This window comes from Paenibacillus liaoningensis (assembly GCF_059609455.1).
Genome location: NZ_JCAALU010000009.1, coordinates 57,672 through 288,357 on the forward strand (window position 1 = coordinate 57,672; position 230,686 = coordinate 288,357).

At 47.9% G+C, this 230,686-nt stretch carries 201 protein-coding genes and 1 riboswitch (2 of these 202 only partly in view); of the genes, 169 read left to right on the forward strand and 32 right to left on the reverse strand.

The features are described 5' to 3' along the window. The 4 genes from AC6B99_RS14690 to bcp form a co-directional block, all read left to right on the forward strand. Positions 1-313 carry the final stretch of an FAD:protein FMN transferase gene (locus AC6B99_RS14690; RefSeq protein ID WP_496663610.1) on the forward strand. It extends 740 nt beyond the left edge of the window, so 313 of the gene's 1,053 nt are visible here — the last part of the coding sequence; its start codon lies beyond the left edge, outside the window; its stop codon occupies positions 311-313. Next, a complete protein-coding gene (locus AC6B99_RS14695) occupies positions 310-888 on the forward strand; it encodes a ferric reductase-like transmembrane domain-containing protein (protein ID WP_496663611.1) in 579 nt (192 codons plus the stop codon). The genes AC6B99_RS14690 and AC6B99_RS14695 overlap by 4 nt, the downstream gene beginning before the upstream one ends. A 137-nt stretch (positions 889-1,025) precedes the next feature. Then, a complete protein-coding gene (locus AC6B99_RS14700) occupies positions 1,026-2,087 on the forward strand; it encodes an asparaginase (RefSeq protein ID WP_496663612.1) in 1,062 nt (353 codons plus the stop codon). A 69-nt stretch (positions 2,088-2,156) separates the two neighbouring features. Further along, on the forward strand, positions 2,157-2,624 hold the full coding sequence (gene bcp, locus AC6B99_RS14705; protein WP_494861066.1) for a thioredoxin-dependent thiol peroxidase: 468 nt from the start codon (positions 2,157-2,159) through the stop codon (positions 2,622-2,624). Between the two features lie 109 nt (positions 2,625-2,733). Here the strand turns inward: bcp and AC6B99_RS14710 are convergent, their stop codons facing one another. Further along, the gene (locus tag AC6B99_RS14710) at positions 2,734-4,602 is read right to left on the reverse strand and encodes a sulfatase-like hydrolase/transferase (protein WP_494861064.1); all 1,869 of its coding nucleotides are present in this window, start codon (positions 4,600-4,602) and stop codon (positions 2,734-2,736) included. A gap of 271 nt (positions 4,603-4,873) precedes the next feature. Between AC6B99_RS14710 and AC6B99_RS14715 the strand changes: the two genes are divergently transcribed. Further along, positions 4,874-5,830 (forward strand): D-alanyl-D-alanine carboxypeptidase family protein, encoded by a 957-nt coding sequence (locus AC6B99_RS14715; RefSeq protein WP_494861062.1) that lies wholly within the window; start codon positions 4,874-4,876, stop codon positions 5,828-5,830. 106 nt (positions 5,831-5,936) lie between these two features. Here AC6B99_RS14715 and AC6B99_RS14720 read toward each other — a convergent pair whose 3' ends face one another. Continuing rightward, positions 5,937-6,017 carry a hypothetical protein gene (locus AC6B99_RS14720; protein ID WP_442952536.1) on the reverse strand — a complete coding sequence of 27 codons (81 nt, stop codon included), beginning with the start codon at positions 6,015-6,017 and terminating at the stop codon, positions 5,937-5,939. Positions 6,018-6,167: 150 nt separating this feature from the next. On the opposite strand from AC6B99_RS14720, the gene AC6B99_RS14725 reads away from it, so the two are divergent. Then, positions 6,168-7,130, forward strand: a complete 963-nt coding sequence (locus tag AC6B99_RS14725; RefSeq protein WP_496663613.1) for a nucleoside hydrolase — start codon at positions 6,168-6,170, stop codon at positions 7,128-7,130. Between the two features lie 442 nt (positions 7,131-7,572). Here AC6B99_RS14725 and AC6B99_RS14730 read toward each other — a convergent pair whose 3' ends face one another. Beyond that, positions 7,573-8,889 carry a deoxyguanosinetriphosphate triphosphohydrolase family protein gene (locus tag AC6B99_RS14730; protein ID WP_056036644.1) on the reverse strand — a complete coding sequence of 439 codons (1,317 nt, stop codon included), beginning with the start codon at positions 8,887-8,889 and terminating at the stop codon, positions 7,573-7,575. A gap of 147 nt (positions 8,890-9,036) precedes the next feature. Here AC6B99_RS14730 and cls point away from each other — a divergent pair, with 147 nt between their 5' ends. The 4 genes from cls (at position 9,037) to AC6B99_RS14750 (ending at position 13,938) form a co-directional block, all read left to right on the forward strand. Then, complete coding sequence (cls, locus tag AC6B99_RS14735; protein WP_496663614.1) at positions 9,037-10,482, forward strand: cardiolipin synthase; 1,446 nt, start codon at positions 9,037-9,039, stop codon at positions 10,480-10,482. Between the two features lie 561 nt (positions 10,483-11,043). Continuing rightward, positions 11,044-11,433 carry a Fur family transcriptional regulator gene (locus AC6B99_RS14740; RefSeq protein ID WP_056036648.1) on the forward strand — a complete coding sequence of 130 codons (390 nt, stop codon included), beginning with the start codon at positions 11,044-11,046 and terminating at the stop codon, positions 11,431-11,433. Continuing rightward, entirely contained in the window at positions 11,415-12,266 is an 852-nt protein-coding gene (locus tag AC6B99_RS14745; RefSeq protein WP_496663615.1) for a winged helix-turn-helix transcriptional regulator, read from the forward strand. The genes AC6B99_RS14740 and AC6B99_RS14745 overlap by 19 nt, the downstream gene beginning before the upstream one ends. Before the next feature lie 172 nt (positions 12,267-12,438). Continuing rightward, complete coding sequence (locus tag AC6B99_RS14750; RefSeq protein WP_496663616.1) at positions 12,439-13,938, forward strand: catalase; 1,500 nt, start codon at positions 12,439-12,441, stop codon at positions 13,936-13,938. A 181-nt stretch (positions 13,939-14,119) separates the two neighbouring features. Here AC6B99_RS14750 and AC6B99_RS14755 read toward each other — a convergent pair whose 3' ends face one another. Further along, positions 14,120-14,539 (reverse strand): putative RNA methyltransferase, encoded by a 420-nt coding sequence (locus AC6B99_RS14755; protein WP_496663617.1) that lies wholly within the window; start codon positions 14,537-14,539, stop codon positions 14,120-14,122. 513 nt (positions 14,540-15,052) lie between these two features. On the opposite strand from AC6B99_RS14755, the gene AC6B99_RS14760 reads away from it, so the two are divergent. Next, on the forward strand, positions 15,053-16,639 hold the full coding sequence (locus tag AC6B99_RS14760) for a hypothetical protein (protein WP_496663618.1): 1,587 nt from the start codon (positions 15,053-15,055) through the stop codon (positions 16,637-16,639). Between the two features lie 103 nt (positions 16,640-16,742). Here the strand turns inward: AC6B99_RS14760 and AC6B99_RS14765 are convergent, their stop codons facing one another. From AC6B99_RS14765 to AC6B99_RS14775, 3 genes are read right to left on the reverse strand one after another with little or no spacing between them, the layout of a single operon-like run. Further along, positions 16,743-18,593: an ABC transporter ATP-binding protein gene (locus tag AC6B99_RS14765; protein WP_496663619.1), complete on the reverse strand. Its 1,851-nt coding sequence runs from the start codon at positions 18,591-18,593 to the stop codon at positions 16,743-16,745. Next, positions 18,586-20,331: an ABC transporter ATP-binding protein gene (locus tag AC6B99_RS14770; RefSeq protein WP_496663620.1), complete on the reverse strand. Its 1,746-nt coding sequence runs from the start codon at positions 20,329-20,331 to the stop codon at positions 18,586-18,588. The genes AC6B99_RS14765 and AC6B99_RS14770 overlap by 8 nt, the downstream gene beginning before the upstream one ends. Positions 20,332-20,343: 12 nt before the next feature. Then, entirely contained in the window at positions 20,344-20,802 is a 459-nt protein-coding gene (locus AC6B99_RS14775; protein ID WP_056036661.1) for a MarR family winged helix-turn-helix transcriptional regulator, read from the reverse strand. A 357-nt stretch (positions 20,803-21,159) separates the two neighbouring features. On the opposite strand from AC6B99_RS14775, the gene AC6B99_RS14780 reads away from it, so the two are divergent. Next, positions 21,160-22,251: a hypothetical protein gene (locus AC6B99_RS14780; protein ID WP_496663621.1), complete on the forward strand. Its 1,092-nt coding sequence runs from the start codon at positions 21,160-21,162 to the stop codon at positions 22,249-22,251. Between the two features lie 119 nt (positions 22,252-22,370). Here the strand turns inward: AC6B99_RS14780 and AC6B99_RS14785 are convergent, their stop codons facing one another. The 3 genes from AC6B99_RS14785 to AC6B99_RS14795 form a co-directional block, all read right to left on the reverse strand. Then, entirely contained in the window at positions 22,371-22,505 is a 135-nt protein-coding gene (locus tag AC6B99_RS14785; protein ID WP_496663622.1) for a Txe/YoeB family addiction module toxin, read from the reverse strand. Positions 22,506-22,515: 10 nt separating this feature from the next. Continuing rightward, a complete protein-coding gene (locus AC6B99_RS14790; RefSeq protein WP_494861043.1) occupies positions 22,516-22,743 on the reverse strand; it encodes a type II toxin-antitoxin system RelB/DinJ family antitoxin in 228 nt (75 codons plus the stop codon). A 216-nt stretch (positions 22,744-22,959) separates the two neighbouring features. Further along, positions 22,960-23,100 carry a hypothetical protein gene (locus AC6B99_RS14795; RefSeq protein WP_494881034.1) on the reverse strand — a complete coding sequence of 47 codons (141 nt, stop codon included), beginning with the start codon at positions 23,098-23,100 and terminating at the stop codon, positions 22,960-22,962. A 203-nt stretch (positions 23,101-23,303) separates the two neighbouring features. On the opposite strand from AC6B99_RS14795, the gene AC6B99_RS14800 reads away from it, so the two are divergent. The 3 genes from AC6B99_RS14800 (at position 23,304) to AC6B99_RS14810 (ending at position 25,816) form a co-directional block, all read left to right on the forward strand. Next, positions 23,304-23,786, forward strand: a complete 483-nt coding sequence (locus tag AC6B99_RS14800; protein ID WP_235533186.1) for a CcdC family protein — start codon at positions 23,304-23,306, stop codon at positions 23,784-23,786. A 43-nt stretch (positions 23,787-23,829) separates the two neighbouring features. Continuing rightward, entirely contained in the window at positions 23,830-25,173 is a 1,344-nt protein-coding gene (locus AC6B99_RS14805; RefSeq protein ID WP_494881036.1) for a DUF2252 family protein, read from the forward strand. Between the two features lie 97 nt (positions 25,174-25,270). Next, a complete protein-coding gene (locus AC6B99_RS14810; protein ID WP_056036666.1) occupies positions 25,271-25,816 on the forward strand; it encodes a glutathione peroxidase in 546 nt (181 codons plus the stop codon). A gap of 134 nt (positions 25,817-25,950) precedes the next feature. Here AC6B99_RS14810 and AC6B99_RS14815 read toward each other — a convergent pair whose 3' ends face one another. The 3 genes from AC6B99_RS14815 to AC6B99_RS14825 are packed head-to-tail and all read right to left on the reverse strand — an operon-like array spanning position 25,951 to position 27,938. Beyond that, a complete protein-coding gene (locus AC6B99_RS14815) occupies positions 25,951-26,361 on the reverse strand; it encodes a hypothetical protein (RefSeq protein ID WP_494881038.1) in 411 nt (136 codons plus the stop codon). Between the two features lie 51 nt (positions 26,362-26,412). Next, the gene (locus AC6B99_RS14820; RefSeq protein WP_494861029.1) at positions 26,413-26,709 is read right to left on the reverse strand and encodes a glycosyltransferase; all 297 of its coding nucleotides are present in this window, start codon (positions 26,707-26,709) and stop codon (positions 26,413-26,415) included. After that, complete coding sequence (locus AC6B99_RS14825) at positions 26,706-27,938, reverse strand: hypothetical protein (RefSeq protein WP_496663623.1); 1,233 nt, start codon at positions 27,936-27,938, stop codon at positions 26,706-26,708. Before AC6B99_RS14825 ends, AC6B99_RS14820 begins: the two co-directional genes overlap by 4 nt. Positions 27,939-28,142: 204 nt before the next feature. Between AC6B99_RS14825 and AC6B99_RS14830 the strand changes: the two genes are divergently transcribed. The 4 genes from AC6B99_RS14830 (at position 28,143) to AC6B99_RS14845 (ending at position 32,421) form a co-directional block, all read left to right on the forward strand. Beyond that, positions 28,143-29,816, forward strand: a complete 1,674-nt coding sequence (locus tag AC6B99_RS14830; RefSeq protein ID WP_494861024.1) for a glutamine--tRNA ligase/YqeY domain fusion protein — start codon at positions 28,143-28,145, stop codon at positions 29,814-29,816. Between the two features lie 168 nt (positions 29,817-29,984). Beyond that, on the forward strand, positions 29,985-30,458 hold the full coding sequence (locus AC6B99_RS14835; protein WP_496663624.1) for a hypothetical protein: 474 nt from the start codon (positions 29,985-29,987) through the stop codon (positions 30,456-30,458). Between the two features lie 151 nt (positions 30,459-30,609). Further along, entirely contained in the window at positions 30,610-31,422 is an 813-nt protein-coding gene (locus tag AC6B99_RS14840) for an inositol monophosphatase family protein (protein WP_494881045.1), read from the forward strand. A 57-nt stretch (positions 31,423-31,479) separates the two neighbouring features. After that, entirely contained in the window at positions 31,480-32,421 is a 942-nt protein-coding gene (locus AC6B99_RS14845; protein ID WP_496663625.1) for an ADP-ribosylglycohydrolase family protein, read from the forward strand. A gap of 94 nt (positions 32,422-32,515) precedes the next feature. Here the strand turns inward: AC6B99_RS14845 and AC6B99_RS14850 are convergent, their stop codons facing one another. Then, on the reverse strand, positions 32,516-33,871 hold the full coding sequence (locus AC6B99_RS14850; RefSeq protein WP_496663626.1) for an LLM class flavin-dependent oxidoreductase: 1,356 nt from the start codon (positions 33,869-33,871) through the stop codon (positions 32,516-32,518). Between the two features lie 397 nt (positions 33,872-34,268). On the opposite strand from AC6B99_RS14850, the gene AC6B99_RS14855 reads away from it, so the two are divergent. The 3 genes from AC6B99_RS14855 to AC6B99_RS14865 are packed head-to-tail and all read left to right on the forward strand — an operon-like array spanning position 34,269 to position 36,664. Then, positions 34,269-35,054, forward strand: coding sequence for a methionine ABC transporter ATP-binding protein (locus AC6B99_RS14855; protein WP_056036678.1), 786 nt, complete (start codon positions 34,269-34,271; stop codon positions 35,052-35,054). Continuing rightward, positions 35,051-35,716 (forward strand): methionine ABC transporter permease, encoded by a 666-nt coding sequence (locus AC6B99_RS14860; protein ID WP_056036680.1) that lies wholly within the window; start codon positions 35,051-35,053, stop codon positions 35,714-35,716. The genes AC6B99_RS14855 and AC6B99_RS14860 overlap by 4 nt, the downstream gene beginning before the upstream one ends. Positions 35,717-35,761: 45 nt before the next feature. Beyond that, positions 35,762-36,664: a MetQ/NlpA family ABC transporter substrate-binding protein gene (locus tag AC6B99_RS14865; protein WP_496663627.1), complete on the forward strand. Its 903-nt coding sequence runs from the start codon at positions 35,762-35,764 to the stop codon at positions 36,662-36,664. Between the two features lie 88 nt (positions 36,665-36,752). On the opposite strand, the gene AC6B99_RS14870 is transcribed toward AC6B99_RS14865, so the two are convergent. The 3 genes from AC6B99_RS14870 to desA form a co-directional block, all read right to left on the reverse strand. Then, positions 36,753-37,352 (reverse strand): response regulator transcription factor, encoded by a 600-nt coding sequence (locus AC6B99_RS14870; protein ID WP_056036682.1) that lies wholly within the window; start codon positions 37,350-37,352, stop codon positions 36,753-36,755. Further along, positions 37,349-38,497 carry a sensor histidine kinase gene (locus AC6B99_RS14875; RefSeq protein ID WP_056036684.1) on the reverse strand — a complete coding sequence of 383 codons (1,149 nt, stop codon included), beginning with the start codon at positions 38,495-38,497 and terminating at the stop codon, positions 37,349-37,351. The genes AC6B99_RS14870 and AC6B99_RS14875 overlap by 4 nt, the downstream gene beginning before the upstream one ends. A gap of 124 nt (positions 38,498-38,621) precedes the next feature. Further along, complete coding sequence (gene desA / locus AC6B99_RS14880; protein ID WP_494861010.1) at positions 38,622-39,668, reverse strand: Delta(5) desaturase DesA; 1,047 nt, start codon at positions 39,666-39,668, stop codon at positions 38,622-38,624. A 394-nt stretch (positions 39,669-40,062) separates the two neighbouring features. Here desA and AC6B99_RS14885 point away from each other — a divergent pair, with 394 nt between their 5' ends. The 7 genes from AC6B99_RS14885 (at position 40,063) to AC6B99_RS14915 (ending at position 47,482) form a co-directional block, all read left to right on the forward strand. After that, positions 40,063-41,058, forward strand: coding sequence for an ABC transporter substrate-binding protein (locus AC6B99_RS14885; RefSeq protein WP_496663628.1), 996 nt, complete (start codon positions 40,063-40,065; stop codon positions 41,056-41,058). A gap of 170 nt (positions 41,059-41,228) precedes the next feature. Next, the gene (locus AC6B99_RS14890) at positions 41,229-42,821 is read left to right on the forward strand and encodes a helix-turn-helix domain-containing protein (protein WP_494861003.1); all 1,593 of its coding nucleotides are present in this window, start codon (positions 41,229-41,231) and stop codon (positions 42,819-42,821) included. Between the two features lie 81 nt (positions 42,822-42,902). Next, entirely contained in the window at positions 42,903-43,430 is a 528-nt protein-coding gene (locus AC6B99_RS14895; RefSeq protein ID WP_494861001.1) for a GNAT family N-acetyltransferase, read from the forward strand. After that, entirely contained in the window at positions 43,427-44,095 is a 669-nt protein-coding gene (locus tag AC6B99_RS14900) for a YIP1 family protein (RefSeq protein WP_162241903.1), read from the forward strand. Before AC6B99_RS14895 ends, AC6B99_RS14900 begins: the two co-directional genes overlap by 4 nt. A gap of 97 nt (positions 44,096-44,192) precedes the next feature. Beyond that, on the forward strand, positions 44,193-45,257 hold the full coding sequence (hisC, locus tag AC6B99_RS14905) for a histidinol-phosphate transaminase (protein WP_494860999.1): 1,065 nt from the start codon (positions 44,193-44,195) through the stop codon (positions 45,255-45,257). A 110-nt stretch (positions 45,258-45,367) separates the two neighbouring features. Then, on the forward strand, positions 45,368-45,679 hold the full coding sequence (locus AC6B99_RS14910) for a hypothetical protein (RefSeq protein WP_494860997.1): 312 nt from the start codon (positions 45,368-45,370) through the stop codon (positions 45,677-45,679). A gap of 126 nt (positions 45,680-45,805) precedes the next feature. Continuing rightward, on the forward strand, positions 45,806-47,482 hold the full coding sequence (locus AC6B99_RS14915; protein WP_046231290.1) for a ribonuclease J: 1,677 nt from the start codon (positions 45,806-45,808) through the stop codon (positions 47,480-47,482). Positions 47,483-47,620: 138 nt separating this feature from the next. On the opposite strand, the gene AC6B99_RS14920 is transcribed toward AC6B99_RS14915, so the two are convergent. Continuing rightward, the gene (locus AC6B99_RS14920) at positions 47,621-48,484 is read right to left on the reverse strand and encodes a hypothetical protein (RefSeq protein ID WP_494860994.1); all 864 of its coding nucleotides are present in this window, start codon (positions 48,482-48,484) and stop codon (positions 47,621-47,623) included. Between the two features lie 87 nt (positions 48,485-48,571). Further along, positions 48,572-49,495: a LysR substrate-binding domain-containing protein gene (locus AC6B99_RS14925; RefSeq protein ID WP_056036697.1), complete on the reverse strand. Its 924-nt coding sequence runs from the start codon at positions 49,493-49,495 to the stop codon at positions 48,572-48,574. Positions 49,496-49,715: 220 nt separating this feature from the next. Here AC6B99_RS14925 and AC6B99_RS14930 point away from each other — a divergent pair, with 220 nt between their 5' ends. From AC6B99_RS14930 to AC6B99_RS14970, 9 genes are all read left to right on the forward strand, one after another. After that, complete coding sequence (locus tag AC6B99_RS14930; RefSeq protein WP_494860990.1) at positions 49,716-50,690, forward strand: ATP-binding cassette domain-containing protein; 975 nt, start codon at positions 49,716-49,718, stop codon at positions 50,688-50,690. A 59-nt stretch (positions 50,691-50,749) separates the two neighbouring features. Beyond that, positions 50,750-51,835, forward strand: coding sequence for an ABC transporter substrate-binding protein (locus tag AC6B99_RS14935; RefSeq protein ID WP_496663629.1), 1,086 nt, complete (start codon positions 50,750-50,752; stop codon positions 51,833-51,835). Between the two features lie 147 nt (positions 51,836-51,982). Next, positions 51,983-53,653: an ABC transporter permease subunit gene (locus AC6B99_RS14940; RefSeq protein WP_494860986.1), complete on the forward strand. Its 1,671-nt coding sequence runs from the start codon at positions 51,983-51,985 to the stop codon at positions 53,651-53,653. Between the two features lie 3 nt (positions 53,654-53,656). Further along, on the forward strand, positions 53,657-55,024 hold the full coding sequence (locus tag AC6B99_RS14945; RefSeq protein WP_496663630.1) for an MBL fold metallo-hydrolase: 1,368 nt from the start codon (positions 53,657-53,659) through the stop codon (positions 55,022-55,024). Between the two features lie 309 nt (positions 55,025-55,333). Continuing rightward, complete coding sequence (locus AC6B99_RS14950) at positions 55,334-56,029, forward strand: stalk domain-containing protein (protein ID WP_056036707.1); 696 nt, start codon at positions 55,334-55,336, stop codon at positions 56,027-56,029. Between the two features lie 216 nt (positions 56,030-56,245). Then, positions 56,246-56,854 (forward strand): TetR/AcrR family transcriptional regulator, encoded by a 609-nt coding sequence (locus AC6B99_RS14955; RefSeq protein WP_056036709.1) that lies wholly within the window; start codon positions 56,246-56,248, stop codon positions 56,852-56,854. A gap of 39 nt (positions 56,855-56,893) precedes the next feature. Continuing rightward, entirely contained in the window at positions 56,894-57,313 is a 420-nt protein-coding gene (locus tag AC6B99_RS14960) for a DMT family transporter (RefSeq protein WP_081418852.1), read from the forward strand. Position 57,314: 1 nt separating this feature from the next. Then, positions 57,315-57,629: a DMT family transporter gene (locus AC6B99_RS14965; RefSeq protein WP_056036712.1), complete on the forward strand. Its 315-nt coding sequence runs from the start codon at positions 57,315-57,317 to the stop codon at positions 57,627-57,629. A 139-nt stretch (positions 57,630-57,768) separates the two neighbouring features. Then, complete coding sequence (locus AC6B99_RS14970) at positions 57,769-58,434, forward strand: serine/threonine-protein kinase (RefSeq protein ID WP_081418853.1); 666 nt, start codon at positions 57,769-57,771, stop codon at positions 58,432-58,434. Between the two features lie 54 nt (positions 58,435-58,488). Here AC6B99_RS14970 and AC6B99_RS14975 read toward each other — a convergent pair whose 3' ends face one another. Further along, entirely contained in the window at positions 58,489-58,695 is a 207-nt protein-coding gene (locus tag AC6B99_RS14975) for a hypothetical protein (RefSeq protein WP_056036713.1), read from the reverse strand. 227 nt (positions 58,696-58,922) lie between these two features. Between AC6B99_RS14975 and AC6B99_RS14980 the strand changes: the two genes are divergently transcribed. From AC6B99_RS14980 to AC6B99_RS15020, 9 genes are all read left to right on the forward strand, one after another. Then, complete coding sequence (locus AC6B99_RS14980) at positions 58,923-60,089, forward strand: GntR family transcriptional regulator (protein WP_056036716.1); 1,167 nt, start codon at positions 58,923-58,925, stop codon at positions 60,087-60,089. Positions 60,090-60,379: 290 nt separating this feature from the next. Further along, positions 60,380-61,696, forward strand: coding sequence for a glycoside hydrolase family 125 protein (locus AC6B99_RS14985; protein ID WP_056036718.1), 1,317 nt, complete (start codon positions 60,380-60,382; stop codon positions 61,694-61,696). A 47-nt stretch (positions 61,697-61,743) separates the two neighbouring features. Next, entirely contained in the window at positions 61,744-63,117 is a 1,374-nt protein-coding gene (locus AC6B99_RS14990) for an extracellular solute-binding protein (RefSeq protein WP_056036720.1), read from the forward strand. Positions 63,118-63,192: 75 nt separating this feature from the next. Next, positions 63,193-64,104: a carbohydrate ABC transporter permease gene (locus AC6B99_RS14995; protein ID WP_430160309.1), complete on the forward strand. Its 912-nt coding sequence runs from the start codon at positions 63,193-63,195 to the stop codon at positions 64,102-64,104. Positions 64,105-64,152: 48 nt separating this feature from the next. Then, on the forward strand, positions 64,153-65,007 hold the full coding sequence (locus AC6B99_RS15000) for a carbohydrate ABC transporter permease (RefSeq protein ID WP_414811837.1): 855 nt from the start codon (positions 64,153-64,155) through the stop codon (positions 65,005-65,007). A gap of 744 nt (positions 65,008-65,751) precedes the next feature. Then, on the forward strand, positions 65,752-66,585 hold the full coding sequence (locus AC6B99_RS15005; protein ID WP_496663631.1) for an aldo/keto reductase: 834 nt from the start codon (positions 65,752-65,754) through the stop codon (positions 66,583-66,585). A 135-nt stretch (positions 66,586-66,720) separates the two neighbouring features. Continuing rightward, positions 66,721-67,140 carry an RrF2 family transcriptional regulator gene (locus AC6B99_RS15010; RefSeq protein WP_056036728.1) on the forward strand — a complete coding sequence of 140 codons (420 nt, stop codon included), beginning with the start codon at positions 66,721-66,723 and terminating at the stop codon, positions 67,138-67,140. A 70-nt stretch (positions 67,141-67,210) separates the two neighbouring features. Next, a complete protein-coding gene (gene trxA / locus AC6B99_RS15015) occupies positions 67,211-67,522 on the forward strand; it encodes a thioredoxin (protein ID WP_056036730.1) in 312 nt (103 codons plus the stop codon). Positions 67,523-67,690: 168 nt separating this feature from the next. After that, positions 67,691-70,039, forward strand: a complete 2,349-nt coding sequence (locus AC6B99_RS15020; protein WP_496663632.1) for an S-layer homology domain-containing protein — start codon at positions 67,691-67,693, stop codon at positions 70,037-70,039. 148 nt (positions 70,040-70,187) lie between these two features. On the opposite strand, the gene AC6B99_RS15025 is transcribed toward AC6B99_RS15020, so the two are convergent. Then, entirely contained in the window at positions 70,188-70,331 is a 144-nt protein-coding gene (locus AC6B99_RS15025) for a hypothetical protein (RefSeq protein WP_172455457.1), read from the reverse strand. A 143-nt stretch (positions 70,332-70,474) separates the two neighbouring features. On the opposite strand from AC6B99_RS15025, the gene AC6B99_RS15030 reads away from it, so the two are divergent. From AC6B99_RS15030 to AC6B99_RS15265, 48 genes are all read left to right on the forward strand, one after another. Then, on the forward strand, positions 70,475-71,464 hold the full coding sequence (locus AC6B99_RS15030) for a hypothetical protein (RefSeq protein WP_496663633.1): 990 nt from the start codon (positions 70,475-70,477) through the stop codon (positions 71,462-71,464). Between the two features lie 159 nt (positions 71,465-71,623). Further along, complete coding sequence (gene ychF / locus AC6B99_RS15035) at positions 71,624-72,724, forward strand: redox-regulated ATPase YchF (RefSeq protein ID WP_056036739.1); 1,101 nt, start codon at positions 71,624-71,626, stop codon at positions 72,722-72,724. 189 nt (positions 72,725-72,913) lie between these two features. Next, complete coding sequence (gene prfA, locus AC6B99_RS15040) at positions 72,914-73,984, forward strand: peptide chain release factor 1 (RefSeq protein WP_046231406.1); 1,071 nt, start codon at positions 72,914-72,916, stop codon at positions 73,982-73,984. A gap of 152 nt (positions 73,985-74,136) precedes the next feature. Beyond that, entirely contained in the window at positions 74,137-75,222 is a 1,086-nt protein-coding gene (locus tag AC6B99_RS15045; protein WP_496663634.1) for a N5-glutamine methyltransferase family protein, read from the forward strand. Between the two features lie 466 nt (positions 75,223-75,688). After that, positions 75,689-76,441, forward strand: coding sequence for a stage II sporulation protein R (gene spoIIR, locus AC6B99_RS15050; RefSeq protein ID WP_494881088.1), 753 nt, complete (start codon positions 75,689-75,691; stop codon positions 76,439-76,441). 744 nt (positions 76,442-77,185) lie between these two features. After that, the gene (locus tag AC6B99_RS15055) at positions 77,186-78,259 is read left to right on the forward strand and encodes an L-threonylcarbamoyladenylate synthase (RefSeq protein ID WP_496663635.1); all 1,074 of its coding nucleotides are present in this window, start codon (positions 77,186-77,188) and stop codon (positions 78,257-78,259) included. A gap of 246 nt (positions 78,260-78,505) precedes the next feature. Then, the gene (locus tag AC6B99_RS15060; protein WP_056036750.1) at positions 78,506-79,051 is read left to right on the forward strand and encodes a manganese efflux pump MntP; all 546 of its coding nucleotides are present in this window, start codon (positions 78,506-78,508) and stop codon (positions 79,049-79,051) included. Positions 79,052-79,176: 125 nt separating this feature from the next. Then, positions 79,177-79,755: a low molecular weight protein arginine phosphatase gene (locus AC6B99_RS15065; RefSeq protein WP_496663636.1), complete on the forward strand. Its 579-nt coding sequence runs from the start codon at positions 79,177-79,179 to the stop codon at positions 79,753-79,755. 97 nt (positions 79,756-79,852) lie between these two features. Continuing rightward, a riboswitch (ZMP/ZTP riboswitch) is annotated at positions 79,853-79,933 on the forward strand. Positions 79,934-80,087: 154 nt separating this feature from the next. Further along, positions 80,088-80,540, forward strand: a complete 453-nt coding sequence (rpiB, locus tag AC6B99_RS15070; protein ID WP_056036754.1) for a ribose 5-phosphate isomerase B — start codon at positions 80,088-80,090, stop codon at positions 80,538-80,540. Positions 80,541-80,615: 75 nt separating this feature from the next. Beyond that, a complete protein-coding gene (locus AC6B99_RS15075) occupies positions 80,616-81,239 on the forward strand; it encodes a TIGR01440 family protein (RefSeq protein ID WP_496663637.1) in 624 nt (207 codons plus the stop codon). 131 nt (positions 81,240-81,370) lie between these two features. Next, positions 81,371-82,618, forward strand: a complete 1,248-nt coding sequence (gene glyA, locus AC6B99_RS15080) for a serine hydroxymethyltransferase (protein ID WP_172455458.1) — start codon at positions 81,371-81,373, stop codon at positions 82,616-82,618. Positions 82,619-82,814: 196 nt separating this feature from the next. Then, entirely contained in the window at positions 82,815-83,918 is a 1,104-nt protein-coding gene (locus tag AC6B99_RS15085; RefSeq protein WP_494860965.1) for a UCP032817 domain-containing protein, read from the forward strand. 122 nt (positions 83,919-84,040) lie between these two features. Then, positions 84,041-84,670 (forward strand): uracil phosphoribosyltransferase, encoded by a 630-nt coding sequence (upp, locus tag AC6B99_RS15090; RefSeq protein ID WP_046231319.1) that lies wholly within the window; start codon positions 84,041-84,043, stop codon positions 84,668-84,670. A 39-nt stretch (positions 84,671-84,709) separates the two neighbouring features. Continuing rightward, positions 84,710-85,858 (forward strand): non-hydrolyzing UDP-N-acetylglucosamine 2-epimerase, encoded by a 1,149-nt coding sequence (wecB, locus tag AC6B99_RS15095; RefSeq protein WP_056036762.1) that lies wholly within the window; start codon positions 84,710-84,712, stop codon positions 85,856-85,858. A gap of 189 nt (positions 85,859-86,047) precedes the next feature. Next, complete coding sequence (locus AC6B99_RS15100; protein ID WP_494860962.1) at positions 86,048-86,281, forward strand: AtpZ/AtpI family protein; 234 nt, start codon at positions 86,048-86,050, stop codon at positions 86,279-86,281. Beyond that, positions 86,274-86,642 (forward strand): ATP synthase subunit I, encoded by a 369-nt coding sequence (locus tag AC6B99_RS15105; protein ID WP_056036765.1) that lies wholly within the window; start codon positions 86,274-86,276, stop codon positions 86,640-86,642. The genes AC6B99_RS15100 and AC6B99_RS15105 overlap by 8 nt, the downstream gene beginning before the upstream one ends. A gap of 22 nt (positions 86,643-86,664) precedes the next feature. Next, complete coding sequence (gene atpB, locus AC6B99_RS15110) at positions 86,665-87,423, forward strand: F0F1 ATP synthase subunit A (RefSeq protein ID WP_056036768.1); 759 nt, start codon at positions 86,665-86,667, stop codon at positions 87,421-87,423. Between the two features lie 85 nt (positions 87,424-87,508). Continuing rightward, positions 87,509-87,721 (forward strand): F0F1 ATP synthase subunit C, encoded by a 213-nt coding sequence (gene atpE, locus AC6B99_RS15115; RefSeq protein WP_056036771.1) that lies wholly within the window; start codon positions 87,509-87,511, stop codon positions 87,719-87,721. An 89-nt stretch (positions 87,722-87,810) separates the two neighbouring features. Beyond that, positions 87,811-88,293, forward strand: a complete 483-nt coding sequence (gene atpF, locus AC6B99_RS15120; RefSeq protein ID WP_056036774.1) for a F0F1 ATP synthase subunit B — start codon at positions 87,811-87,813, stop codon at positions 88,291-88,293. Continuing rightward, positions 88,290-88,838, forward strand: coding sequence for a F0F1 ATP synthase subunit delta (locus AC6B99_RS15125; protein WP_056036780.1), 549 nt, complete (start codon positions 88,290-88,292; stop codon positions 88,836-88,838). Before atpF ends, AC6B99_RS15125 begins: the two co-directional genes overlap by 4 nt. A 15-nt stretch (positions 88,839-88,853) precedes the next feature. After that, on the forward strand, positions 88,854-90,368 hold the full coding sequence (gene atpA / locus AC6B99_RS15130; protein ID WP_056036781.1) for a F0F1 ATP synthase subunit alpha: 1,515 nt from the start codon (positions 88,854-88,856) through the stop codon (positions 90,366-90,368). 156 nt (positions 90,369-90,524) lie between these two features. After that, complete coding sequence (gene atpG / locus AC6B99_RS15135; protein ID WP_056036784.1) at positions 90,525-91,388, forward strand: ATP synthase F1 subunit gamma; 864 nt, start codon at positions 90,525-90,527, stop codon at positions 91,386-91,388. 78 nt (positions 91,389-91,466) lie between these two features. Beyond that, positions 91,467-92,870 carry a F0F1 ATP synthase subunit beta gene (gene atpD, locus AC6B99_RS15140; protein ID WP_046231329.1) on the forward strand — a complete coding sequence of 468 codons (1,404 nt, stop codon included), beginning with the start codon at positions 91,467-91,469 and terminating at the stop codon, positions 92,868-92,870. 24 nt (positions 92,871-92,894) lie between these two features. Beyond that, positions 92,895-93,293 (forward strand): F0F1 ATP synthase subunit epsilon, encoded by a 399-nt coding sequence (locus tag AC6B99_RS15145; RefSeq protein ID WP_046231330.1) that lies wholly within the window; start codon positions 92,895-92,897, stop codon positions 93,291-93,293. Between the two features lie 87 nt (positions 93,294-93,380). Further along, positions 93,381-94,166: a tyrosine-protein phosphatase gene (locus AC6B99_RS15150; RefSeq protein ID WP_056036787.1), complete on the forward strand. Its 786-nt coding sequence runs from the start codon at positions 93,381-93,383 to the stop codon at positions 94,164-94,166. 235 nt (positions 94,167-94,401) lie between these two features. Beyond that, positions 94,402-96,630 (forward strand): methyl-accepting chemotaxis protein, encoded by a 2,229-nt coding sequence (locus tag AC6B99_RS15155; protein WP_494882400.1) that lies wholly within the window; start codon positions 94,402-94,404, stop codon positions 96,628-96,630. A 338-nt stretch (positions 96,631-96,968) separates the two neighbouring features. Beyond that, positions 96,969-97,625 (forward strand): NADH-quinone oxidoreductase subunit K, encoded by a 657-nt coding sequence (locus AC6B99_RS15160; RefSeq protein ID WP_056036794.1) that lies wholly within the window; start codon positions 96,969-96,971, stop codon positions 97,623-97,625. Between the two features lie 27 nt (positions 97,626-97,652). Then, positions 97,653-99,518 (forward strand): NADH-quinone oxidoreductase subunit 5 family protein, encoded by a 1,866-nt coding sequence (locus AC6B99_RS15165; RefSeq protein WP_056036797.1) that lies wholly within the window; start codon positions 97,653-97,655, stop codon positions 99,516-99,518. Position 99,519: 1 nt separating this feature from the next. After that, the gene (locus tag AC6B99_RS15170) at positions 99,520-101,157 is read left to right on the forward strand and encodes a complex I subunit 4 family protein (protein ID WP_496663638.1); all 1,638 of its coding nucleotides are present in this window, start codon (positions 99,520-99,522) and stop codon (positions 101,155-101,157) included. Positions 101,158-101,161: 4 nt separating this feature from the next. Next, the gene (locus tag AC6B99_RS15175) at positions 101,162-102,676 is read left to right on the forward strand and encodes an NADH-quinone oxidoreductase subunit N (RefSeq protein ID WP_496663639.1); all 1,515 of its coding nucleotides are present in this window, start codon (positions 101,162-101,164) and stop codon (positions 102,674-102,676) included. 417 nt (positions 102,677-103,093) lie between these two features. Further along, entirely contained in the window at positions 103,094-105,634 is a 2,541-nt protein-coding gene (locus AC6B99_RS15180) for a S8 family peptidase (RefSeq protein ID WP_496663640.1), read from the forward strand. Positions 105,635-105,703: 69 nt separating this feature from the next. Next, complete coding sequence (locus AC6B99_RS15185; protein ID WP_496663641.1) at positions 105,704-105,970, forward strand: DUF1146 domain-containing protein; 267 nt, start codon at positions 105,704-105,706, stop codon at positions 105,968-105,970. 311 nt (positions 105,971-106,281) lie between these two features. Next, positions 106,282-107,718 carry a UDP-N-acetylglucosamine 1-carboxyvinyltransferase gene (gene murA / locus AC6B99_RS15190; RefSeq protein ID WP_056036811.1) on the forward strand — a complete coding sequence of 479 codons (1,437 nt, stop codon included), beginning with the start codon at positions 106,282-106,284 and terminating at the stop codon, positions 107,716-107,718. A gap of 255 nt (positions 107,719-107,973) precedes the next feature. Then, positions 107,974-108,951, forward strand: coding sequence for a LacI family DNA-binding transcriptional regulator (locus tag AC6B99_RS15195; protein WP_056036814.1), 978 nt, complete (start codon positions 107,974-107,976; stop codon positions 108,949-108,951). A 177-nt stretch (positions 108,952-109,128) separates the two neighbouring features. After that, complete coding sequence (locus AC6B99_RS15200; protein WP_056036816.1) at positions 109,129-110,472, forward strand: ABC transporter substrate-binding protein; 1,344 nt, start codon at positions 109,129-109,131, stop codon at positions 110,470-110,472. A 103-nt stretch (positions 110,473-110,575) separates the two neighbouring features. Beyond that, on the forward strand, positions 110,576-111,460 hold the full coding sequence (locus AC6B99_RS15205) for a carbohydrate ABC transporter permease (RefSeq protein ID WP_496663642.1): 885 nt from the start codon (positions 110,576-110,578) through the stop codon (positions 111,458-111,460). Next, on the forward strand, positions 111,460-112,287 hold the full coding sequence (locus AC6B99_RS15210) for a carbohydrate ABC transporter permease (RefSeq protein WP_056036821.1): 828 nt from the start codon (positions 111,460-111,462) through the stop codon (positions 112,285-112,287). Before AC6B99_RS15205 ends, AC6B99_RS15210 begins: the two co-directional genes overlap by 1 nt. 25 nt (positions 112,288-112,312) lie before the next feature. Beyond that, positions 112,313-113,794, forward strand: a complete 1,482-nt coding sequence (locus AC6B99_RS15215; RefSeq protein WP_496663643.1) for a glycoside hydrolase family 32 protein — start codon at positions 112,313-112,315, stop codon at positions 113,792-113,794. 276 nt (positions 113,795-114,070) lie between these two features. Beyond that, complete coding sequence (locus AC6B99_RS15220; RefSeq protein ID WP_496663644.1) at positions 114,071-115,771, forward strand: efflux RND transporter periplasmic adaptor subunit; 1,701 nt, start codon at positions 114,071-114,073, stop codon at positions 115,769-115,771. Then, positions 115,768-116,526, forward strand: a complete 759-nt coding sequence (locus AC6B99_RS15225) for an ABC transporter ATP-binding protein (RefSeq protein ID WP_496663645.1) — start codon at positions 115,768-115,770, stop codon at positions 116,524-116,526. Before AC6B99_RS15220 ends, AC6B99_RS15225 begins: the two co-directional genes overlap by 4 nt. Beyond that, a complete protein-coding gene (locus AC6B99_RS15230; protein WP_494882388.1) occupies positions 116,468-117,640 on the forward strand; it encodes an ABC transporter permease in 1,173 nt (390 codons plus the stop codon). The genes AC6B99_RS15225 and AC6B99_RS15230 overlap by 59 nt, the downstream gene beginning before the upstream one ends. A gap of 98 nt (positions 117,641-117,738) precedes the next feature. After that, positions 117,739-118,920: a stage II sporulation protein D gene (spoIID, locus tag AC6B99_RS15235; RefSeq protein ID WP_496663646.1), complete on the forward strand. Its 1,182-nt coding sequence runs from the start codon at positions 117,739-117,741 to the stop codon at positions 118,918-118,920. A gap of 119 nt (positions 118,921-119,039) precedes the next feature. Next, positions 119,040-119,783: a M23 family metallopeptidase gene (locus AC6B99_RS15240; protein WP_056036834.1), complete on the forward strand. Its 744-nt coding sequence runs from the start codon at positions 119,040-119,042 to the stop codon at positions 119,781-119,783. A 171-nt stretch (positions 119,784-119,954) separates the two neighbouring features. Beyond that, entirely contained in the window at positions 119,955-120,242 is a 288-nt protein-coding gene (gene spoIIID / locus AC6B99_RS15245; RefSeq protein WP_046231346.1) for a sporulation transcriptional regulator SpoIIID, read from the forward strand. A gap of 133 nt (positions 120,243-120,375) precedes the next feature. Beyond that, on the forward strand, positions 120,376-121,377 hold the full coding sequence (locus AC6B99_RS15250; RefSeq protein WP_056036837.1) for a rod shape-determining protein: 1,002 nt from the start codon (positions 120,376-120,378) through the stop codon (positions 121,375-121,377). A 196-nt stretch (positions 121,378-121,573) separates the two neighbouring features. Beyond that, the gene (locus tag AC6B99_RS15255; RefSeq protein ID WP_496663647.1) at positions 121,574-122,443 is read left to right on the forward strand and encodes a flagellar hook-basal body protein; all 870 of its coding nucleotides are present in this window, start codon (positions 121,574-121,576) and stop codon (positions 122,441-122,443) included. A gap of 36 nt (positions 122,444-122,479) precedes the next feature. Further along, complete coding sequence (locus AC6B99_RS15260; RefSeq protein WP_056036844.1) at positions 122,480-123,325, forward strand: flagellar hook-basal body protein; 846 nt, start codon at positions 122,480-122,482, stop codon at positions 123,323-123,325. Between the two features lie 17 nt (positions 123,326-123,342). After that, positions 123,343-123,648, forward strand: coding sequence for a DNA-directed RNA polymerase subunit beta (locus AC6B99_RS15265; RefSeq protein ID WP_056036847.1), 306 nt, complete (start codon positions 123,343-123,345; stop codon positions 123,646-123,648). Between the two features lie 161 nt (positions 123,649-123,809). Here AC6B99_RS15265 and AC6B99_RS15270 read toward each other — a convergent pair whose 3' ends face one another. Then, entirely contained in the window at positions 123,810-126,011 is a 2,202-nt protein-coding gene (locus tag AC6B99_RS15270) for an Ig-like domain-containing protein (RefSeq protein ID WP_496663648.1), read from the reverse strand. Positions 126,012-126,450: 439 nt separating this feature from the next. Here AC6B99_RS15270 and fabZ point away from each other — a divergent pair, with 439 nt between their 5' ends. The 20 genes from fabZ to AC6B99_RS15370 all read left to right on the forward strand — a co-directional run bounded on the left by fabZ (position 126,451) and on the right by AC6B99_RS15370 (position 161,673). Next, positions 126,451-126,882: a 3-hydroxyacyl-ACP dehydratase FabZ gene (gene fabZ / locus AC6B99_RS15275; RefSeq protein ID WP_056036855.1), complete on the forward strand. Its 432-nt coding sequence runs from the start codon at positions 126,451-126,453 to the stop codon at positions 126,880-126,882. 139 nt (positions 126,883-127,021) lie between these two features. Beyond that, positions 127,022-128,731, forward strand: coding sequence for a phospho-sugar mutase (locus AC6B99_RS15280; RefSeq protein WP_494860930.1), 1,710 nt, complete (start codon positions 127,022-127,024; stop codon positions 128,729-128,731). A gap of 87 nt (positions 128,732-128,818) precedes the next feature. Beyond that, on the forward strand, positions 128,819-130,969 hold the full coding sequence (locus tag AC6B99_RS15285) for a DUF5693 family protein (protein WP_496663649.1): 2,151 nt from the start codon (positions 128,819-128,821) through the stop codon (positions 130,967-130,969). Continuing rightward, on the forward strand, positions 130,933-132,132 hold the full coding sequence (gene csaB, locus AC6B99_RS15290; protein ID WP_496663650.1) for a polysaccharide pyruvyl transferase CsaB: 1,200 nt from the start codon (positions 130,933-130,935) through the stop codon (positions 132,130-132,132). The genes AC6B99_RS15285 and csaB overlap by 37 nt, the downstream gene beginning before the upstream one ends. Positions 132,133-132,139: 7 nt before the next feature. Next, positions 132,140-132,901: a WecB/TagA/CpsF family glycosyltransferase gene (locus tag AC6B99_RS15295; protein ID WP_496663651.1), complete on the forward strand. Its 762-nt coding sequence runs from the start codon at positions 132,140-132,142 to the stop codon at positions 132,899-132,901. A gap of 103 nt (positions 132,902-133,004) precedes the next feature. Beyond that, positions 133,005-134,147: a glycosyltransferase family 4 protein gene (locus AC6B99_RS15300; protein WP_494860924.1), complete on the forward strand. Its 1,143-nt coding sequence runs from the start codon at positions 133,005-133,007 to the stop codon at positions 134,145-134,147. A gap of 359 nt (positions 134,148-134,506) precedes the next feature. After that, positions 134,507-138,190 carry an S-layer homology domain-containing protein gene (locus tag AC6B99_RS15305; protein WP_496663652.1) on the forward strand — a complete coding sequence of 1,228 codons (3,684 nt, stop codon included), beginning with the start codon at positions 134,507-134,509 and terminating at the stop codon, positions 138,188-138,190. Positions 138,191-138,721: 531 nt separating this feature from the next. Continuing rightward, positions 138,722-141,472 (forward strand): S-layer homology domain-containing protein, encoded by a 2,751-nt coding sequence (locus tag AC6B99_RS15310; protein WP_496663653.1) that lies wholly within the window; start codon positions 138,722-138,724, stop codon positions 141,470-141,472. Positions 141,473-141,665: 193 nt separating this feature from the next. Continuing rightward, a complete protein-coding gene (locus AC6B99_RS15315) occupies positions 141,666-143,810 on the forward strand; it encodes a hypothetical protein (protein ID WP_496663654.1) in 2,145 nt (714 codons plus the stop codon). Positions 143,811-143,904: 94 nt separating this feature from the next. Beyond that, on the forward strand, positions 143,905-144,414 hold the full coding sequence (locus tag AC6B99_RS15320) for a hypothetical protein (protein WP_496663655.1): 510 nt from the start codon (positions 143,905-143,907) through the stop codon (positions 144,412-144,414). 106 nt (positions 144,415-144,520) lie between these two features. Continuing rightward, the gene (locus AC6B99_RS15325) at positions 144,521-144,793 is read left to right on the forward strand and encodes an alpha/beta-type small acid-soluble spore protein (RefSeq protein WP_496663656.1); all 273 of its coding nucleotides are present in this window, start codon (positions 144,521-144,523) and stop codon (positions 144,791-144,793) included. Between the two features lie 270 nt (positions 144,794-145,063). Beyond that, entirely contained in the window at positions 145,064-146,266 is a 1,203-nt protein-coding gene (gene metK, locus AC6B99_RS15330) for a methionine adenosyltransferase (protein WP_494882360.1), read from the forward strand. A gap of 326 nt (positions 146,267-146,592) precedes the next feature. Beyond that, complete coding sequence (locus AC6B99_RS15335) at positions 146,593-147,546, forward strand: hypothetical protein (RefSeq protein WP_496663657.1); 954 nt, start codon at positions 146,593-146,595, stop codon at positions 147,544-147,546. Positions 147,547-147,747: 201 nt separating this feature from the next. After that, the gene (locus AC6B99_RS15340; protein WP_496663658.1) at positions 147,748-152,106 is read left to right on the forward strand and encodes an Ig-like domain-containing protein; all 4,359 of its coding nucleotides are present in this window, start codon (positions 147,748-147,750) and stop codon (positions 152,104-152,106) included. Positions 152,107-152,425: 319 nt separating this feature from the next. Then, the gene (locus AC6B99_RS15345; RefSeq protein ID WP_496663659.1) at positions 152,426-155,137 is read left to right on the forward strand and encodes a stalk domain-containing protein; all 2,712 of its coding nucleotides are present in this window, start codon (positions 152,426-152,428) and stop codon (positions 155,135-155,137) included. 204 nt (positions 155,138-155,341) lie between these two features. After that, positions 155,342-156,502: a sensor histidine kinase gene (locus tag AC6B99_RS15350; RefSeq protein ID WP_056036892.1), complete on the forward strand. Its 1,161-nt coding sequence runs from the start codon at positions 155,342-155,344 to the stop codon at positions 156,500-156,502. Positions 156,503-156,510: 8 nt separating this feature from the next. After that, positions 156,511-157,239, forward strand: coding sequence for a response regulator (locus AC6B99_RS15355; protein ID WP_056036894.1), 729 nt, complete (start codon positions 156,511-156,513; stop codon positions 157,237-157,239). Positions 157,240-157,809: 570 nt separating this feature from the next. Continuing rightward, a complete protein-coding gene (locus tag AC6B99_RS15360; protein WP_494860909.1) occupies positions 157,810-158,427 on the forward strand; it encodes a hypothetical protein in 618 nt (205 codons plus the stop codon). A 223-nt stretch (positions 158,428-158,650) separates the two neighbouring features. Further along, complete coding sequence (locus tag AC6B99_RS15365; protein WP_496663660.1) at positions 158,651-160,747, forward strand: ATP-dependent helicase ComFA; 2,097 nt, start codon at positions 158,651-158,653, stop codon at positions 160,745-160,747. Between the two features lie 449 nt (positions 160,748-161,196). Then, positions 161,197-161,673, forward strand: coding sequence for a ComF family protein (locus tag AC6B99_RS15370; protein WP_496663661.1), 477 nt, complete (start codon positions 161,197-161,199; stop codon positions 161,671-161,673). A 118-nt stretch (positions 161,674-161,791) separates the two neighbouring features. Here the strand turns inward: AC6B99_RS15370 and AC6B99_RS15375 are convergent, their stop codons facing one another. From AC6B99_RS15375 to AC6B99_RS15390, 4 genes are all read right to left on the reverse strand, one after another. Continuing rightward, positions 161,792-162,166 (reverse strand): hypothetical protein, encoded by a 375-nt coding sequence (locus tag AC6B99_RS15375; protein ID WP_494860897.1) that lies wholly within the window; start codon positions 162,164-162,166, stop codon positions 161,792-161,794. 9 nt (positions 162,167-162,175) lie between these two features. Beyond that, a complete protein-coding gene (locus tag AC6B99_RS15380; protein ID WP_494832599.1) occupies positions 162,176-162,394 on the reverse strand; it encodes a hypothetical protein in 219 nt (72 codons plus the stop codon). 9 nt (positions 162,395-162,403) lie between these two features. After that, positions 162,404-163,513, reverse strand: coding sequence for a DUF8551 domain-containing protein (locus AC6B99_RS15385; RefSeq protein ID WP_494860892.1), 1,110 nt, complete (start codon positions 163,511-163,513; stop codon positions 162,404-162,406). Between the two features lie 199 nt (positions 163,514-163,712). Beyond that, positions 163,713-164,246, reverse strand: a complete 534-nt coding sequence (locus tag AC6B99_RS15390) for a sigma-70 RNA polymerase sigma factor region 4 domain-containing protein (protein WP_496663662.1) — start codon at positions 164,244-164,246, stop codon at positions 163,713-163,715. 706 nt (positions 164,247-164,952) lie between these two features. Between AC6B99_RS15390 and AC6B99_RS15395 the strand changes: the two genes are divergently transcribed. The 28 genes from AC6B99_RS15395 (at position 164,953) to AC6B99_RS15530 (ending at position 201,437) form a co-directional block, all read left to right on the forward strand. Then, on the forward strand, positions 164,953-165,171 hold the full coding sequence (locus tag AC6B99_RS15395; RefSeq protein WP_494860886.1) for a hypothetical protein: 219 nt from the start codon (positions 164,953-164,955) through the stop codon (positions 165,169-165,171). 311 nt (positions 165,172-165,482) lie between these two features. Next, positions 165,483-165,776 carry a hypothetical protein gene (locus AC6B99_RS15400; RefSeq protein WP_494860884.1) on the forward strand — a complete coding sequence of 98 codons (294 nt, stop codon included), beginning with the start codon at positions 165,483-165,485 and terminating at the stop codon, positions 165,774-165,776. After that, the gene (locus tag AC6B99_RS15405) at positions 165,773-166,015 is read left to right on the forward strand and encodes a hypothetical protein (protein WP_496663663.1); all 243 of its coding nucleotides are present in this window, start codon (positions 165,773-165,775) and stop codon (positions 166,013-166,015) included. The genes AC6B99_RS15400 and AC6B99_RS15405 overlap by 4 nt, the downstream gene beginning before the upstream one ends. 23 nt (positions 166,016-166,038) lie before the next feature. Beyond that, a complete protein-coding gene (locus AC6B99_RS15410) occupies positions 166,039-166,335 on the forward strand; it encodes a hypothetical protein (RefSeq protein WP_494860880.1) in 297 nt (98 codons plus the stop codon). Between the two features lie 161 nt (positions 166,336-166,496). Then, positions 166,497-167,552, forward strand: coding sequence for a YomU family phage tail tube protein (locus AC6B99_RS15415; RefSeq protein ID WP_496663664.1), 1,056 nt, complete (start codon positions 166,497-166,499; stop codon positions 167,550-167,552). A gap of 163 nt (positions 167,553-167,715) precedes the next feature. Then, positions 167,716-168,189, forward strand: coding sequence for a DNA polymerase III subunit gamma/tau (locus AC6B99_RS15420; RefSeq protein WP_496663665.1), 474 nt, complete (start codon positions 167,716-167,718; stop codon positions 168,187-168,189). 41 nt (positions 168,190-168,230) lie between these two features. Further along, positions 168,231-168,518, forward strand: coding sequence for a hypothetical protein (locus AC6B99_RS15425; protein WP_494882335.1), 288 nt, complete (start codon positions 168,231-168,233; stop codon positions 168,516-168,518). 71 nt (positions 168,519-168,589) lie between these two features. Next, positions 168,590-173,752, forward strand: coding sequence for a phage tail tape measure protein (locus AC6B99_RS15430; RefSeq protein ID WP_496663666.1), 5,163 nt, complete (start codon positions 168,590-168,592; stop codon positions 173,750-173,752). 77 nt (positions 173,753-173,829) lie between these two features. Beyond that, a complete protein-coding gene (locus AC6B99_RS15435) occupies positions 173,830-174,450 on the forward strand; it encodes an S-layer homology domain-containing protein (protein ID WP_494882331.1) in 621 nt (206 codons plus the stop codon). 2 nt (positions 174,451-174,452) lie between these two features. Beyond that, positions 174,453-175,496, forward strand: a complete 1,044-nt coding sequence (locus AC6B99_RS15440) for a hypothetical protein (RefSeq protein WP_496663667.1) — start codon at positions 174,453-174,455, stop codon at positions 175,494-175,496. A 15-nt stretch (positions 175,497-175,511) separates the two neighbouring features. Then, entirely contained in the window at positions 175,512-178,976 is a 3,465-nt protein-coding gene (locus tag AC6B99_RS15445) for a peptidoglycan DD-metalloendopeptidase family protein (RefSeq protein WP_496663668.1), read from the forward strand. Positions 178,977-179,059: 83 nt separating this feature from the next. Then, a complete protein-coding gene (locus AC6B99_RS15450) occupies positions 179,060-179,473 on the forward strand; it encodes a hypothetical protein (RefSeq protein ID WP_494860867.1) in 414 nt (137 codons plus the stop codon). Between the two features lie 3 nt (positions 179,474-179,476). Beyond that, positions 179,477-179,863, forward strand: coding sequence for a DUF8551 domain-containing protein (locus AC6B99_RS15455; protein ID WP_494860865.1), 387 nt, complete (start codon positions 179,477-179,479; stop codon positions 179,861-179,863). A 15-nt stretch (positions 179,864-179,878) separates the two neighbouring features. Further along, positions 179,879-182,536 (forward strand): PKD domain-containing protein, encoded by a 2,658-nt coding sequence (locus AC6B99_RS15460; protein WP_496663669.1) that lies wholly within the window; start codon positions 179,879-179,881, stop codon positions 182,534-182,536. Between the two features lie 54 nt (positions 182,537-182,590). After that, positions 182,591-184,006: a hypothetical protein gene (locus tag AC6B99_RS15465; protein WP_496663670.1), complete on the forward strand. Its 1,416-nt coding sequence runs from the start codon at positions 182,591-182,593 to the stop codon at positions 184,004-184,006. A gap of 57 nt (positions 184,007-184,063) precedes the next feature. Beyond that, the gene (locus tag AC6B99_RS15470; RefSeq protein WP_496663707.1) at positions 184,064-185,884 is read left to right on the forward strand and encodes a hypothetical protein; all 1,821 of its coding nucleotides are present in this window, start codon (positions 184,064-184,066) and stop codon (positions 185,882-185,884) included. A 37-nt stretch (positions 185,885-185,921) separates the two neighbouring features. Further along, entirely contained in the window at positions 185,922-188,684 is a 2,763-nt protein-coding gene (locus AC6B99_RS15475; RefSeq protein WP_496663671.1) for a hypothetical protein, read from the forward strand. Next, positions 188,685-189,776, forward strand: a complete 1,092-nt coding sequence (locus tag AC6B99_RS15480) for a cell adhesion protein (RefSeq protein ID WP_496663672.1) — start codon at positions 188,685-188,687, stop codon at positions 189,774-189,776. A gap of 12 nt (positions 189,777-189,788) precedes the next feature. Then, positions 189,789-190,649 carry a hypothetical protein gene (locus AC6B99_RS15485; RefSeq protein WP_496663673.1) on the forward strand — a complete coding sequence of 287 codons (861 nt, stop codon included), beginning with the start codon at positions 189,789-189,791 and terminating at the stop codon, positions 190,647-190,649. 77 nt (positions 190,650-190,726) lie between these two features. Further along, on the forward strand, positions 190,727-191,821 hold the full coding sequence (locus AC6B99_RS15490) for a hypothetical protein (RefSeq protein ID WP_496663674.1): 1,095 nt from the start codon (positions 190,727-190,729) through the stop codon (positions 191,819-191,821). Positions 191,822-191,977: 156 nt separating this feature from the next. Next, a complete protein-coding gene (locus tag AC6B99_RS15495; protein ID WP_496663675.1) occupies positions 191,978-192,439 on the forward strand; it encodes a hypothetical protein in 462 nt (153 codons plus the stop codon). Between the two features lie 57 nt (positions 192,440-192,496). After that, the gene (locus tag AC6B99_RS15500) at positions 192,497-193,093 is read left to right on the forward strand and encodes a hypothetical protein (protein WP_496663676.1); all 597 of its coding nucleotides are present in this window, start codon (positions 192,497-192,499) and stop codon (positions 193,091-193,093) included. A gap of 39 nt (positions 193,094-193,132) precedes the next feature. Then, positions 193,133-193,921, forward strand: a complete 789-nt coding sequence (locus AC6B99_RS15505) for a hypothetical protein (RefSeq protein WP_496663677.1) — start codon at positions 193,133-193,135, stop codon at positions 193,919-193,921. Between the two features lie 15 nt (positions 193,922-193,936). After that, positions 193,937-195,055, forward strand: a complete 1,119-nt coding sequence (locus tag AC6B99_RS15510; RefSeq protein ID WP_496663678.1) for a discoidin domain-containing protein — start codon at positions 193,937-193,939, stop codon at positions 195,053-195,055. Positions 195,056-195,090: 35 nt separating this feature from the next. Next, positions 195,091-199,644: a DNRLRE domain-containing protein gene (locus AC6B99_RS15515; RefSeq protein WP_496663679.1), complete on the forward strand. Its 4,554-nt coding sequence runs from the start codon at positions 195,091-195,093 to the stop codon at positions 199,642-199,644. A 105-nt stretch (positions 199,645-199,749) separates the two neighbouring features. Continuing rightward, positions 199,750-200,076: a hypothetical protein gene (locus tag AC6B99_RS15520; RefSeq protein WP_494860841.1), complete on the forward strand. Its 327-nt coding sequence runs from the start codon at positions 199,750-199,752 to the stop codon at positions 200,074-200,076. Positions 200,077-200,091: 15 nt separating this feature from the next. After that, complete coding sequence (locus tag AC6B99_RS15525; protein WP_496663680.1) at positions 200,092-201,114, forward strand: peptidoglycan recognition protein family protein; 1,023 nt, start codon at positions 200,092-200,094, stop codon at positions 201,112-201,114. After that, positions 201,111-201,437 (forward strand): hypothetical protein, encoded by a 327-nt coding sequence (locus AC6B99_RS15530; RefSeq protein WP_496663681.1) that lies wholly within the window; start codon positions 201,111-201,113, stop codon positions 201,435-201,437. Before AC6B99_RS15525 ends, AC6B99_RS15530 begins: the two co-directional genes overlap by 4 nt. Positions 201,438-201,515: 78 nt before the next feature. Here the strand turns inward: AC6B99_RS15530 and AC6B99_RS15535 are convergent, their stop codons facing one another. The 5 genes from AC6B99_RS15535 to AC6B99_RS15555 all read right to left on the reverse strand — a co-directional run bounded on the left by AC6B99_RS15535 (position 201,516) and on the right by AC6B99_RS15555 (position 204,189). Next, a complete protein-coding gene (locus AC6B99_RS15535) occupies positions 201,516-201,812 on the reverse strand; it encodes a thioredoxin family protein (RefSeq protein ID WP_494882302.1) in 297 nt (98 codons plus the stop codon). Between the two features lie 3 nt (positions 201,813-201,815). Then, on the reverse strand, positions 201,816-202,142 hold the full coding sequence (locus tag AC6B99_RS15540; protein WP_430160399.1) for a hypothetical protein: 327 nt from the start codon (positions 202,140-202,142) through the stop codon (positions 201,816-201,818). 75 nt (positions 202,143-202,217) lie between these two features. Further along, positions 202,218-203,183: a sigma-70 family RNA polymerase sigma factor gene (locus AC6B99_RS15545; protein WP_496663682.1), complete on the reverse strand. Its 966-nt coding sequence runs from the start codon at positions 203,181-203,183 to the stop codon at positions 202,218-202,220. Between the two features lie 119 nt (positions 203,184-203,302). Beyond that, on the reverse strand, positions 203,303-203,914 hold the full coding sequence (locus tag AC6B99_RS15550) for a lytic transglycosylase domain-containing protein (RefSeq protein WP_496663683.1): 612 nt from the start codon (positions 203,912-203,914) through the stop codon (positions 203,303-203,305). Then, positions 203,902-204,189 (reverse strand): hypothetical protein, encoded by a 288-nt coding sequence (locus tag AC6B99_RS15555; protein WP_494860831.1) that lies wholly within the window; start codon positions 204,187-204,189, stop codon positions 203,902-203,904. The genes AC6B99_RS15550 and AC6B99_RS15555 overlap by 13 nt, the downstream gene beginning before the upstream one ends. A 216-nt stretch (positions 204,190-204,405) precedes the next feature. Between AC6B99_RS15555 and AC6B99_RS15560 the strand changes: the two genes are divergently transcribed. The 26 genes from AC6B99_RS15560 (at position 204,406) to argH (ending at position 229,912) form a co-directional block, all read left to right on the forward strand. Then, on the forward strand, positions 204,406-204,825 hold the full coding sequence (locus AC6B99_RS15560; protein ID WP_496663708.1) for a flagellar protein: 420 nt from the start codon (positions 204,406-204,408) through the stop codon (positions 204,823-204,825). Between the two features lie 109 nt (positions 204,826-204,934). Next, entirely contained in the window at positions 204,935-205,222 is a 288-nt protein-coding gene (gene flgM / locus AC6B99_RS15565) for a flagellar biosynthesis anti-sigma factor FlgM (RefSeq protein WP_496663684.1), read from the forward strand. Positions 205,223-205,238: 16 nt separating this feature from the next. Then, a complete protein-coding gene (locus AC6B99_RS15570) occupies positions 205,239-205,736 on the forward strand; it encodes a flagellar protein FlgN (protein WP_056036911.1) in 498 nt (165 codons plus the stop codon). Positions 205,737-205,751: 15 nt separating this feature from the next. Next, positions 205,752-207,287 (forward strand): flagellar hook-associated protein FlgK, encoded by a 1,536-nt coding sequence (flgK, locus tag AC6B99_RS15575; protein ID WP_496663685.1) that lies wholly within the window; start codon positions 205,752-205,754, stop codon positions 207,285-207,287. 59 nt (positions 207,288-207,346) lie between these two features. Beyond that, complete coding sequence (flgL, locus tag AC6B99_RS15580) at positions 207,347-208,264, forward strand: flagellar hook-associated protein FlgL (RefSeq protein ID WP_496663686.1); 918 nt, start codon at positions 207,347-207,349, stop codon at positions 208,262-208,264. Positions 208,265-208,266: 2 nt separating this feature from the next. Further along, positions 208,267-208,836: a DUF6470 family protein gene (locus AC6B99_RS15585; RefSeq protein WP_496663687.1), complete on the forward strand. Its 570-nt coding sequence runs from the start codon at positions 208,267-208,269 to the stop codon at positions 208,834-208,836. A gap of 90 nt (positions 208,837-208,926) precedes the next feature. Further along, complete coding sequence (fliW, locus tag AC6B99_RS15590) at positions 208,927-209,373, forward strand: flagellar assembly protein FliW (RefSeq protein ID WP_496663688.1); 447 nt, start codon at positions 208,927-208,929, stop codon at positions 209,371-209,373. Between the two features lies 1 nt (position 209,374). Continuing rightward, entirely contained in the window at positions 209,375-209,623 is a 249-nt protein-coding gene (gene csrA / locus AC6B99_RS15595) for a carbon storage regulator CsrA (RefSeq protein WP_496663689.1), read from the forward strand. Between the two features lie 113 nt (positions 209,624-209,736). Then, positions 209,737-210,507: a flagellin N-terminal helical domain-containing protein gene (locus AC6B99_RS15600; protein ID WP_496663690.1), complete on the forward strand. Its 771-nt coding sequence runs from the start codon at positions 209,737-209,739 to the stop codon at positions 210,505-210,507. 125 nt (positions 210,508-210,632) lie between these two features. Beyond that, the gene (locus tag AC6B99_RS15605) at positions 210,633-211,010 is read left to right on the forward strand and encodes a flagellar protein FlaG (protein ID WP_496663691.1); all 378 of its coding nucleotides are present in this window, start codon (positions 210,633-210,635) and stop codon (positions 211,008-211,010) included. 15 nt (positions 211,011-211,025) lie between these two features. Further along, entirely contained in the window at positions 211,026-212,534 is a 1,509-nt protein-coding gene (fliD, locus tag AC6B99_RS15610; RefSeq protein WP_496663692.1) for a flagellar filament capping protein FliD, read from the forward strand. A gap of 22 nt (positions 212,535-212,556) precedes the next feature. Beyond that, complete coding sequence (gene fliS, locus AC6B99_RS15615; protein ID WP_496663693.1) at positions 212,557-212,955, forward strand: flagellar export chaperone FliS; 399 nt, start codon at positions 212,557-212,559, stop codon at positions 212,953-212,955. Between the two features lie 24 nt (positions 212,956-212,979). After that, positions 212,980-213,273 carry a hypothetical protein gene (locus tag AC6B99_RS15620; protein ID WP_496663694.1) on the forward strand — a complete coding sequence of 98 codons (294 nt, stop codon included), beginning with the start codon at positions 212,980-212,982 and terminating at the stop codon, positions 213,271-213,273. A 119-nt stretch (positions 213,274-213,392) separates the two neighbouring features. Continuing rightward, a complete protein-coding gene (gene fliB, locus AC6B99_RS15625) occupies positions 213,393-214,616 on the forward strand; it encodes a flagellin lysine-N-methylase (protein ID WP_496663695.1) in 1,224 nt (407 codons plus the stop codon). A 187-nt stretch (positions 214,617-214,803) separates the two neighbouring features. Then, positions 214,804-215,001: a cold shock domain-containing protein gene (locus AC6B99_RS15630; RefSeq protein WP_056036940.1), complete on the forward strand. Its 198-nt coding sequence runs from the start codon at positions 214,804-214,806 to the stop codon at positions 214,999-215,001. 504 nt (positions 215,002-215,505) lie between these two features. Beyond that, a complete protein-coding gene (hpf, locus tag AC6B99_RS15635) occupies positions 215,506-216,051 on the forward strand; it encodes a ribosome hibernation-promoting factor, HPF/YfiA family (protein ID WP_099518253.1) in 546 nt (181 codons plus the stop codon). A gap of 515 nt (positions 216,052-216,566) precedes the next feature. Continuing rightward, the gene (secA, locus tag AC6B99_RS15640; protein ID WP_056036945.1) at positions 216,567-219,071 is read left to right on the forward strand and encodes a preprotein translocase subunit SecA; all 2,505 of its coding nucleotides are present in this window, start codon (positions 216,567-216,569) and stop codon (positions 219,069-219,071) included. Positions 219,072-219,243: 172 nt separating this feature from the next. Beyond that, positions 219,244-220,351 (forward strand): peptide chain release factor 2 gene (gene prfB / locus AC6B99_RS15645; RefSeq protein WP_099518255.1). Its coding sequence is split into 2 segments (ribosomal slippage): positions 219,244-219,315 and positions 219,317-220,351, totalling 1,107 coding nucleotides; the frame shifts between segments, so codons are not numbered across the junction. Between the two features lie 202 nt (positions 220,352-220,553). Continuing rightward, the gene (locus AC6B99_RS15650; protein ID WP_496663696.1) at positions 220,554-221,477 is read left to right on the forward strand and encodes a YitT family protein; all 924 of its coding nucleotides are present in this window, start codon (positions 220,554-220,556) and stop codon (positions 221,475-221,477) included. A gap of 185 nt (positions 221,478-221,662) precedes the next feature. After that, complete coding sequence (gene argC / locus AC6B99_RS15655; protein WP_494860790.1) at positions 221,663-222,712, forward strand: N-acetyl-gamma-glutamyl-phosphate reductase; 1,050 nt, start codon at positions 221,663-221,665, stop codon at positions 222,710-222,712. A 49-nt stretch (positions 222,713-222,761) separates the two neighbouring features. Further along, positions 222,762-224,003, forward strand: coding sequence for a bifunctional glutamate N-acetyltransferase/amino-acid acetyltransferase ArgJ (gene argJ / locus AC6B99_RS15660; protein ID WP_494860787.1), 1,242 nt, complete (start codon positions 222,762-222,764; stop codon positions 224,001-224,003). A 44-nt stretch (positions 224,004-224,047) separates the two neighbouring features. Continuing rightward, positions 224,048-224,839: an acetylglutamate kinase gene (gene argB / locus AC6B99_RS15665; RefSeq protein ID WP_056036956.1), complete on the forward strand. Its 792-nt coding sequence runs from the start codon at positions 224,048-224,050 to the stop codon at positions 224,837-224,839. Positions 224,840-224,869: 30 nt separating this feature from the next. Next, positions 224,870-226,072 (forward strand): acetylornithine transaminase, encoded by a 1,203-nt coding sequence (argD, locus tag AC6B99_RS15670; protein WP_496663697.1) that lies wholly within the window; start codon positions 224,870-224,872, stop codon positions 226,070-226,072. A gap of 25 nt (positions 226,073-226,097) precedes the next feature. Then, complete coding sequence (gene argF / locus AC6B99_RS15675; RefSeq protein ID WP_056036959.1) at positions 226,098-227,075, forward strand: ornithine carbamoyltransferase; 978 nt, start codon at positions 226,098-226,100, stop codon at positions 227,073-227,075. A gap of 94 nt (positions 227,076-227,169) precedes the next feature. Further along, positions 227,170-228,399, forward strand: a complete 1,230-nt coding sequence (locus AC6B99_RS15680) for an argininosuccinate synthase (RefSeq protein ID WP_046229721.1) — start codon at positions 227,170-227,172, stop codon at positions 228,397-228,399. 97 nt (positions 228,400-228,496) lie between these two features. Next, positions 228,497-229,912: an argininosuccinate lyase gene (gene argH / locus AC6B99_RS15685; protein WP_056037105.1), complete on the forward strand. Its 1,416-nt coding sequence runs from the start codon at positions 228,497-228,499 to the stop codon at positions 229,910-229,912. 120 nt (positions 229,913-230,032) lie between these two features. Here the strand turns inward: argH and AC6B99_RS15690 are convergent, their stop codons facing one another. Continuing rightward, positions 230,033-230,686, reverse strand: the 3' end of a protein-coding gene (locus AC6B99_RS15690; protein WP_496663698.1) for an amidase family protein. 1,299 nt of this gene lie beyond the right edge of the window; 654 of the gene's 1,953 nt are visible here — the last part of the coding sequence; its start codon lies beyond the right edge, outside the window; it ends in the stop codon at positions 230,033-230,035.

Consider the following 230,686-nt stretch of genomic DNA (forward strand, 5'->3'; position numbering starts at 1 on the left):
GATGCAGCCAAGCGTCAGCGATGTCGTTCAGGCGACGGTTGCGGGTCCCGATGCCGTCGCTTGTGAAATATGGGCGAAGACGCTGTGCATCGCCGGCCGCGATCAAGGCTTGCGGCTGATGGACGAGCATGCGCGTGACTGTGAAGCCGTTATTTTCATGAGCGGCGGCGAGATTGTGAAATATGGTAAAAGCCGCAAATCCGGCTTGGAGTGGAATATCCGTGAGCCGCTGCATAGAGCGGGAACCGCGGAGGCTAGGGGTAGAGCCAGCAGCGGAAGCGAAATCGAATGCGAAAAGGAGGAGTCAGCATGACAGAATGGATTTTGAGCTGGCCGACATGGCAAATGACGCGGCTGCTCGGCATTGGCTCTTACTTGATGCTGTTCGTCGGCATGTCGCTGGGCATGCTGTACAGCTATCCGTTTGTGAAAGGACCCGGCAAAGCCCGCGTGTACAATTGGCATATCCGTTTCACGAATGGGGGAACGCTGCTGGCGCTGCTGCATATGGCGGTGCTCGTCATTGATACGTACACGCCATTTACATGGGGCGAGCTGCTGATTCCTTTTACCGCGCATGATCATCCGGTGATATATGGCATAGGTACGCTTGCGCTTTATGGCATGCTCGTGCTGATTTTGACCTCGGACCTGCGTCCGAAGCTGAAGCGCAAAGTGTGGCTCGCTATCCATATGTTAGCCTACCCGATCTATTTACTGGCTTTGTTTCACGGCATATTGGCTGGAACGGATACACAGCTTGGCCTTGTGCAGTTCATGTATGGTGCGACTTTAATCGTTACCGTAGGCTTGTTTTTGGGAAGGGCGACCGTCAAGAAACAGCCAGGCACTGCGAAAAATCGGGGTGTCGCGGCAAAAAGCGGGTAACTTATCCTGTTTTTCCTGTAGAATCGTATAGGTTTAGACAGCTTGCGGAGAAGATAGTAGAATGAATGGGAACTGGTATGAACAGGCGGCTGGTGCGAAGGGCGACCTTCAAAGCTGCTGGATATGGAGGAAACCAAGTGAGCAATCTTCTAGTTATTTTCACGGGCGGGACGATTGGCAGCAAATCTGGCGCAGGAGCGATTAGCGTGCGTGAAGCAGGCTCCTATGCGATTATTGAAGGCTATCAATCGGGCCCCCGTTACCGCGAGTCTGTAAAGCTGGAATGCGTGCAGCCGCTGAATATTCTCAGCGAAAATCTGGTGCCAGACGATTGGAATGTGTTGATTGAAACGATCCGCAGCGCGGACTTGTCCCAATATGACGGCATTATCGTCACCCATGGCTCGGATACGCTTGCTTATTCGGCCGCGATGCTTAGCTATATTTTGTGTGATAGTCCCATCCCGATTGTGCTGGTGGCCAGCAACTATCCGCTTGGCGATCCGCGCAGCAATGGTCTGCGAAACTTCGCCTCGGCCGTTGAGTTCATAGATGGCGAGAAGCTGAAGGGCGTCTACGTCGTCTATGAAAATAGTGCAGGCGAGGCTATCGTGTATTTGGGTACACGCGTCACGCAGGCGGTGTCGTTCACCGACCAATTGGAATGCCCGTATGACGTGCATTATGGCATCATGAGCGAGGGCAAGCTGATCGTCAACGAGCATCCTTACAACCCATCTGCACAGGAGCTGCGTTCTCGCAAGCCTGCCCCGAGCCCGTTCACCGCTGGCAAGGATAAGCTGCAATCGGGCCTGCTGTATGTGAAGCCGTTTTTGGGCATGACCTATGACTATTTTGATTTTGGGCAAAAAGCGCCGAAGGCTGTCGTTCACGATCTGTTCCACTCCAGCACGGCGAATACGAGTGCGAGCGAGCGCCATTCCCTGCTTGCATTCGCCGGGTATTGTGCCCAGCATAGCGTAGACTTGTATTTGTGTCCGCTCAAGGACAGCTCGGAGACGCTATACGCGTCGTCGGTCGCTTTGCAGCAGGCGGGAGTGGCCTTTATCGAAAATATGTCGGTGGACGCGGCGCTTATGAAGCTGACGCTTGCTTATTCCCTTTATGCCGATAAGCAGCAAATTCGCGAGTTTGTGATGAACACACCGCTTTTCTATGAGTTTGTAGCATCTCGCTGATGGACATGCTATCGTTGTTTGAGTAAGCAAAGCAAGTGGAAATATCCAATACGAAGGAGCTGATTGAACATGACGCAAGTGCAAATTGGACAACAGGTTGAGAATTTTACATTGCCAGCCTCGAATGGCAAGGACGTATCGCTGCAGGATTATAAGGGCAAGAAGCTGGTCATTTATTTTTATCCGCGGGATATGACACCGGGCTGTACGACGGAATCGTGTGACTTTAGAGATTACAATGGACAATTCAAGACGTTCAATACCGAAGTCATAGGCATCAGCCCTGACGATCTGGCGTCACATGATCAGTTCATTGCTGCTCATGAGCTGCCTTTCCTGCTGCTCTCGGATACGGAAAATCAGGTTGCCGAGCAGTTTGGCGTATGGAAGCTGCGCAGCCGTAATGGAGAGGAATTTATGGGCATCGAGCGTTCAACCTTTCTGATCGACGAGGAGGGCAAGCTGGCGAAAGAATGGCGCAGTGTCGTCGTTGAGGGCCATGTGCAGGAAGTGCTGGAGGCGGCGAAACAGGCCTAACAGGCGCGGCAGGCAAACAGCATGATAGATGACAAGCGATTTTGTGAAAAATAAAGCGGCAGGCAGGATTAGAGCATTATGCTCTGATCCCGCCTGCCGCTTATTTGCGTCATTTCTGCGGTTCGCGGTCTGGCAGCTGGCTAACGTAGCTGTCGGAGAGCTGGAGCAGCTCCAGCGCGCGGTTGTATTCATCCTCGGTTGCTTTCTTGGCGCTTTCCATGCCATCGCCTGCGAGCGGGTGATGGGTGCCATCGTCGTAGCCGCTGCCGGACAGGAACAGCTCTTTGCTGCTGACAAAGGAGCCTGTCGGCAAATAATAGCGCTGTGGCAGCAGGTTATACGAGCTGCTGTTCAGCAGATCTTGGCCGAAATGAATTTGCTTATCCAGCGAAACACCAAGCAAGTTCGAAACCGTCGGCAGCAAATCAACCTGCCCGCCAAGCTGGTCAAACTCCTTCGGCGAGGTAATGCCCGGAGAAGCAATAATAAGCGGAATATTAATCATATCGGTATAGCTGTACTCATAACCGTAAATTTCTTCCATTAGCGCTTTATCATCGCGATCCAGCGAATAAATCGGCAAGCCCAGATGGTCGCCGTATAACACGATTAGGCTGTCATCCCAGAGGCCGCGCTGCTTGAGATCGTCAATAAATTGGCCAAGCACGTAATCCGCATAGTTCTGGGCGCGAATGTAGTCGCCGACGAACGTGCCCTCGTAACGCTCAGGCAGCTCCATTTTATACTTCGTATCCGGTATGGTGAAGGGGTGGTGAGCGGTCATCGAAATGACTTGAGCATAAAATGGCTGTTCCTTGCTATCCATTTTCTCCAGCTCAGCCGCTGTTTTCTTATAAAGCACCTCATCGGAAGCGCCGAAAAACACCGTATCGTCCTCACCGAAAAAGGCTTTATCATAATAGCGATTGAAGCCAAGCGCCTGATACAGCTCGCCACGGTTCCAAAACTCCACGACATTCGTATGGAACGTCGCCGTATCATAGCCGTTTTCCGTCAAAACCCGCGGCAGGCTCGGCAGCACCTTGCCAGCATACACTTGGGTAGCTGCGCCATTAGGCGGAATATAATAGGACGTGTTTACAATGAATTCAGCATCAGACGTATTGCCCTGACCCACGCCTTGGTAAAAATGCTTGAAATAATAGTTGTCCTTCGCCAGCTTATTCATATTCGGCGTAATTTCCTTGCCGTCAATGGTGAGGTCGATGAGGAAATTTTGGAATGATTCCAGCTGGATAATAATTAGGTTTTTGCCTTTGGCAGCCCCTTGCAGCTGCGGCGCAGCGACAGGCTCAAGCGTCTTGAGGCTGTTGATCTTCTCCTGCGTAATGGTAGAGGAATCAACAAGCTCGGGTTCTTTTTTGCCAAAAATCGTATAGGCCTCATAATTCAGGATGCCCATTTGCTCGGCTTTCACAATTTCATTCATGCTCGCGCTATTCGGCAAAATGTTGAATAGGCACAGGCCGAGCGATACCGCGAAGACGGTCGTTAGCATTCTTTTGCTCACACGAGTCTGGCTGGCGGTTTTCCAATACTGCGCCTTCTGCTTGCGAACGAGAAAATAAAACATAAGGATTACATCAATAAAGACGAGTAAATAATACGGGTCCATCAGTGAAAATACGCTGTTGCTAACCGCCGTTACCTGATTGACCTGCTTTAGGGCAGAGGTGGTGACGATGACGCCGTAATATTTATAGTACATCAGCACAGCAAAGAGAATGGCTGTTATTAGCAAATTCGCTGTTAAATAATACGTCAGCTTGCGTTTTGTTGCGAACCACTCAATGAGGCAAAAGACGATTAACGCAAATGGAACCTCCTTGAACAAGGTGCTCCACGACGGGCTTCCGAATACAACCATCCAAGTAAGAAAGCTTTTGAAAAGAACAATAATGGAGAAAACAATAATCGGTCTGGTGCTGAACAGACGTTTTGGTGCAGATAAAGTCAAAGTATCGCCTACCTTCCCTCGACAAATTAAGGCCGAGTCCCTCGTAAATTTACGATAAATTCATACTTATTATGCCTCTTCCTATAGTAGAATGTCAAAATGCAAAATTAGCCCTATGCCGCATATTCGCGGAGGAGGCTCACAAAAATTACATAGGAAATTTCGGCAACCTTTTAAGACAGATTGAAGTCTATTAGGTATAGTATAAAAAGAACAGACTAATCGTTTATTACCCTTTTTCCTGTAAATTAAACCATATAAGGAGTGCATCATGAAGAGAAAACGCAGAAGAGCGGTCGTTATTTTGTTATCTTTATGCCTAATTGCGATGGCTGTTATAGTAATTGTGAAGTTTGATAAAACGGCGGCTCAAGCGCCAGGTGATACAGCGGCAGTTGTTGCGCCAACAGTGGAAGCGAGTGCCGAGGTGGACGCTTCGCCATCCGTATCGCCGATCGAGGAAAGTACGACGCCGGAGGCGACAGAAACGGCAACAGCAGAAGAAACGCAAGAGGCAACGCCTGCTCCTACACCATCTCCGACTGTGAAGCCGACCCCAGAGCCGACAGCAACGCCGAAGGCAACAGCAAAGCCTTCCAGCGGCAGCTCTTCTGGCGATTTGGATGAAGGCTTAGCCGTTGTAGCGGAGCCGGAAAGCGTCACGGCGCTAGTGAATAAGCAAAACAAGCTGCCGGATGATTACGAGCCTTCCGAGCTGGTATATCCGGATGTGGCATTTATTTTCAGCGAGAAAATCGATAAGCGCAAAATGCGCAAAGTAGCGGCGGACGCTTTGGAAGAGCTGTTTGCAGGAGCGAAGAAGGACAAAATTTATTTAGCTGGTGTGTCGGCCTACCGTTCGCAAGCGACCCAAAAGGCGCTGTTCGATCGTTATGTGAAAAAGGATGGCCTGGAGAAAGCCAGAACGTACAGCGCTATCCCGGGGACGAGCGAGCATCAGACTGGGCTTGCGATTGACGTGTCTGGAAGCGACGGCAAATGTGCAGCCGAAAGCTGCTTTGGCGGTACGGATGAGGCGGTATGGCTGGGCAAGCATGCCTATGAATATGGCTTTATAATCCGTTATCCTGAAGGCAAAGATAAAATTACCGGCTATAAATACGAGCCGTGGCATCTTCGTTATGTAGGCAAGGCGCTGGCGAAGGAATTGACGGATAACGACGAGACGCTGGAGGAATATTACAACGCCATTCCAGTAAGCAAATAATAGCGGAAATGCAGCGTTTACCGAGTCTGGGCATAAGCTCAGGCGGGTAGACGCTGCTTTTTTCTGTGAAAATATTGCCGCTTTGCTATCCGCTTCAGAACGATATCTAGATCTTTGCCTCGAATGTGCGGCAGTCTGTTTCCGCAGATTCGGACGCCCGCTTGCCGCGGTTGCTTGCTACAAAAATCGAAGCAGCTCCGCAGTGGTTGCCGGCGGTTCAGAACTTGCAGGAATTGACGAAAGCACAATACGTCCTTTGCCATTGACAGCTCACCTCCTCAGCTATAGGATGGACAAATTAAGGATCAATTTATACAAGTGAAGGGAATGGATGCTGATGGGAACCAGGCTTTATTACAATCATGATGCGGGAGTAGATGATCTCGTTTCTTTATTTCTAGTTTTGCAAATGAAAGAGGTAGAGCTAGTCGGTGTATCGGTCATCCCGGCTGATGGCTATTTGGAGCCCGGCATGAAAGCCAGCCGCAAAATCATTGACCGCTTTGGACGCGGCGATGCCTCGGCAAGCGTCGAGGTAGCGAGATCCAATTCTCGCGGGCGCAATCCATTTCCTGCGGAATGGCGGATGCATACCTTTTTCGTCGACGCGCTGCCGATCCTTAACGAGCCGGAGCAGATTAAGACGCGTGAGGCGGAGCTGCCGGCCCATCTTCATATGATTGAAGCGATTCGCGCCTCGGATGAGAAAACAACGCTGCTGTTCACTGGACCGCTGACGGATTTAGCCCGTGCATTAGATGAGGCCCCGGATATTGAAGCGAAAATCGAGAAGCTCGTCTGGATGGGCGGAACGTTCAATGAGAAAGGCAATGTGCAGGAGCCGGAGCATGATGGGACCGCAGAGTGGAATGCGTTCTGGGACCCGGAAGCGGTAGAGCGGGTATGGGCCAGCGAAATTCCGATCTTCCTCGTTGCTTTGGAAAGCACGAATAAGGTGCCGCTGACGGTGCCGATTCGCAATCGCTGGGCTTCGCTGCGCCGTCATGAGGGTATGGATTTTGTCGGGCAATGTTACGCCGCCTGTCCGCCGCTTGTATATATGGAGACGAATTCGACGTATTACCTGTGGGATGTTCTAACAACGGCAACGGTGGGCGATTCAAGCCTCGTCTCGATGAAGACGGTCCACAGCAAGGCGATCGCGCATGGCCCCAGCCAAGGGCGCACCATAGAAGCGGCGGATGGCCGTCCGGTCAGCCTCGTGTACGATGTGGAGCCGGAGCGTTTCTTCGACTATATAACGGAGCTGGCTTGCAGCGCTGAGATTAATCCGGCTTAAGAAGGCTGTCCAGCGGAAATTTTAGAAACAGGAAGGATACTTGGTTTGCTTTTGCTGCATTGTTTTTGCTGCATCTTACAATGTAAGAGTGACTGTGAATAAAACGTTTCAAGACTTGTCGTGCGGTTTATTAATATGAAGAGGCTTCCGAATTCATTTTAGAAAAAAGAAAGAGATGAGGCTGACGCGCTTCATCTCTTTTTTGCTTAAGTAACACACTTAAGCGGCATATTTAAAATGTTTTTCTAGAAGCATGGTGAAAAAGGCGGAGCGGAATGAAAAGGTTGGACTGGAGAAGCGTTAGCGTTCGTTTTTGCCCTTGAATGTCCACCTGTGGTCGCTCATTCGATGACATTCAAGGGCAATGACGATCGGAAGCCAATCTTTTCATGCAGCGCAGCCTCTTTTTTCACCAATGCTAGAACGACGCTTTAAATTAACGCTAGTCCATTTCATAGATCGAGCCCGATTTGCTAGCATAAAGCTCAGCGTAGACCTTCTCCGCATAAGCATCGGTCATGCCGGAAATATAATCCGCGACGAAGCGCGGCCAAGTCCAGTTTTGCTTATGCTGCTCATAATTGGCAATCCAGTCTGGCGGAATGATGAGCCGTCCGTGCTCGGGGATGCGGAAGCTCTCCCACAGTCTGCGGATCATAATTTCGCTGCGTTTTTGCAGTCGTTGGACGCGGAAATCTTTAATCAGCGTCACCCATGCCAGCTTCTTGAGAATTTCCATCGTCCGCAGCAGCTCCAGATCCTGCTGTCCATCCTTGACGAAGGTAACCTTCTTCCAGCCTGGTGTAGAGGAGTCAATAATGCCGACCTTTCCGGCAAAAACGCTGACCCAGCGCGCTTTCATCTCCCTGCGCGTGCGCGACGTTTCCTGATCGTACAGCGCATACAGCTCTTCCCATTGCTCCAAATAAGCGGCGAGCACCTTCTTCACCATCGCGGGAATGTCCACCTGATGCCAGCCAACCTCCATATTGCCTTGGTCCTCAACAATTTCCTGTACCAGATGGTCAATCAGGCGCTGATCTTCAAAAAACGTACGATTCATCTGGATTTTGCCTGCACGGATGCCATCCTCAATATCATGGGTGGAATAAGCGATATCATCGCATAAATCCATCAGCTGTGCTTCGAGGGTGGAACGGCCCTTGGGCATTTTCCAAGAATGGCGCAGCTGCTCAATATCTGCCCATTCGGAGCTGTACAGCCCTTTAAGACGTCCGGGCTCATCCAGCGAATAAGGGTATTTATTCGTAGCCAGCAGCACGGCTGCGGTCAGATCAAGCCCGCTGCCGCTGCCGGCGCGCTTCTCCAGAAACATGAGGATGCGGAAGTTTTGCGCATTACCTTCATAGGTCATGCCATGCTCTTCATGAAGCAGGTGATCGAGCACCTCTTCGCCTTTGTGGCCGAATGGCGGATGGCCCAGATCATGGGCCAGCGCCGCAATTTCGACGACGGCGGGATCGAGCATCAGGCCGGGATGTTCTTTTTTAGCTAAAAAGGCATATTGCTTGCCCAGTCTCCGCGCAACCTCACGGGCGATTTGGGAAACTTCAAGCGAGTGCGTCAGCCGCGTGCGGTAATAATCGCCAGAACCAGCGCCGAACACCTGAGATTTTCCCTGCAGCCTGCGAAAAGCGGGGGATTGAATCAAGCGGGCATAGTCCCGTTCATATTCGTCTCGTTCTTCACTGAAAGTTCCCAGCGCAGGTTCGTCCAATCGTAGCTTGCGTAAGTCCATTGTTGTTCCTCCCATGCCGCTCCAGCAGTTCTTTTGAAAAATTGTAGCATACTTTCATGTTTGAACATATACCGCCCATAGAGTATGATTTGATTAATTATAAAAAAATGTGCATGTTGTAAATGGCATAACGGGGGAGCTTTAGCGATGACTACGTATCAAGACTTTTATTTCATCTTCACCTTGCTGAATATATTGCTCGCTTTCGCCCTTGTCTTCTTGGAGAGACGCAACGTCAGCTCTACTTGGGCTTGGATTATGGTACTATCTTTCATTCCTGTATTCGGTTTTATTCTTTATTTGATTCTCGGCCAGCAACTGCGCAAGCGCAAATTGTTCAAGCTGCTCGGAGACAGCCAGCGCATCATAGAAGATACCGTGGATCGGCAGAAGCTTCAGCTTCAGGATCGCAATACTGTTTTTCATGATGCCGAGACGAACGACTACCGGGATATGATTTTTATGAATTTGGTCAGCAGCTACGCCTTGTTCTCGCAAAATAACGCCATTCGCATTTATACCGAGGGCAACGAAAAATTCGACGCGCTGATTGCGGATATCTCCTCCGCAGAGCATCATATTCATCTGGTGTATTACATTGTGCGTAATGATGTGCTGGGCAACAGGCTGCTCAGAGCGTTGGTAGCGAAAGCGCAGCAAGGCGTAGAGGTCAAGTTTCTCTATGATCACATCGGGAGCTCGGGACTGCCGCGGTCGTTTTTCAACAAGCTGCGGGAAGCAGGCGGCAAAGCGCAAGCCTTTTTCCCCTCGCGCATTCCTTATGTAAATTTAAAGCTGAACTATCGCAATCATCGCAAGCTGGCTATTATCGACGGCATGACCGGCTATATTGGCGGATTTAATGTGGGAGACGAATATTTGGGCTTGGACAAGCATTTCGGCGAGTGGAGGGACACGCATTTGCGGGTGAATGGACATGCGGTGCATCAAATGCAGGCACAGTTTCTCATGGATTGGAATCTCGCGTCGTCAGGCACGGTGGAGCTGAATAGCAGCTATTTTCCGGTAATCAAAGAAGGCGGCGGCATTGGGATGCAGGTTGTAGCCAGCGGCCCAGATTCCGAGGATCAGCAAATTAAAGATGCTTATATTAAAATGATTTATTCGGCAAAACGGTCGATTTGCTTGCAGACGCCTTATTTTGTGCCAGACGAAAGCTTAATGACCGCCCTGAAAATTGCCGTCCAATCCGGTGTGAAGGTGCAGGTTATGATTCCGAAAAAACGCGATCATTTCTTTGTTTATTGGGCGACACGCGCTTATATTGCCGAGCTGCTGGCAGGCGGCATTGAATGCTATTTGTATGAAAAAGGCTTCCTGCATGCCAAGACGATTGTCATCGATGGCAAGATCGCTTCGGTGGGAACAGCGAATATTGATATTCGCAGCTTTAAGCTGAATTTTGAGATGAACGCTTTTATTTATGAGGAAAGTACCGCGGGACAATTAAAGGAGATTTTCGAGGCGGATATTGAAAATAGTATCAAGCTACAGAAAGACGAGTTTGCAAAACGTCCGCTCTTTGAACGCTTCAAGGAGTCGATCAGCCGGCTGCTCTCACCGATTCTGTAGGCAGCATAAAGGGATTCCGCTTATCGATGATAACCGGAATCCCTTTAACTTTCTGACTCACTTCTATTCAATTTATTCAAACGCTCCATTCCAAAGTTCGCATTTCCATGTACAACTTCCATTCATTATTGCACTTGCCATAACCGAATGAACTCTCATTGAAAACCAAACTATCAAAGTTAAGTATTGCTTGAATTATTGGTATTGCTAGACTGGGTGACGGTGCAACCTTCTCGCTTGCTCATTATGGTGAGTTCCCGCATGTCCGGATGATCCTTGCAATCTCCTCTCCGTTTAAATGGGTGACATGCTTCGCTTACGCTACTCCAACGGGCTATCCCCTCTCGATTAGGATAGGTACATCATATCTTATTATTTGAAATTTGTAAATATTCAGAATATTACAATTCCTTATTTTTCGCAAAATGATTCCAAAGTCTTGAGCACTTGGATTCAGCTTGATTTTGGCAATAGGCCATAAGGGCATAGAGGTGGGGTTGACTGATTTTGACAACATAATTATACTTAGTCTAAATCAAAAATTGAAGGAATGAAGGCCTTATGGCAAAACTAAACTTAACGGTTCAGCGCAAGGCGATTTTGGACGTGATCCAGCAATCTCACGACCATCCGGCAGCAGCTGATATTATTGAACGTTTGCGGAGCAAAGGCTTTAACTTTGCTTACGGAACGGTATACAATTCGCTTCGTTATTTAACCGATGCAGGGGTGATCCGCGAGCTCAAGCTTGGTGAGGCGGTTAGCCGTTACGATGGGCGTACGGAAGAGCACCAGCATGTCATGTGCAGCAAATGTGGGCGTATTGAAGAAGTGATGATTGAGGTGCCGCAGGAATGGACGCGCCGAGTTGCGGAGGAAACGAGGTTCATTATTCACCATTCACATATTGTGTTAGAGGGGGTTTGCGAGTCATGCGCGAGCCAATCGTAACGAATGAGGACAAACAGACAGCTTTAAATGGAAATAAGCTTGCCGGGCTGAATCAGGACAGCTTTGAGCCGGGTTTCACGGAGCAGGCGGACGCAGATATGCTGCTGGAAGGTGCGGTCTGCTCCATGACGAAGCGGGTTATGGTTGTCAGTCCGTTCCCGCAGCGGGTGCATAGCCTTCTGCAGCTGCTTGCCGCAGATTGCTTTGATCTATTTACGCTGCACGATTTGAATAGAGCGTTCGTGTATAGTTTGCAGCCCGAGCTGCTGATCTATGATGCGACGCCGTATGTCCAAGGCCACACGGATGCGGTAGAAGCGCTGCAGGCTGCTTTGCAGCACACGGCCCATCTTAAGGGAGTGCCGATTTTGTTCCTCGCAGGCGCTTCGGCAGGGGTGATCCGCCATCTGCTGCCTGATGCCGCAGCTATGATTGAATGGCCGGCAGTGCCGCAGGAGGCCGTTAACCAAATCAACCGCATGATGGAGCAGCAGCCACAATCGAGCCCAGTGGTCGTATCCGGCTACCATTATAAAGATCTGACGGTCGATCTGAAAAGAATGGCCGTTTTCCGCGGCGAGCAGCGCATTGATCTGACAAAGACGGAATACGATCTGCTGCTCATGTTTATTACGTCCGACGGCTCCGTGCTCTCACGCGAGACGATGTTCGATTCCGTATGGGGCAGCCAGTTTCTCGGCGGCAGCAACGTAGTAGATGTGCATATTAAGTCGCTCCGCAAGAAGCTGAAGGACAGCGCAGTAGCGCCGAAATATATTGTGACGGTGCGCGGCGCGGGCTATCGGCTGGCGGATGAGGCAGCTTCATCTTAATGAAAATACCACTGGGGGTATAGCAGCCCTCAGTGGTATTTTTTATATGAAATGGTGTTCATCCGATCTTCATCATACGTTCATCTAAAATTCATGACAGGCATCGTTTGGTCTCGCTATAATAAGGTTAAATATTTAGACCAAGTCTAAATCCAACTCGGAGGTAATAACGATGACCAATACGACGAATGTAACGAATACGAATCATCAATCTAATGCGAACTACATGACGACCAATCAAGGCGCGCCTGTTGCCGATAACCAAAATTCGCGCACGGCCGGACAGCGCGGCCCTACGCTGCTGGAGGACTATCATCTGCTGGAGAAGCTGGCGCATTTTGACCGCGAGCGTATTCCAGAGCGGGTTGTCCATGCCAGAGGCGCTGGCGCGCATGGCGTATTCCGCGTAGAGAACAGCATGGCTGCTCATACGAAAGCTCATTTCTTGCAGGAGGCGGGAGTGGAGACGCCGGTATTTGTCCGGTTTTCGACCGTCATTCATGGAACGGGTTCACCTGAGACGGCGCGTGATCCGCGCGGCTTTGCGGTGAAGTTTTATACGCAAGAGGGCAATATGGACATTGTGGGCAACCATCTTCCGGTATTCTTCATTCGCGATGCGATGAAATTTCCGGATATGGTGCATTCACTGAAGCCGTCGCCGCAGACGAATGTGCAGGAGCCTGGCCGCTATTGGGATTTTATGACGCTGTCGCCGGAATCGACGCATATGCTGACATGGCTGTTTTCCGACGATGGCACGCCTGCGACCTACCGGGAAATGGATGGCTTTGGCGTGCATGCGTTCAAGTGGATTAATGCCGAAGGCAAGCTGACCTACGTGAAATACCACTGGAAATCGAAGCAGGGGGTGCGCAATTTCACCGCTGAGGAGGCTTCGGAGATGCAAGGGCGCGATTTTAACCATGCGACAAGGGATTTGCACGATTCCATTGCAAAAGGAGATTTCCCGGAATGGGATTTGCATGTGCAGTTGCTGCCTCCTGAGCATATGGAGCGCTACTCCTTTGATCCGCTCGATCCGACCAAGACGTGGCCGGAGGATATGTACCCGCTGCATAAAGTCGGTACGATGACACTTGATCGCAACCCGGAAAATTATTTTGCCGAGGTGGAGCAGTCGGCGTTCTCGCCGAGCGCCTTAGTGCCGGGCATTGAGCCGTCGGAGGACAAATTGCTGCAAGGCCGTTTATTCTCCTATCCGGATACGCAGCGTTACCGTTTGGGCGCGAATTATTTGCATATTCCAGTCAACTGCCCGTATGCGCCTGCCCGCAACCATCAGCGTGACGGGGCGATGACGATGAAGGCCGATTCCTCCAGCGTCAATTATGAGCCAAACAGCTTGAGCACAAGCCCGCAGGAAGCTGGGCAGGACCACGCCGACCATGCTGTTCCTGTTCACGGCTTTGCCAGTCGCCAGAAAATCGATAAAACCGATGATTTTACGCAGGCAGGCGAACGTTATCTTTCCCTTGCGGAACCACAGCAGGACAACTTGGTGAAAAATTTGATCAATGATTTGGGGCAGACTAACGCGGATATTCAGCTGCGTGCCATTTGCAACTTTTTCCGGGCCAACGTGGAGCTGGGGATGAGACTGTCTGAAGGGCTGGGCGTAGATATTCGCAAGCATATGCCGCAGCGTTAAGCGGACTCAGGGTACAGCGGAAAAGGATGCTTTTATATGGAATAGAAGAATGAAGCAGCAGACAAATGGCAGAAAAAAGGCAAGAAAAACAGGCGGGTACCCTGATAAATGGGGGCTCCGCCTGTTTGCTTTTATTTATTATCCTCCTGCATCAAGCAGTTGGGGAATTATGCTGCAGCTGTTAGTAAACAGCCGTTTTTCTCCCCCCAATGATGACCGTCAAGTCGACTGTTACTTCAAGCGCAGGCCTCTGTTTTATTTGCTTTACAAGCGATTCCTTCATTCTCCAGGACAATGGCGTCATAGCAATGAAAGGCTCAATCAGCGGCTGGTGCAAAAGAAAGCGGTAGTGCAGCCGCCGGCTGCCCAGCACTTCAAAATAATCGCTAAAACGCTCTATAGTCGCAAGGTTATCGTAAACGTTCCTCTTAAGATTCGTGCTGTGACTGCTATCCGTGCTGTTGTATAGCGTTTTTTCGTATTTTGTCCGCACAGGGCGGCTTAGAAAATGAACATAGCCATGCTTCGAAAGATCGTAGCTATGCTTGCTGCTGCACACCAGGCTTCGGCCGTCCCGCAGCTGCATGGAGCCTGTGCACATCGGGCAGCGGAGCAAATTGGAATAAGCGGGGGGAGGTTAACGCCACCGCGAGCTTTTTTCTATTTTCACGCATTGCAAAAAGCACCTCATTCATTTGATTTGTGTAAATGAAAGAAGGCACAGATAAATAAACCTAGCTCCTTTGCGCGAAAAAAGCTTGGCTCATCCTTCTGTACCTCTCATTAACGCAAACGAATGAATTTGATGATCATGCCGAGTTAACACTCCCACTGATGAATTTGGACGCAGAAGCTGCCGAAGGGCGCTTCCCTCAATAGATTATAGCAAAAAATCAACGAGCCTTCTCCTGATCACTATCGGGAAAAGGCTCGCTTATTGGAGTGGACAGGTTTTTTGATGAGTGCGCCACTAAGGAGCAATGCTCCCATCGCGAAGGGGCGGGAATCAAAATTCCTATTCTCACAAACTCTATAAAGGTGTTGTAATAAATGCGTTTTATGGTTAATATTGTTTCGGAAATGGCGATTATAAAAGAACGGGATGTGAACAGCGATGAGTACTGAGAACCCGTATGCCGGGCATGTAGTTCCAACCAATAATGATAGCGAGACTACAGGATCAAAGGTTTATACGCTAGTTTCTTTGATTGTTTTGGGTATCGGTTTATTGATGGCATTGGTTGGCTTTGGAAAAGAAATCATGATGAGCATGAAGGATTATAAACCGTTTGCTGGCATGACGGACTCGGCTTGGGTGGGGCTTCAACATTTGCGAGCTTTAATGGAATCATCTGAGTTTATGCATGTCGTAGGCAACACAGTCACCTTTAACCTGAAGTTTGCGGGCCTCGTATTTGTGCTTGGGGCTCTAGCGGGGTATGCCCTGCTTGCCTTGCCTTCCAAGGTGCGGCAGGGAGTCGTTATGCTGGGAGCCTTGATTGTTTTTGTGCCTGCTAGCGTCTACAGCCATTGGTGGATGTATGTGCTTGGCAGCGAGCCATTTTTGCAGGAATCGGTAATGAGCATTCTGCATCCGCTGCTCAGCGCTTTGAAATATGCGGGTATACCTATCGCTATCATCTTTGCTGCGGGTGAGGGCCGGAGCCGCAGGGATGCTTGGCTGCCAGTCAAAGGGGCAGGCCTGTTTGCCATCTCATCGCTTGCCTTTATAGGCAGCGGTTTGTTTTCCATGACCTTTCTGTTGTCGAATCCGGTGACTATGGGCTCAACGGATGTGTTGGACACGTATATATTAAGATCCGGACTGATGCAGGCCAACTTCAGTTCCAGCGCCGCCGCCAATGTGCTGCAAATGCTGCTGTCGGCCGTGTCTTTGCTGCTCCTGTTCATTCCGCTGCGCCTGCTTTACAAGGCGACTTTCCGCGGAGAACGAGAGCTAGAGAAAAAGGTTGGTTATGCGGGACGCGCCATTACAGCAGCTGTGGTTTTTGCACTATTTACAATCATTTATTTTCTGCCTTATTGGGTGGAAGGCGGCTCGTTTGAGCCATTGCCAGAGCAGGGATGGCCGTCTTTTGGCTCCTCTATTTTATTATATTTCCTCATTTCGCTAGCGGGAGCGATTCCGGCGGTCGTGATTGCAATGGCGATGGCTGGGGCCTTTAGATCCAAGCAAAAAATAATCGTGTGGTCAGCTTCTATTGCCCTTTCAATTATTACCCTGTTAACCATTCAACCGTTTAAAATATCCAGTTATATGACCATTCGAGAGACGGGAATGTTGAATACGTTGTTTGCCGTTGTAACAGTTACCAGCTTCTCGGCAGCGGCAGTTTGGGAGGTCGCCGCTGTGCTTCGGCTGGAGGCCAAGCTGTCTATTCTCACGCTGCTGTCCGCTGCAGGCGGCATGCTGCTGCTTCAAACAGCGCTGAATTACGGCAACTTCGTGCCTTCCTATCTGTATATTACAGATACTCATCGGTCGCCTGTAATGATGTTTATGCAAATGACACGAAGCGCGGAGATACTCAGCCAATCAGGAGAGGCAGTCATGAGGACAATTGGAGGGCTGTACGGCTATTGGATTGCCCTTCCGCCTTTGCTCCTGTATGTGGCCGCGCATATGTTCCTTTCCAAACGGCAGCTGCTGCTCATTTTGTCAGGCGGATTAAAAAAGTAGAAGCAGCTATGAACGATCTTATCAAATAGGCAAACCATGCTGAAAAAAAACCAAAGGCGAGCGGAGTGATCTCCGCTCGCCTTCTTTGCCCTTGCTTGCGGCTCTAGCCGCTGCGCTGGAACTGGCTCATATACAGCTCATAGTACAAGCCTTGCTGTTCTAACAGCTCATCATGCGTGCCGCGCTCTTTAATGCCGCCGTCCGCAATGACGAGAATTTGATCCGCCTGGCGAATCGTGCTGAGACGGTGGGCGATCACAAAGCTGGTACGCCCTTCCATCAGCTTGTGCATGGCGGCCTGTATATGCATTTCCGTCCGCGTATCAATGCTGCTTGTCGCCTCATCCAGAATGAGGATGGACGGATCGGCAAGCACAGCGCGGGCGATGGTCAGCAGCTGCCGCTGCCCTTGGCTGAGGTTGCCGCCACCAGCGGTGAGCGGCGTGTCATAGCCCTGAGGCAGCTTGCTGATAAAGCTGTGGGCGTTCGCCAGCCGCGCTGATTGCTCAATCTCCGCGTCGGAGGCGTCCAGCCGACCGTAACGCAAATTTTCACGAACGGTATCGGAGAACACATAGGCATCCTGGAGCACAATGCCAAGCTGGCGGCGCAGGCTGTTTCGGTCCAGCTCGCGAATATTGGCATCATCGATTGTAATTTTGCCATGGTCAATATCATAAAAGCGCGTTAGCAAATTAATGATCGTTGTTTTGCCGGCTCCGGTCGGACCAACGAGAGCGATCATCTGTCCAGGCTTGGCCTCGAGCGATACATGGCTCAAGATCGGATGGCCTTCGCGGTAGCTGAACGATACGTCGTCGAAGCGGACATGGCCGCTGCATGCTGCAAGCTGCTTGGTGCCATCGCCTTCGTATTCCGTATCGGTATCGATCAGCTCAAATACGCGCTCGGCGCTCGCCACAGCAGATTGCAGCAAGTTAAACTGATTCGCAAGCTCGTTCAAAGGGCGCTGGAATTGCTTCGAGTAGTTCAGGAAGCTGACAATGATGCCGACGGTCGTCCAGTCATGCAGCGCCATCCAGCCGCCAACGGCAGCGATAAGGGCAAAGCTGAGATTGTTCATGACGTTCATGAAGGGGCCGATTGTTCCTGAATAAATTTGTGCTTGAATGCTCGCATTCGTCAGCTCGCCGTTCATTTTATCGAATTGCTCCGCAGCCCGCTGCTCGCGGCGGTACACCTGCACGACCTTTTGCCCGGCTACCGTTTCCTCAATAAAGCCATTCAGCTCGCCCAAATGCTGCTGCTGCTTGGAGAAGAAACGGCGGGTGAAGCCCGCCACCTTCTTAGTGAACAACAGCACGAACGGTATCGTTACCATGCTAAGCAGGGTCAGCCATAGATTGAGCGACAGCATAATGGCGAGCGATCCGGCAAGCATGATGACGCTGGACAACAGCTGCGTGACGCTTTGGCTGAGCGTACTGGACACATTTTCAATATCGTTCGTTGTCCGGCTCATCAGCTCGCCGTTCGTCTTGCCGTCGAAGAAGCGAAGCGGCAGCAGCTGCAGTCGGCCGAACAGGTCGCGGCGCATGTCCAGCACCGTATTTTGGGATGCGCTTACAACCAGCTTCTGCTGAAGCCAGGTCAGCACAGAGCTGCCTGCATATACAGCAAGCAGCAGGAAGCATAGCGACAGCAGTCCGTCATAGCTGCGCGGAATGATGTATTGGTCGATGGCGTGGCCAATGAGATACGGCGCGGCGAGCGACAGCAGCGTTGCGCCTATTGTTGCAAGCAGCACGCTTATTAACGTTGCGCGGTAGCGGCTCAAGTAGTTCCAAATACGGCGCAGCGTCTGGAGCGTATTTTTGGGCTTGGCTTTTGCAGTTGGAATGCCCGGAGGACCGCCGCGCATTCCAAGGTTCGGCAGAGCCGGCGCTGACGCTGGCGGGCGCTCACTAGGAGAGAAATGCTTAGGATCAGCCATGAACGGTCGCCTCCTTGCCAGCCTGCGACTGGTAAATTTCTTGATAAAGCTCAGAGGTGCGCAGCAGCTCGTTATGGGTGCCCTCTGCGGCAATTTGCCCGTCATCGAGCACGATAATATGATCGGCGTCGATGACGGAGGAAATGCGCTGCGCGATTATAATGCTGGTGCGTCCGTGCATCAGCTGCCTCAGTGCCGCTTGGATCTTCGCCTCCGTTCCCATATCGATGGCGCTCGTGCTGTCATCGAGAATGAGCACCGATGGCTGGAGCAGCAGCGCACGAGCGATCGACAGCCGCTGCTTCTGCCCGCCGGACAAATTGACGCCGCGCTGGCCAAGCTGCGTGTCATACCCTTCGGGAAGGCGGGTAATAAAATCATGCGCCGCCGCGGCCTTGGCGGCGGCAAGCATTTCGGCTTCGGTGGCCTCTGGCTTGCCGAAGCAAATATTTTCACGAATGGTGCCCGTGAACAAAATCGACTCCTGAAGCACGATGCCAATATGGCTGCGCAGGCTATTAAGCTCAATGTCGCGCACATCAACACCGTCCAGAAGCACGCGCCCTTGTGTGGCTTCGTACAACCGAGGAATCAGGCTGACTAGCGTAGACTTGCCTGATCCGGTTGCTCCAATCAAAGCGAGCTTCTGTCCCGGCTTAGCTGTAAAGCTAATGTCGCGCAGCTCATACGCCTTCTCTGCCGCAGCTATGCCCGCATAAGCGAATGAAACATGCTCGAACGCCACTTCTCCCGTTGTATCGTTATGTTGGGCAGCCGATTCGGCTGAGCGAATTTCCGATGACGTGTCAAGCACCTCCTGCACGCGCTGTGCAGAAACCTTCGCCGTCGAGAAGCGGACGAGCATCATCCCAATCATCGACAGCGACATCATAACCTGTGTCACATAATTAATAAAAGCAATTAAATCGCCGACGGGCAGCGTACCTTTTTGCACATCAAGACCGCCATACCAGAGCACGGCAGCAATCGCCGCATTCAAAATAAAAGTGAGAATCGGCATATTAATGGCGACCAATTGCATCGCCTTAATAGCCGAGCCCGTATAATCCCGATTCGCACGGCCAAACCGCTCGTTTTCATAGGTGGAGCGGACAAATGCTTTGGCGACCCGGATGCCGGTAAAGTTTTCTTGCAGCACCGTATTTACCGCATCCAGCTTCGACTGCATGCTCGCAAACAGCGGCAGAGTAGAGCGAATCAGCGCAAACATAACGATGAACAGCAGCGGAACGACAATGGCCAGAATGAGCGCCAGCTTCGGGCTAATAGTAATCGTCATAATAATGCTGCCAATGGCCAGCATTGGCGACCTGACAAAAATGCGCAGCAGCATTTGCACCATTGTCTGTAGCTGGACAATATCGCTCGTAAGCCGCGTAATCAACGATCCGGTCTTAAGCTCATCCAGGTTTCGAAAGGAAAACGTCTGTACCTTGCGGAATAAATCGCCGCGCAGATCGGCTCCGAATTTTTGCGAGGCAATGCTGGAGTATACGGTGCAGCCAACCCCGCCAATCAGGCCAACTAATGCGGCTGCAAGCATATATAAGCCTGTTATTTTGATATGGCTTAAATCGCCTTTAATGATGCCTTCATCGACAATGCTCGCCATCAGCTTAGGCTGGAGCAGGTCCATGCATACTTCCAAAACCATCAGCAATGGGGCAAGCAATACAGCGACCCAGTGAGGTTTTAAATATCGCGCAAGCTTGAACATCGTCCACTTCCTCTAATCCTGATTTCCCTCGGCAGGGTTCATCGCGTTTATATTATCGCCAATTCGGTGCAGCATCCCTTTGAGGATTTGTTTTTCTTCCTCGCTGAAGCCTTGCAGCGACTGCTCCTCTAGAAGGTGAAGCGTCTCGCGCAGCTTGCCAAGCATCGCTTTTCCTTTGTCGGTCATAAAAATGCGCGATACGCGCTGATCTCGTTGATCGGCTTCCCTGCGGACAATGCCGTTCTTCTCCATCCGGTTCAGCATCACGGTCAGCGTTGCCGCTTTAATATCAAGCTCCTGTGCCAGCTCGTTCTGGCTTCGTCCCGGTCCACGCTCCAAGGCGAACATCAGCGGCGGCTGCCCCGGATAAAGATCATAATCCTGGAGCTGGGCATGCAGCTGCTTCTGATGCTGACGGGTTAAATGGCGGAAAATCCGCGTAATATGGTCAGGCCCTCTGCGAAATGGCATAGCGGCACCCCTCTCTTTTTGAACATCATGCAGAAATTAGTTTGTCGACTAACTATATTTTAAAACGAGGCTGGAACCGCCGTCAAGCTTTATCCTTAGCGTCATGCAGCCTAATCCCAGTATTCATTGTGGTATTACAAAAAGTATTTTTGTATAAATTTGTATTGAATGTTATTGGTAACTATATTAAAATATGAATTGAGATTAACATAATTTCCTTATTTTATAACATAATTGATTGGAACCTAATAGGCAGATAAGGGAGGGGTATATTTTTTTAATGGGGAATAATCAGTTATGGTATTTTTATGGGAATTTTACGGAAATGAAAAATCGAAAAAGATGGAGGAAAAGACAATGAAAAGAAAGTACGTGACTACGCCTTTTTTAGTTCTCATGCTGTTTTTCGTAATGGCTCTTCCTATTTCAGCCGAAGCCGTCACTTTTAATCAACCGGAATTGCTGCCCGCTGTTCAAGCAGAACCTGATTTAATCGGGGAAGTAGAAAGCATTCAAACCGATTGGGAAAGCGGTGTAGCGCTCAGTGCGTCCGATCTTTTGAAAAAACCGAATCCAGCAAATGCGGCAAGCCGCTTAAATTATAATGTGGAAGGAGATATCCTGTTCCATAGCAGCTCATTAACGGCGAGCAATCCGCAAAATTTTTATTTCTTTAGTTTGGCGACAGCACGCAGCATCATTTTTCGGACTCAATCTGCCAATGCCAGCTACCGTGTAGATTTGTACCAGATTGATTGGAGTACGGGAACGGCTTATCCGACAGGCATCGGCAATACAAGCGGCAATCTGTCAGCTGCCAACAATTTGCCGGCTGCCGACTTTGGACTATTAGTTACTTCTACGGGCACAGTAGGAGACACCTATACTATCCAGTCCAATGCTTCCGCTCCAAATGGCGCCATATCATATAATAGCGTTTCAAATCTTTTGCAATCCGTGGTATGGAAGTATTCGAATAATGATTTATATCTCAACAATAAGCAGGTTGCCAATACGACCAATGCTGCGAATACGAACCCGCAATTGGATTGGGAGAGAGAGTATTATTTTTCTTATGGAGGCAACTATCAATCACGCACTCATAGCATTTCAGATGCACGAGTGAATTATATTACAACGGCGGTAGACTATCATTCTACTTATGCAAGCTCCAACAATGCCGTACTTATAGTATTGAAGGAAGATACATTATTCACGTATCACTATTCGTCCTTCGCCTCTGGCCCTCCAACGCAGTATTTTCAAACCTTTGTTGATACGAAAGGGTATACAACGCCAAGACGATTTGGCTTGCTGGACATGCTCGGAAATCCCCAAATTTTAGTTTATGACTTGAATACGAACAAGGTTATTGATTTTGTCAGCGACTTGAATTTCTACTATGCAAATGGAATCGAGCCTGCGCCTACCGTTAATTACTATAACTAGATTCGTATAAATACTGCCTAGAGCTAGCATTGAATACAAGGCAGGCCATGACAAAAGCTATCCCCTACACCGTTTTTGAACGGCTTCAGGGATAGCTTTTTCTATTATTTGTTGAAGCACTATTTATCCCCATAATGTGTGCGAAAAGCATAAAATTCAATCATGCCATTTTGAATCCGATAGACTAAGCGATTGGTATCATCAATGCGACGACTCCAATATCCGGATAGATCCCCGCGAAGCGGCTCTGGCATTCCAATCCCTTCATAGCTCCATTTGTTGGATGGATTGCTTCAACCTTCTCAGGTTGGCCGGATTATAGAAAGGATCTGTTTGGGTTGTGATTTCAAAAGGAATTCCACCTTGGCGTATGGACTGACGAACAAAGATATTTACCGCCGTAGTCATATTCAGCCCCAAATCCGAAAATAGAGACTCCGCCTCTTTTTTGAGGTCTTCATCCATACGAATATTGATATTGGTTTGTGCCATTTTCAACACCTCTTTCTATTAATATTATTTACAGTGTATTATATATTATGTACATTATGAATACAATGTGCGCATTACTCTGTCTTTTAATTAAAAATGATTGCCATGGTTTAACGGATTGAATGAACGCGCACCAGTTGAATAAGTGAGCGTTGATTGCATAGCTTTTTCTATTATTTGTGGTTTCAATGCTGTTGTTACAAATAAAGGCCCTATCTAATCATCCTCCTCCAGCAGCTCGGTCAGCTCGGCGCGGTATGCATCGTCTGCTGTTTTGTGAACCGTGCCGTATGGATGCTCGGCAGGCGCATAGATGCTGTGAATTTGGCCTGTTCGCGAATACGATTTTGGCGCCAAAGCGGGGCGTTTGTCTCACAACCGCCCTGGGTTCCTTATTTCTCTTGTCACAAATGAACGCCATCCGAGGTGTTGACCGCTTCATTCAGAACGCGCTAGAACCAGCGGTTTTAAGAGATTAGACAATATTTGCAGCGGCCTGTTTTTTGAAGTAGGATAAAGAAAGAAAAGGCATTCTTTTAAGAGCAAGGGGGAAAAGGGCGGTGCAGCTGTCTACTGAAACGATTCAGGTAGGCTTCATTATAATGTCGGCTATCGCAGGGCTTATGCTCATCTTATTGCGTATCCGGGCAGGCAAGCAGCCGACTACCCTTCGTAAAATCATTATCCCGCCAGTCGGCATGTCGACCGGTTTTATGATGTTCCTGGCACCTATGACTCATATTCCATGGGGCTGGGGGGTCGCGGCATTCGGGACAGGCCTATTGATATTTTCTTTTCCGCTGGTCGTATCGACCCGGCTGGAGCGTATTGATGCCGATATTTATGTCAGGCGTTCCAAAGCTTTTATTTTCATCATGCTGACCTTATTCATTATTCGAATGGCACTGCACAGCGTTGTGGAGCAATATATGTCGATTCCGCAGACGGGGGCGATGTTCTATCTCGTGGCCTTCGGCATGATTATTCCGTGGCGGCTGGCGATGGTCAATGATTATCTCAGATTGTACAAGCTTTCTTCATAGATGGAGTCGGATAAAGGGTAGAGCTGCCTAAGGGGGAATCGAAATGGACGGATCATTGACAGAACGTGTAAAGCTTACGCAAAAGAGGCTTCGGAAACGGACGATTACAGCCGTTCTTAATGAATTTGATCATAAAATCATGAGACTGGGCAGCGAGAAGCGCGAGGAAAAGTACCGCAAGATGTCGCTAAGCCCGTTTTCCTTTTTTCGCGGCAGCGCCTATTTATTTTATATGGATGTCACAAGGGAATGGTTTCCCTATCACACGCCGGCAGAGCGACCGACCTGGATTCAGGGCGATTTGCATTTCGAAAATTTCGGGGCTTTCCGCAACGAGCAGGGGACGCTTGTCTATGATGTGAATGATTTTGACGAGGGCTATTTGGGCTCGTATTTATATGATTTGCTGCGCATGTCGGTCAGCATCGCACTTGTGGGCCGCATGAAAGGCGAGTCGGAGGAAGCCCAGAAGGAGCAAATGGAAGCTTATCTGCGCGCCTATGTAAAACAAATGTGGAAATTCGTTAAGGGCAAGGATGATCCGGCTTCGTTCACGATGGATGAAGGGCGGGCAAGCGGCAAGGTCAGGAAGCTGCTTCGCAAGCTGCAGAAGCGCCAGGAGCAGCATTTTTTGGAAAAGGTTACGGCGCTCGTTCAGGAGCATCGCAAGTTCGCCCATACGGAAGAAATCGTCGCTCCAACGGAAAAAGAGCGTGCTGCGCTTCTTGAGGCTTGGCCGCAATATGTGGAAAGCCTGCATGCTGATGATGCGCAGGAGGCTGCCCATTATCACATTAAAGATATAGCGGTTAAGCATGGCTCTGGAACAGCCTCGATCGGGCTGGACCGTTTTTATGTACTGATTGAAGCGGGCAGCAGCGAGCAAGGGCACGAGGATGATATTGTGCTGGAAGTGAAAGAGGTGCGCGTTGCGGTTCCGGCTTATTTTCTGCCCTATGATGATTCGTTCTGGACAGCGTTTGAGCATCAGGGCAAACGCGTGACGATGACCCAGCAGGCGATGCACCATGAGGCTGATCCGTATCTCGGTCACCTGACGATTGGCAACAGGCAGTTTTATGTGCGTGAGCGCTCCCCTTATAAGAAGCGGCTCAAGCTCGAATCGCTGGAGACCGCTGAGGATATGCGAATCGTGACAGAGACGATGGGCAAGCTGACCGCGAAGCTGCATGCCCGTGCAGATCGGGATGTGCAAAGCGGCGTTCTGGATTATCACAGCGAGCAGGCAATCGTTAAAGCGATGGGCAGTGACGAAGAGGCCTTTAGCCGCTTCATTGCAGAGTGGGCGATGTCCTATGCGGATCAAGTGGAGCAGGATTATGGGCTGTTTGTAGATTGGCTGGGCAATAAGTCCAATGCGGACTAGCGGATAGTGTGCTCCGCAACAGCTGCCAAGCGTGGAGGCAGACGGGAAAACAGGTTGGAAGACAGAAAAATAAACCTACTAATAGGAGTGTGCATTCATGTCTATTTACACTTATCAAGCGGATACGATAACAGGAAAGACGGTTAGCCTGGAGGATTATAAAGGCAAGGTTGTTATTATTGCTAATACGGCAAGCAAATGCGGCTTTACGCCACAATATGCTGATTTGCAAAAGCTTTATGAGCAGTACAAGGATCAAGGTCTGGAAATACTCGGATTCCCGAGCAATCAATTTGGCGAGCAGGAGCCGGGCGAAAACTCGGATGTACAAAGCTTTTGCCAGCTGAACTACGGCGTAACCTTCCCGCTGTTCGCGAAGACGGATGTGCGTGATGAAACAGCACACCCGCTATTCAACTATTTGACGGCAGAGGCGCCGTTTAACGGGTTTGATACAACGGAAGCAAGCGGCAAAATGCTAAGCGCATTTTTGACCGAAAAGCTGCCGCATTTTATGGATGGAGACTCGATCAAATGGAACTTCACCAAGTTCCTCATTGACCGTGAAGGCCGTGTCGTCAAGCGTTTCGAATCGACCGAGGAGCCGCTCAGCATGAAGGAAGATATTGAGAAGCTGCTATAAAAATGCTGCAATAAAAAAAGGAAGCGGCCTTCGTCCTAAGTTTCATCGGACGGAGGTCGCTTCCTTATTAAAGCCAGGGAAAGACCTCTGAAAAGGTTTTATATCGTCAATGATTTGGAGCTAGGCTGCCCGTGTCATTCTCCCTTTGATATCCCTCGCTCCTCCCAGCGAACAAGCCGGGGGTTCGCATCAAGAATCGAGGCATAGTGGGCAAGGCTGCGCCATTTGCCATCCGGGTCAAGCTGCATATGCCGCTCATATTTGCGAAGGCGCTCCTCCGCGCATCCTGCCCAGCCGAAATGCTTGATGCGCAGTTCGGTCTGCGCTCCGGGAAGCGCGCAGCAGGTAAGCGGAAGACGAGGCGCATGCTGCGCCCATTGCGGGTAGGCATAATGGTAGCCTGGCAAGTAGCGAGCGAGCGCCACCGTCGGACGTTGATGCAAATTCCACAAGGCATCCTCCCGGTAATGCGTTGCTGAGCCCCAGAAATCATACTTTCGAAAAGCAAACCAGTCGTACTCGCCCTGATTAATCAGGCTCCGCATCTCAGCCTTGGCAGCATCCTCATAAAATTCGTCCGCATCGACCGCAAGCAGCTAATCCGGCTCGGTTTCTTCGGCTGCGCGCCAGAGCATTTGGCGCAGCCGCCATTCGCAGCCGAACAACCGCTCCTCGTTTTCTACCAGCTTCACGACTTTGCGGCTGGCGCTGCATATCGCGACGGTTGCATCGGTGCTGGCATCGTCCACAATGACAATTTCATCGACGAAGCTGGACAGGTCGGCAAGCAGCGTCTCCAAATAACGGCCTTCCTCATTGCGTACCTGCATGATAGCGGTGAGCTTATTGCCTGATATTTTGCGCGGAATACGAAATGGCTCCAAGCCGCTCATGGCTGAACCTCCCTGCCGTGATGGTGCGCCTGCTCCATTACGATGCTATCGAGCTTGGCGAGTTCAATGATGCTGCTAAGTGCTTTGTTGTTAGTCTCCGCCGCGATAAGGCAGCTGTGAATCGCTTCATGGCGCTTGCCCTGCAGCAGCAGCAGCACCGTGCTGGTCATCAGTTGAAACTGCTCGCGTTCAGCTATGCTGCCGAGCGGTTCCTTCGCCAGCAGCAGGTAGGCACATTCCAGTCTGCCGCTTTGCAAATAAAGCTCCGCAAGCAGCCTGCGGGCTTCCGGCTCGGCTTGCTGTGGCTCAAGCAGGGCAATCGCGGAGCGATAATCATCGTTGAGCCGGTACAGCAGCGCCTTGGCTAATAGGCGCTTGCCACCATCCAGCCATCGGAGCAGCCGCTCGCCCTGCCGCTGCTCCTCTTCGGTGAGCGCAGTATACAGATAGGTGCGCACCGCATCATCCGTCAATCCCAGCTCGAGCTGCATGGCGGAACGAAACCGATAAATATGCTGCAGCGCCTGCTCGCGCCCATCCAGCACTGCTTGCTCGAAGGCGGCGAGCAGCTCGCTCTGCGCTCGCAAGCTTTCGCCGATCAAGTAACGGTATAACGCATGGGAAAAAAGCTGATCCGCCAGCCGCTCTTTTCCTGCAGCAGACGGGCCAGCCGCACGCGTCTTGTCGGCTTGCTCCTCATGCCAAATCGCGCGGTAGCGCTGCTGCAGCCGTATGAGCGTCTTCGAGGCATAGCCGTCCAAATGCCATTCAATCGCTTGTCTCGCCAGCAGATCGGACGTTTCGTCGGTGCCATCAAGCAGAAAAACATCGTCACGGCAAAAGGCCTGCTCCAAATAATATGCCTCCGTATAGGCAATGACGAGCGTCGCCCGCGCGCACAGCCAACTGCGGTAGGAGCGCCATCGCTCTTCTTCCTGGGGCTCTGAATCGGGAAAGTAGGCAATCAGGCAACGCGTTGCCAGCGGTGCTGCAATATGCGTCCAGCAAGGATGGAGCACTAGCGCGCAAGTGCTGTCCCAATCCAGCTCAGGCAGACGAGCGAGCGATAGGGGAGCAATTGCTGAGTTGATTGCCCAGTCAGGGAGCGCATCCTCGGCGACCATGTAGATTTGGCGCTGCTTTCCGAGCTTAGCCAGCCAATCGCGCTCCGCCGCCGGGAACGCTCCAAAACGGCTGTAGGGAAAAATAACGATCGGCTTCCCAGTCATGATGTCTTCACCATCCGTTCAGGTTGCCCCAGCCTCTGGCAGCGCACGCCGTGCCGCGAGCAACTACATGATTAATAGAACCTATGAAAACAAAGGTTGATCACATGCCATCTATTTTATTAACCAGTCGGATGATCTTATAATTTTGCGGGATTTTGTGTATTATAGAAAGATATCTATTTTTCGTGGGAAAGGTTGGTCACAATGGAAAACAACGTGGACACAAAGCTGTCATCCTCTAACTTTATAAAAAATATTGTGAGCGAAGATTTGAAGACCGGCCATGTCCAGGAAATCGTGACGCGCTTTCCGCCGGAGCCGAATGGCTATTTGCATATTGGACATGCGAAGTCGATTTGTCTGAATTTTGAGCTGGCTGACGATTTCAAAGGCAGAACGAATCTGCGCTTTGACGATACGAACCCGGTCAAGGAAGATACCGAATACGTCGATTCGATTCAAGAGGACGTGAAGTGGCTGGGCTTTGATTGGGACGAGCTTCGTTTTGCCTCGGACTATTTCGAAGAGCTTTACAATCGGGCGGTGCTGCTCATTAACAAAGGCAAAGCATACGTATGCGACTTGTCCGCCGAGCAAATTCGCGAGACTCGTGGAACGCTGACGCAGCCGGGACAAAACAGCCCTTACCGTGAGCGCAGCGCAGAAGAAAATCTCGATCTGTTTGCCCGTATGCGTGCCGGAGAATTTCCTGACGGCTCCAAGGTGCTGAGAGCAAAGATCGATATGGCTTCGCCGAATATTAATCTGCGTGATCCGGTGCTGTACCGTATCGCTCATGCCCACCATCACCGGACTGGCGATGCGTGGTGCATTTATCCGATGTACGATTATGCGCATCCGATCAGCGATGCGATTGAAGGCATTACCCATTCCATCTGTACGCTGGAGTTCGCCGATCACCGCCCGCTCTATGATTGGGCGGTCGCTGAATGCGAGATGCCGGCGGTGCCTCGTCAATACGAGTTCGCTCGTCTGAACGTTACTAATACCGTGATGAGCAAAAGAAAGCTGAAGCAGCTTGTGGATGAGGAAGTTGTAACTGGCTGGGATGATCCGCGCATGCCGACGATTAGCGGTCTGCGCCGCAAAGGCTTTACAGCGGAAGCGATTCGCGCCTTCTGCCGCGAAATCGGGGTTGCCAAGGCGAACAGCACGGTCGATGAGCGGATGCTGGAGCATTTTATCCGCGAGGATCTTAAGCTTAAGGCGCTTCGTACGATGGCTGTATTGCGACCGCTCAAAGTCGTCATTACGAACTATCCAGAAGGCCAAACCGAGCTGCTGGATGCAGAAAATAACGCCGAGAACGAAGAAATGGGCATGCGCCAAATTCCGTTTGGCCGCGAGATTTATATTGAGCAGGACGATTTTATGGAAAATCCGCCAAATAAATATTTCCGCCTGTTCCCTGGCAATGAGGTGCGTTTGAAGCATGCATATTTCATTACTTGCCAAGAGGTTGTGAAAAATGAAGCCGGCGACGTTATTGAGCTTCGCTGCACATACGATCCGGCAACGAAAAGCGGCTCGGGCTTTAACGCCCGCAAGGTGAAGGGAACCATTCACTGGGTTGAAGCGTCGCAGGCGGTGCCTGCGGACTTCCGCTTGTTCGAGCCTCTGATTACGAATGAAGCAGAAGAGGATGGCAAGCCATTCCTTGAATGCATCAACCCGAACAATCTGGAGCTGCTTCAAGGCTTCGTAGAGCCGAACATGAAGGATGCCGAAGGACAGGCGAAGTTCCAGTTTTTCCGCCACGGCTATTTCAATGTGGATCCGAAGGATACGACGCCGGAGAAGCTTGTTTTCAACCGCATCGTTTCGCTGAAAAGCTCTTTCGATCCAGCGAAAGCATAATAACAGCGGTCGAGCAATAGGATAAGCCGTGAATGCCTGCCTTATGGGTGGTGTTCGCGGCTTTTTGCTTTTTTTGAGCCGCAAGCAGGAATTTGTCACTTTTTGGTGAATTTTACCTAGTGGCTGCTGCGAAAAAAAGAAAGCACAAAAACATAACTAGGAGCTGAAATGATGAAAAAATTGGAAATTAAAGGGATAGGTACGGTCAGTGCTTTTAAAGCGACGGCGTATATGATGATTATTCCTTCTGTGCTGTTATTTTTACTCGGTATTATTTTTACATTGATAGGAGTAGTCGCTCAAGAGCCTACCTTACTGGCAATAGGAGTTCCGTATATACTGATGCCGGTTTTTCTAATCGGAATTTATGGTGCAATTAGTATGTTGGTTGCTCTTTTGTACGGCGTATTGGCCAAGAAATTCGGCGGCTTGGAGCTGATCGTCGAAGAGAAGACAGAGCTGGATTTAACGAAGGGGCCAGCAGGAAACGGCTATGCGCCGGGGCCGCAGTCCAATTTTAGCCCGTCCAGCAGCCCAATTAACAGCCCGTTCAACTCTGGAAGCGCGAACCCGCAATCCAATATGACGCCGCCTCCACTGCCCAATCTGCCTACAGGCCCTGATCAAAACAACAATACGTAGGTGCCGTTTGGATTCATTGCCTCTATTCGAAATAGGAGTCCGGAAATAGTTTCAACCATGAAATCCTTCTGATCTGCAAGAAGGATTTTGTTTTGTTCTCTTAGATGCTGGGTGTCCAGTTCAACCAATAAACGAAATAGGGGGATTACATTTGGATACAACGATCGTAAGAGAAGCACAGCGAGTGGCAGCTTTGGCGGCGAGGGAGGCGGGAGCGCTGCTGAAAAAGCTTTTTGAAAAGCTGGATTCCAGTGCCTTTCAGCATAAAGACGAATCTGGCGACTTGGTGACCGAAGCCGACCACAGGGCGGAAGCGATCATTTTGGGCAAAATTAAGCAGGCGTTTCCGGGACATCAAGTGATTTCGGAGGAGGCGGGGGACAACCGCTTGGCCAGTGACTGGCTGTGGTTGGTTGATCCGTTGGATGGGACGAATAATTTCGCGGTCGGGATGCCGTTATTTGCCGTATCCATTACGCTCATGTATCAGCGCGAAGCGGTTATGGCGGTCATTTATGAGCCGCTGACGGACCGCTTGTATGAGGCGGTGGCAAGCGGCGGCTTTCGCTGCAATGGGCGAATCATTCGAATGGGCGAGCCGCGTCCCTTCAAGAGAGCGACGGTCGGCTGGATTCAAGGGCATAAAGTACAGCAGGAGCAGCGGGCAGTAAGGCTGCGCCAGCATATTGATGCAAACACGAAGCGAATGATGCGGCTGTGGGCGCCTACCTTGCAATGGAGCATGCTGGCGAAGGGCGATTTGGATGCGATTATTTTGTACAACTCGGAGGGCGAGGATCTTTATTCGGGGATGCTTATGGTGCGCGAGGCTGGCGGCGTCATTACCGATTATGATGGCAGGCCATTCGCGGGCATGAGCAGTGAGCCATACCTCATTGCATGCCATCCGCAGCATTTGCCTTTTTTTCGCGGGCTTGTGCATAATGGTCTTGTTGGGAAGTAAGCGAAGCTGATTTACGAAACCGCTAGACCAAGCTGGCAGCAGCAGGAGGTTTACGAAATGAATCTATCTATTCAAGCAGGGTTAATAGGGCTTTGTATTGGGGATGCATTAGGCGTTCCTGTGGAGTTTTGCAATCGAAAGGCACTAGAGAAAGCACCTTTAACGGACATGGTCGGTTATGGCTCGCATCAGCAGCCGCCGGGCACTTGGTCGGATGATGCTTCCTTGACCTTATGTCTGGTGGAGAGCCTTGCTTATTGCAAAAGCGTAGAGGTGCATGATATTGCGAGCCGCTTCGTGGAATGGAAGCGGGGCGAGCGCTGGACGCCGCATGGCGAGGTATTTGATATTGGCATAGCGACTAGCGAGGCGATCGACCGTCTTGCGCGTGGGGCAGAGCCTGAGTTGGCGGGCGGCAGCGGCGAATACAGCAATGGCAACGGTTCATTGATGCGTATTTTGCCGATGGCCTATTGGATGCTTGATGCTGGCATAGAGGAACGGTCGGCTGCGGTTGGCAGGGTTTCATCGCTAACCCACAGGCATCCTATATCGATTATGGCCTGTGTCTATTACACGGAGTATGCCGTGCAATTGTTGAAGGGCCACAGCCCGCAGGAGAGTTATGCGGCAACGAATCGGACAATCCAGCTGTTTTATGCGGGCCACAGCGATCTGGATCGTTTTGAACGTCTGCTTAGTGGGCAGCTGGCAAGCCTGAAGGAGGACAGCATTGCTTCGTCAGGCTATGTCATGCACACGCTGGAAGCCAGCATCTGGAGCCTGCTGACGACCGACAGCTTTGATGCAGCGGTACTTCGCGCTATTAACTTGGGCGAGGATACGGACACGACAGGTGCGGTAACAGGCGGTCTTGCGGGCATCTATTATGGTCTGTCGTCCATTCCCTCGCATTGGCTGGAGCAGCTTGCGCGAGCGGATGAGCTATTTCAGCTATGCGACAGCTTTAACGAAGGGCTTGCAGAGCCGAAGCGATAGGGCTATTTGGGGCTGGCTAGGCTTCCCCCGCCCCAAATATAAATAACCGCCGCCGATTTCCTTAGCTCTACCTAGGGGGCGGCGGTTTTGCGTATCAATGGCTCGTTGCTTTAGTAAAGCGATTGCGCGGCAGCGGCAGGTTAAAATGCTCCCGCAGGGTAGCGCCTTCATATTCAGTGCGGAAAAGGCCGCGCTGCTGCAAAATCGGCACGACAAGGTCGACAAACAGCTCCAGCCCATCCGGCAGCAGCGGAGCCATGAGCATAAAGCCGTCAGCCGCCTGCTCGGCGAACCATTCCTCCAAAGTGTCCACGATTTTCTCGGCGGTGCCGACGAGATGATCCCCGCTGAACGAGCCTGTGAGAAAGGAATACACCTCGCGCAGCGTCGGGTTTTCCCTTGCAATAACTGGCTGGTGCTTGAGGTAGTCCGTTTTGTTCAGCTTAATGCGGTCGAGCCCGACCTCGCGAGCGCGTGATTCCAGCGTATAGCCAGAGAAATCGATTGCCTGAAAATAATCCGCCAGAAAGCCGATGCCCTGCTCCTCTGTAATCAACGCTTCAAGCTCCTTAAGCTTCGCCCGCGCTTCCTCCTCGGTATCGCCAATAATCGGCGATATGCCTTGCAAAATATATATATCCTCAGGTGCGCGCCCCCATTTAGCAGCTTTCCCTTTAAACGATTGATAGAATGCCTGTGCTTCCTCCTTGCTGTGCTTGATAGAGAAGATGACTTCCGCCGTTCGCGAGGCGAAGTCCTGCCCGGCCTCAGAGCTTCCGGCCTGCACGAGCACAGGATGCCCCTGCCGCGAGCGGCTAATATTTAGCGGCCCTTCCACCGAGAAAAACTCGCCTTGATGCTGAAGCCGATGCAGCTTCTCCTTGTGGAAAAACTGCCCTGATTTCTTGTCGCGGACGAAGGCATCGTCCTCCCAAGAATCCCATAACCCTTGCACAACCTCGAGAAATTCCTCCGCCCGCTTGTAGCGAAGACTATGCTCGAAATGCTCATCCCGACCAAAATTGCGCGCCGTATTCCCTGACAGATCCCTTGTAGTTACGATGTTCCAGCCAACCCGCCCCTTGCTGATCTGATCGGCAGACAGAAGCAGCCGAGCCAAATTGAACGGCTCAATATAAGAGGTTGAGGCGGTGGCGACTACGCCGATATGCGTCGTGGCGCATGCTAAAGCTGTAATCAGTGTGATCGGCTCGAACCGGTTTAGTATGTTTGGATGAGACTGCTCATTAATCGCCAGGCTGTCCGCGATAAAAGCGATGTCGAATTTCCCGCGCTCAGCGGTTTGGGCGAGCTTCCGGTAATAGTCGATATCGATGCTGGCATCCGGCTGTGCATAGGGATGGCGCCAGCCCGCCACATGCATGCCTGTGCCAACCAAATAAGCAGATAATTTTATTTGCCGGCTTTTTCCCGCAGTTTGTTGGGACATGTCAAGCTCCTCCTTGATAAATATGTATAATATAAGTGAACAGGGTGGAATAGTTTGCTTTAATTTATCACCTTCATTTTCTAGCGTCAATCCCGATTATTGCCAAAAAAAGAAGTTGACACCGCCGGGCAATTGCTTTAAATTTATAAATCAAATAGGAATAGTTGGTTTTTGGGCGATCAGCCCATAACTAGTTGACCAGAACACTGGAAACTAAACTCTCCACCGAGCAGATTGAACGGTGCTGAAGTTTGGTTTTTTTTATTTAAATATAGGAAAGTATATGATTTCGCCATACTTTCTCTATATTTCTCGGACTGAAACGCGCCGCGCCGCCAAAGGACGGTGACAGGTGACAGCCGTTTCACCTTATCAGGGAGGAGAGGAGTTTTTCTGCATGATCGTCATAAAGGATTTGCACAAAACCTATACAAGCGGAAGCAGCACGATTACCGCCTTGAATGACATTAATCTGACGATTGATAAGGGGGATATATTCGGCATTATCGGCTTTAGCGGGGCAGGCAAATCATCATTGATCCGCTGTCTGAACCGGCTCGAGGAGCCTGATTCGGGCTCGATCGAAATTGGCGGCAAGGTGCTGACGGATCTGTCTGGCAAGGAGCTGCGGCTGGCCAGGCGGAAGATTGGAATGATTTTTCAACAGTTTAATTTGCTGGATTCACAAAATGTGTTTCAAAATGTCGCGTTTCCGCTTCAAGTGGCCGGTTATCCAAAGCCGTTCATTCGAGAGCGCGTGCGGGAGATGCTGGAGCTGGTCGGGCTGACCGACAAGGAGCATATGTATCCGTCCCAGCTCAGCGGCGGCCAGAAGCAGCGGGTGGGCATTGCCCGGGCGCTTGTGAATGAGCCGGATGTGCTGCTCAGCGATGAGGCGACCTCGGCGCTTGATCCGCAGACGACCTACTCCATTTTGGAGCTGCTCCAGGATATTAACCGCAAGCTGAAGCTGACTATCGTCTTAATTACACACGAGCTGGATGTGCTTCAGCATATTTGCCGCCATATGGCGGTCATCGAGCATGGCTCTATCGTCGAGACAGGGACGGTCGACAAGCTGTTTATGAACCCCGTCAGCTACACCGCCCGGCGTTTCGTCAGCATCATCGATTATTATCGTGACAAACGGTCGATCATGGAGGGGCTGGGAGCAGGAATATGAGAGATGATCTGTTCGAGCTGCTATGGGAGGGACTGCTGGAGACGCTGTATATGGTTGCTTGGTCTTCGGTATTTGCTTTAATCATTGGCATTTTGCTAGGCATTACGCTAGTCGTCAGCGAGAAGGGCGGCATTTTGGAGGCGCCGATCATCAATAAAATCATTGGGACGGCGATTAATGGCGTGCGCTCGCTGCCCTTTATTATTTTAATCGTGCTGCTGCTGCCGTTGTCCCGGCTAATTGTAGGCACCTCGCTTGGCCCGACAGCAGCCATCGTCGCTTTATCGATTGGGGCCTCGCCGTTTCTAGGCCGCATTATTGAAAACTCCTTAAAGGAGGTGAGCGCGGGCAAAATAGAAGCGGCCAAAGCGATGGGAGCGACGCCGCTAACCATTATATTCCGCGTGCTGATTCCCGAAGCGCTTCCGGCGCTTGTGCGGGGAATGACCATCGCCGTCATTGCGATTACGGAATTTACAGCGGTAGCAGGAGCGATTGGCGCAGGGGGACTTGGCAGTCTGGCGATCCGCTTCGGCTATCAGCGGTTCCGCGAAGATATTTTAATTGCGACTGTTATCGTCATTATTTTGTTAGTGCAGGCGATTCAGCTGTCAGGCGATAGCGTAGCTAAAGCGATTTTGAAAAAGCGTCATCTAGGGTAGCTATAGCGGCCCTCAAACCTAAATAGAGAAAGCAGGAGTATAACCATGAAAACAACGAAATGGACCTTTATATCCGCCCTTATTCTGATGTTCAGCCTTATCATCTCAGGCTGCGGCACCGCAGCAAATAATGCCCCGGCAAGCTCGCCGGAAGCGAGCGCAGCTGCAAGCCCTGCCGAGCAAACCCAGTCGCCGGAAGCTTCTGCTTCGGCAGCCCCGCAAGAGGCAGTAACGCTTAAAGTAGGCGCTGCTCCAGTGCCGCATGCTGAGATATTGGAGTTCGTTAAGCCGTTGCTGAAGGAGCAGGGCGTTAATTTGGAAGTCGTTGTGCTCGATGATGAAGGCCAGCTCAATCCGGCGCTGTTTGAGAAGCAGATCGATGCGAACTACTTCCAGCACGTTCCGTATCTGGACTCGATTAAAGGGGAGAAGGGGTATGATTTTGCGGTAACCGCGAAGGTGCATGTCGAGCCGATTGGCTTTTATTCCGAGAAGCTGAAAGCGAAGGGTGACATTGCGGATGGCGCAACGATTGCGATTCCGAACAACCCATCGAATGAATACAGGGCGCTGGTGCTGCTCGAGCAGCAAGGGCTGATCAAGCTGAAGGAAGGCTTGGAAAATACGTACGAGGCAACGCCGAAGGACATCGTAGACAATCCTAAAAATCTCAAGTTTGAGGAAGTGGATTCTGCAACTTTGCCAAGGGTATTGCCTGACGTAGATGGCGCCATTATCAACACGAACCTGGTTTTGGAGGCGGGCATTGATCCGAACAATGCGCTGTTCCGCGAGGATGCAGAATCGCCTTACGCCAACATTATCGTCGTCCGCAGCGGGGATGAGAACCGCGAAGAAATTAAGAAGCTGGATGCGGTGCTCGTGTCGCCCGAGGTGAAAAAGTTCATTCAGGACAAATACGGCGTGGCGGTTGTGCCAGCTTTTTAAAAATAAAAGAGGCCAAACGGCAAGATAAGCTCGGCGAACCCTTGAAAAGTATGTTCCGTACCGCTGCTGCGGGAAAGAACATGCTTTTTTATTTAAACCAGCCCTTCTCCTTAAAACGGGTAATCGCCTCAATTCGATTGCTCACGCCCAGCTTATCCAAAATGACCGAAATATAATTGCGCACGGTGCCATTGGTCAAATAAAGCTGGTCGGCGATTTCCTTCGTATTTTTGCCGTCGGCGATGAGGCCGAGAACTTCCTTCTCCCGTTCGGTGAGCGGGTTTTCCTGCCCGTAGGCGTCGTCCACCAGCTCGGGCGCATAAATGCGGCGGCCTGTCATGACGCTGCGTATGGAGCTCGCCAGCTCCTCGCTAGGGCTGTCCTTGAGCAAATAGCCGCACACGCCGGCCTTGAGCGCACGGTCGAAATAGCCGCTTCTGGCGAAGGTGGTCAAAATGATGACCTTACAGCCTAACTGGCGCATTTCTTCCGCTGCCTCCAGCCCGCTCTTGACCGGCATTTCAATGTCCATAATGCAAATGTCCGGCTTGTGAAGCTGGACGAGCGTGATCGCTTCTTCACCGTTGCCAGCTTTGCCAACCACGGTCATATCATCCTCCAGATCAAGCAGGGAAGCAAGTGCCCCCAGCAGCATCCGCTGGTCTTCGGCGATAACAATTCTGATCATAGCGTGGGCTCCTTTTCCGGCTTCTGGACGACATTGGGCGCTTTAATGACGAGCATCGTGCCGTCTCCGCAAATAATGTCCAGGCTGCCATTAATAAACTCCAGTCTTTCCTTCATGCCCCTAAGGCCATTTCCCCGGTAATAGCTGCGCGACTCCTTGCCGCCTGTAGCAATGCCCGTGCCATTATCCTGAACGCGGACAATGAGCTCTGTGCGGGTCGGTTCAATCTCGACCAGGCACTTGGTGGCGGAGCTGTGCTTGACGATATTAGTAACAGCTTCCTTGAGGCACATGCTGACGACATTTTCGGCAAGCAGTGAAGTGTCGGTATGCGCCGGATCGCCTTCTACCAGAAGCTGAATATCGGCAGCCTTCAAAATTTGCTTTACCCGAAAAAGCTCATCCTCAAGCCGTGTTCCACGCATTTCGGTGACAAGCTCCCGCACTTCCTTGAGCGCGGTGCGCGCCGTTTGGCGCACATCATCGATTTCCTCCTGCGCCTTGGCGGGGTTTTTCTGCATCAGCTTGCCCGCTAGATCGCTTTTCAGCCCTATAAGCGACAGCTTCTGTCCAATCGTATCATGCAGGTCGCGGGCGATCCGCTGCCGCTCCTCCAGCTTGACGAGCTCTGAAATCCGCTTGTTGGCATGCTCAAGCTCCCCTTCGAGCTTGTCCCGCTTGTTGCGGTTGTACGTATTGACCGGAAGCAGAATAACGCCGATCAAGCTAATGAGCACGAAGGGGAACTGGGCGAGAAAGACCGGATTTTGCACAGCCAGCCCAAAGTTGATGCTCAGGAAGGTCGTGACGATATGAATGGAATACAGCGTAAAGAAGCCGATGCGGTTCTGGATATTGCCGATAAAATAAGCGAGAAAAATCGAGAAATACACATAACCGAACATGAGCGTCATCGCAATGGAAATAATAATTTGGATGCTGGTCCAGAAATAAACCTGCCAGCCCTTGGATACGAAGGAAAGCATATAACAGATGAAAAATAAAACGATCATCACAATGCCGGACGTCGCTTGGTAGGGCGATGAGTTGCGGAAAATAAAGTAGAAGGGCAGGATGTAGAAAACGACCCAAACATAAGGGCTGATTCCCGTATTTTTATGAAAAATATGATGCCATTTTTGCATATGCGTCCCGCCTTTTTAAATCGCTGTTGCAGCAATGAGAGCTGCTTTGAAGCTATTTTAACATAAAAGAGGCTCGCGCATTTGATTCCGCGCAGCCTCTTTCGTGCTTGTATCTTCGTACCTGCTAGCCTACGCGCCGAGTATCGAGCTTGGTGCTTGCCGCACGCGGCTTGCGCAGACGGTGCTTCAAGCCTTTAAAGCTGACGAACATTTTATTCTCTTCATCCCACAGGCGAAAACGCAAGGCAGTCAAGCTTGTTTTAAGAGTAATTGTCGTTGCCTGCTGAAGGGGAACGGAGGAGTTGTGCGCATCCTCCAAATAATAGTTAGGCACTTTCGGGCTCAGGTGATGCACATGATGGAAGCCAATGTTGCCGGTAATCCATTGCAATGGACGGGGAAGCTTGTAATAGGAGCTGCCTTCGACGGCTGCTTTCACGTAGCTCCACTCATCTTCATTTTCAAAATACGTATCCTCGAACTGATGCTGGACGTAGAACAGCCAAATGCCGAACAGTCCAGAGAGAAACATAACGGGCAGCTGTACCATGACAAATGCCTGCCAGCCCAGAAGCCAGCTAAGACCTGCATATAAAGCAACAATTGAAGCATTGATCAAATACGTGTTGAGGCGTTCCTGACGTCTAGCGCCTTTACGGTTGAAACGGTATTGGATCAGAAACACGGCAATCGGGCCAAGGCCAAACATGACGACCGGATGGCGGTAAATCCGATAGAAAAGGCGGCGCAAAGGCGTTGCTGCAATATATTCATCTACGGTCATAATCCAAATGTCGCCAATACCACGCTTGTCGAGATTGCTGCTCGTTGCATGATGGATGGAGTGGCTGTATTTCCACTGTTGGAAAGGGACGAGAGTAATGATCCCTGTAATCGTGCCGACGATAGCATTTGCCCGTTTGCTCTTAAAGAAAGAACCGTGGCAGCAATCATGGCAAATAATAAAGGTCCGAATGACAAAGCCTGCAGTAATTAAGGAAAAAACGATCGTGAGCAAATAGGAGATCGGCATGACGGCATACGCCGCGTACCAGAAAAAGCCGAGTGGGAGTAAAGTATTGATTAATTGTTGTATGCTGGTTTTCATATTCACTTTTTCGTAAGGGGCAAGGCTCTTTTTCAAGCTCGCTTGCTTGGCTTTCTGATCCATAATGAAGCTCCTCCTTCAATAACGGGATGTACGTCCTTTGTTCAAGGTGCCTGCATCCTGCTAGCTATATTTATATTGTAAAGAGAAACGTCATGCGCCATAAGTCATAAACGTCAGTTCAGCTATATGACATATGTCATATGAAAGCGCGGCTGCATACCCATAAATGCATGTTTTTAACAAAAATTTTGCAGGGAATGGATTAGGTGGACTGTATCTGGACGGATAGGGTAAGCGGTTAGCGTTTGTATAAGAAAATTGTAGCGTATGTGCATTGTAGGCAGGACGGGGGATAGGCTACACTTGATCAAGTTGTTTGATAATGATAATCACTGATTTAGAGGGGAGTCGAACAGAGATGTTGCGATGGGGGAAAAAGAGGTTTAAAAGTAAAATGACGGCGCTCATGTTAGTGGCGTTAGCCGTTATCATAGCGCTCGCGGGTTGCGGTTCGCAAGGCGAGACAGCTGTTAATAAGGGGGCTAGCGATGCAGCGGCCACTGTTAGCCCATCTCCTGCGGCAGCGGATGAGCCGGCAGCTGCGGAGCAGGAAGCGGAAACGCGAGTGCTCCAGGACGAGTTTGGCGAGGTAACAGTTCCGGCGCATCCGAAGCGCGTAGCGGCACTTTATTTGGAGGACTATTTGACGGCGCTTGGCGTAACGCCAGTTGTCCAGTGGTATCACCCGCTTTGGGGAACGCAGGAATATTTGAAGCTGGATTTGCCGACGTTTGATATTACGGGCGATATTGAAGTGCTGCTTGATATGGAGCCGGACTTGATTATATTGGACGGCTGGGCAGACAAGGCCAAATACGATTTATTTTCTAAAATAGCGCCTACCTACCGGCTGCCAGAAAATATTTTGTCTGATTCTAAAGCGATTTTGACCACCATTGCAGATGTAATGAATATGAAGGAACAGGGAGAAACGGTGATTAATGCTTACGAGCAGAAAATAGCCGATGCCAAGGACAAGCTCAATACAGCGCTTGGCGATGAGTCCGTAGCGGTCATACGTTTGAATGTCGATGATAGTACGTTCGCGCTGTTCGGTGTGAACAACCGTTTTATTGGCTCTCTATACTCCCAGTTGGGTCTTACGCCAAATACATGGTCGAAGGAAATGGAAGAATTTCAACAGGTTTTATCAGAGGAAAGCCTGCCGGATCTGGATGCCGACCACATTATTATTTTACTGTCCAACGGAACTTGGGATTCACCTGAAAATCAGGAAGCGCTGAAGCTTCTGGACAGCAGTATGTGGAAGGCTATTCCCGCAGTGAAGGCAGGGCATGTACACCGAGTGGAAAGATCGTATTGGCAATCTGGTGCGATAACAGCAAATTCGATGAAAATTGATGATATTTTGAAAATGTTCGTGAAATAAGCAGCGCCCTAGCAAGTGCGCTATTCAAGAAATAAAGAGGGAAGGCCCATCGGTGCATTGATGGGCTTTCTTTTTTCATTTATACTAGTTGTGAAAATCATTCTCATTTACTTTGGCATGTGCGGGCATAACGCGTGCTGTTTGCCAAAACATCCTAAGGGGGATATGAAGTGAGCAACGAGGGGAATAAGCCGCAGCTGCGCCATGCAATTTTCTATAGGCTGGCTGCGATACAATATAGGAACGTAAAAAATGGGCAGGAGCAGGTGCTGCCCACCGCTGATGAACATATCATCATGATAGTGACGGGTGGATCGGGAACGCTGTACGTGAATAGAGAGCAGCATGCTCTGGGCCATGGAGCCTGTTTTATTTTTGGCCCGGGTACGAGGATGGAGTTTGCAGCTGGTGGTTTTGAGGGCGGAGAAGAGGGGGTGTCGTTCTACTATATTGCCTTTGATGGAATTGGAGCTGAACCGGGGGAAGCCTCCTTTCCATGTCTGGGCGAGGTATCCTGCAAGCCCTTCTCCTACTGCATGAGTGAGCTGCAGGCGCTCCATGATAAGCGGGACGTGGAGGACGAGCTGGAGGCTTTCCGTCATGCGATCCGATTTCAGCAGCTTTTATTGTTCATCATGCAGCAAAACTTGCCTCTGCGCACAGAAAGCGGCGAAAGGCGAGCGATGGAACAGTCCATTGCCCATATTCGGCAAAACTTCCGGGAAGAGCTGACGGTAGACAAGCTTGCTGACCATGCAGGCATCGTGCGCTGGCGCTATTCCCGTCTATTCAAGGAGCTGACAGGCGAAATTCCGCTGCATTATTTGAATGGCGTACGTGTGGAGCAGGCGAAAAAGCTGCTGGCAAGCACGGATGAACGGCTGTTCAGCATCGCGCAAAGCGTCGGCTACAGCAATGAATATTATTTTAGCCGCCGCTTCAAGCAGTCGGTTGGCCTTACACCGGGCCAATATCGCCGCCATCAGCGGGAAAATATTCGGGTCTTTGCCCCTTTCATCGAGGATTATTTGCTGGCGCTTGGCGTTAGGCCCATTATGCAATTCACCCACGATCATTGGGGGCGGCAGGAATATCTTGGCCTCGATGATGTGCCAGAATTTAATGTGGTCACCGATAACGAAGCGACATTATCTGGCTTTGCGCCGGAATTTATTTTGATGGATACGGGCATTGAACGTTGGGGCATGGACAAGCTCACCAGCCTTGCTCCGAGCATTCAGCTTTCCTATAAAGGCGAGGAGTGGCGTACAACGCTGCACAGCATTGCGGATTTACTCGGGAAGGCTGAGGAAGTAAGCCCTGTTATTGCTGATTATGAAAATAAAGCAGCAGCCGCAAAGGCGAAGCTGCTGCGGGTGGTGAAGCGGCAGACGGTCGCCTGTTTGCGTTTGTCAGCCGATAGAGTGCAGTTATATGGCGGTCCTGACCATGGCTACACCGGCCCGGTGCTTTACCGCGATTTAGGACTGAGCCCGCATTCGCTCGTAGAAAAACTGGCTAAAGGGCTGCGGTTCGTTGAGCTGACGATGGAGGAGCTGGCGCTGCTTGACGCTGACCATTTGTTTATTACAATTGATCCGACTGCAGGCAGGCAGATCGAGCTGCTGCATTCGCCTCTCTGGCGGTCGCTGCCCGCTGTGCGCAACGGCAGCGTGCATGAGGTCGATTTTTTGTCGTGGATGAATTATGGCGTGCTGTCCCACCATCGAAAAATCGACGATGTGCTGCGCGTATTGTGTTAAACTGGTGATATTATGACGTTAAGAGACTGCGACGAAATAAAGTACCGCTAATTTCCTCGCAGCTCCAAAGGAGAGCGGTTTATGGCAGAGGAAACGTATCGAATTCGCGATGCTGTGCAAGAGGATTTGCCCGGCATTGTAGCTATATATAATTCAACGGTTGCGTCGCGCCAGGTGACAGCGGATTTGGAGCCTTCAACGGTAGAAGCGAAGCAGGCTTGGTTTGACGAGCATGCGCCGGATACTCGGCCGCTTTGGGTGGTGGAAGAGGACGGAGAGCTGCTGGCTTGGTTCAGCTTTCAGTCGTTTTATGGCCGTCCTGCTTATCAGGCGACAGCCGAAATCAGCATCTACATAGCGGAGCAGCATCGTGCGCGCGGATTGGGAAGCATGCTGCTGAAGCATGCACTTGAGGCATGTCCGGCGCTGCATATTCGGACGCTGCTCGGCTTTATTTTTGCCCACAATGCTCCTAGCCTTGGCTTGCTCGGCAAGTTCGGCTTTGAGCAATGGGCGTACATGCCGAAAGTGGCGGAGCTGGATGGGGTGGAGCGCGATTTGGTTATTATGGGGCTCCGCGTTGGAGAAAGGACGAAAGGGGAAAAATGATGCAGCAAGGAAATTGGAAATATTGGTTTCGCGTATGGATTCATCCCCGTCAGACGGTTAGGCATTTTCTCAAACATCCGGGACCATTCTGGCCGCTTGTTGTAATTGCTTTATTCAGCGGCATCTTTCAGTTTTTGGATACCGGCGCGGATAATTCGTGGGGTAATCATATTTATTTGGGCTTGATATTGCTGCTGGCGGTTTTAGTTGGCGCACCGCTTGGAATCGGGGGATTATTTTTATCCGGCGTTTTGTATAAATGGGTGGGCTCATGGTTCGGCGGCACTGCCACCAGGCATCAGATGTACATTGCATTTGCCCGTGGCGTTTTGGCGCCTTCCGTATTAATCGGACTGCTTTGGATTCCGCAGTTTGTGCTATTAGGAAGAGGGAGCTTTACCGATACGCTTGTATATTCGGGTGGACTGGCCTCAGGGCTTGACCTTCCAGGCGGCGTGCTGATGACTCTTAGCCTGCTGTTCGCTATTATCAAAATTGTCTTGAGCATATGGGTGTTCATTATTATGCTGCATGCGGTCGGCGAGGCCCATCAGTTTTCGGCTTGGCGCGCACTTGGCGTTTCATTAATTATTACGGTAGCTATAATCGTACTTGTAATGATTCTTGTATTGCCTTTTTTAGTCATTGGCATAATCGCAAATTAGTGGATGCATTCGGCATCAAAATGTTTTATGCTGAATGAGGATGAATAAAGCGGACAAACGGCAGGGGCCGTTAATCGAAAAGAAGGGAGCTTGACTCATGAGTAAGTTCTGGAGCCCACTTGCGGCATCGCTAGTACCTTATGTGCCGGGCGAACAGCCAAAGGATAAGCAATACATTAAACTCAACACGAATGAAAACCCATATCCGCCTTCACCGAAGGTGATCGAGGCGATCCAAGCGGCGGCTAATGAGGATTTGCGCTTATACCCTGATCCGACGAGCGGAGCGCTGGTGCAGTCGCTGGCTGCTTATTTTAAAGTTTCCCCGAGCCAGGTTTTTGTAGGCAATGGCTCCGATGAGGTGCTGGCGTTTGCTTTCGCAGCATTCTTCGATCCTGCAAAGCCGGTGCTGTTTGCCGATATTACATACAGCTTCTATAAAGTGTATGCCGAGTTTTACGGGCTGCAGGCGGATTTAATTCAACTGGATGAGCAGTTCCGTATGCCGCTGGAGCAATTTAATATGCGTGAAAATGGCGGCATTGTCATTCCGAACCCGAATGCTCCGACAGCGATGCTTGTTCCAGTTGACGAGTTCCGCTCGATACTTGAGCATAACCGCGACCAAGTCGTCATCATTGACGAAGCTTATATTGATTTCGGCGGCGAATCGGCCGTTAAGCTAGTTTGTGATTATCCGAATGTGCTCGTCATTCAGACGTTATCGAAGTCGCGTTCGCTTGCCGGCTTGCGGGTAGGCTGGGCAATCGGAAGCGAGGAGCTTATCGACGGCCTTAATCGTGTGAAAAATTCATTCAACTCCTATACAATCGACCGCTTAGCGCTTGCAGGTGCTGTTGCCGCTATAGAAGATGATGATTATTTCCAGGAGATTACGGCCAAAGTGAATCAGACTAGAGATCAGACGGCTGTGCGTCTGCGGGAACTCGGCTTTGTCGTGACCGATTCCACAGCCAATTTTCTATTCATTTCTCACCCTGACCAAGCGGCGGAGCACCTTTTTCAAAAGCTGCGCGAGCAGGGCGTACTCGTTCGGTATTTCAAGCAGCCTCGCATTGATCAATATTTGCGGGTAAGTATTGGTACGGATGAGGAAATGGATGTTTTTCTTAACGTAATCGCTGATATTGTAAAGTCGTAATGACTGAGGAAAATCGCTCGTCGTTCGGCCCTGCTATGCGGAGGGTAATACTTCTTAGCTTAATTTTCTCGTTAATCGGCAATACTTTGTATTATGCGACAGCGTACAGCATGACGGTTTTGAATGGCGTAATTACCTTGCTGGTCCTGATTGGCGTACTTTATACGATAACCATCGTTCGAAGCTTTAGCGGTCGCTATTGGTATTTTCCGCTATTTATTCCGGTGCTTTGGGTACCCGTTACGGTCATTTTAACGTATGGGCTGGGGCTATTGTTCCCTTTATCCGATGAAGTGACATCCAGAGGTTTGCTCGTTATTTATATTCACGGGCTGAATTTATGCACGGTGGCCGCATCGGCTTTTATGGGAATGTTTGTTAAAGGCTTGCTTTACATTTTGGGTCGAATGAACAAGGAATAAAAGGCGAATAAGCCTATTTCCTTTTTATTAAATTTTCGTGCTATAATGGTGACAAGTGACTGGTTCGGATCTTTTTAGTTTGATGTATATTAATCGTCGTCAGTCTTATAAAATAGGAGGATTATTTTGAATAACAGAACAGAAAACAAACTATCCATTTTTGCCTTGGGCGGCGTAGGTGAAATTGGGAAAAATATGTACGCAGTACAATACGCTAACGATATTATTGTCATTGATTGCGGTTCCAAGTTTCCCGATGAAGAGCTGCTGGGCATCGATATTATCGTGCCGGACATTTCTTATTTAATCGAGAACAAGGACAAGGTCAGAGCGCTGCTTATTACGCACGGCCATGAAGACCACATCGGTGGATTACCTTATATTTTGAAGCAGCTTAGCCTGCCTGTCTACGCAAGTCGTCTGACAATGGGACTGATCGAAGGCAAGCTGAAGGAAGCTGGCCTGCTTGGCGCAACGGAAAGACATCTGATTCATGCGGAATCCGAGCTGAAATTCGGGACGCTAACTGCAAGCTTTTTCCGTACGAACCACAGTATTCCAGATTCCCTCGGTGTTGTACTGGATACGCCTGAAGGTGTCGTTGTACACACAGGCGACTTCAAGTTTGATCAGACGCCGGTTAATGATCACCATGCTGATCTTCACCGCATGGCTGAAATTGGCCGCAAGGGCGTGCTGGCGCTTCTATCGGAGAGTACAAATGCAGAGCGTCCGGGCTTTACGCCTTCGGAAAGAAACGTCGGAGCGAACTTCATAGACGCTTTCCGCAAAGCAGAGCGCCGTGTTATCGTATCGACGTTCGCATCGAACGTATACCGTTTGCAGCAAGTTATCGACGCGGGTGTCGCAACGAACCGCAAGCTGGCGATTATTGGCCGCAGCATGGTCAATATGATTACGATTGCTTCTGAGCTAGGCTATTTGAATATTCCAGACGGGATGCTTATTGAAACGAATGAAGTGAACCGTTATGCTGACAATCAGGTCGTCATTTTGTGCACGGGCAGCCAAGGCGAGCCGATGTCGGCGCTTACGCGCATGGCGCGTTCCAATCACCGCCAGATTGAAATTCTGGAGGGAGATACGGTCATCATTTCCGCAACGCCGATTCCAGGCAACGAGCGGAGCATTGGCCGTACTGTAGACGAGCTGTTCCGCCTTGGAGCGAACGTGATCTACGGTCAGGGCGCTGCTACAGGCATGCACGTATCTGGCCATGCCAGCCAAGAAGAGCTGAAGCTGATGCTTCACCTGATGGCTCCGAAATATTTTATTCCGATTCACGGCGAATACAGGATGCAGCTTCACCACAAGAAGCTTGCTGAAGCAGTAGGCGTTGCGAAGGAAAATATTTTCCTTGTCGATAACGGCGAGGTGGTCGAGATTGCGAATGGCCAAGCACGCAAAGCGGGCAAAGTTTCGTCAGGCAATACGTATATCGATGGCCTAGGTATTGGCGATGTCGGCAATATTGTATTGCGCGATCGCAAGCATTTGTCGCAGGACGGCATTCTCGTTGTCGTAGTAACGATCAGCAAGCAGGACAAAACGATTAAATCAGGTCCGGATATTATTTCGCGCGGTTTCGTCTATGTACGTGAATCGGAAGGTCTGCTCGACGAAGCAGGCCGCATCGTATCCCGCACCATTACTAAATCAATTAGCGATAATGTCAACCAATGGACGACGCTAAAATCTAATGTAAAAGACGCGCTCGGACGATTCTTATATGAGCAAACGAAAAGAAAGCCGATGATTCTTCCGATCATCATGGAAGTATAATCGGAGCCTAACCAGTCCACTTCACTTTGCTTAGTGAGCCGATCATTGAATAGATTCATGAACAAGAAGACCGTATAACCGGCCTGTTTCATCAGGCGGCTATACGGTCTTCTTTGCGTTCATTTTAGAGCTGCGGTCTTAATAACGTTCCAATACAAGCTGCGTTTTCAGTCCATCTGCCGGCACGAGCCAGCCGAGGTTGTTCAAGCTGTTAATGAGTGCGGTACGGTTCGTATTAGCGACGCTGTATTCATCTGTTTTGAAGGAAATTTCCACGATTGGCTCAATGCCTGTACCGGCAGCATTGCGGATTGGCCAAATTTCAACGTCTACCTCAAGGCCATTCCAAGTGCCTGTGTGCTTCGTTGTGAGGATAGGGCCGTATGCACGCGAGTTTTGCAGCTGCGTCTTGCCCCAATTGCTTGTCCCCCAGTTTTTCAGCTTGCCTGGCAGCTCGTCGAGCAGCATTTGGCGGGCGGCTGACTCGGATGGAAGTCCGAGCGCGCCGTTTAGCGATTGGCTTACCTTTTTATCGACGGACATGCTGAGCGTCTGCTTGCTGTAGCCCCAATCAATCTCCGCTTTGTAATTGTCATCCGTAATGTCAAAGCCTTCTGTGTTTGCAAGCGTCAGCGCCGCGTCAATATTGCCATTTTGCACAGCATAGCGTTTTTTGTATGTGAGCTCGTAGTTGTTTTTATCCTCTTTTTTGCGAAAACGTGCGTTCCAGCCTGCATCATCCAGACCAAGACTGTTGGTATCGAAATATTCCACATTGGTTTGTCTCGAAGTAGTCAGATTGAACTGGGAGGCAACAGCGGAACTCAGCGTCAAATTGCTGTTCAATACCTGCGTAGAATCCAGCAGCAGCTTGACCTCATAGGATGGGACCATATTCGCTTCCTGCTTTTTTGCCTGTACGGTGTCCGGTGCCTGGAATGCCGACAGCAGCAGCGTCGCACTCAAAACCATCGTTCCTGCTTTCGTTAACCAATGTTTCATTATCTCATCTCCTCTTCATAATGGACCTACAACCTTTACTTTAGGGAGCCATTGTTCGCGAGGAATCAAGCATGGAAACGGATTATGTTAATTTTTCCAATAATTAATGGATGGTGTCGGAGAATTTTTAAAGCTTCTATGGAGGGTATCAATAAATTGTTCGGTCAGCCGGGAGTCATAGCGATCCTTGTTATAGCAGCAATAAATCGAGCGCTGAAAACGGGTATTGGGGATTTTCCGCATAAGCAGCTGTCCCTTTCGAACCTCCTCCTGTACGGAAAGCTCCGAAATAAAAGCAATATGTCCGCCCTGCTGCACCGTCTGCTTGATGGCTTCAATCGAATCAAGCTCAATCGGCCCAATGAGGTCAATGCGGTGATTGTTCAGCCATCTCGTCGTCATTTCCCGCGTACTGGACTGCTCGCCATGAAGCACAAAATTGGCCGTAGCAATAAGACCCGGATTAAGCGTCTCATAAGCTGCGAGATGATGATTAGGAGCAAAAATAACGACCAGCTCATCTTCGCAAATGCTATGGGTGGACAAGGAGGGCTGCTCGAACGGCTCGGAGGAGATGAGGCCAAGATGGATGTCATGGCTCCACAGCTTTTCCTTAATAATAGGCGCTGGCTTCACCAGCACGGAAATTTCAATGCCCGGATGGTGTTTGGAAAAATTGCTCAGCACCTCCGGCAGCACATAGGTAGCCGGGACGTAGCTCGCTCCAATGGTCAGCTTTCCGCGGGCCAGGCTGCCATATTCCATAACGACGCGCTCGGCTTCCTGCGCCAGCTTATTGATGCGCACCGCATAATGAAGCAGCGCCTTGCCGGGTGCGGTCAGCAGCATTTTATCCGCCCGCGCCTCGAACAGCTTGACGCCCATTTCCTGCTCCAGGCTTTTCATATGATAGGTAATGGTCGGCTGCTTGAGATCCAGCTCGTGGGCAACAGGGGTAATTTTCTTATGCTTGTCGAGCAGCTCAATAATTTTCAGCTTCAATAAATTCACAGGCGGTTGCCTCCTACTATCGGATACTTATAAAAGTAGCATAGAAAAATTCGATGAATGTTAAAACAAATCCACTAAAAAGTTAATCTTTCATTTACACAGCTCAAATAAACAACGAATAGTCGGAGGCTATACTGAGGTCAAGCTTAAAGCCTAGCGGACAAGGAAGCCTCGGCTGCCTGCTCCGCCAGTCATTTAATAGACAGGCAGGTTAATGCATATGGGACATATCGTAATGAATCATTTGGAAAAGTCTTTCGGCGCTGTTCACGCGCTGCGGCCTTCCAGCTTATCGATTGCCAAAGGCAGCTTTACGACGCTGCTTGGCCCGTCAGGCTGTGGCAAAACGACGCTGCTGCGAATGCTCGCAGGACTTGAAACGCCGGATGGCGGCGAGATTCATGTGAATGGAGAGTGCTACTATTCCAAAGTGAAGCGGATTAATAGGCCGGCTCATCAAAGGCAGTTCGGAATGGTTTTTCAAGACTTTGCGCTTTGGCCGCATATGACGGTGTTTGAAAATGTCGCCTTCGGCCTCCGTGCTGCCGGCATGAAGGCTGGACTACAGGAAGCGGTGCTGGGCGCGCTCCAGACCGTCCGTCTTGGGGGCATGGAGAAGCGTTATCCGCATCAACTGTCGGGCGGACAGCAGCAGCGCGTCGCATTTGCGAGAGCGATCGTTATGAAGCCGCAGCTTGTGCTGTTCGACGAGCCGCTCAGCGCACTGGATGCGCTGCTTCGCGATGAGATGCGGGCGGAGCTGCTCCATCTGGTGAAGGAAGCAGGCGTGACGGCGCTTTACGTCACACATGACCAGACGGAGGCGATGAGCATGTCGGATGAGGTTGTCGTGCTGCAAGGCGGCGAAATTTTGCAGCAGGGGACGCCGGAGCAAATATACAGCGCCCCGGAGCATCCGTTCGTCGCCCGATTCATCGGCAAGTCGAATTGGCTGATGAAGGACAAGTGGATGCTGCGGCCGGAGCATGTGCGCTTTCGGGAGGCGGATGCGGAGGACCACCGCTTTGAGGCGGAGGTGCGGCATGCCAGCTACATGGGCGACCGCTATGAGGTAGAGCTTGAGATGCAGGAGAATCTGGGCATTTGGACGGCCTACTCTCCGTCGAGGCTGCTCGTTGGTGATAAGGTGCAGGTTTACGCCTCGCCGGAGCATGTGCATGAAGTGGTGTCCTAAACGAGTGGGTTACATGTTTTGACAAATAAAAAAATGAGAACAATCGGGAGGCCCTACCAATGAAATTAGCTAAAAAAGGCATGATGCTTGCTTTAACCGCATTTATGGGAGTCAGCTTGGCAGGCTGTGGAGCAGCAGCAAGCAATGGACAAGCAAGCAGTGAGGCGTCTGCGTCACCTTCGGCACCAGCCGCATCTGCAGCAGCAGAGCAGCAGCAGCAAACAGAGGTTAAACTGAGCGGCAGCGTAGTTGTATACAGCGCAGGACCAGAAGGGCTTGCGAACAAAATTAAGGAAGGCTTTGAAGCGAAGACCGGCGTGAAGGTTGAAATGTTCCAAGGCACAACGGGCAAAATTCTGGCCCGCATGGAAGCGGAAAAATCGAATCCAGCGGTTGATGTGCTTGTACTGGCGTCGCTTCCAGCGATGCAAGGACTGAAAGAGGAAGGCATGCTGATGAGCTACCCGGAAGCGGCTAATGCGGACAAGCTAATTGCCGACTGGTCGGATAAAGACGGACAATATTTCAGCTACAGCGCCTCTGCCCTTGGCATTGTGTATAATACTAAGCTTGTACAGACGCCTCCAGCTTCATGGGCGGATCTGGCTAAGCCGGAGTGGAATGGCAAGGTCAACATTCCAGATCCATCCTTGTCTGGCTCCGCACTTGATTTTATTTCCGGCTATTTGAGCGCATCGGGCGATAGCGGCTGGTCGCTTTTCGAAAGCTACAAGCAAAACGGCGTAGCGATGGCAGGAGCGAATCAAGAGGCGCTTGATCCAGTCATTACAGGAGCGAAATCCGTTGTAGCTGCCGGCGTCGATTACATGGCGTACAAAGCGAAAGCGGCTGGCGAGCCGGTGGATATTGTTTATCCAAAAGAGGGCAGCGTCATTAGCCCGCGTCCGGCTGCTATTGTCGGCACGACCAAAAACGCCGACAATGCCAAAGCTTTTATCGATTATCTGCTTTCCGATGATGCTCAGCAAATGGTTACTGGCGCGTATTTGCTCCCAGGCCGCTCGGATGTGGAAGCGAAGGATCGCGCAAGTGTGGACGAAATTCCTACCTTCAACGTGAACTGGCAGTGGATGAACGAAAATAGCGACAGCGTAACGACGAAGTTTACCCAATTGTTTAAATAAAGCGAACACCAGCCGCCTGATATCTGCTGCCTTAAGGCATTAGGTATCGGGCGGTGCTGGCAATAGGCAAGCTATAGGAAAGGCCAATAGACAGGCAATACACAAGCAATACAAGCAATAAACAGGTAATAGACGGGTGGTCTGACGATGCAATCCTCTTTATTCAAAAACTATGTTTGGCTCGGCATGGGACTGGCGCTGGCGCTTCTCGGCATGCTGGTGCTCGCGCCGCTGCTGATCGTATTCGGCACGAGCTTATATACGGACCAGAAGCTGGATTTGCTTGCTCCGCTGCAAATCATTAGGCAAAGCGAGCTTAGCGAGGTGCTGTTCAATTCGATTTGGCTCGGACTATGCGTCATCGCGGCTACGACGGTGCTAGCTTTCCCGCTGGCTTGGATCATGGCGAAGACGCCGCTGCGCCGCCACAAGTGGCTGGATATTGTGCTGCTGATCCCCTTCATGACGCCGCCCTACATCGGGTCGATGGGCTGGATGCTGTTCATGCAGACGAATGGCTATATGGAGCAGTTCATCCCGGCATCCTCAGCAATCACGCCTGCCTTCTTCAGTTTTGGCGGCATGGTGGCAATTATGAGCCTGCATTTATTTCCGTTTCTGTATTTGCTGCTGCGCAATGCACTGCTGCAAATCGGCGGCAGCATGGAGGAAGCGGCGGCGGTGCATGGCGGCGGCTTTCTGTACCGCTTGCGGCGCATCGTTCTGCCACTGCTGCTGTCAAGCTACGTCATGGGCAGCCTGCTCATTTTTGTAAAAACGATTGCCGAATTTGGCACGCCCGCCACCTTCGGGCGCAAAATCGGCTTTTACGTTATGACCTCGGAAATCCATAAATATATTTCCAGCTGGCCGATTGATTTTGGCAAGGCGACTTCACTTGCTTCGGTGCTGCTCGCGGCTTGTCTTGTGATGTGGTATATCCAAAGCACGATTAGCAGCCGCTACTCGTATCGTTTAGTCGGCGGCAAGGGCGCTATCAAGCAGACAGCGAAGATGAGCCGCTGGGGCCGGATATTGTGCTCGCTGTACATTGGGGTACTGCTCCTTGCCTCTATCGGTATTCCGTATTTTTCGATTATTACGGCATCGCTCTTGAAGCTGCGCGGCGTAGGCCTCGCATGGGACAATTTGACGCTCCAGCATTATGTGGAGCTGCTTACGCCAGGCTCTTCCAGTCTGGATGCGCTGCTTAACAGCTTCGGCCTGTCGATTGTCGCCTCCACGATTGCTGTCGTGCTGGGCACGTGGTTTGCCTTGACGGTGCAGCGCTCGCGTACGCCGGGGCAGAAGCTGGTCGATCTGTTCAGCTTGCTGCCGAATACGGTACCTGGCATCGTCATCGTTGTAGGATTGATATTGTTATGGAATGCGAAGTGGATGCCGATTCCGCTTTACAATACGTACGGCATGGTCGTGCTGACATATGTTATTTTGTTCCTGCCTTATACCGTGCAATATGTGAAAGCGAGCTACGGGCAAATCGACCCGATGCTGCTGCAGGCGGGACAAGTGTTTGGCGGACGCAGGCTTTATGTGCTGCGGCGGATTTTGCTGCCGCTGCTGCTGCCCGGCATGCTGGCGGGCTGGATGATGACGTTCACGATATCCAATCGGGAGCTGGTGGCTTCGCTGCTCGTCCTGCCGCCGTCGATGAAAACGTCGGCGACGTATATTTTTGCCCAGTTTGAGCAGGGAGAGGTGTCGATGGGGATGGCGATGGCTGTTATCTCGGTTGGCGTCACGACGGTGCTGCTGCTGGCGATGAATGTTTTTAGCTCACAACAGAAAGTGGAATAGCTGATGATGCAACTGACCATTTGGGGTGGAGCGGGCGAGCACGGCCGCTCCAGCTATTTGCTGCAATATAAAGACGAAGCGGTTTTGCTGGATTGCGGCGGGAAAAAAGAAAGCGGAGGACAATATCCGCTCATTAGTCCAGAGGTGATTCCGCAGCTTAAAGCGGTATTTTTATCGCATGCGCATGAGGATCATTCCATGGCGCTGCCGCTGCTGTATAAGCACGGCTATGAAGGTGAAGTATGGACGAGCCGCGTGACGGCGCAGCAGCTTCCGGGTTATTATCAGGCGTGGAGCCGTTATGCCCGCTCGCAGGCCGCCGAGCTCCCTTATGGGGATGAGCATATTGCGGCTATCCGCTATGCCTATTTGGAGGAGCGATCCATCGCAGATGAATGGAGCAGCGTGTTCCCCGGGCTGCGCATAAAATGGGGCCGCAGCGGGCATTTGCCAGGCGCCGTTTGGCTGGCGCTCGATTGGCATGGCAAGCTGGTTTATTTTTCAGGCGATTATACGGCTGAATCGGGTCTGCTTGCGACAGACGAACCGCTGCTGGGAGCGATTTGCGAGGGCGGCGATGAGGCGGATGCCGCCCGCCGCTCTATCTCTGAGACAGGGCGCATCGCCGATCTTGCGATCATCGATGCGGCTTACGGGGCGAACCCGGATTCGCAGGCGGTTCGGCTGGCGGAGTTGGAGCGGGCGACCGAGGAAGTGCTGCGGGCGCAGGGCTCGGTGCTGTATCCGGTGCCGACAAGCGGGAGAGGGCAGGAGCTGTTGGTATGGGCGAGCGAGCGTTTCCCCGAGGCGCAGCTTATTGTGGAGCGGGCGCTGATGGAGCCGCTCCACCAGCTGGCTGCGCTGTCGGAATGGCTGGGCGACGGAGCGCTGGCCCGTATGGAGGCGCTGCTGGCGAATGGCAGGCTTACGATTGTCGCCAATGAAGAGGAGCGGCTAAAGACGCTTGCTCGCAAGGGCAGCGCCCTGATTTTTACGAATGATGGCATGATGCAGTCCGAAGTTGCACGGTGGTATTATGAGCAGCTTTCGGGCGCCGCCCGCCATGCCGTATTGCTGACCGGACATCTTGCCGCAGGTTCTTATGGCGAAATGGCGCTGCGAAGCAGTGTTGGCAGCAGCGACAGCAGCGGGTGCCATGCCTCTGACTTCCCAATTCAGGTGCAGCATATCCGCTATAAGGTGCACCAAGGCTTGCCGGATGTCAGGCAGATGATGAAGCGGGTGCCTAGCCGCTCTGTCGTGCTGGCGCATGCCGTTAAGCCAAGAACCGATCAATTGCTTGAAGTGTTGGAGGAAGAGGGCTATAAGGGCGTGTATTCGCTGAGCCCGGGTGACCGGTTGATTTTTTAAATGAATAATGAAAAATGGAAAACAGCAGAGATTCACGGCGCCAAAATGTCGTAATGAATCGATGCTGTTTTTTTGCTGCCTGCTAAGGCTTTCATTCGTGTTGGAATTGGGGAATATTATTTACAAGTTAGATACAAGCTGGACATAGTCTTGAGATATTCGCTTTATATACTGTATTCATCAGGTAGGACGCAGCAGCGGCAAACAAGGAGGGACAGCAGCAACGTCCAGCTAGAGCGTCCAGTTATTGAAATTATAAAAAATAGAGATAAAACAAAAAAACGGAGTATTCAAAAGGAGATTATAAAAATGAAAAACAACATGAAAAAAGGAATCGTATCGCTGGTAGTTGTCGGAATGACGTTGACGGGCGCAGCGGGCGTATATGCTGGAGCGAGCCTCCAAAAAATCTCAGCATATTTGAACGGCAATATTAGTATTAAAGTCGATGGAGCTGCTTATACCCTCAAAGACGAGAACGGCCATAAGCTTTCGCCAATTATGTATCAGAATAAAATGTATTTGCCTGTCCGCTCGCTAGCGGGAGCACTTGATACACCGATTCAATATGATTCGAAAAATAATCAGGTGCTAATTGGCAAAGGGCAGCAAGCATCGGAGCAATATGTAGAGGTCAAATACAGCGATGCGCAAATCAAACTCATTAAGAAGGATTTTGCTGCATTTGATGGCTTTGAAACGGCATATGCGCCTAAGCAGATGGCAGCCGGAGATGCTTTTGTCAAATCGTTTGCCGGGGGCGACGGCGTTAGTGTGATTTTCAAGCATATGAACGTCAATGTATCTCCAAGAGACTACTCGGATGGTTATGAAAGCAAGGAGGTCGTGCTGTCGAACGGGGTAAAAGCGAAATGGTATACGCCGAGCGACCTGCCAATGCTGAGCTTCCAGCTCGATGACCGCACGATTACGATTAGCTCCCCAGATAAAGCGTTGACTGAAGCGCAAATGGAGAAAATCGCAGTTAGCGTAGCGAAGCTGTAAACTTAACCTAAGACGTAATTATCCCGTGTCACCTACAAATAAAAATAAACCACCTTTGTCGCTTCCATGCGGCAGAGGTGGTTTATTTTTATTGGCCCCCGGGAATTCGGCTTTCCGAAGGAGTCTTGACTTTTTAGCTAGGGCATTTTACAATAACATGATTCTAACTAACGTTCGTTAGGCAAAATCATTGCCGATTGAAAAGGGGAGATTGCGATGGCGGAAAAACAAGAGCGTGTGCCGCGAGCTACGGCAGAGCGTCTGAAGCAGGCGGCTCTGACGGTTTTCACGGAATATGGCTATGAAGGAACGTGCATGTCTGATATCGCCAAGGCGGTCCAGATTAAGACACCTTCTATATATGCTCATTTTGCGTCAAAGGAGCAGCTGTTTTTAGAGCTTTGCGCTGACGTGATGGCGGAAGAGGGCATGAAGTTTGATGCGCTTATCGGGCAGTCGCAAGGCAAGCCAGTTATCGAGCGGCTGCGCGAGGTGTATGATTTTTTCACGGATTTCCCGCATTTGACGGTCGGGCAGTGGTTTTTGAAACGAATGATGATGGTGCCGCCTAAACATTTGCAGCAGCAGTTCCGCGTTGATTTTTTGGCGCACGAGCAGCGGGTGGATGCTGTAGTTGGTGCGCTGCTCGTGGAGGGGCAGCAATCGGGCATTTTTTCTAAGCAGGAAGTGGATCATATGATTGCGGTTTTTTATACGCTGCTTGATGGCTTGCTGGTCGCCAACCAGATATATGAGCAGTCGGTGTTTGTTTCACGCAAGCAAGTCGTTTGGGAAATGCTAATGAAGAGCTGGACGACAGATTAAGCAAGGTGGATTTAACGGAGGGTACAGAGAGGGGTTTTTATGATGAAGGCTTGGCTTTATGTCATATTCGGGGGCATATTTGAGGTATTTTGGACCTTCGGTCTTAAATATTCGAAAGGATTTACAGACCCGCTAGTAAGCGTCATTACTGTTATTTTAATTGTTATTAGCTTTGTGCTGTTCGCCCGTTCGATGCAATTGCTGGAAATAGGCACAGCTTATGCGGTATTTACCGGAATTGGTACGGCTGGTACGGTCGTATTCGGCATTTTGGTATTAGGCGAGTCTGCGGATATTAAACGCCTGCTGCTGGTCGGTACGCTGATCATCGGCATTATCGGGCTTAAGCTCGTATCCAGTGAGAAGCCTAAGGAAGAGCAGGCGGCGAATGCAGAGGTCGAGCAGAGTGCGCAAGCGGCACAGGCAGCACCGGTCGTGCAGGGAAGGGGCGGAAAATAAGATGGCATGGATCTTTTTAATTATTTCCGGCCTTGGCGAGGTCGGCGGCGTAACATTCATGAAGCTGTCGGACGGCTTTAAACGATGGAGAGGAACGGTTGGAGCCATTATTTTCGGCTTCATCAGCTTCTACTTCCTGTCGCGGTCGCTTCAGGACATTCCAATCAGTACCGCTTACGGCATTTGGACGGGAATCGGCTCAGTCGGCAGCGTTATTCTGGGGATGATTTTTTTCAAAGAATCGCGCGACTGGCGTAAAATCTTCTTCGTCCTCATGATTATTGGAAGCGTCATTGGTCTCAAGCTGGTAGGTTAATAGTTGCGATATGGATAAAAGTAGACAATAAACCTAAAGAAGGAGGGCGAACCTGTGTCGCTCTTCTTTTCTTTTCGCCGTTTCCGATTTAAAATAATAGAATAGAGTATAGACATGGCGAGAGAGGCAGGCATAGTGCATGGAAGAGAAACGGCTGAAGAAATGGATTGAGATGACAGAACGAACGCTGCTTGAAGGAGTGAGGCTCCAAAGCATTAACCATGGCGAGCCCATTCAAGTGGATGTATTGCCGGAAGGCTGGGAGCTGCTTGGAGCGGGCAATTACGCTGGCGTATTCGTCCATCAGGATGCGCAGGATATAGCGGTGAAGGTGTATGCGCCGGGCAGAGAAGGCTGGGAAGCGGAGCGGGAAGTTTATCGCCGTTTGGGCGATCACCCTGCATATTCGACCTGCTACCATGCTTCCACAAGCAATGGGCTGGAATATTTGATGCTGCGCAGGCTTGAAGGGAAGACGCTGTATAAGTGTGTGCTTGAGGGTGTGATCATTGAGGACCGCATTATTGCGGAAATTGATGCCGCTTTGGATTACGCTCGGGAGCAGGGACTGTTTCCGCATGATGTTCATGGCAAAAATGTCATGGTATCCAGCGATGACCGCGGCCTTGTCGTAGACGTATCCGATTTTCTTAAAGAAGAGCCTTGCATGATGTGGGATGATTTGAAAAAAGCGTACAACCGGATTTATATGCCGTTTCTATCCAAGCATTCTATGCCCGTGCCTGAGTGGGTCATGAATGGTGTGCGCAAAGGCTATCGCTGGGTGCGTGCTTCCTCCAGATAGCTGTGCGCGGCCGGGCAGCCGCATAGATAATGCGTGCCCGGCCCGCGCCTGTGCTTAAGGTTCGGAGTCGAAAGCGTCCAGCTGTTGCTGAGCGGCTTCAACGTCCTTCTTAAGTACATGAAGCCGTTTCAAATTGCCTTCCAGTGTAATTTTTGCCTTAATGCCGCTTGCCTTCAAATGAGCCTCCAATCGGTCAATGATATCCGCCCTAGAACCGCTTTCGGTTCTGATGGCAACCCACCGCCGCCACAGCAGCCCCATCTTATGCACCTCCGAGTTCTGCACAGATTATCCGTTCAAGCTATATATATTCCGGGTCCTCCCGCTGCCATGACAGATTTATTCAAAGGGCTGGAGGATAAGCTCGCATTTGCCGGAAGCGGCATTATAAGCTTTCCAGAAATGACATGACATAGTATACTAGGTGGATATGTATAATCATGACATCGTCCCGGTACGACCAAATAGATGCTGAAGGTGAATGTATAATGGAAGGCATGAACGCTTTAAAGCCTAGATATGAACAAATGTATCTTATGCTGCGCGAAAAGATCCAAATCGGAGATTATACGGTCGGTGACCGCATCCCTTCGGAGAAGGAGCTGATGGAGGAATTTTCAGTCAGCCGAATTACCTCCAAGAAAGCACTGGATATGCTCGTTCAAGACGGCTATATTATGCGTCAGCCGGGCCGCGGCTCGTTCGTCATCGAGCATGCAATTCAGGAGCAGGGCGAAGCTCCGCCTGCGCAAGATCAGGCAGCTCAGGCAATTGCTTCTGTGCGCACACAGCAGATTGTATTAGGGCTCATCATGGAGGATTTCAGCGATAGCTACGGCAAGGAAATGCTGTCGGAGATGGAGCGGACGGCGCAGGCGCTCGGCGTTTATTTGATGCTGCGCATCTCTTTTTCCCAGCCAGATGTAGAAGAGAAGGCGATTCAGATGCTGCGCCAATACGGCGTAGATGGCCTGATCATATATCCGACGCGCGGTCAAAACTTCAGCCCGGAAATTTTAAAGCTGGTCATCGACAAATTCCCGCATGTGCTGGTAGACCGTTATTTGAAATGGACGGATACAACGGCCATCAGCTCAGACAACGTAGAAGCGGCGCGATTGGGTGTCCAGCATTTGTTTAACTACGGCCATCGCCATATTGGACTGCTTGCTTCGCGGGTGACGGACAATGTGGCCATTGAGGAACGGATTGAAGGGTTTGTGCAGGCGCATGCTGAAGGCGGCATTTTGCTGGATCGCTCGTCTTGGCTGACCGATATGAACTGGACGTCCAATGACAATTCCAGCAGCCACCTCATCGATAAATATGTGAAAATCATTCAGCAGATGCTGCGCGAGCATCCGCGGATTACCGCATTGTTTGCGATGGAATATGAGCTGGCGCTCATAGCGAAGGAAGCGGTAGAGAAGATGGGTCTGCAAATTCCGCAGCAAATTTCGATTATTTGCTTTGACAGCCCGCAGAGCACGTCGGCGCTGTATCCATTTACGCATTTGGAGCAGAATGAGAAAGAAATTGGCCGCCTCGCTGTCAATAATGTGCTGGAACTGATCCAGGGCGCTACGCTCCCTAGCAAAATATCGCTGCAAGTAAAGCTTGTCCAAGGCAAATCGACAGGGCCCGCCCCACAATAAGCAAGCGTGCTGCTGGGCGGTTTAAGCGTGCTTTGCATATTTTTTAAGCTCGCGTGAGAAACTGAATGCAAGTATAGAGATAAAGCCCTTCTGTCAATTGAGACAGCAAGGGCTTTGTGCTTATCTTTTATTATAATTTAAGGACATGAATAGGGGGTTTGCCTAGCAAACAATTAACATGCTATTTGTTTTTAAATAATATAACATAGTATATTGACATACCATGAAATATAGATTAATATCGGTACATAAACAACTTGAAAGCGCTTATATAGAAAGGGATGCTTGAAATGACTGAAGTAATGGAAACGCTGCCGACATCGGTGCAGTCGTTGATCCAGGAAGTAGAAGGGAAGCTCGGTTCGCGTACGAAGCTGGCCCGGATGTTTGCAAACTGTTTCTCCAATACGTTAACGACGACGTTGAAGCCTCAGCCTGACGGTGCTATTTTCGTCATTACGGGCGATATTCCAGCGATGTGGCTGCGAGATTCAGCAGCTCAGGTTCGTCCGTACTTAATTTTAGCGAATGAAGATGCAGAGATGGCACGTTTAATTGAAGGCGTTGTCAAACGGCAAATTCAACATATATTGCAGGACCCTTATGCTAATGCGTTTAATGAGCATGCCAATAGCAAGGGGCATCAAAACGATTTAACGGAAATGAGTCCTTGGCTATGGGAGCGCAAATATGAAATTGACTCGCTCTGCTATCCGATCCAGCTTGCTTATCTGCTGTGGAAGACAACGGGAACTACGGCGCATTTGGATGAGGCATTCAGTGAAGCATGCTTCAGCATTTTGCGGGTGTGGAGGACGGAGCAGAATCACGATGGGCAGTCGAGCTACCGTTTCCAAAGAACGGATTGTCCGCAGTCGGATACGCTGCTGAATGAAGGCAAAGGCACGCCAAGCGCAGTCACTGGCATGACCTGGTCAGGCTTCCGCCCAAGTGACGATGCTTGCGACTACGGCTATCTTATTCCATCGAACATGTTTGCTGTTGTTGTGCTGGATTATATGGCTGAAATTGCGGTGGAAGTGCTTGGCCATCAAGAGCTGGCGAAGCAAGCGGCTGCTCTCCGCCATGAAATTCAATCCGGCATTGAGCAGTATGCGACAGTCGAGCATGAGCAGTTCGGCAAAATTTTCGCTTACGAAACAGATGGCCTTGGCAGCTACAACCTGATGGATGATGCGAATGTGCCAAGCTTGCTGTCGTTGCCTTATCTCGGCTGTTGCAAGCTGGATGATCCGATCTATTTGAATACGAGACGCTTCGTTCTTAGCGAGGATAATCCTTATTACTTCGTAGGTACGGCGGCGCAAGGAATTGGCAGCCCTCATACTCCGGAAAACTATATTTGGCACATTTCACTGGCTATGCAAGCGCTGACTTCACAAGATGAGGCAGAGGTTGAGCGGCTGCTGAACGTGCTGGAGAGCACGGATGCCGGAACTGATTTTCTGCATGAAGGCTTTCATAAAGATGATCCTAGCGAGTATACGCGCGAATGGTTTTCTTGGGCCAATGCCTTGTTTAGCGAATTGATTTTGACGTATTGCGGCTTTAAGGTTCCATCGAGCATGAATGCTCGTTCAATATAGGAACAAATAATAAGCGTAACAGACGGACAATAAGGGGAGCGATCAAGATGGCAGGTAAAAAAACAATTCTGGCAGGTACGGTTGCAGCTTTAACTGTATTCACAGCAGCATGTTCGGGAAATGCAGGCACAAATGGCTCGGAGGGTGCAGAAGCAACTTCCGCAGCAGGAGCGACAAAGACAGTTAAAGTCGCTTATGGCAAATGGAATGAGACGGACAACTGGGGCAAGTGGCTGACTAGCGTGAAGGCGGATTTTGAAAAAGCCAATCCTGGCGTTACCGTTGAGCTGCAGCCAATTGAAGGCTCGCAATATGCAACTAAAATTCCACTGCTCATGATGGATGGGAAAACGGCGCCTGAGGTGCTTGCTGAAGATTCCTTCATGATTAATGCCGACAGCGAGGCCGGCTACCTTGAGCCGCTTGCTGTGGATTCATGGGAAGATTGGGGCAAATTCAACGAAGGTATTAAAGCGGCTGTAACAGCCACGGACAGCAAAGTGTATGGCGTACCTTTCTCCACTGACGTTCGCGGCTTGTATTACAACAAAGAGCTGTTCAAGAAAGCAGGACTGCCTGTGCCTTGGGAGCCTAAGAGCTGGGACGAAGTGCTGAGCGCTTCCCGCACGATTAAATCCAAGCTGCCAGACATTATTCCTTTCTGGATGAACTCTGGTAAAGCAGGCCAAGAAGCAACGACGATGCAAACGTTCGAAATGCTGCTTTATGGAACAGACGACACGCTTTATGAAGATGGCAAGTGGGTTACGCAAAGCCCGGGCATTTTGAGCTCGCTGAATTTCATTCACACCATCTACTCCGAGGGCATGGGGCCGAAAATGTCGCAAGTACTGACTGCACAAGCAGGTCAAGTACTGGAGACCGATCTGATGCCGAATCAGAAGGTCGCAATTGTCTTGAATGGCAACTGGTTGACAGGCAACTGGTCGGCAAGCGGCAGCAAGCCGTGGCCGGAAGCGCTTGATGTATATGGCTACGTGAAAATGCCGACAGAGAAAGGTCAAGAGCCTGGCTTCACTTCGATGTCTGGCGGCTGGACGCTTAGCGTTGGTGCGAAATCCACTGAAAAAGAGCTAGGCTTTGAATTTATTAAAATGGCAACTAATGAACAGCACAACAAAGAGTTCGCTATGCTGGACGGCGCTCTAACGCCTCGTACCGACGTTGCGGCTGATACTGAATACACGGGCCAGCCTGGTACGCTGTATGGCGTAGCTGCTGAATTTATTACGTACACACATGTTCGTCCTACTAATGCGAATTACCCGGCAGTATCGACTTCCATTCAAGAAATGGTTGAAAAAGTGGCATCGGGATCTCTTGCGCCTGAAGCTGCCATGAAAGAATATGCAAAAAGCGTAGAAAGAACAGTCGGCGCTGATAAAGTAGCGACGAAGTAGCACACAGCTGGGAAGCCGATTGTTGCTTAATGACAATCGGCTTGTCTTTTTCAAATTCAGTCAGGAGGATACCAGATGGAAGCGATAAACTCGCGATTTCCCAAAGCGAAAAGGAAAGGGAACGGCAGTGAACAGTGGAGAGCAGCGCTATTCTTATCGCCTAGCTGGCTGCTGCTTTTACTCTTTTTCTTCGTGCCGGCAGTATTAACTTTTTATTTCGCGTTTACGAATATGGCTTTGACAGGGGCCGCAGCAGCGAATACGCAGTTTGTCGGGTTCCAAAACTTCACGAATATGTTTCAGGATGCGACATTCCGCACTTCTGTAGGCAACACCATCCTCTTCCTCATTTTCTCGGCCGTTATTGGCCAGCAAGTTATGGGCTTTCTTATTGCCTTTCTAATGAATGGTAGAAACCGCGTATTCCGCAGCGTAGTCGGCTCCATCGTCATCTCGGGCTGGGTCGCGCCAGAAGTGGTATGCGCATTTGTATGGTTTGCTTTTCTGAATGATACGGGAACGGCTAATGCATTCATTCAAGGCATAGGCTTTGAGCCTATTGCTTGGCTGTACACATTCCCGATGGTATCCGTTATTATTGCAAACGTATGGCATGGAACAGCCTTCTCGATGATGGTATTCCAGGCTGCACTAGGCGACGTGCCTAAAGAGGTTGAGGAAGCAGCCATGATTGATGGCGCTTCGGCTTGGCAGAGACTTATCCGTATTACCATTCCAATGATTAGCGGTTCTGTTGTAACGAATATGGTACTCGTAACGCTTCAAACATTAGGCTCCTTCACGCTTATTTATGCGTTGACAGGTGGCGGTCCGGGAAATGCAACGGAGACGCTGCCAATCTATATGTATCATCAGGCCTTCGTCAACTATCAGCTTGGCTACGGCACAGCTATTTCGCTTGTTCTGCTGTTGATCGGTATTGTTGCCAGTCTGTTGTATATGAAGCTTCTTAAAGTGAAGCTGTAAGCCATGCGCAAAGCTTGGATAATGGTTTATTAAAAGGAGGACGCGAAAATGAGCAGCAACGTACGCAAGCGCCCCAGAATGAATCGGTTTATGGTCGGCCGGGTGCTTCCTTATATTATTTTGAGTTTTATCGCTTTATTGTTCCTGCTTCCAATGCTGTGGCTCGTATTGGCTTCGTTCGATGGAGCAGCTACCCTTGCTTTGAAGGTGCCGGATGAGGTAACGCTAAGCAATTATACGTCTACACTAGCGAGCTCTGACAATCAGCGCTCTTTCGGCAATGGCTTGCTGCTGGCTCTTGGACAAGCACTGCTTGTTGTAGCGGCGGCAGGGCTAGCTTCTTATCCGCTGTCACGTTATCAGCTGCGGTATAAACGTCCGTTCATGTATGTGATCCTGTTCGCAACAGGCTTGCCGATTACGGCAGTTATGGTTCCGGTTTATCAATTTTTCCTGTACATGCAAATTCAGGATTCCTTGTTTTTCACCATTTTGTTCTTGGCCGCATCCGCGCTGCCATATTCCATCTGGATGATGAAAAACTTCATGGATTCCGTGCCTTTGGAGCTGGAGGAGGCTGCTTGGGTGGATGGCGCGTCCATTTGGACGACGCTTCGCCTAGTTGTTGCGCCACTGATGCTGCCAGGTATTTTCACAGTCGGTATTTTCGCCTTTGCCGGCAGCTGGGGGAACTTCCTCGTGCCATTCATTTTGCTGCAAAGCCCGCAGAAGCTTCCTGCTGCCGTTACCATTTACCAGTATTTTGGGCAAAATGGCATTGTGCAATATGGCAAGCTGGCTGCCTTCTCAATCATTTACACGATCCCTGCGGTCGCGCTTTATGTGTTCGGCCAACGCTTTATGTCCCAAGGCTTTAGCTTTGGCGGGGCGAATAAGGGTTAATTACAAACGTAAAAAAACAGCGGCAAGGCTCGATATCCCTGAGGGAAGAGCTTGCTGCTGTTTTACGTTTATTGCTTCATGCTCTTTGCTTCGGGGGAACTACCTGTACAAGGAAGATTTGGCGGACACAGGAGCAGCTATTTCATCAGAACCATGGGTTATGGCGAAGTCAGCGGACACAGGAGCCGCTAATGAGCTGCCGTAACCCATTTTAACGTTATTTTTAAGGTAATAACGGATTTCCTGTCCGCTTCTGGTCCAAAATCGCAGCAAAATCCAGAATAGCGGCTCCTCAGTCCTCCAAAAAGGAAAACGCGTCCCGAGCTTCATGTTCTCAGCCACAGTGGTCTCTGTAACTATGGTCTAAGCAGAATTGCTTGCTGCTGTCTCAAACTAAAATCGTCAAATGAGTTTGGCCTTGAAAGAGCGCCAGGCAAGGAGTAGCAGGTCGACTTTGATTTATATACCATTAGGTTAAGCACGCTTCAAATGAGTGGATATATCCAGCAAATAGGTTACTTCTGCATAAATGCAGTCAAAGGAATAGGTTGACCCACCCGTCTTTTGTTGTTACTATTTTGTGGAAAATAGTTTTACTGCTATCGTTCATCACTTTTCTCAAGGCGAAACGGCTGTCGCCGTCCTTTGGCGGCGCGGCGCGTTTCATTCCGAGAAATATAAGCCTAATGATAAGTGTGAAACTTATACAAGCTTATATTTTAAAAAAGAACAGGAGGAACAAAGATGACTAAAGCTGCAATTAGCACAGAAGTAACGACGCTGCATAATGGGGTGCAAATGCCGCGGCTGGGGCTTGGCGTATACTTGTCGAAAGAAGGTGATGAGGTTGAGCACGCTGTGCGTTACGCCATAGAAGCAGGGTATCGCAGCATCGATACAGCAAGCGCTTACAACAATGAAACGGGCGTAGGGCGTGCCATTGTCGAAAGTGGAATTGCGAGGGACGAGCTGTTCATTACGACGAAGGTATGGAACCGGGACCAAGGCTATGAGACGACACTGCAAGCATTCGAAGCTAGCCGCAAGCGTCTAGGGCTGGATATCATAGATTTGTATTTAGTCCATTGGCCAGTAGCCGGCAAATTTACGGAAACGTATCGCGCGCTGGAAAAGCTTTATAAGGATGGTTATGTTCGGGCCATCGGCGTAAGCAATTTTCTTCTGCCGCATTTCGACGAGCTGCTGCCGGGCTGCGAAATTAAGCCGATGGTCAATCAGGTGGAGTTCCATCCGCTGCTGACACAGCCGGAGCTGCAAAGCTTCTGCCGCGAGCAGGGCATCCAGCTTGAGGCTTGGAGCCCGCTCATGCAAGGGAATTTAGACGTGCCGCTGCTTCAGGAACTGGCTGGCAAATACGGCAAAAGCCCGGCGCAAGTCGTCATCCGCTGGGATCTGCAAAAAGGCGTCATTACAATTCCGAAATCCGTTCGAAAAGAGCGTATTGTCGAAAATGGCGATGTGTTTGATTTTGAATTGACGGAAGCGGAGGTTGCGGCGATTGATGGGTTAAACGAAGGCCGTCGTTATGGCTCCAATCCGATGAATTTCAATTTTTAGAGGTAGGCTGGACGGCCCGTGCATAATAGATGAAGAGTCATCGCATCCTAATGATGAATATTAGCGGGAACGGACTATTGACAGTTTGAACTGTAATTGATAAAATTACAGTACTAAACAGGGAGGCCGTTCACATTGAACAGCGAATTTACAATTGCCGTACACAGTCTTGTATATTTAGCTCATTTGCCGGAAAACATGGCGAGCAGCGAGATGATTGCCGTCAACGTAGGCACTCATTCAGCCCGCGTTCGCAAGGTGATGAGCGGCTTGCGCCGCAGCGGTTATGTGGATACGCGCGAAGGATCGGGAGGCGGCTATCGGCTGACGATTGATCCGAGAGTAGTAACGCTTGCCGATGTTTACCGAGTGATGGCGCAAGGTTCGCTTATTCCAAGCTGGTGCTCGGGCGATCCGGGCATGGAGTGCGTCGTTGGCTCCAATATGAACCAAGTGATGTTCCGGATTTTTTGTGAGGCGGAGAAGCAGCTTGAAGCTCATTTCAGTCACACGACAATTCAAGATGTGCTTGGCCAGATTCATGCGTGTGAATAGGCAACTGATTATAAAGACGGTGTGAGGGGTATTCCCTTATCATACAACACAGCTGGAGAGGATGATTGAAATGGCAGTAGCATTAACGAAAGACAACTTTTCATCTAACGTAGAGAGCGGCGTATCTCTGGTGGATTTCTGGGCACCTTGGTGCGGACCTTGCAAAATGCAGCTTCCAATCGTTGAAGAATTGGCAACTGAGCTTGCAGGCCAAGCTACAATTGCAAAAATCAATGTCGATGAAGAGCCTGAACTGGCTTCGCAATTCGGCGTAATGAGCATTCCAACCCTTATTTTGTTCAAAGACGGACAGCCCGTTGACAAAATGGTAGGTCTGCAAAGCAAAGATGCTTTGAAAGCAAAAATCAGCAATCAACTGTAAGACCTTTGGTCGCACATTGATTCAATGAAGGGAAGCTGCATCGCCGATGGTTCATCGGTGTGCGGCTTCTTTTTTTATTGTGCAAAAATTCTTTCAAAAGACGCAACTTCCCTCAAAGCTTGGGCGTCTATAGGATATTCAGGAATGTATTGGAGGGGGAAGCAGGAGATGGGAAGCAAAAAAAGGTTGATTGCATTTGTTGCGTTGGTCGCGATAACAAGCAGTGTGCCTACCGCCGCTTTTGCAAACGGAGCGAACGTGACGATTGATCGCCAGGCTAATCTGGCAGACCGTATTTCCGGGGAGGGCTCCATGGAAGCTGCTGAGAATGTATCGGTTTCAAAGGATAAGGCTGAGAAGCTTGCGCGCGAGCTTGTGAGCATTCCAAAGGAATATACGCTGCAGGGCGCGTCTTTGGCGGTCACTGTGCTGGCGCAGGGCAAACGCAATGTGTGGGGGCTTGATTTCGTCAAGAAAGTGAATGGCAAGCATAAGGGCAGCATTTATGTGCAAATTGATGCTGACGGCGGCCAGTTGCTTGCTTTTAGCTCCTATTTAGAAAATGCCAGCTCCAAGCCGACGTATCCGCTCAAGGTAGAGCGTTCGGCTGCTCAGGATATTGCTGCTTCCTTCATGAAGCAAATTGCTGCTTCGTACGCAGACCAGGTGCGCTACAATCCCGAATACGGGGCCCAGGTGCTTCCCCCACTGACAGGCGAGGTTGTCCATAAAATTCGCTATGACCGAATCATTAATGATATTCCTTATGTAGACAACTATATTGAACTCGATGTGGATAGTGAAGGCCATATTACTAATTATAAATTGCAATGGGATGACACGCTGCAGTTTCCAAAAGCAGACTCGCGCATTACGCTAGCTGAGGCTAATGCCAAGCTCCGTGAGCTTGCCCAGCCCGAGCTGCAATACATTGTGCCTTATAGCCCGCAAGGCCAGCGTTCCCCAATGCTTAGCTACGAGATGGGCAGTCTGGCGATAGATGCACTAGATGGCTCGCTGATTAAGAAGCTGTACGATCAGACAAGCAGCGTATCCGCTACTCCAATTGCTCCAGCAGCGCTTGGCGAAGCGCCCAAAGCAGGCAATATGACGGACAAACAGGCGATTGCGCTTGTAGAGTCTTCTTTCAAGCTGCCAACAGGCGCTGTGCTGTCCAATTCGAGCTACAATGAGTACAACGACGATACAACAGGCCATAACGAATCGTATTGGAACCTCAATTGGACGATGAAGAGCGGATCTAGAGAGACCGGCTCTGTATCGGCCACTGTGGACAGCAAGACGGGGATTATTCGCAGTTATTATGCCTATTCTTACGATGGCGGGGATACTTCGGTAAAGCCTTCATTAACTTACGAGCAGGCGGAGAAGATTGCAACCGATACGGTGAAAAAGCAGCTTTCTTGGGCGGCTGACCAGCTATACGTTGTAAAGCCTGATCCAAAGCAGTACAGTGAGGCGCCAGCAGGCACGATTAATTCCTATTATATTTCCTTTGTCCGCAAAATTCAGGGAGCTACGGTGTCCTATGATCGGGTCAACGTCAATGTGGATGCCCGGACGAATGAAGTGACGATGTATGACGCCCAGCTCGCTTCCTTCAACTACCCGGCGCAAGCGCCAAAGGTTATTGAAAAAACGGAAGCGATTGAAAAATGGCTCACCTACTATCGTACAGAGCTGACTTATTATGTAGAGCGGGAATATTCCCTGCAAGGCCAGCCGATCCCTATTGATAAATACAACCTGATGCTGGCGGCCGGCGAGCTGGATTCCGAGCAGGTGGAAAGCAAGACGGATGTGAAGCTTGTTTACCGTCTTGTGCCGGCTGCGATTGATGAATCCGTATTCCTGGATGCCCAAAGCGGGCAATGGCGGAATCACGAAAGTGGTGAGGTTACGGCGCTCGAGAAGCCTAAGGCGCTCGATGTCGAAGGCCACTGGGCGCAGCGGCAGTTGGAACTGATGGTTGCCTACAAGGCGCTGGATGTGAAGGATGGCAAGGTGCGTCCAAATGCGATTGTGACACGCGGCGAATTGATTAAAATGCTAGTGCTTGCTATGAACAGCGGCCGAGGGCCGATTGTGATGGCGAATGCTGAATCGGGTAGTGCGGCTTTTAGCGATGTAGCGGCGGGCTCAGGCTATTATGTATATGTCCAAAGCGCGCTTGAGCAAAATCTGATTGATATTGGCGACGGCACCTTTAATCCGGCGGGCGAGGTTGACCGTGAGGAAATGGCCGAGCTGATCGTGCGGGCATTGGGCTACAATACGCTGGCGGATTATGACCAGCTGTTCAATATTAATTTTAAAGATGCGGACAAAACAGAGAAAAAAGGCCAAGCGGCAATCGTGGTCGGCCTCAACATTATGTCTCTGTCGGACGGGAGCTTCCTTCCGGAACGTAAAGTGACGCGGGCCGAGGCGGCGACGGCATTTTTCCGTTACCTGCAAACGCGGGCCGATTTGAAGGAAGCACCGATTCGCAACTAAGAGCTGAAAGGCTATCCCTTGCTCAGCAATTCGAGGCATTGCCTAAGGGCAGCAATGAACAACGGAAGAGCCTTCGGCCAGGCAGTTAAGTGGCTGGAGGCTCTTCCGTATGCTTTTTTACGGGAAGAATAGATGGGTTTAGGGGTGGTTAGTCGGTTTTTTTCTTCTTGTCTGTGAAGTTGGAGACGGATTTCGTATCCTTAATGTTATCGTTTACGAATGCCATGTCCTGATTTTTCGCATGCATTTTCGTTGTGCCTTTGTAATTGCCTTTGTGAGTGTTGTTTTCCACGGCGCTTCACCTCCTGACTGCGGGTAACCCCAGCTATAGTATGACCGAAGCGTTCTGAAGCATGCGTGAAAAAAGGACATGAGGAGGCTGTGAAACGGAATTGTACAAGCATAATAAATTTTTAAGGGAAGGAGCTTTCTATTTTGAAAAAGAACACGCTTATCAGGCTTGTAGCTGCGGTTATCGTTGTTGTAATTGCAGCTGCGCTCTATATGGCGTCGCAATATACGACGTTTCAAAAAGCCGTATTAGATTCAGTCGGTGAAGCAGATATTACAGCCATTGAGCTAGTCAGATCATCAGCTACGACAGCGGAGCGGGAAGAAAAAAGGATAACGAACCCGCAAGAAATCGATAAAATCATGGCTGTTTTTGCGAAAATGAAATTTAAAAAATCCAATGAGCTTGATCTGAGAAGAGCCAAAAAGGACCAGTATTCGATGATTATTGAATTAGATGGCAACCGCGCTTTTGGCGTTACGATTTATAGAGGGTATTTTGTCACGATCTATAATGCCAATAAAACCAAAAATAAGCTAAGCTCCTACCAAATAACGAATATTAATGAAGTGGAGCCACTGGAAAAGCTCATGGTTTCCGCGGATATCTCTATCTACCAAATGCGGGAAATGGAGATGTCTGTACGATATGAGGTATATGACTCATTAAAGGCTTTGGAGCAAGCGGCAGATCTGATTATTATTGGAGCACCTATACATTCTTTTGATGAGCGTGACCAGAATTCCGCCTACTACAGTGATGGAACGTTGCGGGATTTTTATACCCTGTCACAAGTGGAGATTTTTAAAATCATTAAACAGCCAGCTGAATGGGCAGATGCGAAGCAGATGGAAATCGTTGAACCTGTTAGCATCATTACAGAAGCCGATGGCATAAAAACCAAAGTGAAGGCAGCAGGCTACAATGAGATGGCATCCCAGCAGAAGTACATTATTTTTTTAAAGAAAAACAGCATGGGGCAGTATGCTATCCTTAATATGAACAATGGGAAATTTGAAGTAGAAGGCTCGATGCACCCTGTTTTACAAACGGGTGGGGATCAACCGGCGGAAATCGGACAAAAGCTATGGGAAGAAATAAACAGCAAATATGAATTTGAATACGGATTCTAATTTAATGCTCTTGCCCGAACGCTGGCTGGAACGGGGTGTATCAGCACCACAGCAGGAGCCTTTTGCTAAGCGGGTAAGCGAACTCGCCCTTTTATTGTTTATACGCATCGGGTATAATGACGAGAGCTTGTTACTTCGGAAAATGGGGTGTCTTTACGCATGGCTTTAAAAGCTGGTATCGTAGGCTTGCCGAATGTCGGCAAATCGACTTTGTTTAATGCAATTACGCAAGCGGGTGCTGAATCCGCTAACTATCCTTTTTGTACAATTGATCCTAACGTTGGTGTTGTAGAGGTGCCGGATCCGCGTCTGAACAGGCTCGTTGAGCTTGTGGTGCCGAAAAGCATCGTGCCTACAGCATTTGAGTTTGTTGATATTGCCGGTCTGGTAGCAGGCGCGAGCAAGGGCGAAGGACTTGGCAACAAGTTTTTGGCACATATTCGTGAAGTCGATGCGATTGTTCATGTCGTTCGCTGCTTCCAAGACGAGAATATTACGCATGTAGCGGGCAAAATCGACCCGATCGACGATATTCAGACGATTAATCTAGAGCTGATTTTGGCGGATATTGATTCCGTTGATAAAAAAATCGAGCGCTCCCGCAAAAATCTCAAGGGCGGCGACAAAAAAGTTGTGCAAGAGGTTGAAGTGCTTGAGCGTGTAAAAGAGGCGCTCTACAATGATATGCCAGCGCGCAGCCTGGAGCTGTCCGAGGATGAGAAGCTGCTCATTCGCGATCTTCATTTACTGACAATGAAGCCTGTACTTTATGCAGCCAATGTGAGCGAAGCTGAAGTTGCTGACACGGACAATAACGAATTCGTTAATAAAGTTCGCGAGTTCGCTGCTGCTGAAAATGCAGAAGTGGTGCCCATTTCCGCGCGTGTTGAGGAAGAAATTGCCGAGCTGGAAGGCGAAGACAAGGCGATGTTCCTTGAGGAGCTTGGCCTTGCGGAGTCGGGACTTAACCGTCTGATTCGTGCGGCGTACAAGCTGCTTGGCCTTTATACGTATTTTACGGCAGGCGTGCAGGAAGTTCGCGCTTGGACGATTCGCAGCGGAACGAAAGCGCCGCAGGCAGCTGGCGTTATTCATACGGATTTTGAGCGTGGCTTTATTCGCGCCGAGATCGTATCGTTTGACGATTTGTCTGCTGCCGGTTCGATGAACGTGGCGAAAGAGCGTGGCCAGGTTCGCCTGGAAGGCAAAGATTATGTCGTAAAAGACGGCGATGTTATACATTTCCGCTTTAACGTTTAGATTTTTCACGGAAGAGGGAGCTTTCGGTCTGCTATTTAAGCGGATTCGGAGGCTCCTTCGTCTAGGTATGCGAACTTAACAAGCGGAAAAGTAGAAAACTGGGCGCGGCGGCAGTAATTCGCTTGTCGATAGAATGCTGCGCATATGTTATAATGGAGTATCAAAGTGTGATAACAGAGGTGAATGATGGTGTTGGACCGTTTACAAGCACTGGCTGATCGTTACGAGAAGTTGAGTGAGCTGCTGTGTGATCCAGATGTAGCAAGTGATCCGAAGCGTCTGCGGGAATATTCCAAGGAGCAGTCCGATCTGCAACAATCTTATGAAGCTTATACTGAATATAAACAAGTGTCGGAGCAGCTGGACGATGCGAAGGTTATGCAGGGCGAGAAGCTGGATGATGAAATGCGCGAGATGGTCAAGATGGAGATTGATGAGCTGTCTGACCGCAAGGAAGAGCTGGAAGAGAAAATTAAAATTTTGCTTCTGCCGAAAGATCCGAACGATGACAAAAACGTTATCGTGGAAATTCGCGGCGCTGCTGGCGGCGATGAGGCGGCTTTGTTCGCTTATGAGCTGTACCGCATGTACACGAAGTTTGCGGATACGCAAGGCTGGCGTGTAGAGCTGATGGATTTTAATGAAAATGACTTGGGCGGCTTTAAAGAGGTTATTTTCATGATTACGGGCAAAGGCGCCTACAGCAAGCTGAAATTCGAGAGCGGCGCTCATCGGGTACAGCGTATTCCAGTAACGGAGTCAGGCGGCCGTATTCATACGTCCACTTCGACCGTTTCGGTTATGCCGGAGGTTGAGGAAGTGGAAGTTGAGATTTTCGACAAGGATATCCGGGTTGATACATTCTGCTCCAGCGGCGCAGGCGGCCAGTCGGTTAATACGACAAAATCCGCTGTCCGGGTGCTTCACGTACCAACGGGCATTATGGCAACTTGCCAAGACGGCAAATCGCAAAATGAGAACAAAGCCAAAGCGCTGCAGGTATTGCGTGCGCGTATTGTCGATGTACAGCGTCAAGAGGAAGAAGCGAAATATGCCGGCGAGCGTAAAAGCAAAGTCGGAACGGGCGACCGCAGTGAGCGGATTCGCACGTATAATTTCCCGCAGAGCCGTGTGACGGATCACCGTATTGGTCTTACGCTGCATAAGCTGGATTCGGTTATGAACGGCGATATGGCGGAAATTATTTCGTCGCTGACGATTGCTGAGCAAGCCGACATTATGGAGAGAGAACTGAACTAACTGAAGTGCTTTCCCAAGTAAGCTGCCAGATCAGGCATGCTGCGTGAAGAGGCAGGATTTTCGAGCATCTGTGCTTGGAGACCCTGCCTTTTATGCGGCTATGCGTTTTATTGGCGGGCATTTAGGGAAGTAAAGAAAGGGACGTTGGATACATGGGCGACAATAGCAAGGAGTGGAAGGTTTTGCTGCCTTGTACCATTAGAGAAGCCTGCTTGCAGGCTTCTTCGTTTTTGGCGGGGCAGGGCGTCGAGGAACCGCGCAATAATGCGGAGCTGCTGCTGCAGCATCTGCTGGGAATTGGGCGCATGGAGCTGCTGCGCGACGGGGGCGATCCTTTTCCGAGCGAGCTGGCTCCGGCATGGGACGAGCTCACTCGGCGAAAAGGGAATGGCGAGCCGGTGCAATATATCATCGGCGAGCAGTGGTTCTACAGCAGGCCGTTTGCGGTTACGCCGGCCGTGCTGATTCCGCGGCCCGAGACGGAGCTGCTCGTCGAGGCTGTGCTTGAGGCGGCGGATCGCCTGTGGCCGGAATCGGCACAGGCGGAAGCAGAGGGTGCGCCAGCGGAAGGCGCGGCCGAGGCGGGGGTTGCCGCTGCGAGCAATATCGCCAGCGAGCAGGCGGAGCAGGAGGAAGGGTCAGCGATAGCGGCTGACCGGGCTAAGGGCTTGGCTGCGCGGCCGACGGTGCTTGACGTCGGTACGGGCAGCGGCGCCATCGGCGTGACGCTGGCTGTGCTGCGTCCGCTCTGGCGCGTATGCGCGTCCGATCTTTCGCCGGACGCGCTGGCTGTCGCCCGCACGAATGCGGCCCGCCATGGAGCGGCGGGCCGCATGGCGTTCGTGCAGGGCGACCTGCTGGCGCCGTTCATCGGAACGGGCGGCGCCGCCGCAGCCCAGGCACCCGGCGCGGTAGACCTCCGCGTCGATGTGCTGGTATCTAATCCGCCGTATATACCGGCGGATGACCTCCCGGGTCTGCAGCGCGAGGTGCGGGATTACGAGCCGCACCTCGCGCTGGATGGCGGAGCGGATGGGCTGGACCCGTACCGCCGCATGGTAGAGCAGCTGCCGCTGCTGAGGCAAATGCCGCGCATCGTCGCTTTCGAGCTGGGCATGGGCCAAGCGGAAGCGGTGGCGGAGCTATTAAGGAAAGCGGATATGTGGGACGAGGTACGGACGATTACAGATTATGGCGGCATTGACCGCCATGTTATTGCGGTGCGTACCAACGGCTAGGCAGGATGAATAATCTCCCTTGTGAAGCACACCTGCGGCATGCTGCTTCTGCATGCTGCTTCTGCATGCCGCGAGTGTGCATCAGCATACTGCAAGTGCTCTGCATGCCACGAGTGTGCATCAGTATACTGCAAGTGCTCTGCATGCCGCGAGTGTGCATCAGCATACTGCAAGTTCGCTCCTGCAGGAGCGAACAGCTCCGAAAATTGCTAGAGGGCTATCACAATAAAATAGCGCAAGGGCTGTTTATTTTTGAAATATAAGAAAGTGTATATTTTCCTTACTGTTCTTTTATTTCTCGGACTGAATAGCACTGCCAAAGGGCGGCGATGGCCGATTACGCTTGTCTATTAAAATTTAATAGTTTTGAGGTTTATAGAACGGGAATCGCGGACATACTTACGGATAGATACGTTCCGGAACGCAAGCAGAGGTACCGACGGGTGCCATCGAGAGGAGCTTGTGTATGTCCCGCAATTATTCCCGTATTTCTTATCGTAGATCCGTCGTTCTTATTATGGTGGTGCTTGCTGTACTTGTAATGAGCTGGGAGCTGCAAAAAGTAGATGCCGCTGTAGCTGGCAGTCATATTCCGGAGGAGTCGATCAGGCTCCGTATACTGGCTAATTCCGACGCTCCTGCCGATCAGGCAGTTAAACGTGTCGTTCGTGATGCTGTGGTCGAGGCAATGAACAGCTGGGTAACTGGACCGCAGACGATAGAAGAAGCTCGTGCCACGATGCGCGAGCATATGGGCGAGATGGAGCTTCTGGTTGGCAAAGTATTGAGCAGCCGGGGTTTTGATTATGCGTTTCACATTGAGCTTGGCCAAGTTCCTTTCCCTACTAAAATGTACGGAAGTGAAGTATATCCTGCTGGCAACTACGAAGCGCTGCTCATTACGCTAGGCGAAGGCAAGGGGCAGAACTGGTGGTGCGTGCTGTTCCCGCCATTGTGCTTCATCGACGCAGCTTCCGGCGAAGCGGTAGCCGCCGATGGCGAGGTGGAGGCAGCAAATGCAGCAAGCAAGGCAGAATCGAAAGAAGCGAAAGCTTCTGTAGAAAAGGCATCTGCACAAAAAGAAAATGCTGGCGATGTTGTCCATGCCAAACAGGATTCTGCTCCTAGCAAAGCGGAAGGCGAAGCGCCGGAAGCAAAGTTTTTCCTTTGGGAAATACTGCAAAAGCTGATTGCTTGGATGCAAAGCCTGTTTGCTTAGGGCGTGTATACAAGCCAGCTCGATACTCTTCATTTCAGAGCTTTAATCCCTGTACAAAGTTAGACTTGGCGGACACAGCGGCCGCTATTTTAATAGAATTACGGGTTAAGGCATAGGTTGCGGACTCAGGAGCAGCTAATGCGATGCCACTAGCCATTTTGACGACAAAATGAGGACGATAGCGGATTTCCTGTCCGCTTATGGCTTGAAATGGATTGAAAAGCCAAAATAGCGGAATCTCAGTCCTCAAAAAAGAAATGAGCGCCCCGCCCCGAGCTCTCAAGCACCCGAGCACCCGAGCTCTCAAGCACCCGAGCACCCGAGCACCCGAGCTCTCAAGCACCCAAGCTCCCGAGCTCTCAAGCACCCGAGCTCCCGAACTCCCGAACTCTCAAGCTCCCAAGCTATGAGGTCTTAGCAACAATGGTCTTAGCAACAAGAGTCACAGAGCTACAGGGGGTCTCAGTAGCAATCGCATGCTTCGGTTCTCAGGCCCACGGTTCTCAGGCTTCGAATCGCCAGATGGGATTGGCCACGATTAAGCTCTGAACAAGGAGTGGCAGAGCTGCTCAGATTTACATACACACCCTAGCATCCAACAGCTAATAGCCAGATTTGGGCCAGTGAGCATCCGCGGGCTGCGGTTATGCTGCTGGCTCCGTTTTTATCCAAGCGTATGGTATACTTACGGGAGTATACAGACTAGAAGGATGACTATAACAGAGCAAGGATTGAAGGATAGAGATGACTACGACGAAGGTATGGCGCATGACGGATGAATATGCGGAGGCGTCTATCGCGGAAGCAGCAGAACTGCTTCGCGGTGGAGAGCTTGTAGCTTTCCCGACGGAGACGGTATACGGGCTTGGTGCCGATGCTCGCAGCTCGGAGGCGGTGGCGCAGATTTTTCAGGCCAAAGGCCGCCCCTCCGATAATCCGCTTATTGTTCACATCGCAACGATTTCGCAGCTTGATGAGCTGGTGCTGCCTTACTCGGCACTTGCGAAGCAATTGATGGAGCAGCTGTGGCCAGGACCGCTTACGCTTGTGCTTCCCGTTCAGCCGGGAGCGGTGTCGCCGCTTGTAACGGCTGGCTTATCCACTGTTGGCGTTCGGATGCCTTCCCATCCGGTGGCGCTGCGCCTCCTTGCAGCTGCGGGCTGTCCGGTTGCCGCGCCAAGCGCTAATCGTTCGGGCAGGCCAAGCCCTACGCTCGCCGAGCATGTGGCTGAAGACCTCAGCGGCCGGATCAGCGGCATTGTCGACGGCGGCGCTACAGGCATCGGCCTTGAATCGACCGTCATTGAACTGACGGGCGAACAGGCGCTTCGCATTTTGCGCCCAGGCGGCGTAACGGTGGAGCAGCTGTGCAAAGCGGCGCCGCAAGCGGAAATTGACGCACCTGCGGAAGCTGAGTCGGCCGTGGAGGAGCTATCTGCGCCACGTTCGCCAGGCATGAAATATACGCATTATGCACCGAAGGGCGAGCTAAGCGTCGTACAAGGAAGCTCAGCCGCCAATCGTGTTGCTTATATGCAGGAGCAGGTGTCGCAAGCCGTGAACGCCGGACTGAAAGCAGGCGTTCTTGTATTCGATGAGCAGGCCGCTGTTATGGAGGACGGCTCCGCTCTCGTGCTGACCTACGGGAGCGGGCAGCAGCTGGAGCAGGCTGCGCACCGCCTGTATGCAGCATTGCGGCAGTTTGATGCTGCTGGCGTTCAGCGAATTTGGGCAGAAGGCTGCGAGCCAGATGGTATCGGAGCCGCACTTATGAATCGGCTGCTCAAGGCAGCCGGTCATCGCACCCATCAGGTATAAGACAAGACCAGCTTAAGCCGGCGAACTATTTTTTCACTAGTAAAATTAAGCTCGTGCCGGTTATACCGGTCGTGCCTGTCATGCGATTTTTTGACTCAAGTTTTGCGGTTTGCCTGGCGCTTTACAAGGGTAAGAATATCTCCAAGACCGATTAAACAAGCTATAGTATGTTTGTCCCCATTGCCGCATATGTTGGGTTAAGAGTGTTTGCGGACGTGGGGGGAGATCATTTTGTGGAGTAGCCATATGCTTGGAGGGCAATTTATTACACTGCTGCTTATGGCGGTTGCACTTGGCATGGATGCTTTTTCGCTAGGAATTGGAATTGGGCTGCGCGGTATTCGCTGGCTCCATATAATAAGATTAAGTGTTATTATCGGTATTTTTCATATTATTATGCCGCTCGGGGGCATGTACGCTGGGAGCTTCGTCAGCGGCTTGCTTGGTCATGTAGCGACTGCGTCTGCTGGCGTACTGCTGGTGCTGCTCGGCGGGCATATGATTTATAGCTCCTTGCGGGGAGAAGATGTGCAAGCCTTTGATTACCGCACCATTTGGGGAACGCTGCTGTTCGCGCTGGGCGTCAGCGCTGATTCTTTTTCCGTTGGCGTTACGCTCGGCATGTTCGCAGCTGATTTGATGCTGACGGTGCTGCTGTTCGGTTTTTTTGGCAGCTTAATGTCGATTATGGGATTGCTGCTTGGAAGAAGAGTCAGCCATAGGCTAGGCGGCTATGGCGAAGCATGCGGCGGCGCGGTGCTGCTGGTGTTCGGTATAATGTTTATTTTCTGAAAATATAAGAATTTATAAGTTTACATGTATAAATAGGCTTATATTTCATCGCGAAACGGAAGCTTTGCCATCAAAGGATGGCATCAGCCGTTTACGCTTGATACACATAGAAAGGGGCATGCGGCGTGAAGCACATTTTGTTCATTTGTACGGGAAATACTTGTCGTTCTCCGATGGCGGAGGCGATGCTCAAAAATATGGTGGGCCAGCAGGGTGTAGCAGTAGAAGTGCGTTCGGCAGGCATCTCGACCATTGACGGTTTGGCCGTTTCCGGCCATGCGACAGAGGTGCTGCGCGGTTATGGCATTGAACATCAGAGCTCTTCGTGCGCGCTGACAGCAGAAGCGGTAAAATGGGCTGACCTCGTACTGACGATGACCGCCAGCCACAAAAGAGGACTGCTCCAATGGTTCCCAGAAGCCGTTGATAAAGCGCACACGCTCAAAGAGTATGTCAATCAAGATACGGGCGTACTGGCAGACATTAAGGAACTGGAGCGGCTGTATACGGAGCTGCACATGAAGCAGACGCTGGGACAGCAGCTGACGGATGGCGAACGCAATCGTCTGCTGGAGTTGGAGCGCCGTATACCAAGCTTTGATATTATAGACCCGTTTGGCGGAACACTCGGTAATTACAAAAGCTGCGCCGAGGAAATTCGTAGCTGCTTGCAGCAGCTGCTCTTGCGGTTAAAGCAGGAATAAGCGAATGGTTGTGGCAGCGCAAATGTAAAAGCGCGAATTTAGGCGCGGAACCGATTGATTTTTCACAAAAATTCGGCTATGATGAGTACAGATATACGGTTTCCGATGTGACTGGCGACGGAAGTGGGTAACCACGGTGGAGCATCGGAACATACGGCCGGTCGCCTGGGCAAAGAGCAGCATGCTGAAGAGCATGTCATGCTCTTTTTTCGTCTTTTAGGACAAATTTAGGTATAATAAAAGCGCCGAATTGCGGAAGCGGAGTTCATGTGCCGAGCGCCGCAAGTATCATTGCAAGTGCAGCATCGTCATACTTTGGAGGAGGTTTATACGTGAAAATTGCCATTGGCGCCGATCATGCCGGCTACCGGCTGAAGGACGAAATTGTACCATTTCTGCTATCGCTTGGTCACGAAATTGAAGATTTCGGTTGCGACTGCAATCAATCGGTCGATTACCCGGATTATGCACTGCCTGTAGCAGAAAAGGTGGCAAACGGGGAAGTGGATCGCGGTATTCTCATTTGTGGAACAGGCATTGGCATGTCGATTGCCGCTAATAAGGTTAAAGGCATCCGCTGCGCGCTGGTGCACGATTTATTTTCCGCCAAAGCGACGCGCGAGCATAATGATACGAATGTGATTGCACTGGGCGAGCGGGTCATTGGACCGGGGGTTGCACAGGAAATTCTTCGTATTTGGCTGGACACGCCATTCTCCGGCGGCGAGCGTCATGCGGGACGCATTCATAAAGTAGGCCAAATCGAGCAAAAATATAACGCTTAAGCTAAATCAACAAGTAAGAAGGCTTTGTTCCATGCTTGCATGGATACGGTTAGTTAGACAAGGAGGCCGCCTGCTATGGAAGCAAACGAGGAAACGATAGCGATAGCAAGCGCAGTAGAGACGGTCGTTCGCGAGCTTGCGGCAGCGGGCAGCCTGCGGGCTGGACAGCTTCTCGTCATCGGCACGAGTACGAGCGAGGTGCTGGGCCATCGCATCGGGACGTCAGGCACGCTGGAAGCTGCTGCGGAAATTTTCGCTGGAGTGGAGGCTGTGCGCCGCGATATTGGTTTTTATCCGGTGTATCAATGCTGCGAGCATTTGAACCGCGCGCTCGTTATCGAGCGTGCAGCGGCTGAACGTTACGGACTAGAGCAGGTTGCGGCGATTCCCGTTCCGAAGGCGGGCGGCTCTATGGCGGCTTATGCGTATCGGCATATCAGCGATGCCTGTCTCGTTGAGACGGTAGCCGCGCATGCTGGAATAGATATCGGCGATACTTTCATCGGTATGCATTTGCGCAGAGTGGCGGTTCCGGTGCGGCCTTCGATTCGCAGCATTGGCGAGGCGCATGTCACGATGGCGGTTACGCGGCCAAAGCTTATTGGCGGTGTACGAGCGGTGTATGAGCTGGACGGTGTGGCAGACAGCCGTGATGCTGTTGTCTTGTCTCCGGAGCAATCAGCTGGGACATGCGATTAATCGCAAGCATTCTATAAAGATTTTATTATTGGCGGATGGAGCATGTAACCCGTAGAACAAATATCTGACGAGTCTATCATGCTTAATCCTTATCTATATAACAAGCACACACAACTAAGGAGGCATTTATAATGGAAAATCTACGTAAACAAGATCCGGAAGTTTTGAAAGCAATGGGACTGGAATTGCAGCGTCAACGCGATAACATCGAGCTAATCGCATCGGAAAATATCGTAAGCGAAGCTGTGCTTGAAGCATTGGGTTCTGCTTTGACGAACAAATATGCAGAAGGCTACCCAGGCAAACGTTTCTACGGCGGCTGTGAGCATGTCGACATCGTGGAAGATATCGCACGCGATCGTGCAAAAGAACTGTTTGGCGCAGACCATGCCAACGTACAACCGCATTCCGGCGCACAAGCGAACATGGCTGTTTATTTGGCGGCGCTTAAGCCTGGCGACACGGTACTGGGCATGAATTTGGCTCATGGCGGCCACTTGACGCACGGCAGCCCGGTTAATGCATCCGGCTTGCTTTACAACTTCGTAGCCTACGGTGTAAATGAAGATTCCTTCACGATTGATTATGAAGAAGTTCGCAAAGCGGCCTTCAAGCACCGCCCTCGCATGATCGTAGCTGGTGCATCTGCGTACCCGCGCATTATTGATTTCGAAAAAATGGCTAAAATCGCCAACGATGTAGGCGCACTATTTTTCGTAGATATGGCTCATATTGCAGGTCTTGTAGCTGCTGGTCTTCACCCGAGCCCAGTGCCTCATGCGCATTTCGTTACAACGACAACGCACAAAACGCTTCGCGGTCCTCGCGGCGGCTTGATCCTGTGCCGTAAAGAGTGGGCAGCTGCGATCGACAAAGCGGTATTCCCAGGTACACAAGGCGGTCCTTTGATGCACGTTATTGCTGCTAAAGCAGTGGCACTGGGCGAAGCTTTGCAGCCATCGTTCAAGACGTATGCGCAAAATGTTGTGAAAAATGCGGCGGTTCTTTCCGATACACTCGTTGCAGCAGGCATTAACATCGTATCCGGCGGCACAGACAACCACCTGATGCTGATCGACACGCGTTCCCTGAACATCACAGGCAAAGAGGCGGAGCACGTACTGGATTCAATCGGTATTACAGCTAACAAAAACGCGATTCCTTTCGATCCAACTAGCCCGTTCATTACTAGCGGTATCCGTCTTGGAACACCTGCAGCGACATCGCGCGGCATGGATGAGAAAGCGATGAAAGTGATCGGCGAAGTGATCGCTGTAACGCTGAAAAATCCAAAGGATGAGGCGACGCTTGAAAAATCCCGTCAAATCGTTCGCGATCTGACTGCGCAATATCCGCTTTATCCAGAATTGAAATACTAATTTTTAACTTTTGAAAAATGCCGCATGGGGCCTCGGCCTCTATGCGGTATTTTTGCGTGTAAACAAGCGTTTGAGGGCTGTCGTCACGTTATTAAAAGGAATTTTTATTCATTTATGGTAGATATAATATGCAGAAAATCCATTCGGCATGCTACAATAGTACAGACTATGCTAATTGGAGGGTGATGGTACAACCATGAGCAATACGATTCTTGTCGTTCTGATTTTTGTTGTATTCCTGGTAATCATAAGCATAACTCAATCCAATCGTTCGCGAAAAAGAAATGATACTGGCCATTCGCCGGGCAAGCGAAGCTTGTCGTTAGCTTCATGGCCGTCTGAGGAGCCGCCGCTTGCATTAGGCGTGCCTTACGAGCATCCTGCCCGTCCAGCTGCTGAACGTCTTGAGGCCGCCCTTACGAGTGACTTTGAAAGCCGGATTAAGGATCGCGTGCTCAAGCAGCTGCCGAGTCTGTCCGATAAGGAATGGAAATGGACCTTCTTCGAGCTGAAGCGCTTCTTCCTAATGTGCGGCCTGCTGCGCGGCGTGCCGATGTATAGCAGCAGGGCCGATGTCATTTGGCATGAAATGCTCATGTTTACACGGGAGTACGAGCAGTTTTGCACTGCCTTCTGCGGCGGGCTGATTCATCATGCTCCGCATGCCGAAAATGAGCGCCCAAATGTCGATGGCCGGGCCTGGTTTGACTGGGTATACGGCGAGCTTTTCCAGCAAACGCCGGCAAGCGGACGGGTGTGGGGCGCATTTTTTAAGACGCCGCTTCCTCGCGATTGGGCGGATGAGTTTGCCGGGCAATCCGAGCAGGCATTGACGGAAAAATGGTTTAATGCCAAATCCGCTGGGGCCTATCCCGATATGCAGAAGACGATCGATTATTTGCTGTGGCGCTTGAAATCGCAGCTTCATAATAGCGATGATGAGCAAGTTAAGCCTTATCCGGTAGGCGCCTCTTCCTCCTGGAAGGGCGGCTATGATCCTGTAATCGGAGCGACGGGCATGCTGTCCGGCATGCTCATTTTCCACTCCATCTCCGCTTCATCTCCTAATGATTTTGCCGAGCAGATGAATGCAGCGCAGACAAAGGCCCAGAGAGAAGCGAATGGCAGCGGCTCCTCGACATACGGCTGTGACGGCTTGGGCTCCACACATGACCGTCATGATTCTGACGGGGGTCATGATAGCGGTGGCCATGATAGTGGCAGCGATTCATCCAGCTCCTGCGGAGGCTCCAGTGGAGGAGACGGCGGTGGAGGCTGTGGCGGTGGCTGCAGCAGCTAAAAACGGACGATTTTTCAAAGAGAAAAATCACAGGATGCAACAGGCCTTTTACAATGCTATAATATACGGGATTGTGTCTACTGATACAGAAATAAGTTATCACACAGGAGGAATAACGCTCCATGAGCAAATTGGTCATCTGCGACCATCCGTTAATCCAGCATAAGCTGACCTTTATTCGGAATAAAGATACGAATACGAAAGATTTTCGGGAACTGGTTGATGAAGTAGCAACATTAATGGCATATGAGATTACAAGGGACATCCCGCTTGAAACGATTACCGTACAGACGCCGGTTGCTGAGACGCCATCGAAGGTCGTATCGGGACGCATGCTGGGGCTTGTTCCCATTTTGCGCGCCGGCCTTGGCATGGTAGAAGGCATTTTGAAGCTGATTCCTGCTGCGAAGGTTGGCCATATCGGCTTGTTCCGCGATCATGAAACGCTCCAGCCAACGGAATATTATATCAACCTGCCAACGGATGCTCCGAATCGTCTGCTCGTTGTTGTAGACCCGATGCTGGCAACTGGCGGCTCCGCAATCGCGGCTATTACTGCGCTCAAAAAACGCGACTGCGAGCATATTAAGCTGATGTGTCTAATTGCCGCGCCTGAAGGCGTGAAGGCAGTACAGGAAGCGCACCCGGACATCGATATTTATATTGCTGCGCTTGATGAGTGTCTGAACGAGAAGGGCTATATTGTTCCAGGTCTTGGCGACGCGGGCGACCGCATGTTCGGCACCAATTAGCGCCTGCCTGGCGCAAGCAGATTATAGGAGTGAATTGTTTTGTCCAAATTAAAAGTAATGACTATTTTCGGTACGCGCCCGGAGGCAGTTAAGATGGCGCCGCTTGTTCTCGAACTGAACAAGCACTCGGACGATATTGAATCCATCGTCTGCGTAACTGCGCAGCACCGTCATATGCTCGATCAGGTGCTAGATTTTTTTGAAATCCAGCCAAATTATGATTTGAATGTGATGAAGGACCGCCAGACGCTAACGGAAACGACTGTGCGCGTTTTGGAGGGCCTTGATCCGATTTTGACGGAAGCGAAGCCGGATATCGTGCTTGTCCATGGCGACACGCAGACGACGTTCCTTGCCAGCTACGCGGCTTTCCTGAAGCAAATTCAGGTTGGCCATGTGGAAGCGGGCCTTCGGACTTGGAATAAGCTGTCCCCGTACCCGGAAGAGATGAACCGCCAGCTTGCAGGCGTGTTGTCCGATGTGCATTTTGCTCCAACCTCTTGGTCGGCAAGCAATTTGCTCAAGGAGAACAAGTCGGAATCGACCATTTATGTTACGGGCAATACGGCAACGGACGTATTCCAGTACACGGTTGATCCTTCCTTTGCTCATCCGGTTATCGACTGGGCGAAAGGCAAACGGATGATTTTGATGACGGCGCATCGCCGCGAGTCGCTGGGCGAGCCTCATCGCAATATTTTCCGTGCGGTAAAACGCATTGCCGATGAGCATGAAGATATTGCCATTGTGTATGCCGTTCACCCGAATCCAGCCGTCAAAGAACCGGCAACGGAAATTCTCGGCGGACATCCGCGTATTCAGCTTATCGATCCGCTGGATGTGTTCGAATTCCACAATTTTTATCCACATGCCTACATGATTTTGACCGATTCCGGCGGCCTGCAGGAGGAAGCTCCTTCGTTTGGAGTGCCAACGCTGGTGCTGCGCGATACAACAGAGCGTCCTGAGGGCATTGAGGCGGGTACACTTGAGCTTGTAGGTACGGATGAAGAGGTTGTTTACAGCCGGGCCAGCGCCTTGCTGAACGATGCTTCCTTGTATGAAAAGATGAGCCATGCGGCAAATCCATACGGTGATGGACAAGCTTCGACACGTATCGTGCAAGCTTTGCTGCATCATTTTGGAAGAAATTCTGAGCGTCCCGATCCGTTCACACAACGTTCATAGTTTACACATGGTCTTATAAATAGCGGCGCAATGCACAGCATACAGTTGTACTGTATGGTTTTGTCGGCTCTGAGGGCTTGATTTGACTGGCTTTTGGGCAATCTGTACAGTAAAACTATACAGGATTATCAATTGACAAACCTTGCGCCGCTTGGATAAAATAAATGAGGATTGACAGGGGTATGGGCCATGGATAAAAAGAACAGAAGAGACAATCCGCTGTTTGCCGCAGGTCTTGTCGGCGGACTCGGACTGCAAGTCGCTATTTGTATCTTTTTAGGGTACTTTCTCGGATCGTCGCTCGGTAAACGCTTTGGCGGAGGTTCGGGTTGGACGGTTGGAGGCATACTGGTCGGTCTGGCTGTCGGTCTTCTCTCAGGCATTCTGCTTGTGAAGAAGGTAATGGAGGATGCCGATGGATAAAATAATGAACACTGCAGTAAGGTCACTGCTCTTCGTGATGGGTGTATGTCTGCTTGTCTGGGCGTTTATGCCGAACTTGCGAACAGCCGCACTCGGTCTTCTACTGGGTCTTGCAGCGAGTTTCATGAATGCGTTTTTACTGAGGCGCAGAGTGGAAATGATTACGCTTAAAGCAGCAGGAGGAACCTCTCGCAGAATGGGTATGGGACTTGGAAGCCGCATCGCTATGGTGCTGCTGGTTGCCATGGTTGCTTATCGCTTTCCGGAAGACTTCAGCATGCCAGCCGCATTAATTGGCTGTATGGTTATGCCTTTTATTCTTCTGGTAGCAGCTTATATTCATAATAGAAATAAACTTTAGTGGAAAGGGGTGAGAATTTTACATGCATGAATTTCCGGTGTGGCAGCTCGGATCGCTACAGATCGACATTTCAACGTTTATTGCGATAACGGTTTCCGCCATCATCACCTTTGTTGTGGCGAGACTTGCTGTGCGCAATTTATCGGTGGACAACCCTTCCAAGATGCAAAACTTTTTGGAATGGGTCGTCGAATTTGTTCACAATCTGATTTCCAGCGCAATGCCGCTTAACCGCGTCAAGCCTTTCATTTCCTTGGGTATGACGTTGATTATGTTTATTTTCATCTCCAACCTGCTTGGTTTGCCTTTCGGTATCGTGACGGATGTCCATCACGCTTACCCGGCACTAGGTATTACAGAGGAGCTGCTTCAGGAGAAGGGTGGACATTTGGAGCTGGCTTGGTGGAAATCGCCAACGGCTGACCTTTCCGTAACGGCTGGTCTGGCGCTGATCGTATTCATCCTCGTGCATTATCTGGGCGTGAGATTGAACAGCAAGCATTACGTGAAACACTATTTCCATCCGTTCCCAATTTTTCTGCCGATCAACTTGATCGAGACAATCTCGAAGCCAGTAACTTTGGCACTACGGCTATTCGCCAACATTTATGCGGGCGAAGTGCTGATCTCGACCATATTGATGCTGGGAGTTATCGGAACTCCGTTCCTCGCTGCTTGGCAAGCATTTAGTATCTTTGTCGGTGCGATTCAGGCTTTCTTGTTCACTATGCTTACGATGGTGTACATTTCACAGGCTGCAATTCACGAGGAAGACCATTAATTTAAGCTTTATGCCTAGGATTTAATTACCCCCTAGGTCAGCAATACAAAACCAAAACGAGATATTATTGAGGAGGATTTTTAAAATGGAAGTATTGGCAGCAGCATTGGCAGTTGGTTTGGCCGCAATTGGCGCAGGTGTAGGTAACGGTATGATCGTCAGCAAAACAGTTGAAGGTATCGCTCGTCAGCCTGAGCTTCAAGGCAAATTGCAAACAACAATGTTTATCGGTGTAGGTATCGTCGAAGTTGTGCCGATTATCGGCGTAGTTATCGGCTTCCTTGCATTCTTTAAATAATTCAAAACACGCATCTGGCGGGGAAGGCCTAGCCCTCTTCGCCTTCGTTGTGATTTAGACAATTTTGTGGTAGGAAAGGAGTGTCTTTAATGGGATGGCATTGGGAATCGACAGTATATGCGATAGTAGCTTTTCTAGTATTGTACTGGTTGCTGAACAAGTACGCATTCGGTCCGCTGCTCAGCGTTATGGAGAAACGGAGACAACTCGTGCTTGAACAGATGAATACAGCTGAATCCAGCCGTAAGCAAGCTGAGCAGCAAATGGTTGAGCAGAAAGCGGCTCTTGAGCAGGCTCGTAAAGAGGCTTATGAAATTATTGAGCAATCAAGAGTTACAAGCAGCAAGCAAGCCGATGAGATCGTGAACACTGCTAAGACAGAAGCGTCGCGCTTGAAAGATGATGCTCTTAAAGACATCGAAAGTGAGAAAAACAAGGCAATTGCAGCACTTCGTTCTGAAGTTGGCGGTATTTCCGTTCAAATCGCTTCGAAAATCATTGAGAAGCAAGTTGACGAGAAATCGCAAGAGCAGCTTGTTAATCAATACCTGAAAGAAGTAAGCGGCAAATGAGCCGGGACGCAGCGGTAGCGAAGCGCTACGCCAAAGCGTTGTTCGAGCTTGCACAGCAAGGCGGCATTATTTCTGAGGTAGAGCAGCAGCTGCAAGCTATTGCACAAACGCTTGGAGAAGATTTGGAAATCCGTAAATTTCTAAGCTATCCGAATATTGATGCTTCGAAGAAGCTGGCTGTTCTTAAAGCCGCTTTCGGCGGAAGCATTTCCGAATTGCTGCTGAATACGCTGGAGCTGGTTTTTGTGCGCGGGCGTCAGGAGCTAATTGTGGAAATCTACGAAGCATTTACAAAAATCGCAGGCGATGTGCTTAAGCAAGCGCATGCGACGGTATATACAGCTCGTCTTTTGAATGACGCGGAACTGGCAGAGGTTGCAGCACAGTTTGGCGGATTGACAGGCAAAACTATTATTGCTGAGCAAGTCGTAGAGCCTGCCCTACTGGGTGGAGTGAAGGTCCGCATTGGCGACCGCCTTTACGATGGAAGCTTGTCCGGCAAGCTTGAACGGTTAGAAAAACAGTTAAAATCTAAAGCACTGTAGATAGGGGTGAGCGAATTGAGTATCAGACCTGATGAAATCAGCACGCTGATTAAGCAGCAGATCGAACAATATAAATCCGAAATTCAAGTCGTGGATGTTGGCACCGTTATTAGCATCGGTGACGGTATCGCTCGCGTTCACGGTTTGGAAAATGCGATGCAAGGCGAATTGCTCGAATTCTCCAACGGTGTTGTCGGCATGGCATTGAACCTTGAAGAAAGCAACGTCGGTGTCGTTATTCTCGGTCCTTACAAGGACATTCGTGAAGGCGATCAAGTAAAACGTACAGGCCGTATCATGGAAGTTCCAGTTGGCGAAGAGCTGCTGGGCCGCGTCGTGAACCCGCTTGGACAGCCGCTTGACGGCAAGGGTCCAATCAACACGAAGCATTCCCGTCCGGTTGAATCTCCAGCTCCAGGCGTTATCGACCGTAAATCGGTTCATGAGCCTATGCAAACAGGTATTAAAGCGATCGACGCAATGGTTCCAGTTGGCCGTGGCCAACGTGAGCTTATTATCGGCGACCGTCAAACAGGTAAAACAGCTATCGCAATTGATGCGATCATCAACCAAAAAGGCAATGGCGTAAAATGTATTTATGTCGCTGTCGGACAAAAGCAATCCACTGTTGCTAACGTTGTAGAAACGCTTCGCCGTCATGGCGCTTTGGAATATACAATCGTTGTAACTGCGGGCGCTTCCGAGCCAGCTCCACTCTTGTTCCTGGCTCCTTATGCAGGCTGCTCGATGGGCGAATACTTCATGTACAAAGGCGAGCATGTACTCGTTATTTACGATGACTTGTCGAAACAAGCGGCAGCATACCGTGAGCTTTCCTTGCTGCTTCGCCGTCCACCGGGTCGGGAAGCTTACCCAGGTGACGTATTCTATCTTCACTCCCGTTTGCTTGAGCGCGCAGCTAAGCTGAGCGATGCAAGAGGCGGCGGTTCCTTGACTGCCCTGCCTTTCATCGAGACTCAAGCTTCTGACGTATCGGCTTACATCCCGACGAACGTTATTTCGATTACTGACGGTCAAATCTTCCTGGAAGCAGACCTGTTCTACTCCGGTCAACGTCCAGCGGTTAACGTTGGTATCTCGGTATCCCGTGTCGGCGGTTCTGCACAAATTAAAGCGATGAAAAAAGTTGCCGGTACGCTCCGTCTTGACCTTGCGGCATACCGTGAGCTTCAAGCGTTCTCGCAATTCGGTTCCGACCTTGATAAATCAACGCTTGCCCGTCTAAACCGTGGTGCTCGCACAATGGAAATTCTGAAACAAGGCGTTAACCAGCCGATGCCGGTTGAGAAGCAAGTAATCTCGATCTACTCTGCGGTTAAAGGTCATCTGGATGAAATTCCGGTTGCCGACATTTTGCGCTTTGAGAAAGAATTCCTGGCGTTCCTCGATTCCAATCACCCGGAAATCGGCAATTCGATCCGCGATACGAAGGATCTGGTTGCTGATAACGAGAAAGCCCTTGTTGATGCGATCAACAAATTTAAGAAAAGCTTTGCCGTATCGGCTTAATTTTGGAGCTTGAGAGGAACGATAGGTTCCTCTAAGTTCTTATATATGCTGCTCGTACCAATCATTAGGCTTCGCAGCCATCCCTTATAGCTTGTGCGGCTCTATCCGGGCTTGCGTACAGGAGAGCTGCGAGGCAACAAAGGCGGGTGAAACCAAATGGCTAAAGGTATGCGCGATATTAAACGCGAAATCAAGAGCAAACAAAATACGAAGCAGATTACGAAGGCGATGGAAATGGTCGCGGCTTCCAGGCTGAGAAGAGCGCAGGAAGCTGCACAGGCATCCCGCCCGTATTCAGAAAAGCTGAAGGAAGTTGTGGCAAGCATCGCTGCTGGCACGAAAGACGTTAAACACCCGATGCTGGAAACCCGTCCGATCAAAAAGACAGGTTATCTTGTCATCACGTCTGATCGCGGTCTGGCAGGCGGCTACAACGCCAACGTGCTTCGTAAGGTAACGGACACGATTCGCAGCAAGCATAAGTCGAACGATGATTTCGTATTGTTCGTCATCGGCAAGAAGGGCCGGGATTATTTCCGCCGTCGCAATATGCCGATCGTAGAAGAAGTAACGGGTCTTCCGGATGCTCCTACGTTTGCAGATATCAAGATCGTAGCTTCAACAGCCGTTCAGAAATTTGCCGACGGCACTTTTGACGAGCTGTATGTGTATTACAATAAATTCGTTAATGCCATTACCCAAATTCCTACGGAAATGCGCCTGCTGCCGCTTGAATCGGTAGACGGAAGCGCAGCTTCAACAGCAGCGTACGAATACGAGCCATCGCCGGAAGGCGTGCTGGAGGCATTGCTGCCTAAATATGCGGAGACGCTTATTTACAGCGCATTGCTGGACGGCAAGGCAAGTGAGTTCGGCGCCCGGATGACGGCTATGGGCAGTGCGACGAAAAATGCGACGAAGATGATCAGCAATTTGACGCTTACGTACAACCGTGCTCGTCAAGCGGCAATCACACAGGAAATTTCCGAGATCGTTGCAGGAGCAAATGCTCAATCTTAGGTAACACACTACGCCGCCAGAAGCCTGAGAGAGGCTGCTCTGCCGGCTAGTAACAAGAAGGAACCAGGAGGGAATACCATGAAAAAAGGACGCGTTGTATCCGTCATGGGTCCGGTCGTCGATCTAGAGTTCGAACGCGGCAACCTGCCGGAAATTTTGAACGCTGTCAAAATCGAGAAGAAGGGCGAAAATGGCGGTGTAGATATTAATCTGACGCTTGAAGTCGCTGTTCACCTCGGTGACAATAAAGTTCGTGCTGTAGCAATGAGCACAACGGACGGTCTTGTACGCGGTACTGAAGCCATTGATACTGGCGCTCCAATCACGATTCCAGTTGGCGCTCCAACACTCGGCCGTGTATTTAACGTACTAGGACAACCGATCGATGAAGCTGGCGATGCTACTTCTTCAATCAATCTTCCTATTCACCGTGAAGCTCCTGCTTTCGACGAATTGTCGACACAATCGGAAATTCTCGAAACAGGAATTAAAGTTATCGACTTGCTGGCACCATACGCAAAAGGCGGTAAAATCGGTCTCTTCGGCGGCGCGGGCGTAGGTAAAACGGTAACGATTCAAGAGCTGATCAACAACATCGCACAAGAGCACGGCGGTATTTCCGTATTCGCAGGTGTTGGTGAGCGTACGCGTGAGGGTAATGACTTGTACCACGAGATGAAAGACTCCGGCGTACTTAGCAAAACAGCAATGGTATTCGGACAAATGAACGAGCCGCCAGGCGCACGTCAGCGTGTAGCTCTAACGGGTCTGACAATGGCTGAATATTTCCGTGATGAGGAAGGCAAAGACGTGCTTCTGTTCGTCGATAACATCTTCCGTTTCACACAAGCAGGCTCCGAGGTTTCGGCCCTTCTAGGCCGTATGCCTTCCGCAGTAGGTTACCAGCCAACGCTGGCAACTGAAATGGGTCAACTGCAAGAGCGTATTACTTCAACGAAAAAAGGCTCGGTTACATCGATCCAAGCGATCTACGTACCTGCCGATGACTATACGGATCCAGCTCCAGCTACGACGTTTGCCCACTTGGATGCAACGACTAACCTTGAGCGTAAAATTTCCGAGATGGGTATTTTCCCAGCGGTAGATCCACTTGCTTCATCTTCCCGTATCCTTAGCCCGGATATTCTTGGCGAAGAGCATTACAATGTAGCTCAAGGCGTTAAGAAAATTCTTCAGCGTTATAAAGAGCTTCAAGATATTATCGCGATTCTTGGTATGGATGAGCTGTCCGAGGAAGATAAATTGACCGTTGCTCGCGCACGTAAAATTCAACTCTTCTTGTCCCAGCCGTTCCACGTTGCCGAGCCTTTCACAGGCATTAAAGGTAAATATGTACCAGTTAAAGAATCCGTGCGCAGCTTCAAAGAAATTCTCGAGGGCAAACATGACGACCTTCCGGAAGAAGCTTTCCGGTATGTAGGTGTGATTGAAGAGGCCGTGGAGAAAGCCAAAACGCTGTAGTAGCGAAAGGCGGGAGGAATCCACATGAGTACCTTTTTGGTAGAAGTCGTTACTCCTGAGCGTAAAGTGTACGCGGAGAATGCGAATATGATTAGTGTGAAAGGTGTTGAAGGTGAGCTTGGTATTTTGCCAAACCACATTCCGCTCGTAACACAGCTTCGTATTGCACCAGTTGTAATCAAGCGCGATGGAAAAGTTGATGTTATTGCTGTAAATGGTGGTTTTATCGAGGTTCGTAAAGATAAAATCGTTATTTTGGCGGAAAGCGCCGAGCTTGCGACCGATATTGATCTTGATCGTGCGAAGGCAGCGAAAGCACGCGCTGAGCAGCTTCTGTCTGCCAAACGCGATGAGATCGATTTCCGCCGCGCGGAGCTTGCTTTGCAGCGTGCAATGAACCGTATTGGCACAGCGCAAAAATAATAATTGATACCCAAACACCGTTAATGTCCTGTAAGAGGCGTTAGCGGTGTTTTTTGTAAATGAAAAAGCAGGAGAGGAGCCCCCACTATGATTGATATTCATACACATATTCTTCCCGGTATTGATGATGGTGCGGCCCGCCTGGAGGATTCGCTTGCGCTGGCAAGAGCGGCTGCTGCCGAGGGAATCAGAACCATTATCGCTACCCCCCATCACCATAACGGTCGTTATGTGAATCCGGCTCAAGTTGTAGAAGAGCTGACCCGTACGCTCAATAAGCAACTTCAGGAGCTGAATATTCCGATTGTCGTACATGCCGGTCAGGAGGTTCGGCTGCACCGGGAGCTGCTCGACCACTTTCAGGAAGGAAGCTTGCTGACGCTAGCGGGTTCATCCTACATGCTGCTGGAGCTGCCATCCTCCCATATTCCGAAAAATACGGAGCAGACCGTCTATGAGCTTGGACTGCTTGGCATTCATGTGGTTATCGCTCATCCAGAGCGGAACGCAGCCATCATTCAGCAGCCTGAGCGGCTGGCAGAGCTTGTTCGTTTGGGGGCATTTGGCCAAGTGACGAGCCATTCCTTGCTTGGCGCTTTCGGCAAGACGGTAGAGCGGGCTTCATGGAAGCTGTGTGAAGCGGGCCTCATTCATCTTGTGTCCTCTGATGCGCATCATGTGGAGCGCAGAGGATTTAGGTTGAAGGAAGCTTATGACCGGATACAGAAAGTTATGGGCACGGAGTGGTCGGACTATTTTCAGCAAAATGCTGCTTCGCTGTTAAGGGGCGATGCTCTTGCTGATGCACCAGAGTGGCAAGGCGGGGCAGTGGCAAACCGCTGGCAAGCTTTGAAAGCTTTTTTCAAGAAATAAGCGGATTTTCGTTTATCCATATCAAATGAGCCTTTTGAACTAATCATTCAATTTAATGAGTAAACCAATCAATTGTACGGAATTCGTACAGATGATTGGTTTTTTTTCACTCATATCACATTTAAATCAACATTTTTGGTTATAAAAGCTAACATTCTCCTAGGAAAACGGTTCAAATGTATGTTAATATACTTTACATACAAGAAAATTAAGGAAGGGCATAGGGGGAGTGCGTATGTTTGATTGGCTAGGTACAAGGACGGGGTTTCCACTGTGGGTATCATGGAAGCTCAATTCTGGCATTAAGGAAGATGTCGAGCACATTTTCGAAGGTGTTGCAGATACTCGCAAAGAGCTGCTGCTGCAATGGGCGGATGAGTATTGGGGGCATATGGAGCGCCTGTCGAATCAATTATCGGATGGCCTATCCGCATTGCAAGCTGCTGCATTCTCTAAAGAACAGCAGAAGTGGATAGCTCCTTTGCTCGAACGATCCTATGCGAGGGGTATGGATTTTACGGAGCTGTTCCTCCTAGACAACCACAATCATGTAGCTCACTCCACCTATCCCACACATATAGGCACACATTATGGAGAGGGCAGCGCGCTGTCTCCGGGCATGCAGTTTTCCCAAAAAGGCGATTCAGCAGGCAAACGCTGTTTTTTTGGTCCTTACGAAGACGGAATTACACTCAAGCTAGGGGCCCGAACCTCCTCTTTTCACGACAAAATGACAATTATGTTCATGCAGCCGCTGCTTGTGAATGGCAGCCGTGTCGGCACCTTATGCGGGAGAGTGCCTAATGATGTGCTGGGCGATTTGATCCAGCGCGAGTCAGGACATGTATATCCGGATTCGGGCGATAATTATTTGTTTATGGCCGAGCCTAGTTTGCAGCGTAATATCGTACCCGGTACAGCGTTATCCCGCAGCCGCTTTGAGGACCGTACGTTCACCCATGGCGAAAATTTAAAGGATGGCGTAACGACAGACTGGGGTACCGTGTCGATTAAGGAGCATACCGAGTTGGAAATTGTTTTTACCGATCCAGCAACGGGAGAGCTGCATCCTGGCGTCGCAGGAACCATTCGCAATGGCAGCAATTTGTTCGTTCAGTTTCCTGGCTACTCGGACTATCGCCATATTGCCGTCATCGGCAAAGGCGTCACCTTCCGAATGCCGCATTGCCCTGATCTATGGGGGATGATGTGCGAGGGCGATCTGGAAGAGGTGTATCGGCTGCGCAGTATTGGCTGGCGGCAGCGCAAGCTGCAAATGTATGCAGCGCTGCTGCAAAGCGTTCTAACGTTTCTGCTTGCTTCTCTAGTCATCGGTTATATGCCGCTATGGGGAGCAGCAGCTGTGCTTGGCGGATTTAATTTGCTGTTCGGTGTTTTGTTTGCGATGTCGGTGCAGCGCAAGGAATCGCAGCGGGTAACTGGGCATCTAGAGCGGATCAACCGATTTATTCGCATTAATGCCGAGGGGAAAGGTGATTTGACCCAGCGGCTATCGACGAAAGAGTTCGATTGCGACGAGACGCAGGAGCTGGCAAAATGGATTAACAATATGATCGATTCACTCGAAGGCATTATGCTGCAGGTGAAGCTCACCGCTGCCGAGGTGCTGAGCAGCCAGTCCGTCATGAATGAGTCGTCTGCCCATACCGCCTTGTCAACGGAGCGTGTAGGCAGCAAGGTGGGCCATATGATTGGCAGCATTCGTCACCAGTTGAAGGATATCGACAAGGCAAAAAATGCTGCGGGTGAAATGCGCGATACGCTATCTGTACTGGAGCGCCAAGCGGCCGAGCAAATTGCGGTGGCGCAAAGCGAGGTTGGCCGCATTGGGGAGAAGATGCAGCATATTTCCACCAAGGTAGAAGATACGAACGGTACGATTCGCAAGTTCATGAAGACGGTTGAAGAAATTCGCGATGTGCTTCAAGTGATTGAGGAGATATCGTCGCAAACCAATTTGCTGGCACTTAATGCTTCTATTGAAGCGGCGCGTGTTGGTGAGCAGGGCCGAGGCTTCGCGGTCGTTGCTTCCGAAATCCGCAAGCTGGCGGAGTTGACGAAGAAATCGACAGAGGAAGTGCACGGCATTACGCGGCAAATTTATTCAGAAGCCGAGCAGGCTTATCATTCAATGGACGAGGGTACGAAGGTTGTAGAAGAGGGTACTGATCTCGTTGCTGCAGCAGCCCGCACACTTCAATCGGCGCAGGCGGACGATCAGCGCAAAACGCAGGTTGTAGAGGAAGTGGTAAAACTGATGGAGCAAATTGCCGAAGTCAGCTTGCAAAACCGCTCGGTTTCCTCTGATGTGGAAGGACAAGTGCAGGAGTTGATTGTGGAGATGGACAACGTTCGCCATACCTCAACGAATGTCGAATCTATTACAATGCTGCTTCAACAGCTCGTGGGCCAATTCAAATTAACAGAGTCTAGAGTCAGATAGTGGCCCAGAGCGTCCCAATAACAGAATAGTAGAGTGGAAAAAGGCTTGCGAATCGCGGTTTCCAGCGGTTTGGCAGGCCTTTTTGCTAGGGGTGCACCTAAAACTCCATCATAGACGGTAGTGGGAGCATTTGTTATAATTGTAACTATTATTAGATTAGAAAAGCAGCAAAATTCAACCCTTTTTCATCGGATAGTTGAAGGTGACGCCAAAGGGACGATAACGCCAGGTTAAGCAGGCATGCATTGGCGAGGCAAATCCCTTTTTTTACAAGGACCGACGCTTATGATTAGCTCGGTCCTTTTGTGTTAAACTTAGGAGAGGGAGAGTGCGGTTCATTGTTTAATGGATGGTTTACGGCAGAAACAACCGCGTTCTTCCTTTATTCGGCCCTTGTTGTGACGGGCTCTATCATTATGATTCATGCCAGAATGCTGCCTAGGCTGGCTCTGGGCGTAGTGTTGACGATTATTGGAAATTCAGGGCTGCTCGTCCGGCTGGATGCCGGTCTGATTGCGCTTTTTCAGGCACTTCTATATGTGGGAACAATGGGAATTTTGCTAGGGTCAGAAATTAGGAGGCATTCGGAAATAGGCCGGCATAACCGGTCGATTGGAATCGCTTCCCGGGAAATGGCAGCTGCTGCAGGCATTCCGTTTTTGCTCGCTATTCTGATGTGTGTCATTGTTAAGATGCCCTATTCTGGCGAAGAAATGCCGCTGCTCCCTGCCCATTTGATGACGGCGGCGACGCTGATGGCTATTGGTGTGTACGGGGCAATTGTCAAAAGAAATTCATTGGTGGCCTTGTTGTGTGTAAGTATCATTTTATGCGGAGCCCAGTTGAACATTGCTGCTTTAAGCTTATATGTGCAAGGAATAGCAGAAGGGCTTCGAACGCTTCCTTTGGTAGTTTTTTTCGCGCAGGCTTCAATTGGAGCGGCCGTATTAATTGTATTATACAAACGAGACTCCACCACCTCTAATCATGAATAATAGTTAAACAGGAGGTGATCGTAGCAGATGCAAATGTATGCTGAGGCTGCTTTTCTTATTCCGCTGCTGCCGCTAGCTTCTTTTTTGATCCTGCTGGCGCTTGGCCGAGGGTCTCATTCTGCTGGCGCCTGGGTTGGAACAGGAGGCGCTGCTGCCTCGCTGCTGTTGTCGCTTCTGGTATGGATTGAGCGATTCCGCTATAGGGCAGTCGATTATAATGATAGCTTTAACTGGATTTCGATAGATCGCCTTACGCTGCGAATTGGATTTGAGGTTACCAGTATGAGCGCACTGCTGCTGGTAGGTGTCAGCTTGCTGAGCGTATTGGTTCATATTTATGCCGCTGGTTATATGAAGAAGGATGAACGCTTGACGGTGTTCTACAGTTATATGTCCTTATTCACCTTCTCGCTGCTGGCACTAACTCTCGCAGATAACGTACTGGCGTTTTATTTGTTCTGGGAGCTTGCCTCCGTTAGTCTATTTTTATTGTTTGGTTTCTGGTACGCGAAGAGCGCGGCGCGTGCGGCTGCCAAGAAAGCTTTTATAATGATGCGTTTAGCGAGTGCGGGATTGCTGCTTGCAACGCTGATGCTGTTCTGGTTTATGCCGGAGCATGCGCTTGATTTTGCTGCTATACATAACGTATTTGAAGGGCAATCTGGTGCGATTGCGAAAAATATAACGGCATTGATCGCAAGCTTGCTGCTGCTTGCGGCGGCAGGAATGGCTGCGCAGTTTCCGCTCTACGCTTGGCTGAGCAGTGCTGAGCAGGCTCCTGCTCCAGCGAGCGCGCTGCTGCAAGGAGCAGGCATGATGACAGGAGCGCTGCTTCTGTCCAAAACGACAGAAATCTTCCAATCGGCTCCAGCCGTAACGGACGCAGCGCTCTATATTGGCGCTGCGACAGCGCTCTATGCTGCTGCAAGGGCGCTAATGGAGCGGAATGTGAAGAAAATATTGATCTATTCGACGATCAGCCAGCTAGGTATCGTTCAGCTTTCGCTCGCCCTAGGGGCCGCCACAAGCAGCATGCTTTATGTGCTGGTCCATGCAATTTGCAAAACGCTGCTTGTACTGGCAGCAGGTCAACTATTGAAGGCAGTTGGAACAGCGGATATAGGGAGCATGGGTGGTTTGCGCAAGCAAATGCCGCTTGCAGCGTGGACGTTTTTCATTGGCGGCCTGGCTTTATGCGGCATTCCCCCGCTCACGGGCTTTTGGCTGCAGCAGTCGATTTGGGCGGAAGCATCAGAGCGGCATCTATTGTGGCTGGCTGCGATGATGCTTGTACTGCTTTTGACCGCGGCTTACATGTCCCGCATGTATTTTCTTATATTTGAAGGGAAGCCGCGTTCAACTGCAACGGCCGTGCTTGATCAAGGCCATAAGCGTTCGCGCCTTATGAGCTATTCGGTAATTGCGCTTGCCGCGATCGTTGTCCTTTCAAGCTTCTTTCAATTGGTCTGGGGCAGCTTGCCTGAACGATGGCTCGATGGGGAAGCGGTTGGCGCGCAAGGCAATATGTCCTTAGGATTAATGCTGGCCGCTACTGCAATCCTTATAGGCGGCGCTTGGCTCGGATGGCTGAAAAACAAACGTGAGGCGAGCGCGATGCGCTCTGACCCAAATCAGCTGAAGGATGCTTCTGCTGGATGGGCAGCAGGCAAAGCGAGTGCGATCAAGCAGCCGTTTGCCGCTGCTGGTGAGGCATTAGCGGCGATTGAACATGCGATGGGCATGCCGCTCCAGCTGGCGGCTCGACTGTTGTATGCGATGGGGAGGCTGGCTGTTAGCTGGAGCCTTCGCAGTACGATTCGAGGAATGGGACTAGCGATCATTTTTGGACTGGTCATCACGATCATCATCATGGCTGCAAAGGGGGAGTGGTAAAATGGCATTTTTGACAGAGCTGCCGCTTTTGTCTTTAATGTGGCTGGCCCCTGCTGCCGGCATGCTGCTTATCCTGCTCACGCCATCCGGTCAAGGAAGAGCGATGCAGACGCTTGCCGTGCTTGCGGCACTGCTTCCGCTGCTTTTCGCCGCTTTTTTATATGCGACATTTAATCAACAGCAAGGGGGCGGCGCTTATACGGAGCAGTATCCGTGGATTGAGGTCCCGCTCCCTTTTGCTTCAACTGTGGGACAAGTATATAGCGAAGCAAAATTATCCTTTTCCTACACGGTTGCGGTAGACGGGCTCTCGCTGCCGTTGCTGCTTGCCGCCGCGCTGGTGACGGGGCTCGCTGCTGTAACTGCTGTTCAGCTTAGGAAGCGGCGCAAAGCGTTTTATTTTTGGCTGCTGTGGCTGGAAGCTTCACTGCTGGGGCTTTTTATCGCCAGGGATGTTTTGCTGTTTATCGTATTTTTACAGGCCGCGCTGGTCGCGCTTTATTTTCTGCTGGGCATATGGGGCAATCCGGACGGTGAGCGGACGGCGAATCGGCTATTGGCTGGGGCAGGGCTAGGTTCTATGCTGTTGCTTGTCGTATTTCTCATTTTGACCTGTACGGCGGGCCTTCGTGTTGAAAAGGCTGGCGAGCAGCTCCAGGCGGTATACAGCGGAGGATACGGCGGAATCGCCCGTGGACTGCTTGCAGGAGAGACGGCAATGAGCCAAGAGGTGCCGGATGTGAGAGCGGCTGCCGCAGCGCCATTGTCCGAAGGTGGGAAGATGGCGCTGTTTATTTTGCAGCTCATCGGCTTCGGGTTGTTTATGCCGCTTCTGCCATTTCATACATGGCTGATGAAAGCGCAGGCCAGCGCACCAATACCGGTCGTGATGATTATTTCGGGTCTGCTTCCGGCTGCCGGGGCGTATGGACTGCTGCGCTATGGCGTATTTTTGTTTCCAGAGCAAGCGGAGAAAATGGCCCCGGCTCTCGCTGTTCTCGGTATTATTCAGCTTCTGTACGGAGCTTTGCTGGCTCTGCGCCAGACGGATATGAGGCAGCTGCTTGCTTATGCCTCGCTTAGCCAAATGGGATTCATTTGGCTTGGCATTGCCGCCTTTAACGAGACAGGGCTGCAGGGGACGATCTTTCAGCTCATGGCGGGCAGCTTATGCTTTGCCCTGATATGGCTCGTTGTCGGCAGCTTGCAGGAGAGAGCTAAAACAACGGCAATTTCCGAGCTTGGCGGCTTGGCCCGCTCGCTTCCGTTTATTTGCGGCATACTCATGGCCGCGGGGTTGTCGCTTATCGGCATTCCCGGCTTGGCTGGCTTTCCCGGGATTTTACTGTCGCTGCTCGGCTTATTCGATTCGCTGCCATGGCTCGCTGCTGCCGCAATACCGGGAATCGTACTCACTGCCGCTTATATGCTGCGAGGCCTGCTGAGCGTAAGCTTCGGGCCGATTGATGAGCGGCATGCGGCTTTCAAGGATGCCCGCCTTATTGAGGCGGCACCGATGATTATATTGCTTGCTTTTATCGTGCTGCTCGGCTGCTTCCCGTCATTTTTGACCGATACGGTGCAGCAAAGCATTACGGGGCTTTATAGTCAATTGCTGGCAGGCAGGATGGAGGGATAAGCTCATGACAAATAGTGAAGCGCTGGGATCGCAGTTTTGGTTAGGTACGGTGCAGCTAATTCCTGAGCTGCTCCTCCTTTTGCTGCTGATTACACTTGCTGCTGGCCTCCGGTTTCGCTTGTGGCACCAAGCGGGATTGGCGTCAGGCTGGTTGACACTGCCATGGCTGGTCGTCGTATTTACAGCGGCCTTATGGCGGATGGCAGCGAACGGCACAGAAGCGGCGATAGCGATTGCCAAGGGCAGACAGTCAGGCGGAGTCGCGGGAATCCCCTATCTGGGCTTGAATGCGGAAAGCTTCATGTTTTTGCTGGCAATTGCGGGAGCTATCGTAGTGGTGCTGCTCAGTCTGGGAGAAGAGCGGGAGCAGCGTATTAACGATTATTTATATATTCCTGCTGCGCTGCTTGGCATACGTTTGCTGCTTGCGCCTTCCAATCTTATTACGCTCTATATGGGAATTGAGCTATTTAGTTTGGCGGCATTGAGCCTGGTTTTGACTACGTTGAACAAGCGGCATAAGCATTTGTCTCGGCCTGAGCGCCCGGCAGTGCGCTTCTCGGCCCGTTCTGGCGTTGGAACTGCCCTGCTGCTGTTCGGCATGTCTTATATTTATGGCTTGACTGGCGATATGGACTTAGCTGCTATTCGGGCATCCATTTCTGATATGCAGTCGTATGCTTCGCTTGTATACTTGGCCATTTTGCTAATGGCATGCGGTTTGGGCGTAAAAGTGGCGGCTCTGCCATTTAGCATTTGGATGTCCAACGAGAATGGTAAAAACACGGGCTTTCCTTATACGGCTGGCGCGATGTTTCTGGTGGTAGCAGGCCAAGGCGCAGCCGCGGCTGCATTGTATCATCTGCTCCATGAAACGGAGATAGTCCAGCTATTGGGTTTAAACAGCGCCTATATCGGCTTGCAGGCGATTGCGGCCTGCCAAATTGCTTGGGGCACAGTCGCGATGCTGAGGCAAAAGCAGGCTGCTAACCTATTAGGCTGGGCGAGCGTCATCAACAGCGGCTATTTGCTTGTTCCGGTCGCACTTAGTCTTGCACCCGCTCATAGCAGTTTATTCGCACCGCTCGGCTATCAATTCGCTGTGTATATGCTGGCGATGTTTGGAGCTGCAGCTATTTTGGCAGCTGTTCGGGAAGCGACAGGGCATGGAAAGCTCAGCGGACTGGCTGGTTTGTATCATCGGTCGCCTTGGCTTGCGGCAGCGATGGCTGTTTTCGTGCTGTCGCTTGCAGGCCTGCCGCTAACGGGTGGTTTTTTTGCCAAAGTGTATATATGGCTGGGCAGCGCTGCGGCAGAGGCATATTGGCTGCTGGGCGTCATGGCCGCATGCAGCCTCGTTGCCGCGTATGCTTATTTTGGCTTCATCCGGCAAATGTTCATGAGAACGGGCAGCGACGAGCGTGCGCTTTCGCTTCCGCTTGCTGCATCTTTAGGCATTGCTATTTGCGCCGTCGGACTTGTCGTGTTGGGCTTGTTCCCAGGCTTGCTGATGAAGTAAACACCACCCTGATTGGAAGGAACCCAATAGGGTAAGAAAACAATATGGCATCAGAAAGCTGGGCCTTTGGTCGCTATCTTATGCCGGAACAAGGACAAGCCTGCTCCAAGCGCGAAAGTTAATGGGAGAGTTAGCAGATACAACGGTATGCGAATGAGAGAGTTAGCAGATACAATGGCAAGCGACAGAATAAGGTACGAGGGAATATAAGCCAAGTGATGATGTAGGTAGGGGTAAGTAAACGGAATTAAGTACGAATGTAAGTGCGGAAGTTAAGTGCGGATGTAAATGCGAGAATTACACGAATGGTAATTACGAATGCCAAGTGCGGATGATAAGGTACGAATGTTAAGTACGAATGTAAAGCAAGAATAAAAAGCTCTAGAAAAATACGAATGCAAAGGCAGAATAAATAACATGAAGTTTAATCATGGTAGGTTCCGCAGTTTGCGCCGCCAGCTTGCTGCGCTGCTGGCGGTTATGTTGCTTTGCGGCGTTGTATCCGCCGCAGAGCCTTGGGCGGCGGAGCGCATTGACGCCGCCTCAAGTGCTAAAGAGGAGCCGCCGCAAAGCTGGCTCCTCAAATGGAGCGACCCCGCGCAAGCAGCTGAGCTGCGCGGGACGCTCGTGATCCGCCGCCAGGCTGAGGCGGCGGTCGATGTCGTACGTCCGGCCGAAGCATCGGCGGACGTCGAAGCATGGCTGCGCCGGCTGCGAAGCACGCCGGGCGTCGAATACGTGTACCCGAATGGACGGGTACACGCCTTAGAGCTGTCCGCCGCACAGCAGGCGGACGACAGCCCTCCAGCCGAGGCTGCCTACGGCGAGGCCTCAGCCCTCACAGCCGCCGCCGCGAAGGCAGCGGCGGCCAGCGATCCCGAGCTTGCGAAGCAAAGCTATCTCAAGCAGATCGGCGCGCTAGCCGCTTGGAAAACCGTGCGCGAGCAAACCGCGCTGACGATCGCGATTGTCGATACGGGCATCGATCTCGACCATCCCGATCTCAAAAAAAATCTAGTCCCCGGCATCAACTTAATCGACACGGATACGCCGCCTGAGGACAATAACGGCCACGGGACAAGCGTGGCCGGAGTAATTGCCGCTTCCGGCAACAATGGCATTGGCGTATCCGGCATTTTGTGGAAGGCGAAGCTGATGCCGATTAAAGCGCTTGATCATAATGGCGATGGGACAGAGCAGGATTTGGGCGAAGCGATTTTGTACGCGGTGCGCAAGCAGGCCAAGATCGTCGTGCTCTCTGTGGGATTATATCGTTATTCTCCTTATATGCAGGACATTGTAAATTATGCAGAGAGCAAAGGGGTGCTGCTGGTAGCAGCAGCGGGCAATGATGGACAGACGCTCGGAAGTATGGCAGCTGTAAAATACCCCGCCGCCTATTCGACGGTGCTGGCAGTTGGCGGCGTAAAAGCGGACAGTTCGCCAGATTTGCGTTCGAATCCCGGTACGGAGCTGGATTTGTCAGCAGCTTGGAACGTTTATACGACAGCGCTAGGCGGTAGCTACAAGAAGGAAGAGGGCACGTCGATGGCCGCACCTCAGGTAGCAGCAGCGGCGGCACTCATCTGGGCCCGTTATCCGAAGCTCAAAACGTATCAAGTAAGGGAGCTGCTGCGCCAAACGACGCGCAACATTGGCGAGTCGGGCTTCGATAATCGCACAGGCTATGGGCTGCTGCAAATCGATAAAGCGCTGAGCACACCTCTTATAGCAGATGGTTTTGAGCCGAATGATACGAGGGGCACAGCTGCCTTTCTCCCCTTGAATAAGCAAATATCTGCCGTACTCAATACGGGCAAGGATATCGACTGGTATACCGTGGAGGCGCCATATGACGGCAAGCTCACGATGAAGTACCAATCACTGACTGAATCAGGGGCTGCAATTCCCCCTATTCGGCTGCTGCATTATGTGAACGGTGTCCAGAAAAATACTTATACGACGAAGCTTGCCAGCGGCAATGCCGAGTTCACGGTAAAGAAAGGGACGCAAAAAATAGGCGTCCAGTTCATGAACAGCGATAACGGGACCCGTCAGCCCTATTTGCTGGACTCCTCTTTTATTATGAAACCTGATGCTTATGAATCGAATAACCAGACATACGAAGCGTTCGCTTTGTCGCCGCGCAGCCAGACGGTAGTGGGCAATTTCCATCAGAAGGCGGATCGCGACTGGTATGCGATTACCTTCAAGCAAAGCGGCACGCTGCGGCTTGCCTTGGAGGGGAATACGGCGCGAATCGACCCAGGCCTTGCCGTTCAGCGGGCCGGACAGTCGCTTCGAACCTATGATGAGGAGTCGGAGGGCCAGGCAGAAATATCGCCAACATTGACAGTAACACCCGGGAAATATTATATTCGTGTGCATAATGCTATTTCGTCTGAGGCCAGCTCCGTCATTGGGCAATATACGCTGAAAATCAATTATGTGCCGAAATACGATGATCCCAATGAGCCGAATAATCAATATTACGAAGGCTTGAGCATACGCAGCGGCACAGAATATGTAGGGGTCATTGACAGCAGCACCGATGTCGATTGGTTCCAGCTGCGCCTCACCCGAGCGAGCCAAATTGATTTGCAAGTGTTTAATGTTCCTTCAGGAAAGGTAATGCAAGTCATAGCATACGATAAAAAGCAGCAGCAGCTTTTTTCACAGAAAACAGGCAGCACAGGCAAGCTGGATGTGAAAAACAAGCGGCTTCCTGCGGGCGTTTATTATTTTAAACTGACAGCCAATGAGCCCTTCGACAAGCAATATTACCGTTTCAAGGTAACGGTCAAAACGGCCTTTGCCAGCGCTCCTGGGATTGCAGAGCAACAGCTTCCGGCCAGCGAAGCGGGAGGCAATGAAGCACGCCGCATGTTTAAAGTGGAGGACCCTGCCGTGGAAAGCAGTGGAGAGCCATTTGCAAAAGAGCGGCTGCTCGTGCAGTAGTTGAGTAAATGAGCAATCAAGCGGCATACCGGAACTTAAGGCGAAAAAAAGGAGGCAGCTGGAGCACAGATGGGTTTGACTCAGGATATGTTGAACAATATGCAGACAGCCACAGGAGTAACGGGGCTGTTCTCCATCGTTGTAACGCTCGTTAGCATTGTACTTATATGGTTTATTATGCAGGAGCTGAAATGGGAAGCGTTTTTTGCGTTTCCCCGCAGCCCCAAGGCTCGCATGTTTCAGGCGGTTCTTGCGATCATACTTGGGCACGCTTTTGCCAGCTTCATTTTGGATTACTGGTCTTGGACGACAATGCTGAAGAGTTTTGTCGAATAACGAGAGCGGAATATGTTAACAATGGGTAGTACATGACGGACTTAAAATCCCGCCTGCTTCCGAACGCTATACAAGTGCGGGAATTTTGTTCCAGTATCAGGCAGGGCAACACCTAAAAGCATCGTTCAGCATAGGATGTTAGGGTCAGGATCGGGCTGCTTTAAATGCTGCGGTTACATGGAAATTTAAAGCTTGTCGATTAGTGTAGATAAGTGTTAATATGGAGTTTGGATTAAGACGGGAATTTTTCACTTTTAAACAATAATTTTAAAGCGAGAGACAGAAATTCAGTTCGCGGAGGGAACCATAAGATGACCAAAATTATCGTCCGCGGAGGCAAGCGTTTATCGGGAACGGTACGTGTCAGCGGTGCAAAAAATGCAGTACTCCCCATTCTAGCAGCCTCTTTACTTGCGACGGAAGGAGACAGCGTCATCTGTGACGTTCCCCTCCTCGACGATGTCATGACTATACAGAAGGTATTGGCATCATTAGGCGCAACGATATCGTATCAAGATACAACAATGAGAATTTCGGCGGGAACGATTGCTTCTTACGAGGCGCCTTATGAGCTGATTCGCAAAATGCGTGCTTCCTTCCTTGTTATGGGACCACTGCTTGCACGGATTGGCAAGGTGCGTATTTCGCTTCCGGGCGGCTGCGCGATTGGAACACGTCCGATTGATCAGCATTTGAAAGGCTTCGAAGCGATGGGAGCGGAAATTACGCTCGGACACGGCTTCATTGAAGCAAGCACAAGCACGCGTCTCAAGGGCGCAAAAATATATCTCGATGTAGCAAGCGTAGGCGCTACTGAGAACATTATGATGGCTGCTGCACTCGCAGAAGGCACAACACTGCTTGAAAATGCTGCAAAGGAACCGGAAATCGTCGACCTCGCTAATTATTTGAATGCGATGGGCGCGAAGGTTCGCGGCGCAGGCACAGGCCTCATTCGCATCGAAGGCGTTGAAAGCTTGCACGGTGTGACGCATCATGTTATTCCTGACCGTGTAGAAGCGGGCACTTATATGATTGCTGCAGCGATTACAGGCGGCGACGTGTTTGTAGAAGGAGCAATTGGCGATCATTTGACACCGGTCATTTCCAAGCTGCAAGAGATGGGCGTGGAGGTGCTGGAGTCGGATAACGGCATTCGGGTTAAAGCGGACCATCCGCTGAAATCGGTAGACGTGAAGACGTTGCCGCACCCGGGCTTCCCGACGGATATGCAATCGCAAATGATGGCGCTGCTGCTCGTATCCGAGGGTACGTCGGTCGTAACCGAAACGGTATTTGAGAATCGCTTCATGCATGTGGAAGAATTCCAGAAGATGAATGCACATATTAAGATCGAAGGCCGTTCCGCTATCGTTAGCGGAAATATGCCGCTAACTGGCGCGAAAGTATGTGCGACGGACCTGCGTGCAGGAGCAGCCTTGATCTGTGCAGCATTGCGTGCTGATGGCGAGACGGAAGTAACGGGTATCCACCACGTAGATCGCGGTTATGTAGATATTACAGGCAAACTGGCTTCGCTTGGAGCGCTTATTCACCGCGTTGAAGCGGAGGAGGAAGAGAAGCAGGCGGCTGTTGTGGAAAATGTACTTCAAGCTAAAGTGGTCGCTGCTGTAGAACAAGCGAAGGAAACGGCCGCTGTTATCGCAGCAGTTGAGCTGGATTCGGCTTCAAGCTTCAAGCGTGAGAAGGAAGCAACGGTTTTGAAGGTTCAGCCTACTTGGGCGTAACCATTTTAATAAGCATAAGAGCAGAGCTGTTTGCAGACGCGCCGGATGGGGCGATGTGAACGGCTCTTTTTTTGAAATTAAAGCCTTATAAGCTGCTCTTTTGTACCCGCGTTTCTATTTTCTCCGTTATACGAGCGTTGCCATCCATAACGGGCAGCGCCGTTTGCATTTTAAATATAAAGATTGTTTTCGTGTGGTATGATGAAAGCATAATTTGTAAGCGTATAACTTTCTGGATAATGAGAAGGAGATTTTATGGCTACTATTCATGATGTCGCGAAGAAGGCGAAAGTATCGGTTACGACGGTCTCCCGCGTATTAAACAACAGGGGGTATATTAGCGAGACGACTCGCAATAAGGTGTTCCAGACGATGAAGGAGCTGAATTATCAGCCGAACGAGCTGGCGCGTTCTTTGCTGCGCAAGCAGTCCAATGTGATCGGGCTCATTATTCCAAATGTGGCGCATCCTTTCTTCGCTGAGCTGGCCAGCTATGTTGAACGTTATGCCTACGAGAACGGCTATAAAATTATGCTCTGCAACTCGCATCTTGATCCTGTGAAGGAGAAGGAATACATCGATATGCTCAAGCGCAACCGGGTAGACGGCATTATTATGGGCAGCCATACGCTTGAGGTTAAGGAGTACAAGGAGCTGCATTCCCCGATTGTGACGATAGACCGGCAGATTAGCGAGGAAATCCCGTTTATTTCATCGGACAATTACGAGGGTGGCAGGCTCGCGGCACAGCTGCTTGTAGACAAAGGGTGCAGAAAAATTGCGCATATTTGCGGGAATTTAGAGCTTCAGCTGCTGGCGAACCAGCGAACGGCTGCCTTTCGTGACGTGATGGCGGAAAATGAGATTGAGCCAATTATCATCCAGACGGATATGAACGTATTCGACGAGCAGCAGTACGAGCAGATTATGAGCCGTCTGTTCGCGGAGCATCCTGATATCGATGGTTTGTTTGCGACAAGCGATATTATCGCTTCCTTCGCGGTGAAGGAATGCCGCAAGGCGGACAAGTCTATTCCGGAGCAGATCAAAATAGTAGGCTATGATGATGTGAGCGCGGCCAATTGGATAACGCCGGCGCTAACGACGATTCGCCAGCCGATTGCCGAAATCGGGCGGATCGCGGTTGATTCAATCATCCGGCAAATGAACGATGAGCCGCTGGAGCACCGGTATGTTTTGGATGTCGAGCTGGTGGAGCGCCTGACGACTTAGGAACAGCTGAAATCCCTTATACAGCAAGGGATTTTTATTTTTATTATTGAATGTCAATCGTTTGACATGTCAAACGATTGACATATTTTTTGACACCGACTATAATACGTTATGAAAGCGGTTTATAAATCGGTTCCAGCATAGAATATTTATCATTTAGAATCGGGGGACGAACGAATGAAATCTTGGAAAAGCTTGCAGGCTCTGCTCGTATCTTTAGTGATGGTTATGGTCGTAACAGCGTGCGGAGGAAATGCCGGCTCAACACCTGCAGATTCATCCACAGCTGAAGGCAGCGCAAATAGTGGAAGTGCTTCAGGAGAGGTGAAAATTACGCTGCTGAATTCCAAAGGGGAAATTCAAACGCAGCTTGAAGATGCAGCGAAAGCGTTTAAAGAGGATTATCCGAATATTACGCTGGAAATCATTCCGGTTCCGGCAGGACAGTCGCCATTCGAGAAAGCATCCGCGCTGTATGCGGCGAACAGCCCGTCGACGATTACGATGCTGGATACAGGGGATGTCGAGAAGTTCAAAGATCGCCTCCTCGATCTGAGCGGGGAAAAATGGATGTCCGACAAGGTCGACGGCAGCACGGATCTGACAACCTTCGATGGCAAAAACTATGCGTTCCCGCTTTCGATTGAAGGCTACGGTTTTATTTACAACAAAGCGGTCGTAGACAAAGCGGTTGGTGGCAGCTTCGATCCGGCAACCATTACGACGACACAAGCACTGGAAGATTTGTTTAAAAAGATCGAAGCCTCCGGTACTGGCGCGCTCATCGTCTCGCCAATGGATTGGTCGCTTGCAGCCCACTACCTTCCGCTCGCTTATGCTGGACAATCAGCAGATAAAGCGGTGGTAAACCAGTTTATTACTGATCTGAAGGCTGGCAGCGTAGATCTTTCGTCCAACAGCGTATTTAACGGCCTCATGGATACGTTCGACATCATGAAGGAGCATAACATCGATAAAGCTTCGCCGCTCGCAGGCACCTATGAGAAGGGTCCTGAGGTGCTGGGCAAAGGCGAGGTTGGCATCTGGTTCCAGGGCAACTGGGCTTGGCCGCAAATCAGCAGCTTTGATACGGCGAGCGGCGCATATGGCTTCCTGCCAGTGCCGATCAGCAATAACCCGGATGATTTCGGCAATACGCAAATTTCCGCAGCTGTCTCGAAACGCCTTGTTCTAGACAAAGAGAAAAGCACGCCAGAGCAGCAGTCGGCAGCAAAAACGTTCCTGGAGTGGATGGTCTACAAAGAGAAAGGCCAAGACTTCCTGATCAATAAAGCGAACATCGTGCCTGCGTTCAAAAACATTACACTGGAGCCGCAAGACCCGCTCGCTAAGTCGATTGGGGCCTATATCACTGGAGGTAAAATCGAGGAATCGATGAGTGCGCTCCCGGCAGATCACTGGAGCAAGGTAGGCGCTTCGATGCAAAAATATTTGGCTGGAGCAGCTGACCGCGCCACGCTTGCCAAGGAAATTCAGGAATACTGGACAACTGTAAAGTAGCGTGAACTAGACGACAAACAACAGCTTAGAAGAGGATGCGATGGACAGGCCTGCATGACTTGTCCATCGCTTCGCTTCCATGAAACGTTAGTGAGGGATTACGATGATATCGGAAAAAGGACTTTGGAGCCGTCTTCGGCTGCGGCTATTGTTCACCGGGCCTACTCTGTTTGCTTTTGCCACCGTCATGATAGTACCGTTTTTGTACGGGATTTATTTAACCTTTACGAATTGGGATGGCATTTCCACGACGAGTACGATGGTCGGTTTCGAAAACTATGCCTACGTATGGAAAGACGCGGTATTTTGGAAGTCATTTTATTTGACGCTTAAATATGTGTTTATAAGTGTGGCGCTCGTCAATGTGGTGGCCTTTTTGCTAGCCTATTTTTTATCAAGCGGCTTGAAGGGCCAGAGCTTTTTTCGGGCCGGATTTTTCATTCCAAATTTGGTCGGCGGCATTGTGCTTGGATTTGTATGGCAATTTATTTTCTCGAACGTACTCGTATCGATTGGACAAAAAGCAGGCATCTCCGTATTCGGCACGTCCTGGCTCGCTGATCCGGATAAAGCATTTTTGGCGCTTATAATTGTAACGGTGTGGCAATATGCTGGTTATATGATGGTTATTTATGTGGCGGGTCTCATGAATGTGCCGAAGGATATTATGGAGGCGGCCAGCATTGATGGGGCAACGGCATTCCGCAAGCTGCGGACGATGATTTTGCCGCTGATGGTGCCATCTTTTATCGTATGTGTATTTTTATCGCTGCAGCGCACGTTTATGGTTTACGATTTGAACCTGACGCTGACAAAGGGCGGACCGTTCAAAAGCACGGAAATGGTCTCGATGCATGTGTATGAGAAAGCGTTCCTCTCAAGAGATTATGGGGTAGGGCAGGCGGAAGCGCTTATACTGTTCCTGCTCGTAGCGGGCATTACGCTATTGCAAGTGTATTTCAGCAAGAAGCTGGAGGTGGAGGCCTGATGAAGCGCTGGAAAGCCTCTATGGAATGGAGCAAGTTTATTGTTTTGCTGGTTGGCCTTGTGGCCTTCGTCTTTCCATTTATTTTGCTAATCGTCAATTCCTTTAAGGAAAATAAAGCGATCACCGCTTCGCCGCTTTCTCTGCCTGACAGCTTCAATCTGGCGAATTACGAGTCGGCGTTTACGAAAATGAATTATGTATCCGCGTTTACGAACACGGTTATCATTACGGTGCTGAGCGTATTGCTTATCTCGGTGCTTGCGGCCATGACAGCCCATTTCTTTGTGCGAAACCAAAGCAAATTTAATCAATATACGTTTTTCCTGATGGTAGCAGCGATGATTATCCCGTTCCAGGCGATTATGATTCCGCTTGTGAAGGTGTATGGCAATCTGCATTTGCTGGATAACAAGTGGACGCTGATTTATATGTATCTCGGCTTTGGAAGCCCGCTTGCGGTGTTCATTTATCATGGTTTTGTGAAAAGCATTCCGGCGGAGCTGGAGGAGGCCGCAATGATTGATGGCTGCACGCGGACACAGACGTTTTTCCGCATTGTGTTCCCTGTACTCGCACCAACGTCGGTGACAATTGCGATTTTGAATGTATTATGGATCTGGAACGACTTCCTGCTTCCATCGCTTGTGCTGACCTCTTCGGAGCAGCGCACGCTGCCGCTCTCGACCTTTTATTTCTATGGCACTTATACCGTCGATTACGGGCCGCTGATGGCAGGACTGCTGCTAACTATTTTACCGATACTCGTCGTCTATTTGTTCGCACAGAAATTTATTATTCAAGGCGTCATGCAAGGCTCCATTAAATAAACGCGTAAGAATAGGATGATTGATCATGTTGTATACGCTCGACAATGCCGAGCAGTTTGTGGCGGAAAGAAAGCATCTGCTGCGGCCGCAGTACCGTCTTGGCTATCATTTGATGGCGGAGTTTGGCTGGATGAACGATCCGAACGGCTTTATTTTTCATAATGGGCATTATCATTTATTTTATCAATATTATCCGTACCAGCCGGTATGGGGACCGATGCATTGGGGCCATGCGATCAGCCGCGATTTGGTTTCATGGGAGTATGCGCCGGTTGCGCTCGCGCCAGATCAGCCGTATGACAGTGGGGGCTGCTTCTCTGGAAGCGCGATTGTCCATGAAGGCAAGCTTCATCTTATGTATACGGGGCATGTCGTGACAGGCCCGAATGGGGATACGGACTATTATCAGACGCAAAATATAGCGGTATCAGATGATGGCCGGGCATTCGCTAAGCTGGCGAGCAATCCGGTGCTTGGGCTGGAGCAAATTCCGGCTGGAGCGAGCCGCAAAGATTTTCGCGATCCGAAGGTGTTTGAGCGTGATGGCTGCTATTATACGGTCATCGGCTCGAATGACGGCGCAGGGCATGGCTTGATTTTGCTCTATCGTTCACAGAATCTCGTGAATTGGACCTTTGTTGGCGAGATGGCGCGCAGCGATGGACAGATGGGCGACAATTGGGAATGCCCGGATTTGTTCCCGCTAGGGGACTATGATGTACTGATGATGTCGCCGCAGCGGATGCCAGCACAAGGCGACAACTATCGTAATTTGCATTCCACCACTTATATGGTAGGAAAATTAAATACGGAGACAGGGTTATTCTCGTATGACGGCTATGAGCCGATTGATTACGGCTTTGATTTTTATGCGCCGCAGACGGCGCTCGACTCGCAAGGCCGGCGCATCGTCATCGGCTGGATGGAAACGTGGGAGCAGGAAATTCCGACCCAGCTCGGCCATTATTGGGCCGGGGCGATGACGCTGCCGCGTGAAGCTGTGCTGCGCAGCAGCGATAGGAAGCTGCTGTTTCAACCGCTAGAAGAGCTGAAGGCGTACCGCCGTGACGGTTTTGAGCTGAGGGAGTTGGAGCTTGCGGGGGAGCAGCTGCTCGCTGTCCGGGGAGATTGCTATGAGCTTGAAGTGGTGCTCCGTATCGGCAGCGCCCGTGAGCTTGGCTTGAAGCTGCGGACGAATGGGGCGGGAGAAGAGACTGTACTTGCTTATCATGCGGAAGAAGGGCTGTTCCGCTTCAATCGGGATTGTTCCGGTATCGGGCAAGGCGGCGAAAGAAGGACGGCCATTGCACTTGCGGAAGGCGGCGAGCTTTCGCTGCGCATTTTCGTCGATCAGTCGTCGGTGGAGGTGTTTCTCCAAGGCGGGGAAAAAGTGATGACCGGACGTATTTACCCGGGCGAAGCCTCGACAGGCATTGCCGCCTTCGCCTCGGGCGGAACGGGTGCACTCGTTTCATTTAAAAAATGGGATATTGAACGCCAGCTTTAATGCGGCTTCAATGCCGCTTGCCTATAAGCGAGGGTAACATCGCGGCTAGTTTAGAGCGGTATTGTAAACATGAGCGTGACTGGCGCATGCCAGGTTTGAGAACAGGACAGAGGTTGTGTCCTGTTCTCTTTTTTATTTTCAGCGGCAGAAACGATGGATGTTCTTGCAGCGCGGAACTAGCTAGGGCGGATACACGGTCAGGCTTGTTCATTCTCCGTTCATTTTTTCATGCTATATTCGTCACGAATATGTCAGTCGGAGGGTGGAATACAGTCGATGAAAAAGTGGAAGCTATGGCTTGGTATTATCCTTGTAGTAGGCGCGGCCGGTGGAGGCGGTGCCTATTATTATTTGAAGATGGGGCAGCCGGCGACGGTGCAGGCGGCAACCTCGCAAACGGTGAAAGCGACGCGGGGCAATATTGAGCTGAAAATAAGCGCGACAGGCAGTGTAGAAGCCAACTCTCGCGAAACCGTAACGTCCGGCGTATCCGGTACGATTGCAAAGCTGAGCTTCAAAGTCGGCGATAAGGTGAAGGCAGGCCAAGTGCTGGCAACGTTTGAATCCGAGAAGGACTACGATAGCCAGATTGAGCAGACGGAGCTTTCGATTAAGAAGCAGCAGGTGCAGATGGAGCAATATCAGACCAAATATAAGGAAGCTGCGGGCACGGAGGATGAACTGGCGACCCAGCAAAGCATCAAAACGGATATGGAAATGCTGGCGCTTGAAATCAAGCAAAACCAAGACAGCCTGACCACGATGAGGGAAGATCAACTGAAGGTGACTGAGGTTGTGGCGACGATTGATGGCGAGGTGACGGAAAGCGAGGTTTCCGTTGGTGACGAGGTTGTAGCGAATACGGTTATTGCGTCTATCGTCAATTACGATTTGCTTGATTTTGTCGTGCAGGTCGATGAGCTGGATATTCCGTCGGTCAAAGTTGGCCAAGTGGTGCAAGTTTATTTGAGCGCCCTGACGGACAAGACGATCGAAGGCAAAGTAGCCAGCTTAGCTCGGGAGGGCACGGCATCGAATGGCGTATCCGCCTATGAGGTGACGATTTCGCTGGATACGATTGATGGCGTGATGACGGGCATGTCGGGGGAAGCGGACATTATTTTGGAGTCCAGAAATGATGTCGTCGTTGTACCGGTAGACGCTGTTATTGAACGTGGCGGCAAATCCTTCGTTCGCGTGCCAACGGGCACGCAAAGTGCGAGCGGGACACAAGGTACAAGCGGGGCAGCAGGGGCACAAGGAAATGCTGGAGCGTCAGGTGGACAAGGCACGGATGGAGCTGCAGGCGCTCAAGGCTCGAACGGTGCGCAAGGTGCTACGGGCACACAAGGTCAAGGCGCACCAGGAGCTCAAGGTGCCGGCGAGACACAAGGCGCTGCCGGTGCTCAAGGTACGAGCGGTGCACAGGGAGCGGCAGGCGCTCAAGGTACGAGTGGTGCACAGGGAGCGGCAGGCGCTCAAGGTACAAACGATGCTCAAGGCGGCACGAGTGCACAAGGAACACGCGGAGCACAAGGTGGAATCGGTGGCCAAGCTGCGGGCGGAGCTGTCCAAGGTACAGCTGGCACCCAGGGAACACGTGGAACACAAGGCGCAGCGGGTACTCAAGGTACTGGAGCAGCAGCACAGGGAGCAGCAGGTACGGGCGGAACGGCGCAAGGCACAACAAACATGCAGCGCGGCGGCGCTCAGATGGAAGGGCAGTTAGTCGAAGTAGAAGCGGGAATCAGCGATGAAACGTATGTGGAAATTATTTCGGGGCTGAATGAAGGCGACTCCGTGCTCATTCCAACGCCGCAGGGCACAGTGGGCATGACAACAACGACGACCCAGCAAAATCAAGCGACTATGGGAGGCGGCATGATGCAAGGTGGCTTCGGCGGTGGAGGTGGCGGATTCGGCGGCGGTGGAGGCGGATTCACTGGCGGCGGCGGAGCAGGCGGTGGTCGCCCATGAGGAACGAGGGCAGCGGCATTCTAATCGACATTAACCATCTCGTCAAAAATTACGTGATGGGCCGGGAAACTGTGACGATTCTTAAAGGCGTATCCTTTCAGGTGGAAAAGGGCGATTTTGTCGCCATTGTCGGGCCTTCCGGCTCGGGAAAATCAACGATGATGAATGTCATCGGCTGTCTGGATACGCCGACCGACGGCAGCTACAAGCTGGACGGCATTGAGGTGCGAGGAATGAGCGAGAATAAGCTGGCGGATATTCGCAACAAGAAGATCGGGTTTATTTTTCAGGGCTTTCACTTGCTGCCACGGCTTACCGCGCTTGAAAATTGCGAGCTGCCGCTCATTTATCGAGGGCTTCCTGCGAAGCAGCGCCGGGCTATGGCGATGAAGGCACTGGAGCAGGTCGGCCTTGGAGAGCGGGTGCATCACCGTCCGAGCGAGCTGTCGGGCGGACAGCAGCAGCGGGTTGCCATCGCTCGGGCGCTGGCGACAAACCCGCCGATTTTGCTGGCGGATGAGCCGACTGGAGCACTCGATATGAAGACGGGGCAGGAAGTGCTGCTGCTCATGGAAGACTTGAATCGGCAGGGCCACACGATTGTGCTCATTACGCATGATATGGAGGTCGCTCATCGGGCAAGCCGTACGGTTATTATGCGGGACGGCGTGCTGACCGAGGAAAGGAGGGACAGGGATGAAGCTGACGCAAGGGTTCAGGATGGCGATCAAGAGCGTCTTGTCAAGCAAGCTTAGAACAGCCCTCTCCATGCTGGGCATACTGATCGGCGTAGCTACGGTTATCGCGCTAGTCGGTATGGGGCAAGGCTCGACGAAGCAAGTGGAGGAGCAGGTTGCCAGCCTTGGCACCAACTCCTTGTCGGTGACCATAACAGGCCGCGGAACGGCAACCTCCCTTTCACTCGACGATGCCATGGCTTTGGCTGATATTCCGAATGTAGAGGGCGTATCTCCGACGGTCAGTGGCAGTGCAACGGTGAAATATGCGAAAAATAGTACGAGCGTGACGGTAGAGGGCATTACGCCGGATTACGAGCAGGTGAGCGATTTCAGCGTGCAGTCCGGCAGATACATCGCTTCGATGGATGTGAAAAACACCCAAAAGGTTGCATTAATTGGGGTTGATACGGCCACGGAGCTATTTGAAGAAGAGGACCCGATTGGCAAAACGATTCAAGTGAACGGCAGCCGCTTTACGATCGTCGGGCTTTTGGAGGCGAAAGGCAGCTCGCTCACCGGCTCCAACGATGAAAAAATTGCGATTCCAATTACGACGGCGCAAAAGCTTTTTGATAGTGTCGGCGTTCGTACAGTCGCTCTCAAGGTGACCGATCTTGATTTGATGGATATAACCGTTGCAGCGCTTGAGGTCAAGCTGCTGGAAAAATTCAGGGGCGATGACAGCAGCTACCGGGTGTTCAACCAGCAGGATGCGGTAGAGACGCTTAATTCGGTCAACGAGACGATGAATACGATGCTGCTTTATGTGGCAGCTATTACGCTGCTTGTCGGCGGCATTGGAGTCATGAATATTATGCTGGTGTCCGTTACGGAGCGGACGCGGGAAATCGGCATTCGCAAGTCGCTGGGTGCAAAGCGCAGAGATATTTTGTTCCAGTTTCTTGTGGAGGCCGTTGTCATTAGCGGCATGGGCGGCGCGCTTGGCATCGGGTTTGGTTATTTGGGCTCCTATGTCATTGGGGTGGTGAATGGGACGGATACTTCGGTTCCGTTTAATACGGTCATTTTGTCGTTTGCCTTCTCTGCTTTTGTCGGAATCGTGTTCGGCATTTTCCCGGCCAATAAAGCTTCGAGGCTGAAGCCAGTCGACGCGCTGCGCCACGATTAGCTCTCCTTTCTGTTCTACCCTATTAAATCCGCTCATAGAATGGACTATCCAGTTAAGCAGGATGGCATTGCTATAAAAAGGTAGCGGAAGGAGCAGGGATGAGACGAAGGAGAATCGAACGCAGAGTGTCAGAAGCGCTGCAGCGCTTGAAGAGCAGCCGCTGGGTGCCTATTTTTTCAATAGGCCTATTGCTTGGCATTACCGTAGCTTTAATGAAAGTTTCCCTTGGAGGTATACCGGCCCGCATGCCCGCGACTCTAGCGAATGCACAGCCGGGAGGGGCAGTGGAGACAGTCTTAGAGCAGCCCGGCACGGGCAGCGGCAGCGGGGCGAATAAAGTCGAAGCGGGCAGCGCTGTTATCGCGCAGCATATGGGCGGGCTGTTGCCCAAAACGACAGGCGCGCTTAACGGGCTCATCGTACGCACTTATATGATGAAGGAACAGCGTACGGAAAGCTTGCCGCTGGAGGAATATGTGCGCGGCGTTATCGCGGCGGAAATGCCAGCCGACTTTGAGCCGGAAGCACTCAAGGCGCAGGCGATAGCTGCACGCACCTATATCGTACGCCGCCTCGCTTCCGGGGATGACAGCGGCGTGGAAAATATAGAGGCAGATGTAACGGATACGATTGCCCATCAAGCCTATTTGCCGCTCGCGCAGCTGAAGGAGCATTGGCAAGGAGCCAAGCAGACGGCTAATATGAAAAAGCTGAATGAAGCGGTGAAGCAGACGGAGGGACTAATCGTCACGTATAATGGCGAGCCGATCCAAGCCGCTTTCTTTTCCACAAGCAGCGGATATACGGAAAATTCCGAAGACTATTGGTCGGGTGAGATTCCTTATTTGCGCAGCGTCGCGAGTCCATGGGACATCGAGCTGTCGCCGCGATACAAAGAAAGCGTGGAGCTGACGCTGGCGCAATTTTATGAGAAGCTTGGCCTTCAGGGGGAGAGCAGGGTTCAGCCTTCCATTCGGGTATTAGCTGCAACAGCAGGAAAAAGCATCAGCAAAATCGAAATCGCCGGAACGGTATTTACTGGCCGCGAGGTGCGCGAACGATTGGGACTAGCCTCAGCCGCTTTTACATGGCAAATGAACGATAAGGCCATTTCCATTACAACTTATGGGTATGGACATGGCGTCGGCATGAGCCAATGGGGAGCGAACGGAATGGCAAAGCTAGGCTATTCGGCGAAAGATATATTAACCTATTACTATACGGGTGCAAAGGTAGAGCAGGCTTCCAAGTTCTCGGCAGCGCTGCTTGGGCGCTCCTAGCGCAGGTAAACACAGGCTTTTTCGAAATCTTAAAGTCTCTATATTTTTATCCATCATTCCATCTACCCTCACGTATAAACCTAGCGAATCTGGCAACAATGGCTAGTGAGGTGATAGAAATGAACAATCAAAACAAACCAAAGCAAGGCTCAGAGGAAACTCCCAAAAATGGACTGGGAGCATCATCTGCCGCGGGTTCAGGCAATGGATTTAAAAGGCTGCTGGCACGCAAATGGGTATCGCCAGCAATATTTATGGCCGCGGCAGCAATTATCGTAACCTTAATGTGGGTCTACCAGGGAGCGGATGACAGCAAGCAAACGACAGCCTCAGAACATCCGGACCAAACGGAAGCCACAGTAGGCGAGGGTACGGTAACACAACCGGAGGGCGCAGTTGATGAAGTCATTCGCGAAGGCGAGCAATTGCAATGGCCGGTTGTGAACAAGGACGCGCTGCAAATCGAGACACCTTTCTATGATGCTAACGCCAGCAGCGATGAGCGGCAGGCAGCTATGGTGCAGATGGGAAATACTTTCTCGCCGCACATGGGTATCGATCTTGTAGACCCGAATGACCAGCCGTTTGATGTGGTAGCCGCTATGTCGGGCAAAGTGAGCCTCGTGCTCAATCATCCGACGAATGGCAGCATTATCGAAATCAACCATGGCGACGGTCTTGTGACCACTTACCAAAGCCTTAGCGACGTGAACGTGGCGGTAGGCGATGAAGTGAAGCAGGGAACGATTATTGCCAAAGCGGCTCGCAACGAGCAGGAAAAGGATTTGGGCGTCCATCTGCACTTTGAAGTGCGTGAAAACGGAAAAGCCGTCAATCCAAGCACCGTAGTCGGCGCGCAATAAACGCTGGCAAAATAGGTCTTCAGGCCTTGCAGGCAGGGGAATATCCCCTGCCTGTTTTGTATTTTTATGAAAATTTTATGACAAACTGGCTTGTCAGGCTTGGCCATAAAGAATATATACCCGCGCCCCTCATATAATGTACCAAACTATCTCGAGTAGGGAGGCGGGAACGTGCACGATTACATCAAAGAGCGAACCATTAAAATAGGCCGTTGCATCGTGGAGACGAAGCACACGGTACGAACGATCGCCAAGGAGTTCGGCGTATCCAAGAGTACGGTCCATAAGGATTTAACCGAACGGCTGCCGGAAATTAACCCCGACCTGGCGGATCAGGTGAAGCACATTTTGGAGTATCACAAGTCAATCCGCCATCTGCGCGGGGGAGAAGCAACGAAAATCAAATATAAGAAAACGAGCACGAAGAAGAGGGAAGTTCTGGCAGCCGGGAAAACATAATTTATTCGCAAATTATTACAAAAGGGTAGAGGATTTTATAGTTTTTTGGCGAATAATGTACGTTAGGGGTTTCTACGTCGTGGGAACTAATTGACCGTAGCGTTTACACTATTCGTTGGAGGACTTACGCCTTATGCTAAGCAAGGACATTGGAATTGATTTGGGAACGGCTAACGTATCTATTCATGTAAAAGGGAGAGGCGTTGTGCTCGATGAGCCGTCTGTCGTCGCGATTGAGAGCGACACGAAGAAGGTGCTTGCCGTTGGTGAGGAAGCTCACCGGATGGTCGGCCGTACGCCAGGAAACATTATTGCAATCCGCCCGTTAAGGGATGGGGTTATTGCTGACTTCGAAATAACGGAAATTATGCTGAAAGCGTTTATTGATCGGGTAGAAGGGCGTAAATGGCTGAGCCGTCCGCGCATCTTGATTTGCGCGCCAACGAATATTACATCCGTTGAGCAGAAGGCGATTCGTGAAGCAGCGGAACGCAGCGGAGCCAAGGAAGTATTTTTGGAAGAGGAAGCTAAAGCTGCCGCTATTGGGGCTGGAATGGACATCTTCCAGCCTAGCGGCAACATGGTTGTAGATATTGGCGGAGGCACGACGGATGTAGCGGTCCTGTCCATGGGCGACGTCGTGACCGCCTCTTCTATTAAAATCGCAGGAGACAAATTCGATGCTGCGATCATGAAGTATATTAAAGATAAGTACAAGCTGCTGATCGGCGAGCGGACAAGCGAGGATATCAAGATCAAAATCGGTAAAGTTTACGAGGACGGACAACGCTCGGAAATGGATATCCGTGGACGCGATATGGTAACGGGCTTGCCGCTGACCATGACGATTCATTCGGAAGAGATTCAAGAAGCGCTTTGGGATTCGGTCATGTCAATCGTGGCTACGGCGAAGTCCGTACTGGAAAAAACGCCGCCTGAGCTGTCGGCAGATATTATTGACAGGGGCGTTATTTTGACCGGTGGCGGTGCATTGCTGAATGGCCTGGATACGCTGCTTGCGGAAGAACTCAAGGTTCCGGTGCTGATTGCGGAAGATCCGATGCATTGCGTCGTTAAAGGTACCGGCATTCTGCTTGATAACTTGGACAAGCTTGGCAAGAAGCCTCGCTTCTAAGAAGCTAGGCAGAAGCAGCGCTTGCATAGCCGTTTGCGCGGGTAGGGCGTTTAAAAGGGGACGCGCCGAGGCGTTAAATTGAGTCAAAGGTCGCATAGGAAGCTATAACTGAAGTCATGCCTATAACCGATATATAAATAGTGGCATATACAGCGAGAGGGAACAGCCTTATACGATCTTCGAGGAGGCAATTGCAATGCTTAGAGGGCTTTACACAGCAGCTGCAGGCTTGACGGCACAGCAGCGCAGACATGATACCGTAACGAATAATATTTCAAATATAAATACACCGGGCTATAAGCAGACGAATGCGGTCACGCGTTCGTTCCCGGATACGCTGCTTTCCATGACAGGGGTGCAGGGCGAGCCAAGCAAGTCCATCGGTCGTCTCGGCATGGGGGTATTTGCAGAGGAGAGCTTGTCGCTGCATGTTCAAGGGGACTTGTCCCAGACGGACAAGCCTACTGACTTCGCACTCGTGTCCAACATTGCGGTGGAGGGTGCGGCGTTTGACGAGTCCGGCAAATACGTGGCGGATGACGGTACGGTAACGTTCCAGCCGCAAGCATTCTTTACGCTTCAGGATGCGCAAGGGGATCTTCGCTATACGCGGGGCGGCTCCTTTACGCTTACGGCGGACGGTTTCCTCGTTAACGGAGACGGCGCCAATGTGCTCGGAGCTGATGGGAATCCTATTCAATTCGCAGCGGGCATTGGGCTTGAGCAGCTGTCGCTGACGAAGGATTTGCGTTTTGTTAATTCGCAAACCGGTGTGGATAGTGGCGTACAGCCGCTTCTGGTGACGCGAATAAACGAGCCGAACCAGCTCGTACGCGCCGGAGACGGCCAGTTCCGTTTTAATGGAGACGCCGCGCAAGCCGTAGCGCTTCAGGAAACGGATCAGGTAGAGGTGCAGCAAGGCTATGTGGAGCGTTCCAACGTAGATGCGGCACAATCCTCCGTTGATTTAATGGCGGCGCTTCGCGCTTATGAAGCCAACCAGAAGGTTGTACAATTTTATGATCAAAGTCTGGAGAAGGCTGTAACGGAAGTAGGCCGCGTTTAAGACGAAGTCAGCAACGGAACGTGAAGGAGGCAGACGATGAACGGCTCAATGATTAATGCGGTAGTCTCGATGGGTGGACTCCAGCAGAAGCTTGATATGATCGCTGATAATATCGCCAACGTGAATACAGTAGGCTATAAGCGGAAGGAAGCAACCTTTGAGGATTTGTTGACGAATGTCAGCAAGCAGCCAAATGATTTTAAACAGCCGGGCCGTATGACGCCGCTTGATTTTAACCAAGGCTGGGGCTCCCAGTTGACAATGATTAAGCCGAATTTGGAGCAAGGAACGATCGCGACAACAGGTAAGGACACGGACTTTGCAATTGAAGGAAATGCGTTGTTCGAGGTCATTGTGAACGCTAATGGCGACCGTGCTTATACGCGCAACGGTGCGTTTCAGTTGACGGTTAATGCAAACGGTGATAACATTTTGGCAACGGCTGAAGGCTATCCTATTGTTTCGACAATGGTGACCCAGCCAGGAAATGTAGTAGTTGAGCAGCCAGTAACTGTTCCAGATGGCTATAAGCTGGTTATTGGTGCTGATGGCAGTGCGCAAGGTGTTGCTGCTGACGGTACAACCATTAATTTAGGCACAATTAAATTGATGCAAGCAACCCGACCTTCTGCTCTTACTCAGCTGGATGATAATTTGTTTGCCGTAGCTGAAGGGCTGAATGTGGGTGATGTAATCCAAGAGGTTACTCCTGACGCGGATAATGCGATCGCGCTGCGCCAAGGCTCTCTTGAGCAATCCAATGTGGATATGAGCAGCGAGATGACTGAGCTGATTAATGTACAACGGGCTTACCAACTGGTAGCTAGGGCATTAACATCAAGCGATTCGATGATGGGGTTGGCGAACGGCTTGCGCAGATAGATAGGGTGATGGTGGTAATGAGTACGACGAATGAACGAGCTGATTTTGCGGATGACAGGCTGGAAGATGAACAAGCAGAACAGACCCGCAGCAGCTCGCGCAGGAAGGGGCAAGGCTCCGCTCCAGAGAAGAAGAAGCGGCCCCTGGTACTGAGAATCATATTATGGATTTTGCGCCGCAGCATTGTGCCTTGCATCATGGTCATTATGCTGATTGCGGGCCTCTATATCGGTTATACGGTGCTGGGCAAGCAATCTGGAGATGATGTGTTTGAGTGGTCAACTTGGCAGCATGTCTATGATCTTGTATTTTCGGATTCGTAGTTCGCACCGTACGATTGGTTAAAGGCGGTATTCGCAGCTTATTGCGGATGCCGCTTTTTTTGCTTCGTCTGCGGGAGAGGTATAAGCAGATAAAAAAAGAACACCGATCCGTTTGTTTAAAATACAAGCGGAAGGTGTTCTTTTTCATAATAATCATAGGCTTATTTAACAGTTACACGCATCGATACCGTTTTGCCGTCAAAGGTAGCTTTAATGGTAGCGGAACCTTTGCTCAGAGCGATAATTTTGCCATTGGATACAGTAGCTACGCTCGCTTTGTTTGTTACCCAAGCTGCGCTCGTTGTTACGTCTACTGGATTGCCTGTCGTATAATTGGCTTGCAGCTTCAGCGAATAAGAAGCGCCTGGGCTAAGCTTAAGCGATTTATCCGAAAGGGTTAGCGATTTAAGCTTAGGTGAAACCGTAATCGGAATTTCCAGCGTTTTTCCTTGATAAGAGCCAGTCAGCTTGCCGCTGCCTACAGCCAGCGCTTTGACGGTGCTGCCATTAACCGTTGCTAAGGTGCTGGAAGAAACGGTCCAGTTCATTTTGGAGCTCAGAACCACTTTCTTGCCGCTCACATAGTAGCCTGTTACTTTAACCGACTTGCTTTTGCCTGGGTAGAGCTCAAGGCTGGATGGTTCTGCTACCAGCTTCTCGATCTCTTCTTCAACGTAAGCTTTGACGGTAGTTGTTTTATTTAAATAGGTTGCTGTTAATGTCACTTTGGAGGCTTCAAGCCCCTTTACTTTGCCATTAACGACAATTGCATTATCCGATGATGCTTTCCACGTTGCTTTGGAGGAAACATCCTCTTCCGATCCATCTTGATTGACAACCGTAATCGTAGGCAGCGCCAAATCCTTGCCGATTACTACGCTAAGTTCTTTGGTGCTTGGGACGAGCTTCACAGGTGTAAGGTGTACATTGAGCTCAAATGTCGCTTTCAGGCCATTAAGCTCGGCTGTTACGACCGTTTTGCCTACAGCATCTGCTGTCCATTTGCCATCTTTAATAGTAGCAATTTTTTCGTCGGCTACTGTCCATTTCACAATTTTGGAAACGTCAGCTGTATCTCCGCCGAAAGTATTGCCGCTCACTTTAGGCAGCGTCTCGCTTTTTTCCGGGAATGTATCGATAGACTCTTTATCGATTGTCAGCTCGGTGACGCTAGGGAAAACCGTAATGTCAATGCTCCGGCTGATGCCTTTGATAGAAGCAGTAATTTTAGTTGTTCCAACCGCTTTTGGCGTAACAAGTCCATTCGTTACTGTAGCGACCAATAGGTTGGAGGATGTCCATTCCGCTTGCGTAGTAACGTTCTCATCATTGCCGGAAAGCGCCTGAACCTCAGCCGTAATTTGCAAGCCAGGGCTGTTCAGCATCATTTGATATTCCTTGGCTGGCGACAGCTTGATCGATTGGTATGGCGTACGAACGACAACATCAATGGTCGAGCTTACTCCTAAATAAGTTGCGGTGATTTTAGTTTGGCCAGTCGCAACTGGAGTTACAACACCATCCTCGACGGTTGCAACAGCAGCGCTGCTAGTTGTCCAAGTAGCCTTTGCCGTTACCGTTTCTATCGAGCCGCTCGTTGTTGTAGCTATTGCTTGAATCGTCTGGTCATCGTCGCCCATATCGATTTCAAGCAGCGTCTTTGGCGACAAAGCCAATGATTTATAAGGGGAAGTGACGACGAGCTTTACAGTGTCGGACTTTCCTTTATATTTGGCTGTAATGGTTGTTGTTCCTACGCCTACCAGCGTGACTGTACCATCATCAACTGTCGCGACGGAAGAGCTGGAGGATGTCCAGGTTGCATTGGTAGTAATGTTTTCATTGGAGGCGCCGCTCTTAATCCCGCTTAGCGTAAATACTTGCTCTGCGCCAAGACTTACATCATAGCTTTCTGCGGCGTTGCTGCCATTTTTCAAAATTTGTACAGAATCATATACGTAATCGGATGTAACTTTAATATTTTGCGTGTATCCGCCGTAAGTAGCGCTAATCGTAGCCGTTCCTTTGCCTACAGCCGTCAGGACGCCCTTGTCCACTTTGACGTAGGAGGTGTTGGACGATTTCCAAGTAGCGGAGGCGCTAACGTCCTTCTTGGTGGAAGAGCTTGAAGTGGCAGCCAGCAAGGAGACGATAACGGCATCGTCATCAATAAATACTTCCAGTGATGAAGTGCTGGTATTGTAATCCCAAGAATCATAGCTTAGTTCAATGCCTGTTACTGTTTCGTCTGCAGCATTCGCGATGCTGCTGAATGTGGTAGCGATGAGCATGACAGATAGAACGGCGGCGAGCCATCTCCTGATTTCTCTGAGCGACTTGTTCCCGTTTACACTTAAATTCACTACATCCTATCCCTTCGTCTATAGAATAAAAAAACTCTCTATTCTATATAACGGTTTACATATAGAGGAAATGAATAAAGATGTCGTATTTTGTTTGAAAAAAATCATTTGCCGCTGCAATTGTACCTGCAAGTCCCAAGTTTAGCCATACGAGGGCTATGGCAGTTTTATTTTTGATACGGTAGTTGTATAATGGTTTGGAGCCTTAATGCCGCGCCCGCCAAGGGGTAGAATGCTTGCCAATCTGCACTTGCGTGCCACCAGGGAGTCCATAGGGATTCGCGGTAAAATGAAAGAAGCTTGGCCGCAGACGCTTCGGGTCCGCACAGCCAAGCCCTCTATCTCAACCTTCACAAACTGCAGCTTCATGAAGGATATCTATAGTTTCAGTAAAAATTGCATTTTTTATACCCTCGACAACAAGGAAGGAGCTTAATTCATGCTCGATATTAATCAAATTCAGGAAATTATCCCTCATCGCCCGCCTTTTTTGCTCATTGACCGTATTTTGGAGGTAGAGCCGGGTGTCAGAGCGGTTGGCCTGAAAAATGTAACGATGAACGAACCTTATTTTGTAGGACATTTTCCGGCTTATCCTGTTATGCCTGGCGTGCTTATCGTTGAGGCACTGGCGCAGGTCGGCACTGTAGCGATGCTTATGCTGGAGGCCAACAAAGGCAAATTAGGCTTTTTTGCAGGCATTGATGGCGTTCGGTTCCGCGGTCAGGTGAAGCCTGGCGATACGCTTACGCTGGAGGTCGTCATTACCAGATTGAAAGGCAGCATCGGCAAAGGACAAGCTACTGCAAAAGTGGGAGATCAAGTTGTTGCTGAAGGCGAGCTTATGTTTGCCCTGTCCGATCCGTCTTAAATTTATTAAAATATAAGAATTTATAAGTTTGATCTTTATCAAACGGCTTATATTTCACACGCGAAACGGTAGCTTTGCCGCCATAGGGCGGTGACAGCCGTTTACGCTAGTTTCATTTATATATAAGGGAGAGATCCGTATGAGTCAAAATGAAGTGGCAATGCAGCGTTACAATGCTTGGTTAAATGATCCATTGATTGATGAAGCGACCAAAGAGGAGCTTCGCGGCATCGCAGGCGATGAGAAGGAGATTACAGACCGTTTCTATCGCGATCTGGAATTCGGTACAGGCGGACTGCGCGGCGTTATGGGCGCGGGCACGAACCGTCTTAATACGTATACCGTCGGCAAAGCGACGCAAGGGCTGGCGAACTGGCTGCTGGGACAAGCTTCGGGCGATGCGCCTTCAATGGTTATTGCTCACGACTCCCGCAACTATTCACCGGAATTTGCGCTGGATTCAGCGCTTGTGCTGGCGGCAAACGGCGTGAAAACTTATTTGTTCCAATCGCTGCGCGCAACGCCACAGCTGTCGTATGCTGTTCGCTCGCTTAAAGCTTCCAGCGGTATTGTGATTACGGCAAGCCATAATCCGCCTGAATATAATGGCTATAAGGCGTATGGGGCTGACGGCTGCCAGCTCATTCCTGAGGATGCGGAGCAGGTTATCGCTTCCATTCAGCAGGTGACGGGTTTTGATCAGGTGAAGCGTCTGAGCCGTGAAGAAGCAGAGGCGCAAGGCCTGCTCGTCTGGCTGGGCGAGGATGCCGATGAATCCTACATTAATACGGTGGTCGCGCAAAGCTTGAATGTGGAGCTTCTTCGCAGCGGTGTTGGCGAGCAGTTCAGCGTTGTATTCACCCCTCTTCATGGAACAGGCAATTTGCCGGTTCGCGAGGTGCTTGCGAAAGTCGGATTTAGCAATGTACATATTGTCGCGGAGCAGGAGCAACCGGATGGCTACTTTAGCACGGTCAAATCTCCTAACCCGGAAGAACGCGAGGCGTTTACGCTAGCGATCAAGCTGGCGCAGCAGGTCAATGCCGATATTATTATCGGAACAGACCCAGATGCAGACCGGATGGGCGCAGTTGTGAAAAACAATAACGGCGAATATGTCGTGCTGACCGGCAACCAATCGGGCGCCTTGATGGTGAATTATGTGCTCAGCCAGCTCACGGAGCGCGGACAATTGCCGGATAACGGCGTTGTTATCAAAACGATTGTTACGAGCGAGATGGGTGCGGATATTGCCCGCTCTTACGGTGTAGCTGTTGAGAATACGCTCACTGGCTTTAAATATATCGGCGAGAAAATGACAGGCTATGAGAAAACGGGCGAGCGCTCGTTCCTTTTTGGCTATGAAGAAAGCTACGGGTATTTGACTGGAACTTACGCACGGGATAAGGACGCTATTGTAGCGGCTTTGCTGATTTGTGAAGCAGCAGCATATTATAGAAGCTTAGGTAAAACACTATATGATGTATTGCTGGAGCTGTATGAGAAGCATGGCGTTTATTTGGAAGGTTTGGAGTCTCGGACGCTGAAGGGTCTTGACGGCGTACAGAAAATTGCTGGCATTATGGATAGCTGGCGCAATCAGCCGCCCGTTGATATTAATGGCGTGAAGGTAGAGCAAGTGCTCGATTACAAGCTCGGATTGGACGGTCTCCGCCCGGAAAACGTGCTGAAATATATGCTTGCTGATGGCTCATGGTTCTGTCTTCGTCCATCGGGTACCGAGCCGAAGATTAAAGTTTATTTTGCGGTTCGCGGCGAATCGACTGCGCAAGCTGAAGAAGCGCTGAATGCTTTGCGTCAGACGGTTATGGCAAGAGTAGACGGATAAGGAATATTTGGCTTTAACCGTGGGCAACCGCTCGGCAATAGAGCAGTAGGAAGCGGAATGACAAGGATCGATGAACGGAGGATTTTCGTGCTTCAAAACTGGCTGCAATGGAATCGCAGAGCTAAGCAGTGGCTCTGGATCATTACGCTCATTGGCGTGATGGCGGCACTTCCTATTGGTTATAACCGTATGAATACGGAGTCGACGTCTAAGCAAGTGGAATATGTGTTTGATTATCGCGACTTGATCGAAATTGCGGAATATTCGGCAAAGCCGCAGGATTTTATATCGCAGCATCTTATTTTTATGAAAGAATCCGGCATTTCGACCATGGCTGTCTATGAAAGCTCGCTTCGCGAGCTGATGCAGGCAGGCAGATTGACCTACTACAACTCCAAGGAGGCGGCTTTGCTCCAAGGCAAGCTGGAGACGCCAGGTCAAAATTTCACTTACATTTTGTATTCCGGCAGTGCTGAGAAGGAGCAGATTGGACCGCTTGTTCGCGCAGCATTTGACCGGGCGGGCATCGTCTATCGGGACTGGTCCTTCGATGGCCGCGATGGCCTTGTGGTAGAGCTGCCGCTGCAAAATTCGCTGCTTCAACCGCTTGGCTTTGATCCGATGTCACTCGAAAGGATCAAAGCAGCAGGCTTCCGTGTTTTGCCTCGTTTGACCGACCGGGTTCTTCCGTATTCACAGGAGGAAGCAGAGGCGACTCTTGCTCAGTTGAAGAATTATGGCGTTACACGGATTTTGTTCGACGGAGATAAAGTAAAAGGCTACACCGACAACGCCGAGGAGAAGAGCTTGCGCGCATTTGCCGAGCTGCTTAACAAATATCAAATCGGTGTAACGACCATCGAGAATTTGAAAAAAGAGCAATCAGGCATGACGACACTCGCCTACCTGACAGACTATAATATTGTACGTCTTTATTCGTTGTCCCCTACGGACGCGATGAGAATGAAGCCGGAAGATATTGCTGACCGCTTCCTGCTTGCAGCAAAGGATCGCAACATTCGGATGTTTTTCCTGAATGGTGCGCCTGCATCGAGCCAGGAGAAATCGGCGGTTATTAATCCGCTGGACAATCTCTACCTGTCCCTTAAAGGGGAGGATGGAAACAAAGGCACGATTCAGCGTTTGGCTGATGCCGGATTTGCTCCGGGTACAGCGGAGCCCTTTGATCGGGAATATCCTTCATGGGTTAAAATGCTGAAAGGAATCGTCGTCATTGGCGCTATCGCCTTGATTGCGCTGTTAATTAATGCTTTTCTGCCAGGTACGCTTATTGCGGTATTCCTGCTCGGTATTGCCGGAAGTGCCGGCTTGTATGTGCTGAGCAGCTCCGTGTTAGAGCAGGCTCTTGCGCTTGGGGCGGGCATTAGTGCGCCAACGCTTGCGCTAATCTGGGTTATGAACCGGATTTATAGCAGGACGGAAGGGAACCAGCGTTTTGTTGGTGGAGCGGATTGGACTTTCCGCAGCAAAGAAAAAGGACAAGGCGTCGTTATTCCGCTGAGCAGCTCTGGTGACGCGGGAAGCAAGTGGGTATTTGAAGGCTTGCCGGCACGCCGCCGTCTGGGACTTGCTATTAGCTGGTTTATTGTAGTAGCGCTTATGTCGCTTATTGCAGTGCCTTATGTGTTCGGTCTGCTGAACAATATAACGTATATGCTTGTGCTTCAACAATTCCGTGGAGTTAGCCTGCTGCATCTCGCGCCGATTGCGCTTGTTGCGATCTACGTTGTGTTTTACACAGGACATGCTCCAATTGCCCGCATTCGCAAAATGCTGTCAACACCGATTAACGTGCTCATGGTTGTCGTTGGTTTAATTGTGGTAGCTGCGGGTATGTATTATTTATCACGTACAGGTAATGAGGGGCAGACGCTGCCATTTGAGCGTCCTTTCCGCGAATGGCTGGAAGGCACGTTTGGCGTCCGTCCGAGAAATAAAGAGTTTTTGCTGGCGCATCCGCTGCTGCTAGTGGGATTGTTCGCCGCGCTGCGTTACCGCGCAGCTTGGCTGTTCGTAATTATTGGCTCCATTGGCCAGCTTTCGATGGTCGACACATTTGCGCACATTCATACGCCGCTGCATATTTCCATCATCCGCGTATTCCTTGGCCTTGGTCTTGGTGCGGCAGTCGGATTTATACTCATCGGAGTGTGGCAGCTGCTGGAAGGAGTCTGGTCTAAATGGTCGCCGGCCCTCAAACGCATATTCGCCGAATAGCGATTTCTGGCTACTACGGCTTTCAGAATAGCGGCGACGAGGCTGTGCTGCGTTCTATTTTGCTGGCGCTTGCCGAGCAGAGCAAGGCGCATGGGCTGGAGCTGCAGCCGGTCGTGCTGTCGGCCGACCCGGCTTGGACGAAGGCGATGTACGGCGTAGAGGCCGTACATCGGATGCGCCCCGCGGACGTGTGGGGCGCGCTGCGCAGCTGCGATGGGCTGATCAGCGGCGGCGGAAGCCTGCTGCAGGATGCCACAGGCACGAAGACGATTCCGTATTATACCGGAATCGTGAAGCTTGCCCAATTGCTGGGCAAGCCGACATTCATTTATTCGCAGGGCATCGGGCCGGTGAACCGCCGGTGGATGGACCCGATGATCCGCCACGTTATGCGGCGGAGCGCTTATGTTTCAGTGCGGGACGATCAATCCGCCGCTTTGCTGGGGCGGATGGGCGTGCCGCATGACCGGATCGAGGTTGTACCCGATCCGGTGATGGGCTTGCCGCTGCCGCTAGGCGCAGCGGCGGCCGGGGCGCCAGGCGGCGAAGCAACCGCGGCGGCTGCGCCTGGCGGTGCGGGGACCGCGAAGGCCGGCAGCGAAGCTATGCCGGTCGTCGGCGTGTCCCTGCGCCGCTGGCGCGAAGATGGCGCGGATCTTGCGCGCGCCGCCGATGCGCTAATCGCGCTGACGCGCCGCCGCCAGGTGCGGCTGCGTTTTCTCCCGTTCCATACCCCAGATGATGCGCAAAGCTCGATGCAGGTCATGGAACGGCTGCAAGGCCAGCTCGCCAGCGGAAGCATCGCTGAGCTGGCGACGCCGGGCGACGACCCGCAGCAAATGCTGCTGGAAGTAAGCCATTGCGATATTTTATTCGGGATGCGGCTGCATGCGTTAATTTATGCAGCAAACCAGATGGTACCCATGCTTGGCTTATCCTATGATCCGAAAATCGATCAATTTCTGAAACGCATCCATCTGCAGCCAATTGGCTCAACGGAGCTGCTTGATGCAGAAGCTTTCGCCGATGAGGCGGAGCGGATGCTCGCGAACGGCGACAGCTGGCGCAAATCGCATCAGGAAGCTATATCAAAGTTGAAGCAACAAGCGCAGCAGCCTGCTGAGCAAATTATAAAACTGCTGCTCCATCCCATATCGAGGTGATATTCGTTTGTCGAACCATGTACCAACCGTATCTATTTACGGCATACCCTTCTCTAAAATGACAATGGATGAGACGGTCAGCTATTTAGTGAAAGCAATTGAGGAGAAGCGTCAAACGCATGTCATTACAGCTAATCCGATTATGGTGATGTCTGCTCTGGAGAGTCCGGATTATTACCGGATGATGACGAAGGCAGAGCTTATTGTTCCTGACGGCGCAGGCGTTGTATGGGCCGCCAATTATGTGGGCACGCCTGTAGCCGAGCGAGTTGCCGGCTTTGACCTGATGCACCGTTTAATGCGCGAAGGCGAGCAGCGCAAATGGACGGCTTATCTGCTCGGAACATCCCAGGAGGTTATTGAAGCGGCAGCCGAAAAGCTGCAGCTCCAATATCCGCAGGTGCGAATTGTTGGATACCGCAACGGATTTTTTGGTCCCGATCAGGATCAGGAAGTTGTGGAGGCGATTCGCCAGGCAGCGCCGCATATTTTGCTCGTTGCCAGAGGAGCCGAAACGCAGGAGCCTTGGATTGCGAAATATAAGCATCAGCTGGGTGTTCCTTATATAATGGGCATTGGCGGCAGCTTCGATATTATTGCGGGCAAGCTGAAGCGCGCGCCGATGATTTTTCAAAAGCTGCGCTTAGAGTGGTTTTATCGTCTGCTTCAAGAGCCCAAAAGACTGCCAAGAATGCTCGTTTTGCCGAAATTCGTTGTGAAAGTGATGCGCGACAAAGAAAACGTAACAAAACCTGGGCCATTATCGTAAAAACTCGTGAAAACCGTTGAAATTGAATGAAAACGGGATTGGAGTTTCTTTTTCGATCGGAGTATAATTCACTTCGGTAGAAACAAAAGGGGAGCTGCATTACATGCCAGAAGGCTTATTGTATTCGATTGGTTTTATTCTTGCTCTGACGTTAGCGCTTGTCATGACACCGCTTGTAAAAAAATTCGCTTTTTTCGTCGGTGCAATTGATAAGCCGAATCATCGGAAGGTTCATACCCGCATTATGCCACGCATGGGTGGTTTGGCAATTTATGCTGCATTTGTTGCAGGTTTTTTATTGCTGTTCCCGTTCATTCCTGATGGAATGCTGACAGATGCAAATATGAATATGATTAAAGCGCTGCTTGTAGGCGGCACGATTATTATTTTAATAGGCGCCTTGGATGACCGTTTTGAGCTGTCCGCCAAAGTGAAGCTGCTGGGCCAGCTGGCTGCGGCAAGCGTCGTCGTATTTGGCTTTGGTATTAAAATCGATCTGGTTAACATTCCATTCGGTGATGCTATGCAGCCGATTGCAGGCTGGATCGCTGTTCCGATTACGATTCTCTGGATTGTTGGCGTAACCAATGCGATTAATTTGATTGATGGCTTGGATGGGCTCGCGGCTGGTGTTTCTGGTATCGCGATCTCTACTATTTTGATCATGGCGATTATTATGGGCAATATCCCCATTATTCTGCTCTGCAGCTTGCTGCTCGGCGGCATCGTCGGATTTTTATTTTTCAACTTCCATCCTGCGAAAATCTTTATGGGCGATTCGGGCTCGCTGTTCCTTGGATTCAGCCTTGCCACATTGTCTATGATTGGCTTTAAGCAGGTTACGATTGTTTCGTTCGTTACACCGTTGCTGATTATTGGCGTTCCGCTTTCGGATACCTTTTTTGCGATCGTCCGCCGCTGGGTGAATAAGCGCCCGATTTTCGCGCCGGATAAAGGGCACTTGCATCATTGCTTGCAGGAGCTTGGGTTTAGCCATCGTCGTACCGTTCTGATTATCTGGGGTGTGGCGGCAATATTCGGAGGGTTTGCGATTTTGCAGTCTACCGTCATACAGTCTACTGCAGCGAATTGGGTCACGTTCTCCGTTATTTGTTTGCTGATGTTCAGCCTGCAAATTGGCGCCGAACTTATTGGTATCGTTGACAAAACGCGCCGCCCGGTCATTAACTTCTTTAATCGCGTGCTGCTGCGGACAAAGGTAGATGCACAATCGCGTTCGAAATAATTTAGGCTTCCCGCTATTATTTTATAATAGGATTTTATGATGAAGCTCCACAGCCTTTGCAAAGGCTGTGGAGCTTTTTTGCGTAACTTTCCCAAATAGACTAAAAATATAGGCCGTAATAACCGATAACTACAGTACGGAACTTTTCTTGGGTCTATGCGTCTAATTGTAACAAGCAATGACAAACATTAACTCAAGAGGGAGAAGGAGGAAAGTTTATAGAATAGAGGACAATAGCTCTTCTTTGCAATATCAACGTTTGTCTATACAGCAAGTTCATAAACCATTTTTATGACGAACAAGTACCGGCCATTAGGGTGTTTGTTCAAAAGCAATGCATATAAGGAGGAACCAGTGTGATGAGAAAGTGGAAACAAATGTTAAGCTTATTTTTATCAATTGCTTTGATTGTAACGTTGGCTCCGCTCCAACCGGCGAAAGCTGCGTCATTGTATTTCCAGTTCACCGATTTTAGTACGCTAGAGTCCAGCCCGACTATTGTAAATACAAATACGGTTAACTTGCGCGGATCATTCGCGGATGTATCTCCAAACTCGATTACGTTTAAAGTAGAGCGATTGGTGAATGGTTCGGTCGTTGCCTCTTCAAACGGAGCACTTACCCCATCCATTATCGGCAATACGTTCTTATTCGCAGGGGTACAGCTTTATGATGGGCTTAACAAAATTACAGTTATGGGTACGAGCACCGGCACTAGCGGTAGTGTAGTTGAAGGAACAAGCTATGTTACTTATGGCAACGTTCCTGTCATTACTAGCGTTCAGCTTGGCAATGGTACTCCTCTTTTAGAAGGACAGCCTGTTATCGTTACAAATGCTAATACTTCTTTTACTGTAAAAGCTAGCAATGCTACTGATGTATTGATCAACGGTGTTGCCATGTTTAATGGTGGCGCAGGTACATTTGTAATGTCTTCGCTTACTATGCAGGCAGGTTTGAATTATCTTACTATTGTCTCTAAAAATGGTGATAAAAGCTTTACGCTTGAACGCCAGGTTGTTTATTTTCCAGCCAATACAGCTACACCTTTTAATGTAATAGCTTCGCCGTCTAATACCTTGCTTGATGGCAATCCTGTTATTGCACAAATCACTGCCAATACAATTAGCGGTAAGATATTGTTCAAAACACCTACAACGACGATTGCTGATCCTACCGTTACGTTAGAGCTTTATAATGAAGCTGGTGTTTTGGAAAATACACTTACCACCACGGTTACAAAAGAATCAACAAGTACTGATTTTACGCAATTTTCTTTCCAGTCTACAGGAACATTTAGTACGGGAACGAATGGAAAGTATACACTTTACGTTAAAAGTACGCCATACAATGGTCTGACAGCGAATTTCCCAATGCCATTTACAGTGCGGAATGCTAGCACACCGTATATTACGGCAATTAAGCAATATTATGAGATCACACCTACTAGCCCGGCAATTGATTCTGCTGTTACTGCTGGGGCCCAAACTAATTTTGTTGATAATAGTTCCGTAAGCCAGCTTCCTTTATGGCTTGCGATTGATGCTGGCCAATTCGATTTAGGTGCTGGGGGTACAGCTACCCTTACAGCAAAGGTGAATGGAGCGGCAGTTAACAGTTCAACATTTGATTACTCGATTTATAGAACAGCGGATTCCAAACAGCGTGTTTTTAAAATCAATGCACTGCCTCAAGGTGATATTGAGCTGACCTTCACAGTTTCTAATGCTTTCGGAAATGATACAGTAACTAGAAAGTTTACTTATAATCCAATATCATCGATTCAGGTTACGAATACATTTAATGGTGCTATCTACTATGACGATGCGCCGTTAACGGCTCTAAAGGGTAAACTATTGAACTTCAAGCTGCCAGCAGACAAGTCCACCCTTACTTATACACTTAATGGTGTTACAACAACGATTGCTGCTGGTTATATCACCGATAGCACTGGGGAATTCAATATTCCTCTTGCTACTAATAGCTTGGTTTATGGAAGCAACGTCATTGAATTGGCAGGTCGTGCAAACGGAGTTGCTGTTGCCACAACGTTAACGATCTATCGTTTCTCGGATAAACGTCCACAAGTAACGAAGATTATCCCGGTTCCTTTTACATCTAGTCCTAAAACAAAGCCTTCTGATCAACGCTACGATTCTGATACAGATAAAAGGTTTGTTGCTGGCACAACAGCTAACGCGTATACAACAACCTTGAAGAAGGTAGACTTACTATTTAATGTAGCGAATCTAGCTAATCTTATTATTAATGTAGATGGGAAACTGTATACAGCTGCATCAGTGGATACATCGTCAGGGACATCGGCTGGTGTTATGACAATTGATGACAATAAACTTTTCTTCGAGCCTGCAACTAAAATTTCTGAACGTTTTTATGCTCTTCGGTTATTTGGAGTGGATCTCCCAACTACTGGGTCAAGGAGCATCACGGTTATATCTCAGGTTGGTACAGAGAGTGTAAGCCAGACGATTACGATTACACGCGAGCTGCCAGCTTATGAGATACTTTCTCCAAAATTGCCTGAGGAAGCTGTTATTAATCAGAACTTCATTCATGTCAGTATCTTTGCAGAAGGCGCTGATCGTGTAGTGATAGGCAAAGTAGATATGAGCAAAAGTGCTGTAGATGATATTTTCCGTTATGAACAAACAGGTCTCAAAGCGGGCACAAATAAAATTAAATTTACAGTCTATCGAGGCAGTGAGAAGCTTAATGGCGAATTCTCAGTCAATTATGCAGCAGATAACTCCATAGGTGCGCAGTACAAAACTGTAATTACAAAAGCAGGTAAAGCGAATGTGTTTAAAGGAGAATTGTCACTCAGCTTCCCTAAAAACACCTTTTTACGCCCGGCAAATAAAACGCCAGGTAGTGATATAACGACTATTGACATGTTTGATTCCCAACAAGTATTGTTTGGCATTGCTGATCGCACAGACGGCAGAACATTAAAGCAATATAATGCAGTAGGGGAATATACGCCAACTACTCCGATCGAAGCGCTTGATGGTACTATTTTAAATATATCCAATACGGATACAGGTGCGTCGCTGCTTCGTCCGAATGCTCACTTTGGTTTTGCATCTAATCTGTTTTGGATGGATGCAGGCTATGTGGATGGGCTAAAATCGACAGAGTATAAGTTCACGCAAGGTAAGCATCCTTATGTATCAGGTAATGAATTCTATCAAAGACCGTTAGACAGATGGCTAGAAACAACAAACTATGGAAATCTTACAATTAAGTATGACTCTCAAATTCGAAATACCGTTGCCAATACATTAAGCATTTGGCGTTACTATGATGGCAGATGGAGCAACATTGGGGGGAAAGTGAACACAGGAAGCAAAACTATAACAACCCCTATTAATGGTTTTGGTTATTATGTGGTAATGCAAATGCGTTATAGTTATAGCGATATGATTGGCCATGCATATGCTCGTAACTCGTTAGAGTTGATGTTTTCTCGTGGTGTTATGAATCCTAAGAGCCCTAATGAGTTCGGCGTATATGATAATATTAGCCGTGGTGAGTTTGCCCAACTTTTAGTGAAAATGTTTCAAATCCCGCTCGACTATAACCCTAATGACATGACCTTTGATGACGTTGTGCCTATACTGGGAATCAGCGAGCTATGGGACTATCGCTATATCGAAACAGCTGTACGTAAAGGTATTATTAGAGGTAAAGGACCGAGACAATTCCTTCCAAATGAGGCTTTGACGCGCGAAGAAGCAGCAGTAATGATTGCCCGCGCTGCTAATCTAGTCAAGGATGGCAAGGAAGATCAGGTGAAGGATCGGGCAGCACTCCAAAAGGCGTTTACGGATGCGAGTTCAATGGATGGTTACGCATTAAGTTCTATTCTTGCTGTCGTGAAAGCGAAATTCCTGGAAGGCTTGCCTAACACAACTACTGGAACAGGAAAAGCTACGTATCGTTTTGATCCGAAGGCTAATCTAAATCGTGCAGATGCTTCGATTATTGCTGAACGTGTAATGCGTAAGAACAAACTGCTATAAGACTGATTTAGCAAAGGTTAGAGGGGGTTGGTCATCGGCTGACCCTTTCTATACCTTAAAATGCGTAAGATTATCCATGGAAAATCTTTTGCATCGACGTATGGCAGGGAGCCAAGCTATACTAAAAAAGTAACAAAACATAGAAGTGTATTTAGAACCAGAGCGACCGTTTTCTTGAAGATCGTGTGCAGTTGTTTCGATGCTACATAGCGAGGGTAAAACTTTTTTGAAATTATTTTTCGGTGGGCGCAACTTTTTTGAAGCCTGTGCGTCTAATTAAGTGGTGTTACATCAATCGCCAAAAAAATCACTCTTTAGACTTGCCTAATATCAGAGTTAGTTGGAATGAATTCTCAACTTTCTCTTTACGATAAGGATATGCCATTGTATAATGTTATAGTGGTATAAAGGTCTAGCAATTTTCTGCGTGTTTACGAGTTTCTGCGACATGTTATTACATAGGGTTAAACATGGCGACAGACATTATTTATACTAAATACTGCTCAACTCTGGGAAGGGGGTGACACACACATGAGGGAAACGAGCAATTCATTTTCTAAAGAAAACTCTCAACAACCGAAGCAATTTAGAGGAGGAGAAAAAAAGGTTATGAAGAAAAGTTTATTGGCATCCGTGCTATCTCTCTCCCTTGCTATGGCCGTAACAGTTCCAGCATTTGCTGCAACTCCAACTGACGTAGCAGGCGTGAAAGAACAAAGTGCAATTGAGGAGCTTGTAGCTCTTGGAATTATCAATGGTTATACTGACGGTACATTCAAACCAGGCAACAGCATTACTCGTGCTGAGCTTGCTAAAATTATCGTTATCGCAACTGGTAGCGAGCAAGCTGCTACTGCTCTGCAAAAGACTAAATCCCAGTTCTCAGACGTTAAAACAAACGAATGGTACACAGGTTACATCAACGTAGCAACTGGTAAAGGTTTGCTGCTTGGTGACAAAGGTACTAAAAACTTCCGCCCGAACGCTAACATCAAGTTCGAAGAAGTTGCTGCAATCGTGGTTCGTGCTCTTGGTTACCAAGATGCTAACCTGACTGGTTCGTGGCCTTATAACGTCACTTTGAAAGCTGAAGAAGTTGGCATTTTCAAAAAAGTTGATCTTGCTCTTGGTACTGCGGCTACTCGTGGTGTTGTAGCTCAACAAGTTAGCAATGCATTTGCTGCTAATCTGGTTGAATGGAATGCAAGCTCCAAGCTTTTCCAACCACTAGTGCCTAACAAAAAGTTGATCTCCCGTTTGGGAACAACAACTGAAGAAGTTGTTACTTCTGCTGTACTTGATGATAACGGTCGCCTTTCTTTGAACGGTCTGTCCAAAGTACTGGCTCCTAACTTCATCATCACTGGTGGAAACAAATTGGTTGATCTGCTTGCTCATAACGTGACTGTTTTGACTGACTCTGATGGCCGTATTCGTGCTATCACTGACAATCAAGATGCTAACGATTTGGTAACTGGTAAACTGAATGTTGATTTCAACAACGCACCTCAAGTTGAAGTTAAAAACGGAACTGCTGTAACTAAATATGCTACTGTAGGTACATCTGTATACTACTACAATAGCGATTCTGTTGGTGCAAGTGATTCGCGTCTGAAAAAAGATGCTGATGTTTCTGTATTCTTGTATGATAAAGATGCAGGTTCGGGTCTTACTGGTAAAGTGCGTGCTGTTGTTGTAACTGATGCTAATGGAGCAAACAAATTGCTTGATTCCTACATCGCTGCAACTTCAACTGCAAAAGCTCGTATCCTTACACAGGATAACCTTTCTGTTACGCTGAACGACTCCACTTCGATCACTTTGAACGGTGAAGCTAAAGCTGCAACTGATCTTGCTAAAAACGATGTTCTTGACATTGTTTATAACAAAGACAGAGTAGCAGTTAAAGTTATTGCTACTCGTAATGTTGTTGAAGGTAAAGTAACACTTGTAAGTACATCTGTTGATGGTACATTCGTTTACACTATTGATGGTAAAACATATGCAAGTGTAAAAGGTGCTAACCTGACTGGTTCGAAAGAAGTAACTAAAGACGGCTCTTTCAAACTGTTCTTGAACAAAGACGGTAAAGTTGCTGGTGCTGAATTGTTGAGCGGTGGAAGCTCCGATGCTAAATACGGTGTTATCTTGAACGCTGAAAACAAAGTTTCCCCATCGGGCGCATTTGGATCTGCTAAAGACGTATTCAAATACTACTCGATTAAAGACAACAAAACAGCTGAAGTTAGCCTGGATGATCTTACTTGGGTTGGCGGAGCTGATCAAAACAAAGCTGTTCAAACTACAATTCGTTATGGTGATGATGTAGATAGCACTACAACAGATTGGACCCTTCCAGCAAATAAAACTTCATTTAATAACAGTGCTGCTGTATTTGTTACTTGGACTTTGAAAAATTCTGATGCAAGCATCACTGGTATTAAAGAAATTACACCATTGACTGAAGTATTGGTAGTGAAAGAGAAAACTAGTACTTCTTTGAAAGTTACTAATACTCTTACTAGCGCTTCAGTTAATTACGAAATTAACGCTAACACTGTAGTATTGGATGCTAGCACTTACAGCAAAGGTATTAATGATGCTGGTGATCGCGAAGTTAAAACTAGCGCACTTGCTAACCTTGCTGTAGGTAACACAGTAACAATCATCCCTGATGGTACTTCTACTTTTGCTAAGTACGTTCTGATCACTAAGAAATCGGCTGATGATGCACAAGAAACGAAATACGGTCTGTATGTTGGGGCTGCTAAATCTGGCGATGACTACTCCATTACTATCAACGTAAAAGGTACTGAGCAAACTCTTGCTTTGACTGGTACTGAAGGTGCTGCTATCTACAACTCGATCGTAACTAGCGTATCTGCTGGTAACTCGACTTACAACAAAGACTCCAGAACTTTGATTGAAGTTAAGGACTCTGTAATCAAAGATAGCAATAACAACCCTGTTGCTGGTAATCTTGGAGAACCAAGCACAGCTTACGACACAGTAAATGTTTATGCTGCTACAAATGCTCTACAAGAAGTAAGTAACTCTGATTCGACTGTAAAAGTTAACAATGAAGTATACTATGTTAACAGTACGACTGCAATCTATGTCTACGATGAAGCAAATGATACTCTTGTAACTGATGGTATCTTTGCTGATGTATCAGCTCACCTTGGTGAAGCAACTAGCAAGTACGGTATCGGTATCGTTGGTGATACTAACTACGGAAACTTCAAACTTGCTAAAGCAATCGTAGTTGTTAAAAAGAAATAATATTTCTTTAACACAAAGAAACCGATGAGATATCTCATCGGTTTCTTTTTTTGCGTTCACACTTGATTCATAAAAGTTTGATATAATTAAAGTAGAAAAAAATGCTCTGAAGGGGTGAATTGCTCGGCTTTACAGCGAAACTTTTTGTTGGGTATGAACGTCTATATAAAAAAAGATGTGGAGTGATATTTTAATGCAGACAGTTGTTTCTGGAAGCTCAAGATTGAAATGGCGTTTTTATGTAGCCATGTTGTTGGTTGCAGCATTGCTCTTTCCAGCGTTGCCGGGCAGTAGTGAAGCGGCTTCTAATGCGAGTAGCATTAAACCTGTGTACATAAACAGCAATTCTTATGTGAAGCTGGATAGCGCGGATATACTATCGACAAGCAAAGGAAAGACGGCTAGCTTTACGATCACGCTTTATAACGGAGGAAGCAAAGCAATTAATCTTCAGGACTATTGGTTCCGTTTAGCGTCTACCAGTGGGACAAAATATACCTTGTATATGCTGGACACTGATAAAACGAAAAAAACCGTTCAGGCGAATTCGAATGTTACTTTGACTTTTTATAGCGAGTTGCCGTCAAGCATGACTTTGCCTAAGCTCATTTTTAAAGTCGTGAAGTTCGATTTCAGTGTTGCCGGTTATGAGAAGACTTTAGGACAATTTAAGTTTCCAGCAGATTATTCTACAGATGTTAAAGCAGGCGGCTATACCTCTGTGAAGTTGAACAGCACTCCTGTAAATATTAGAATCAGCAAATCTACCATGTCCACAAGCACAGATAATAATACGGTTAATATTGAACTCGCTATGCGTAATACCAGCAGCTCTGAGCTGTCGCTTGGTAACCTGCAGTTTCTGGCTCAGTCGGCAGCTGGGGGCATGTACAAGATGAAAGTCACTTCGACTACCTCGGGTACAGCAGAAGCTATTGTATTGCGTCCAAAGATTCTTGAAACGATTAAATTAAGCATCACCCTTCCTAAATCCGTTTCTACTAAAGGACAAAAGCTTGTTATTACACAAGGGATTAGCTCTGGCTCGGGCGAAGGGGCATCGACGTTATCTTTGCCTGTGTCAAAAATAGGGTATAATTTGAAAACAGCAAATACATCAACAGCAACAAATTATGAATATATTAAAGACGACTATACTTACAAAATGAATGTTGCCTCTATTCAAAGAAATACATGGGGCGGTGAGGACAGCTTGATCGGAAAGCTTGTTATTACAAACACAAGCTCTAAAACAGCTCCAATCCCGGCAGTTGAAGGTTCATTGTATCTTGGAGATAATGCAGCTGTGAAGACAACAATCATTCCATTCACAAACCCTGTAGCTATTCCAGCTAAGAGCTCTATAACGATCTATTATACGGGTACGGTTCCTACAACTACATCGTTAACTGATCTAAAGCTCAAGCTTTTTGAGAAGTCTGGTGAATCACAAACAGAATTAGCTGCATTGAAAACACCTGCTGCTATCGTACCGAAATCTATTGCTATTGGTAGTGAAAACAATGTTAATGATATCGGAGAAAACTTCACAGTAAATTTGATGAAAACCCAATTGTTTGAAGGTACTTCTAACAATCTTTATGCAGTTTATATGGATGTTACAAATAAGCAATCACGTGCAATTGCAACTTCCAAGCTTGTAGGCTACCTGAAAACAGCCGATGGGGATAAATATGATATTAAATTGTTGAAAACAAGCAATTTGATTAATCCTGGCAAGAAGGAACAAATTATTGTTACGACAGAGGTACCAAAACAGCTTGATTTAGCAGGCTCAACGGTTGTACTGGGTAGTGCTTTTAATGCTCAAGGTATTGTTAAGAAAGATGATGCTGAAATTTCAGGTTTCGTAAATCCTGTAAGCTATGCATTGCCACAATATAATCAGACAGTTACAACCGAATTTAATAAGGTACAAGTTGGTCCTTATACGATTAATATGGATAATATTATTACTTATTTGACGGATGATAAAATTGATGTTGATTTCTCTGGTCAAGTAACGAAGGATAGTAGCTATGAAGGCTTTAGCGCTAAAAAGTTCACTTTTGCCATCGAAGATCAATCTACTAATCTTTCGATGATTAATGCTCCATTTGAACTTGAAGGTGCTGCTGGTACCGCAGGTCAATATGTATGGAAAGTTGGCAATAACTATACAAACATCGTCCAAAGCGTAACAGATAAGCTCGTTGCTAAAACCATACAGCTTACGATCTATGAAGAAATTAATGGATATAAAACAAAGTTAGTTTCCAAAAATATTAAATGGTCGGCATACTTGAACTGGGCTGACCCAAATAATAAGGAATTTTAATTTCAAATTAGATTATTAGAATAATGTAGTTAATTTTTAAAAAATCAGGTATCTTATTAAGATACCTGATTTTTTGATGAGAGGAGTAATAGAGTTGAAGAAAACGACAATGAAAGTGGCTATTGGTGCAGCACTCCTATTGGTAGGCTTCAGTATTGGCATGCTCAATCCGAAAGCAATAGAAGCAGATGGCGTATCAACAACTCCGGGCTCTATTGACGATCCTGTTATTACAAAAAGTTATTTAGATGAGCAGCTTGCTAAAGCATCTGGTGGCAGCAGCGGTGCGGGTACTGGCTCAACTGGTACGTCCAACGCTCAGGCTTCACTACAAGTTGTTAGTGTACCTAGTGGCAAAGTGCTGCTTGGTGATGAAGGAACAGAAATCATTCTTCGCGTAGGTAAAGCAGTAGCCTACAGCTCAGATAGCAGTGGTATTGTGGATATAACGGATGGCAAGGATCTGGTTAAAGGTAATTCCATCGCTAGCAACCATCTTTTACTAATGCCTCGCTCGGGCAGGGGAGTTATGGCCGCTACAGGCTACACTAAATCGCTAACGGTATTGGTGCGTGGCGGGTACAAGCTGCAATCCGTTAACTGAGTTAGTATAATTTGTGTAAGTTGACAATAGATTATACGCTTGAACAAATGTCCTGAGGTTAATATAAGAGCATGCTCCCATCATCCAACAGTGAGGTGTTCTTATTATGAGTCGTTCTAATAAAGTAGCTGTTCCACTTAGTAAAGCAGCGCTGCAGCAAATGAAATATGAAATCGCTGAAGAATTTGGGCTATACACTTATGCTTCCCAACGATCCGGAGACGATACGGAGTTTGCGGGAGAACTGGGATCAGTACCACAAACTACTGGTTCAGTCCATTGGTCACAGCTTTCCACAAGACAAGCCGGTTCCGTTGGCGGGGAAATGACGAAACGCCTTGTGGCGCAAGCAGAGTCCGTTTTAAACGGTTATATTTAAAATATAGGAAAGGATATGATTTAGCCATCCATTCTCTATATTTCTCGGACTGAAACGCGCCACGCAGCAGAGGACGGCGACAGCCGTTTCACCTTAACCTTTACTGAAAATTAATTCTTATCGGGATAGTATCCATTGACAGGAAGCGACATTTTCGGTAACATACTTTATTAGAGAGTTGTAAAACAGCCTTTTCCATAAGGAAAAGGTTCGTTTTTTGTTTATAAGTTCTGAACTTATTTATATTAAAGCTGTAGGAGGTTGATACGGGTGTCAATTAAAGGTCGTCATTTGTTTACATCAGAATCAGTAACGGAAGGTCATCCCGATAAGATTTGTGACCAAATTTCCGATGCAGTATTGGATGCATTTCTGGAGTCAGATCCATATGCGCGTGTAGCGTGTGAAGTATCTGTAGCGACAGGACTTGTTCTCGTTATTGGTGAAATTAGCAGCCGTGCGGACTATGTCGATATTTCGGCTATCGCACGTCGTACAATTAAAGAAATTGGGTATACTAGAGCTAAGTTTGGTTTCGATTCCAGCACTTGTGCGGTTCTGACTTCGCTTAACGAACAGTCCGCTGATATTGCTCAAGGCGTCAACGCTGCCCTTGAAACACGTGATGGCAAAGATATTCAACAAGAGAACGAAGATATTGGTGCTGGTGATCAAGGCTTGATGTTTGGTTTCGCAACCAACGAGACACCAGAACTTATGCCTCTTCCGATCGCGCTATCGCACCGTATTGCACGTCGCTTGTCTGAAGTACGTAAAAACGGTACACTCGAATATCTTCGTCCTGATGGCAAAACTCAAGTTACAATCGAGTATGTCGATGGTAAGCCGGTACGTGTTGATGCAATCGTTGTATCTACACAGCATGCTGAGGAAATTAGCCTAGAGCAAATTCAAAGCGATATTCTTGAGCACGTTATTAAACCAGTTGTACCCGTTGAATGGCTGGACGCTGAAACAAAATACTACATTAACCCAACAGGCCGTTTTGTTATTGGCGGTCCTCAAGGTGATGCAGGTCTTACTGGTCGTAAAATCATCGTTGATACGTACGGCGGTTACGCACGTCACGGCGGCGGTGCATTCTCCGGCAAGGATCCTACAAAAGTTGACCGTTCTGCGGCGTACGCAGCCCGTTATGTAGCTAAAAACATCGTTGCAGCTGGACTTGCTGATAAATGCGAAATTCAGCTCGCCTACGCAATCGGCGTGGCAAATCCGGTTTCTATCAGTGTAGACACATACGGAACTGGTAAAGTGGATGAAGAGAAGCTGGTTGAAGTTATCAGCAGCAACTTTGATCTTCGTCCTGCAGGCATTATTAAAATGCTGGATCTGCGTCGCCCAATCTACCGTCAAACAGCTGCTTATGGTCACTTCGGCCGTACAGATGTGGATCTTCCTTGGGAACGCGTTGACAAAGCGGATAAGCTGAAAGCAGATGCTTTGGCTTAATAACTATTTTTAATATGATACTCTAAGATATAGCTGTGAAAAGGAACACCCCTAGAATAATCATTGGTAGACCTATGTGTCGATCAATTTATTCAAGGGGTGTTTTTATATGGAAAATTAGGCTTAATATTAATTTGATAAGTATTTCAAGATTGATTTCTCTTTTTAAGTTCTGTTTTGGTCATGCTAAGGTGAACTGATTTGGATTAAATTTCTTGACTGATTGATATACATTGGCATATCATTCAATTAAATACTTCAATTAAGTTTTTAAATTATATATTTCCTTATTTGGATTATAATTTAGTTTAGGGAGCGGGATTAACTTGAAAATAAGTCTAATAGGTAAGAATTTAGTAGTGGCAACTCTAGCATCAACAATTTTCTTATCAGGTGCTACTTTGCCTAATATAATTAAGGGTGACTTTAACTCAGCTAAGGTCGCAGCGCATGGAGAAAGAATAACCTTACAAGGTCCGGATGGTTTGAGTTATGTTGTCGCATTCGTAAATGAGCATTTATGGCTTCTAAGAGATGGATCTTCAACTTGGATTCAACAAGTAACACCACAAAGACTAGCAGGGAATGATTACAGGGATGCTTATCTAGTTGGAGCCAGCTTTAATGGAAATAATATAGTAGCCTCAGTAAGATGGCCAGGCCCAGGCCTAGTTACATACACTTCTACATTTTATAATGTTCCGTCTATTCCTGATCGTGTAGTCATTCAAGCAGAATATTTAGATCCCGCCCGCCCTCTTGCCTATATATCCATACCGGAGATTGGTCAAATCTCCAGATTTGAATATTACTATCAACTCGGTGATCAGGGAACTTGGAATAAAATCGAAAAAATTTCAGTGGGTTTAAACGGCCCAGTTAAATTAGGAGGCTTTACAGTAGCTGAAAATGTGAAAATTAATGTTAGAGTTGATTTAATTGCTACAGGGCAGACCATAGCTACTGGATCTTATGATTTAACTACCGTGCAAGTTCGTAATAAAAATCTTACAGGCCCTGACGGCAAGCTGTATAAGCTCTCTATTTTGAATAACAAAACGATTGAAGTAAGAAACTCCCAAAACAACGTAATTGCTTCTTACAGCATTCCTAATCCGGTCATTGGCGATCTGAGCTCCTATCTAGCTCTAGATTACATGCAATATATGAAGTGGGAAGGCAATGATTTAGTTGTAACTGCATTTGTCCGGAAGGTATCATTACAGACAGGAAGCTTTGTTACAGTAAGATTCAACAATCTGACTGCTCTAAATCCATAAAGGTTCAGAGTTTCTGGAACGGAAATTATTTAATCCATAATGTTAGGGACGTTACGAGAGATCGTAGCGTCTTTTTATTTTATAGCCAAAAAGATAGTAGATAATATTTTATTCATTGGAAATTATCCGGAAAACCTACATTTTCGGCGTTCAGAAGCCGACAAATAAGGTACGAGTGTAAATTTTTGGGGAGTGAATGAAATGAGTCGTTACAAAATTAGTATTCTTCTAGTATTCGTACTCTTGCTACAAATTGCATTGCCGCCAAGTAGCAGCCTTTTGACCAACGAAGTGCATGCGGCAGTCAACGGTCCTATTATTACAAGCAAATCACCAGCTAATACTTTTGGAAATGTCGGACTCGGTGCGCCTCTTTCCTTTACTTTTGATGAAAGTGTAATAAAAGGAACAGGCCCTGCTTCAATTACGATCTACAATTATTCGAATAATACACCATTTGAGACGTTTAATGTTGCAACTAGCAATCGAGTTGCCATTGATGCTACTGGTAGAACGGTTACGGTACAGCCAAGTACTTCTTTTGCTGTAGGCACCGAATATTATGTATTCATTGACCAGGGCGCATTTGTAAATGCATCCAATGGCGCGAATTTTAGCGGCATTTCCAATGCTGCGGATTGGAACTTCAGAACAGTAAGTCAGGTTGACAGTACACCTCCAGACTTGCGGTCTGCGGTGTCGCCCGCTCCTGAATCGGGCGGGGCGCTCATTACGACTACAATAACGATCCCATTTAATGAAAATGTATATACGACATATGGGGCGATTACGCTGGTATCTGCTCCAAGCGCAACAGCTTATGACTCTAGAGAAATAGCGGTCAATTCCGCTCAGGTAGTGGGCAGTGGCACTTCCACTCTGACGATTAAACCTTCTGAAGCGCTCTATCCGAATACGACCTATACAATTACGATTCCTAGTCATGTCATTCAAGACAGCTCAGGCAACCGCTATGCCGGAACGACATGGCGTTTTACAACTGCGCCAGCGCCAGTTAATGCAACGGGCTTAACACCTGGAAATTCCGCGACTTCTGTCGGAGTAAGCAGTTCTTTTAGCATGAGCTTTGATAAAAATGTGAAAGCGAACGCTGGGAAATACATAAGCCTCGTGCGCGTAAATGATAATTATGCGGATCGCTATCAGGCTACAGATACGTCCCGTATCATCGTTAGCGGAAATACCGTTACCTTTACACCTCCGAAGCTGCTTGCAAACACACGCTATTATATTTTAATCGATGCAGGAGCCTTCGCGGACAGTGCGACTGGGGACTGGTTCCAAGGTATATCCAATGCTGCTACGTGGAGCTTTACGACGAGTCCAGGCGATGAGACTGATCCGCCACGGATTCAGAGTACTTATCCTGCCCACACGGCAGCAATCGGAACGCTTAACTCCAGCATTGAAATAAACTTTACGGAGCCGGTTTATCCGAGCGCAGGCAATATAGAAATTCGCAACTCGAACAATACCATTTTTGCCACTATTCCCGTGACCTCAAGCTATGTAACGGGTGGCGGAACGAGCAAAATTACGATTAACCCGAATAAGACCTTTATTAACAATTCGCAGTATTATGTGGTTATTGGGAGCAGTGCTTTCCGTGATGCCGCGGGGAACTATTTCGCCGGACTTTTAGCGAACAACTGGACGTTCCGGGTAACTCAAGATACCGTAAGGCCAACGATTGAGTCACAAAATGCCGTTAATAATACGCAAAATGTACTTACAGATGCGTACTTCTCTGCTATTTTCAGTGAGACTATAGTAAAAGGCACAGGTACGATTACGATTAGACCGGTTACACCAGCACCTGGTGTAGTCGATATTCCAGCTAATTTCTACATTAATCCAGACAACAGCCGTCAAATAGTCATTACGCTTCCAACAGGAACGACGATGGCTCCGAACACGAATTATTATATCGAGATTAGCCCAACAGCAATCTACGATTTATCGGATAATGCGTTCCTAGGTATTCAGAATGCTTATCAATGGGCTTTTAAAACAATAGGTATTGATACGACGCCTCCTGCTGTTAGCAAGATGGAAGTCAAAGGCTCTACTATCGTCATGACCTTTAACGAGGATCTTAAAGCAAGCTCTGTCCCGGCCTTAAGCAGCTTCTATATTACGGTTAATGGCGAGCGGCGTGAATTGCTGTCGGCTGCTGTATCGGGAAGTACCGTTACGCTGACGTTAGCAGGGACGCTCGTTAATATTCAGACGGTCAAGCTTTCCTATTCCAAGCCTACGACGACAACTGGGGGTATACAGGATCTCGTTGGCAATCAAGCGCTAAGCATTGCGAATCAGGACGTGGCATTTGCAGTTGATGCTACAGCGCCAACGCTTTCCAGCGGAACGGCAACAGGCAGCGTTGTAACGCTCACATTCAATAAAGCGTTGGCTTCCGTCAATAATTTGGCGTATCAGCAATTCCGCGTCAATATTGGTGGTGCCTCCTATACACCGACGGCTATTAGTATCAATGGCTCGGTTGTCACGATGAGTGTAAATGCGACGATCGCCAATCAGTCCGTTTACGTCTCTTACACACCGGGCAGCTATCCGCTTAAAAGTACGGATGGAGCCAATGTGGCCGCTTTTAGCAGCTACTACATTACGAATACGGTTGATGTAACAGCTCCAACGCTGCAAGGCGTATATGCAAATGGCAGCATCATTACGCTCAGCTACAACGAGACGCTGAGCACGAGCGCTATTCCGCCTGTGAGCAGCTATACAGTCAGCGTAAATGGCAGCCTCCGTTCGATCGTGCAAATATCGGTGTCCGGCAGCCAAGTACTGCTTACACTAAGCTCGGCTATCAGTTCAAGCGATACGATTTATGTATCGTATAATATGTCTTCACCAAGAGTGGTGGATCTGGCCGGAAATGCGGCAGCAAGCTTCTCGACTCAAAAAGCATCCATGGGATCTGCAAATAGCTCGCTTTACTCAGCAGTCATTAAAGGAAATTCGCTTGTGCTTACATTTGGAGAAACGATGAATAGCTCCTACGTGCCATATACAACGCAATTTTCCGTTATGGCGGGCAGCTCGACGGCTTCGGTTACAGGCGTATCGATTAGCGGTTCTACAGTTACGCTTACGCTCGCAACGGCGATTGCTTCGACGAGTTCGGTGACCTTTAGCTATTATGCTTCAGGAACGACGCTTCGTACTTCATCGGGCAAAATCATTGAGAACATTTTGAGCCAGTCTGTCACGAACAGCTCGTCAATCATTGATTTGATTCCAGGAGAGTTCACCCAATCGTCCGATGGCGGTGTTCTCATGACAAGCGGTGCTTTTACAAAGACGTCGTATCAGACCGCTTCAGGCAGATCGTCAGTGAAATATTCCATTTCAGCGGAAAAACTAGCTCCTGCCTATCAGGCGGCAAGAACGGCCGGCCTTACGAGATCGCGAATTATTGTAGAGATTCCGAATTCTGAAAATGCGGCTGTCGTAGCAGTGCCACTGTCCACACTGCTCAATGCGAGTTCTATCAATACGAATCCGTTTTTTGTTGTAAAATACAATGGCACATCGTATGAAATTCCGCTCGGTGCCTTAAATTATTCCAAGCTTACAAGCTCTGTGGGGACAACGGGCGAGCTATTAATTGAGCTTGAGCTTGGCACCACATCGCTAACGTCGGCATTGACGAATAGGCTGAATCTATCAACGATCTCACTATTATCGGGAATTGTTCATTTTCAGCTCTATGCAGTTAGTGGTACAATGAAAAGCGAGATTACAGAGCTTAACAGCTATGCGACTTTAAGCGTGGATACATCGTTGGCTGTGACGAGAAAAAATACAGCAATCGTGCGGGTTGACCCTGTTGCGGGTGCATTGACCTACGTACCGACGATATTTTCCACTTTGAATAACAAGACGGTTGCTACTTTTAGAAGTAAAAGCATCGGCGCTTTTGCATTAGTTAGCAATTCTGTCAGCCTTATTGATATTAGCAGTCATTGGGCTGGGCCAACGGCGCAGTCGCTTGCCAACAAAAATATTGTTGCAGCGCGCACAGGCAACCAATTCGTTCCAGACAAGCCTATTACCCGCGGTGAGTTCGCAACTTATATTGCGAAGGGACTGGGGCTTTCAGGCAATAAGGCAGCAGCAGCCAAATATTCGGATGTTAATATAGGCACTGAGCTTGCCGCCTATATTGGAGCAGCATCGGAAGCAGGCATCGTGCTTGGCTATACGGATGGAACATTCAAAGCAGATAAATATATTCAACGCCAGGAGATGTCGGCAATGATGACGCGCGCAGCAAGTGCAGCTGGCGCCACCATTCAACTGCCATCTTCAGCCTCTACGTATTTGCAGCCATTTACTGATCGCAACAGCATCAGCTCATGGGCGCGTACGGATGCGGCAAAAGCGATTTATACCGGCGTAATTGGTGGTAAAACTACTAAAACCTTTAGTCCTTTGACGAATGCAACCCGGGCAGAAGCAGTCGTCATGATCAAGCGCTTGTTAGAGCATATTCAATTTCTAAACACGTAGTAAATTGGTACCAGCCCCGGGACACCTTGCATAAAGGTTGTACGGGGCTTTTTTTGTAGCTATATACATATTTGGAATTTCATTCACTTGAGAGAGGACTGATGCCGCAGCGACAGGCGCTCACAGCAAGAAGCAGGATCAGAGACGAACGCTGTTGCCATACGACAAAATTCGCAAAAATCGGAAGATTAGCGGAACTTTTTGCACCTCTTTATAGTCTATATTTAATAGGCTTAGTAGATTAGGCTGCTGCTGCCATCCCTTTTTCATATTTTCGACAAGGATGGAGCGGGCCTGAGATGGGAGAGTTGCAAAAATAATGCGCAAGTTAGTAAGAGGATACGACCAAGGTAACCGCGGAATAGGCAAAAAGGTAGCTATTGTTATAATCGGAGGAGCGTTGCTCCTGCATCCAATTTCAGAGCTTGCTCCGGCAAGCTGGAAGATGCTAAAAATAGAAACGGCCGCAGCTGCGAGCAGCGGAACGCTTAAAGAGCTGCAGCAGTCCAACGTGACATCAGGCGCCAAACGAATCGATTATCTTTGGACGACAACACGCAGCGGCAAAACGGCGCAAGCGAACGTCCATGTCATTGAAGTGGATCTCACGAATAAATATGTGCAATTGAATGCGCTGAGCGGCAAAAACAATACGATCGGCGATCGCGATACGATTTTGAATATGGCGAAAACGAGTGGAGCGGTAGCTGGCATTAACGGCGACGTCTATGTGACAACGGGCGAAGGCTCGCCGATGGGAGCGCAGATTACTAGCGGAACGCTCATGACGACGCCAATGCAAATTAAGGGCATGTATGCTTTTGGAGTTACGAAGGACCGTCAGCCGAAAATCGACAGCTACAGCTTCAGCGGCACGGTTACGTCTGCAAGTGGAGCGACTTTCACCCTTTCAGGCATTAATCAGTCATCTTATACGCCGGAGAGCGGAGACTCTACTTACAGCCACGCCAATACGATGTATATCTATACAAGTGCGTGGGCTGGCTCGGAGCGTCCGAAAAATTCCGCTGCATTGCCGACCGAAGTTCTTGTTCGCAATGGCGTTGTCGAGCAGATTTCCGACGGAACTGCACTTACGATGGCTGCGCCTAAAGACGGATATATTTTACGTGCCAACGGTACAGCCGCTAAATTCATTCGCGCCGAAATCAAGGTCGGAGACAAACTGAAATCGGACTACTCGTTAGTTTCCCAAACAACTGGGAGCAAAGTAGATCCGAATCAATTTGAAATGATGGTTAGCGGTCATACGATTCTGGTTAATAATGGGGTAGCATCGGCATTCTCGCGCAGCATTACAGGTGTTAGCGGAGCGGCATACCTTTCCCGTTCAGCCGTAGGCTATTCGAAGGACGGTACGAAGGTATATCTGATTACCAGCGAACAGTACGGTGACAGCAAGGGCGTGAATTTGGCGGAGCTGCAGCAGATTATGGTGAAGCTCGGAGTCTACAAAGGCATGAATCTGGATGGCGGCGGTTCAACAACGATGATCGAGCGCCCGCTTGGGCAGTTTGCTCTGCAATCGGCTCATTCCACGACGTATGGGACGACGATGCGCAGCGTTGCGAGCGGAATTGGCGTATTTACGACCGCGCCTAAAGGTGATGTCAAGGGCATTACAGTAGGCGGCACGAATGTATTGCTGATTGGGCAGCAGGCGACTTTTACGGTAAAAGGGTACGATACGTATTACAACCCGGTAGCAGTTGATGGTACCAATGCCAAATGGAGCAGCTCCTCATCGGTTGGAACATTTAAGGGCGCGGACTTTACGGCGACAAAAGCAGGCTCCACGACCATTAGCGTCAAATCGGGCTCGGCGAGTGCTACATACAAGGTAGATGTTGTCGGACAGGATCAAATTGCGTCGATGACGATTGATAGCGCAGCGGGCATGCTTTCCAAAGGAGCAACCGTTTCGGTACCCCTTACAATGACCTTGAAAAACGGCAAAAGCTATAAGCTGAGCGGCGATTCGCTTAAATGGGAGTTTGTAGGCTTCACTGGTAAAGTATCGGGCGATACGCTTACCGTGCAATCGGTCAATGAGGGCGCAACGACAGGCTATGCCATCGGTCGATATGACGGCTATCCAACGATGCTCCCGCTTACGCAGGGAGGCTCGGAGAAGGCGCTTGAGGATTTTGAAAATGTGAACTATGGCATTTCGACGCAGCTAACTCCGTCTGCGACGACTAAGGGCAGCGTCAAGCTGACTAGCGATCTGGCAGGCCAGACATCAGCTAAAGCTTTGCAGCTTACGTATGATTTTAGCGCAGGAACAGGGACGAAGGCCGTCTATGCTGTGTTTAACGGTACTTCCGGTAAAGCGATTGAAGGCTCGCCTACTGCCATGACGCTTGATGTTTATAGCGATAAGAGCCTCAACTGGCTGCGGGCGGAGTTCACCGATGCCGATGGCAAATCGCATCTGGTAGACGTGGCGAAGCAGCTCAATTGGAGCGGCTGGAAGACGGTGAAGGCTGATTTATCGTCTTATGGCATGAAATATCCGATCAAGCTGAAGCGGGTCTACGTCGTTACAATCGCGGAGGGCGCAGATGAGCGTGCGGCAACCGGCACGATTGGCATTGACAATATGAAGCTGCAATATCCAGGTGAAGCCGTATCTTCTCCAGCGAAAAACATTGTCATGACGATTGGCAGCAAAGCGGCTTCCATCGGAGGCAAGGCGACAACACTCGACGTGACGCCAATTACGCTAAAGGGAACAACCTACGTTCCAATCCGTTTTGTATCTGAAGCGCTTGGAGCCAATCTGCAATGGGACAATAAGCTGAACCGGGTGACGGTATTTGATGGCGCCCATTTGCTTGAGATGGTTATTGGTAAAAAAGAAATCGTGGCGAATGGCAAGCGTTCCACGACAGAGGTTGCGCCTATTGTGCGGAACAATCGGACGCTTATTCCTATTCGACTATTTTCGGAGCAGCTGGGACTTAAAGTAGGCTTTGATAATAGCACGAAGAAAATCACCATTAACTAGGGAAGAGTTCTAAACCGGGATTGCAGGAGCGAGAGCGGATAATATAGGAGGTTTTGCCCGGATATAATGGGTAATTTCACCTCTATTCCCTCACGTTCCCGCAGCATCTGGCAGCTAGAGTTCAAGGCCAAGGAGGCGGCGGACTATGCAATTGTGTTATGATAGTCTAAAAGAACCTTCTATTGGAAAGGTTGCCGAATTTTTATGGATCAACATATTTTAGATATTAACCGTGTCATTACGAATGCGACGCAGGTCATGGAGGACAGCAAATTTCAGATTTTTGAAATTTGCGAGGCTGCACGCGCTGAATTGGAATCACTTGAGCAGGAGCTCGAAGTGGTTATTCAGGAAACGGTAAAGACGATTGAAAGAGTCGATCAGCTTGAGCTGGATTATCGGCAGGCGAGAATCCGTCTAACGGAAGTTAGCCGTGATTTCGTCAGATATAAGGAAGAGGATATTAAATCGGCGTATGAGAAAGCGACGCAGATTCAGCTCGATTTAATGGTTTGCCGCGAGAAGGAAACGTATTTAAAATCGAGACGCGATGATTTGCAAAAGCGCGTGCGCAATGTAGAATCCTCGATTGAGCGTGCAGAGATGATCGCTTCACAAATTAATGTCGTATTGGAATATTTGTCGGGTGACCTCAATCAGGTCACGCGTATTTTAGAATCTGCTAAAACAAGGCAGCTGATTGGCCTGAAGATTATTTTAGCCCAAGAGGAAGAGCGCAAGCGTATAGCCCGTGAGATCCATGACGGACCGGCGCAGTCCCTTGCAAATATTGTCATGCGTACGGAAATTGCAGAAAGAATGTTTCTAAAGAAGGAATTTCAGCTAGTACAGGACGAATTAGTAGATTTAAAGGGTCAGGTTCGTCTAGGACTCGAGGAAATTCGCAAAATTATTTTTAATCTGCGTCCAATGGCGCTTGATGATTTGGGACTTGTACCCACGCTGCGCAAATTTGTACAGGACTTTGAAGAGAAAACAAAAATACATACTGTATTTGATCTTACGGGCAGAGAGATACGGATGCCTTCCGCCATGGAAGCTGCTATTTACCGTTTGGTCCAAGAAGCCTACTCCAATGCGCTTAAGCATGCTAATGCCTCTTACGTTACTCTAGACATGGTTTATACCTCAGATTCAGTTACAATCACCGTATTCGACAATGGTAGTGGATTCCAACAAGAGCTTATCCAGGTGCATAACGGAGACAACTCGCATTTTGGGTTAGTTGGCATGCAGGAAAGGATTGATCTCTTGGAAGGGAAGATGGATATAGACTCAAATTTAGGAAAAGGCACGAAGATTATATTTAAAATCCCTATTACAGCGGAGAATAGAAAGGAGTAAGATGACGAATGAACCAAAGCGCACCTAATCATAAACGTAAAATTAAAATTTTGCTTGCTGACGATCATCAGCTTTTTCGTGAAGGATTGAAACGTATCTTGAATATGGAGGAGGACCTGGAGGTCATTGGCGAATGCGGTGATGGTATTCAGGTGCTCGAATTTTGCAATCATACGATTCCAGAAATCGTCCTGATGGACATCAATATGCCGATTGAAAATGGGGTCGTAACGACCGAGAGGCTTAAGACGATTTTCCCAGATGTGAAGGTTATCATTTTGTCGATTCATGATGATGAAAGTTATGTGTTCGAGACGCTTCGCAAAGGAGCGACTGGCTACCTGCTGAAAGATATGGAGGCAGAGGCCCTCATTAATGCTATACGCTCCGTAGTTAACGGACATGCTTACATACATCCTAAAGTCACAGGCAAGCTGATCAACCAGCTGCGTCGCATGACGTATTTGGATGAAATGGGTGTCGTGTCTGGCGCGGCAGCAGCGAAAGAGCCAGGCGTGAAATTTGTCGCTGGCGATGACAACCCATTAACGCGTCGTGAGGCTGAAGTATTGCGCCTGATGGCTGAGGGCAAAAGTAACAAGCTCATCGGTGAATTTCTATTCATCAGCGAAAAAACGGTTAAAAACCATGTTAGCAGCATTTTGCAAAAAATGGAAGTGGATGATCGCACGCAAGCCGTTATCAACTCCATTAAGTTTGGGTGGGTTACGCTGTAGCCGTTTAAGCCTAAAGCGAGCGAATGTGTGCTGCATAGTGCCGCAAAAGGTGTCCGAAGGACCAAGCTTTGCGAAGCTGGCAGTAGCTTATTAAATAGATGATTCTAGTATCAGAAGCGAATGATGATACAAGGGAAAAATAAATAGGCAGAAAAGAAGAGCTCCCGGGACCATAGTCATATGGCCGGGAGCTTTTTTTATGGCGTAAAGGGGTTTGCACAGGGAATTATTTTTTTTAGCCAAGAGCTATGCGCTTGTCCGCTAATGGTGGAACCACTAGGCGCCCGCAAGCATATAATGCAGAACAAGACAGGTTAGGGCAGCAGAGCATCTGCTGGGGCGCCCGGATGGCCTGAGAAGTGAGCCTAGGGCGGCAAAAATGGCTGTCAAGGAAGCAGAAGCTTAGAGCGACGGATTATTGGAATACAGGCATGGGCAGGTGCCGAGAAAGGTGTAAAAATGATGGGCTTATTTTATAGGGAAATCGGCTCGTTATGCCAGGTATTCCTTTGGAGACGCACATAGGAAAAAGGAAACAAGCATTGAATTATTTTCAGGAGGTGCGGTGCCATGATCAACATTTTTTTAATAGTCGTGGGCTGCTATGTGCTGGCGGGCTTCCTGGTACATGCAGTTTACCGCTGGAAACGCCATAAACGGCGTTCTGCCAGACATTATGTGCTGCTTGCAAATCCCCAGCATTCTAATATGGAACGGATGATCCGATCCTTCTTCTCGTTCTCGCGCTGGATGGGCGTAGATGTTCAGTTGACTGTCGTAGACGCTGGACTCAGTGAGCAAACAAGGGAAATTATACAGCGGTTGAACCGAGCAGATGGAGGAATCAACCTATACGTGGATCGCTATAATGAAGTTGAATCGACCTCTATGATTTCAGAGGAAGGGCGAGCAGGTGTGAGTAGAATACAGCATTTAAGTGAGCATGGATTAGAGGAAAAGGAACTTGGCGTTGAAACGGAAAACCGGCTGTTGGAGCAGGACACAGATCCCAAGCTAAAGCCGGATTATGCGACTAAGCGTAAGCTGAACAATCCGCAAAGCAAATCGAAACGAACAGCATCCAGTTTATTGTGGAGAATGCAGGCAGACGGAGTCATAACGAAAAATGAATACCCTGTCGTCATTGATTTGCAAAATCCAGAGGATTTATCCAAAATTCCTTTTTGAAGGGAAAGGGAAAGGTCGTTGATAAAAGGCTGGAAATCTATTATAGTAATAAAAATAGAATTTGATTTATAGCTTGTTCATGCCTGAGTATATTTAGATACTTTGACATGACTTCTATAAGTATTTCAGTTGGAATAATGAAGATGAAGCACATCTTTGATAGCGCTTAGGCGTTGTTGAGGTGTGCTTTTTTTGTGTTTCACTTGGGAAGGAGATGAGTTAAATGAAAGCTTATATCTATCTTATGCTGAAATCCGCGCGTTGGTCATGTCGAGTAACTATGAAGCCTGAGGTGGATGCCTCCTTCTGGCACGATGCGGAGAGATTGCTTTTATGGGAAATGTCGCTTCCTCTCGGTATAGCTTTGGATGTCGCTGAGCGTTTTAATGAAGCGGGATCAGATGCAATGAATGTAGACAAAGGAGAAGTGTGGGGAGGGGGGAGGACAGCAAGGAGCAGTACCGGATATTCTATGTTTAATATTTTTAGAACATGGCTGGGTGAAGGCAGAATACATCTGAGGAACAGGGGAAGGGAGAGGACTGGCATAAGCAGTGGGGCTGTTGGTGAGAGGTGGGGTGAGAGCTTAGGAGATACGAGTGAACAGTTGGCGTTAAGCCGCTTGGGAGAAATAATTAGTCAAGCTGCTGGTTTGATGCTTGGGCGGGAGGGGCTGGCGGAGCGAATGCCCGCCATGGACATGCGCGAAGCGCTCGCTGCGGATAGCCGCGAGCGGGACGGAATGGCGCGCGGAGTGGAACGCGCGCCAATGCAGGCGCTTGCCGCCGCCGCACAGCAGGCGGCAGCGGCGCTGCAAGGCCGTGCGCTGCTGCGCGGCGAAGCGCACGCACTGCTTGAAGGGACAGCGCCTGCGGCAGCTGTCCCTGCCGTGGAGAAGGACGCTGCGCTGCAGCTAGCGTCCTTGCTGGGCTTGATACAGCTGCGCAGCGCTGTATCAATGAGGGCCAGCCGCGAAGCAGGCTGGCCACAGCGCGCACAGCGCGGGCTTCGCTGCCTGCGTTGCGGCAGCGGAGAAGAGCAGCTGCACAAGGCGCCCTGTGCAGCTTGTGGGCGGGAGGCATGCGCGTATTGCACCGCATGCCTCACAATGGGGCGCAGCCGCGAATGCGAGCTGCTTATATTAGGCGGAGCTGGCGCCGCCAGCAGCTCCGCTTCCAAGCTTTCGCCCCCAAAGCAGCGACTCGCGCGCTGGGGGCTAAGCCCTGCCCAAGCAGCGGCGGCAGAGGCCGCGCTTCATTTTATAGAGCGTCCTGTTCCAAGCCGCTCATCTTCTGAATCGTCTCACGATGCTCTAACCCGCACGCCGGACGCCCATCAAACCAGCTTCCTGCTATGGGCGGTCACTGGCGCCGGCAAAACAGAAATGACCTTTCCTCTTGTGGAGTCGATTCTACTCCGCGGGGGCAAAGCATTAATAGCTACGCCGCGAAGGGATGTTGTGCTGGAGCTGAGTCCGCGCATTAGGAGGGCATTTCCGGAACACAATGTGGTCACGCTGTATGGCGGTAGCGAGCAGCGGTGGGAGCAAGGAGATATTACGCTTGCGACGACGCATCAGCTGCTGAGATTTAACCAAGCATTCGACTTAGTAATTTTAGACGAACTGGATGCTTTTCCATACCACAATGATCCCCAGCTTCATTATGCTGCGGATAAAAGCTGCTCCCCAACAGGAAGAAGAGTGTTACTTTCCGCAACACCTCCGACCGAGCTGCAGCAGCTTGCACGGCGGGGCAGGCTTGCTCATGCGAGAGTACCTGTACGATTTCATCGTCACCCGCTCCCCGTTCCGAGGCTGCTTCGAACACCTAGCGTGGGGCAAATGCTGGTAAAGCTCCAGCTAACGAGGCGGCTTAAAGAAGCGATGCTGTATTCCTTGAAACGCGGTGCCCAGCTATTTGTTTTTGTACAGCGTATTTCGCAGGTCGAACGTATGGCTCAGCTGCTGCAGACGGTGCTTAAGCAGCTCGAAGTAGCGGGCACCTCTTCGCAGGATACGGAGCGAACTGACAAGGTGCAGCGTTTCCGAGCCGGCGAAATTCGTATTCTGGTGACGACTACGATTTTGGAGCGCGGGGTAACCATTCCAAGAAGCGATGTTTTTATTTTGGATGCAGATGGACAGCTGTTTGATGAAGCTTCGCTTGTGCAGATGGCGGGGAGAGCAGGAAGATCCAGTGACGACCCGCATGGCAATGTTATTTTTTGCGCCAAAGAACACACCCGCTCCCAGATGAGGGCTGTCCATCATATTAAAAAGATGAATCGTATTGCGCGAGCTAAAGGTTATCTCAGTTAGGCAATTGAGTATGAAGGGAAAGTTATGAAAAGGAGGCGTACGTTGAGATGAACAGTATCACAATATACCGTTTAGGGCAGAAGCTTGTCAATTATATGGGGAATACTTTGGGTTTGCTCGGCCCATCCGCTCAGCTTTGTCCATTATGCGGCAAAATCGCAAAGACGCTGCAGCGTGGGGGATTTTCAAAAGATCTAGCGAAAAGGAGCATAATGTCAACATCCTTTGCAAAGCTGCTCTGTAGGAATTGTTTGCAGACATTTCCTTGGATACGAAGCCTAAGTTGCAGAATATGTGGACGGGCTGTGGAGTGCCCTGACTGCATAAGGCGCAGTAATGCTGCCTTTGTTCTCAACAGGAGTGCGGTACAATATAGCGAGCAGATGCGGGAGCTTTTAGCTAAGTATAAATATCGGGGAAATGAAACGCTGGAGCCTTTTTTAGGAGAAATGCTGCTATTCCCTCTCACCGAGATGACTCGTGAGCTGACAGGAAGGCTTGGTATCCGGGCGGGAAGTCCATGGTCTCATATTTGGCACGCCATTACTTACGTGCCTGTTAGCGTTGAGAGGGCTGAGGAACGCGGTTTTAACCAGGCGGAAAGGCTGGCAGCATGGGTTTCCCAAAGCTGTGGAATCCCGCTAGTGAACTTATTGGCACGCCAAAAGCATTCAGCCAAGCAAAGCTTTAAAACGCGCTCGGAGAGAATGCGAGATATGCAAAATATTTTTGATGTTGAACGGGGAGGGCTGGAAGGCTTGGTTCAATCCTTGTCCAAGTCTGTCTCACAAGACGCACCGATGAGGCTGTTGCTTGTAGATGATATCTATACGACAGGAAGCACCATTCAAGCTTGCTCGGAGGCCATTCTTAGAAGGGTATCCTGCCCTTTAGAAATATACGCTCTAACTTGGGCGCGTTCCTGAAGCCTATTAGAAACGTATTCTAAGCCAATCTAATCCAATGTAAACAGCGTGTACCTTTGTTTTTCAATACACGCTGTAAAGCCCTTTTTGCTGTACAAATTACCTTATTGATATCGCATTATTTCTCAGACTCAGCTTTAGGAGGCTGTGAAATATGCTCTTCTTCCGTTCCTTCTTCGGTATACAAATAATCCGTGAAATCCTTCAAATGAATTTGCACATGATCTAAAAAACAATCCTGATCTGCCTGGATTTCATTTTCTAAAGCTTTCAGCTTGATTAGCAGTTGTTTGCTGATTGGAGGTTTAAACAATTCTTCTCCTTCATCGTAGCGTGACCACCATTTTTCGAATGTCTGAATCGTAAATGACTGATTAATAAAATGGCCGCAATGGTTGCACCATAACATCAATGCTTTATCACATTCAGCTTCTTCCGGTGTGAATGAAGACTTGTATCCGCAGTGGGGACATTTGTTCATGAATCCTACCATTTTATCACCTTATTTCCTTAGTTCTGCTTTGAAAAAGTTGAAGTAATCTTTCTGAGCACTGATTGGTTCGTACTGGATGCCATTATCAGCGGGATGGGGCTGAGTGTGAATAGCTTTAAGCTCTTGAATATCTTTGGGTATTCCGCTTGGGAAAGCGGCGCATGATGTTGTTGAACGATCATCTCTATTAAAATGTTTGCAAAACACGCAAGGAATCGTTATATCCATAAGGGCCTCCTACCAGCCGGAACATTTATATCCGCCATATTGTTCATACCATTCCCATATTCTCGGATCTACAGGAACTCCGGTCATTTTTGCTGAAAACGTTTCTGCTATTAATTCAATGGGAAACCATTGTGTAGCATAGTTGCTTAAATTATTCGCGATATAGGAGGCCTCTCTATTGGATAAAATCGTCTGAGCGCCATAATTATCGGGGTCCAGCATAGCTATACGGTAAAAGTCCGCTTCCCCTACATTTTGAAAGTGCAGCCAGTGGCCCATTTCGTGCATAATGGTTCTTAGCCGAAAGGGCGAAGACTTTTGGCCTGCTTCATATTCTGCCTGTGTAATGGTAGCTGCATTAGTAAAGTCATAGGTATTACTAATGACAACTTCGCCAGTGGAAGAATTAAAATAGCCATTGGCACCTCTGCCGCTTTTAATATTTACGGTAAGCGGAAATCTTTTGATCATGGAAGCAAATTCTCCACATTGATTTAACAGCATGGCCAGAGCTTCTGTTACGTAATTGGCCGCATCAAGCTTGCGAGCAAAGTTGGTTTCAATGCCAAGATTCCGTGCCCACTCCTCGGCAGCAGCGACCGATGTAAAGGGCTGCCAGGTGACGGGAAGCTGTATCTCTCCTCCTAGAGGCTCAGGGTGCTCCGGTGTTTCTGGATGGGGGTCAGGATAGCCGCCTAAATCTGTTGTGCCAGTTAGCACCAGGTTTACATGCTCGTCAGTAAGAAGGTGAAACATAATATCCAACGTATTTGACTTGCCTAGTGCTGTATGATATTCAAAAGCGAAAGCAGTGCCTGCCGCAACGGGGTATGCTACTTGAAGATAGAGGCCTTCTTCATAGCTTTTACAGTAAATACGTTGGGCTATCGTTTTCCCGCCTAGTGTAAGATTCCAGTAATCCTTCGGGTCAGCATTTGATGCGCGAATAGAAATCGCATAAAATTCAAGGTCATTGGAAAAATGGAAGGTATCCTTAATCACTCTAGCGCCATTTTGCTTTGACGGAATGTTTATGGTTCTACCAATGAAGTTTGATGAAGGCTTGGTTGGATGAAAGGGTGGATCCAGCCTTCCGCCGACTATATATTGAGCGAACATGGTAATTCCCCCTCTGTAATAGTGATGATACGTTTGATAAAGCCCAGCCAAAGCCGAAAGTTGCAACAACCCTTGACCTGTGGTAACATAATGAATATAGTTAACAAAGCTATGTGTGTTGTGGGTAAATATTAAAGTTTTTTAAGCCATCCTTATGGTGATTTATGCTATAATGACCTAGAATAGCTTTCTGAAAAAGTTAGGCATACTCCTGGCATATCTTCTTAAGTTTGTTCATCGCACGAGAAGCATGGGACTTGTTCAAATCTAATAGATTAGAAATTTCAGTCGGCTTCATGTCCATACCCTCTTCGGTAAATAGCATATATTCAATAATTTTGCGTTCTTGTGCAGTGAAGCGAACCTTGTTATTGAAATAATCATTTTTCACATCTGATAAGTCATAACCCACTTCTTCTGTTTTATATGAAAAGCTATCAACCGAAGTATTGTTTTCTTCATGCGCACCATCACAGAAGTTAACTAAAGTGCTATGTTTGACGATCATTCTATTATTTTTGCGATAGTAGTCAAATACTGTTCTTTGAACAACTGTGTGAGCAAAAGTGAATAGATTTTTGTTTATTTTGCCTGTTCGGATTGCATTCAATATACGCACAATAGACTCGCTTTTAACATCAGCTCTGTCTTCGTAGCGTACATTTTTTAGAATATGGTTAAAAATAGGTGTGAGAGCGTTAATATCGAAGTTCTGTATGCTTATCATGTTCATTAATAGTTCCTCCAGCTATTCGTATTTGTGTATTCGAGCGCAGCAAAGCTAGGGATAGCAGTTCTGGTGTGTGCAGCACCATAACTGATCCTTGAAATTTTGATATTTTTTTTGGATAAATCCTTCTATAGGTATAAAGTTGTACGCAGCAGAATGAGGGCTGTCTTTTTTGCGTTTTCCTCCCTTTTTCTCCTTACTATTAGTTGTCGGAGATAGTTATATAATAGTTGCGTCTGATTTTTATTTATTTTTCCAAATAAGTAGATTTGCAACTTATAAATATGAATAAGTATTATCTTTAATTTCCCCTCTTTCTTTTCTTAAATATAGGATGTGCTATGTGAAGAGTACTTTTAATATCTAAACCTGAATTGTTGGGTAATTTAAATACCTTATTATTTAAAAAAAAGAGAAAAGGTAAGTCTTAGTATCTAGGTAAAGTGCAATATTGATGCTAAGGTCATGCTTTTACTATTTTATATATCGGAAGACCTGTTTGAAAATTGTATATGATGCCGAAAAAATATATTTAAATAAAAATGGATTTTATCCGACTTTTAAGGAAATTGAAATAACTCAATTTGGAAACAAATGTTCTTATTTTAATTTTAACATAGGAACGTTTGTTCGGTCAATAGAGTGATTGTACTTCTATTTTGTTCGGATGGGAGCTATTTTCCCTATATTGAAAGAAGGGGGGATTGTAATGAAATGCATATGTGGTCGATTTATTACGCAGCAGGCACGAGTATTGGCACGAGTGTATCAGACTCCGCCGGAGAAATGCATTCATTGTTTATCGGAGGTGCTGTATATCCCTTATGAGGAGCTGTTAAATCAATATATGGGAATATACGATTGCAGACCTTGTGCTCAAGACAAGAAGAAGGAAGAGCTGCGCAGAAAGCTGCTAGGTTTAGGGTGAGTGTAATGGGAATGAAGAGGTGTTCTTATGAACTTGTACGTCAAATGCATAAAATGCGAATTTCGCTACGTGACTGATAAGGCGAGGGAAAGCTTTGTAGCTGAGGGATTGCAAGGAGATGCGCTTCTATGTCTGCACTGTATCGGGGAGTTAACCGGTAAACTGATGAATGCTACGGGAAATCTCGTCAGATCGGAGGATATGCAGAATCAGCATGCGAGAACACAGGTTATGCCTAGAACGATGACGGGGTGTCGGCCATGCATGAAGCGTAGGGGCGGATAAATGCGTTTGCAGAGAGGAGGGAAACAATGGCTGATTTTAATTATACGCTAGGAGTGGTTGTGAGTGATGTGGACCGAATCGTAAATGCGGTTAAGCGTATTGAAAAGGCGATGCATCATGCTTCTCCTGCCAGTATTGATGTTCTTCGCAGAAATAAAGAACAGCTTGAACGCTTGTTAGCATTTATTATGGGGCAAACGGTCGATTCGCAGCTCAGCTTACATGGTCTCATACAGGCGCATCGACAGTGTTTGCAAAGCTGTATAGATGCCGCTTATAACGATAAAAAAGACTATATAGGGAGGACTAGAATTGTATGACGATGACTTTTGGAGACATCTATCATGTACTGAAAGAAATGCAGCAGGGTGTAAGTGATATGGATGTAGATTTGGAGCGAGTATTTCAGAATGAAGGCAAAGGAATCATTTCAGATGAGCTTGCCGCCATGCGACAAAGCTACTTGAACCTTTACAATGCAGACGTTCGCTTACCTATAAATCTGAATAGTGTTCGCAAACAAGTAGATGTTTGCATGAAAAATATGGATGTATTTTAGCAGCCTGCAATGGAGGAGGTAGTATGATGGCAACGAACAGCATTATTAATATGAATGAGTTGGACGGCGAAGTAGTTGCAGAGTTTACTCAGCAGTTGGTGGGATCAGGTATTTTTATCTATAATGCTCATCATCCAAACGCCAGCCTTATTGTCGAGAATTTGGGTTTTGGTGATGTGTATGTAAGTGACAGAGAAGTTGTCAGTGCTGGAGCCGATTCGCTTCGTTTGCTTTTTAAAGAACAGCTTGCGATTAGAGCGAACAAGTTATTTTTTATGTCCAACAGCCAGCCTGTTGTTTCTATTATTGAAGTAATGTAACACTAATATAAAAAAATAATCATATTTAGTCAATTTGTACGCATGACGGTTATAAAGAAGCCTGCAACAGCTTATATTGTTTCACGAAGCATCACGAAACAGGATGTGACACCCCAATAGCATGAACTATTGAGGGAGAAAATAGAAGGAGGTTTTTTTAAATGGGAATTACGAAAAACAAGAAGATGTTGATTAAAGGTGCCGGCAAGTTTATGGCGAAAATTCCGAATTGCGATGATCTCGTTACAATCGGTACACTTAATAATATGAAGCTGGACATCCAGCTTGATATGCAGGATATTGAAGGTGGAGATTCGAGTGTAGCGCTCGATACCCTGCTTCGGAAGAAAACGATTGATATTACAGCCGAGTCTGCTAAATTCGATCTAAACCTTGTTCGCCTCGTTCTTGGTTCCAAGCTGCGCGAAGGTGTGACAGGTTCAGCATATAGCATGGTAACAGAAACAATTACGGTTCCATCGTCTGCGCCATATACAGCGCAGCTGTCTCAAGTCGCAGTAGCATCCCCTGCTCCTAAAGCCTACGAAACCGTTGTAAACGGCCGTGATCTATCGATTGACGTTACGGTATCGGGCAAAGATGTTGATTTCGATATGGCGCTTGCTGGCAAAGTTGTTGTCATTGTATATGCAACTGCACTGCCAGGCACGACACATGATGCAGATGGCTTCATCTGGGTTCTGGAAGAAAAACATACCGTGAAGCAAAATGGCAGCAGCTTTGAGGCTGATCTGGTATTCGGTTCCTCCCTCAATGTGGATCCGCAAATTTCGGTTCGTACTTTGGCAGGCAATAAGCTGCTGAAGAAAACAACGAATGCCTCCCCTGGCGAATACGAGTATAAAGTATCTGGCGGCAAGCTGTCGTTTAACTCGGCATTGAAAGATGTAGATATTTATGTCAACTACAAACGCAATGAAGTTGTCGATATTTTGGATATTACTACGAAGGACATACCGTTGACGGTTCATGTTGTACATGATGGCCAATTTGAGCAAAAGGATGGTTCGATTCAAGGTTTCCAAACCGAATTGTTCCAATGCCGCGTAAAATCCAACTTTACCCTTGATGCACAGCGTCAACAAGCTTCCACTCATAGTGTAACACTGACCGTTATCGATCCTGAACGTACGGACGGCAAGCTGGGAAGTATTAAACGTTACGAAGTAGGCTCTGTACAAGGTATTGACTGCTAATAAATAGAAGGCCCTCCTCGGAGGGTCTTTTTTTACAATCAGATTGTTAAACTCGCATTTCATTTACTTAGAATGATGGATGAGGTGACTGCAAGGACCTCTCCCTCCTTGCAGGTCATCTACCTTTTATCAAACGTGGGAGAAATTAAAGGGGGCGTTTTGAATGAGTGAACGTGAAACAGTAATTCCAAGAGCAAATGAAGAGGCAGAAGCAGTGGCGAAGGCCACTGAGCAAGCACAAGAGGTTGAAGCGGAAGCAAAAGAAGAAGTGGCGAAAAAGCCAATTACGCAAGAGGAAGCAGATATTCGCGAGAAAGTCTTTTTTGAGGAGGACGAGAAGGTTCGGCTGCGTGATGGCAAAACCTATTCAATTCCACCACTCGGACTTAAAGATGCACGCAAGCTGATGAAAAAGCTGAATACGATTGAATCAGGTGTGATCATTGCAAATCTGATTCCGGATGACGATGATGACGAGGATCGTTATGATGAGCTTTTGAATGTTCTGCTAATGGCTTTTAAGCCTTACTACAGTTCAATGACTGTGGAGCATTTGGAAGAATACGTTGATCTAGATAATGCGAAAAAGATTATCGACTGTATGATTGGTCTGAATGGGTTAAAAAAGTCCATGTAACTACTGAAGTAGAGGAAGAAGAGTACGACAATAAGCCGCCAGTGAATTGGGCGAATATCTTCTTCAAGCTTGCACACTATTGCCAGTTGGATAAATACGATGTGTGGAAGCTGACCCTACCACAGCTGGGTTACTACCTTGAGCAATGCAATGAACACATACAGTTCACCATCAAAGTATCGACGATGTCCCTTGGCGGACTGTTCGGCGGGGGAGGTTCCTCTGATAGCGACGAGCAGGGGGAAGTAGTCAAAAAAGATGGCACTTATGTAGAGGGTTATAAAGTTGCTGACGCAGAAGATATGAATTTTCTTGCCCAGCTGCTATAAGCACGATTAGTCTCCTGTCTGCTCCTTCATGGAGGGGCGGGAGTTTTATTTTATAAAGGTGGTGAAAGCCAGTGGAAAATAGCCAATTAAATATAGTTTCAGAGTTGAACAAGTCTATCAATCATATGATGCGGTTTGGGCAGGAGCTGGAATCGCTAGATTCAAGATTTGGTCGGGTGGAAAGACGAATTGAGTCGCTGCTGACATCTGCTAAATCGTTGAATAGTCAGGTCAATCAACAATCAGGCAGCAGCTTGCGCGAGCAGTTGGACAATGAAATGACTGCCCTAGTGTCGAATCATGTATCCGCCATAAAACAGAGTGGAAACACTCCTGTCAGCTTGAGCCAGGATAAAGTTCGTCAGGCGTTCAACAAAGTGGAAAAAGAGCTGAATAGTGAGCTTCAGAAGCTTATGCGCAATATTCAGATCGAAATGGATCCTGGCTATGCCATGGGGCAACGGATGTCATTTAGTAGTAATGACTTTGATGAAGTGAGTAAAGAGCTAGCCAAATTGATGAAGCGGCAGCTTGCTGCTTTAGCAGCCACGATTGATAAAAACAAAGAAAATTTGATTTCAGCACCAGCATTAGATGGTTTGGAGATGGAAATCAGTCAAGAGACCTTGCGTGTAGTTGTAGGGAAAATTAAACAGCAAATTCTTGGTATGATTAGCAACCCTGTGTTAGCTGGAACAAGCGCGCGTATTACCATATCTGCTGCTGATATGAATAAGGTTATCGTGAAGGCTGCCGAGAGATTAAAGCGGGCTTTCAATACAGTAGAAATAGAGGATCAATCTCTGGATACAGATGAAATAAAAGAACAGCTATCAAAGATCCCGCAGGAGATTGAGCTGGGATTAGAGGAATATGTCGATGAAATTATTCTTGGCATAAATGAGGTATTTAAAGAGGGGAAAGATCTATTTGCTGGCCAGCTAGGCAAGCGGCTGCAATCCATTTTAAACAGAGAGATTAGCTCGACTTTTAGCCAAATTAATCAATATGAAGCAGCCGGCAATGGAGGAAACACAAGGTTTGCACTCAGAGCCTATTTGGATCGAGTGACCCAAGCACTTGACCGCAAGCTGCTGCAAATAGTAGGAGAAGGCATTGAGGGTATTATTGGATATACAGAGGAAGCGAAGATAGAGCCATCTTTGCAGCTAAAGCGTTATCTGACCGCGCAAATGAACAGGCTGAATATGAGCCTTGTTCGAAAGATTCGCGAGCAGTTCGATGATCAGGTTAATTCTATTATTCGAGAGATAGAGACATCTTCAGGTAAAAATCAGCCGCTTAATATGAACCCAACAGGGAATGCAAATCCTTCAACTAGTCAGCCTGCTGCTCCTGCAGCAACGACAACAACTGCTGCTCCTGTAGTGGCAGTATCAGCAGCTTCGAGCAGCTCAGTAAGGAATGCTAATGATTTTTTAACGATAGCAAATTTAACAGAACCGTTAAAAATGTTGAACCAGTCCATTGAAACCTATAAGTTTTTACAAGTCGAACAAATGAAGTTGATTCAGAGCTTTATGCTTAAAGATAATTATCGGGTGGATGACAACGGCAATCCTACTGGCATGGCGAATAAGACGATGATAGATAATGTAATGACGGAGATAAATGCTTTTATTAATGCGGCTGCCGTTAAGTTTGGTGTTAGTAGAGAAAAAGTAAGTCAAGTCGTCGGAGTTGCTACAGGTTATTACTCCGATCCAGCAGAAATCAAGAAGATGAGCGAAATTGCATTAAGCTTGCAAAGTATGACAGGCGGCTCTGAGAAAAATATTTTAACGGGAGCAGAATCCCTTCGCCAGCAATTCGGCCTTGAAGTTGCAGATGTCCAGAAGCAAATTGCTGAGCCAGCTATGGTGGTCTCTAATCAAACGAATATTCCGATCGAGCAGCTTCTAGATATTACTAAGCGTTCAAGAGTAAACAAAGATAATTCAGATATAAGCCCTGCTTTGGCTTTGTTGATGACAGGCGCTGCATTGGAGCCCAATTTGGTGAAAGGGCTAAATACAGGCTATAACCCTAATTTGCTTGCGAGTAACAATAAGAATAATGTTTATACAACTATTTTTAATGAATTACAATCCGATAAGGCGCAGCTCAAGCTGGGAGAATTGGGAATTAAGACGAGCATCCAAGATGAAAAATCGGGTCAGACAATAAATAAAACAGGCGAAGAAATTTTTGAAGAGTTGGTAACGGCTCTGCGTGGAAAAGGGGATGTCGTACAGAATGAAGTGCTAGATTCAATACTTGGGAAAGCGAATGCGTCCTCTGAATCAGCGATGATGCATGAGGTTATGAATCGTTTACTTCAATTGGATGATACAACGCAGGAGTTCATAGGAGACCCTAAAAGCACAGCCTACAACCAAATGCTTCAGCAGTCGTTGGATAACCCTCTAGTAAATGCAAATCGGGCGATGGAAAGTATATCTATAGCCTTTAGTTCCGTGTTTGATGGTATGGCTCCGAGTATAAGTAAATTATCAACTGTACTGGTAAGTTTGGCTAATGGAGTTAGTAAAAACGCTGATTTATTTAGCAGGTTTGGTGAGATACTTTCTAACGTTTTGATTGGAATGTTATTGATTAAGGGAGTGAAGTGGGGAGTTAAAAAATCAGGAGTCGTGGAAGAAGTGCAAGTTCAGAGACGGCAAAGCAGTATGAAAAATTTACTGGAAGATTTCCATGGCAGTGGGCTTATTAGTGGTGATTTGAGAAAGACAAGCCGGAGAAGCATTGGATCAATGCAGAAAAGCCCGGAATTAGATGCTTATATTCGCAATCTACATGAAATGACGGATAGTCAGAAGGAACATTTCAAAAACTACCTGACGGATAAAAAAATAAAGGTTAAAGATATTCCCACTTTATTTACGACGATGGATGAGGCAAAAAATTGGACCGCAAGCACTCCCCTTTCAGCTGCTGAAAAGTTTGAACGGCAAAAGCAATACAATAGTCGAATTCGCAATAGTACGGAGCTGTCCAATCAATTTAATCCTGCATTTCTAAGTCAACTGGACTATAGTACAGCCAATAGAAATAATTACAATCGTGTCATGGCCTCGTCCCCCACGTTTGCCCAAGCCTCAAAACGAATGACGTCAATGTCGCAAACGCAGTTTAAATCATTTGAAGGTCATCTTGGCGAGAGAAGCAAAAATGGACTGCCCCCTATTAATAGCTATAGTGACTTATCCATAGCTCTTAGTGAGTACGATCAACAGCAACGCAAAACAGAGCAGAGTACGAGACAATCTAGCGCAGCTTTCGGAAGTCTGTCTCACGCTATTCGTGGCTTAAATACAGAAGTTAATAAGTCACAGAAAAATGGCGGTCTTAAAGGCTTTCTAAAAGATATTCCTAATCTAGCTAAGGGGGCAGGGAAATCCATCGCGGGATTGGCGGGCGGTATTGCTGCTATGGGTTTACAGATGGCCTTGGCTGTTGTAGGGGCTGAGGCATTGAAGGCTATTACTTGGGAAACAACGGCTTCGGATGCAGAAAAGAAACGTGCAGAAGCAGATACACGTGATAAAAATGACAAAGCGGCGGCAAGTACGATTAATTCATTGGAAGATGGTTTTAGTGTCGCTACTTTTGCTAATTCTTTTACGGGGTTGTTTGGTGATGCGATGAATCTTGTTGATAAAATGATGGGGAGTAAGCCTTCACACGCGGGTTTTCTGACAGAGGGGGGAACAATAGATATTATAGATGGGGTTATTAACATGCTCAATAGAGAAGAAGGAGCCAATATTACTCGTCGTATGGATCTTGCTACCTATCTTAAAGATAATAATTTAACCGAGAAGGAAGTCATTGACAGGTATTCATTACAGTCAGGAAGGAAAGCAGAAACGGATAAGTTACGTGAAGAAGCAGCCGTAAGCGATTATGAATCTAGCTTGGTTTCTCAGGAGGAAGAAGAACGACTTCATAAAATAGCTAAAGAGAGTCATGAAGCCAAACTTAAGGATGGGACGGCAAACATAGCCTCCATTAGTTTAGGAGATGTATCAAGCAGAGTTGAGGAACGATTATCCAAAGTGAAAAATACCAACTCAGAAGAAACACTTAAAGCTGTAATTGGTGGAATGAAAACAGATTCGGACGAATATCTCAATATGCGTAAGAAACAAGTAATCAGTCTGCAAGAGGTCTATGATGAAGAACTGGCTATGCTGGATAAAAATATCGCCAAAGCCGAAGAAATATTAAATAATGCTGAAAAAAATTCATTCGAATATGAAGAAGCATTGAAAAATAAAACCAAATTGGAAGAGGTACGAAACGAGGCTGCAGCTAAATTTGAGATGGAAATGTCTACTGAAAAGAACAATCAACAGCAGGAGTATTTCCAAAAAACGACGGGAAAGGTGAATCGAAACGTTCAGCGAATTGGACTAGTCGCTCAAGCGGAAGAACTCGCAGCAGCTTACCAAATGGATACAGAATCACAAAGCTATTTAGATAAAATGAAGCAGATCACTTCGAACAAAATTGCTTCTCTGAAAATAGAGCTGGGAAACTTGAAAGCTATTAAAGCAACAGGCGACCAGTCTGAGGAGCTGGCCTCGAATATTTTGCAAATGAGCAATTCCATCAGTAGCGAGCAGGCAAAATTTAAAGAATATGCGCTCGCCTCTATCGGCATTGGCAGAGAAAATATTAACGACAACAGCTCGCAAAGAGAAAATGACTTGCTTGCGCTTAAAGTTAAGCTAGGAAATCCGGCGGATGATTCTGCCCTATTGCGCAATAAACGTATCGCTAATGCCAAAACTGAGATTTCAGAAATCTCGAATGTAATTACGGATCTTAAGGGCAGGCTGCCAAGTGCCAGTGTAGAAGAGGCAGATAAAATCAATACCGAAATTCGCGATTTGCAAAAACAATCTTTGCAAGCACAGCTTGGAATATTGGATGAAATGAAATCCTCGGCAGGTACATTTAATATGCCAAATGGTGTTCAAGCTATGACACGATATGAATATCTCACCAGAGGCAATACGCATAATTCCACGACAATCGGAACGGGAGATGTCACGGTTAACATTACACTTCCGAATATAACAAACGGAACGACTGCAAGCCAGCTGCAGGCAATTGGGCAATCATTAGGTCAAGGTTTGTCTGTAGGACGTGTCGGTAATTTACGCAATCAGATGGCCATGAATCCTGGCAACTACCGATTGCTATAAATCACGGCAGCTACCGTTAGAACAAGCGCTCCCCGCCTTATAATGAGGTGGGGAGATTTATTTAAGGAGGCAGAGAAATGACACAACAGAATAACCTCTTATCAGAGGATTCCATATATAAGAAAAAGCTGTTTTACGATAATGGCATTCGTTTTACAGAGGTTAAAGCCAAGCTTATTACGGAGTATAAGCCGCCAACGCCTGTTCTGAAAACACAGGTGAATCAGACGCTTGCATCTTCATCCGGGCTTGTTCAAAATGGCACCTCCCATTATAGTGCATCGCTGACCCTCTTATTTTATTCCAAAAAAGAATATGCGGATTGGATTCAATATGTAGGTACGCAGCATAAGTATTACGATGAAAAAGGTACTATTTATGTAGGCATTGTAACTGGAGAACCGGATGTCAAAACAGCCGAGATGGAAAGCAAGTACATTGTAACTGTAGCGCTTTCTCTCATACGCAAGCAGGAGTTCGAATACCGTTACCAGACCCAATTCATTGATACGGACCGCCACTGGGCCAAGGATTATATTGATGAAATGCAGCAGATGGGACTGATCTCCACGAATTGGGAAAGCGATGGCGAAGCCGTTGCTTATTTCCGGCCTAACGACCCTGCCACTAGAGCAGAGGCGGTTTCCCTGCTCATGCGAACTTACAGCTACGTAGATAAATTGCTGAGGGGGTACTAGGGATGAAACGATGGATAGATGTAGATCCGCTTGATTGGTTTTACAGGGATACGCTAGTGGCTACCCGGCTGAAGACAGATGCTACAGGGGAAGTCGATGTGTTGGCAGGGATGACCTATAACAAGTTTGTGGATGGCTATGAAAGAATGATCAAACGTTTCGTGACCGTGGATGGACAGCAGGAGTTTCTTGTACCCGATTATAAATACCATGTTGATAATCCTTTATTTGTGCTGGTAGGTGGCGTCGAAGTTATGCCTGAGAAGGTGGAAACAGGCAAGGTTACGATGACCAATCCAATGACTGCAGGAATAGAAGTGTTATGTGTCGCTTATGGTAGACCAGAGATGAAAAGAATAGGTTGCTTGGATACACCGTACACAGGATGTTCGGATTTTAGGCTGCCTTCTGCGGAGCTGAAGCATAAGTCGACCTATTTTTTTAGCATGAACTATAAGCCTGAAACCTGTACGGTGATGGGCATTAAGCTGAAGCGCAAAATCATTACGATACAAGCTGGCGAGGATGCGGATCTAAAAATAAGAAATGCCGTTAATTTTAAACGGGATGTATTTGTTATTCACAAGGGCAAAGTTTATTTGCCTTATATGTATAACGGTTTCCCGGCTGTTGTTGGCTATAATGCCAAAATAAACGGGGCTAATCGGCGGACTGTTGAGACGGTTATGGTAGATTCAAGCTGTATAGCATTGAATGACCGTTTTTTTCCTGGCGTACGGATCCGTAGAGGAGATTTCTTCGCGCTTATGGGGCGCCTTTATGAGAATCTTCATAATCGCTACACAGATCGGACTTTTTCATACAATACTTCCCTTGATCGTGTCATTGTGGATCGGGCGGACATTGAAGCGAACTGGTACAAAAATGATGTTTTGACGCTGCTGAATGAGCGTTTTCATGATGGCTGCTTTGTTTTCCCCTTGTATGTGGATGATAAGTTTGAACCCGAAGCATGCATAACCAGGGCCGAGGCAGTGACCTACTTGAATCGTTTCATTGAGTGGATAACAGAGAAATATAGATAAAGGCAGGTGATAAATTTGACTAAAGTATCTAATATGCAATATCCTACGGATCAATTGATGCGCGATATGATGGAGAAGGTTAATGCGCTTGGCAACGAACCGAGAGTCATTGTCGAGCTTGATAAAATGACCTATGTGCCAGGGCTGCGCAGGAAATATGATGCTGTGCAATATGTCGTCGAGAGTGCTGTATCCGAGCTTATATCTATTGATTCTGCAAAGCAATTGACCAGTTACGTAGATGGTCAGCCAATCGACATTCCAACCGAGCTAAGAAATACAAATATGTCGATGCCCATTTTGCAAAGCTCCACGATGAGAGGCCGTACAACGGATAATAATACGATTCAAGGGATGGTCATTACTTCGAGACATAGATCAGCCAATCCTAAAAGACGCGATCATCAAGGTGTCGATTTTGACTTAGCGATGAATGACAATGTTTATGCAGTTTGGGGAGGGAAGGTAACTAAATCAAGTATAAATGGAGGTTATGGGAAAGTAGTATACGTTGATCATGGTAATGGCTGGCAAACAAGATATGCTCATTTAAACAAGCTTGTCGCAAGTGTAGGGCAAAGAGTAGGGGCAGGCGAACTGATTGGACTAGGAGGAAACACAGGAACCTCTAGGTCAAATGGTGGAGATGGTACGCATCTGCATTTTGAAATCAGGCTTAACAACAATGATTTGAACCCGGAGCCTTTCTTACGTGGAACGCAAACCATTCAGATTCCCTCAAAGGCAGAATCTGTTCCGGTAGGAGACTTTTCAGCAACGGATACTCCTCTGCTACAGGAGGCCGGAGCGGCCATTCAGGAATATCATATGAATGCGACAGCTTACATTGCAAAATGCTACAAATGCTCCGGAATTACGAAGAGCGGCACCGATGTGCGGGTATGGAAGGATTGGAAAATTATCGCCGTCGATCCTTCTGTCATCCCCCTAAAAAGTATGGTGGAACTTATTGTAGATGGCGTGAGCTGGGGAGACTATTTAGCAGATGATACGGGTGGAGCCATTAAAGGCAATCGTATAGATATATTAATGGAGACCGAGCAGCAAGCGTTAAATTTTGGTCGGAAACAGGTTGTCGTCCGGGTTAAAGGTTATGGAGATGGCAAGCCGAGAACCGCTAATCAGGAATTAAGCAAAGAAATGGTCACTTATCAGATCAATAAAACAACGTCAAAGCAAACGTATTATAAAGATTTCACTTCCAAGAGAACGAATCTTGACGTGAAAAAATACACCGATTTAACTGGTGCGGAGCAGTTTATGGCGATTGATGACGATACGCAGTTCAATGTGCTTGGTTTTAAAGGGACAAGCCGGGCTGGAGCTGTCAAAACGATTGTTTTTGAACATGATTGGGTAAAAGCAGGGAATGTGGCTTGGGCATACATGGCCGATTTGGAGCTGGAGGATATTGTTACCGTAAAGGTCGATCATTATTTAATCACTCAAATAAAGGGCATCAGCGCCAAAAACGGCATTGCTTATCCGGCATCCATTCCGATTCCTAAAGGCCATCATAAAGTAGAGATTTCTTTCGCTAATCCGTCGAAAGCTTCGGTTGGTAAGTTCGGCCTGCTCTGGATTAGAGCAAAGGAGTTCGACGTGGAAACCATTGAGCGCAAGCAAATGTGGGATTTCGAAGATGGCATGAATAGCGCCAACAACTGGACGCCTTATGGAACGGTCAAGCAGACCGATAAAGGCGATCATCAAGCAATCTCCACAGCGGGCGGAGAAGCGGGCATTGAACGATTGGGCAAGGTGAAGAAATTTCCGTTTACGATTAACTTTATTGTCAAAGTCGAGCCGGGAACAACGGGACGATTATATATTGGCAACGGTACGAAAGCGTTTCTTATCCGCATAAATGACAGCAGCGTGTCAGCTCAAGGCGGAGGAAGCTACAATGTAGATAATAAAAGCGATTTTGTTGAATATACCGTTGTCTGCCATGATGAAACGGATGTCGACATATATGTGAAAATAGACGATGTGTGGAAAAACACAGGTGTTCGAGGCACAGCGATGAGCTATACGGCGAATCGAATTTTGTTCGCTGTAGGTGCTGGCACGATGTACCTGGATCAGGTGAATTATTCAGCTAATGACTATGCTATCGAACAATTTGCGACTCATATTGCCGATGCCTATAAGGAAAAGTGGTACGAAGTAGGCGAATTTGTGTTTGAAGAAATGTTCACTGTGGATGCAGATGTTATGCAATGGGAAGTTAATTCGCATATGGATATGTCATCTCGAACAGCCAAGGTGACGCTCAATAATGCTTCCGGTATTTATTCGCCAACGTGGGAGAGGAAGCCGGAATTTCCTGATTCCTACCGATTGAATGAGTCTCCTATGACTTATTATGAAGAGGGCGAAATTAGACATGTCATTAGTGAAGGAACGCCGATCCGTATCTACGCCGGCTATGGAGATGAGGTTGTGCGTGTATTTACGGGCATGATTAAAGGGGAAATTCAAGAGAACTCGGAAAATAAGACGATTTCATTCAGCTGCGTAGACCGGTTTGATATGCTGGAGGAATTCGTATTCTATAAGCCCATGCAGTATCCTCCGGAGGAGGCTTTTGCTGCGGAAAGTGGAGTTTTTTCATGGATTAAATCAAGCATTGTGGAGGATATCGTTGTTGCCTCGGGCATGACTGGCTGGAAAACACATCCTGAAGACCTTCGTCACGCGGATTATGAGATTGAGGATACGGTGTATATTGATGTGAATAAAGGCAAACACACATTCATGAAGTTCAATCAGGAAACAGGGGAGCTGGAGGCTGTCTCCCAGGAATCCATTATGACAGTTGGCGGCTGGCAAAATCCTTTTGTCGCTTCCGTCTCTTTCCCAATTGGTACAAGGGCAACAGATGCTCTCCAATCCCTTATTCAAGATATTCCTTATCGTGTGTACTGTGATCGTTACGGCACTTTCAAGATGGAACGAATGGATTTTCTCGATTCTCCCGATTGGATGGTCGTTTCAGGAATGAAGTGGGAGTTTATTGATGGAGATAATTTGCTAGGTGTCACTTCTTCAACTGATTATTCCCGTGTTCGCAACCATTTAATGATATCTGGCTCTACAGGAATGGTGGAGCATTTCTTTGATAAGTCGCTGCTTGTAGCTACTAAAGGGAATATTCGTACGGCAGGCTCGCAGCTCGAGTGGATTGAAGAAGTAGACGGGGCTACGATGCGGGGATTAAAAGAAGAGGTAGCGAATAAAATATTTTTTGATCTCAAGCGCCAGGCTCGTACGAAAAATGTAGTAGTGAAAGGGAATCCGTTAATTGAGATTTTGGATGCTGTATATGTATATGATGCAAAAACATTTACCGCCAATTATTATTTGGTCAAAGGTAATCGTCTGGTAGGCAACAACCAAGGTATTATTAATAATTTGGAGCTGACCTGGCAGACGCTCTCAAATGTCGGTTCTTAACACAAGGTAAAGGGAACAGTTACGTCACAGACGTTAATTGTTTCCTTTTTTTCTTATAATGCAAGCGAGAGTGAGGTGTTATTTTGAATAATTTTATTAATGCGAATGAGATATTTCCGATTCTCGATCTTATCCGTAGAGAAATAAAGAAAACGGGCTTATACAAGGGTGGAGACGACCTAAGTATCGTTGACCATGCTGCCGAAGAACCCCTTGTTTTAAGTGTAGATGTGCTTAGGGAGATGGCTGGTTATCCCGCTTTAGTGACTTCCGTCGTTTACACCTATGATAATGGGACGGTTGAGATTTTGACGCTGGAGCGAAATGAGCAGCTAATTGTGGTAGCTTTCCAAATTGAAATTGCAACGGCTGCTGTTTTAAACGAGGAATTAGAGTCGGAAACGAATATCGCAACTTTTAGTACGGTTAGAGGCACTATTACTAGAGAGAACGGTATATTCAAGAATCTGAAGCTTGATTATATAAAGGCGGTGTAATAGATGTCCAGCGGTGCTAATTTTGCTAGTTATGTCGTTGGGGGGCGGCTAGATCCTCCCTTTATGCCAACTAAAACCAACCCTTATATTGAGGGAATTATGTTGGAATCACAGTCTGCTGGAAAAGTAGAAAACAAGCTGCAGCTTACAGAGGATTGTGAATTGCTTTCAGTAGCAGTTGGGGTATCCCATTACGAAGCCAAAGATTATTGGAATCTCTATGTTGGAGAGAAGCTCGTTTGTAGAAATATTTATACAAAGGACATTCCGGAAGGCATGTATTTAACGGCAATTATCCCTTGTCCAAGCGGGACTCAGCTGCACTTTGAATTTTTTAATGAGGGCGGAAAGCCTAAGTATGTGTGGGTGAATTATCAGACTCTCAAATAGAAAGAAGGTGAACATATGGCCGATACAGCCTACCAGCCGACACCTTGGCTGGATACGATGCTCAATGAAGAGCATCTGCTGGAAGGACTTGTAGGCATTTGCGAAAATAATGGCTGGACGAAGATTAGAGAATTTACGAAGGTCGCTTATTCCAATAAGCTCACCAAACCTACGATTAGGCGACTTTATTTACCTCTGGCAAACCCGGTGGTCGATTTGCCTGAACTTTTAAATAACGATTATTTCATTTATTTGGACGGCAGGATTATGCCCTTCTCCTATTATACCGAAAGTAAAAATGCAAACGGAACGACACGGATTACGTTTGAGCCAGGGGTTGCAGGTCAATGTGCCATTTACTACAGCTCTGTTCAGGCTGAGGATACGTTTGATTTTTATGTAGCTAAACACCACATCCTGATGAATGCATCCGGCAATATTTTTGGTATGGCGATGCTTGCGAAGGTAACGGAGCAGATTGGAAATACGGAGTGCCGCGTTCCCTTCGCTATTTATGAACCGTTGGCTGACTATGGAACGGAGCTTACACCACAGAGCACTGGAATATTCTCATGGGCTATTCAAAAAGCGGAGGAGGATCGTTTGTATGAGACGCATACCCTCTATTTTTACCAGCTTGATAAATTTATAGGTACGGGAAAAATGCTTGTGGGATGGGACAATCCGGCGGAATTAAAACGTCTTGCATTGGATGCCGAAATTCAGACCTCCATGTGGGGCCTTAACAGCCAGACCAAAGCGTTACAGTTTAAAATCACACATAAATTTCCACAGCTGTACCAGTCGCCGATTACTGTCGCTCGTACGCGTATTCCACAGCTGGAGCATACGGAGAAATTTGCTTTTGCGGATGTAAAATACACAAATTGGTGGGAAGACAGCAAGGTTTTCTTGAAGGGTTTTATAGATGGGAAATCACTTATGTTTATTATTCATGCGGATACAGCTCCGATATGGGATAGCAACGCAGTGCCTGCTATTCCTTTGTATATGGGTGATTTCAATATGGGCGACTCAGTGGACGAGGTTGTAAATAGGGAAATCAAGTTTGATTTTTCAGGTGCAACAACGCGGAGCTCTACCATTATTTCGAACAAGCCAATGGTGAATTACCGCTCTAAAGTGAAGGTATGGCTTATGGGAGATGCGGATGGAGGAAGATCCGACGAGTTTGTGCGCCTTACGATAGCGGGGCAAGTAATAGGTCACTTTACGACTACAGCAACAGTAGAGCCAACCAATAATCGTGAAGACGCAGAGTATATGGGCGAATTTGATATCACGAATATTCAAGGGAAAAGCGCAGTTACAATTGAAGCGGTTAGCGGCGATGGTGTAAGCGTGTATTATCCTGTTGCGGCTCGTATGTGGCTTGAATTTACGCTTCAAACGGAAACATCTGACGATATGGCTCCTGCTGCTTTATTCGCTGGAACTGCTTATTACAAGGAAGGAGCAGCTCTGGAAGCGTCATTAAAGAGATCGGCAGAGCTAGACTATGACGATGTGGAGCTTAAGCAAGAAATTCTCCAGCCCATGATGAAAGACTACCCCAGTTATCCGAGCAACGGTATTGATTCGGTTATGGTCAAACGAACAAAATATGGAGCAAGATATCAGGCGCATTATCTTTCCTGGAATATTCCATCGAACGTGATGCCGCCGACTCGGGAAGAGAAGGATGGGAAGAAGCATCCTCGTGCCTGGAATAACTATGAAACGGATGTTTACAAATATCAATTTAATCCGTCTAGGTACAGTGATAAAGCCCATTCATCCCGAGCTTTATTAATCCATCCCGAGGATGGCACATATGGTACGCTGCGCAACGTTATTCTCGTCTCTCCCTTAACTATAATGAATGGTGACGAGCTGAAGGCTGTCAAAAACCACTGTGATGCGGAAAACAAGTACGAGGTATACGCTTACTATTTAGTCGAAGGTATTTCACCATTGACGAAAAGGCCAGCTACCGGATTTAGACCGGCAGGCCTTGGCATTTTAAAAGGTGGCTATACGTTGCCCGAGATTCCACCGCCACCACCTGCGCCGCCTGCCTTTACTGCCACCATTAATCCGGGAATATCCGTTATTGAAGAAGGAGATTCGCTTAAAATTTCTTCGTTATACAGCAGGCATTCACCAATTGCGTACTATCAATGGACGGTTTCCAGTGATGTGCATAAAGGAGATTATACCGTTAATGATGCTGAGTACACCTTCCATCATGCCGGACAGTATACTGTAACCTTTAAGATTTGGAATGAACGGGAGCAGCATGCTGCTGTCACGGCAACGGTTCTGGTCAAAGCGAAGCCGGTTCCGCCACCACCGCCGCCACCGCCTCCTTCAGGCACCATGCAGTGTGGTCATATGAATGATAGTGGCGGAGGGGTTTTGACAGAGAAGTATCATGAATTGGGAGCAAGAGCGGGTAATGTGAGAATTGATTATTCAATGGAGGTTGTGCCTGATCGGATCGATGTTTATTACCGGGATCAGCTAGTAGCTTCTTCTAATAATTATGTTTCCGGCAGCGGCTCATTGCATTTTGCTTACAGCCCTGTGGCTGGAATTACGCAGATCAAGGTAGTCATGAAATCACAATCAGAGGGCACCTCCTGGAGTTATACCGTTCACTGCCCTGTTTAGAAGGGAAATCAATGATTGAACAATTAAAGAATTGAGCAAAGGAGTGTTAAATAAATGGCATTTATCGATACAACACCTGCTTCCTTTACCCATAAGGTAACGGAAGAGAACCTGCAGTGGAGACTGGGTGAATTGCTTGCCACAGCAGGCTGGAAAGTCGCTGCTAATTTTAAAAAGATTATCTATGATGCAATCTGGACAAGGCCATCTGGACCATCCAATGAGAAAACAATGGTGCGAAATACAGTTGCAGAGCACTACATTTATGAAAATGCAGAAGGCAAAATGTTTGGCGTAGCTATTGTGGGAAGTTGGGAACTGTCTGTAGGAGCCATGAGGGAACTAAAAATGGATCCGAAGGTTGCGATTAAGGATAAGTTTCATGAATGGGCAAGTAATGAATTTAGAAATTATCGAGCACCGCATACTCTTTATATGTACATGTTAGAGAAGTTATCTGGATTAGGTCCGAATACACCTGATATTGTATTTCCTTGGGATGGCAGTGATGCAAATGAGCAATTGCGTGCAGCAGTAGATATTGAAGCGCAAGAGAGTAAGTGGAGCTTAGAAACAAATTCCAATGGTATCTATACGATTTCAAGAGCGTTTCTAGATCGAATGCAGTCTCCTATTATGACGACTGGCTTGCGAACCAATCTTTTAGACAGCTATTATGCTTCATCTTACAGTGCACCTGCCCAGTATACGAACTGGTGGACTGACTCGGAAATTTCGATTAAAGGCCATTTGAGTCCTACAAATTTGTTCCTCATTATTCAGTCCGACAATGTGCCAGCACCAGAAGGAAACTTAGTTCCATCCATCCCACTTTATTTCGGGAAAATTGACCCGATTGAAGAAGGTGACGAAGCTTATGCGATGTTTGTAGGTTCCGTTCCGAGAGAGAATACAATCGACAAAATTGCGAAATATGATTTCGATAATACGACAAGGATGCCGAGCATTCTTCCGTTGTTGAAAAGCTATCCGAAATACCCAGCCAATGGGTTGGATAATGTCATGATGAGCCGTTCCAAGTTGGGTGCCCGCTATCAAGCGTATTACTTGTCATGGAACGCGCCGCCAAACGCGATTCCGCCACAACGCGCCTCAGATGGCAAGGACTATCCAAGAGCATGGAATAATGCAGAAAATCCATTGTACAAATACTCATTTAATCCTTCACGTTATAGCCAGAAGGTGCATACTTCCAAAGTGTATTTAATCCATCCTGAGGAAGGTGTCCGGGGTTCACTTAAAGATACCATTGCTTTGTCTGCGTTGTCGTTTAATGCGAATAAGCTTCGTGTGCGTAAGGCGCTTTGCCCAAATGAGTATGATGTTTTCCGCTACTTCATGGTAGAAGGAATTTCACCTTTCACGAAAAAGCCCGGCACGCAATATCGTCCGGCAGGTATAGGTTTGTATGTCAACTCAGTAGATGAAGAAGGAAATGAGATTACGTAATAAAGGCTTCGGCTGCCCTAACCAAGCAGCCGGCCTATTTAAACGAGAGGTGGTCACATTATGTGGTTTGATAAAGACTCTAATATTCAACAGCTGCCATTAGACATGGAAAAGCTGTTTAACAACAATGGCTGGAATACGTTCATCAAGTACCGTTCTGTCTACAAAAATACGAAATTTGCCGATGTCCGTTTGTTCCGTTCGCGAGGCAGCGACGGGCAAGTCAGAAATTTCGGTATGGTTTACGGCTATGGTACTAAAAACACCGCGACGCTGGGTGAAGCAGATTTTATTTCTCAAAACTCTATTCTAGGGCAATTAGTACGTATTCCGGACACTGACAGGGGTTTTCAATTTAAAGTATATCCTATCGTTAAGGATACGGTCATTATCTATAGAAACGGTGTTGAGGTACCTAAAACAGACTATACGCTCGATGATTTTAAAGGACAAGTCCTTATGGGGGAGGCACCGGTAGAGGGAGATAAGTATACAGTATCTTACGAGCCTGCCCAGATTGCTCCTAGACCGCCTAAACGCATGTATTTCTTTACTTTTGATGATGTGCGCGGGGAAAAAATTGTACAAGCTATGAGTGATGCTGTATACATTGGAGATCCGGAATCGATTCTTCCAGACGGCGATGGCTCGCGCAAATCGTTTCCTATTCCTACAACGGCGACACTTAAAGCGGGTACTGTGACTTTTTATAAAAATAAAGTTGAGGTATCGCCTGACTTATATACAGTCAATTATGCTAGCAATACGATTACAATGACAGGTGCTGCTCCAGAGTCTGGCGCAGAGATGAACGTCTCTTACATTAAGGTGTTGAACGGAAATGGCACAGATACGCTCGACTACGGCGATATTCCGGTAAAAAGCTTCGATCCAGATAAAGGGGATCAGCTGCTTAATGCAGCATATACCGCTATTTATTATCTGTATCCGTCACTCCCAACCGCAATGTCCTTTACACCGATGGATGATTTTTCACGCGGCTGGCAGCGGGACTCGACCATTTATTATTGGGGCAATATTACCAAAGACCGCATTGTTATGTTTCTCCGCCCAGACCCGACACCAGGGCCGGAAAATACGTATTATGCACCGCTCTATATTGGTCGCTTGACGACTTTGGGCAAAGCGCCGCGGAAGAACCATGTTATTATGTCTGGCTGCCGCGCAGCCGATGAAGTGAAATGGAAAGCGAATATGAAGCTCGGTGCACTATTCGTTGACTATGGAAACAATACTTCAAATGGCAATAGCTCTGTACAATTGCAGCAGTCGATTGGCGGCACCTATTACCAGCATCATTATCTTGCTTTTATCTCCCATGACAAGCAGGTGGACGAGGGCGAAGCGAGATTCAATCCATCTGTATACAGCGGAAAATATCATATTTCTCCAATGTATATTGTGCATCCAAATGACGGTTTTGTCGGTAAATTGGATGAATGCTACGCTGTACACCCGAAAAATATTTCCCAGCTTGATGAGCTGGAGGTTGTGGAAACGGCTGAAAATGAAGATTTGGGCAAAGGCGACGGCACGAGAGCGGTATTCCATCTGTCACATCGTCCGTCGCTGAAAAATGACGGTACGCCCTTCAACATTAAAATTAAAGTGGATTGCGTCGAAATGGAATATGGTACGGATTATACGATTGAAATGGAGACGAAAGCCATTACTTTTGCTGCGGGCTATATTCCAGGAGATGGAGAAGAGGTTATTGCGACCTATGATTATAAACAGCTATATCGGTATACGCTGGCTGATACTCCTGTAAGTCCGCTTACACTGGCCAATATGTCGCCATTTGCTCCAATCGGTCTTGGCATTTTGAAAGAAACGTTAATCAAGAATCAGGGGTAATAGCTTAATTTAATAAGCAAGGGAGGTAGGCGGTGAAATGCTGAACGGTAAAAAATCTTACCTGCTCAGTTTCACCGCCCTTTTTTCAAAAAAGGGCTATGAACTGACGTTCGGTTTGGACTACTTGGTCGATGTGCATAACCAATATCATCTGACTGCTCCAGTGAGCAGCACGTATCAGGCATTAATTGAAGACAAGATGAAGGAGGCGGGAAAAACACCGAATGTGGCAACCGGGGCATTCGGAAAAAGCTATAAAGCCAGCTATGTGTCTGAACCGGAAGGGAAAGAGATGGAAACCGTTCTGGCCAGCATAGTCAACTACCTAAACCGGGTTCATGAGTATTTAAGCGCTGATTATAGTGTCATAAGATCACCGCTGGTTCAAATGGATGAAGCGGAGGCTTCTAATCATACGGGCGTATTAGAAGCAGCCTTGAGTGAAGGGAATGAAGCCACTTTTCGAACCATCCCTGAAGTGGGTGAAGTAGTAGGGAGCATGTCCGCCACCCAAACGGATGTCGATTTATTAACCGAACAGTTCAAATTAGGGCAACAACGATCACCGATGGCTGAAAATCAATCTGACATTCAATCGCGTTATGTATCGGATGTTGTGAATGCTAGTAGGGCAACTAGCCTCTCCAATGCTGAGCAGGTTATTCCCGAATCAACGCAGCCTGTTCAGGCCGCTTCCTTTTATGAAAATGAGAGACAACATATAGTAGACCAGCCTACTAAATTTAGTCCGGCTATTAATCAATCTAAGGATTTTGCTATCGAAATGGAAGTTTTTCATGCGGTTCAAAAAAATAATCCCTTTTTATACGGAACGACCAGAGAATCCTTCTCCCATACAATAAGGCAAAACGAAATGGCGGATGGGGAGATTGAAGCTTTCTCCAACACTTTAAATGTCACAGATGACACACATAAGGCTTATACATTCCACTATTATAACGCCGGTTCAGCAAGCAAAGATGAGGTTGTGCAAGTCGAGCTGGAGAGTGCCCTCTCAGGAAATAAGGAAGAAGGAACTATGGAGCTGCTATCAGAGGCGATCGACGGCAGCCGCAGGGAAGCGGGCGTTGCATGGTCAACGTATAGTAGCGTAGATAATGTGAATGCAGATGCCCAAATCAATTTACTCGCAGCTTCTTCCAGCCATTCTGGAGTTGAAGGAGAAATAGCTTCGGACACCCTCTCAGACCATATAAAGCAAATTTTATCCAGTGATCCGCAAGTAAGCAAAGTAGCCAGACTTATGGAAATTATGTATGGTTCAGCTGCGTTTGAGATGATTGAATCGGGGATGGAACAAATAGGAACTCGTGCTTTGTCTGAAAAGCTTTCAGAGGCTGATGCTCAGGCTGCTGCAGATGCGATCATCGACTCACTGGAACAGATGTTTACTGAAGCTCGGGCAGATGGATTCATGCATGTTACGGAGACCGCTGGGGGAAGCGGCAATCTGCTTTCTTTTACAAGCGAAACCGAACTTGCGGAGGCCAGCGGCAATAAAGCGGGTATTGCGGAAATTCCGGAATATGCTTATACTCGCTCACCCTATAGCGGCCTAATGGATGAAATGACTCTAATCAATCAGTCGGGTTGGGGCCAGGACGCATTGCTGCATCATATTGGACAAGCCATGACTGATGCTAACAGCAAGCTTGCGGAAAGACCTGATTTTGATTATGCCGATAAAGCAGGGCAGGCAGAAGGCATACAGGATATAACTCAGACAGCCGCCAATGGGCTTGGACTTGAGGATACGAATCTGCAGCTGTCAGAAACGGCCCAGTATGTGGATAGGCTGAAGGATTATGTGATGCAGGAGACGGAGCAAGCGCAGTACAAAGATTATCTCACTTATCAGAGTGAAAATGACCGTACGGAGGCGAGCTATGTCACGGAGTTTGAAGGAACGGCTCAATCTATGGAAACGTCGATGTTTAAAGATAAGGATACACAATTGCTGATATCGGATCCCGCGATGGCCGAGTCTGCTTCCGACTATAACTCCATTCTTCACCAGCCGGACAAAGCCGCAATTGCAGATTCTAACGAAGAGGCCTTCTATGAAAATGTGGAATGGGCTGATTTGTTCGCGCCTGACTATTTCAATGTTCTTCATCAGGATGAGAGAGCTGAATCTATAAATAGCAATGAGGTCATCATGGAGTTGGATGGAGTAGGGAGAGGGGAAACCGTGCTTGATGCGATCAGGCATGAAGAAGGCTCCACTCATTTTGGTGATGTCATTATGCCGGCTATTTTGGATGAAACGGCTGCTGGCCAAAGTGAAACCGTGCTTAATGCTGTTACACAGCTAAGCCATTCGGCAGAAAATAAACTTTCCATAAATGGTGGTAATGAGGAAGAAATCATTTCAGCTGATAATGTATTGTCGATTAATGGTGGTGATGTAGCGGAAGCGAATGAAGCAATCCGCAAACGGCGGCTCACGGAAACGAATATTCAGGAGCATGAACAATCAAGCCGCAAGCATGCACCGCTGGAAGTGGATATTGAAAGCTCCGAGCATGCTGAACGGAAACGCATTATACATCAAACAGAGCCGATATCCCCATCGGCAGGAGAACGTCGCAAAGCTACCTTGGAGACTGATATTGCTCAGCCAATCGGCGGGAAACGTCATAAAACGATTGAAGTTTCAATTGATGAAGCTGAACAAGGACGGATGACTACGCATCCTGAACAGAAGAAACCAAGAATTTGGCTCATTATTGGAAAGATAGCATCGTGGAGCATATGGAACTGGAAGAAAACAAGGTAGGTGATAAAATTGGGTATTTATAAAAAAACGAGTGGGCTTCTGTTTGATGATGGATTTGAATACGAGAATCTTCATGCTCGCTATACACTCTCTCCTCTTCATGCGGGAGATTTGGACCATTCGCTTCAACAGTTTGTTTTAAATCATTCGGAAGAAGACAATGTGCTGCTATTTGATATTCCAGAATCAGAACACAGTCTGCTCTTCGAGGTAACAGCAGATTATGTCCCAACAGAGCATAAGGACGAGGGGGGAATTGTTGTCTGGAAGGATGGCGAGTCCCGTATTGAATTTTTGGAAAGTCTGGATACAGCTGTACGGGAGTACAGCAAATGGCGAGCGCTCAGAACAGGGAACCGATGGACGTTTTATGCAGATCGCGGTAGTGGGTGGGAGCTTTTTGATACCGATATTTTGGCCGCGAATAAACTTGGAGTTGCACTAAAGAGCAGAGACAGCAACGGTTTTGTTCCCCTGAAATTGGATCGACTAGTGCTTTGCAAAAGCGATAAAATAACAGTCGGTAATTTAGCTGAAGGCTGCACGGTATATTTATGTGATGAATTCGGCAACTCCATTGCATCGTCAACGGTGGAAAGAACCTGGACAGGAGTGGATATCCAGGTTCCCACAGCTCCTTATTATGGGATGATCAAGGTTTATGACAGCAATGGCATTCTTCTATCGAGCTTAAATGCCTTTAATATTTATGGAGGGGATACCTTCCTATTTGGTACCGAACTGCAAGTACACTGGCAAGGCAAGGAGCTTAACGTAACAAAAGATACGTATTTGGGAACGATGTATGACAATATGACGGTCGTTCAAATGGAGCTAGTCAATCCCTCGTCTAATAAGACAGCTAAAAATGTTAAATTGGGTATTCTCCAGTACCTCGATAAGTTTGGTTACGAGTGGGTCGATTTGTGTCATGACAATGTGGACCAGCCAGCAATGGATTTTTCCCCGACGCTTGAGCTGCCGGAAGTTTCTCCCTTAGGCCGAATAAAGTTTTGGATGAAGGTTGAGCGGAAAAATGAACATTTTGATATCAAACCGTTGAATTTTATTTTGGATATTAATCATGTATAGGGAGGTGGAACGATGGCCGGAACTAAAATGACGTTGAAGCGTTATGGCAAGAAGGAGACTTTTTACTGGGACAGCCTCGAGCTTATTGTGGATCAAGCTTATTTGGACAGCGGCAAAGGTTTATTTATTGTGCTTGACCCATACACCTACATTCCGGATATTGGGCAAATTGAAGTTCATTTTAATGGGCAGCAATTGCTATCGGGTGGCGGCTATGAGGAAGTGGATAAACGGACAATCCGTTTGGATTTGGGCCGTTATCCTCTGGATTATGGGGATTCCGCTCTAGCCGGACAACCGGTCTCCTTGAAACTAGGTGACGAAATTCATATTCGGATTTGGAAGCTTGAGTATTTTGAGAAAGGCACGACTATTGGCTGGGAGCAGGATGCTGAGCTTCTTAGGAAGCTTGAGCAGGAGATCATTAAGGCTAGAAAATATAAGGAGCAGGATGCGCCGCATCTGGATCTTGATGCTCGCCTGGATTCCATTGAGCGCCGGGCTGAAAGCAAGACGATGGTTTTTGTGCTTAATAAGGTCAAAAATGGTGTCGCTAAAATGGATATTCGCTTTCCGTATGAAGGGATTATTACGGAGGTGTATGCTTCCTGCTCCACAACAGGCAGCGAAGCTACCTTATTGGATATAGAGAAGTGCTCGCAGGAACAATTGGATACAAGCCCCAGATGGACAAGTATTTTGCGATCAGGTTTGACAATCGATGGAGGCGCACACTCCAGCAAGGCGAGTACAAGCCCTTACGATTTGCAAATCGCTGACGTTCATGCAAATGATCACTTTCGAATCCACATCATTCAAGCGGGAGCGGGCATTGAAGGCTTAACCGTCGAGTTGGTCATTCAGGTAGTTTAAATATTACGCTTTGCTGTGAGAATAAAGCGGGGGCTCCTTATAATGAAGGTGGAAAGAGAAAGGAGAGATGAGGAAATATGGCAGGTACGAGAGGGATTGCTAGATTCCGTGGAGAGCAGTTTAATAACAAAATTATGCGGAATCAGCATTTTGATGAGGCGAACAAAATCAGTGAAAACTATATTGATATTGATTTTTCAGCTCATCGGGATGTATTGGAAGACACGAAATTGGATGTGTTTGTTCAAGTTAACGATAAGATGGTAGCGGGTTTTAACCAATTGACGGTAACGAACCTTATAGGCTCCCGGCCGGTAGCCACTTCAGTTGCAGTTGAAGGAGTGGTTTTAGAAGAAAAGGTACAAGTTCGTCTTGCTGGTACGGATTCTCCTATTGGAGATGAGGATTCGGACGTTGTATATGGCCGTTTGGAAGAAAATTCAGGGGAGTTTGTTCTCAAATTTTATAGCAAAGTGAACGACGCTGAAGAACCATATACGTTCCCCGCAGCTTCGGAAAATGTCGATTTTCGCTATGTAGTACGGACAAACCTTTCGGTTATTCCGGTAGATGCCATTATTAAAGGCGGAGCCGGTTTTGTTGAAGGGGCGACCGATGCTAAAGCGTATATGAATCTTATTCAGCTGATGAAGGATTTGTACGGTGGGGCAGGTTCGCTGGATAATGATGGCGCAGCTAACTTAGCTACGCCGATTGTCCAGCAAATCGCTAGTGAATCGACTGCTCGCGCCAATGCTGATACAGCTATTCTAAGCGATTTTGTATCCACTGCAGCTGGCAAAGGAGCTCAACTGGTAGGGGTAATTACTGACCCAAACTACGCTGGACTTCATGTGCAGGCTGTACTTAGCAACTTGGCAGGACGGCTCGCAGCAGCTGAACAAAGCCTCGGTAAAGTAGAGGAGGAGTCCACCCGCGAAATTTATGAAGCGGTTGGTGGAGAAACTTTATATACACTAGCCAAAGGCAGCGCACGTAAAGATACTCTATTCGTCTATATTAATGGACAATTGCAGTCACCGGGTATTCATTATGTGAACATTGAGAATGGCCAGGGTGATTATACAGGCATTAATTTTGCACCTGATACGCTGCAAATTGTTGAGGGTGTACCGGATGTGCTGGATGTTAGTTATAAAAAAGTACTCTAAAAGGACTATTCATATAAAAGCCTAATTCATATTCTATTCGTATTCTTTAAACCCGATGCTGCTACAGCATTGGGTGTTTTTTTACCAAAATTCCGGTTAAACAAAGGATCATGCTGCTTATATTGAGGATAGTAACAAAACAAGGAGGGATTTGTAATGGCAAGCCCGGTAGTACAGTGGTTTGATTTAACGAATACACAGCAGAAGACAGAATGGCCAATAGGAGTAGTTGATGCGGGCGGAGTATCTAAAGCGACAACCTTTTTGATTTGGAATAATAAAGGCATAACTAACAATGTGTCAGATATGACTGGTTGTACCATAACGACGAAAGACGTCCTTGGAGGCAACACAGGTGAGGTTGTCGTTAATAAATGGATTGAAGCCCGAGTAGACTCTTTAAATGAAAGTGTTTTTACACCTATAGGTGGGATGACAATGAAGGCCATTCAGGCAGGAGGGTCTGCAGGTGCTGGAATTATTAAAGGAACTGCAAATGATGGTTCCATTGGGGCTGTTGCTAATTTTGCGAAAGTAACGCTTCAAGCGAATGTTCCAGCAACTGCGACTGCAGGTAATTTTTCCTTTCTAACTCGTGTAGCTTATCAATTTACTTAATTATGGCCCCACTGAGAAGTGGGGTTTCTTGTCAACCAATACAATGGGGGAATATATATGTTCGGGAATCAAGGGGTTATTGTGCCTGTCAATCAACCATTCATGTGGGTAGCTGAATATTTGGATGGAACATGTTTGTGCGAATTTGATCATCAGACTGGTAAAGAAAACAGCTTTTACAGTATTGAAAGGGATAAGCTTCTGCGTTTTGGATTAGTAGGCAGCGGATCATCTATGTACTTTGAGGCTTATGGCGGCATTTTCAAAATTGTGGGTCAAATGTTTGATATCAGCTATGTAACGGATAGCAACACGTATCAATTAACAGGAAGACCTTTGATGTATAAGGATATTATTTCTTTTAAAGATGCGGAATTTATTTTTAATCCTAACGTTGCAGGCTCTGGAAAGTCATCTATTACACAATTTAATTTTGGTTATAAAACAAGTTTTTTAATAGATGAGGTCATGTTTCATTTTCAGGTTATTTGTCAAATTCCTAGAAATGAACAAGCTAGGTTGGAATTCAAGCTGGTGTCCAGTGAAGACTTGGATGGACGATTGGAAATTAAACAAAATGGAAGACATGTGGAGACGGTGGATGCTCCTTTAGCAAGAGATAGAGGTGGGGCAATCACATGGGAATTGAAATAATAAACAGATGGAAACGTCGTTTAGGAGGGTGAAAAGCAAATGATACGACCCTATATGGTAACCGATAATTTTGAGTCTAAAGTAAGAATTGCAAATATAACGGGAGATTATGAATATTCCACAGCCCAATTTTATAGTGGGACAAGGTCTATTAAGAGTAAACAAATAGGAGGAAGAAGTTCTACCAGCTTTACCATTTATGTAGAATCAAAAACGGAATCTATTTGTTCATTTATGTATATGGTGAGTTCTGAATACGCTGATTATTTTAACCTTTATATTGACGGCGTACAAAAACTACACAAGTCTGGAATGATCGGTTGGACAGAGTTCTCCACCACTCTTTCAGCAGGTAATCATAAGCTTGAGTTTCAATATATTAAAGACGCCACTATTAATAGTGGATTAGATTCGTTTTTTATTGATGATTTTACATTTTCCTTATTTGATATTGAGCATCCTACATTATTATTTACCGATGAACAGAAATATCCATACCATAATCCAGCAGGTGATATTTTAAAAAATTTGGACTTTGGAACACTTATTGCCGGGCAGATAGCCCTGCCTCAAAAGGTGACTATAACTAACTACAGTGGATTTCCTGTCGTAAACATGCAAGTTTACGTTAGAGAGCCAGAGTTTCCCGAGAAACTTGCTATTGAAATCAGTAAATATAATAGTCCGTTTATCGCAGAAGATAAGATTATTTTTAATGGCATAATCGAGGATGAACAGAGTGAAACGTTTTATGTGAGGGCCGTAACTGAGGAAGACACAATGGCGGGAGGAGATTTTAATATCTACGCCAAAGCTGATCCACTATAAGGGAGGTGATATGCAATGCCAATTCCACCTACTGGCGGAACGTTATGTGCGAATATTAGCACGATGAAAATAGGGGATTTTATTCGCTGTGGTTATACTGCGGCGTCTGGAGCAGCTGGACATTTTTATAGCTTTGGCGACCAGGGAGAGGGGAGTGAATTACCCGAGCAGGGGACAAGCATACCTTCCGGCTTCTTTTATTTTATTAAAGTACAAGAGGGTCTCCTCATTGCGGATCGACTTGTACAAACGAATGTAGCCTGGTCTGTTTTAAATATGGCAGGTTATACCCAAGGCACTAGCTTTAACGATACGCTTATTCCAAAAATGACATCTAATATAGCTCCGTCAGGTAAAGTCACGGCTAGCACGGTTTACAACTCAATTTACGATTCGTGGTTTGCTTTTGATAAAGCAGATAACAGTTATGGATGGCTTACAGCCAATGGTACAAAGACAGGATGGATTGCCTATGAATTTCCGGCGCCTGTACAGGTTAACAAATACAGTATCAAAGCTCCTATTACAGTACCCACAGCGGCACCTCGTCAATGGGCTTTAGAAGCTTTTAATGGGGAAGCTTGGATTTCGTTGCATATAGGAGAATATTCAGGATGGACAGCAAATGAGGAAAAAGTTTTTTTTCTAAACAATCAGATAAGCTATAGCAAATATCGAATAAATATTACGCAAAATGATGGACATGCTTCATACACGGGAATTAATGAACTGACATTATCAGCTGAAGCAGTAAAAAGTAAGGTCCGATCCATTACGGGGGGCATAGCCTATTTATCTGAATCAGGAAATCCGTCAAACATTGATTATAGATTAGGAGCTTACCCGGCAAACAATGAATGGGATACTTATATTACATTTGGTCGTTATACCGTGCCTGAAACGAATAATGGAAATGATGTTTGGCATTTTAATTACGGAACCGATGGTCCCTGTACATGGACATCAGATACTGTTTTTTCGGGGTTTGCTGCAGCCGCAGGTTTTGAAACAAGTGCATTAGGAAGAACCGTTCGTGGTAGAAATGGAGACCCAAAAGGTTACTGGAGTACAATAGCAACATATTCAACGCCGATAAAAATAGGCTTCAGGCCCGTTATTGAATATTCCTTCTAGTCCCAATACTCAATACAATGAGGGCAGGTGTAAAAATGCTTTATCAGTTAAATCTTAGCGGGGGTTCTGGTGGCATATCAGGACAAGCTGTTTATACAGCCCCGAACGGTATAATAGTAACAAGCAGCAAAGTCGTATATACAAATAGCAACTACTATTATATGAGATATTTGTTCGATGGCATAACGAATTCAAGCGCGGCTACTTCCTATTGGTTGACAAATGGTGGACCAGCTACGCTTGATTTTGATTTTAATTCCATTTTAGGAGCAATCAATAGTATAGACCGATTTATTATTTATCCAAGGTGTCGGGATGATTCAATTTCCGATTATCGGATTCTAGTATCGAATAATAAAACCACTTGGACGGAGGTCGTGAGCAGAGTATCTAATACTTATGCCAACTGCCCATACGGGACCATCAGGGAACATGGCATAAAGGGCCATTTCAGATATGTTCGGATTGAACTGTACCAATCAGGAAACTGGGGAGTGCTCCTCAATGAGATTAAAGTAGTAGTCGATGTGGAAGAAGGCTACAATGATTTTTCATTAGGTACACAGTATTTAAGCCCAGAGCCAGGTTGGAAGAGAAATGATGACTCTCAGGTTTCCTACCCTAATGGTTATATTCTCTATAATGGTACGGCTATTTCTAATATGTATGGTGGTTCTTCAAGAATGATTAGAAAGAGTGCATCAGTATCCAGTGGCACTTTCGATACGATTGCTTTTCGATTTTATGGGTCTAAGCTTCGGTTGCTGGCCTGTACGAACCCGGATCGGCAGCAGAAGATGCGTATTGAGATAGATGGGACTCATTTAGGTCATTTTACTTCCAGGTATCCGAATGCGAATATAGGACAAATATTGGTATATGAGAAACACTTACTAACTAAAGCCATTCATGATGTTCAGATAACAATAGATGAATCAGCGGAAGAGGGGGACTTTTACCTTGATGCGATTGACATAGATGAGGATGGTTATATTTTAGGTGAATTAAATGCCGTATTGCCTATACCGGAGCAAGGTTGGAAAAGAATCGATGACAGCCATCCTGCTATCCAATATTCTCCCATGAATGGCTGGACCTCCTCTGTATTGGCAGATCATTATGGTGGAAGTGCAATGGGCTCGGTTACAATTGTTGCAGGAAATAAGTTTGCTTTTGACTTTATAGGCACAAAATTTAGATTGATCACCTCTAAAGCGATCTCTTATAGCGATAAAATAAAAGTAACGATAGATGGAACAATCGTAGAGTACTTCAGTGCTCTGGATACCTATTATTATCATAAAGTTATTTCTTATGAGAAAACAGGTCTATTTTCCGGAAGGCATCGTGTTCAAGTAGAAATTATCAATAAACCGGTGAACTCGGCAGGCTATGATATTAGATTGGATGCCATCGACATTGATGCTGAGGGGCGTATTTTACATCCTCAAGAAGTTTTAGATGCAAGCAAGCTGGAGATTGGAAAACGCATACGCTGTAATTATAAGTCTCTACCTGACGAGTTTGGTTATTTTAGTGGATTAGGGGAGGAGAACAAGAATTTTCTTCCTCAAACCCCAACTGTTAATCCCGATGGCGATTTTTATTTAATTGCTGTAGATCATGATGATTCGGGCAAAATGATGCTGCTGGCTGATCGTAATGTTCAAGGCAGCGTTTTATGGACAACATTAAATAATGAAGGCCTTTCTTCCGGACTTTTACTGGATAAGCAGAGAATACCTGCTATACCTATACTCACATCCAATGCGTCAACTGACGGTAGTGTCATAGTATCAGTAAGTTCGAAATACAGTACAAATTATGATGCGTGGAAAGTATTTAATGGCAATAAATCGACAGGAGATACACTACGTTGGGTAGCAAATAATCCTTCTCCAGCTTGGTTGAATGTATCGTTCTCGGAAGCCAAAATCATTAAACATTATGCGCTGCGTTCTAATACCTATAATGCTGCAGCTCCAAAGGATTGGACTATACAGGCGAGCAACGATGGTCTGAATTGGACCACCTTAGATAGAAAATTAAATCAGTCGGGGCTTCTGGCTAGATTATTGTTTTCATTTGACAATGATACGCCCTATTTTCATTATAGGCTTCACGTCACAGCGACAAATGGTTATACGGGGTATTTTGTTAGTTTAGATGAAATGCAGCTATATGAAGAAGAACGTTCATTATCCAATGTAACAATTAAACTCCCAACAGGCGGCGTTTCTGTAAATGATAAGTTAAATGATTGGGATAAATATGTTGTGGGCAGCTCTTTGGAGGAAAGGATTGAGGCGGGCGATAATAGAGTTTGGAATTGGTCCGGTGTTTGGTCTCACACGGTAAATACAATATCTGCTCTAGCAAGCCGTACAGTCAGGGGGAGTACGGTAAATGGTTTTAGTAGTGTAGCCGCAACTTCTAATACTCTTACCAGCACGGGATTCAGGCCAATGTTTACTCTGTTAAGCAAATCAACCAACTTAATGGATCTAACCTCTAGTATTTACGTTAGGTCAATAGATGATATAGAAGCTAGTCTGCACGTCTATAAAGAGCATTTTGAAAATCCTGGTTCCTCCATGGCTGATGTTACATTGCCGGTAACAGCAACAGACTGGAAGGGGTATAACATAGAGGTCTCTGGCAATTACGATGTAAATCATCTAGAATGGAGAGCCTTTGATAACTCAATGACAGCCACATATCCGTGGGCATCCCCGCCTGGGCATCAAAGTGCGTGGTTAATTTTCACTTTCAACGTTCCATTAGCTATTGCAGGTTATGGGATCGGTGCTAGACCGACCTATTATTCACCTACTCCAAGGGACTGGACATTTTACGGTAGTAATGACAAAACCAATTGGACGTTATTGGATGCTAAAGTCAATGAGCCAGATTGGGCAAGTGGAGAATTTCGTAAATACATGCTGTCGGAGAATCGCAGAGGACAGGAATACCGCTTTTTTAAGTGGGAAATCAGTAACTCTACCGATATAACTCAGCTTAGCATACATGAACTTGAGCTGTATGAAACCGACAGAATGGAAGGTGTTGACCAGAGAAAGAGCTTTTTAACGATTCCAAGCAGAGAAGATTTCGCCGCTTCTGTGACGGTTAAGCCTCATGAGAAAATGGTGGCAACTGTAAATGTTAGACCCGTTTATTTAGACCCAATGCCTTCACAGCTCGAAGTTAAACATACTAGTCCTCTCATTAGCAGCATAGCTGTATCGGTTAGTGACAGAATGCGCGGCACGGTATCGGTCATTCCCCCTGCTAAAATCGAGCAACTGCTATCCTCTGTTCAGGATGCTTTTGTAAGGTCAAAGGTGCCTCGATTAAATTATGGGGAAGAGCAAGAGATGGTAGTTGGTCGAACAGCCGATGGCGAAGAATTTAGGTCATTGATTCAGTTTGATTTAGCTAGCATTCCAGATCGACAACGGATAACGAAAGCCTTTTTAAAGATATATGTTGAAGGCACTAGCTTAATTGAAAATCCAATAGGCTTATATGAAATACAGGGTCAATGGACAGAGTTTGGAGTAACCTGGGCGAGCACACCAAGCCATAGTGATAAAATAAAAGAGGTCCTTATTGAACAATCGGCCAAATATACAGAGATAGATCTTTTAGATAATGTTAAAAAATGGTATGAAAACAAGGCTGATTATCATGGCATTTTGTTGAAGGCCGAAAAAGAAATAGACGATTCAATGGCTAGGCTTGGAACGAGGGAAAGAGGAAGTAAATTTACTCCGGTGTTAGTGGTAGAGTATTATAATCCTGAAGTGAAAAGCACAGGATATGCTGAAGTACAGACAGACATCATTGTACAACAGAACAAAACAAAAGAGCTTAAGAGTACGATTACGATCAGAAGCACGAGGGATCAATCGGATTTTCGCAGTCACATACGCATATTAAATCCAGATATGGTTGAGTCCTCAATCACGATACGTAGAGATAATATGTATTCAAGTTGTACAGTTAAAAGGAAGGAAACGGACCCGCTTCAGTCAGAGTTAACGGTCCGTAACAGGCGGGATAATACGATTGGAACCTTATTAACGGTATCCAGATACTTCCAGACAGGACATGTTACGGTAAGGAAAGCTGATTCGTATTCAATACCATCTAATATAATCATAACCGGGAATGACTACTCTGAACTGTTGACATCTATTGGAGTAAGTAAACCTGAAATTATAGGTAAAGTTATTGTCATTTTTGCGAATTCTATTCCATCGACAATTGTAGTATCCGTTCAGAAGGATCGATTTCTAACTTCTTATATAACAATAAGAAAAAACGAAGTCAATGAGCTTCCATCCGAAATCACTGTATGGGCGGATTCCTCATTAGCGGGAAATATCACGGTCAAGTCAGAGTTTTTTGCCTCCAATATTATCATACCAAGTAGAGGCTTAAAAGAAATAAAGGCATCTATTAGAGTCGCTGAAAAATATGCCCGAGACCTCATTTCTTACGTTGAAATCATTAATCGATCAGATCTAACCAGCTTCATTACAGTTGAGATAAACGAAGATGGTACCTACGCCTTTATTATGTAATGACGCATAGTTAACCCTCTACCGGAGTGAGCTTCTGCATACCGGGAGAGGGTTATTTTTTGTCTCTATTTACTTATATTGAATAAGCAAAGGAAGGGTGGAAATATGATGAATGAAGGTATATTGACGATTGTAGTTGGGGCCATAGTCTCTGTTATTACAGGCGTTATGGGTTATCTCGGCGGTCGTAGTAAAGATAGAATTTCAGATCGTGAGCTGCTATCCAAGGACGAACAAGCTTTTCGCGCAGAATTGCGGGCAGAGCTGCTGGATCATAAAGAAGAAATCCAGAAGCTTAGCCAAGAGATTGTTATTCTACGCAAAGAAAACATGGAGCTGGTCACTGAGAATCGGCTGCTGAATGCAAAAGTAGAGCAGCTAGTGAATCAGCTTTCGGCCGGTAGAGAAGAGAGAATAAATGCTGGATTTTAAAAAGGAGGAGTCAGCTTGTCTTTCACAATGAAATACTTGATTGAACAACGCCTGCTTCCTGTAAAGACGAAACGTCGCTCTGGTATTGCTATGAATCGTGTAGGTTTCGCGGTTGCGCATGATACCGGAAATGATGGAAGTACAGCTGCTGGCAATGTTGGATATTATATAAACTCAGCCAATGAGATGAGCGCATCAGCCCATACTTTTATCGATGACAAACAAATTATTGAATGTATTCCTGCCACAATAGGTTTTAAGGAAAAAGCCTGGCATGTGCTTTATAACACAACAGTGGACAACGCCATTTATGGGGCGGATGCCAACGATGTAGCAATTGGCGTCGAGTTATGTTACTCCCATCTGAAAGGGTCTATAAATAATACAGAGTCCTACAAAAGATATGTATGGTATTTGGCTTATATATGCAATAAATTCAATCTGAATCCGCTAAAGGACATTATAGGGCATAATACTCTAGATCCTAAGCGGAAAGTGGACCCGACGAACGCCTTATCACGAATGGGAAAAAACTTTAACCAGTTGATTGCAGATGTGGCAAATGAGTATAAAGCCTGTACGGGAGTAACAACTGCGTATCCAGTGAAAGAAGCGACGGGTTTGATTTTATGTAAAGGAAGCACCGGGGAAGAGGTCCGAAAGCTTCAAGTGAAACTGAACAAGCTAGGCTGCGAACTGACCGTGGATGGGGATTTCGGAGCAGAGACAGATTTGGCTGTAAGAGCCTTGCAAAAATCATTTGATGTGGCCCAGGATGGCCGAGTTGGACCATTGACAATGGCTAGAATAGACGTGGAGCTAGCTTCGATAGCTGAAAAAATAGTAAAGGAGGACGACCGATTGCTGCTAGTACAATGGCAAGTCGATATGCTGGTAGATGCTTTAACGAAGCTTCAAAAGGCGGGTACATTTGAAAGTATGGAGTGGATTGAAAAGGCTAAAAACAAGACGCTTACGCTATCAGAGCTTACTTTCTTAAATACGATTATTCTTTCGAAAGGTTTGAATGCAAAATGACAATAACCACTTTACCTACAACCGTGGATGCTGTAGTAGCAACAGTCGGGATTTGGCTGTTAGTAGCCGGTTTGACAGAAGCGATTACCGAAATTTTCAAGCAAGTATTGCCTAGTTATATTAAGGAGAAAACAACATATGGCCTTTCCATTATCATTGGCATCGGTCTTGCCTTTGCCTTTCAGCTTAACCCTTTTGGCTTGAATGGAACAGCCGAGTATGTATCGACTATGGCTGCGGGAGTTCTGGCTTCCCGTGGAGCTAATTATTTAAATAGCTTATTAAAGAAGCTAGGCATGCCGACATCAGCTGAAAATAAATAAAAAACGAGGGAGTATCCATATTGGATATCTCCCTTTTTCTAATAAATAATAGGGGAAAGAGTTAATGCAAACTAAGCTCTAACAGCTAAGATGCGACCGAATATAGTCTTGAAGCTGGTCAAGCCAGCTATCCAGACTCTTTTTGGATAAAGCGCTGCTAAATCGGCCTAGCTCATCGTTGTTATATTGCACAATAACAGAAGGAGTAGATTTGATGGAGGTATGCAGTTGAGGATTATACGCTATTTTAGTCACAATAATATGGGGTCTTTCTTGTGCAATCTGCGCTAAAGTGGTGCTTAACTGTCGACAATAAACACAATCTTCATTCGTATACAGCAGCAGGTTTAGTTCAGCAAACTTCTCTTCATTCATGTATCATTCTTCTCCAAACGTCCACATATCTTCAGCTATGCCGATAACAGATTCAATTTGCGACATTTGCTGTTGAAATTCACTCCGCCGTGCGTGGGCTGTGATTAGAACAGCTTGATGGCGAGTAATGATTTCTTCCGCCTCGGCAGCGATGTCTTCCATCACTAGAATTCCGTGCTGAAGACGGAATTGCAGATTAGTGAGAGCATCCTGCGTATTCGTCACTTCGGCTTCTGCCCAAGCCAACTGTTCAACTAGCTCATTGTATGATCGAGAGTCAGGCGTCAATGCTTGATCAAGCAAACTTTGAAAATAAGAAGCGTTATTCATTTCGTATACCTACTTTCATTTTTTATAAAGACTGAAAATTCTGATAATTAATGGGCCAGTTATAAACTAACCCAATTATTCACTTGAATTATGAATGGCTTTTTGCCTAATGTAATACAACACTCTTATTGAATAGAGACTGCAATCGAACCCTTGCTCGTTCAAGAGGGCGAGAACTTTTTCTACACTCGGAATAGATGTGTTCTCTTTTATTTTTTGCGAAATTGCATGGATTTCTCGATCATATTTAGAGGTGACCTTCGAGTGGCCGGCCGGAGCGTTATTTTCTTGTTGCTGAATTTTTGAGCGAATACGTGTCAGCGTCCGATTGATGGTCATGGGATAAACGCCTAGTTTATCAGCAATTTGCGTATAGCTTGCCTCCTTCATAATTAAAATCATGACCGTTTTCTCAAACTCCGTGAATATAGGATCATCTAATAGCTGCTGTACATAGACACGATCGGTTACTTTTTGCTCAAGGTTGAGTTCGGATGTTTCCGCGATATCGAAATTAGCGATACCATCATAATGCTCCAGATCGTCACTGAACGTAGCAATCTCTCTATATCGCTCCACGGATATTTCTAAAAGCTTGGCCATCGTTTCTTCATTCGGCCTATGTCCTAGCGTATGCTCAATTTCCCCCATTTTTTTTATGAGCTCGACCGCACCACGACTTAAACGAACGGACTGTGAATCGCTATATAATAAGTGGTTGATTTCCCACAGAATAGGGCGTACGACAAAAGTGGTGAATTTAATTCCCCTATTGCAATCAAAGTCCTGCAGTGCTGTGAGGAAGCCGATGCAAGCATGCTGATATAACTCATCGTCCGTCACACGGAATTTCATTCTGATTTCTTCAATACTTCCTTTAAAATGCTTGATAATCGAAAAAATAAAATCGCGATTCTCTTTCAAAAATTCGCCAAGTAGCTCATTGTCCTGTTTGCATTTTTTTATGAGCTCCATATTATGCATATCTTTGAGTCCGGATTTTCGAAGCTTTTGATAGCAATGACTCGTCAATGGATTCACCTCTAACTTTCTATTTAATTTCCTAATTTGTAAGGCTCGATACTTTAAGTAGTCGTTGTATCGGAATGAGGAGTTGCGGACATAAAAATAGACCCTATAACTAGGGCCTAGTAAAAAACTTATTCATGTCGTTCAATCGATTCAAGCGTTTTGTTTACTTTTTCAAGGTACTTTGTGCTGTAGTTGCCTTTGGCCACATTGCCTTCCCCTTGATTGTAAGCTACAATCCCTAGTTCTTTTCCAAATCGTTTTTGGGTATAGGCGAGGTATTTGGAACCCACTTCAATATTGACTGCGGGCTCGCGCAGATCTCCAACGACTTTCATATATTTCTGGGTAGCGGGCAAAATCTGAAGCAGTCCCGTATCGTTAGCCGTGCCAACTGCCTTGGCATCATATTGGCTTTCTACTTGAATCATTGCTAAAATGGTATAAGGATCAACTTTGTAAGCTTGACTGTTTTTCATAATTAGAGAAGCCCATTCTTTAGCACTGGCTTTTGCTACCTTATTTTTGAGCATATGAGCGATTAGATTACTTGTAGTTTGGTCTGCTTTTTTAACAGGCGAAGGTACAGAATCTTTTGCATGTTTAGTTGCAACTGGAGGAACGTTTAGACTCTCCTCTTCCTGATCGATAGTCGTTGCAGGTGTTGAGGAATTTTTGTCATGTGGCAGGTACGAGGTCCAGAGTATAGTGATTGTTAAAACGCATGAAATTAGTCTGGGCATGGTATTGCCCTCATTTGTTCTTGAACCCGTTCGCCTTCATTTTGGGCGATTTTTATGAGATCCTCGTATGGTGGCAGATTAATTATTACTTCTTCAAGCCACTCCTCAATCATGTTCACCCTATACCTCTTTAATCCTGCTTCTGTAATGGAAGCCAAAAACAATCTCTTCCCATCATGTTGAAAATAAACTTCTTTGATTGACGTAATGGGCTGCTCGATCAGTAAAATTCCAGTTCGCACTCGATCATCCATTTTAGAAGTCATCCAATTCATACATTTGGCTCCTTTCTATTTTTATATTGTGAGTAGTGTCTTTAAGTGGATCAAAAGTTGCGGATGATAGAATAAGAAATGAAAGATTATTAGATAGAGGGATATAGCTTGTAAAATGATTGTTAAAAGATAACTAGTGAATTTTCCCTTTTTTTCGGCTAGAATAGAGCTAATCATATCTTCAAAAAGGTAGACTAGGGAGGTCGGAAAATAATGATGAATTTAGATAATTGTCCACGCTGCGGCAAGCTGTTCTCCAAGAACTTTCGTGACGTCTGTCCGGCTTGTATTAAGGAAATAGATAAAGAGTATGAGCTCTGCTCCGATTATTTGCGTAAAAACAAAGGCACGAATATAAATGATCTATCTAATGAAACGGGAGTATCGGTCCGCCAAATTACAAAGTTTGTTCGAGAAGGCCGGATTTCGATTGTGAATGCGCCAAATATGTCTTATCCGTGCGAGGTGTGCGGTACTTTTATACGGGATAACAATATGTGTGATAGCTGCAGAGCGCGTTTAATTAGCGATACGGGAAAGATGCGCAACGAGGATACCAGAAGGGCGGAAGAGCAGGAAGCCCAGAAGGCTAATCAGAACATTTATAAAGGTTTGGACCGCTATAAGGATCGTTAGAATTTATTAATATTTGTCAATCGTCAATATAACTATAAATTTCTTGAGGAATCAGCCGATAATACTTTTAAAGGTTATCGGCTTATTAGCATGTGTCCAAATAAATGAGGTGAATAAATTGAAGGTAAATGAACCTGGTCGTATCCATTCCATTAACCAGTACCAGAAGAAGAATGAAATGGCTGTGAATAATGCCAATAAGAAGCAGAAGAAGGATGAGGTACAGATCTCAGCCGCCGCTAAGGAGATGCTCTCTACGAGTCAGATGAACAGCCCCGAACGCGCAAAGCATATTGAGAGCCTGAAGCAATCCATAGCATCTGGAACGTATCATGTTGATTCGGGCAAGCTGGCTGAGAAGCTGCTTCCTTATTTCGGCAACAATCCAAGCGAATGAGGATAGGTGAACGGAGATGTCTCTTGAGTTAATTGCAGATACTCTGCAGCAGCAGCTAAAGCTGTATCATTCACTTCTGGAAATTGAACTTAGTAAGAAGGACATGATTATTCAGAATCATGTTCTGCAGTTAAATGTACAGACCCAGAAGCAGAAGTTGCTTGTTGCGAAAGCGGAAGAGCTTGAACGAATGCGTACCCAACTGACTTCCCGTTATTTTAAGGATATTGGGTTTAGAATTCGCAGCGGTATTTTGGCTGAGCTGATTCGCTCCGTAACGAATCCAGAAATTAAAGTGCAGCTACTGCAGCTTCATAGCCAGCTCAATGATGTGCTGGGGAAGCTGAAGGAAGCGAATGATTTGAATCAGCAACTAATTAAACAATCATTAGATTTTCTGGATTTCTCTATTGGCCTAATGATGGATGACCCGAACGAGGATCTCACCTACCAGCATCCGATGAATCAAGGATATGGAAATAAGTTCAATAAACTATTTGATTCCAAAGCATGATGAGGAGATGAAACGATGAGATCAACTTTTCATTCGCTGGAAACAGCGAAAAGAAGTTTATTCACGCAGCAGGCGGCTATTAACACCGTTGGTCATAATATTGCGAATGCAAATACTGAAGGCTTCTCAAGGCAAAAAGTTACGATGGTAGCTTCTAGGCCAATTGAAGCCTATGGTATGGATCGGTCATTAGCACCGGGTCAACTAGGAACGGGCGTTGAATTCACCTCAATTACTCGAATTCGAAATGCGTTTCTCGATTCACAGTACCGTGAACAAAGTCAAGGCTTGGGTAATTTATCTATCCAAACAGATACTTTAAGTAAGCTTGAACAGTTTGTGAATGAACCCTCAGATACAGGGATAAGAACGGTATTAGAAAATTTCTGGAATGCTTGGTCTGACCTTAGCAAAGACCCTCAAAATGTAACGGGCCGCGAAATTTTGCAAGAAACAGCACGTGGCTTAACGGATACATTCAATGAACTGAGCCGCCAGCTTACTGATTTAGACGCAGATTTAACATCGAATATAGAAGTGAAGGCAAACGAAGCCAACTCTCTTCTTACTATCATATCTTCCCTAAATATGGAAATTCGCAAAATAGAGTCTATTGGTGACGATGCCAATGATTTACGAGACCAACGGGATTTGATGACAGACAAGCTATCCGCGATTATTAATATAACAGTTACTGATACGGATCAAGGATATACGATTTCCTTAGGTGGTAATGAACTTGTGGAAGCAGGCGATGTAAACCCTCTAACTTCTCTGGCTTTAGAGACAGCCTATGCGAACGGATCACTGATCGGTGGTGAGGCGTACGGGATGATCGTATCGCGCGATGTCTATGTAGCAGATTTTTCCCAACAGCTGGATACGCTTGCAAATACGCTTGCAAATGGTGAATTTCAAGTAACGCTCCCGAAAGGCACGGTAAAACCGGGAGAGACAACGGGTATACTTGCTGATGAAGTTATCACGGTTAAAGGGATTAATGGACTGCATAAGCTTGGCTATACGCTTGGGAACCCTGTTGAAGTAGGGGAGAATTTTTTCACCTTCAAAACAGGCTCAACTGGAATTACAGCATCAAGTATACAGCTTAATCCTAATATTGCTGCCGACTCTAATAAAATTGCAACTTCTCTCCGTACAACCACTGATACTACAGGGGCTACTACTGTAGTCAAAGGTAATAATGGGTTAGCACTTCTGATGTCAGAATTAAAGGGGAGCAAATTCTCCTTTGACGAGACAGCGCAGGGTGGAGGAATTACTGAAGCAACGGTTGGTGATTTTTATAGTGCGGTAGTCGGTGCTTTAGGGGTTCAAAGTCAGGAGTCCTCTCGTTTATATCAAAATACCCAGGCTCAATTGGATCAAGTTAATGCTAGCCGAGCATCAGTTAGCGGCGTATCTCTTGATGAAGAAATGTCTGAGCTCATTAAGTATCAATATGCCTATAGTGCATCCGCAAGATTTATGACTACTTTTGACCAAATGCTAGAGAAGCTTATTAATGGAACAGGTGTGGTTGGAAGATAATTCAAATATAGCCGAACGACAAGTAAATTAGATTTAATTGAAAGAGGAGGGCTACGAACATGTCACTACGTGTTACACAAGGTATGATGCACATGCAGCTTACTAGAAACCTGAATCGAAATATGTCCCAGATGGAGCAATTGCAGCAGCAAACGACAACAGGTCGTAAGTTAAATAAAGCTTCCGATGATCCGGTGGGCATTACTTATTCTATTCGTTACCGTTCGGAGATTTCCGCCAATGAGCAATATCAGAAAAATGTGGATTCCGCTTTATCTTGGTTGGATTTTAACGACACTGTAATTGGTCAGGCTGGGGATGTTCTGCAACGTGTAAAGGAATTGGCTACACAAGGCGCGACGGGGACAAATCCACAAATTGCCCTTGATAACATTAAAAGCGAAATTCAACAGCTGAAAAGTCAACTTATCGACATTGCAAACAGTAAGCTGAACGGGAAGTATATTTTTAACGGTGAACAATTTGATCAAATGCCTTATGATCTTTCCGCTCCAGGTTCGGATGCTAAAGCTCTAGAAACGGACGATGGCAAGATTCAATATGCAGTAGGTGTGAATGTGAAGCTGGATATTAATCTGACTGGAAATCAGGTATTTGGAGAACCTGATCCAGCAGGTACTGGAGATAATGTATTCTCCGTAATAGATCGAGTGATAACGGCGCTTGGCACAGGGAACTATAGCGGTGTTACGGCTGAGCTTGGAAATATTGAATCCAGCATGGATCGTTTTTTGAATGTGAGATCTGAAGTTGGAGCGAGAGTTAATCGCGTTGAGTTGATGCAAAGCAGATTAAACGATCTTCATATCAATTTGACAGATATGCAGTCCAAAACCGAGGATGCCGATTTTGAAAAGCTGCTCATAGATACACAAATCAATGAAAATATTTATCAGGCCTCGCTTTCTGTAGGAGCTAAAGTCATTAGTAAATCATTAGTTGACTTCTTGAGATAGAGATGAAGCTGCCTCAGCTGCAAATTCAATCGACGTCGGGTAAAATTGGCATACAGTCAGGTCTAGGCAAGTATGATATTAAACAAGGTCATGCGACGATGGATATATCGACTGTTAATACTATCATAGATGTTAAGTCTACACAGCCGGTTTTAATCATTGACCAATCTAAAATGTGGGACGCGTTAACTGGAGGAAAGCCTGAAGCTTTCTGGAATCGGCTGTATAATCAATTTGGTCAATTTGTAATACAGGGTATTGAGCAAACAGTTCAAGAGTACGATCGAATTGGCGATATTTTGTATAATGGCGACCCGGTTGGTGATATTGCTGGTGAAAGCTTCTCTAGGCAACAGCAAGCCTTGCAAGTTTATGGGCCTGCTTCGGTACTGAATCTGCGCTTTGATGTGGTTATTGAGAAGCCGGAAGTTAACGTGACTCCCGGTCATGTTAAAGTAGACGTACAGACCAATAAGCCGCAAATTGAGTATCGCAGAGGAGGAGTCAATATTTATATGGAGCGGTTTCCTTCTGTACAAATAACGTCTCCTCAAATTGATTTGACTTTATAGACCTGCCATAATGAATACAGAAGCTATAGAATCGTAATGCGATGCTATAGCTTCTTGTTTTAGTGTAACGATCAAAGGAGTGTGACTAAATTGATAATACAAACGACACGATTTGGTGAGATAGAATGTAAGGATGAAGAGTTGTTGACTTTTACACATGGAATACCGGGCTTTAAAGAATTTCTAAAATATTTCTTAATTGTGATTGAAGATAGCCCTTTTATGTATTTACAATCTTTAGAAGATGAGTCACTTGCTTTTATAGTTGTTTCTCCGTTTGATTTTTTTCCTGATTATGAGTTCGAGCTGCCTGAACCTATAGAGCAGGAAATGAACGTAAATCAAACGACAGACATAAAAATATTGAATATCATAAGTGTTAATGGAGATCTAGCGACAGCTACATTAAACCTTGCTGCTCCACTAATTATAAATTTAGCTAATAGAACAGGAATGCAGTATATTATTTCCGATGAGAAGTACTCCATTCGGCAGCCTCTATTTGCGGATTCTTTAATAGTGGAAGGGAGTCGATAATATGCTTGTTTTGAGCAGGAAAAAAGGACAATCCCTGTTTATTGGTGATGATATAGAAATTAGTATTTTAGAGGTGACCAATGATATTGTGAAGATTGGCATAACAGCACCTAAAGATATATCTATTTTGCGCAAGGAACTATATGTTTCTGTAGAGGATATGAATCGGGCAGCTGAGAAATCTCTTATCAGCAACATGGAGCTAAAAAAACAATTTGGTGAAATGAAAAAAAATAATGACAAGCTATAAACTCTGACTGAATTTGGCCGATATATATATTATGGCTGATAAAGGGCGGCCGACCTGGCTCAGCATACCACAAGGATGTGGATCATTCATTTCATTTCAGGGAGGAAATAACAATGCGTATTAATCACAACATTACTGCTTTGAACACTCACCGTAACATGGGTCTGAATACTGCTGCTGCAGGTAAAGGTATGGAGAAATTGTCTTCCGGTCTTCGCATTAACCGTGCGGCTGACGATGCTGCTGGCTTGGCAGTATCCGAGAAAATGCGCGGCCAAATCCGCGGTCTTGAGCAAGCTCAACGCAACGTTCAAGATGGTATCTCCTTTGTACAAACAGCTGAGGGCGCAATGAATGAAGTTAGCTCCATGCTTACTCGTATGAAAGAGCTGAATGTACAAAAGCTGAACGAAACTTATCAAGCAAGTGATAAGGGTAATATTGATTTGGAACTGGATCAACTGGGTGGACAAATCGATAAGATTATGACTGATACAAAATTCAATGGTATTTCTTTGACTGCAGCAGATGTGAAAATTCAATCGGATGATTCTGCTCAGCAAATTACTATTTCCAAAGTTGTTAATACTGACTTCACTGGTTTGGACAAAGGTGCTAACCTTGCTAAGGTTGAAACGGCTATTACAAGCGTTGCAACACAACGTGCAACACTTGGTGCTACTCAAAACCGTCTGGAATACACTTCCAACAACTTGGGTACTACAGTAGAGAACTTGACTGCATCCGAATCCCGTATTCGTGATACAGATATGGCGAAGGAAATGGTTGATCTTACCAAGAACAACATTCTTCTTCAAGCTTCGCAAGCTATGCTTGCTCAAGCAAATTCGCAGCCGCAAGGCGTTCTTTCGCTGCTTCGTTAAGCTTCGCTATAACCAACAGCCTGTTGAGAAATTCAACAGGCTGTTTTTTTGTTTGCTCTAATAATGTTTGTTATTAATGCCGATAATAGTAGTAGATATATTGAAACGGTATGGGAGGTTTGTCAATGAACATTTCCTCGGTAAATCAGTCAACAAGTTATAAGCAGGACAAGAATGTAATTAATGAGTCAATTACAGGTGGTGCAAATGTTGTTTCCCAGATTAAATCAGTTGATGCCCTGCAGCAAGCAGAATTGCAAGGTGAGAAGGTTACTATTGGAGACATGCAGGTAGTGAGGACAATTGATCGCGTGCTAAAGGCTATTCAAGGGCCTGATACGACATTTGAGATGTCGGTACACGAGCAAACTAAAGCAATCGTCATCAAAGTATTAAACAAGGAGACAGGGGAACTAATTCGGGAAATCCCTCCCGAAAAGACGCTGGATCTGGTAGCGAAGTTTATGGAGATTAATGGAATTCTAATTGATAAAAGAGTTTAAGAGGAGGAAGAGAAGATGAGAATATCAGGATTGGCATCAGGCATGCAAGTTGACGATATGGTCAAGGAAATGATGAAAGCCAAACGGACGTCGTATAATACGATGGTTCAGAAACGGCTTTCAATGGAGTATCAAAGAGAGTCTTATAGGGAAATGAGCAGCAAGATTGTTGATTTTCGTTACAATAAGCTTTCATCGTACAATATGTCAAATGCTATTTCAGCCAAGACGACAACAGTTACTGGTAATGAAGCGGCCCTTACAGTAAATTCAACTAATTCATCTGCTTCAGGCTCATTAAATGTAAGTGTGAGTCAGTTGGCTTCTGCCGCAGGTGTGGTTTTTACGTATAATCCGGATACAGATACGAATACAGCCAACAGCACAGCAGGTATGAAGCTGACTGATCTTGGATTCACTGCAACTGGCAGTGATATTATTGTTAAGGTTAATGATGAAGAAATAAAATTAGACGCATCGACAGCAACTTTAAGTGAATTAGCTTCAGCAATTAATGCTAACAAAAATGCTAAAGCATCTGCCTTTTATAATGAGTCAACTGGTCAGCTATCCATTATGAACAGCCAGACAGGATCTACCGCTGTGAAATTGGAAGGTTTCGACACCATAACCGATTTTGACACGAAAACCATCATAGGCAAAGATGCAAAAATCTCTCTTAATGGAGTGGATTATACACAAAGCAGCAATAGATTTGCAATTAATGGCTTTGATTTTACAATCAAAGCGGAGTCTGGTACGAATGGTGTAACTACGTTAACTTCTGTCTCGGATACGAATAAAATCGTTGATTCCATTAAAGCATTTGTTAATGATTATAATACTTTAATCGGTTCAATTAATTCTAAAATTTCTGAAGAGAAATATAGAACGTACCTTCCGTTAACAGATGAGCAGAAAGAAGGTATGGAAGAAAGCCAAATTAAGCTATGGGAAGAAAAAGCGAAAAGCGGACTAATCCGCAATGATAGTATTCTCACCAAGCTGGCATCAGATCTTCGTATTGCTGCTACTACGTTAGTAGGCGGTTTTGATACTGGTGAAGTCGATGGTAATGGCAAGGCCATATTTCAATCGTTAGGTATTTCTACAGGGTCCTATACTGAAAAAGGGAAGCTGGTTCTGAATGAAGAGACGCTTCGTAACGCGTTGGAAAAGGATCCGGATAAAGTAATAGAAATGTTTACTAAGCGTGGGACTGATGTATCACCTGGAAGTACAGAGTCTGGAGTTTTCGCTAAAATGTCCGCATCTGCAGTTAATTCTTTGCAAAGCCTGTCCACCAAGGCAGGCACTTCTCTTACCAGTACGGATTTGAAAGGATCATTTATGGAAAGTTCTATTATAAGTGGTCAACTCCGTCTGATGAAAGAGCGTGAGAGCAGCATGATTACCCGTCTAAATAAGACGGAAACCCAATTGTATAAGCAGTTTTCAGCTATGGAAACAGCTATTAACAAATTTAATTCCCAGGCATCCAGCTTGTCCAGCTTCTCAGGATAAAGGTGATAAGGAGTGAACTGCATTGATTAATTCACCATACCAAATATACAAACAATCATCCGTCCAGACGGCCGCGCCTGAGCAACTCATCATTATGCTGTATGACGGAGCTGTCCGGTTTATAAAGGCAGGAATTGAAAACATTCAACAGAAAAATTATGAGAAGGCTAATGTGAATTTACAGAAATGTCAATCTGTTATCAATGAATTGATTGCTGCTCTTAACTTTGATATTCCGCTTTCTCAAAACCTGTATCAAATTTATGAGTACATGTTGTATTTGATGATTCAAGCAAATGTTAAGAAAGATGCTGGTTTAGCTTCAGAAGCATTGGGATATCTCGAAGAACTTCGAAATACGTGGAAAGAAGCTTTAAAGGGAAGCTCTTCAAGCTTGCAGCTTCAACCGAGTGTGGAATAAATGGATTTAAGAGGATTATATGAGATGACAAAATGGGTAGCGGAAAATCCAAATGCAGAAGAAGAGGAATTATACGCATTAGTGGATTTGCGTGATGCAGTATTGGATGAACTCCAGCTCAATTCGGAAATTTCAGCAGACGACAAAAAAATAATTTCAGATGTTTTGGAACTGGATTCAATTATTTTAGAGAAAATGTTTGAATTCAAAAGTGAGGCTTCTTCTAGGCTAGCAAAAATAAAAGCTGTTCGTCAGCAAAAAAATGCTTATGACACTCATTATTCTACAGACAGCTATTTTTTTGATAAAAAAAAATAAGAGTAATATAGAAATAGAAGTCGTTGGATTGCATTTCCATTCGACTTCTATTATTTTTTTTATCTATTATGCCGATATAACAAAGAGAAATTATTTAATAGCTTCTGAGGAGGATTTACATGGCAGAGGAGTACGCGTTAATTCCTAAATATATGGAGCATTTTCAATGCATTGGTGCTGAGTGTGAGGATACTTGCTGTGCTTTGTGGAATGTCTCAATTGATAAAAATAGCTATGATAAATATATGAATGTGAATGAGCGTAAATGGAGAGATCATTTTAAAGCCAATTTAAAAAAAACCACAAAAAATGCATCAAACAGCAACTATGCTTCGATGACGCTTAGTGATGAGACTGGCGGCTGCAATATGTTGAGTGGAGGTATGTGTAGTATTCAAGCTAAATGGGGCGAGGATTATCTTAGTCCTACTTGTGCGACATATCCTCGGAAGATTAATGAAGTTGATAATATACAGGAAATATCCGCGACTCCATCTTGTCCGGAAGTAGCTCGATTGATGCTATTTGAACCGAACGGAATAGAGTTTGTTTATGGTACACCGATTCGAAAACCTAATACTCATGTAAACCGGAAGGTAGAGGCTAGTACTGGAGAATTATCTTCTTACTTATGGGATATTCGAATAGCTGCTATTGAGATTTTGCAGAATCGGGAATTTACTTTGCCCCATCGTTTATTGCTACTTGGATGGCTCTGTGACCAAATTCATGAGGCTACCAAAAATGGTGATTTTTCAGTGGTAAAAGATGAAATTGAGAAGTTTAAATATGAAATGGCAACGAATGCAGAACTTAGAGATTTTAATGTTTTCCCAGTTAATGAGGAATTTCAATTGACCTTTCTAAATAAACTAATATTGAAACGTGTTGAGAAAAAGATTTGGATTAGCAGATATAAAGAGTGCCTAGAGGATTACATAAATAGCTTTGATGGGGAAAATGAGGATATTGCAAGTGTTGTCAGCCATTATTCAAAAGCCTATAAAGAGTATTATCTTCCATACATGAATGAGCACGAGTACATCTTGGAAAATTATCTCGTTAACACGATCTACCATAGTCTATTTCCAATTGCGGGAAGGCAGAGTATATTTGAGCAATATATGATGCTTACTATAAACTTTGCTTTGATTAAGATGCATTTAATTGGGATTGCTAAATATAAGGGAGGCCTAACCGATGAAATTGTCGTTAAGCTAATCCAGTCCTATTCAAAAAATTATGAGCACAATAACGAATTTGTGACAGAAGTTCGTCAAGAGCTTAAAGAAAAAAAATATGATACTATTGGTCATCTTTCGCTTTTAATAAAAAATGACTAGTTTCAAATTTAGTATGAAATCCAAATTTAATTTAGTGTATGCTTAGGCAAAAATACGAAAGCCACCCGCAATGTATTCGCTTACAATAAATTGTTTGACAATTCTAATAACGCGGTGTTATAGTCAAATTGTGGGCCACATGAGTAAGGTGTTTCACAGTATTTGAAGATGAAGGGACTGTTTATGCATGCAAGGTAAAGTTAAATGGTTTAACGCGGAGAAGGGTTATGGATTTATCGAAACTGATCAAGGCGGCGACGTATTCGTTCACTTCTCGGCTATTCAAACAGAAGGCTTCAAAACTCTTGACGAAGGCCAAGCGGTTGAATTTGACATCGTAGAAGGCGCACGCGGTCCACAAGCTGCTAACGTCACTAAACTGTAATCATCAGGCTGCATTAGCCAGTCTATAGGATTCATTTATATGTAACTTTAAGCTCCGGGCAACCGGGGCTTTTATTTTTTTTGTCAAAAGCCTTTGATTAGAGAGGCTGTACTAGTAAGGATTCTAACAATAAAAATAAAATATGGTGATGATGTTGTCACGGATAACGATTTGATTTACATTGTGCAGCAAATATGGGAGAACGCCAATTATACGCCAAACAACTAAATTATTAATCTAACCAAGTTGCAATTGTGTAAATGGTGATTGCACGACTTACACAACAAATAGCATATCAAAAATGCATCATCAGAAAAAGCTTCGGAAGCTCGAGGGGGACTACCCCGGGCTATTCCGAAGCTTTTTTTGCCATCTGCCTACCCACCCCAACCTCTGTTCAAACCTTCGACATAAATTATTAGAAAATTCTAAATAAATAGAAAATAGTTTTACTATACCTCCCCTACTATGTTATAATAAGAACATGTAAAGGAGGCATGCCCCATGGAATACATCATTCGAGGTCAACATTTACAAGTGACAGATGCACTCAAGGATTATGTCGAGAAGAAGCTCGGCCGCTTAGAGAAGTATTTTGAAGCCCCTACCTCCGAAACAACCGTAACCTTATCGGTAACGAAAGGCATACACGCTGTCGAGGTCACGATTCCGATTGCCCGCAACTTTTTGAGAGCGGAGGAGAAAAGTGCCGACATGTACGCCTCTATTGATACAGTTGTGGATAAGCTGGAAAGACAAATTCGCAAACACAAAACGAAAGTCAACCGTAGATTCCGCCATGATAGCGGTGTGAAATCGCTGTTCAGGGAAGAAGGCTCCGCCGTAGGCGTTCTCGAGCATGAGGAAGAGGATTTCGAAGTCGTAAGGACGAAGAAATTTCTGCTCAAGCCGATGGATGTGGAGGAGGCCATTTTGCAAATGAATATGGTCGGCCATAACTTTTTCGTATTCGCCAATAGCTTAAATGAAGAGGTGAACGTCGTGTATAAACGCGATGATGGAACATATGGATTAATTGAACAAGGCTAATAGAAGGCCAGTCGTACTTATACATCTATTGCAAATTCAAGCCTTTCCTCCTGCGGGAGGGAGGGCTTTTTCATTTTTTTTTGAAATATAGGAAAGGATATGATTTTCCCACCCTTTCTCTATATTTCTCGGAATGAAACGCGCTGCACCGTCAAGGACGGCGACAGCCGTTTCACCTTGAAATATAAGACCTTATAAGTTTTACACTTATAAATGGGCTTATATTCTACCCTCGAAACGGCAGCTTAGCCGCCAGAGGACGGCTTCAGCCGTTTACGCTTGACATGGCGCATTTAACCATAGGGGAGAGAGCCGCTTTTTAATAGGAAGTCGTTTTGATTTCGCCCTCTGCGCGATGTATAATGAACTCAGTTGAATACGTAGGCGATACGCCTTTTTTCCTTTTGGTAAAAATGGTTATATTCTTACCTGAAAATATTGGTGATGCGTTGCGGTGCATCCTGCAAACTGTTACAATTTAAGGCAAACAAGCGTAAGGTGAAAGGGGAAGCCCCATGCTCGGATTAGTGAAAAAAATATTTGGTGATGCGAACGAGCGCGAGGTTAAGCGCCTCACGCGTAAAGTAGAAGAAATCAATGCACTGGAGTCCACCATCTCGGCTTTGTCCGATGAGGAGCTCGCAGCTAAAACTGTACAATTCAGAGCTCGCCTAGCTAAAGGGGAGACGATTGATCAAATATTGCCAGAAGCTTTCGCAGTTACGCGTGAAGCTTCGAAGCGTACGCTCGGCATGCGTCACTTTGATGTGCAGCTGATGGGCGGTATCGTTCTTCATGAGGGCAAAATCGCTGAGATGAGAACCGGTGAAGGTAAAACGCTCGTAGCGACACTGCCTGTGTATTTGAACGCGCTGCTCGAGAAAGGCGTGCACGTCGTAACGGTCAATGATTATTTGGCTTCTCGTGACAGCCAGCTGATGGCTCAGCTTTACAATTTCCTCGGCATGACGGTCGGCTGCAACCTGAACGGCTTGTCGCATGAGGAGAAGCAAAGCGCCTATGCTTGCGATATTACGTACGGTACGAACAATGAGTTTGGCTTCGATTATTTGCGCGACAACATGGTTCTTTACAAAGAACAAATGGTTCAGCGCCCGCTTTATTTCTCAATCATTGATGAAGTTGACTCCATCCTTGTCGATGAGGCGCGTACACCGCTTATTATTTCGGGACAAGCTGCCAAGTCGACTGAGCTTTATTATTCGGCAGACCGCTTCTTGAGCCGTTTGAAGGCGGAAGAGGATTACACGATTGATGTGAAGCTGCGCAATGTCATGCTGACGGAAGAAGGCGTGGAGAAGGCGGAGAAGGCGTTCCACATTGAAAATCTTTTTGACCATGAAAATGTGACGCTCAATCACCATATCCAACAGGCGCTCAAAGCCAATGTCATTATGAAGCGCGATGTCGATTATGTCGTTCAAGATGATGAAGTCCTCATCGTCGATGAGTTTACTGGACGTCTAATGTCTGGTCGCCGTTACAGCGATGGCTTGCATCAAGCGATTGAAGCGAAGGAGCAGCTCAAAGTACAAAATGAGAGCATGACCTTGGCTACGATTACGTTCCAGAACTATTTCCGGATGTATCGCAAGCTTGCGGGCATGACGGGTACGGCGAAGACGGAGGAAGAAGAATTTAAGCGGATTTACGGCTTGGACGTTATTCAAGTTCCAACGAACCGCTCCATGATTCGTAAAGACCTTCAAGATGTCGTTTATAAATCGGAAAAAGGCAAATTCAATGCCGTTGTGGAAGAGATCGTAGCTCGCCACGCGAACAAACAGCCTGTACTAGTCGGTACGATTTCCATTGAAAATTCCGAGCGTCTGGCAGAAATGCTTAAACGCCGCGGTATTGCACATAAAGTACTGAATGCGAAGTTCCATGCGGAAGAGGCTGAAATTATTTCGCGTGCCGGTCAAGAGGGCTCCGTTACTATTGCTACTAACATGGCGGGACGCGGTACCGATATTATGCTCGGTGAAGGGGTAGCTGAATTTGGCGGCCTTCATATTATTGGTACGGAGCGCCATGAGAGCCGCCGGATCGATAACCAGCTGCGTGGTCGTGCCGGACGTCAAGGCGATCCGGGCTCGTCCCAGTTTTATTTGTCGCTGGAAGATGAACTGATGCGCCGTTTTGGCTCGGATAATATTATGGCCATGATGGATCGTCTCGGTCTGGAAGAGGATCAACCGATCGAGAGCCGGATGATTACCCGTGCAGTAGAATCGGCTCAGAAGCGTGTAGAAGGAAACAACTTCGATCTGCGTAAAGTCGTTCTTCAATATGATGATGTCATGAACCAGCAGCGTGAAGTGATTTACAAGCAGCGTCTGGACGTGCTCACTTCCGATAACATTCGTGAAATCGTCATGGAAATGATTAAAGCGGTCATTGATCGCACGGTTAAAGCTCACTGTACGGAGGATATTCCAGAAGAGTGGGATTTGGAAACCATTATCGACTTCGTAGATGCGAACCTTCTGAATGAAGGCACCGTGACGAGAGACGATATTTGGGGCAAGGAAATTGAGGAAATTACCGAATTTATTTATGACAAAGTCGTTGCTTATTATGACGAGCGTGAAGCAGAGCTTGGTGAAACGACGATGCGTGAATTCGAGAAGGTCGTTTCACTTCGCGCGGTTGACAGCAAATGGATGGATCACATCGATGCAATGGATCAGCTGCGCCAAGGTATCCACCTTCGGGCATACGGCGGCACGGATCCGCTTCGCGAGTACCAATTTGAGGGCTTTGAGATGTTCAAGGCGATGATTGACACGATCCAAGAAGAAGTTGCCAAATACATTATGAAGTCGCGCGTAGAAAGCAACCTGGAGCGCCAAGAGGTAGCTCAAGGCCAGACGACGACGAACAGCCCAGGCGAAAGCCAGGAAAAGCGTCCGGCGAAGCGTTTGGACCGGGTTGGCCGCAATGATGATTGCCCATGCGGCAGCGGCAAGAAATACAAGCAGTGCCACGGTAAATAAGGTGCTGTGATCGGATAGGCAAGGCTTAACGCGCCAGTGTGCGGAGCAATGCGGCAAAAGCTGCAGCGCTTCGCAGCAGGCGCGTTTATGCCATCAGGCAGCAGCAGAGCAGCAGAGCAAGAAAAAGCTGGGCAACCAGACAAGATGAGAAATTTGAGGTGAAACGTACGCTATGATAGAACCAACGGTGAAACAAGATTTGCGGGAAATAGCGAAGCGGCTCCAAGATCTCAGGGGGTCTCTTTGACTTAGATCTAAAAAATGAATTAATCGCCAACTATGAGGAAAAGATGACGGCGCCTGATTTTTGGGATGACAATGACAAGGCGCAAAACGTTATTTCCGAAATGAATGCGGTCAAATCGGTCGTCGATCAATATTTGCGTTTGAACGGCGAGATGGAAGATTTGCAAACGATGCTGGAGCTGGCAGAGGAAGAGCAGGACGAGACGCTTGAGCCTGAGCTGCTGGAAGGAACAGCCCAGCTGCTGCGCAAGCTGAATGATTTTGAGCTGACGCTGCTCCTCAACCAGCCTTATGATAAGCTTAACGCAATCGTTGAGCTGCATCCTGGCGCAGGCGGCACCGAGTCGCAGGACTGGGGCCAAATGCTGTACCGGATGTATACACGCTGGGCAGAGAAAAGTGGTTTCAAGGTTGAGCTGCTAGATTATCTTCCCGGTGATGAGGCAGGCATCAAGAGCGTTACGATTTTGGTCAAAGGCTACAACGCTTACGGCTATCTTAAAGCGGAGAAGGGTGTACACCGCCTCGTTCGCATTTCGCCGTTTGATGCGTCAGGCCGTCGTCATACGTCCTTCGCATCTTGCGATGTAGTACCGGAAATAACCGATGACATCGATATCGAAATCCGCAGTGAGGATTTGAAGGTTGATACATACCGCGCCAGTGGAGCGGGCGGACAGCACGTCAACAAGACGGAATCGGCGATTCGTATTACACATATTCCTTCGGGGATCGTCGTGGCCTGCCAGCAGGAGCGTTCGCAAATCCAGAACCGTGAGCGGGCGATGAATATGCTGCGCTCCAAGCTTTATGAGCGGAAAATTGAAGAGCAGCGGCAGCATCTCGCGGAAATTCGCGGTGAGCAATCGGATATTGCCTGGGGCAGCCAAATCCGCTCCTATGTTTTTCATCCGTACAGCATGGTCAAGGATCATCGCACCTCGGTGGAGACAGGCAATGTAGGCGCCGTTATGGATGGAGACCTGAATGCCTTCATTAACGGATATTTGCGCCATCAAATTCGCCACGACTAAACGGCAGGCTATTATAGTGCTCCTAGCAGTTAGCTACCGCATCTGGCAAATGCGGTTATAGGAAATAGGATATGGATGAATACGCATGGATCAAGCCATATTGACGTAAGCTAAGAAGAGTTCCGACTCGAACAAGGGTGGAACTCTTCTTTTTTTATGAGCGCTTATAGGTATGACTTTATGAATTTGGGTGGGATTCGAGATGAGCAAAGTGATGAATGATGCACGAAACGGCAAGCTGCATGCGGCCAATTCGAAGGTAATAAATAAACGGAAGAAAAAACCGCTTAGCCCTGGCAAACAGCTCGTTTGGAGCATGCTTCTGGTGCTGCTGGGCTCTTTTATAATGGCGGCAAGCTTTAATTTATTTCTGGTGCCTAATGAGATTGCTTCAGGCGGTGTTTCCGGCATTTCAATTCTGGTCCAGCGTTTTGCTGACATTTCGCCAGCTTATACGCAGTGGGCTGTTAATATTCCTTTGTTTTTTGTAGGGCTGTGGCTGCTGGGCAAACGTTATGCGCTTAAAGTGGCGCTTGGCTCCGTCGTGCTGCCGTTATTCGTCCTGCTTACTTCCCATTGGGATACACCGACACATAATCCTTTGCTTGCTGCTATTTATGGCGGGATCGGCGTTGGGCTCGGGCTTGGCATCGTCTTTCGCGGAGGCGGCTCAACGGGAGGGCTTGGTTTGGCTGCGCAAATTTTGCATCGTTACACGGGATTGTCGCTGGGGCTCTCCGTCGCTATTTTTGACGGGTGTGTCATCATTGCGGCGGGCCTGCTTATTTCGCCGGAAGTGGCGTTGTATGCTTTAGTCGGGCTGTTTGTAACGAGTAAAACAATTGATATTATTCAAAGCGGGCTGCCGGTGTCGAAGGTTGCTTTTATTATTAGCAGCGAGCCGGAAAAATTGTCAGAGACGATTCTTTATGATCTCGACCGCGGTTTGACGAGGCTTGATGGACATGGCGGCTACAGCGGGGAGGGGCGGACCGTACTTATGGTCGTCGTGGGGCAAATGGAAGTAGCGAAGCTCAAGCAGCTCGTTCGTACAGTTGACCCAGCTGCTTTCGTCATCATTAGCAATACATCAGAGGTAGTAGGGGAAGGTTTTAAGCTGGAATAGGAATAGCGACATTGATCCCAAACAACGGGTTGTACGAGCGTGCTAGGCACAAAAATACATCCATTCGCTCATTGTATTAATATGAAATGACATGTATAATAATACGGAAAAACAGTGTATTTTAATCGACTGCCGAATCATGTACAATATACTTTTAGATAGTCTCATAGGGAGAGATGATGGATATGAGCGATAAACTGAAAATAGCTATTATCGGTTCAACCGGCTACGGCGGCGTTGAGCTTATTCGATTGTTAGCCTCACATCCTCTTGCTGAGGTGACCTCGGTTATTTCATCATCCAGCGCGGGGACGCCGATTACAGAAGGATACCCACACTTAACGGGCATTCGCGAAGAATTGCTAGATGATGTAGAGCCACAAGCGATCCGCAGCAAGGCGGATGTTGTATTTTTGGCAACACCAGCGGCTGTCGCATCTAGGCTGGCACCTGATTTGCTTGCTGTAGGTCTTAAAGTGATAGATTTATCCGGCGACTACCGCCTGCAAGATAGAGCTTTATATGAAAAATGGTACAAAAAGCCCGCCGCGGACGAGGAGTATTTGAAGCAAGCGGTGTACGGATTGGCTGAAGTGTACGGCGACCGTGTACAGGGTGCTAATCTCATTTCCAACCCGGGCTGTTACGTTACGGCGGCGCTTCTCGGCCTTGTTCCAGCTGTGCAAGCTGGCTTTATCGATCCGGACAGCATCATAATTGATGCGAAATCCGGCGTTTCTGGAGCGGGACGCGGCGCGAGCCTTGGCACTCACTATTCCGAGCTGAACGAGAGCTTGAAAGCGTACAAGCTGAATCAGCATCAGCATACGCCGGAAATCGAAATGGTGCTTTCCGATGTTGCAGGCCGCTCGGTTGTGATTACGTTCTCGACGCATCTCGTGCCGATGACGCGCGGCATTATGACGACGATGTATGCAACGGTGAAAGACGGCAGAAGCGCGGATGATTTTATGGACCTGTATCGCAGCTATTACGAGAACCGTCCATTTGTGCGCATTCGTCCTGAAGGACAATTGCCTGCCACGAAGGAAGTATGGGGCTCGAATTATTGCGATATCGGCTTTGCGTTCGATAGCCGTACGGGCAGAGTGACGATTGTTTCGGTCATTGATAATTTGGTCAAAGGCGCAGCGGGACAAGCGATTCAGAACATGAACCTTATGATGGGCTGGGATGAGACGCTTGGTTTGCAGTTTGTTCCTGTTTATCCATAAGAAGCAGCATAACCTAATTTAGAATGAAGCGAAGGAGAACGATGTAATTATGGGACAGGGACACACTGCACCCCTTTATAAGGTTGTGGCGGAAGGCTCGATTACAACACCGAAGGGCTTTACAGCGGGCGGCATACACTGCGGCCTCAAAAAAACGACGCGCAATGACCTCGGCGCAATCGTATGCGAGGTTCCGGCGGCAGCGGCGGGCGTTTACACGACAAATGTTTTTCAGGCGGCACCGCTTAAGGTGACGCGCGAGAGCATTGGCGAAGGCGGCCGCCTGCGTGCTGTGCTGGTCAATAGCGGCAACGCCAATGCATGCACTGGCGAGCAGGGCGAGGCGGATGCCTATGAAATGCGCAATAAATTCGCTGAGCGTGTTGGCATTGCAGCAGATGAAGTGGCGGTAGCTTCTACCGGCGTCATTGGCGAGCTGCTCAAGATGGACAAAGTGCGCAGCGGCATCAGCGAGCTGCCAGCTAAGCTGGGTTCGGACAAGCAAGCGGCAGAAAGCTTCTGCCAAGCGATTTTGACGACCGATTTGGTGCAAAAAATGGTCTGTGTATCTGTTGAAATTGACGGACAGCTCATTCATATCGCTGGAGCGGCGAAAGGCTCCGGCATGATTCACCCGAATATGGCAACGATGCTTGGTTTCGTTACGACGGATGCGGCAATTGGCAGCGAGGCGCTGCAGCAGCTGCTGCGTGAAGCGACGAACCATACTTTTAATATGATTACGGTAGATGGCGACACAAGCACGAACGATATGCTCGTTGCGATGGCGAGCGGACTTGCCGGCAACAGCGAGCTTAATGCGCAGCATGAAGGCTGGGCAGCTTTCGGCGCGGCGCTTCGCCATGTGTGCGAGGTGCTTGCGAAAGCGATCGCGCGTGACGGCGAAGGCGCAACGAAGCTTGTCGAGGTTCAAGTGCGTGGAGCGGTTAGCGATGCATCGGCGCAAGCGATTGCGAAGACGGTCATAGGTTCTTCCCTTGTGAAATCGGCAGTGTTTGGCGCAGATGCGAACTGGGGCCGGATTATTGCGGCAGTAGGCCGCGCTGGCGAGCCTGTCAACCCGGATACGGTCGACATTTCGCTGGGCAGCATTGTGACGCTGCAGCAGTCAAAGCCGGTCGCTTTTGACGAGGAGAAGGCGCTGGAGTATTTGAAGGGCGATACGGTCGTCATTCATGTGGATCTGCATATGGAAGCAGGCGCAGCAACGGCTTGGGGCTGTGACCTGACTTATGACTACGTGCGAATTAATGCGGCTTACCGTACATAACGGTGCATGAGGCGGCATTAAGCGATAAAGGAGCTCATAATAGCATGACGCAACGATTTGTAATGAAATGCGGCGGCAGCACACTTGCTGCGCTGCCTGAATCCTTCTTCGGCGAGCTGCGGGAGCTGCAGCAATCTGGCGTTAGCCCGGTTATTGTACACGGCGGCGGACCGGCGATCTCGGAGACGCTGGCAAAGCTCGGCATTGAGACGGAGTTTGTCGGCGGCTTGCGCAAGACGAGCGAAGCGGTGCTGGATGTCGTCGAAATGGTTTTGTCGGGACGCATCAACAAGGAAATTGTACGGAAAATGTCTTCCTGCGGCGCACAGGCGCTCGGCTTATCCGGTGTGGATGGCCAGCTGATTACCGCACGTCCTGTGGCGAACGCCGATGAGATCGGCTTTGTAGGCGATGTGACGGACATTAACGCTGCTGTTATAGAAGGCGTGATGGCAATGGGTTATATTCCTGTTATCGCGCCTGTAGGCATTGATGCACAGGGGCAGCGCTACAACATTAACGCGGATACCGCGGCTGGGGCTGTAGCTTCCCATCTGGGTGTCCATCAAATGATCGTAGTAACCGATGTGCCGGGCATTATGCGCACGGTTGATGGTGTGAAGCAGGTGCTGCCTGTGGTCACCGTTGCCGATATTGACGAGATGATCGCAAGCGGAGAAATATATGGCGGAATGATTCCGAAGGTTCGCGCAGCTGTACAATGTATTCAAGGACAGGTGCAGGAAGTCGTCATCGTCAGCGGCGAGGAGCCAGGCGTATTGACTAAGGCAGTGCGCGAGGGTGGAGTCGGTACGCGTATTGTCAAAGGGGTTTAAATCGCGAGAGCGGGAGGGAGGATATAAACGATGAGTGAGAAAACAACATCTGCGGCAGTGGCAAATTCGCTGCTGCCTACTTATGCGAGATACCCAATCGCGCTGGTGAAGGGCGAAGGAAGCTGGCTGTGGGATGATCAGGGCAAGCGTTACCTCGATTTCATGAGCGGCATCGCCGTTACGAATTTGGGACATGCGCCTCGCAAAATCAAAGAAGCTTTAGTGAAGCAGCTCGATGAGCTGTGGCATGTATCCAACCTGTTTCATATTCCGAATCAGGAGGAAGCTGCTAAGCTGTTGACGGACAACAGCAGCGGCGACGCTGTATTTTTCTGCAACTCGGGCGCAGAGGCGAATGAAGCGGCAATCAAGCTGGCGCGCAAATACCAGCAGAAGATTAAAGGCAATGGCCGTTACGAAATCATTACATTCGAAAATTCCTTCCATGGACGGACGCTGGCAACCTTGACAGCGACAGGCCAAGAGAAGGTTAAGGAAGGCTTTGCTCCGTTGCCGGAGGGCTTCCGCTACATTCCTTACAATGATATTGAAGCTTTGGAAGCGGCAATCAGCGACAAAACAGCGGCAGTCATGCTGGAGTTGGTTCAGGCAGAGGGCGGCATTTATCCAGCTGATCCGGCATTTGTGCATGCCCTGTGCAAGCTGTGCCGCAAGCACGGCATTTTGCTTATTGTCGATGAGATCCAGACAGGCATGGGCCGTACAGGCAAGCTGTTCGCTTACGAGCATTACGGCATTGAACCGGATATTTTCACGCTGGCCAAAGGGCTGGGCAGCGGCTTCCCGGTAGGGGCGGCTGTGTGCAGGGAAGAGCTTCGCGAAGCGTTTGGCCCAGGAAGCCACGGTTCGACCTTTGGCGGAACACCTATCGCAACAGCTGTTGTGAAGGCGACGCTGGAGACGATTGTCGGCGACCGTCTGTCTGAGCGTGCGGAGGAGAAGGGCGAATATTTGACGTCGCAACTGAAAGCGAAGCTTGAAGGCAATCCTTTCGTGAAAGACATTCGCGGCAAAGGGCTGCTCGTAGGTATCGAATGCGCGGCACCAATCGCTGGCTTGCTTACTGCAGCGCAGGATAAAGGGCTGCTCGTCATTTCGGCGGGGCCGAGTGTCATCCGTCTGCTGCCAAATCTGCTCGTGACGAACGAGGAGATTGATCAAGCGGTGGGCATTTTGGCAGAGCTGCTGGCAGGCGCAGGCGACAATAAATAACAGCTATCATTAATAAAATGCATAGATGGAAGTGGAGGAGATACGATTGCAAGAAGCAGTAAAAGAAGAAATGGCTGCGAGCCTGAAAGGCCGCGATTTTCTCATGCTGGTCGATTATGCGCCAGCGGAAATCCGTTACCTGATCGATCTCGCTATCGAGCTTAAGCAAAAGCTGAAAGCGGGCGAAACGCATCATTTGCTTAAAGGAAAAACACTCGGGATGATTTTTGAAAAATCCTCGACGCGTACGCGCGTATCGTTCGAGACAGGTATTTACCAGCTCGGCGGTCACGGATTGTTCCTCAGCGGCAATGATTTGCAAATCGGGCGCGGCGAGTCCATTTGGGATACGGCACAGACGCTTTCCCGCTATTTGGACGGCATTATGATTCGTACATTCGCTCATCGCAAAGTAGTGGAGCTGGCGCGCGGTGCAACGATTCCGGTTATTAACGGCTTGACCGACCTTTCACACCCTTGTCAGGCGCTGGCCGACTACCAGACCATTCTGGAGCATAAAGGCAAGCTGGAAGGGCTGAAAGTGGCTTATATCGGCGATGGCAACAATATGGTTCACTCCCTGCTGATGGGAGCGGCTAAGCTGGGCATCGACATGTCGGTAGCAACTCCGGAAGGCTATGAGCCGGATGCGGACATCGTACAGCAAACGAAGGATCATGCAGCTGAGACAGGCTCGCGCATTCATGTGTGCCGCGATCCGAGAGAAGCAATTGAAGGCGCTGACGTCGTTTATACGGACGTATGGGCAAGCATGGGACAAGAAGCGGAGCAGAAGGAACGCGAGCTTGCTTTTGCCGCTTATCAAGTGAATGAAGCCTTGACTGCACATGCCAAGAAGGACTTTTTGTTCATGCACTGCCTGCCCGCACATCGCGGCGAGGAAGTGAGCGAGGGCGTCATTGACGGCGACCACTCGATCATTTTTGACCAGGCGGAAAATCGTCTTCATGCTCAAAAGGCCATCATGGCCGCCATTATGTAATAAAGCTTAACTCGGCGTTATTCGGCTTGCCACCCGCATAGCGGGATATTCGCCGAGATTATTCATATTGATTTTAAGGAGTGCGACAATAACAATGGCTAAGGAAAAAATCGTATTGGCATATTCGGGCGGTCTGGACACGTCCGTTATTCTCAAATGGCTGAAAGAAACGTATGATGCGGAAATTATCGCATTCACAGCAGACATCGGACAAAAGGATGAGCTAGACGGACTGGAAGCAAAAGCGCTTGCGACTGGCGCTTCGAAAGTTTATATCGACGATCTGCGCGATGAGTTCGCGTCTGATTTTATTTTCCCTATGTTCCAAGCTGGCGCTTTCTATGAAGGTCAATACCTGCTGGGAACTTCGATTGCCCGCCCGCTAATCGCGAAGCGTATGGTTGATATTGCCCGCGCTGAAGGTGCGACTATTATCGCTCACGGCGCGACTGGCAAAGGGAACGACCAAGTTCGTTTTGAGCTCGGCGTTGCTGCGCTTGCTCCTGATATTAAAGTGATTGCGCCTTGGCGTGAAGAGCAGTTCCGTGAAGAGTTCCCGGGACGCGCGGAAATGATCGCTTATGCGGAGAAGCACAACATTCCAGTTCAAGCTTCGGCAGCCAAGCCCTATTCCACTGACCGCAACCTGCTGCACATCAGCTTTGAGAGCGGAATGCTGGAAGATCCTTGGTTCGACCCTAGCTCCGATGAGAACAAAGATATGTTCGTGCTCAGCGTAGCGCCGGAAGATGCGCCGGATCAATCCGAATACGTGGAGCTGTCCTTTGAAGCGGGCAACTGTACGGCGATTAACGGCGAGTCGCTTACTCCGCTGCAAGTCATGGACAAGCTTAACGACTTGGGTGGCAAGCACGGTATTGGCCGCGTGGATATGGTCGAGAACCGCTTTGTCGGCATGAAGAGCCGTGGTGTGTATGAGACGCCAGGCGGCACGATCCTGTTCAGCGCCCACCGCAAAATGGAGTCGCTCACGATGGACCGTGAAGTCATGAATCTGCGTGATTCCCTCATTGCAAAATACAGTCAGCTTGTATATAACGGCTTCTGGTTTGCGCCTGAGCGTCTTGCGCTGCAAGCTCTTGTGCTGGAATCCCAGAAAAACGTGACTGGTACTGTGCGCCTGAAGCTGTACAAAGGCAATATCATTGGCGCTGGCGTACAAAGCCCTGTGAGCTTGTACAACCCAGAAATCGCTACGATGGAAGCTGATCCGACACAAGCCTATGATCAAGGCGATGCTACAGGCTTTATCCGCCTGAACGCGCTGCGTTTGAAAGTCGGAACGAAATACAGCGGTAAATAAAAATAAGTGTACGTCATTTATTAATAGATGCCGGAAGCAAAGGAGAGGCCGCTGCATGCAGCGGCCCCGCGCCTTTTCCGGGAGGGAGTGCGATAACGTGAGCAAGTTATGGGGCGGCAGATTTACGAAGAAGACCGATCAGCTGGTGGAGGAATATACAGCATCCATCCTGTTCGACAAGGAACTGGCGGAAGAAGATATTCAAGGCAGCTTGGCTCATGTAACGATGCTGGGCAAGCAGGGCATTTTGCCAGATAAAGATGTGGAGACGATTCAGGACGGCCTGCACCGCGTCTTGCAGCGCATTAAGCGCAATGATCTGGAGTTTTCGGTGTCCGACGAAGATATTCATATGAATATCGAGAAAACGCTCATTGACGACATTGGCTCGGTAGGCGGCAAGCTGCACACCGGACGCAGCCGTAATGACCAGGTTTCGACCGATATGCATCTCTATTTGCGCAAGCGTGTTGTTGAGTTTGTGGATTTGCTGCAAAAGCTGCAATCGTCGCTCGTAGAGCAGGCGAAAGCGAATACGGCTACAATCGTGCCGGGCTACACGCATTTGCAGCGTGCCCAGCCGATTTTGTTCGCCCATCATCTGATGGCTTACGTAGCGATGTTCGGACGCGACATTGAGCGCCTGCAAGACAGCTACAAACGCATTAATATGCTGCCGCTTGGCGCAGGCGCGCTTGCGGGAACGACGTTCCCAATCGATCGCCATTTTGTAGCGAGCCAGCTGAAATTTGATCGTGTTTATGAAAATAGTCTGGATGCAGTCAGCGACCGCGACTTTATTTTGGAATTTCTCTCCCATGCTTCGATCATTATGATGCATCTGTCGCGTCTGAGCGAAGAGCTCATCATGTGGTCCAGCACAGAGTTCAATTTCGTTGAGCTGGATGATGCATTCTGCACAGGCAGCAGCATTATGCCGCAGAAGAAAAATCCGGATGTGCCTGAACTAGTGCGCGGCAAAACAGGCCGTGTTTATGGCAACCTGGTTGGCCTGTTGACGGTTTTAAAATCGCTTCCGCTTGCGTACAACAAGGATATGCAGGAAGACAAGGAAGGCATGTTTGATACGGTTCGCACGCTGCAAGGCGCGCTGCAGCTGTTCGCGCCGATGATTGCGACGATGAAGGTCAACAAAGACCGGATGCGCCAAGCGGTCAATCAGGATTTCTCCAATGCGACGGATATTGCCGATTTCCTCGTGGGCAAAGGGCTGCCATTCCGCCAAGCGCATGAAGTTATTGGAAAAACGGTGCTTTATTGCATCGAGCAGGGCAAATACTTGCTAGATCTGAAGCTGGAGGAATTCAAGCAATTTTCCGAGCTGTTTGATGATCGCATTTATGCGGTGCTCCAGCCGGAGCAGGTTGTGGATGCCCGCAACGTCTATGGCGGCACAGCGACTGTACAGGTCGAAGCAGCTATCGGTCGTGCCGATGAGGACCTGCTGAAGGTAGCTGCATGGGTAACAGAATACGCTGAGCGCAGCCGTTAAGCTATGCTTAGGGTTTAAAATCAAAAATCTCCAAACCCGCCGTAAAGGTGGGTTTGGAGATTTTTTTGCTTTCTCGCGTGAGCTTGTGATCATGTAATCGCAAGTGTAGGTGCTTCTCCTTTAAGGGGCAAGTACAGGAGCGACGCGATGCTTCGTCCCTTGCTCGTATGAGTAAGCCAGCTTGATCAGTGTCGGCTCGCTGTATTCGCGGCCGAGGAATTCAATGCTCGCTCCGAGCCCTTCAGCTGTGTAGCCGGCAGGCACGGTAATGGCTGGGAACCCGGAGAACGGGCTGAGGCGATTGTTGCCGCCTGCATTTTGCGCTTCGCCAATCAATGCAGCTGTTTGCGTAGTGGATGGATAGACAATCGCATCCAGCTTATTGTCAGCCATCACCTTCAGCAGCGCGTCTTTTGTCGTTTTGGTACGGAACAGCACGATGTCCTTGTAATCCTCTGTATTCAGCGATTGCCGGGCATCACGTGTTTTGAGCGAAGCTTCCATCGATTTGTCGAATTGGCCGGAAGCGATAATTTCAGTAAGCGAGTGGTAAGGGGCTTTGGAGCCCAGCTCTGCCAAATATTCATTCAGCTGGAATTTGAATTCATAGCCGCTGAGGCTTGGATAAGCCATAATTTCCTTCAGGTTCGGAATGGTAACATTGACAGTTACCGCACCTAGTTTAGCTAAGTCTTTAACAGCTGCTTGTACCACTTCAGTGGTCGGCTGCTCCGCTTCTGTAGTACCGAATAGCTCTGTCGCCACTCCGATGCG

Excerpts from the sequence above, each read along its gene's own strand:
- AC6B99_RS14950 (WP_056036707.1), top strand. The coding sequence starts at position 55,334 with ATGAAAAACAACATGAAAAAAGGAATCGTATCGCTGGTAGTTGTCGGA.
- AC6B99_RS15300 (WP_494860924.1), top strand. The coding sequence starts at position 133,005 with ATGCCAGAAGGCTTATTGTATTCGATTGGTTTTATTCTTGCTCTGACG.
- AC6B99_RS14860 (WP_056036680.1), top strand. The coding sequence starts at position 35,051 with ATGAGAGATGATCTGTTCGAGCTGCTATGGGAGGGACTGCTGGAGACG.
- AC6B99_RS14955 (WP_056036709.1), top strand. The coding sequence starts at position 56,246 with ATGGCGGAAAAACAAGAGCGTGTGCCGCGAGCTACGGCAGAGCGTCTG.
- AC6B99_RS14715 (WP_494861062.1), top strand. The coding sequence starts at position 4,874 with ATGAAGAGAAAACGCAGAAGAGCGGTCGTTATTTTGTTATCTTTATGC.
- AC6B99_RS14920 (WP_494860994.1), bottom strand. The coding sequence starts at position 48,484 with ATGAAACATTGGTTAACGAAAGCAGGAACGATGGTTTTGAGTGCGACG.
- AC6B99_RS15600 (WP_496663690.1), top strand. The coding sequence starts at position 209,737 with ATGCGTATTAATCACAACATTACTGCTTTGAACACTCACCGTAACATG.
- AC6B99_RS15680 (WP_046229721.1), top strand. The coding sequence starts at position 227,170 with ATGGCTAAGGAAAAAATCGTATTGGCATATTCGGGCGGTCTGGACACG.
- AC6B99_RS15225 (WP_496663645.1), top strand. The coding sequence starts at position 115,768 with ATGAGGAACGAGGGCAGCGGCATTCTAATCGACATTAACCATCTCGTC.
- AC6B99_RS15405 (WP_496663663.1), top strand. The coding sequence starts at position 165,773 with ATGACGATGACTTTTGGAGACATCTATCATGTACTGAAAGAAATGCAG.
- AC6B99_RS15475 (WP_496663671.1), top strand. The coding sequence starts at position 185,922 with ATGCTGAACGGTAAAAAATCTTACCTGCTCAGTTTCACCGCCCTTTTT.
- spoIIR (WP_494881088.1), top strand. The coding sequence starts at position 75,689 with ATGTCCCGCAATTATTCCCGTATTTCTTATCGTAGATCCGTCGTTCTT.
- AC6B99_RS15150 (WP_056036787.1), top strand. The coding sequence starts at position 93,381 with ATGATTGATATTCATACACATATTCTTCCCGGTATTGATGATGGTGCG.
- AC6B99_RS15355 (WP_056036894.1), top strand. The coding sequence starts at position 156,511 with ATGAACCAAAGCGCACCTAATCATAAACGTAAAATTAAAATTTTGCTT.
- atpB (WP_056036768.1), top strand. The coding sequence starts at position 86,665 with ATGCATGAATTTCCGGTGTGGCAGCTCGGATCGCTACAGATCGACATT.
- atpE (WP_056036771.1), top strand. The coding sequence starts at position 87,509 with ATGGAAGTATTGGCAGCAGCATTGGCAGTTGGTTTGGCCGCAATTGGC.
- AC6B99_RS14805 (WP_494881036.1), top strand. The coding sequence starts at position 23,830 with ATGGACGGATCATTGACAGAACGTGTAAAGCTTACGCAAAAGAGGCTT.
- AC6B99_RS15420 (WP_496663665.1), top strand. The coding sequence starts at position 167,716 with ATGAGTGAACGTGAAACAGTAATTCCAAGAGCAAATGAAGAGGCAGAA.
- AC6B99_RS15255 (WP_496663647.1), top strand. The coding sequence starts at position 121,574 with ATGCTTAGAGGGCTTTACACAGCAGCTGCAGGCTTGACGGCACAGCAG.
- AC6B99_RS15305 (WP_496663652.1), top strand. The coding sequence starts at position 134,507 with ATGAGAAAGTGGAAACAAATGTTAAGCTTATTTTTATCAATTGCTTTG.
- AC6B99_RS14885 (WP_496663628.1), top strand. The coding sequence starts at position 40,063 with ATGACGGCGCTCATGTTAGTGGCGTTAGCCGTTATCATAGCGCTCGCG.
- AC6B99_RS15325 (WP_496663656.1), top strand. The coding sequence starts at position 144,521 with ATGAGTCGTTCTAATAAAGTAGCTGTTCCACTTAGTAAAGCAGCGCTG.
- AC6B99_RS15465 (WP_496663670.1), top strand. The coding sequence starts at position 182,591 with ATGGCATTTATCGATACAACACCTGCTTCCTTTACCCATAAGGTAACG.
- AC6B99_RS14830 (WP_494861024.1), top strand. The coding sequence starts at position 28,143 with ATGGAAAACAACGTGGACACAAAGCTGTCATCCTCTAACTTTATAAAA.
- AC6B99_RS14775 (WP_056036661.1), bottom strand. The coding sequence starts at position 20,802 with ATGCCATTTCGCAGAGGGCCTGACCATATTACGCGGATTTTCCGCCAT.
- AC6B99_RS15555 (WP_494860831.1), bottom strand. The coding sequence starts at position 204,189 with ATGAATTGGATGACTTCTAAAATGGATGATCGAGTGCGAACTGGAATT.
- AC6B99_RS15400 (WP_494860884.1), top strand. The coding sequence starts at position 165,483 with ATGGCTGATTTTAATTATACGCTAGGAGTGGTTGTGAGTGATGTGGAC.
- AC6B99_RS14760 (WP_496663618.1), top strand. The coding sequence starts at position 15,053 with ATGAGTACTGAGAACCCGTATGCCGGGCATGTAGTTCCAACCAATAAT.
- AC6B99_RS15180 (WP_496663640.1), top strand. The coding sequence starts at position 103,094 with ATGAAGTTTAATCATGGTAGGTTCCGCAGTTTGCGCCGCCAGCTTGCT.
- AC6B99_RS15505 (WP_496663677.1), top strand. The coding sequence starts at position 193,133 with ATGATACGACCCTATATGGTAACCGATAATTTTGAGTCTAAAGTAAGA.
- bcp (WP_494861066.1), top strand. The coding sequence starts at position 2,157 with ATGACGCAAGTGCAAATTGGACAACAGGTTGAGAATTTTACATTGCCA.
- AC6B99_RS14870 (WP_056036682.1), bottom strand. The coding sequence starts at position 37,352 with ATGATCAGAATTGTTATCGCCGAAGACCAGCGGATGCTGCTGGGGGCA.
- AC6B99_RS15520 (WP_494860841.1), top strand. The coding sequence starts at position 199,750 with ATGATGAATGAAGGTATATTGACGATTGTAGTTGGGGCCATAGTCTCT.
- AC6B99_RS15280 (WP_494860930.1), top strand. The coding sequence starts at position 127,022 with ATGAGTCAAAATGAAGTGGCAATGCAGCGTTACAATGCTTGGTTAAAT.
- argC (WP_494860790.1), top strand. The coding sequence starts at position 221,663 with ATGAGCGATAAACTGAAAATAGCTATTATCGGTTCAACCGGCTACGGC.
- flgK (WP_496663685.1), top strand. The coding sequence starts at position 205,752 with ATGAGATCAACTTTTCATTCGCTGGAAACAGCGAAAAGAAGTTTATTC.
- csrA (WP_496663689.1), top strand. The coding sequence starts at position 209,375 with ATGCTTGTTTTGAGCAGGAAAAAAGGACAATCCCTGTTTATTGGTGAT.
- AC6B99_RS14995 (WP_430160309.1), top strand. The coding sequence starts at position 63,193 with ATGGAAGCGATAAACTCGCGATTTCCCAAAGCGAAAAGGAAAGGGAAC.
- AC6B99_RS15155 (WP_494882400.1), top strand. The coding sequence starts at position 94,402 with ATGTTTGATTGGCTAGGTACAAGGACGGGGTTTCCACTGTGGGTATCA.
- AC6B99_RS15250 (WP_056036837.1), top strand. The coding sequence starts at position 120,376 with ATGCTAAGCAAGGACATTGGAATTGATTTGGGAACGGCTAACGTATCT.
- AC6B99_RS14965 (WP_056036712.1), top strand. The coding sequence starts at position 57,315 with ATGGCATGGATCTTTTTAATTATTTCCGGCCTTGGCGAGGTCGGCGGC.
- flgL (WP_496663686.1), top strand. The coding sequence starts at position 207,347 with ATGTCACTACGTGTTACACAAGGTATGATGCACATGCAGCTTACTAGA.
- AC6B99_RS15410 (WP_494860880.1), top strand. The coding sequence starts at position 166,039 with ATGATGGCAACGAACAGCATTATTAATATGAATGAGTTGGACGGCGAA.
- AC6B99_RS15395 (WP_494860886.1), top strand. The coding sequence starts at position 164,953 with ATGAAATGCATATGTGGTCGATTTATTACGCAGCAGGCACGAGTATTG.
- upp (WP_046231319.1), top strand. The coding sequence starts at position 84,041 with ATGAGCAAATTGGTCATCTGCGACCATCCGTTAATCCAGCATAAGCTG.
- AC6B99_RS14910 (WP_494860997.1), top strand. The coding sequence starts at position 45,368 with ATGACGGTTTTGAATGGCGTAATTACCTTGCTGGTCCTGATTGGCGTA.
- AC6B99_RS14865 (WP_496663627.1), top strand. The coding sequence starts at position 35,762 with ATGAAAACAACGAAATGGACCTTTATATCCGCCCTTATTCTGATGTTC.
- hpf (WP_099518253.1), top strand. The coding sequence starts at position 215,506 with ATGGAATACATCATTCGAGGTCAACATTTACAAGTGACAGATGCACTC.
- AC6B99_RS15375 (WP_494860897.1), bottom strand. The coding sequence starts at position 162,166 with ATGGTAGGATTCATGAACAAATGTCCCCACTGCGGATACAAGTCTTCA.
- AC6B99_RS15570 (WP_056036911.1), top strand. The coding sequence starts at position 205,239 with ATGTCTCTTGAGTTAATTGCAGATACTCTGCAGCAGCAGCTAAAGCTG.
- AC6B99_RS15185 (WP_496663641.1), top strand. The coding sequence starts at position 105,704 with ATGGGTTTGACTCAGGATATGTTGAACAATATGCAGACAGCCACAGGA.
- AC6B99_RS14755 (WP_496663617.1), bottom strand. The coding sequence starts at position 14,539 with ATGTGCACAGGCTCCATGCAGCTGCGGGACGGCCGAAGCCTGGTGTGC.
- AC6B99_RS15000 (WP_414811837.1), top strand. The coding sequence starts at position 64,153 with ATGAGCAGCAACGTACGCAAGCGCCCCAGAATGAATCGGTTTATGGTC.
- AC6B99_RS15515 (WP_496663679.1), top strand. The coding sequence starts at position 195,091 with ATGCTTTATCAGTTAAATCTTAGCGGGGGTTCTGGTGGCATATCAGGA.
- AC6B99_RS15550 (WP_496663683.1), bottom strand. The coding sequence starts at position 203,914 with ATGCCCAGACTAATTTCATGCGTTTTAACAATCACTATACTCTGGACC.
- AC6B99_RS15205 (WP_496663642.1), top strand. The coding sequence starts at position 110,576 with ATGATATCGGAAAAAGGACTTTGGAGCCGTCTTCGGCTGCGGCTATTG.
- AC6B99_RS15085 (WP_494860965.1), top strand. The coding sequence starts at position 82,815 with ATGAGCAATACGATTCTTGTCGTTCTGATTTTTGTTGTATTCCTGGTA.
- AC6B99_RS15540 (WP_430160399.1), bottom strand. The coding sequence starts at position 202,142 with ATGAATAACGCTTCTTATTTTCAAAGTTTGCTTGATCAAGCATTGACG.
- AC6B99_RS14745 (WP_496663615.1), top strand. The coding sequence starts at position 11,415 with ATGCGCGAGCCAATCGTAACGAATGAGGACAAACAGACAGCTTTAAAT.
- AC6B99_RS15630 (WP_056036940.1), top strand. The coding sequence starts at position 214,804 with ATGCAAGGTAAAGTTAAATGGTTTAACGCGGAGAAGGGTTATGGATTT.
- AC6B99_RS14850 (WP_496663626.1), bottom strand. The coding sequence starts at position 33,871 with ATGTCCCAACAAACTGCGGGAAAAAGCCGGCAAATAAAATTATCTGCT.
- atpF (WP_056036774.1), top strand. The coding sequence starts at position 87,811 with ATGGGATGGCATTGGGAATCGACAGTATATGCGATAGTAGCTTTTCTA.
- AC6B99_RS15460 (WP_496663669.1), top strand. The coding sequence starts at position 179,879 with ATGGCCGATACAGCCTACCAGCCGACACCTTGGCTGGATACGATGCTC.
- AC6B99_RS15055 (WP_496663635.1), top strand. The coding sequence starts at position 77,186 with ATGACTACGACGAAGGTATGGCGCATGACGGATGAATATGCGGAGGCG.
- AC6B99_RS15605 (WP_496663691.1), top strand. The coding sequence starts at position 210,633 with ATGAACATTTCCTCGGTAAATCAGTCAACAAGTTATAAGCAGGACAAG.
- argJ (WP_494860787.1), top strand. The coding sequence starts at position 222,762 with ATGGGACAGGGACACACTGCACCCCTTTATAAGGTTGTGGCGGAAGGC.
- AC6B99_RS15585 (WP_496663687.1), top strand. The coding sequence starts at position 208,267 with ATGAAGCTGCCTCAGCTGCAAATTCAATCGACGTCGGGTAAAATTGGC.
- argF (WP_056036959.1), top strand. The coding sequence starts at position 226,098 with ATGGAAGTGGAGGAGATACGATTGCAAGAAGCAGTAAAAGAAGAAATG.
- AC6B99_RS14900 (WP_162241903.1), top strand. The coding sequence starts at position 43,427 with ATGATGCAGCAAGGAAATTGGAAATATTGGTTTCGCGTATGGATTCAT.
- fliD (WP_496663692.1), top strand. The coding sequence starts at position 211,026 with ATGAGAATATCAGGATTGGCATCAGGCATGCAAGTTGACGATATGGTC.
- AC6B99_RS15260 (WP_056036844.1), top strand. The coding sequence starts at position 122,480 with ATGAACGGCTCAATGATTAATGCGGTAGTCTCGATGGGTGGACTCCAG.
- AC6B99_RS15075 (WP_496663637.1), top strand. The coding sequence starts at position 80,616 with ATGGAAGCAAACGAGGAAACGATAGCGATAGCAAGCGCAGTAGAGACG.
- csaB (WP_496663650.1), top strand. The coding sequence starts at position 130,933 with ATGGTCGCCGGCCCTCAAACGCATATTCGCCGAATAGCGATTTCTGGC.
- AC6B99_RS15440 (WP_496663667.1), top strand. The coding sequence starts at position 174,453 with ATGAAACGATGGATAGATGTAGATCCGCTTGATTGGTTTTACAGGGAT.
- AC6B99_RS15500 (WP_496663676.1), top strand. The coding sequence starts at position 192,497 with ATGTTCGGGAATCAAGGGGTTATTGTGCCTGTCAATCAACCATTCATG.
- AC6B99_RS15560 (WP_496663708.1), top strand. The coding sequence starts at position 204,406 with ATGAATTTAGATAATTGTCCACGCTGCGGCAAGCTGTTCTCCAAGAAC.
- AC6B99_RS14740 (WP_056036648.1), top strand. The coding sequence starts at position 11,044 with ATGGCAAAACTAAACTTAACGGTTCAGCGCAAGGCGATTTTGGACGTG.
- AC6B99_RS14960 (WP_081418852.1), top strand. The coding sequence starts at position 56,894 with ATGATGAAGGCTTGGCTTTATGTCATATTCGGGGGCATATTTGAGGTA.
- AC6B99_RS15490 (WP_496663674.1), top strand. The coding sequence starts at position 190,727 with ATGGCAGGTACGAGAGGGATTGCTAGATTCCGTGGAGAGCAGTTTAAT.
- AC6B99_RS14730 (WP_056036644.1), bottom strand. The coding sequence starts at position 8,889 with ATGGACTTACGCAAGCTACGATTGGACGAACCTGCGCTGGGAACTTTC.
- AC6B99_RS14935 (WP_496663629.1), top strand. The coding sequence starts at position 50,750 with ATGAAATTAGCTAAAAAAGGCATGATGCTTGCTTTAACCGCATTTATG.
- AC6B99_RS14970 (WP_081418853.1), top strand. The coding sequence starts at position 57,769 with ATGGAAGAGAAACGGCTGAAGAAATGGATTGAGATGACAGAACGAACG.
- AC6B99_RS14725 (WP_496663613.1), top strand. The coding sequence starts at position 6,168 with ATGGGAACCAGGCTTTATTACAATCATGATGCGGGAGTAGATGATCTC.
- AC6B99_RS14790 (WP_494861043.1), bottom strand. The coding sequence starts at position 22,743 with ATGGCACAAACCAATATCAATATTCGTATGGATGAAGACCTCAAAAAA.
- AC6B99_RS15435 (WP_494882331.1), top strand. The coding sequence starts at position 173,830 with ATGACACAACAGAATAACCTCTTATCAGAGGATTCCATATATAAGAAA.
- AC6B99_RS15380 (WP_494832599.1), bottom strand. The coding sequence starts at position 162,394 with ATGGATATAACGATTCCTTGCGTGTTTTGCAAACATTTTAATAGAGAT.
- AC6B99_RS14940 (WP_494860986.1), top strand. The coding sequence starts at position 51,983 with ATGCAATCCTCTTTATTCAAAAACTATGTTTGGCTCGGCATGGGACTG.
- AC6B99_RS15385 (WP_494860892.1), bottom strand. The coding sequence starts at position 163,513 with ATGTTCGCTCAATATATAGTCGGCGGAAGGCTGGATCCACCCTTTCAT.
- AC6B99_RS15145 (WP_046231330.1), top strand. The coding sequence starts at position 92,895 with ATGAGTACCTTTTTGGTAGAAGTCGTTACTCCTGAGCGTAAAGTGTAC.
- AC6B99_RS15415 (WP_496663664.1), top strand. The coding sequence starts at position 166,497 with ATGGGAATTACGAAAAACAAGAAGATGTTGATTAAAGGTGCCGGCAAG.
- AC6B99_RS15045 (WP_496663634.1), top strand. The coding sequence starts at position 74,137 with ATGGGCGACAATAGCAAGGAGTGGAAGGTTTTGCTGCCTTGTACCATT.
- AC6B99_RS14765 (WP_496663619.1), bottom strand. The coding sequence starts at position 18,593 with ATGGCTGATCCTAAGCATTTCTCTCCTAGTGAGCGCCCGCCAGCGTCA.
- AC6B99_RS15455 (WP_494860865.1), top strand. The coding sequence starts at position 179,477 with ATGTCCAGCGGTGCTAATTTTGCTAGTTATGTCGTTGGGGGGCGGCTA.
- AC6B99_RS15485 (WP_496663673.1), top strand. The coding sequence starts at position 189,789 with ATGGCCGGAACTAAAATGACGTTGAAGCGTTATGGCAAGAAGGAGACT.
- AC6B99_RS14695 (WP_496663611.1), top strand. The coding sequence starts at position 310 with ATGACAGAATGGATTTTGAGCTGGCCGACATGGCAAATGACGCGGCTG.
- AC6B99_RS14990 (WP_056036720.1), top strand. The coding sequence starts at position 61,744 with ATGGCAGGTAAAAAAACAATTCTGGCAGGTACGGTTGCAGCTTTAACT.
- AC6B99_RS14895 (WP_494861001.1), top strand. The coding sequence starts at position 42,903 with ATGGCAGAGGAAACGTATCGAATTCGCGATGCTGTGCAAGAGGATTTG.
- argB (WP_056036956.1), top strand. The coding sequence starts at position 224,048 with ATGACGCAACGATTTGTAATGAAATGCGGCGGCAGCACACTTGCTGCG.
- AC6B99_RS15650 (WP_496663696.1), top strand. The coding sequence starts at position 220,554 with ATGAGCAAAGTGATGAATGATGCACGAAACGGCAAGCTGCATGCGGCC.
- AC6B99_RS15200 (WP_056036816.1), top strand. The coding sequence starts at position 109,129 with ATGAAATCTTGGAAAAGCTTGCAGGCTCTGCTCGTATCTTTAGTGATG.
- AC6B99_RS14770 (WP_496663620.1), bottom strand. The coding sequence starts at position 20,331 with ATGTTCAAGCTTGCGCGATATTTAAAACCTCACTGGGTCGCTGTATTG.
- spoIID (WP_496663646.1), top strand. The coding sequence starts at position 117,739 with ATGAGACGAAGGAGAATCGAACGCAGAGTGTCAGAAGCGCTGCAGCGC.
- AC6B99_RS15125 (WP_056036780.1), top strand. The coding sequence starts at position 88,290 with ATGAGCCGGGACGCAGCGGTAGCGAAGCGCTACGCCAAAGCGTTGTTC.
- murA (WP_056036811.1), top strand. The coding sequence starts at position 106,282 with ATGACCAAAATTATCGTCCGCGGAGGCAAGCGTTTATCGGGAACGGTA.
- AC6B99_RS15195 (WP_056036814.1), top strand. The coding sequence starts at position 107,974 with ATGGCTACTATTCATGATGTCGCGAAGAAGGCGAAAGTATCGGTTACG.
- AC6B99_RS15340 (WP_496663658.1), top strand. The coding sequence starts at position 147,748 with ATGAGTCGTTACAAAATTAGTATTCTTCTAGTATTCGTACTCTTGCTA.
- AC6B99_RS14930 (WP_494860990.1), top strand. The coding sequence starts at position 49,716 with ATGGGACATATCGTAATGAATCATTTGGAAAAGTCTTTCGGCGCTGTT.
- AC6B99_RS14810 (WP_056036666.1), top strand. The coding sequence starts at position 25,271 with ATGTCTATTTACACTTATCAAGCGGATACGATAACAGGAAAGACGGTT.
- AC6B99_RS14835 (WP_496663624.1), top strand. The coding sequence starts at position 29,985 with ATGATGAAAAAATTGGAAATTAAAGGGATAGGTACGGTCAGTGCTTTT.
- AC6B99_RS15230 (WP_494882388.1), top strand. The coding sequence starts at position 116,468 with ATGAAGCTGACGCAAGGGTTCAGGATGGCGATCAAGAGCGTCTTGTCA.
- AC6B99_RS15390 (WP_496663662.1), bottom strand. The coding sequence starts at position 164,246 with ATGAACATGATAAGCATACAGAACTTCGATATTAACGCTCTCACACCT.
- AC6B99_RS14815 (WP_494881038.1), bottom strand. The coding sequence starts at position 26,361 with ATGCGGAGCCTGATTAATCAGGGCGAGTACGACTGGTTTGCTTTTCGA.
- AC6B99_RS15365 (WP_496663660.1), top strand. The coding sequence starts at position 158,651 with ATGAAAGCTTATATCTATCTTATGCTGAAATCCGCGCGTTGGTCATGT.
- AC6B99_RS15620 (WP_496663694.1), top strand. The coding sequence starts at position 212,980 with ATGACAAAATGGGTAGCGGAAAATCCAAATGCAGAAGAAGAGGAATTA.
- AC6B99_RS15310 (WP_496663653.1), top strand. The coding sequence starts at position 138,722 with ATGAGGGAAACGAGCAATTCATTTTCTAAAGAAAACTCTCAACAACCG.
- AC6B99_RS15495 (WP_496663675.1), top strand. The coding sequence starts at position 191,978 with ATGGCAAGCCCGGTAGTACAGTGGTTTGATTTAACGAATACACAGCAG.
- atpD (WP_046231329.1), top strand. The coding sequence starts at position 91,467 with ATGAAAAAAGGACGCGTTGTATCCGTCATGGGTCCGGTCGTCGATCTA.
- AC6B99_RS15060 (WP_056036750.1), top strand. The coding sequence starts at position 78,506 with ATGCTTGGAGGGCAATTTATTACACTGCTGCTTATGGCGGTTGCACTT.
- fliB (WP_496663695.1), top strand. The coding sequence starts at position 213,393 with ATGGCAGAGGAGTACGCGTTAATTCCTAAATATATGGAGCATTTTCAA.
- AC6B99_RS15360 (WP_494860909.1), top strand. The coding sequence starts at position 157,810 with ATGATCAACATTTTTTTAATAGTCGTGGGCTGCTATGTGCTGGCGGGC.
- AC6B99_RS14825 (WP_496663623.1), bottom strand. The coding sequence starts at position 27,938 with ATGACTGGGAAGCCGATCGTTATTTTTCCCTACAGCCGTTTTGGAGCG.
- AC6B99_RS15005 (WP_496663631.1), top strand. The coding sequence starts at position 65,752 with ATGACTAAAGCTGCAATTAGCACAGAAGTAACGACGCTGCATAATGGG.
- AC6B99_RS14985 (WP_056036718.1), top strand. The coding sequence starts at position 60,380 with ATGACTGAAGTAATGGAAACGCTGCCGACATCGGTGCAGTCGTTGATC.
- AC6B99_RS14975 (WP_056036713.1), bottom strand. The coding sequence starts at position 58,695 with ATGGGGCTGCTGTGGCGGCGGTGGGTTGCCATCAGAACCGAAAGCGGT.
- AC6B99_RS14785 (WP_496663622.1), bottom strand. The coding sequence starts at position 22,505 with ATGCCAGAGCCGCTTCGCGGGGATCTATCCGGATATTGGAGTCGTCGC.
- AC6B99_RS14945 (WP_496663630.1), top strand. The coding sequence starts at position 53,657 with ATGATGCAACTGACCATTTGGGGTGGAGCGGGCGAGCACGGCCGCTCC.
- AC6B99_RS14980 (WP_056036716.1), top strand. The coding sequence starts at position 58,923 with ATGGAAGGCATGAACGCTTTAAAGCCTAGATATGAACAAATGTATCTT.
- cls (WP_496663614.1), top strand. The coding sequence starts at position 9,037 with ATGACTACGTATCAAGACTTTTATTTCATCTTCACCTTGCTGAATATA.
- glyA (WP_172455458.1), top strand. The coding sequence starts at position 81,371 with ATGGAAAATCTACGTAAACAAGATCCGGAAGTTTTGAAAGCAATGGGA.
- AC6B99_RS15370 (WP_496663661.1), top strand. The coding sequence starts at position 161,197 with ATGCTGCTATTCCCTCTCACCGAGATGACTCGTGAGCTGACAGGAAGG.
- desA (WP_494861010.1), bottom strand. The coding sequence starts at position 39,668 with ATGGATCAGAAAGCCAAGCAAGCGAGCTTGAAAAAGAGCCTTGCCCCT.
- AC6B99_RS15215 (WP_496663643.1), top strand. The coding sequence starts at position 112,313 with ATGTTGTATACGCTCGACAATGCCGAGCAGTTTGTGGCGGAAAGAAAG.
- atpG (WP_056036784.1), top strand. The coding sequence starts at position 90,525 with ATGGCTAAAGGTATGCGCGATATTAAACGCGAAATCAAGAGCAAACAA.
- secA (WP_056036945.1), top strand. The coding sequence starts at position 216,567 with ATGCTCGGATTAGTGAAAAAAATATTTGGTGATGCGAACGAGCGCGAG.
- AC6B99_RS14820 (WP_494861029.1), bottom strand. The coding sequence starts at position 26,709 with ATGAGCGGCTTGGAGCCATTTCGTATTCCGCGCAAAATATCAGGCAAT.
- AC6B99_RS15530 (WP_496663681.1), top strand. The coding sequence starts at position 201,111 with ATGACAATAACCACTTTACCTACAACCGTGGATGCTGTAGTAGCAACA.
- ychF (WP_056036739.1), top strand. The coding sequence starts at position 71,624 with ATGGCTTTAAAAGCTGGTATCGTAGGCTTGCCGAATGTCGGCAAATCG.
- AC6B99_RS15210 (WP_056036821.1), top strand. The coding sequence starts at position 111,460 with ATGAAGCGCTGGAAAGCCTCTATGGAATGGAGCAAGTTTATTGTTTTG.
- AC6B99_RS15510 (WP_496663678.1), top strand. The coding sequence starts at position 193,937 with ATGCCAATTCCACCTACTGGCGGAACGTTATGTGCGAATATTAGCACG.
- AC6B99_RS15170 (WP_496663638.1), top strand. The coding sequence starts at position 99,520 with ATGGCATTTTTGACAGAGCTGCCGCTTTTGTCTTTAATGTGGCTGGCC.
- AC6B99_RS15345 (WP_496663659.1), top strand. The coding sequence starts at position 152,426 with ATGCGCAAGTTAGTAAGAGGATACGACCAAGGTAACCGCGGAATAGGC.
- AC6B99_RS14780 (WP_496663621.1), top strand. The coding sequence starts at position 21,160 with ATGAAAAGAAAGTACGTGACTACGCCTTTTTTAGTTCTCATGCTGTTT.
- AC6B99_RS14855 (WP_056036678.1), top strand. The coding sequence starts at position 34,269 with ATGATCGTCATAAAGGATTTGCACAAAACCTATACAAGCGGAAGCAGC.
- AC6B99_RS15100 (WP_494860962.1), top strand. The coding sequence starts at position 86,048 with ATGGATAAAAAGAACAGAAGAGACAATCCGCTGTTTGCCGCAGGTCTT.
- AC6B99_RS14750 (WP_496663616.1), top strand. The coding sequence starts at position 12,439 with ATGACCAATACGACGAATGTAACGAATACGAATCATCAATCTAATGCG.
- AC6B99_RS15315 (WP_496663654.1), top strand. The coding sequence starts at position 141,666 with ATGCAGACAGTTGTTTCTGGAAGCTCAAGATTGAAATGGCGTTTTTAT.
- AC6B99_RS15175 (WP_496663639.1), top strand. The coding sequence starts at position 101,162 with ATGACAAATAGTGAAGCGCTGGGATCGCAGTTTTGGTTAGGTACGGTG.
- trxA (WP_056036730.1), top strand. The coding sequence starts at position 67,211 with ATGGCAGTAGCATTAACGAAAGACAACTTTTCATCTAACGTAGAGAGC.
- AC6B99_RS14875 (WP_056036684.1), bottom strand. The coding sequence starts at position 38,497 with ATGCAAAAATGGCATCATATTTTTCATAAAAATACGGGAATCAGCCCT.
- AC6B99_RS15165 (WP_056036797.1), top strand. The coding sequence starts at position 97,653 with ATGCAAATGTATGCTGAGGCTGCTTTTCTTATTCCGCTGCTGCCGCTA.
- AC6B99_RS15020 (WP_496663632.1), top strand. The coding sequence starts at position 67,691 with ATGGGAAGCAAAAAAAGGTTGATTGCATTTGTTGCGTTGGTCGCGATA.
- AC6B99_RS15265 (WP_056036847.1), top strand. The coding sequence starts at position 123,343 with ATGAGTACGACGAATGAACGAGCTGATTTTGCGGATGACAGGCTGGAA.
- hisC (WP_494860999.1), top strand. The coding sequence starts at position 44,193 with ATGAGTAAGTTCTGGAGCCCACTTGCGGCATCGCTAGTACCTTATGTG.
- AC6B99_RS15350 (WP_056036892.1), top strand. The coding sequence starts at position 155,342 with ATGGATCAACATATTTTAGATATTAACCGTGTCATTACGAATGCGACG.
- AC6B99_RS14845 (WP_496663625.1), top strand. The coding sequence starts at position 31,480 with ATGAATCTATCTATTCAAGCAGGGTTAATAGGGCTTTGTATTGGGGAT.
- AC6B99_RS15220 (WP_496663644.1), top strand. The coding sequence starts at position 114,071 with ATGAAAAAGTGGAAGCTATGGCTTGGTATTATCCTTGTAGTAGGCGCG.
- AC6B99_RS15535 (WP_494882302.1), bottom strand. The coding sequence starts at position 201,812 with ATGAATGAAGAGAAGTTTGCTGAACTAAACCTGCTGCTGTATACGAAT.
- AC6B99_RS15105 (WP_056036765.1), top strand. The coding sequence starts at position 86,274 with ATGGATAAAATAATGAACACTGCAGTAAGGTCACTGCTCTTCGTGATG.
- argD (WP_496663697.1), top strand. The coding sequence starts at position 224,870 with ATGAGTGAGAAAACAACATCTGCGGCAGTGGCAAATTCGCTGCTGCCT.
- fabZ (WP_056036855.1), top strand. The coding sequence starts at position 126,451 with ATGCTCGATATTAATCAAATTCAGGAAATTATCCCTCATCGCCCGCCT.
- AC6B99_RS15240 (WP_056036834.1), top strand. The coding sequence starts at position 119,040 with ATGAACAATCAAAACAAACCAAAGCAAGGCTCAGAGGAAACTCCCAAA.